This is a genomic window from Bacteroidota bacterium, from assembly GCA_005882315.1.
GTDB lineage: Bacteria > Bacteroidota > Bacteroidia > Chitinophagales > Chitinophagaceae > VBAR01.
Window position 1 is genome coordinate 273,160 of sequence record VBAR01000003.1, and the last position, 230,686, is coordinate 503,845.

Annotated in this window: 201 protein-coding genes, 1 tRNA gene and 1 pseudogene (2 of these 203 running past the window's edge); 92 read left to right on the plus strand and 111 right to left on the minus strand. The window is 37.7% G+C overall.

Annotation, left to right across the window (positions count from 1 at the left end; translation table 11 throughout):
* On the minus strand, positions 1 to 109 hold the beginning of the coding sequence (locus E6H07_14590) for an acyl-ACP desaturase (protein TMI63078.1). It extends 839 nt beyond the left edge of the window; the window shows 109 of its 948 coding nt (coding positions 1–109); the start codon lies at positions 107 to 109; its stop codon lies off the left edge, out of view.
* 490 nt (positions 110 to 599) lie between these two features.
* Between E6H07_14590 and E6H07_14595 the strand changes: the two genes are divergently transcribed.
* The gene (locus E6H07_14595; GenBank protein ID TMI62638.1) at positions 600 to 869 is read left to right on the plus strand and encodes a hypothetical protein; all 270 of its coding nucleotides are present in this window, start codon (positions 600 to 602) and stop codon (positions 867 to 869) included.
* A 107-nt stretch (positions 870 to 976) separates the two neighbouring features.
* Here E6H07_14595 and E6H07_14600 read toward each other — a convergent pair whose 3' ends face one another.
* The 5 genes from E6H07_14600 to E6H07_14620 all read right to left on the minus strand — a co-directional run bounded on the left by E6H07_14600 (position 977) and on the right by E6H07_14620 (position 4,891).
* Entirely contained in the window at positions 977 to 1,672 is a 696-nt protein-coding gene (locus E6H07_14600) for a twin-arginine translocation signal domain-containing protein (GenBank protein TMI62639.1), read from the minus strand.
* Positions 1,673 to 1,980: 308 nt separating this feature from the next.
* Positions 1,981 to 2,178: a CsbD family protein gene (locus E6H07_14605; GenBank protein ID TMI62640.1), complete on the minus strand. Its 198-nt coding sequence runs from the start codon at positions 2,176 to 2,178 to the stop codon at positions 1,981 to 1,983.
* Between the two features lie 157 nt (positions 2,179 to 2,335).
* On the minus strand, positions 2,336 to 2,830 hold the full coding sequence (locus tag E6H07_14610) for a hypothetical protein (GenBank protein ID TMI62641.1): 495 nt from the start codon (positions 2,828 to 2,830) through the stop codon (positions 2,336 to 2,338).
* A gap of 283 nt (positions 2,831 to 3,113) precedes the next feature.
* Positions 3,114 to 3,524 (minus strand): hypothetical protein, encoded by a 411-nt coding sequence (locus tag E6H07_14615; GenBank protein ID TMI62642.1) that lies wholly within the window; start codon positions 3,522 to 3,524, stop codon positions 3,114 to 3,116.
* Positions 3,525 to 3,757: 233 nt separating this feature from the next.
* The gene (locus tag E6H07_14620) at positions 3,758 to 4,891 is read right to left on the minus strand and encodes a toll/interleukin-1 receptor domain-containing protein (protein TMI62643.1); all 1,134 of its coding nucleotides are present in this window, start codon (positions 4,889 to 4,891) and stop codon (positions 3,758 to 3,760) included.
* Between the two features lie 510 nt (positions 4,892 to 5,401).
* Between E6H07_14620 and smc the strand changes: the two genes are divergently transcribed.
* Positions 5,402 to 8,923, plus strand: a complete 3,522-nt coding sequence (gene smc / locus E6H07_14625; GenBank protein ID TMI62644.1) for a chromosome segregation protein SMC — start codon at positions 5,402 to 5,404, stop codon at positions 8,921 to 8,923.
* 62 nt (positions 8,924 to 8,985) lie between these two features.
* Here smc and E6H07_14630 read toward each other — a convergent pair whose 3' ends face one another.
* Together E6H07_14630 and E6H07_14635 are read right to left on the minus strand one after the other, a co-directional pair.
* Positions 8,986 to 9,621, minus strand: coding sequence for a response regulator transcription factor (locus E6H07_14630; protein ID TMI62645.1), 636 nt, complete (start codon positions 9,619 to 9,621; stop codon positions 8,986 to 8,988).
* Positions 9,622 to 9,666: 45 nt separating this feature from the next.
* Positions 9,667 to 12,870: a hypothetical protein gene (locus E6H07_14635; GenBank protein TMI62646.1), complete on the minus strand. Its 3,204-nt coding sequence runs from the start codon at positions 12,868 to 12,870 to the stop codon at positions 9,667 to 9,669.
* A gap of 206 nt (positions 12,871 to 13,076) precedes the next feature.
* Between E6H07_14635 and E6H07_14640 the strand changes: the two genes are divergently transcribed.
* Together E6H07_14640 and E6H07_14645 are read left to right on the plus strand one after the other, a co-directional pair.
* Positions 13,077 to 14,138, plus strand: coding sequence for an HAF repeat-containing protein (locus E6H07_14640; GenBank protein TMI62647.1), 1,062 nt, complete (start codon positions 13,077 to 13,079; stop codon positions 14,136 to 14,138).
* Positions 14,139 to 14,249: 111 nt separating this feature from the next.
* Positions 14,250 to 14,594, plus strand: a complete 345-nt coding sequence (locus E6H07_14645; GenBank protein ID TMI62648.1) for a DMT family protein — start codon at positions 14,250 to 14,252, stop codon at positions 14,592 to 14,594.
* 5 nt (positions 14,595 to 14,599) lie between these two features.
* Here the strand turns inward: E6H07_14645 and E6H07_14650 are convergent, their stop codons facing one another.
* Positions 14,600 to 14,872 carry a hypothetical protein gene (locus tag E6H07_14650; protein ID TMI62649.1) on the minus strand — a complete coding sequence of 91 codons (273 nt, stop codon included), beginning with the start codon at positions 14,870 to 14,872 and terminating at the stop codon, positions 14,600 to 14,602.
* A 127-nt stretch (positions 14,873 to 14,999) separates the two neighbouring features.
* On the opposite strand from E6H07_14650, the gene E6H07_14655 reads away from it, so the two are divergent.
* On the plus strand, positions 15,000 to 15,587 hold the full coding sequence (locus E6H07_14655; protein TMI62650.1) for an AhpC/TSA family protein: 588 nt from the start codon (positions 15,000 to 15,002) through the stop codon (positions 15,585 to 15,587).
* 8 nt (positions 15,588 to 15,595) lie between these two features.
* Here the strand turns inward: E6H07_14655 and E6H07_14660 are convergent, their stop codons facing one another.
* Positions 15,596 to 16,645, minus strand: coding sequence for an oxidoreductase (locus tag E6H07_14660; protein ID TMI62651.1), 1,050 nt, complete (start codon positions 16,643 to 16,645; stop codon positions 15,596 to 15,598).
* Positions 16,646 to 16,796: 151 nt separating this feature from the next.
* On the opposite strand from E6H07_14660, the gene E6H07_14665 reads away from it, so the two are divergent.
* Entirely contained in the window at positions 16,797 to 18,278 is a 1,482-nt protein-coding gene (locus E6H07_14665; protein TMI62652.1) for a hypothetical protein, read from the plus strand.
* A gap of 68 nt (positions 18,279 to 18,346) precedes the next feature.
* Here E6H07_14665 and E6H07_14670 read toward each other — a convergent pair whose 3' ends face one another.
* The 3 genes from E6H07_14670 to E6H07_14680 form a co-directional block, all read right to left on the minus strand.
* A complete protein-coding gene (locus E6H07_14670; protein TMI62653.1) occupies positions 18,347 to 19,795 on the minus strand; it encodes a M24 family metallopeptidase in 1,449 nt (482 codons plus the stop codon).
* 78 nt (positions 19,796 to 19,873) lie between these two features.
* Positions 19,874 to 20,143, minus strand: a complete 270-nt coding sequence (locus E6H07_14675) for a hypothetical protein (GenBank protein TMI62654.1) — start codon at positions 20,141 to 20,143, stop codon at positions 19,874 to 19,876.
* A 269-nt stretch (positions 20,144 to 20,412) separates the two neighbouring features.
* Positions 20,413 to 21,015 (minus strand): hypothetical protein, encoded by a 603-nt coding sequence (locus tag E6H07_14680; GenBank protein ID TMI62655.1) that lies wholly within the window; start codon positions 21,013 to 21,015, stop codon positions 20,413 to 20,415.
* 161 nt (positions 21,016 to 21,176) lie between these two features.
* On the opposite strand from E6H07_14680, the gene E6H07_14685 reads away from it, so the two are divergent.
* From E6H07_14685 to E6H07_14710, 6 genes are read left to right on the plus strand one after another with little or no spacing between them, the layout of a single operon-like run.
* Positions 21,177 to 23,069, plus strand: a complete 1,893-nt coding sequence (locus E6H07_14685; protein ID TMI62656.1) for a type IIA DNA topoisomerase subunit B — start codon at positions 21,177 to 21,179, stop codon at positions 23,067 to 23,069.
* A 56-nt stretch (positions 23,070 to 23,125) separates the two neighbouring features.
* Positions 23,126 to 23,809 (plus strand): class I SAM-dependent methyltransferase, encoded by a 684-nt coding sequence (locus E6H07_14690; GenBank protein TMI62657.1) that lies wholly within the window; start codon positions 23,126 to 23,128, stop codon positions 23,807 to 23,809.
* Positions 23,810 to 23,811: 2 nt separating this feature from the next.
* Positions 23,812 to 24,594, plus strand: a complete 783-nt coding sequence (locus E6H07_14695; protein TMI62658.1) for a class I SAM-dependent methyltransferase — start codon at positions 23,812 to 23,814, stop codon at positions 24,592 to 24,594.
* Positions 24,595 to 24,599: 5 nt separating this feature from the next.
* Entirely contained in the window at positions 24,600 to 25,451 is an 852-nt protein-coding gene (locus tag E6H07_14700; GenBank protein ID TMI62659.1) for a DUF1835 domain-containing protein, read from the plus strand.
* A 1-nt stretch (position 25,452) separates the two neighbouring features.
* Complete coding sequence (locus E6H07_14705) at positions 25,453 to 25,806, plus strand: DUF4260 family protein (protein TMI62660.1); 354 nt, start codon at positions 25,453 to 25,455, stop codon at positions 25,804 to 25,806.
* Between the two features lie 3 nt (positions 25,807 to 25,809).
* Positions 25,810 to 28,332, plus strand: a complete 2,523-nt coding sequence (locus E6H07_14710; GenBank protein TMI62661.1) for a DNA gyrase/topoisomerase IV subunit A — start codon at positions 25,810 to 25,812, stop codon at positions 28,330 to 28,332.
* Positions 28,333 to 28,364: 32 nt separating this feature from the next.
* Here the strand turns inward: E6H07_14710 and E6H07_14715 are convergent, their stop codons facing one another.
* From E6H07_14715 to E6H07_14760, 10 genes are all read right to left on the minus strand, one after another.
* The gene (locus tag E6H07_14715; GenBank protein TMI62662.1) at positions 28,365 to 29,291 is read right to left on the minus strand and encodes a hypothetical protein; all 927 of its coding nucleotides are present in this window, start codon (positions 29,289 to 29,291) and stop codon (positions 28,365 to 28,367) included.
* A gap of 50 nt (positions 29,292 to 29,341) precedes the next feature.
* Positions 29,342 to 29,776 carry an SsrA-binding protein SmpB gene (gene smpB, locus E6H07_14720; GenBank protein ID TMI62663.1) on the minus strand — a complete coding sequence of 145 codons (435 nt, stop codon included), beginning with the start codon at positions 29,774 to 29,776 and terminating at the stop codon, positions 29,342 to 29,344.
* A gap of 58 nt (positions 29,777 to 29,834) precedes the next feature.
* Complete coding sequence (locus E6H07_14725) at positions 29,835 to 30,749, minus strand: acetyl-CoA carboxylase carboxyltransferase subunit beta (protein TMI62664.1); 915 nt, start codon at positions 30,747 to 30,749, stop codon at positions 29,835 to 29,837.
* A 199-nt stretch (positions 30,750 to 30,948) separates the two neighbouring features.
* Positions 30,949 to 31,317: a hypothetical protein gene (locus tag E6H07_14730; protein TMI62665.1), complete on the minus strand. Its 369-nt coding sequence runs from the start codon at positions 31,315 to 31,317 to the stop codon at positions 30,949 to 30,951.
* A 150-nt stretch (positions 31,318 to 31,467) separates the two neighbouring features.
* On the minus strand, positions 31,468 to 31,650 hold the full coding sequence (locus tag E6H07_14735) for a hypothetical protein (GenBank protein ID TMI62666.1): 183 nt from the start codon (positions 31,648 to 31,650) through the stop codon (positions 31,468 to 31,470).
* Positions 31,651 to 31,894: 244 nt separating this feature from the next.
* On the minus strand, positions 31,895 to 33,541 hold the full coding sequence (locus E6H07_14740; protein TMI62667.1) for a hypothetical protein: 1,647 nt from the start codon (positions 33,539 to 33,541) through the stop codon (positions 31,895 to 31,897).
* A gap of 85 nt (positions 33,542 to 33,626) precedes the next feature.
* Entirely contained in the window at positions 33,627 to 34,694 is a 1,068-nt protein-coding gene (gene fbaA / locus E6H07_14745) for a class II fructose-bisphosphate aldolase (protein ID TMI62668.1), read from the minus strand.
* A 649-nt stretch (positions 34,695 to 35,343) separates the two neighbouring features.
* On the minus strand, positions 35,344 to 36,702 hold the full coding sequence (locus E6H07_14750) for a pyridoxal-phosphate dependent enzyme (protein ID TMI62669.1): 1,359 nt from the start codon (positions 36,700 to 36,702) through the stop codon (positions 35,344 to 35,346).
* Positions 36,703 to 36,820: 118 nt separating this feature from the next.
* Positions 36,821 to 37,342 (minus strand): hypothetical protein, encoded by a 522-nt coding sequence (locus tag E6H07_14755; protein ID TMI62670.1) that lies wholly within the window; start codon positions 37,340 to 37,342, stop codon positions 36,821 to 36,823.
* Positions 37,343 to 37,353: 11 nt separating this feature from the next.
* Entirely contained in the window at positions 37,354 to 37,935 is a 582-nt protein-coding gene (locus E6H07_14760; GenBank protein ID TMI62671.1) for a sigma-70 family RNA polymerase sigma factor, read from the minus strand.
* A 201-nt stretch (positions 37,936 to 38,136) separates the two neighbouring features.
* Between E6H07_14760 and E6H07_14765 the strand changes: the two genes are divergently transcribed.
* Positions 38,137 to 38,520 (plus strand): hypothetical protein, encoded by a 384-nt coding sequence (locus E6H07_14765; GenBank protein ID TMI62672.1) that lies wholly within the window; start codon positions 38,137 to 38,139, stop codon positions 38,518 to 38,520.
* 11 nt (positions 38,521 to 38,531) lie between these two features.
* Here E6H07_14765 and E6H07_14770 read toward each other — a convergent pair whose 3' ends face one another.
* The gene (locus E6H07_14770) at positions 38,532 to 40,130 is read right to left on the minus strand and encodes a S41 family peptidase (protein TMI63079.1); all 1,599 of its coding nucleotides are present in this window, start codon (positions 40,128 to 40,130) and stop codon (positions 38,532 to 38,534) included.
* Positions 40,131 to 40,219: 89 nt separating this feature from the next.
* On the opposite strand from E6H07_14770, the gene E6H07_14775 reads away from it, so the two are divergent.
* From E6H07_14775 to E6H07_14800, 6 genes are all read left to right on the plus strand, one after another.
* The gene (locus E6H07_14775) at positions 40,220 to 41,056 is read left to right on the plus strand and encodes an N-acetylglucosamine kinase (protein TMI62673.1); all 837 of its coding nucleotides are present in this window, start codon (positions 40,220 to 40,222) and stop codon (positions 41,054 to 41,056) included.
* A 1-nt stretch (position 41,057) separates the two neighbouring features.
* On the plus strand, positions 41,058 to 41,882 hold the full coding sequence (gene murQ, locus E6H07_14780) for an N-acetylmuramic acid 6-phosphate etherase (GenBank protein TMI62674.1): 825 nt from the start codon (positions 41,058 to 41,060) through the stop codon (positions 41,880 to 41,882).
* 35 nt (positions 41,883 to 41,917) lie between these two features.
* Complete coding sequence (locus E6H07_14785) at positions 41,918 to 42,484, plus strand: hypothetical protein (protein ID TMI62675.1); 567 nt, start codon at positions 41,918 to 41,920, stop codon at positions 42,482 to 42,484.
* Positions 42,485 to 42,577: 93 nt separating this feature from the next.
* Positions 42,578 to 43,288, plus strand: coding sequence for a succinate dehydrogenase cytochrome b subunit (locus tag E6H07_14790; GenBank protein TMI62676.1), 711 nt, complete (start codon positions 42,578 to 42,580; stop codon positions 43,286 to 43,288).
* Positions 43,289 to 43,380: 92 nt separating this feature from the next.
* On the plus strand, positions 43,381 to 45,357 hold the full coding sequence (locus E6H07_14795; protein TMI62677.1) for a fumarate reductase/succinate dehydrogenase flavoprotein subunit: 1,977 nt from the start codon (positions 43,381 to 43,383) through the stop codon (positions 45,355 to 45,357).
* Between the two features lie 25 nt (positions 45,358 to 45,382).
* Positions 45,383 to 46,147 carry a succinate dehydrogenase/fumarate reductase iron-sulfur subunit gene (locus E6H07_14800; protein ID TMI62678.1) on the plus strand — a complete coding sequence of 255 codons (765 nt, stop codon included), beginning with the start codon at positions 45,383 to 45,385 and terminating at the stop codon, positions 46,145 to 46,147.
* A 2-nt stretch (positions 46,148 to 46,149) separates the two neighbouring features.
* Here E6H07_14800 and E6H07_14805 read toward each other — a convergent pair whose 3' ends face one another.
* Positions 46,150 to 48,285, minus strand: a complete 2,136-nt coding sequence (locus E6H07_14805) for a PKD domain-containing protein (GenBank protein TMI62679.1) — start codon at positions 48,283 to 48,285, stop codon at positions 46,150 to 46,152.
* 266 nt (positions 48,286 to 48,551) lie between these two features.
* On the opposite strand from E6H07_14805, the gene E6H07_14810 reads away from it, so the two are divergent.
* Positions 48,552 to 51,986 carry a hypothetical protein gene (locus tag E6H07_14810; protein TMI63080.1) on the plus strand — a complete coding sequence of 1,145 codons (3,435 nt, stop codon included), beginning with the start codon at positions 48,552 to 48,554 and terminating at the stop codon, positions 51,984 to 51,986.
* Positions 51,987 to 52,045: 59 nt separating this feature from the next.
* On the opposite strand, the gene E6H07_14815 is transcribed toward E6H07_14810, so the two are convergent.
* Both E6H07_14815 and ychF read right to left on the minus strand, forming a co-directional pair.
* Positions 52,046 to 52,438: an endonuclease domain-containing protein gene (locus tag E6H07_14815; protein TMI62680.1), complete on the minus strand. Its 393-nt coding sequence runs from the start codon at positions 52,436 to 52,438 to the stop codon at positions 52,046 to 52,048.
* A 67-nt stretch (positions 52,439 to 52,505) separates the two neighbouring features.
* Entirely contained in the window at positions 52,506 to 53,603 is a 1,098-nt protein-coding gene (gene ychF / locus E6H07_14820; GenBank protein TMI62681.1) for a redox-regulated ATPase YchF, read from the minus strand.
* A gap of 179 nt (positions 53,604 to 53,782) precedes the next feature.
* Here ychF and E6H07_14825 point away from each other — a divergent pair, with 179 nt between their 5' ends.
* Positions 53,783 to 55,189 carry a spore maturation protein gene (locus E6H07_14825; GenBank protein TMI62682.1) on the plus strand — a complete coding sequence of 469 codons (1,407 nt, stop codon included), beginning with the start codon at positions 53,783 to 53,785 and terminating at the stop codon, positions 55,187 to 55,189.
* Between the two features lie 52 nt (positions 55,190 to 55,241).
* Here the strand turns inward: E6H07_14825 and E6H07_14830 are convergent, their stop codons facing one another.
* The 8 genes from E6H07_14830 to E6H07_14865 all read right to left on the minus strand — a co-directional run bounded on the left by E6H07_14830 (position 55,242) and on the right by E6H07_14865 (position 66,448).
* On the minus strand, positions 55,242 to 56,015 hold the full coding sequence (locus tag E6H07_14830) for a DUF4397 domain-containing protein (GenBank protein TMI62683.1): 774 nt from the start codon (positions 56,013 to 56,015) through the stop codon (positions 55,242 to 55,244).
* 27 nt (positions 56,016 to 56,042) lie between these two features.
* The gene (locus E6H07_14835) at positions 56,043 to 57,701 is read right to left on the minus strand and encodes a hypothetical protein (GenBank protein TMI62684.1); all 1,659 of its coding nucleotides are present in this window, start codon (positions 57,699 to 57,701) and stop codon (positions 56,043 to 56,045) included.
* Positions 57,702 to 57,721: 20 nt separating this feature from the next.
* Positions 57,722 to 60,934 (minus strand): SusC/RagA family TonB-linked outer membrane protein, encoded by a 3,213-nt coding sequence (locus tag E6H07_14840; GenBank protein ID TMI62685.1) that lies wholly within the window; start codon positions 60,932 to 60,934, stop codon positions 57,722 to 57,724.
* Between the two features lie 55 nt (positions 60,935 to 60,989).
* Positions 60,990 to 61,739, minus strand: a complete 750-nt coding sequence (locus tag E6H07_14845; protein ID TMI62686.1) for a DeoR/GlpR transcriptional regulator — start codon at positions 61,737 to 61,739, stop codon at positions 60,990 to 60,992.
* 101 nt (positions 61,740 to 61,840) lie between these two features.
* Complete coding sequence (locus E6H07_14850) at positions 61,841 to 62,341, minus strand: hypothetical protein (GenBank protein TMI62687.1); 501 nt, start codon at positions 62,339 to 62,341, stop codon at positions 61,841 to 61,843.
* 174 nt (positions 62,342 to 62,515) lie between these two features.
* Positions 62,516 to 64,360, minus strand: coding sequence for an OstA family protein (locus E6H07_14855; GenBank protein TMI62688.1), 1,845 nt, complete (start codon positions 64,358 to 64,360; stop codon positions 62,516 to 62,518).
* Positions 64,357 to 65,349 carry an MCE family protein gene (locus tag E6H07_14860; GenBank protein ID TMI62689.1) on the minus strand — a complete coding sequence of 331 codons (993 nt, stop codon included), beginning with the start codon at positions 65,347 to 65,349 and terminating at the stop codon, positions 64,357 to 64,359. The genes E6H07_14855 and E6H07_14860 overlap by 4 nt, the downstream gene beginning before the upstream one ends.
* 97 nt (positions 65,350 to 65,446) lie before the next feature.
* Positions 65,447 to 66,448 carry an N-acetylmuramoyl-L-alanine amidase gene (locus E6H07_14865; protein ID TMI62690.1) on the minus strand — a complete coding sequence of 334 codons (1,002 nt, stop codon included), beginning with the start codon at positions 66,446 to 66,448 and terminating at the stop codon, positions 65,447 to 65,449.
* 76 nt (positions 66,449 to 66,524) lie between these two features.
* Between E6H07_14865 and E6H07_14870 the strand changes: the two genes are divergently transcribed.
* Positions 66,525 to 69,263 carry an LPS-assembly protein LptD gene (locus E6H07_14870; GenBank protein ID TMI62691.1) on the plus strand — a complete coding sequence of 913 codons (2,739 nt, stop codon included), beginning with the start codon at positions 66,525 to 66,527 and terminating at the stop codon, positions 69,261 to 69,263.
* On the opposite strand, the gene E6H07_14875 is transcribed toward E6H07_14870, so the two are convergent.
* Positions 69,252 to 69,992 carry a 1-acyl-sn-glycerol-3-phosphate acyltransferase gene (locus E6H07_14875; protein TMI62692.1) on the minus strand — a complete coding sequence of 247 codons (741 nt, stop codon included), beginning with the start codon at positions 69,990 to 69,992 and terminating at the stop codon, positions 69,252 to 69,254. The two genes, E6H07_14870 and E6H07_14875, sit on opposite strands and share 12 nt — an antisense overlap.
* A gap of 13 nt (positions 69,993 to 70,005) precedes the next feature.
* Positions 70,006 to 70,677, minus strand: a complete 672-nt coding sequence (locus E6H07_14880) for a uracil-DNA glycosylase (protein TMI62693.1) — start codon at positions 70,675 to 70,677, stop codon at positions 70,006 to 70,008.
* A gap of 105 nt (positions 70,678 to 70,782) precedes the next feature.
* Here E6H07_14880 and E6H07_14885 point away from each other — a divergent pair, with 105 nt between their 5' ends.
* Positions 70,783 to 73,482: an alpha-L-rhamnosidase gene (locus tag E6H07_14885; GenBank protein ID TMI62694.1), complete on the plus strand. Its 2,700-nt coding sequence runs from the start codon at positions 70,783 to 70,785 to the stop codon at positions 73,480 to 73,482.
* Here the strand turns inward: E6H07_14885 and E6H07_14890 are convergent.
* Both E6H07_14890 and E6H07_14895 read right to left on the minus strand, forming a co-directional pair.
* The gene (locus E6H07_14890; protein TMI63081.1) at positions 73,409 to 73,615 is read right to left on the minus strand and encodes a DUF1891 domain-containing protein; all 207 of its coding nucleotides are present in this window, start codon (positions 73,613 to 73,615) and stop codon (positions 73,409 to 73,411) included. The genes E6H07_14885 and E6H07_14890 overlap by 74 nt on opposite strands.
* Positions 73,567 to 73,643, minus strand: a tRNA-Arg gene (locus tag E6H07_14895). The genes E6H07_14890 and E6H07_14895 overlap by 49 nt, the downstream gene beginning before the upstream one ends.
* 192 nt (positions 73,644 to 73,835) lie before the next feature.
* Here E6H07_14895 and E6H07_14900 point away from each other — a divergent pair.
* Together E6H07_14900 and hutH are read left to right on the plus strand one after the other, a co-directional pair.
* Complete coding sequence (locus E6H07_14900; GenBank protein ID TMI62695.1) at positions 73,836 to 74,768, plus strand: hypothetical protein; 933 nt, start codon at positions 73,836 to 73,838, stop codon at positions 74,766 to 74,768.
* A 68-nt stretch (positions 74,769 to 74,836) separates the two neighbouring features.
* A complete protein-coding gene (gene hutH / locus E6H07_14905) occupies positions 74,837 to 76,399 on the plus strand; it encodes a histidine ammonia-lyase (protein TMI62696.1) in 1,563 nt (520 codons plus the stop codon).
* Positions 76,400 to 76,491: 92 nt separating this feature from the next.
* Here the strand turns inward: hutH and deoD are convergent, their stop codons facing one another.
* On the minus strand, positions 76,492 to 77,199 hold the full coding sequence (gene deoD / locus E6H07_14910; GenBank protein ID TMI62697.1) for a purine-nucleoside phosphorylase: 708 nt from the start codon (positions 77,197 to 77,199) through the stop codon (positions 76,492 to 76,494).
* Between the two features lie 149 nt (positions 77,200 to 77,348).
* On the opposite strand from deoD, the gene hutU reads away from it, so the two are divergent.
* A complete protein-coding gene (gene hutU, locus E6H07_14915) occupies positions 77,349 to 79,163 on the plus strand; it encodes a urocanate hydratase (GenBank protein TMI62698.1) in 1,815 nt (604 codons plus the stop codon).
* A gap of 221 nt (positions 79,164 to 79,384) precedes the next feature.
* Positions 79,385 to 81,751, plus strand: a complete 2,367-nt coding sequence (locus E6H07_14920) for a hypothetical protein (GenBank protein TMI62699.1) — start codon at positions 79,385 to 79,387, stop codon at positions 81,749 to 81,751.
* A gap of 113 nt (positions 81,752 to 81,864) precedes the next feature.
* Here the strand turns inward: E6H07_14920 and E6H07_14925 are convergent, their stop codons facing one another.
* Both E6H07_14925 and E6H07_14930 read right to left on the minus strand, forming a co-directional pair.
* Positions 81,865 to 82,182 carry a hypothetical protein gene (locus E6H07_14925; protein TMI62700.1) on the minus strand — a complete coding sequence of 106 codons (318 nt, stop codon included), beginning with the start codon at positions 82,180 to 82,182 and terminating at the stop codon, positions 81,865 to 81,867.
* Entirely contained in the window at positions 82,179 to 83,174 is a 996-nt protein-coding gene (locus E6H07_14930) for a toll/interleukin-1 receptor domain-containing protein (GenBank protein TMI62701.1), read from the minus strand. The genes E6H07_14925 and E6H07_14930 overlap by 4 nt, the downstream gene beginning before the upstream one ends.
* Positions 83,175 to 83,347: 173 nt before the next feature.
* On the opposite strand from E6H07_14930, the gene E6H07_14935 reads away from it, so the two are divergent.
* The gene (locus E6H07_14935; GenBank protein ID TMI62702.1) at positions 83,348 to 83,617 is read left to right on the plus strand and encodes a hypothetical protein; all 270 of its coding nucleotides are present in this window, start codon (positions 83,348 to 83,350) and stop codon (positions 83,615 to 83,617) included.
* Positions 83,618 to 83,632: 15 nt separating this feature from the next.
* The gene (locus E6H07_14940; GenBank protein TMI62703.1) at positions 83,633 to 84,325 is read left to right on the plus strand and encodes a hypothetical protein; all 693 of its coding nucleotides are present in this window, start codon (positions 83,633 to 83,635) and stop codon (positions 84,323 to 84,325) included.
* Positions 84,326 to 84,573: 248 nt separating this feature from the next.
* On the opposite strand, the gene E6H07_14945 is transcribed toward E6H07_14940, so the two are convergent.
* Together E6H07_14945 and E6H07_14950 are read right to left on the minus strand one after the other, a co-directional pair.
* Entirely contained in the window at positions 84,574 to 86,001 is a 1,428-nt protein-coding gene (locus tag E6H07_14945) for a SusD/RagB family nutrient-binding outer membrane lipoprotein (GenBank protein ID TMI62704.1), read from the minus strand.
* A 9-nt stretch (positions 86,002 to 86,010) separates the two neighbouring features.
* Positions 86,011 to 89,199: a SusC/RagA family TonB-linked outer membrane protein gene (locus tag E6H07_14950; GenBank protein ID TMI62705.1), complete on the minus strand. Its 3,189-nt coding sequence runs from the start codon at positions 89,197 to 89,199 to the stop codon at positions 86,011 to 86,013.
* 252 nt (positions 89,200 to 89,451) lie between these two features.
* On the opposite strand from E6H07_14950, the gene E6H07_14955 reads away from it, so the two are divergent.
* Complete coding sequence (locus E6H07_14955; protein TMI62706.1) at positions 89,452 to 89,922, plus strand: hypothetical protein; 471 nt, start codon at positions 89,452 to 89,454, stop codon at positions 89,920 to 89,922.
* 245 nt (positions 89,923 to 90,167) lie between these two features.
* Positions 90,168 to 90,572 carry an META domain-containing protein gene (locus E6H07_14960; GenBank protein ID TMI62707.1) on the plus strand — a complete coding sequence of 135 codons (405 nt, stop codon included), beginning with the start codon at positions 90,168 to 90,170 and terminating at the stop codon, positions 90,570 to 90,572.
* Between the two features lie 88 nt (positions 90,573 to 90,660).
* On the opposite strand, the gene E6H07_14965 is transcribed toward E6H07_14960, so the two are convergent.
* The 6 genes from E6H07_14965 to E6H07_14990 all read right to left on the minus strand — a co-directional run bounded on the left by E6H07_14965 (position 90,661) and on the right by E6H07_14990 (position 94,265).
* Complete coding sequence (locus tag E6H07_14965) at positions 90,661 to 90,945, minus strand: hypothetical protein (GenBank protein TMI62708.1); 285 nt, start codon at positions 90,943 to 90,945, stop codon at positions 90,661 to 90,663.
* Positions 90,946 to 91,173: 228 nt separating this feature from the next.
* The gene (locus tag E6H07_14970) at positions 91,174 to 92,103 is read right to left on the minus strand and encodes a YihY/virulence factor BrkB family protein (GenBank protein TMI62709.1); all 930 of its coding nucleotides are present in this window, start codon (positions 92,101 to 92,103) and stop codon (positions 91,174 to 91,176) included.
* Between the two features lie 56 nt (positions 92,104 to 92,159).
* Positions 92,160 to 92,345, minus strand: coding sequence for a hypothetical protein (locus tag E6H07_14975; protein TMI62710.1), 186 nt, complete (start codon positions 92,343 to 92,345; stop codon positions 92,160 to 92,162).
* Between the two features lie 77 nt (positions 92,346 to 92,422).
* Positions 92,423 to 92,905 carry a CHRD domain-containing protein gene (locus E6H07_14980; protein ID TMI62711.1) on the minus strand — a complete coding sequence of 161 codons (483 nt, stop codon included), beginning with the start codon at positions 92,903 to 92,905 and terminating at the stop codon, positions 92,423 to 92,425.
* A gap of 396 nt (positions 92,906 to 93,301) precedes the next feature.
* Entirely contained in the window at positions 93,302 to 93,757 is a 456-nt protein-coding gene (locus E6H07_14985; protein ID TMI62712.1) for a CAP domain-containing protein, read from the minus strand.
* Positions 93,758 to 93,893: 136 nt separating this feature from the next.
* A complete protein-coding gene (locus E6H07_14990) occupies positions 93,894 to 94,265 on the minus strand; it encodes a hypothetical protein (protein ID TMI62713.1) in 372 nt (123 codons plus the stop codon).
* Positions 94,266 to 94,385: 120 nt separating this feature from the next.
* On the opposite strand from E6H07_14990, the gene E6H07_14995 reads away from it, so the two are divergent.
* From E6H07_14995 to E6H07_15010, 4 genes are all read left to right on the plus strand, one after another.
* Positions 94,386 to 94,703, plus strand: coding sequence for a DUF2007 domain-containing protein (locus E6H07_14995; protein ID TMI62714.1), 318 nt, complete (start codon positions 94,386 to 94,388; stop codon positions 94,701 to 94,703).
* Between the two features lie 88 nt (positions 94,704 to 94,791).
* Positions 94,792 to 95,088 carry a hypothetical protein gene (locus tag E6H07_15000; protein ID TMI62715.1) on the plus strand — a complete coding sequence of 99 codons (297 nt, stop codon included), beginning with the start codon at positions 94,792 to 94,794 and terminating at the stop codon, positions 95,086 to 95,088.
* A gap of 116 nt (positions 95,089 to 95,204) precedes the next feature.
* Complete coding sequence (gene bla / locus E6H07_15005; GenBank protein ID TMI62716.1) at positions 95,205 to 96,080, plus strand: subclass B3 metallo-beta-lactamase; 876 nt, start codon at positions 95,205 to 95,207, stop codon at positions 96,078 to 96,080.
* A gap of 142 nt (positions 96,081 to 96,222) precedes the next feature.
* On the plus strand, positions 96,223 to 96,903 hold the full coding sequence (locus E6H07_15010; GenBank protein TMI62717.1) for a Crp/Fnr family transcriptional regulator: 681 nt from the start codon (positions 96,223 to 96,225) through the stop codon (positions 96,901 to 96,903).
* A 350-nt stretch (positions 96,904 to 97,253) separates the two neighbouring features.
* Here E6H07_15010 and E6H07_15015 read toward each other — a convergent pair whose 3' ends face one another.
* The gene (locus E6H07_15015; GenBank protein TMI62718.1) at positions 97,254 to 97,649 is read right to left on the minus strand and encodes a hypothetical protein; all 396 of its coding nucleotides are present in this window, start codon (positions 97,647 to 97,649) and stop codon (positions 97,254 to 97,256) included.
* A gap of 219 nt (positions 97,650 to 97,868) precedes the next feature.
* On the opposite strand from E6H07_15015, the gene E6H07_15020 reads away from it, so the two are divergent.
* The 5 genes from E6H07_15020 to E6H07_15040 all read left to right on the plus strand — a co-directional run bounded on the left by E6H07_15020 (position 97,869) and on the right by E6H07_15040 (position 104,441).
* Positions 97,869 to 98,438 (plus strand): RNA polymerase sigma-70 factor, encoded by a 570-nt coding sequence (locus E6H07_15020; protein ID TMI63082.1) that lies wholly within the window; start codon positions 97,869 to 97,871, stop codon positions 98,436 to 98,438.
* Between the two features lie 49 nt (positions 98,439 to 98,487).
* The gene (locus E6H07_15025) at positions 98,488 to 99,429 is read left to right on the plus strand and encodes a DUF4974 domain-containing protein (protein ID TMI62719.1); all 942 of its coding nucleotides are present in this window, start codon (positions 98,488 to 98,490) and stop codon (positions 99,427 to 99,429) included.
* 15 nt (positions 99,430 to 99,444) lie between these two features.
* Entirely contained in the window at positions 99,445 to 101,277 is a 1,833-nt protein-coding gene (locus E6H07_15030) for a hypothetical protein (GenBank protein ID TMI62720.1), read from the plus strand.
* Positions 101,278 to 101,360: 83 nt separating this feature from the next.
* On the plus strand, positions 101,361 to 103,697 hold the full coding sequence (locus tag E6H07_15035) for a TonB-dependent receptor (protein ID TMI62721.1): 2,337 nt from the start codon (positions 101,361 to 101,363) through the stop codon (positions 103,695 to 103,697).
* 27 nt (positions 103,698 to 103,724) lie between these two features.
* A complete protein-coding gene (locus tag E6H07_15040) occupies positions 103,725 to 104,441 on the plus strand; it encodes a DUF2807 domain-containing protein (protein ID TMI62722.1) in 717 nt (238 codons plus the stop codon).
* 43 nt (positions 104,442 to 104,484) lie between these two features.
* Here E6H07_15040 and E6H07_15045 read toward each other — a convergent pair whose 3' ends face one another.
* Complete coding sequence (locus tag E6H07_15045; GenBank protein TMI62723.1) at positions 104,485 to 105,411, minus strand: YihY/virulence factor BrkB family protein; 927 nt, start codon at positions 105,409 to 105,411, stop codon at positions 104,485 to 104,487.
* Positions 105,412 to 105,471: 60 nt separating this feature from the next.
* Complete coding sequence (locus E6H07_15050; GenBank protein ID TMI62724.1) at positions 105,472 to 105,882, minus strand: cupin domain-containing protein; 411 nt, start codon at positions 105,880 to 105,882, stop codon at positions 105,472 to 105,474.
* A gap of 147 nt (positions 105,883 to 106,029) precedes the next feature.
* Between E6H07_15050 and E6H07_15055 the strand changes: the two genes are divergently transcribed.
* A complete protein-coding gene (locus E6H07_15055) occupies positions 106,030 to 108,600 on the plus strand; it encodes a cation-translocating P-type ATPase (GenBank protein TMI62725.1) in 2,571 nt (856 codons plus the stop codon).
* A gap of 86 nt (positions 108,601 to 108,686) precedes the next feature.
* On the plus strand, positions 108,687 to 109,700 hold the full coding sequence (locus E6H07_15060; GenBank protein ID TMI62726.1) for a 2-hydroxyacid dehydrogenase: 1,014 nt from the start codon (positions 108,687 to 108,689) through the stop codon (positions 109,698 to 109,700).
* 88 nt (positions 109,701 to 109,788) lie between these two features.
* Here the strand turns inward: E6H07_15060 and E6H07_15065 are convergent, their stop codons facing one another.
* The 3 genes from E6H07_15065 to E6H07_15075 all read right to left on the minus strand — a co-directional run bounded on the left by E6H07_15065 (position 109,789) and on the right by E6H07_15075 (position 114,159).
* Complete coding sequence (locus E6H07_15065; protein ID TMI62727.1) at positions 109,789 to 111,618, minus strand: hypothetical protein; 1,830 nt, start codon at positions 111,616 to 111,618, stop codon at positions 109,789 to 109,791.
* A 72-nt stretch (positions 111,619 to 111,690) separates the two neighbouring features.
* A complete protein-coding gene (locus E6H07_15070) occupies positions 111,691 to 112,410 on the minus strand; it encodes a hypothetical protein (protein ID TMI62728.1) in 720 nt (239 codons plus the stop codon).
* Between the two features lie 117 nt (positions 112,411 to 112,527).
* Entirely contained in the window at positions 112,528 to 114,159 is a 1,632-nt protein-coding gene (locus tag E6H07_15075; protein TMI62729.1) for an OmpA family protein, read from the minus strand.
* A 168-nt stretch (positions 114,160 to 114,327) separates the two neighbouring features.
* On the opposite strand from E6H07_15075, the pseudogene E6H07_15080 reads away from it, so the two are divergent.
* Positions 114,328 to 114,727, plus strand: a pseudogene (locus E6H07_15080) (DNA-binding protein).
* Positions 114,728 to 114,766: 39 nt separating this feature from the next.
* Here E6H07_15080 and E6H07_15085 read toward each other — a convergent pair.
* Positions 114,767 to 115,150, minus strand: a complete 384-nt coding sequence (locus E6H07_15085) for a response regulator (protein ID TMI62730.1) — start codon at positions 115,148 to 115,150, stop codon at positions 114,767 to 114,769.
* Positions 115,151 to 115,516: 366 nt separating this feature from the next.
* Between E6H07_15085 and E6H07_15090 the strand changes: the two genes are divergently transcribed.
* Positions 115,517 to 116,581 (plus strand): LLM class flavin-dependent oxidoreductase, encoded by a 1,065-nt coding sequence (locus E6H07_15090; GenBank protein TMI62731.1) that lies wholly within the window; start codon positions 115,517 to 115,519, stop codon positions 116,579 to 116,581.
* Positions 116,582 to 116,586: 5 nt separating this feature from the next.
* Here E6H07_15090 and E6H07_15095 read toward each other — a convergent pair whose 3' ends face one another.
* Positions 116,587 to 118,191, minus strand: coding sequence for a DUF4476 domain-containing protein (locus tag E6H07_15095; GenBank protein TMI62732.1), 1,605 nt, complete (start codon positions 118,189 to 118,191; stop codon positions 116,587 to 116,589).
* 317 nt (positions 118,192 to 118,508) lie between these two features.
* Here E6H07_15095 and E6H07_15100 point away from each other — a divergent pair, with 317 nt between their 5' ends.
* Both E6H07_15100 and E6H07_15105 read left to right on the plus strand, forming a co-directional pair.
* Positions 118,509 to 119,636 carry a metallophosphoesterase gene (locus E6H07_15100; GenBank protein ID TMI62733.1) on the plus strand — a complete coding sequence of 376 codons (1,128 nt, stop codon included), beginning with the start codon at positions 118,509 to 118,511 and terminating at the stop codon, positions 119,634 to 119,636.
* 357 nt (positions 119,637 to 119,993) lie between these two features.
* Positions 119,994 to 120,263, plus strand: coding sequence for an RNA-binding protein (locus tag E6H07_15105; GenBank protein TMI62734.1), 270 nt, complete (start codon positions 119,994 to 119,996; stop codon positions 120,261 to 120,263).
* Between the two features lie 93 nt (positions 120,264 to 120,356).
* Here E6H07_15105 and E6H07_15110 read toward each other — a convergent pair whose 3' ends face one another.
* On the minus strand, positions 120,357 to 121,106 hold the full coding sequence (locus tag E6H07_15110) for a sulfite exporter TauE/SafE family protein (protein TMI62735.1): 750 nt from the start codon (positions 121,104 to 121,106) through the stop codon (positions 120,357 to 120,359).
* Positions 121,107 to 121,256: 150 nt separating this feature from the next.
* On the opposite strand from E6H07_15110, the gene E6H07_15115 reads away from it, so the two are divergent.
* Positions 121,257 to 121,931: a hypothetical protein gene (locus E6H07_15115; GenBank protein TMI62736.1), complete on the plus strand. Its 675-nt coding sequence runs from the start codon at positions 121,257 to 121,259 to the stop codon at positions 121,929 to 121,931.
* 26 nt (positions 121,932 to 121,957) lie between these two features.
* Here E6H07_15115 and E6H07_15120 read toward each other — a convergent pair whose 3' ends face one another.
* Positions 121,958 to 122,884, minus strand: coding sequence for a metallophosphoesterase (locus E6H07_15120; protein ID TMI62737.1), 927 nt, complete (start codon positions 122,882 to 122,884; stop codon positions 121,958 to 121,960).
* Positions 122,885 to 123,101: 217 nt separating this feature from the next.
* Between E6H07_15120 and E6H07_15125 the strand changes: the two genes are divergently transcribed.
* The 3 genes from E6H07_15125 (at position 123,102) to E6H07_15135 (ending at position 128,152) form a co-directional block, all read left to right on the plus strand.
* Positions 123,102 to 124,079: a protease gene (locus tag E6H07_15125; protein TMI62738.1), complete on the plus strand. Its 978-nt coding sequence runs from the start codon at positions 123,102 to 123,104 to the stop codon at positions 124,077 to 124,079.
* 203 nt (positions 124,080 to 124,282) lie between these two features.
* Positions 124,283 to 125,131 (plus strand): protease, encoded by an 849-nt coding sequence (locus E6H07_15130; protein TMI62739.1) that lies wholly within the window; start codon positions 124,283 to 124,285, stop codon positions 125,129 to 125,131.
* A 123-nt stretch (positions 125,132 to 125,254) separates the two neighbouring features.
* On the plus strand, positions 125,255 to 128,152 hold the full coding sequence (locus tag E6H07_15135) for a T9SS type A sorting domain-containing protein (protein TMI62740.1): 2,898 nt from the start codon (positions 125,255 to 125,257) through the stop codon (positions 128,150 to 128,152).
* An 8-nt stretch (positions 128,153 to 128,160) separates the two neighbouring features.
* On the opposite strand, the gene E6H07_15140 is transcribed toward E6H07_15135, so the two are convergent.
* The gene (locus E6H07_15140; protein TMI62741.1) at positions 128,161 to 128,661 is read right to left on the minus strand and encodes a hypothetical protein; all 501 of its coding nucleotides are present in this window, start codon (positions 128,659 to 128,661) and stop codon (positions 128,161 to 128,163) included.
* A 62-nt stretch (positions 128,662 to 128,723) separates the two neighbouring features.
* The gene (locus E6H07_15145; protein TMI62742.1) at positions 128,724 to 129,494 is read right to left on the minus strand and encodes a cupin domain-containing protein; all 771 of its coding nucleotides are present in this window, start codon (positions 129,492 to 129,494) and stop codon (positions 128,724 to 128,726) included.
* A 16-nt stretch (positions 129,495 to 129,510) separates the two neighbouring features.
* Here E6H07_15145 and E6H07_15150 point away from each other — a divergent pair, with 16 nt between their 5' ends.
* On the plus strand, positions 129,511 to 129,690 hold the full coding sequence (locus tag E6H07_15150) for a hypothetical protein (protein ID TMI62743.1): 180 nt from the start codon (positions 129,511 to 129,513) through the stop codon (positions 129,688 to 129,690).
* 45 nt (positions 129,691 to 129,735) lie between these two features.
* Here the strand turns inward: E6H07_15150 and E6H07_15155 are convergent, their stop codons facing one another.
* Entirely contained in the window at positions 129,736 to 130,056 is a 321-nt protein-coding gene (locus tag E6H07_15155) for a hypothetical protein (GenBank protein TMI62744.1), read from the minus strand.
* Between the two features lie 218 nt (positions 130,057 to 130,274).
* Between E6H07_15155 and E6H07_15160 the strand changes: the two genes are divergently transcribed.
* The gene (locus tag E6H07_15160) at positions 130,275 to 131,912 is read left to right on the plus strand and encodes a Na+/H+ antiporter (protein ID TMI62745.1); all 1,638 of its coding nucleotides are present in this window, start codon (positions 130,275 to 130,277) and stop codon (positions 131,910 to 131,912) included.
* Between the two features lie 31 nt (positions 131,913 to 131,943).
* Here E6H07_15160 and E6H07_15165 read toward each other — a convergent pair whose 3' ends face one another.
* The 14 genes from E6H07_15165 to E6H07_15230 all read right to left on the minus strand — a co-directional run bounded on the left by E6H07_15165 (position 131,944) and on the right by E6H07_15230 (position 144,545).
* Entirely contained in the window at positions 131,944 to 132,360 is a 417-nt protein-coding gene (locus E6H07_15165) for a hypothetical protein (protein ID TMI62746.1), read from the minus strand.
* An 8-nt stretch (positions 132,361 to 132,368) separates the two neighbouring features.
* Complete coding sequence (locus E6H07_15170) at positions 132,369 to 132,710, minus strand: hypothetical protein (protein TMI62747.1); 342 nt, start codon at positions 132,708 to 132,710, stop codon at positions 132,369 to 132,371.
* Between the two features lie 103 nt (positions 132,711 to 132,813).
* Positions 132,814 to 133,092, minus strand: a complete 279-nt coding sequence (locus tag E6H07_15175) for a YtxH domain-containing protein (protein TMI62748.1) — start codon at positions 133,090 to 133,092, stop codon at positions 132,814 to 132,816.
* Positions 133,093 to 133,179: 87 nt separating this feature from the next.
* Positions 133,180 to 133,851, minus strand: a complete 672-nt coding sequence (locus E6H07_15180) for a hypothetical protein (GenBank protein TMI62749.1) — start codon at positions 133,849 to 133,851, stop codon at positions 133,180 to 133,182.
* A 98-nt stretch (positions 133,852 to 133,949) separates the two neighbouring features.
* Positions 133,950 to 134,144 carry a hypothetical protein gene (locus tag E6H07_15185; GenBank protein ID TMI62750.1) on the minus strand — a complete coding sequence of 65 codons (195 nt, stop codon included), beginning with the start codon at positions 134,142 to 134,144 and terminating at the stop codon, positions 133,950 to 133,952.
* Between the two features lie 39 nt (positions 134,145 to 134,183).
* On the minus strand, positions 134,184 to 136,526 hold the full coding sequence (locus E6H07_15190; protein ID TMI63083.1) for a glycosyltransferase: 2,343 nt from the start codon (positions 136,524 to 136,526) through the stop codon (positions 134,184 to 134,186).
* Between the two features lie 237 nt (positions 136,527 to 136,763).
* Positions 136,764 to 137,195: a response regulator gene (locus E6H07_15195; protein TMI62751.1), complete on the minus strand. Its 432-nt coding sequence runs from the start codon at positions 137,193 to 137,195 to the stop codon at positions 136,764 to 136,766.
* Entirely contained in the window at positions 137,192 to 139,681 is a 2,490-nt protein-coding gene (locus E6H07_15200; protein ID TMI62752.1) for a response regulator, read from the minus strand. The genes E6H07_15195 and E6H07_15200 overlap by 4 nt, the downstream gene beginning before the upstream one ends.
* Positions 139,682 to 139,708: 27 nt before the next feature.
* The gene (locus E6H07_15205) at positions 139,709 to 140,287 is read right to left on the minus strand and encodes an AraC family transcriptional regulator (protein ID TMI62753.1); all 579 of its coding nucleotides are present in this window, start codon (positions 140,285 to 140,287) and stop codon (positions 139,709 to 139,711) included.
* A 160-nt stretch (positions 140,288 to 140,447) separates the two neighbouring features.
* On the minus strand, positions 140,448 to 141,053 hold the full coding sequence (locus E6H07_15210) for a ferritin-like domain-containing protein (GenBank protein ID TMI62754.1): 606 nt from the start codon (positions 141,051 to 141,053) through the stop codon (positions 140,448 to 140,450).
* Positions 141,054 to 141,081: 28 nt separating this feature from the next.
* A complete protein-coding gene (locus tag E6H07_15215) occupies positions 141,082 to 141,633 on the minus strand; it encodes a ferritin (GenBank protein ID TMI62755.1) in 552 nt (183 codons plus the stop codon).
* Positions 141,634 to 142,065: 432 nt separating this feature from the next.
* Entirely contained in the window at positions 142,066 to 143,673 is a 1,608-nt protein-coding gene (locus E6H07_15220; GenBank protein TMI62756.1) for a DUF4476 domain-containing protein, read from the minus strand.
* Between the two features lie 76 nt (positions 143,674 to 143,749).
* Positions 143,750 to 143,935, minus strand: a complete 186-nt coding sequence (locus E6H07_15225; GenBank protein ID TMI62757.1) for a hypothetical protein — start codon at positions 143,933 to 143,935, stop codon at positions 143,750 to 143,752.
* A 229-nt stretch (positions 143,936 to 144,164) separates the two neighbouring features.
* Entirely contained in the window at positions 144,165 to 144,545 is a 381-nt protein-coding gene (locus tag E6H07_15230) for a hypothetical protein (GenBank protein TMI62758.1), read from the minus strand.
* Between the two features lie 478 nt (positions 144,546 to 145,023).
* On the opposite strand from E6H07_15230, the gene E6H07_15235 reads away from it, so the two are divergent.
* From E6H07_15235 to E6H07_15265, 7 genes are all read left to right on the plus strand, one after another.
* Positions 145,024 to 145,830: a M48 family metallopeptidase gene (locus E6H07_15235; protein TMI62759.1), complete on the plus strand. Its 807-nt coding sequence runs from the start codon at positions 145,024 to 145,026 to the stop codon at positions 145,828 to 145,830.
* A 76-nt stretch (positions 145,831 to 145,906) separates the two neighbouring features.
* Positions 145,907 to 146,590, plus strand: coding sequence for an OmpA family protein (locus tag E6H07_15240; protein ID TMI62760.1), 684 nt, complete (start codon positions 145,907 to 145,909; stop codon positions 146,588 to 146,590).
* 313 nt (positions 146,591 to 146,903) lie between these two features.
* Positions 146,904 to 147,443 (plus strand): helix-turn-helix transcriptional regulator, encoded by a 540-nt coding sequence (locus E6H07_15245; GenBank protein ID TMI63084.1) that lies wholly within the window; start codon positions 146,904 to 146,906, stop codon positions 147,441 to 147,443.
* A gap of 94 nt (positions 147,444 to 147,537) precedes the next feature.
* Complete coding sequence (locus E6H07_15250) at positions 147,538 to 147,831, plus strand: hypothetical protein (protein ID TMI62761.1); 294 nt, start codon at positions 147,538 to 147,540, stop codon at positions 147,829 to 147,831.
* Between the two features lie 70 nt (positions 147,832 to 147,901).
* Entirely contained in the window at positions 147,902 to 148,090 is a 189-nt protein-coding gene (locus E6H07_15255) for a CsbD family protein (GenBank protein TMI62762.1), read from the plus strand.
* A 51-nt stretch (positions 148,091 to 148,141) separates the two neighbouring features.
* Positions 148,142 to 148,297 carry a lmo0937 family membrane protein gene (locus tag E6H07_15260; protein TMI62763.1) on the plus strand — a complete coding sequence of 52 codons (156 nt, stop codon included), beginning with the start codon at positions 148,142 to 148,144 and terminating at the stop codon, positions 148,295 to 148,297.
* Between the two features lie 660 nt (positions 148,298 to 148,957).
* Positions 148,958 to 149,323: a cupin gene (locus E6H07_15265; protein TMI62764.1), complete on the plus strand. Its 366-nt coding sequence runs from the start codon at positions 148,958 to 148,960 to the stop codon at positions 149,321 to 149,323.
* 53 nt (positions 149,324 to 149,376) lie between these two features.
* On the opposite strand, the gene E6H07_15270 is transcribed toward E6H07_15265, so the two are convergent.
* Positions 149,377 to 150,615 carry a PQQ-dependent sugar dehydrogenase gene (locus tag E6H07_15270; protein ID TMI62765.1) on the minus strand — a complete coding sequence of 413 codons (1,239 nt, stop codon included), beginning with the start codon at positions 150,613 to 150,615 and terminating at the stop codon, positions 149,377 to 149,379.
* Between the two features lie 108 nt (positions 150,616 to 150,723).
* Between E6H07_15270 and E6H07_15275 the strand changes: the two genes are divergently transcribed.
* A complete protein-coding gene (locus E6H07_15275) occupies positions 150,724 to 151,467 on the plus strand; it encodes an SDR family oxidoreductase (protein TMI62766.1) in 744 nt (247 codons plus the stop codon).
* 1 nt (position 151,468) lies between these two features.
* On the opposite strand, the gene E6H07_15280 is transcribed toward E6H07_15275, so the two are convergent.
* A complete protein-coding gene (locus E6H07_15280) occupies positions 151,469 to 152,293 on the minus strand; it encodes a hypothetical protein (protein ID TMI62767.1) in 825 nt (274 codons plus the stop codon).
* A 152-nt stretch (positions 152,294 to 152,445) separates the two neighbouring features.
* Here E6H07_15280 and E6H07_15285 point away from each other — a divergent pair, with 152 nt between their 5' ends.
* From E6H07_15285 to E6H07_15305, 5 genes are all read left to right on the plus strand, one after another.
* Complete coding sequence (locus E6H07_15285; protein TMI62768.1) at positions 152,446 to 153,231, plus strand: DNA alkylation repair protein; 786 nt, start codon at positions 152,446 to 152,448, stop codon at positions 153,229 to 153,231.
* 42 nt (positions 153,232 to 153,273) lie between these two features.
* The gene (locus E6H07_15290) at positions 153,274 to 154,173 is read left to right on the plus strand and encodes a serine hydrolase (protein ID TMI62769.1); all 900 of its coding nucleotides are present in this window, start codon (positions 153,274 to 153,276) and stop codon (positions 154,171 to 154,173) included.
* 103 nt (positions 154,174 to 154,276) lie between these two features.
* Positions 154,277 to 157,774, plus strand: coding sequence for a hypothetical protein (locus tag E6H07_15295; protein TMI62770.1), 3,498 nt, complete (start codon positions 154,277 to 154,279; stop codon positions 157,772 to 157,774).
* Between the two features lie 144 nt (positions 157,775 to 157,918).
* Positions 157,919 to 161,578: a hypothetical protein gene (locus E6H07_15300; GenBank protein TMI62771.1), complete on the plus strand. Its 3,660-nt coding sequence runs from the start codon at positions 157,919 to 157,921 to the stop codon at positions 161,576 to 161,578.
* 14 nt (positions 161,579 to 161,592) lie between these two features.
* Positions 161,593 to 163,644, plus strand: coding sequence for a DUF4384 domain-containing protein (locus E6H07_15305; protein ID TMI62772.1), 2,052 nt, complete (start codon positions 161,593 to 161,595; stop codon positions 163,642 to 163,644).
* Between the two features lie 10 nt (positions 163,645 to 163,654).
* Here the strand turns inward: E6H07_15305 and E6H07_15310 are convergent, their stop codons facing one another.
* Positions 163,655 to 165,007: a caspase family protein gene (locus tag E6H07_15310; protein TMI62773.1), complete on the minus strand. Its 1,353-nt coding sequence runs from the start codon at positions 165,005 to 165,007 to the stop codon at positions 163,655 to 163,657.
* Between the two features lie 103 nt (positions 165,008 to 165,110).
* On the opposite strand from E6H07_15310, the gene E6H07_15315 reads away from it, so the two are divergent.
* The gene (locus E6H07_15315; GenBank protein TMI62774.1) at positions 165,111 to 165,335 is read left to right on the plus strand and encodes a hypothetical protein; all 225 of its coding nucleotides are present in this window, start codon (positions 165,111 to 165,113) and stop codon (positions 165,333 to 165,335) included.
* 47 nt (positions 165,336 to 165,382) lie between these two features.
* Here the strand turns inward: E6H07_15315 and E6H07_15320 are convergent, their stop codons facing one another.
* Positions 165,383 to 166,780 (minus strand): tetratricopeptide repeat protein, encoded by a 1,398-nt coding sequence (locus E6H07_15320; GenBank protein ID TMI62775.1) that lies wholly within the window; start codon positions 166,778 to 166,780, stop codon positions 165,383 to 165,385.
* A 125-nt stretch (positions 166,781 to 166,905) separates the two neighbouring features.
* Positions 166,906 to 167,457 (minus strand): hypothetical protein, encoded by a 552-nt coding sequence (locus E6H07_15325; GenBank protein ID TMI62776.1) that lies wholly within the window; start codon positions 167,455 to 167,457, stop codon positions 166,906 to 166,908.
* Positions 167,458 to 167,895: 438 nt separating this feature from the next.
* On the opposite strand from E6H07_15325, the gene E6H07_15330 reads away from it, so the two are divergent.
* Complete coding sequence (locus E6H07_15330; GenBank protein TMI62777.1) at positions 167,896 to 168,984, plus strand: NAD(P)-dependent alcohol dehydrogenase; 1,089 nt, start codon at positions 167,896 to 167,898, stop codon at positions 168,982 to 168,984.
* Positions 168,985 to 169,086: 102 nt separating this feature from the next.
* Here the strand turns inward: E6H07_15330 and E6H07_15335 are convergent, their stop codons facing one another.
* Positions 169,087 to 170,679, minus strand: a complete 1,593-nt coding sequence (locus E6H07_15335; protein ID TMI62778.1) for a Na+/H+ antiporter — start codon at positions 170,677 to 170,679, stop codon at positions 169,087 to 169,089.
* Between the two features lie 295 nt (positions 170,680 to 170,974).
* On the opposite strand from E6H07_15335, the gene E6H07_15340 reads away from it, so the two are divergent.
* The 7 genes from E6H07_15340 to E6H07_15370 all read left to right on the plus strand — a co-directional run bounded on the left by E6H07_15340 (position 170,975) and on the right by E6H07_15370 (position 178,680).
* Complete coding sequence (locus tag E6H07_15340) at positions 170,975 to 173,569, plus strand: hypothetical protein (protein TMI62779.1); 2,595 nt, start codon at positions 170,975 to 170,977, stop codon at positions 173,567 to 173,569.
* 27 nt (positions 173,570 to 173,596) lie between these two features.
* A complete protein-coding gene (locus tag E6H07_15345) occupies positions 173,597 to 174,355 on the plus strand; it encodes an ABC transporter permease (GenBank protein TMI62780.1) in 759 nt (252 codons plus the stop codon).
* 5 nt (positions 174,356 to 174,360) lie between these two features.
* A complete protein-coding gene (locus E6H07_15350) occupies positions 174,361 to 175,140 on the plus strand; it encodes an ATP-binding cassette domain-containing protein (GenBank protein TMI62781.1) in 780 nt (259 codons plus the stop codon).
* A 21-nt stretch (positions 175,141 to 175,161) separates the two neighbouring features.
* A complete protein-coding gene (locus E6H07_15355) occupies positions 175,162 to 176,049 on the plus strand; it encodes an MCE family protein (protein TMI62782.1) in 888 nt (295 codons plus the stop codon).
* Between the two features lie 336 nt (positions 176,050 to 176,385).
* Positions 176,386 to 177,369, plus strand: a complete 984-nt coding sequence (locus tag E6H07_15360; GenBank protein TMI62783.1) for a hypothetical protein — start codon at positions 176,386 to 176,388, stop codon at positions 177,367 to 177,369.
* 238 nt (positions 177,370 to 177,607) lie between these two features.
* On the plus strand, positions 177,608 to 177,844 hold the full coding sequence (locus E6H07_15365; GenBank protein TMI62784.1) for a hypothetical protein: 237 nt from the start codon (positions 177,608 to 177,610) through the stop codon (positions 177,842 to 177,844).
* Positions 177,845 to 177,942: 98 nt separating this feature from the next.
* Positions 177,943 to 178,680, plus strand: a complete 738-nt coding sequence (locus E6H07_15370) for a hypothetical protein (GenBank protein ID TMI62785.1) — start codon at positions 177,943 to 177,945, stop codon at positions 178,678 to 178,680.
* A 73-nt stretch (positions 178,681 to 178,753) separates the two neighbouring features.
* Here the strand turns inward: E6H07_15370 and E6H07_15375 are convergent, their stop codons facing one another.
* The 4 genes from E6H07_15375 to E6H07_15390 all read right to left on the minus strand — a co-directional run bounded on the left by E6H07_15375 (position 178,754) and on the right by E6H07_15390 (position 184,600).
* Complete coding sequence (locus E6H07_15375; GenBank protein TMI62786.1) at positions 178,754 to 179,497, minus strand: DUF3667 domain-containing protein; 744 nt, start codon at positions 179,495 to 179,497, stop codon at positions 178,754 to 178,756.
* A 92-nt stretch (positions 179,498 to 179,589) separates the two neighbouring features.
* Positions 179,590 to 181,620 (minus strand): tetratricopeptide repeat protein, encoded by a 2,031-nt coding sequence (locus E6H07_15380; protein TMI62787.1) that lies wholly within the window; start codon positions 181,618 to 181,620, stop codon positions 179,590 to 179,592.
* 135 nt (positions 181,621 to 181,755) lie between these two features.
* Positions 181,756 to 182,610: a CPBP family intramembrane metalloprotease gene (locus tag E6H07_15385; protein TMI62788.1), complete on the minus strand. Its 855-nt coding sequence runs from the start codon at positions 182,608 to 182,610 to the stop codon at positions 181,756 to 181,758.
* 91 nt (positions 182,611 to 182,701) lie between these two features.
* Positions 182,702 to 184,600: a propionyl-CoA synthetase gene (locus tag E6H07_15390; GenBank protein ID TMI62789.1), complete on the minus strand. Its 1,899-nt coding sequence runs from the start codon at positions 184,598 to 184,600 to the stop codon at positions 182,702 to 182,704.
* A gap of 191 nt (positions 184,601 to 184,791) precedes the next feature.
* Between E6H07_15390 and E6H07_15395 the strand changes: the two genes are divergently transcribed.
* A complete protein-coding gene (locus E6H07_15395) occupies positions 184,792 to 186,099 on the plus strand; it encodes a twin-arginine translocation pathway signal protein (protein TMI62790.1) in 1,308 nt (435 codons plus the stop codon).
* Between the two features lie 76 nt (positions 186,100 to 186,175).
* On the opposite strand, the gene E6H07_15400 is transcribed toward E6H07_15395, so the two are convergent.
* The gene (locus tag E6H07_15400; GenBank protein ID TMI62791.1) at positions 186,176 to 186,520 is read right to left on the minus strand and encodes a ribose-5-phosphate isomerase; all 345 of its coding nucleotides are present in this window, start codon (positions 186,518 to 186,520) and stop codon (positions 186,176 to 186,178) included.
* A gap of 86 nt (positions 186,521 to 186,606) precedes the next feature.
* On the opposite strand from E6H07_15400, the gene E6H07_15405 reads away from it, so the two are divergent.
* From E6H07_15405 to E6H07_15415, 3 genes are all read left to right on the plus strand, one after another.
* Complete coding sequence (locus E6H07_15405) at positions 186,607 to 187,098, plus strand: low affinity iron permease family protein (GenBank protein ID TMI62792.1); 492 nt, start codon at positions 186,607 to 186,609, stop codon at positions 187,096 to 187,098.
* A gap of 67 nt (positions 187,099 to 187,165) precedes the next feature.
* The gene (locus tag E6H07_15410; GenBank protein ID TMI62793.1) at positions 187,166 to 187,984 is read left to right on the plus strand and encodes an ion transporter; all 819 of its coding nucleotides are present in this window, start codon (positions 187,166 to 187,168) and stop codon (positions 187,982 to 187,984) included.
* Between the two features lie 65 nt (positions 187,985 to 188,049).
* Positions 188,050 to 188,499, plus strand: a complete 450-nt coding sequence (locus E6H07_15415) for a hypothetical protein (protein TMI62794.1) — start codon at positions 188,050 to 188,052, stop codon at positions 188,497 to 188,499.
* On the opposite strand, the gene E6H07_15420 is transcribed toward E6H07_15415, so the two are convergent.
* From E6H07_15420 to E6H07_15435, 4 genes are all read right to left on the minus strand, one after another.
* Positions 188,500 to 188,946 carry a hypothetical protein gene (locus E6H07_15420; GenBank protein TMI62795.1) on the minus strand — a complete coding sequence of 149 codons (447 nt, stop codon included), beginning with the start codon at positions 188,944 to 188,946 and terminating at the stop codon, positions 188,500 to 188,502.
* A 106-nt stretch (positions 188,947 to 189,052) separates the two neighbouring features.
* Entirely contained in the window at positions 189,053 to 189,469 is a 417-nt protein-coding gene (locus tag E6H07_15425) for a hypothetical protein (protein TMI62796.1), read from the minus strand.
* A 115-nt stretch (positions 189,470 to 189,584) separates the two neighbouring features.
* Complete coding sequence (locus E6H07_15430; protein TMI62797.1) at positions 189,585 to 190,244, minus strand: hypothetical protein; 660 nt, start codon at positions 190,242 to 190,244, stop codon at positions 189,585 to 189,587.
* A gap of 410 nt (positions 190,245 to 190,654) precedes the next feature.
* Positions 190,655 to 191,530: a hypothetical protein gene (locus tag E6H07_15435; GenBank protein TMI62798.1), complete on the minus strand. Its 876-nt coding sequence runs from the start codon at positions 191,528 to 191,530 to the stop codon at positions 190,655 to 190,657.
* A 174-nt stretch (positions 191,531 to 191,704) separates the two neighbouring features.
* Here E6H07_15435 and ftcD point away from each other — a divergent pair, with 174 nt between their 5' ends.
* Together ftcD and E6H07_15445 are read left to right on the plus strand one after the other, a co-directional pair.
* Positions 191,705 to 193,354: a glutamate formimidoyltransferase gene (gene ftcD, locus E6H07_15440; protein ID TMI62799.1), complete on the plus strand. Its 1,650-nt coding sequence runs from the start codon at positions 191,705 to 191,707 to the stop codon at positions 193,352 to 193,354.
* A 198-nt stretch (positions 193,355 to 193,552) separates the two neighbouring features.
* Complete coding sequence (locus E6H07_15445; protein ID TMI63085.1) at positions 193,553 to 194,611, plus strand: arginase; 1,059 nt, start codon at positions 193,553 to 193,555, stop codon at positions 194,609 to 194,611.
* Between the two features lie 51 nt (positions 194,612 to 194,662).
* Here E6H07_15445 and E6H07_15450 read toward each other — a convergent pair whose 3' ends face one another.
* From E6H07_15450 to E6H07_15470, 5 genes are all read right to left on the minus strand, one after another.
* Positions 194,663 to 195,034: a LysM peptidoglycan-binding domain-containing protein gene (locus tag E6H07_15450; GenBank protein ID TMI62800.1), complete on the minus strand. Its 372-nt coding sequence runs from the start codon at positions 195,032 to 195,034 to the stop codon at positions 194,663 to 194,665.
* 11 nt (positions 195,035 to 195,045) lie between these two features.
* On the minus strand, positions 195,046 to 195,543 hold the full coding sequence (locus E6H07_15455) for a BON domain-containing protein (GenBank protein TMI62801.1): 498 nt from the start codon (positions 195,541 to 195,543) through the stop codon (positions 195,046 to 195,048).
* Between the two features lie 208 nt (positions 195,544 to 195,751).
* Entirely contained in the window at positions 195,752 to 197,491 is a 1,740-nt protein-coding gene (locus E6H07_15460) for a hypothetical protein (protein ID TMI62802.1), read from the minus strand.
* Positions 197,492 to 197,523: 32 nt separating this feature from the next.
* The gene (locus E6H07_15465) at positions 197,524 to 199,584 is read right to left on the minus strand and encodes an ABC-F family ATP-binding cassette domain-containing protein (GenBank protein ID TMI62803.1); all 2,061 of its coding nucleotides are present in this window, start codon (positions 199,582 to 199,584) and stop codon (positions 197,524 to 197,526) included.
* A 66-nt stretch (positions 199,585 to 199,650) separates the two neighbouring features.
* Complete coding sequence (locus E6H07_15470) at positions 199,651 to 200,001, minus strand: four helix bundle protein (protein ID TMI62804.1); 351 nt, start codon at positions 199,999 to 200,001, stop codon at positions 199,651 to 199,653.
* Positions 200,002 to 200,149: 148 nt separating this feature from the next.
* Here E6H07_15470 and E6H07_15475 point away from each other — a divergent pair, with 148 nt between their 5' ends.
* The 4 genes from E6H07_15475 (at position 200,150) to E6H07_15490 (ending at position 204,887) form a co-directional block, all read left to right on the plus strand.
* A complete protein-coding gene (locus E6H07_15475) occupies positions 200,150 to 200,788 on the plus strand; it encodes a DUF3347 domain-containing protein (protein ID TMI62805.1) in 639 nt (212 codons plus the stop codon).
* Between the two features lie 151 nt (positions 200,789 to 200,939).
* A complete protein-coding gene (locus E6H07_15480; protein TMI63086.1) occupies positions 200,940 to 203,189 on the plus strand; it encodes a TonB-dependent receptor in 2,250 nt (749 codons plus the stop codon).
* A 684-nt stretch (positions 203,190 to 203,873) separates the two neighbouring features.
* The gene (locus E6H07_15485) at positions 203,874 to 204,233 is read left to right on the plus strand and encodes a hypothetical protein (GenBank protein ID TMI62806.1); all 360 of its coding nucleotides are present in this window, start codon (positions 203,874 to 203,876) and stop codon (positions 204,231 to 204,233) included.
* A 300-nt stretch (positions 204,234 to 204,533) separates the two neighbouring features.
* The gene (locus E6H07_15490; GenBank protein TMI62807.1) at positions 204,534 to 204,887 is read left to right on the plus strand and encodes a hypothetical protein; all 354 of its coding nucleotides are present in this window, start codon (positions 204,534 to 204,536) and stop codon (positions 204,885 to 204,887) included.
* Between the two features lie 146 nt (positions 204,888 to 205,033).
* Here the strand turns inward: E6H07_15490 and E6H07_15495 are convergent, their stop codons facing one another.
* A complete protein-coding gene (locus E6H07_15495; GenBank protein TMI62808.1) occupies positions 205,034 to 206,521 on the minus strand; it encodes a T9SS type A sorting domain-containing protein in 1,488 nt (495 codons plus the stop codon).
* Between the two features lie 153 nt (positions 206,522 to 206,674).
* On the minus strand, positions 206,675 to 207,214 hold the full coding sequence (locus tag E6H07_15500; protein ID TMI62809.1) for an ester cyclase: 540 nt from the start codon (positions 207,212 to 207,214) through the stop codon (positions 206,675 to 206,677).
* Between the two features lie 89 nt (positions 207,215 to 207,303).
* Here E6H07_15500 and E6H07_15505 point away from each other — a divergent pair, with 89 nt between their 5' ends.
* From E6H07_15505 to E6H07_15515, 3 genes are all read left to right on the plus strand, one after another.
* The gene (locus tag E6H07_15505) at positions 207,304 to 208,371 is read left to right on the plus strand and encodes a zinc-binding dehydrogenase (GenBank protein ID TMI62810.1); all 1,068 of its coding nucleotides are present in this window, start codon (positions 207,304 to 207,306) and stop codon (positions 208,369 to 208,371) included.
* A 148-nt stretch (positions 208,372 to 208,519) separates the two neighbouring features.
* Positions 208,520 to 209,404 (plus strand): carboxypeptidase-like regulatory domain-containing protein, encoded by an 885-nt coding sequence (locus E6H07_15510; protein TMI62811.1) that lies wholly within the window; start codon positions 208,520 to 208,522, stop codon positions 209,402 to 209,404.
* A 37-nt stretch (positions 209,405 to 209,441) separates the two neighbouring features.
* Positions 209,442 to 210,992: a M20/M25/M40 family metallo-hydrolase gene (locus tag E6H07_15515; protein TMI62812.1), complete on the plus strand. Its 1,551-nt coding sequence runs from the start codon at positions 209,442 to 209,444 to the stop codon at positions 210,990 to 210,992.
* Positions 210,993 to 211,039: 47 nt separating this feature from the next.
* On the opposite strand, the gene E6H07_15520 is transcribed toward E6H07_15515, so the two are convergent.
* From E6H07_15520 to E6H07_15545, 6 genes are all read right to left on the minus strand, one after another.
* Positions 211,040 to 211,909, minus strand: coding sequence for a hypothetical protein (locus tag E6H07_15520; GenBank protein TMI62813.1), 870 nt, complete (start codon positions 211,907 to 211,909; stop codon positions 211,040 to 211,042).
* A gap of 163 nt (positions 211,910 to 212,072) precedes the next feature.
* On the minus strand, positions 212,073 to 212,816 hold the full coding sequence (locus E6H07_15525; GenBank protein ID TMI62814.1) for a class I SAM-dependent methyltransferase: 744 nt from the start codon (positions 212,814 to 212,816) through the stop codon (positions 212,073 to 212,075).
* 15 nt (positions 212,817 to 212,831) lie between these two features.
* Positions 212,832 to 213,716 carry a catechol 1,2-dioxygenase gene (locus E6H07_15530; protein ID TMI62815.1) on the minus strand — a complete coding sequence of 295 codons (885 nt, stop codon included), beginning with the start codon at positions 213,714 to 213,716 and terminating at the stop codon, positions 212,832 to 212,834.
* A gap of 291 nt (positions 213,717 to 214,007) precedes the next feature.
* Positions 214,008 to 216,581: a type I DNA topoisomerase gene (gene topA, locus E6H07_15535; GenBank protein ID TMI62816.1), complete on the minus strand. Its 2,574-nt coding sequence runs from the start codon at positions 216,579 to 216,581 to the stop codon at positions 214,008 to 214,010.
* A gap of 301 nt (positions 216,582 to 216,882) precedes the next feature.
* On the minus strand, positions 216,883 to 218,520 hold the full coding sequence (locus E6H07_15540; protein TMI62817.1) for a M28 family peptidase: 1,638 nt from the start codon (positions 218,518 to 218,520) through the stop codon (positions 216,883 to 216,885).
* Between the two features lie 18 nt (positions 218,521 to 218,538).
* The gene (locus tag E6H07_15545; protein TMI63087.1) at positions 218,539 to 219,150 is read right to left on the minus strand and encodes an SGNH/GDSL hydrolase family protein; all 612 of its coding nucleotides are present in this window, start codon (positions 219,148 to 219,150) and stop codon (positions 218,539 to 218,541) included.
* Positions 219,151 to 219,298: 148 nt separating this feature from the next.
* Here E6H07_15545 and E6H07_15550 point away from each other — a divergent pair, with 148 nt between their 5' ends.
* Positions 219,299 to 220,021, plus strand: a complete 723-nt coding sequence (locus E6H07_15550; GenBank protein TMI62818.1) for a superoxide dismutase — start codon at positions 219,299 to 219,301, stop codon at positions 220,019 to 220,021.
* 1 nt (position 220,022) lies between these two features.
* Here the strand turns inward: E6H07_15550 and E6H07_15555 are convergent, their stop codons facing one another.
* Entirely contained in the window at positions 220,023 to 220,865 is an 843-nt protein-coding gene (locus E6H07_15555) for an alpha/beta fold hydrolase (GenBank protein ID TMI62819.1), read from the minus strand.
* Positions 220,866 to 220,942: 77 nt separating this feature from the next.
* Here E6H07_15555 and E6H07_15560 point away from each other — a divergent pair, with 77 nt between their 5' ends.
* Entirely contained in the window at positions 220,943 to 221,704 is a 762-nt protein-coding gene (locus E6H07_15560; protein TMI62820.1) for a DUF2520 domain-containing protein, read from the plus strand.
* An 85-nt stretch (positions 221,705 to 221,789) separates the two neighbouring features.
* Positions 221,790 to 223,043 carry an NAD(P)/FAD-dependent oxidoreductase gene (locus E6H07_15565; GenBank protein TMI62821.1) on the plus strand — a complete coding sequence of 418 codons (1,254 nt, stop codon included), beginning with the start codon at positions 221,790 to 221,792 and terminating at the stop codon, positions 223,041 to 223,043.
* Between the two features lie 10 nt (positions 223,044 to 223,053).
* On the opposite strand, the gene E6H07_15570 is transcribed toward E6H07_15565, so the two are convergent.
* Both E6H07_15570 and E6H07_15575 read right to left on the minus strand, forming a co-directional pair.
* Positions 223,054 to 223,590 carry a hypothetical protein gene (locus E6H07_15570; GenBank protein TMI62822.1) on the minus strand — a complete coding sequence of 179 codons (537 nt, stop codon included), beginning with the start codon at positions 223,588 to 223,590 and terminating at the stop codon, positions 223,054 to 223,056.
* Positions 223,591 to 223,740: 150 nt separating this feature from the next.
* On the minus strand, positions 223,741 to 223,986 hold the full coding sequence (locus E6H07_15575) for a hypothetical protein (GenBank protein ID TMI62823.1): 246 nt from the start codon (positions 223,984 to 223,986) through the stop codon (positions 223,741 to 223,743).
* A 332-nt stretch (positions 223,987 to 224,318) separates the two neighbouring features.
* Here E6H07_15575 and E6H07_15580 point away from each other — a divergent pair, with 332 nt between their 5' ends.
* Entirely contained in the window at positions 224,319 to 224,882 is a 564-nt protein-coding gene (locus E6H07_15580; protein ID TMI62824.1) for a hypothetical protein, read from the plus strand.
* A 102-nt stretch (positions 224,883 to 224,984) separates the two neighbouring features.
* Here E6H07_15580 and E6H07_15585 read toward each other — a convergent pair whose 3' ends face one another.
* From E6H07_15585 to E6H07_15595, 3 genes are all read right to left on the minus strand, one after another.
* Positions 224,985 to 226,229: a hypothetical protein gene (locus E6H07_15585; protein TMI62825.1), complete on the minus strand. Its 1,245-nt coding sequence runs from the start codon at positions 226,227 to 226,229 to the stop codon at positions 224,985 to 224,987.
* A 25-nt stretch (positions 226,230 to 226,254) separates the two neighbouring features.
* A complete protein-coding gene (gyrA, locus tag E6H07_15590) occupies positions 226,255 to 228,834 on the minus strand; it encodes a DNA gyrase subunit A (protein TMI62826.1) in 2,580 nt (859 codons plus the stop codon).
* A 388-nt stretch (positions 228,835 to 229,222) separates the two neighbouring features.
* The gene (locus E6H07_15595; GenBank protein TMI62827.1) at positions 229,223 to 229,810 is read right to left on the minus strand and encodes a PorT family protein; all 588 of its coding nucleotides are present in this window, start codon (positions 229,808 to 229,810) and stop codon (positions 229,223 to 229,225) included.
* Between the two features lie 181 nt (positions 229,811 to 229,991).
* Between E6H07_15595 and E6H07_15600 the strand changes: the two genes are divergently transcribed.
* Positions 229,992 to 230,686, plus strand: the 5' portion of a protein-coding gene (locus E6H07_15600; GenBank protein ID TMI62828.1) for a DUF4339 domain-containing protein. Its footprint extends 778 nt past the window's final position; 695 of the gene's 1,473 nt are visible here — the first part of the coding sequence; it begins with the start codon at positions 229,992 to 229,994; its stop codon lies off the right edge, out of view.

A 230,686-nucleotide genomic window follows, 5' to 3' on the forward strand; every position in this document is an offset into this window, starting at 1 on the left:
AATTTTCGTTTGTGCTTACAGGTAAAAAATCGGCGGGCTGCCAGTTGGTATCAATCTTTTTCAGAAATTCATCAATAATACTGTCAATTTTTTGCGCCAGGTAATGCATCACTTCAATCCAGGATGGTTTTAGTTTTACTTGACGCATAATTAATTGTCCTGGCAGCGTTGGCTGTCGTGTTTTTTTGAACCGGTTAATGATATCTAATGTCTGCAGTGTTTAAAATTGCATAGAATGATCATCTGAGCATTGATAGTTAAAGCACAGCATAAATAAAATTAGGATTTGTTATAAACGGAATAGTTATAAAACTCTTTTAAAAGTTTATATAATTCACAGGTTTGGGCTGCGCGGAGACACTCAACAGGGCATTTGTTTTTGCAGATACTAATCGGTGCGAAGAAGATATTTTTAATAACCGATACCAGTTGTTGTGGTCGGATCAATCATGTTGAACAAAATTTACAACATCATTTTTTTAAAATTGTAGAAACTATTCCCCAGCTACATCTAAATTGATATAAAAAACAGGCAAATAAAAGTTGGCCTGATTATTTATTTCTCTTTGGTAACATTTTTTTACATAAAAATAGTTTGTATGAAAAAGATCAGAGTTAATCAGATTTATCGTTTTTGCCTGTTGCTTTTATTTAGCTGCATGCAAATATCAGTTTGGGCACAAGATGATGCCTCTTCAACAACAACTACAAAAACTACTAGTACTACTACTGAAACAGTATGGTATACACAGCCATGGGTATGGGTAGTAGGCGGAGCAGTATTTCTCATCATACTCGTAGCGCTGCTAAAAGGAAGCTCTACCAGCAATACTGAATCAAGAACAACAGTTATAAAAGATAACCGTTGATCAATGAATTTTTGAAGTGGGCAGGCTAAATGATATTTGGTCTGCCCACTTTATTTTATAGCACTGGGAGCTCCAACAGATTTGCTTTTAAAAACTGCCTGTATAATTTAACCTGCAAAACAGTAAGAGCATCCATGCTCCTGTGCACGGTTAATTGCCCATATGCCTGCAGGCATCACTTTAATTCCGGGCAACAGACCACTCATCCAATCTTTTTTTACTTCCGCAGCATCCATGTTTAATGATTTTGCCACAACACCGCTGTAAACCGTTAATGCCATATCGCATACACAAAACAGAACACCACTTTCCTGTAACTCATTTATGCCGATTGGCACCATACCCACACCGGGAATATTATAATCGCCCTGTTTAGGTTTCCAAAACGGATTCCTGGTTGATGGTTTTTGTGTTTTAGGATCCTCAGCTTTAAACACTTCTCCAAAATTATATTTAGGCCATAAACGGTCTTCCATTGCATAACCAATTGCTGTATGACGGAGTACAACAACTACATTGCAATCCTTCTCATTTGTACCTGTAGCAGCATTTGTAACTAAAAATATTCTGGGCCACGCAAAAGGGAATATTCCGTTTGGTTCCGGAACATCAAACACAATCCTGTGTTTTCCTTTCAATTGTTTAAACCATTCATCGGGGTTGCCGGTATCCATATTAAAGCTATTATCTGCAAACCCGCTTACAGGATTAATAATAGTTGACAGACCCAAAGCGGCAGCACCACCTGCAATTTTTCCCAGGAAATCCCGGCGTGGATTGTTTTCACCATTGTTGCTTTTCATAATTTAATTTTTATAGTTATGGTTAGTTAAACTGGTTCAACTGTGATCAACAATAGTTTGATCAATCAGTTGAAATTTTGATTTACAAAATGAAAATAGGTGAGGGGCAGCGAGATAAAAGTAGGAGTTGAGTAAGTATACCTTCTTACTGCTTAAACTGCTTCTCTTCTTTAGTTGATGAGAATTTGATGATCAGAAACAGGCGGCCTGCCTGCTGGCATCAACCTGATGAGCAAAAAAATTACGTAACCATTTCTGGTTACGTAATAAATTTTTCGAAAAAGAAATATATGATTTTTGATGTGATATTATTTTCCTGGCTTAAGCTCTCTAAACCATTTTTCAATTTCATCCTTTGCCTTACCTGTTTTTTGCTCTACTCTACCCCAAAATTGATCGTCCTTTCCTTCTTCATATTTAAGATCATCATCGGTTAAATTAGCATATTTCTCTTTCAATTTTCCTTTCAACTCATCCCAATGACCTTTTATTCTTAGTGAGTCCATAATTTTTGTTTTAATGATTAATAATAGGGTTGAACACTAGAATTGATTAAAAAACTGTGCCAGAGAATACTGATTAAACAATGGTTGTTTAATAAAATCACTGAATAAAATAAAAAAGCCCGGCCTAAACCGGGTTTTTTATTTTAATTAATAATTATTACTTCATCGCTGTCTTATCGGTATTCATTTCTACTATTTCAGAAACACCATTTTTAATGAGCGTTACAAAATAGGATGTCATACCATTTGCATCCAGTTTCCTGGCAGTAATACCAGCAAGTTCGTTGCCATATGTTCTGATCGCTGCTGCAATTACATCTTCCGGTACATAAGTATTTAGTACAGGTAATGCTACTTTAAAACTATTATCACGACCGGGTTCCATATACCAGGGTTGTGTATTATAATAAACACGGGTCATCCTGTTATTATCAGTTGCATACGATGCATACCACCAATCAGCACTCAGCGGCATCCATCTTACTTCTGTCACTGTTGGATTAGCAGTTTGGAAATTTGTCCGTATTACAACCGGAACCTGGTTTGTATAATCAACAGTCGTGGTTGATGTAGTTGTATACACCACCGGCTGTTGTGCACTTAATGTAAATACAGCCATCCCCATTATTGCTGCACAAAAGATCTTTTTCATAAAATTCTGTTTTAATAAGTTAAACAATTTTGATTATTCATGCAGTAGGTAAACCAACAATGATGCCCTTGTTTTAACTCTGTTTTAATGCCACAGTTTGTGATAGTTAGCAAAGAGAAGTTGAAACATATTTAAGCTAGGGGATAAACATCAAAAAAATAATGTGGATTGTTTTGCAAGTTCCGATAAGTAACGACACGCAATGGGGTTTTTTGCGGATACTAACCGAGGCTGAGTAAATTATAATTGTAACAGAGATTCGTCAGCAAATAAGCTTCATTATTTATTTAGCAGGCCGCTGTATTGAAATGATCTTATCGACAACAAAATGACTATAACCCCTCCAGGGAAGAGCTCCATTATATTCTTTATAATGCAGGTCAAAATGTTCCCCACTATTGTTCATTAAGGTCGTTGCAATACTATCGTCAGTAACTGAAAATTCAAATTCGTAAGATTGTATGCCTCCTGGGGTAGTTGTACGAAATCCTGATTGAATCAGTTTGCCTTCAAAAGTTTTAAAAATATATCCCTTCTTTACTAAATAATTCAGTTCTCCGGATTTCACACCTTCGCCAAAGACAAAGTAATATTTCCACCAAATAAGAATTATCAGCGATACGATAACAATTCCTAATAGCCACCCTAAAAATTTTTTAAACGGGCTTTTTCTTTTTGGTTGTATTTCTTCCATATTATGAAAGTACGAAATTGTATTATGACAGAGTAGTTATTTCGAGGCAATGTTCATTTTCTTATACTTGATGCCCGCATCGTGTTGACGATGCCTCCATGCATTAGTTTGTTCCGTTGCGTGAGGACATACAGCAGGATATCAATAAACAGGATTAAAAAATTTAGCCACTGGATATACTTAGCCTTAAAAATTGTTTGAGACCCGAATAGAATTAACTTAAGAAGGATGGATTATGTAATTAATTTTTTGGCTGCCTTCTTTAATGCTTCAATATCCTTCTCTGTACAATCAACATAACTATAGATTCCCATTATCAATGGCAGAGCAGTATCTTTCATAAAATACACTGTCTGAATATTGGATTTTTTTGTGTTATACTCCAATAGCTTGGCACATTGAAATTCATCCCAGCAAACCGGTGATTGAGAATAGTCAGGGCTGAGAATAGCTACAAATTTTTCTGATTGCCCGATTGCATCCGAAATCATTTTCAACCATTGCCCGCCAACCGGTATACTATCCTTATCATAAAAAATATTCAGCAGCGGGTTTTGTTGCTTCATCGTTTCAACAAACTCATCCACTTCCTGTTTTTGCTTGTGTGCATAGCTGATAAAAAAATCATAGCCAGTTCGGGGTTCTATGAATGTTCTTCCCCCTCCACCATTCCCAACACCGCTGCCACCAGCATCTTCACTTGCTCCGTCACCGCCTCCATCATAACCAGCTTCTTCAGGTGCAGGCATGATGAGATCTTTATCATTATAATCGATGAGGTCATTTTTATTTTCTTTAAATGACTCAAATATCTGTAACGATCTTTCGGCATCATGATCGTTGTATACAACAATGTCAATTGATTCAACAGGCAGGCCCTGTTCTAACCAGAAAAAAGCAGATTCTAGGATAGAAGGAAACATTTCCTCAAACGGCGCACTTTGATTACCTGTTGCCAGCAAAGGCATTGCAACACGATTGATCTCTTCATCAAAGGCAAAATTGTTAATACAACGAAACAAGCTGCTCACTACTTCCCAGGGATTATGTGATTGGGTTTTGGGCTCAAAACAAAGGATTCGTTTGAAATTAAAATAAGCCTGCTGCTCTGCTGTTAGTGGTTGTGATAGCCAGCACCCTAGTGAGCTACGGAGGTCTTGTGCTTTGTTTTTTGCAAGTAAACCAACATCAAGTCCTTTACTATAAAAGTTACCTACCAATGTATTAAGATATGGCTCGTAGTTGTTTGGGAATGCGGAAACAACTACTATATCTGCCTTATCGGTTGGAGGAATTTTAGTCAGATCACCATGTATCAGTGATAGTTTTGAATTACTAAATTCTATTTGTGAAAGAAATTTATACATGTCAGGCTGTTTTAATTATTTGGTATGACAACTGAATGTGGTGATGAGCTATTTCATATGGAAATTAGCAAAAAATATATCATTCAAAGAGTGGTTTAGATAAATACTCCTTTAGTAGTATCACCAGTTTCAGTTCGCAGAAGTTCGTGACTTTTATTTTCGGACCATAATCGAGATGAAGTGTTAAGAAAGTTTGATGTAATAGCGGAGTGTCAGGCTGAGCTTGTCGAAGCCCTGATGAGTTTTTGTACAAATGCTGTGCAACCCTTCGACAAACTCAGGGTGAAAGAACTATGTTTTATTCAATGTCTCATTGTTGACGAATAGAATTCCCGAACGTACAAGAGTGCGACGCAACGAAAGCCTAATAGTAGCAATACAGCTAAGAACCCAAAATATCCAATATCCCAATCCCCAATTCTACCCGCACATCTGTGTATAACTCTAACAATTCCAAAACTCTAATTCCGCTGTTTTCCTCCTATATTCGCCGCATTAAACCCATTAAAAGTGAGATTAAAATCCCTTGAAATCAAAGGCTTTAAAAGCTTCGCCGATAAAACCGTTGTAAGATTTGACGAAGGCATAACGGGCATTATCGGCCCCAATGGCTGTGGCAAAAGCAATATTGTGGACAGCATCCGCTGGGTAATTGGTGAGCAAAAGATCAGCCACCTGCGTAGCGAAAACCTTGAGGCGCTGGTTTTCAATGGCTCCAAAACCCGCAGTGCAAGCGGCCTTGCCGAGGTAAACCTAACTTTCGAGAATACCAAGAACCTGTTGCCGACAGAGTTCAATACCGTTACCATCACCCGTAAATTTTATAAAAGCGGCGAGAGTGAGTACCGCCTGAATGATGTGCAGTGCCGCCTGAAGGATATCCAGAACCTGTTTATGGATACGGGTATCAGCACCGACAGCTATGCGATCATCGAGCTGGGCATGGTGGATGACCTGATCAAGGACAAGGACAATAGCCGCCGCCGGATGCTGGAGCAGGCTGCCGGTATTTCCATTTATAAAACAAGAAAGAAAGAGGCCAAGGCTAAATTGGAAGCTACCGAGCAGGACCTTGCGAGAATCGAGGATCTGCTTTTTGAGATCAATAACCAACTGAAAAGTCTGGAGAGCCAGGCTAAGAAGGCTGAGAAATACCACGAGATCAAAAAAGAGTATCGTGAAGTGAGTATTGAGCTGGCTAAAGCTGCGCTTGAAGGTTTTAATATTTCTTACAAAGAACTAAACCTGCAGCATGATGAAGAAACCGATAAAAGACTGAAAGCTGAAACAGAAATAAAAAGTGAAGAAGCAAGACTCGAAGCAGAACGTTTATCGCTGATCGAAAAAGAAAAAGAATTGCAGCAGATGCAACATGTGTTTAATGAAATGTTGCAATCGGTACGTTCAAAAGAAAATGAAAAGAATCTTTCTGCACAACGTATATCACACTTAAAAGAAAAAGAAAATAGCCTGCGTGAATTTTTGACTAAAGCAGGCGGCCAGCAAAAAGGAGTAGAGGAAGGAATTCAATTTACCACTACACAGTTGCAGGAAGAAGAGAAACGCTTTATGCAATTGCAGGAAGAACTGGGACAATTACGTACAGCTGCTGATGAAAAAAGAAATGTACTGGATGAAAAAAGAAAAGCTGTTGAACAGGTTCGTAATGAGCAGCAGCAAATTCAGCGTAGCCAGTTTGATGCAGAGAAGAAAGTTGCTGTTGCAGATAGTTCTGTAAATAATCTTCAGCGTTTAATAGGACAGATAGAAGAAGAAAGAAAACATAGGGAAGAACACCGTCATCATGTAGACCAGGAAAGAATACTGAAAGAAAAAGAACTGGGCATAAAGAAAGTGGACCTGGAGCAATTGCAACAGCATAATGAAAACACTAAAGACCAGATCTTACAAACACAATCAGTGTTGGATGTGTTGCGCAATAAACTGGCAGAAGAAAGCCGCAAGCTGGATGCTAAAAAGAATGAGTATGATCTGTTGAAGAGTATGATCGATTCAATGGAAGGCTATCCAGACAGCGTAAAATTTTTACATAACAATCCCCTGTGGACAGATAATTCACCGATACTTTCTGATATTCTTTATGTAAAAGAAGAATATCGTACAGCATTAGAGAATGTGCTGGAGCCTTACCTGAATTATTATATTGCCGATAACCTGCACGCAGGTTTGTATGCAGTCGGTTTATTAGAAGAGCATAAAAAAGGAAAAGCGAATTTCTTTTTGTTAGACAAATTTGAAACGAATAACACGAATGAACACCAATTGGAAGGTGGTATTCCTGCATTATCGGTTGTTGAAGTAGATGAAAAATATAAGGGATTAGCAGAACATTTATTGGGTAATGTATTTATTGCCGATAATGAAGAAGTGTTACAGAACAGCAATGGTTTTGTAGTAATTGAAAAGAATGGCCGTTATGTAAAAGGGAAATATTCTTTAACAGGTGGCAGTGTTGGTTTGTTTGAAGGAAATAAGATCGGCCGTGTAAAGAACCTTGAAAAACTGAATGAAGAAATAAGAAAGCAGGAAGCAGTTGTAGAAGTGCTGCGTGCAGATATCCAGGCGAGGCATAATGAAGTGATCGCTTTCAATGAAGATCTGCGTGAGTCAGCTATCCGTGAGACGGATGTTGAAATTTCACAACTCACTAACCAGGTATTTGCCCTGCATAATAAACTGGAGAATCTTCATTCGATGCAGAATAATAGCCAGCATCGTTTGGAAGAACTGAACCTGCAGATGCAGCAAACGAATAGTTCGGTAGAAGGTGTAAGAAAATCTCTTACCGATTATTTGCAACAATTAGAAGTAGTAGGAGTGAGGCTGAGTGACGCAGATGAAACATTTAAAGCCGCTGAAGCGGATTATAATACTGCGAATACTGCTTATAATGAATTCAATCTTTCTGTTACCCGCCAGCAAAGTAAGATCAGTTCGCTGAAGCAGGAACTGGAGTTTAAGAATAACCAGTTGAATGATCTTAACCAACAGATCGAGATCAATACGGGTTCACTGAATGAAACAATACAAAGCCTTGAGCAATCTGAAGCTGAGTTGAAAGAAATAGAAGATCAGTTATTCCAACTGATGCATAGCAAGGAAGATGAAGAAAAGAAACTAAATGAAGCAGACCAGGCTTATTATAATTTCCGTAATGCACTGAATGAAAAAGAAAGCGAACTGCGCCATAAGCTGAAGGAAAAAGAAATGATGGAGCATTTGCTCGGCGAAATAAAAGATAGACTGAATGAACTGAAACTACAATTGGCAGGAATGAAGGAACGAATGCATGTAGAGTTCCGCATCAATATTGAAGATATTATTGATGAACCAAGAACAGGAGATACACCGGCGGAAGAGTTGCAGGAGAAAAGTGACAAGATGAAAAAACGTTTGGAGAATCTTGGTGAAGTGAATCCTACGGCAATTGAAGCATTCACTGAAATGAAGAAGCGTTATGATTTCATCACGGAACAAAAGAGCGATTTGGTGACTGCTAAGGATAGTTTATTAAAAACGATAGAAGAAGTAGAATTAACGGCTAACCAGAAATTCTTAGATACATTTAATACTGTAAGAGAACATTTCCATAAGGTTTTCCAAACCCTGTTTACATCAGATGACCAGTGTGATCTTGTTTTGGAAAATCCTGATAACCTCGCTGAAACAGGAATTGATGTAATTGCAAAACCTAAAGGCAAACGTCCAACATCACTTACCCAGCTGAGCGGTGGTGAAAGAACATTGACAGCGACAGCATTGTTGTTTGCGATCTACTTAATTAAACCTGCCCCATTCTGTATACTCGATGAGGTTGATGCCCCGTTGGATGATGCGAATGTGAGCAAGTTTACCAATATGATCCGCCAGTTCAGTGATAACTCACAGTTCATCATTGTAACCCACAATAAAATGACAATGAGTACGGTTGATGTTATTTATGGTGTAACTATGCAGGAGCCGGGAGTTAGTAAGTTGGTGCCGGTGGATTTTAGGAACCTGGAGAATTAGTTTTAAGTAATAAGTTTTAGGTTATAAGTAAATATTTGAGTCCCGCTTTAGCGGGACTTTTTTTACACAATTCTTCCTCTTATCGCTTTTGCAACAGCTTCGGATTTGGAATGTACATGCAGTTTTTTATAAATGTTCTTTATATGAACATTGACAGTTTCTATGCTGATGAAACAGGTGTCAGCAACCATTTTATAACTCATACCTTTTACAAGGCAGGAAAGAATTTCTTTTTCACGGGGTGAAAGATCGAATGATTCTTTATCGCCGAATGCGGGTTTTTCTTTTATCATTTTTAAAACACGGTTGGCAATAGAAGGGGTCATTGGGCTGCCACCTTCATAAATTTCTTTGATGGCCTCCATGATCTCTGCAGGCGAAGTATGTTTTAATATATAACCTTCAGCCCCGGCACAGATTGAACTGAATATTTTTTCATCATCATCAAAAATTGTTTCCATCAGAATTTTTATATTGGGATAATCCTCTTTGATCAGCGATACTGCTTCAATACCATTCATTCCCGGCATTTCAATATCCATCAGCACTACATCTGGTTTTGTCTCCGCAATATTCTTTAAAAGATTATTGCAATTGGGAAATGCGCCGGCACACAAAAAGCCCGGTGTACCTCCAATCATGGCATTCAGACCTTCACGCAAGCTTCGATTATCTTCAAAAATTACAACCTTGATCATTTCAGTAGTTTTTATTCATGATTGTTTATGCTCATCCCGGTTGCTTTATAGTTTTAATTCAAGTTCAACTCCAGTTCCAAGCCCTGTTGCTGTTTCAATATTTAAACTGGCGCTTATTTCTTCTGCCCGCCGTTTCATGTTAAGCAGACCATTTCCTTGTGTCTCGGGGCTTATCTTAATGCCTGATCCGTTATCCCGGATCTGTAGAAAGATAGTTTTATTTTTTTCGGTTAATAAAATGGAGACTCTTGTGGCACCGGAATATTTAACGAGGTTAGTGATCGCTTCTTTAAATACAAGGTAAAAATTTTTGCGTACCTGCATCGGCAGCGCAATGGAGTTCAATTTTTCATCAGCATCAAAAGTGAACTCAATCTTTTTTGCTTTTAATAACTGGTAAGCAAATGAACGCATCCGGATAATAATTTTTTCAAAGGAATCGTTTTCGGGATTGATGGCCCAAACTATATCACTCATGCTTTCAACGATTTTCCGTGAATTCAAACCAATCAGGTCTAATGCCGGTATATCTTTTCCTGCTTGTTGTTTTGCTACTTCACTGTAAATCGAAATGCTATTAAGCGTTGATCCGATATCATCATGTAAGTCACTTGCGATATTATTTCTTATGGTTTGTAAGCGATTCACCTGTTTGATCCGGTACCGGTATATTCCGTACAGAATTGCTGCACCTGCTATCAGCAATAAAAGTATAAACCATATTGTTTGAGTAAACGGAGGAATAATAGAAATATTGAAAACGGTAATAGCAGTTGAATAATCACCGTAACCATTTCCTGCTCTTACGAGTAACTGGTATTTACCTGGAGATATCCGTGTAAATGTGAGTTCCGGTTCGCCTTCTATTTTGCTCCAAACAGTATCACCTCCATTGTAGAGAGTATATTCATAGTTAACCTTATCCTGGTTAAAGATTGAAAGATCTGAAAACCTGAAGTGAAGGCTTCTGTATTTATTATACTTTAACGATAATGCCCGGGTTTGTGTTAATGAATCGAGTGAAAGGTAACTGTCATCCAATTTTACAAATGAGAAATTCACATTACCTGGTTTTTCAGGATTATTAATGGAATCAAGATTGAAAACAACAAAGCCTTTATTTAATGAAGACATGAGTATTATTTCGCCTTTATCATTAAACAACGGCCTGGAATTAAATTGAGAAAGTTTCCATTTGAAATCCTCATTTAATGAAAGCTTTTTATGTTTCCCCGAAATTGTATTCAACAGGTTAATTTCATCAGGAGTAACATGACATATCCAGTTATTATATATGCCTGAGCCCATCTGGAAATCTGTCGGGAGTTTGTTATTAAACAAATCAACATACCGTGTAATAGAATCAGTAAATGGATTTACCAGTAATACAGAAAAAGATTGCTGAAGATAGATCCGGCTTGAATCAAAATTATAGATATCAAAAACACCACCTGGAATTTCACATCCCTCCCGTTCCCAGCAACTTTTAAAAATCTTTTCAACCTTTTTCGCCTTGAGGTTGATTTTATATAATTCCCGTGTGTGAATAAAATCAATCCAGAAAGTTGAGCTGTTTTTATGCAAGACAGTCGGGTAATCATATCCTTTAATAAGTTCTATTTTATACTCTCCCTTTTCATCCGGCTTACATATGTATAGTGAATCCAGGCTGTTTTTCCCCGGTTCATAGGAATACAAATAGCCATTGGAAAATAGCCAGTACTTGTTGTCTGCATCCGGGGCTCCATAATACAATACCCGTTTTGAAAAATCAGGTTTGATCTCTTCTGTTCTTAATGTTTTCAGATCAACTTTAAAATCCCTTACTACGCCTGTCCTGAAATTGAGTGGTTCCATTTTGTCTGTCAGGAATGCGATATAAAAAGTATCGGGATTAAAAACTGTATTAAAATAGGCGGGATATTTTTTCCACTGATCATTAAACAATGTTTTTATTATATGCAAATTGTTATCAAAGCAGATCAGTTTAGGCCTGCCTGCATTTTTCTGAAGCAGGAAATAATTATTGTTCTTACCTTTTTCGAAGAATATCGTTTTTCTCGATTTTATGTTTTCATAATCGGGAGCTTCTATCCCGGTTGACAGGGTATCAATCGGGATCTGCCGTACCAGCGGGTTTCTTTTTTTTATTACTGATAAACCGTTATCCCCGGATAGCCAGATAAGATTATCGTTTTGTTTTCTGTTTTTGATTGCACCGGTTTCTATATAAAAAGAATTCAATTTACCGAGCGGTAAAAGCTCCGGATCATTGACAAGGTATTCAAACAGATGGATATCGTTATTTAACTTTACAAGATATTTTTCTCCGACAATCACCCAACTGTTTTTATCTCTGTCATTTTTTACAGTTTGAATACTATATCTTTTTGTTGTGTTTGTATCGGCCTTTACCAGCAGATCCCCGGTAAATGTGAAGAATATATTTCGGCCTGTAGCTAAAGATATGTTCTCCAATATTCCGGAAGGCCCGGAGGAAAGCCAGATAGTATTATCTTTTTCAGAGTACGTTATGCCTGTTATATTACGTCCTCTAAATCTTTTTGCAGGGAAAAATGGAAGTTCATCTTTCCATGAACGGCTTATTTCACCGGTGGATATGTTATAATGCCATATCCCTTTTTTATCAGTAGTAAGTCCCCAGTAATTTCCTTCTTTATCCCTTGTTACATCTAGTTCATCACCATCAGTTGCTACCTCTGTTTCATTAGTGCTATCAATACGAATGTGTTTCAGCGCTGCTGTCTTCCAATTCAAAATATAAAACCCTTTTTCCAGGATTGAAACAAAAAGAAAATGGTTATCTCCTTTATAAGCACAATTAGCTGAGTACGGCATTCCGGTTAGTTGTGGAAACTTTTGTTTTAGAGGAATAAAACTTTCTGATTGCTTATCAAAAACAAAAAAACCATCTGATGTTCCCAGCCAGACAACGCCATCGTCTGAAAGCTCAATTTCATTAACACGGAGAGAAATGCTTTTGCTATCAGGAGTTTTGAATGTATATGGTTTCCAGCTTACTCCATCAAACGAAGAGATATGTGAATTGTTTTGAAACCAGCAAAGACCATTGTTGTCAATTAAAATCTCTCTTAAGTTGTTACTGAATTCCCTGGTGCCATCCAGCATTGTTACCACATAACCATCATTTACATTCTTAACGGGAAAAGATTGAGCTGAACAAATACAACTAACAAGCATAACAAAAAAGTAAGCTGGCCTCTTCATATCCTAAAGGTATCTGAATATTTCCCTGTTTTCAATAACGTGAATATGGTATTCCTGTACCCGTCGGCGGTAGAAATAACGTTTTTTGGTTATTGACTTCGGATACTGATGTTATCATTTTTGTGATGAATAGCCACTGTCAAAAACCAATCAACCAATACCGGCTAATCATGTAATTAATTTCTTCATTTTTTAAAAAATTATTTATGAAACAAAAATTATCCCAGCTATTGCTTATGAGCTCAATTGTATTGCTCATAGTTTCCTGTAAGAAATCCATTGAAAAACCCTTTTACCAGGAAAAGGCCAAAGCAGCACCATCCTCTGAATTACAATCAACATCTCTTGAATCAGGACCGTCACGGGCATTTAGTATCAACAATTCCGGTGCTATCGCTGGTTCAGCAACTGATCCTGATGGAAAGATCAAAGCTTTTAATTTAAAGAACAACGATCTCTGGTATTCTACTGACGAAGTAAAGCCTAATGGTCTTCCTGAAATTAAATTTTCTATCAACGAGCCCGGTGATATTGCCGGATCAAAGATCAGCGGTACTGGTATTTTACCAATGCTATGGAGACATGGGCAGGCTTATGAGTTAAGTCCACTACCGGGCCAGCAATTCGGTGAAGTATATGATATTAATAATTCAGGAGTGATGGTTGGCGAATCGTTGAATGGAAATTTTGTTACACCTACTACAATGCGTGCCACTGTTTTTTCTCTTGAAGGAGATCCTATTGATCTCGGCACATTGGGTGGGACAAAAGCATCTGCTGCTTCTATAAATGATTTTGGTCATATCGTTGGTGTTGCAGATAATGCACTTAATCAACAAAGGGCATTTTTATACAAAGACGGAGTAATGCAGGACCTCGGAACATTGGGCGGTATAGCTTCAAATGCCAATGCCATAAATAATTATGGCGAAATTGCAGGACGTTCCCTTTTATCCAATGGTGCAATACGGGCATTCTTGTATAAAGAAGGTGTAATGTATGATTTGGGAACATTAGGTGGCGCTGCCAGTGTAGCATTCGGTATAAATGATAAAGGAGAAGTGGTTGGATTTGCAAGAATAGCTACCGGTCAGGCACATGCATTTTTATATAAAGATGGTGTGATGTATGATTTGGGCACAAATGGAGGAACAGAAAGCAGGGCTTATGGAATTAATAACAGGGGAGATGTGGTAGGACAGTATACAAATGCAGATGGCAGTGTGCATGGATTTGTTTACCGTGACGGGCAGATGTATTCATTATAAATATTAACTGAAGAGTAAATTATTGAAGTCTGGTATTCACCGGACTTTTTTATTTTAGTAAAATGTTAAGCCCCTAAAAATTTGGGCCGATATAACTTATAAAACTAAATTATGATCGCAGCCAGAACAATTCTGCTATTAATCGCATCCAACATCTTTATGACCTTTGCCTGGTATTATCATTTAAAACAACAAGGCTGGTCGTTATCGAAAGCAATACTGATAAGCTGGGGCATAGCTCTATTTGAGTATATCCTGATGGTGCCGGCTAACCGCATCGGTTTTGAAAAAGGAATGACAGGTTTCCAGTTAAAGATCACACAAGAAGTAATTACATTGGTTGTATTCGCAATATTTGCTGTATTCTACCTGAAAGAGCCATTTCATTGGAAATACCTGGTGAGCTTTGTATTCCTGTTGCTGGCAGTGTTCTTTATGTTTACCAAGAAATTTTAATTGATCTAATGATCGGCCGGCCTGGATTTTTGCATTTCCCTTGATTGCTGCCTGCGGATCATATCATTTTTCGTTTTGTGAACTGCTGCAGATATCATGAAATACAGGCCAGTATTGAATAATATAGCAGTACCAAGCCCCCAGAAGTACCAATCCTCACTTTTCAGCGGTTTATATACGTTCACGAAATAAAAGAAGATTAAAAAAGTAGCACCAATAATAAATGCAAAACCGATCAGGAGTTTTGTAAAGAATTTTTCGCTGTGTCCGCTTGCCATAAATGGATGTTTTTATAAGATAATTAGAAAGTTGTAAAAATAGGGGAAAATAATATTTTGTTAAGCTATCAGATGAATTACATTACAGAAATAAACAATAAATATTTTTGTAAGCAGAAATACAACCATGAAAAGAATAATTTCAACCGGCATTTTTGTTTTCCTTGTTACATTTTTGATTGCCCAGCAAAGTCCTGAAGGATTGTTTCCGGGTGCAAAAGCTCCTGATTTCACCGGCTTTGATCAGAACGGCAATGAAATAAAACTAAAGGACCTCGCAAAGAAAGGGCCTGTCGTATTGGTCTTTTACCGCGGTTATTGGTGTCCTTACTGTAATAAAGCATTGAAGCGACTGGAAGACTCATTGCAACTGATAACTGATAAAGGAGCAACGGTTATTGCCGTAACTCCGGAGATAAATTCAAATATTGACAGTACCGTTAAAAAAACAGGTGCAGAGTTTTCTATCCTTCATGATAAGGATATGAAAATTATGAAAGCCTATAATGTGGCTTTTGAAGTACCCGAGAATACGGTGACACGTTATCGTAATGCTGGTTTGGATTTTACGAAACTAAATGGTGAGAACGGAACCAACCTGCCTGTACCGGCAGTTTATATCATCGATAAACAACGGGATGTGATCTGGAGATATTTTGAAACCGATTATAAGAAAAGACCTTCCATACAGGCGATAATTGACAATATCAAGTAAGCAGTTTATTATAAAATCAATTTTCCAATCCTTCCATTTCCACCGGCAAAGAAAACAGCTGTTCCATTCTTTGCTTTGCGGCATACATTAAAACTTTCTTTGTTGATGCCAGCCCAGTTCATACCACCATCGGTTGAGTAATCAACACCAGTAAGTCCGCATGTAACCAATTGTTTTGTTGAAATGAATTCTACTGAACTTCTATAACCATTTGGAGGAGTAATGGGTTTCTTCCACGTTTTACCACCATCATTAGAAAAAACACAATTCTTTTCGGATGATGATGCTTTAAGATAATCACCGGCAACAACCATTATTATTTTACCACCTTTTTTCTTTCCGTTATCAGCAATAGCGACTGAGTTGGCCCCGGTCATTTGGCCACCTTGTATCACTGGCAGATCAATAGGTTTATTTTTTGAAAACAATCTTGATCTTAATCCACCGCTTACAAATACAGCTTCGCTTCTGTTTGCTGCCCGGATATTCGTACCACTTGCTGCAAAAAATGCTTCACCACTATCTGCAACAGGCCTTTTATCAAAAGGGATTTCCTGCCAACTGCTTCCGCCATCAAATGTTCTGGCAATAAAAAATCTTCCATCAATGGGATCGCCGATCACAATACCACTTTGTTCATTCCAGAATTCCATAGCGTCAAGAAACATTCCCTTTGTTTTATTTTCATACACTACTTTCCATGTTTCTCCGCCATTATTCGTTTTTAAAATATAAGCAGGAGCATCAACTGACATAATGATCGCTGTAGCTCCGTCAAATGCCTCTATATCCCGAAAATCAGCTTTCAGTTTCATTGAATCATCCGGAATAAATTTTTTCGCATTATACCAGTTCCATGTTTTACCTGCATCATTGCTGCGGCCAACCATACCATTACTACCGCTTACCCAAACGATATTATCATTCACCACACTCAATCCGCGGATGCTTACTTTATTACCGCTGTGCAGCATCTCTACTGTTGGTGTTTGTGATTTGCTATGCAGACTGAAAAAAGCAGCGATAAAAAGCACCAATTGACCGAAGATTTTTATCATACGGAATGATTTTTGCAAACCTAGCGGAATTGATACAAATTAAATGTGGTTTTAACCTGGAAATACAGGGGAAAAAACAACAAAGCCCTGTTAGTTACGTTCCGTAAATAAGTCTTATTTTTAGCACCTTATATTTTTTAATTCTGTAGTTATGAATAAACTATTCGTTGGACTTGTTCTTTTTTTATCTGTTTTGTTTTTTGCCTGTCAGAAGGAGGTGAGTTTTGAATTGGATGGCACTCCTGCACAAGGTTCTCTGCAGGAAGATGGAGGCGGTTTATGTTTACCTAAAACTGTAAATGGATCCTATGTGGCCGGTACTGCGTTGGTTCCAGCTACCAATACGATCACTGTGGACATAAATGTGGCCACCGCCGGTACTTATAATATTTACACAGATACCATTAATGGCTATCATTTCTACGGTACCGGAAATTTTACTGCCAATGGTATGCAAACTATTACATTAAGTGGAAGCGGTACTCCACTTGTACAGGGTAACAATGTATTTACTGTATTTTTTGACAGCACTGAATGTGATATAACTGTACAAGTATTGCCGGCAGGTGCAGGCGGGCCAGCAGTATTCGCATTAGCTGGTGCAGGTGGTGCTTGTACTACACCGGTAATAGCAGGCAATTATATTATCGGCACTGCCTTAGGCAGCTCCAACACTGTAACATTATCGGTGAATGTGACTACGATCGGCACTTACAATGTAACTACAACGGCTGTGAATGGAATGACCTTTTCTTCCGGGCCGGGAACCTTTACAGCAACAGGTGCTCAAACAATAGTACTGACAGGCTCGGGTACGCCTACGGGGACAGCGGGTGTATCTAACATTCCTGTTACAGCCGGAACATCTACATGTAATTTTCAAATAACAACAACCGCAGGCTCAGTTTTCTCCTTCAATTGTGCAAGCGCAGTAGTAAACGGAACCTACCAGGCTGGTACACTTTTAAATGCAAGCAATACGGTTAATGTGAATGTGAATGTAACTACAGCGGGCCCCTACAATATCAGTACAACATCTACGAACGGAATGGTTTTTACAGCTTCCGGCACCTTTGCAAGTACGGGTTCAAACCCAATACAATTAATTGGAAGTGGAACTCCCGTTGCTGCGGGCACATCTAATATTCCCACACCGGGTACGCCAAGCTGCACATTCCCTGTTACTGTTGTTGCGGCCGCAAGTGTTACATGGAAATTTACAGTAGGCGCTACTACTTACCAGGGTGTTAATGATTCGATCAGTTATGATAATACTACTGCGCCGCCATTGATATTAGTGGATCATTATGGCACCAATGCAGCATCAGATCTTTATAATCTTGCATTTCTCGATATAGCAGGAGGAGTAACTGCAAATGAAACTTATAATTCAAATGTGAATCTTGCGACTACATTGGCAAATGCAGGATATTTTTATTATTTCGGTGGGGGGATAGAATTGGAAGCAGCTGACCCTACAGCAACACCAGGTGTGAATATCATTATTAAAGTAACCAGTCACAATACAGCTACCAAAACGATAATAGGTACATTTAGCGGTACTGCGCATGATTACACTTCGAATACAACAAAAACAGTTTCCAACGGATCGTTTACGATAGTCTATCCATAAAGAAAATCTTATAAAATAAAAAAGGCCGGTTGCAAAACCGGCCTTTTTTATTGGAATGAGTTATAGCCTTAAAATGCTTTCTTCTCTGATGATTTCAGTTTTGGTAAATTAAAATCATCTAATGCACTTTTCTGTGCTATCATTTTTTCAATGTCTTCAATTTTTCGTGGAGCAAAATCGGAGAGAAGTTCATAGCCATCCTGGGTGATCAATGCATCATCTTCTATCCTTACAGCAATGCCCCACCATTTTTTATCGCAATCACTATTGCTGGGTATATAAATACCGGGTTCAATTGTAATTACCATATCTTTTTTTAACGGGCCTCTTGTATTCCTGTCATGTACATCCAACCCGATATGATGACCAAGGCCATGCGGGTAATATTTTTTAAAATCGCTTTTGTTTTTGATAATGCCCAGCGCAAACAAACCATCCTGCAATACTTTATCAGCTGCTGCAGATGCATCTGTCATTTTTGCTCCATCCTTCAGCGTTTTAAATGCGGCTTCCTGCGCATCATAAACAATCTGGTAAATGGCTCTTTCTTCATCAGAAAATTTTCCATCTACCGGAACTGTCCTGGTTACATCAGCAGAATAACCATGATACTCTGCACCTACATCCATTAACAGCATACTGTTACCTATTTTTGTTTTTGTATTTTCCATATAGTGCAGTATACAGCCATTTTCACCAGCGCCAATAATAGAACCATAACCAACACTTTCTGCCCCCTGCTTTTTGTGTACAAACTCATGCAGTCCCTGTATTTCCAGCTCACTCATATCAGGCCGGATAGCTTTCATTACTTCATTCTGTCCCTGGCAGCTTATCTCTACAGCTTTTCTTATCATCAGTTTTTCTTCAGGTGTTTTTATTTCCCGCAAGCCACCAGTAATATCCATAAATGATCTTGTGTCAAATCTTTTATCTCTTGATAATGTATCCGGCACCTTCGCTTTTGTTTTAAATTGTTCGATGAGATTATATAGATCAGATTCTCCAAAACGGTTACGACGCAGATCAGTAGGTAATTGTGTAAAAATGATCTTATCAAATTTTGAAAATTCAATAGCAAAATTTTTAAACTCCTTACCATTGAGTGCCATGGTGAAACCTAGTTTTTCCTTTGCGCCTTCTGTGCCAAGTCGTTTACCATCCCATTGTTCCCGTTGCGCATTTCGTTCCTGAACAAATAAAATGTCTTTGTACTTTTCTCCGCTTTGACCGGTTTGTTCGTCTTTAAAAATCAACAGCATCGAATTAGGCTCTTTGTACCCGGTGAAATAATACATATCCGGGTTCTGATGAAATAGATAGCTTACATCATTTGAATAGTTTCTTTCGGGATAAGCAAATACGATCATTACCGAATTAGACGGCATCATTTGCCTTGCGGCATCGCGACGTCCGGCATGAAATTCTTTGGAAAAATAGTCCTGTGGTAAATCGTCCTGGGCAAGGATGGATAAAAACACAATTGATAAAATAGAAGTTAAGATGGCTTGTTTCATAATAAAAAAATTGCAGGAATAAATATAGATTATTCCTGCAATGCGACACCTGGAATTATATGAATGGAAAATCAGTTCTTATTCTTCGTCATCTTCATAAAATATATCCTCGCTTGGAATATTGTAGTGCTGCTTCCATGCCTGTACTGTTTCATCGGTCAGGCATTCGATGATGTCAAATAAAGTATCCTTCTTCATCTTCCAGCAGGTTTCTGCCGGGTTATCAAAATCCTGAACATATAGACAATGGTCACTTTCTACAGCCACCTGTATCATTTTTACATTTGATTCCTCTTTCTCTTTAACGAGATAATAGCAACCTGTTTCGAGTAGTTCATAAGTGTACATAAACACCTCCGCTTTTAGTTTTTCAAAAATCAATCCGCGAATTAGTATGGGTAGTAATGGAATCGGGCGGGTACATTTCAGTTCTTTCAGAAAGTGAAGCCGGATTCGTATTTCAAATTTCCGCAATCAGGGGCAGAAATCTCAATGCTGGGAAAAATAAATTTTGAACGGCCTGTGGACAAATTTTTACTTCTGATTTTCAGCAACTTGGACGGGTTGGAGAAATTAAATTTGAGAGAACCATTAACGGTTTAATGGAGAATCAGGGGCTAAATCTTAAATCCGGTAGGGCCGGGTTTCTTATTTGCAGCGGCCATTAATACGGTTTGTTTGATCCTAGCTTGCCTCGTTTCTGGTCGTTTTGCGCTATCAACCCAGAATAAAAATCGCTTCCGGTAACTCGGTGAAAACGACTTGAAATTATTCATCGCTGCCTTGTTTTTATTCAGCGCTTTTTCAAGGTCAGGTGGGACTGTATTATTATCTGCATGCAAGTCCGAAGCATTAAGTGTGTCCCATGAACCATTCGTTTTAGCCAGTTCAATTTTTGCAAGACCGGCAGCCGTCATCAGGTTGTCTTTTATAAGCCGATCTATTCTTTGCTTATTTATTTTACTCCATACACTTTTTGGTTTGCGTGGTGAATACTTTAGCATTGCTCGTTCATTGTCTAATTTCCGGGGCAGGCTATCGATCCACCCAAAACATAAAGCTTCTTCTACTGCATCGGCATAGCTGAGTTTTCTTTTACCCGTTTCGGTTTTGTAATAGATCAACCAGATCCCGGGATAGGTTGCATGATTTTTCTCCAGCCATTTTCGCCATTGGCTGCGTGTTTTCGGGTGGAATGTTTTATAGTCGGGTGCAGGCATACAGAATGAAATTACAGGTTTATTTTATTCACAACAGTTAATAACTACGTCAGAATCTTGCATTGCCTGTTTCGGTATATTTGCCCGGTTATAAAAACAGGAAATTGGGTAATAAAGCCGATAACCAAACAGAAAAACTAACGAACTAAAACGTACCGACGATGGCAAAAGAAAAAGAAGTAAATCTCTTTGAGTACAACGAAGCGTCGATCAAAACCCTCGATTGGCAGGAGCATATCCGCCTGCGACCCGGAATGTATATTGGTAAACTGGGCGATGGTTCTTCCCCCGATGATGGCATTTATGTGCTTGTAAAAGAAGTAGTGGATAACTGTATTGATGAGTATGCAATGGGACATGGCAAGACAGTTGAAATAACTGTTGATAAGACTTCAGTTACCGTTCGTGACTATGGCCGTGGCATCCCACTGGGTAAAGTGGTAGATGTTGTAAGCAAAGTAAATACCGGTGCCAAGTTTGACAGTAAAGTATTTCAGAAATCAGTCGGCCTGAATGGTGTGGGTACAAAAGCTGTGAATGCATTGAGCAATTATTTTAAAGTAACAGCATTCAGAGAAGGAAAAGAAAAAACAGCAGAGTTTGCAAAAGGAATATTAAAGAAAGAACATAAGGAAGCAAAGACTTCGGAGAGTAATGGCACAATGGTTTCATTTACTCCGGATGAAACCATGTTTAAGAATTATAAGTTTCACCCTGAGTTCCTGGAAAGCCAGATATGGAATTACTGTTACCTGAATGCAGGATTAAAAATTGTTTTTAACGGAAAGAGTTTTGTGAGTAAAAATGGCTTGCTCGATTTGCTGCAGCGCAAAACCAATGAAGATGAGATCCGTTATCCCATCATACATCTAAGCGGTGATGATATTGAAGTAGCTATTACGCATAACAACGATTATGGTGAAGACATTTACAGTTTTGTAAATGGCCAGCATACCACACAGGGCGGTACACACCAGCAGGCTTTTCGTGAAGCATATGTAAAAACCATCCGTGATTTTTATAAAAAGGATTATGATGCGGCTGATATAAGAACCGGTATTGTGGCTGCAGTTTCTGTTCGTGTGGTAGAGCCTGTATTTGAAAGCCAGACAAAAACAAAACTCGGTTCTGTGAATGTGGACATAGAAGGGCCGACAATGAAAAACTTTATTGGTGATTTTCTTTCTAAGGAATTGGAAATCTATTTACATAAAAATCCGTCTACTGCAGAATCGCTGAAGAAGCGTATTGAACAAAGTGAAAAAGAAAGAAAAGAACTTTCAGGTATTCGTAAACTGGCGAATGAAAGAGCTAAGAAGGCAAACCTGCATAACCGCAAGTTGCGTGACTGTCGTTATCATTTTAATGATGAACCACCTAATAAAGGAAAAGAAGAATTTGTAGCAAAGCTTCATGAAACGACTGTCTTCATTACTGAAGGTGATAGTGCCAGTGGTTCAATAACAAAATCACGGAATGTAGAAACTCAGGCTGTATTCAGCTTGAGGGGCAAGCCACTCAACTGTTATGGACTTACCAAAAAAGTGGTTTATGAAAATGAAGAGTTTAATCTCTTGCAACATGCGTTGAATATTGAAGATGGATTGGAAGGCTTACGTTATAACAATATCGTAATAGCAACCGATGCCGATGTGGATGGTATGCATATTCGTTTGCTGCTAATGACTTTCTTTCTGCAATTCTTTCCTGACCTGGTGAAGCATGAAAAAGTATATGTGCTGGAAACACCATTGTTCCGCGTACGCAACAAGCAGGAAACAATTTATTGCTACAGCGAAGCAGAAAAACAGAATGCCGTAAAGAAACTTGGAAGCAAGCCGGAGATAACACGTTTCAAAGGTTTAGGAGAAATAAGCCCTGATGAGTTTGCATTGTTTATTGGAGCTGATATGCGTAAACGATTAATGCATCTTGAGCAAGGCGAACATATACAGGCTTTGCTTGAATACTATATGGGCAAGAACACAATGGAACGGCAGGAGTTTATTATTGAAAACCTTAAAGTCGAATTAGACATTGTAGAAGAAGTTTAATTCTTATTTACCCCCTGAATAAGTTAGATATCATACGAAAATCAAAATCATTATTCATGAAGTGGAAACTTCATGGACTTGTAGAGCCATTTGCAGGAGTGATGAAGAATGCGGCTTATATGAGCAATATAAGTAAATGGAGAAGCAACACGAAAGTGAATGGGTATAATGATTGGTACCTGGGCAAATGGGATTATAATAAACGATACGATCTTTATGAATCGTTGATACAATCAGAGAAGCTGGATACAGAAGCAATAGATTATCTCGAATTTGGAGTTAGTAGTGGACATTCTTTTAAATGGTGGCTGGAACATAATAAAAACCCAGGTTCATCATTTCACGGCTTTGACACATTTGAAGGATTGCCGGAGAACTGGGGACATTTTGATAAAGGGGCAATGGCGGTTGCATTGGAGTCACTTAATATCACTGATTCAAGGGCTCATTTTTATAAAGGATTATTCCAGGATACATTGATCCCTTTTTTGAATGAGTATAAAAATGAAAGACGCAAACTGATCCATATGGATGCTGATCTTTTCAGCTCTACGATCTTTTCTTTATCACAGCTGTACCGGTTTTTAAACGAGGGAGACATAATTTTGTTCGATGAATTTGCAGTGCCGAAACATGAATTTGCGGCGTTTAAAATATTCACAGAAAGTTTTTATGTGAACTATGAAGTGATTGGTGCAGCTAATAATTATCTGTTTGTAGCAATTAAAATAAAGAAGTAAGAATGTTTGAATTTCATGCAGACAGGAAAAGATATTTTGATATACAGGTGTTAAACGCTGAGAAATATGTCATTCCTTTTATTGAGCAAAGTTTTAAGATAACTCCCGGTATGCGGATATTAGAAATTGGCTGCGGCGAGGCGGGGGTTTTGAAAGGATTTATCAACAAAGGCTGTTTTGGAATGGGGGTGGAGCTGGATGCGCCACGAATTGAACATGCAAAAGAATACCTTGCAGATGATTTTGTAGCTGGCAGAATTCAGTTCATTTCAAAAGATATTTATAAAGTAGATGCGGAAAAAGAGTTGGGCGGGTTTTATGATGTAGTTGTTTTGAAAGATGTGATCGAACATATACATGATCAGCCTAAGCTGATCGGCTGGATGAAGAATTTTTTAAAACCGGGAGGTGTAATATTTTTTGGGTTTCCGCCCTGGTATATGCCTTATGGTGGCCACCAGCAAATGTGCAGATCATGGATGCGCAAAATTCCGTGGATACATTTGTTGCCACGAAGCACTTATGGTTGGTTGCTGAGAAAGAATAAAGAAAGTGCTGATGATCTGCTGGAAGTAAAAGATACCGGCATCAGTATAGAGCGGTTTGAAAGGATCTGTAATGAGCAGGGATATAAAATTGAAAACAAAACTCATTACTTACTCAACCCGATCTATGAATGGAAATTTGGCTATAAAGCGAGAAAGCAATTCGGTTTGATAAAGTCAATTCCATTTGTAAGAAATTTTTTTACGACTTGTGTTTATTATTTAATTAAAGTGAAATAAAGGTTATGATACATGTAGTTTTTCAAGAATCAGATGTTGATGTATTGCAGCAGGCAATAGAACTCGACGAAACATTGAAAGGTGAAATTTTTCAGATCAAAGATGACCTGGGAGTTGGTCCGCTTAACGGGCTGGATACTGACGAAGGCTGGAAAGCAAGAGAGGATTGGTGGAGAGAGTTGTTAAAAAATTCACCTTATGGTGAAAAATTGGTTGGAAGTTTTGATGATCGGGAAACAATGAAGCAACTGATGACAGCATTAGATGCAGATGAAACACAGGAAGCATGGATATGGATGGGGCAGAACCAACATGATGTAACTGGTTACTTCTGGCTGATGCCACAACTAAGAAAATACCAGGGGAGGCTGATGATCGTATACCTGAATAATCTTCCTTTCATCAATGATAAAGGACAGATATTTTACCCATTGAAAGTGCATGATGTATTGCCAAAGGAAATTGTGAAAGCAAAAAAATTGTCAAGACCTATTACATTGAGTGAATTTGAAGTGGATCCGGATGAGTGGAAAAAATTGATAGATGAAAACGCTGCAGTAAGAATACTTGAAGGTGGGAAAAAAATAGCCGGCAAAGAAGTTAGTTTTTATGATGGAGAGATTTTAAAGAACATTACTCCTGAGTGGCAGAAAGCAACAAGGGTATTGACAAATACATTACATCGGATGAAGATAAAAACAGGCGATGTGTATATCATGTGGCGTATGAAGCAACTGATTGCCGATGGAAAGATTGAAGCAACAGGTGAAATTGAAAAAGGATGGAAAGATTTTGATGTGAGAAAGGCAGGTGCTGTTTCTGCAGAAGCAGTTTCATCGGAAGTTGAAACCAATTAGTATGAAAAATATTCTCAAACTGGAAGAAGCAGCCATGTTTGCTCTCAGCATTTATGGATTGTATTCCTTACAGGCAGAATGGTGGTGGTTTGCATTGCTGGTTCTCGGGCCAGATATAAGTATGTTAGGTTACCTGGCAGGAAATAATGTAGGCGCTGCCTGTTATAATTTATTTCATCATAAAGCAGTGGCCGTTGTAATTTTTATGGCTGGATTGCTTATGCCCAACCTGTTATTGCAATTGGTGGGAATTGTCTTGTTCGGTCATTCTTCAATGGACAGGATGATGGGTTATGGCCTTAAAACATCTGAAGGATTTAAATACACACATTTAGGAATAATAGGAAAACAATAAAAAATGAGTGCAGCAAAAAATAAACTGAAAGAGATTGAAAACAATGATACCGGATTGCACGGCCAGTATAAAACATGGTTTTTGGATTATGCATCCTATGTAATACTAGAAAGAGCTGTTCCGGCGATTGAGGATGGATTAAAACCTGTACAGCGCCGCATCCTTCATGCGATGAAGGAAATGGATGACGGACGTTTTAATAAAGTAGCAAATGTGATCGGGCAAACTATGCAATATCATCCGCATGGTGATGCAAGCATTGGTGATGCGCTGGTGAATATCGGGCAGAAAGACCTGATGATAGAAACACAGGGTAACTGGGGTGATGTAAGAACAGGTGATGAAGCCGCAGCTCCGCGTTATATCGAAGGACGATTGAGCAAGTTTGCACTTGAAGTTGCTTTTAATGCTAAAATAACCGAGTGGCAATTAAGCTATGATGGAAGAAAGAATGAACCGGTGACATTGCCGATGAAGTTTCCTTTGCTGCTTGCACAAGGCGCAGATGGAATTGCGGTTGGTCTTTCAACAAAAATTCTTCCTCATAATTTCTGTGAATTGATCGAAGCATCTATAAAACATTTACGTGGTAAGCGTTTTGAATTGTATCCCGATTTTCAAACCGGCGGGCAGATAGATGTGGATGAATATAACCAGGGTAAACGCGGTGGTAAAGTAAAAGTGAGGGCACATATTGAAGAGTTGGATAAGAAAACGCTGGCTATCCGTAGTGTTCCGTATGGAGTTACTACCACACAAGTGATGGATAGTATTGTAAAGGCAAACGACCAGGGAAAAATTAAAATCAAAAAAGTAACAGATAATACGGCTGCTGATGTAGAGATACAGGTTGACCTGGCACCGGGAATTTCGCCAGACATTACAATTGATGCACTGTATAAATTCACCGACTGTGAAATTTCTATTTCTCCAAATGCTTGTGTGATCGTTGCACAGAAACCGCAGTTCCTTACCGTGACTGAGTTGTTACGAATTTCAACTGACCATACTAAAGATTTGCTGCAGCAGGAATTAAAGATCAAGTTGAGTGAGTTGCAGGAAAAATGGCATTATACTTCACTAGAAAAGATCTTCTTTGAAGAAAAGATTTATAAAGAGCTGGAAAAAAAGCATGCTACATGGGATAAAGTGTTGGAAGCAATTGACGATGCATTTAAACCATTCAAGAAACAATTAAAAAGAGAAATTACAAGAGAAGATATAATTAAGCTTACTGAAAAACCAGTACGTCGTATCTATAAACTTGATATCGATGAACTGAATGACCATATCAAAGGATTAGAAGCCGATATTAAAGCGGTAAAACATGATCTGGCCAACCTGGTAGATTTTGCCGTAAACTATTTCGAAAATCTGTTGAAGAAGTATGGTAAAGACCGGGAACGCAAAACAGAGATCAAACAATTTGAAGTGATCCAAACAAAGCATGTTGCTATTATCAATACTAAAATTTATGTGAACCGCGAAGATGGGTTCATCGGTACATCGCTCAAAAAAGATGAGTTCGTTTTGGATTGCTCGGATATGGATGATCTGATTGTCTTTACCAAGCAGGGAATTATGAAAGTGGTAAAAGTGGCTGATAAGTCTTATATCGGTAAAGACATCATGCATGCTGCCGTTTTTCAAAAAAATGATGAACGGACCACTTACAATATGATATATATGGATGGTAAAACCGGTAAGAGTTTTGCAAAACGTTTTAATGTAACCGGTGTTACCCGTGATAAGGAATACTTCCTGGCGAATGATCATGAAAGAAGCAAAGTGCATTACCTCAGTATAAATCCAAATGCAGAAGCAGAAATTATAAAAATTGTACTCACTCCGGGTTGTAAGGCACATAAAAAAGAATTCGAATACAATTTCAGTGAGTTGGAGATCACGGGCCGTAGCAGTAAAGGGATCACTGTAACTAAATACCCGATCAAATCAGATGGAGTGAAACTGAAAGAGGCTGGTGTTTCTACCATTGCCGGTAAAAAACTATGGTATGATGATCAGTTTGGAAGATTGAGTACCGAAGAGAAAGGAAGGTTTATAGGTACATATGAACCTGATGATAAAATACTCGTGGCAATGAATGATGGCAATTATATGATCACTGACCAGGAACTCTCACAGAAATTCGATGCGGAGAAAGTTTTGCTGATCGAAAAATTCAATCCGGAGAAAACAATTACTGCGGTATATGCTGATATGGATAAGAAGCAATTCATGGCTAAGCGTTTTAAAATTGAAACGACGACACTCCGGAATAAATTCATGTTCATCAAAGAAGGCGAAGGGAATTATGTTGCCGCAGTTAGTACAGATGAAGAGCCAGTATTATCCGTTCAGCAGGGCAGGGGAGCACAAGTGAGAAAAGGTAAATTGAAGATCGCAAAAATTGCTGAGATCAGTGGATGGAGAACTGTTGGTACAAGATTATTGGATTACAGCAAGAGTGTGGAAATGGAATGGGTGAAACAGAAGGGAGGACAACAGGCCGAATTATTCAACTAAAATTTTTAATGCTCAATTCTAGTTGAGCATTTTTATTTCTGAGGCTTTCTCTTGATCTTAATTGATGCATTTTTCTCAAGGCTACTTGATAATCGGATCTGATATTGTTTCTTTCCGTCATCTAATACCATTAATGCTGTATTGGGTGGAATACCTCCCAGGTTCTCAGCAAACATGATCAGTTCATTTGTTTCTAAAGTTTTGTCCAACGCAAAATGAAAATGAACTGAGCGGCTTGATAATTTCAGGTGATAAGCCACTAATTGCTTATTAAAAAATACTGCAATAGAATCACCGTCAATTTCTCCGTTATCATAAAAATCAACTTCTATTGAATCAGATTCTACTTCAAGCTCCTGCACCACTTCATTTTTGCGCATAGGCATTTCATTATTCATTACATAGTTCACTACGTTATGCGGTACCACAACAACCGCCGGCAATGTATCAGTAAATGATGGCTGCCAAAGCTGGTTTGTTTCTTTAAAGTTCCTGATAGCAGCCAACACCGAATCTTTCTTACTGACATCCGCATTCATCGTCAGATTAAAATTCAATTCTGTACATGTATACTTGTATTGAGGTAAGCTTGTAAATGAGCCAATAAGATTTGAACCTGATTGCGATGCTCTTAATATTGCCCGCATATTCATCATGCAGTCAATCTCCAATTTTGAAGTAGAGCCATGATAAGTCATGGGAATATTATACAAACTAAGCGTTCTTGTTTTAGCATCATAGTTACCGTTTACTTTCATACTACGATAGCTATTTCTGAAATAATAATTCAGCACGCCGCTTACATAACCTTTTTCGGGGTTCAGCACCAGCTCAACCAAATAATTATTAGTAGAGGTGTTTGTTTTAGCATTCGCATAGCCATACCAGTATCCAAATACTGACTGTGCACCTGATTGTAGGGAAATAAGCAATAATAAGGATAGAAATAGTTTTAACATGGCTGTTTGTTATGCAAGAATAATGCTATAACGTGATGGATGAGATGAAATTACTTCAATAACCGTTTTATTTCCCTGTCAGTCTCCTTTTTCTTGATGGATTCACGTTTATCGTGTAGTTTCTTTCCTTTGGCAAGGCCGATCTCAATTTTAAAGAGGTTTTTTTCATTGAAAAATATACGAAGCGGGATGAGGGTATATCCTTTTTCTTTCAGTTTGGTTTCAATCTTTTTTATTTCTCTTTTTTGTAACAGCAGTTTCCTGTCACGTAGCGGATCATGATTATTCACAGTTCCATGTGAGTATTCTGCAATATGAAAACTTTTTAACCAGATCTCACCTTTGTGAATCAAGCAATAACTGTCATTAAAACTAGCACGGCCGGCCCTTAAGCTTTTTACTTCTGTGCCAAGCAAAACCATCCCAGCATCATATTTATTATCTATGAAGTATTCAAAATAGGCTGATCGGTTTTTTATTTCCATGCAGGTAAAAAAATAAGAGGCAAATTTACCTCTTACATTTTAAAAATATTTTATAAGATTAATTTTTAAATAGCTTCAGCAGCACCGAGAGCTTATCTCTTACGTCTTTCCGCTGAACAATGAAATCAAGAAAGCCATGATCTAAAATGAATTCACTTCTTTGAAAACCTTCAGGCAGATCTTTTTTAATAGTTTCTTTAATAACTCTCGGGCCGGCAAAACCGATCAACGCTCCGGGCTCAGCAATATTTAAATCTCCCAGCATACCAAAAGATGCAGAAATACCTCCAAAAGTCGGGTCAGTCAGCATCGATATATAAGGAAGCTTTGCATCACTTAATTGTGAAAGTTTGCCAGAAGTCTTTGCCAATTGCATCAGTGAAAAAGCAGATTCCATCATCCTGGCACCTCCACTTTTACTGATCACCATATAGGCCATCCGGTGTTCAATTGCATAATCGACAGCTCTTGAAAATTTTTCTCCCATTACGCTGCCCAGGCTTCCGCCAATGAATTCAAAATCCATACAGGCAATCACAATATCATTACCACCAACTTTTCCTGTTGCTACCCGCATCGAATCTTTCAGGTTACTGTTTTTCCAGATATCTTCCAGTCTTTTTTTATAAGGTTTCAGATCGGTAAAACCCAGAAAATCCTTGCTACGGATATTTTCAAACAGCTCGGTGTATTGCTTATCATCAAAAATCAGATCGTAGTATTCGCTGCTGCCAATACGGTGATGGTAATTGCATTTCGGGCAAACAAATAATTGTTCCCGCAGATCATTCATGGTGCAGATGAAATTACATTCAGGACATTTTGTCCAGAGTCCTTCAGGAGTTTCTTTTTTCTCAGAAGTTTTAGTCTGGATTCCTTTCTTAATGCGTTTAAACCAACTACTCTTTGTTTCCTCTGATTTACCTTCTTCACCCGCCAGGTTTACATCAAAGTCTTCAAATTGTTTTGCCATAGCCAAAAGTTAGGCTACAAATATAGGGATTGTGAGATTTAAAAATTTCGGGCTGATTTTTATGTACTTAGCTCACTTGCTACTAGTAAACTGTGGTTGCGTCGCACTCTTGTACATCCTGTAGTTCTATTCAGCATATTTGAAGCAACTTCACATCATTCGCACATTTTCAAAATCGCAAATTTGCTAATCGGCTTTATTAATTATTCGGTGCCCCACTATCAACCCAGCAACTAATTGAATTTTTTTGCCCTGTTGTTAATGAACCCGTTTGTGGCATTCTACCGCTTTGTATAGCTGATTTTATAGCTGCACCATTTGCAGAAGCCTGGGCATGATTAGTAAGTGGACCGGGGCCGTTGGTACTTCCTGTTGCATGACAAGTTGTACTAGTTGCACAAGTAGAAAGAAGAATTGGAAGTATGTCAGCATTAAATGCTTTATTAGTAACGGTTGCACAATTTACCGTTGTGCCACCACCTCCGCCACCGCCGCTTCCTCCATTATCCTTACTGCATGACAAAAATATTATTAAGCCGAATAGAATGATAACTAAAGCCTTTTTCATTGTTATATTTTAGGTATAAATCGTTTTGTTCTTTTATATAGTTGCCTCAGAAAAGATAAACATAATTTAAACATACAAAAACGATAATAAAAAAAGTCCCCATTCGGGGACTTACACTTTGTTTCAAAACTCGTATGATGATTTTCCGGATTAGTTCCAGCTTTTTCTCCAATCAGATGCTGAACGGAAATTTTTTCTCAAATTCCACATTTCGGCAGCGCTGAAAAGTTTTGCTTTTCCATCTTTAATATCCTGTTCCAAATTTGCTGCAAGTGTTTCAGGGGTTTGGATTTTTTCATCAGGATTCATGACTCTCTGTTTTTCTGTCTTCATTTTTCTATCGTTTAAAGGTTAATCAATACAATGGCCTCCCATATGGGTCAAGAATCGTTAATTTCTGTCAGTAGTGAATTAATCAGTGAAGATATCTTCGGGTACTATCTGAAGCAGGTGCTTGATTTGATGGTGCAAATATACGACAATAGAGCTTTCTGAAAAAGCAATTGAATGAAAAAAATAGAAATAGTTTTAAAATGGGTTACCTCACAACCGTATGTTTTTCAAAAGAAATTGTGATTCAATCTAACCATACTATTTTTTGCTTTTCGGCAAACCATTTCGGGTAGTTGGGCACGTAAATTTTTTCAATTTCATTTCTTTTTACTTTCAATGTAGGAGTTAGTAGTTTATTCGCAACAGTCCAATTTTCTTTCATTACCACAATTTTTTCCAGCTTTTCATATGCTTCCAGCGTTTTATTTATTTCAGCACATAATTGTTCGAGCTCAGTGCTGAGGAGTTGTTTATCTTTTTTCATTCCGGTTTCTGATAATGAAATAAGTCCGATTGGTTGGGGAATACCTGTACCTACTACACAGGCAGATTCGATATCCGGGTTTGATAACAGTTTTGTTTCAATAGGTGCTGGTGAAATATATTTTCCTTTATCTGTTTTGAACTGATCCTTTACCCTGCCAGTAATGAATAAGAACCCATCCTTATTATACTCACCAATATCACCAGTCTTTAAATAACCTTCTTCATCAAAAGCCTGTGCTGTTAATTCTGGTTCTTTATAATAACCTTTCATATTGCCTACACTTTTTACTCTCAGTTCTCCATCTTCAGCAAATTTTGTTTTGAGTCCTTGCACAGGTTTGCCAACACTACCAAAGCAAAAACTCTGGGGTGTTTCAAAATGGGCATATACGCAGTCTTCCGTCATTCCATATGCCTGAACTACCGGTACGCCGATCTTATGAAACCACTTAAGTATCTCAACTGATATGGGAGCTGATGAACTTACTATCTGTCGTGCATTTGCAAGTCCTAATTTTTTACGGATGCTTTTTTTAATGATCCCTGAAATGAGAGGAATGGATAAAAGCAGGTTCAGTTTTTTTTGTGGCAATTTTTTTAATACCCCTTCTCTTAATTTTCCCCAGATGCGGGGTACTGCAAAAAATAAGGTGGGTTGTGTATCTGCAACATTGGCCGGGAATGACTCTATGCTTTCTGCAAATGAAATAGTGCCGCCGTAATAAAGTCCATACATTTCAACGGCCAACCTTTCTGCAATATGACTGAGCGGTAAATAAGAAAATAAAACAGGCCGTCCGCTCAACCCAACAAATGGAATAACATTATGAAGAGTTTCATAAAATGCTTCCACACTATGCATTACTCCTTTTGCCATGCCTGTAGTACCTGATGTATAAATTATAGTAAGCAGATCACCCTGCTGCCAATCATGAAAATCATTCATGGGTTGTTGTTCAGCTATAAATTTCTCCAATGAATATTTTTCATGCAAGCCATAGGACTCAACACTTATTTTAATAATGTTTGCCGGTATCCCTTCTTTTTGACCTGCATAATCATCAAGCTTGCCTAATATGATTGCTTTTGCTTCGCTATGCACCAGTATTGGTTCAATTGAATGTGCAGAAAGGCTAGGGTAGATGGGAATGGAAATATATCCGCACATCATAATGGCGAGGTCACTTATTATCCATTGTGCACAATTTTTTGAAAGTATTGCGATATGACTTTGTTCAGGAAGGTTCAGCGATCTCAAGCCTGAAGCAATTCTTCTTATTTCATTACCGGCCTGTGCCCATGTCCATGTTTTCCATTGGCCACTGATAGGTTGACGAAATAAAACTTCATTGGGTATCTTTTTTTCCCATTGCAAAAATGATTCAAGCGGGGAGATGGCTGGCATATCGTTAGGGTTTTAATCTGTTGCTATAAATAAACAGCTTATTCCTCATTTAAACAAAAATCCCCTCAACTGAGGGGGTTTTTGTTTATGCATTTCTGTTGATGCAATTCAAATCTTCGAAAGCAACTTCCAATCGCTTTATAAAAGATTCTTCACCTTTTCTCAACCATACACGGGGATCATAATATTTTTTATTGGGTTTATCATCGCCTTCAGGATTTCCAAGCTGTCCCTGCAGGTAACCTTCACTCTTTTTATAATTATTTAAAATGCCTTCCCAGAAAGCCCACTGCAGATCGGTGTCAATATTCATTTTGATAGCTCCGTAACTAATTGCTTCACGTATCTGGCTTTGTGGTGAGCCGCTGCCGCCATGGAAAACAAAATAAACAGGTTTAGGAGCCGTACCTAAAACTTTTTCAATATGTTTCTGAGAGTTGTTCAATATTTCAGGACGTAGTTGCACATTACCTGGTTTGTACACTCCATGCACGTTTCCGAAAGCTGCTGCAACAGTAAACATGTTTCCAACCTTGCTTAATTCTTTATATGCATATTCAACGTGAGCCGGCTGGGTGTAGAGTTTATCATTTTCTACATCACTATTATCTACGCCATCTTCTTCACCACCTGTTACACCGAGTTCAATTTCAATACCCATACCAAGCGGCTGCATTCTTTTAAAAAATTCAACCGAGGTGTGAATGTTCTCTTCAATTGGCTCTTCACTTAAATCAAGCATATGACTACTAAAAAGGGGTTGACCTTTTTCTTTAAAATATTGTTCGCCTGCATCTATCAACCCGCTTATCCAGGGCAACCATTTTTTTGCAGCATGATCTGTATGCAACACTACAGGCACGCCATAATGTTTAGCTACATTATGAATATGCAGCGCACCTGAAATAGCTCCGTAAATATTTCCCTGTAGTTTATCATTTGGCATTCCTTTACCAGCAATAAACTGGGCACCGCCATTTGAAAACTGGATGATAACAGGTGAATTGACTTTTGCTGCTGTTTCCAATGTTGCGTTTATGGTATTAGTGCCGATGGTGTTTACGGCTGGCAACGCAAATTGGTTTTCCTTGGCATCATTTAATAAAGCAAGTAATTCTTTACCAAACAAAACTCCGGGTTGATATTTTTTCATATAGAATCTATTTCCTTTCCGGCGAAGATAAGAGATTGAAAGAAGTTGATAAAAAGCTTTAACGGGTATTCGTAAGCTACTGGAGTGAGTATATGCTCAAGTTACAGATGCATTAGTATAGTAAGGCTTGATATTGCCATGCAGCAAACTCGGCTTATCTTGATTTAAGTAGAATTAAGTAAGCTCAACGAGCAAATAAAAGGAAACAAGGAATGAAAGTAAAAATTGAATTTGAAGGGAGACCACCGTTCCCCCTGCTAAACTTCTCAGGTTAGCAGGAGGGTTTTGGATTTTAGATTTTTTTCAAGGATCTTGGACGGCGGTTCAGGAATGGACGGTTCCTCAGGACTTTGGATTTTAAGTAAAAATTTTCAATAGGACTTGTTTGGCTTCTTAGAATAAGGTTTTTTGGTTTTTCGTCGGATTCTCGGATTTTAAAGAACGGTTTTCAACAGGAATTAGTTTTTTCTTGGACTTAGGATTTGGGTTTTTCAGGATTCGCTTTCGACATTTATTGTGTCAATTGCAAAACAAAAATAGATTTGCGATTCATTTAACACAAGAGCAATTATAGCCGATATTTTTACTACAGTTTTTACTGGATATTAGTAATAATACGAATGTAAATAGTCTAATCACCACTACTTTCTTATTTTCCAAGTGCTTGAATTACATCATATTTGGTCACAATATGTAAATTACCGCCATCGTCCTTTGAAAGTACGGCTCCGTTCTCCTTATTTATTAATGTGCTGAGTCTTTCCACAGGGGTTTCAAAATCAACCATGGGGTAGGCGGGTTCCAACACGGATTCGACTGAGGAATTCTTTATTTCGGGATTATTGAAGACTTTTTGAAATAAACCACTTTCACTAATAGCGCCAATCACACCATTTCCATTCATTACAGGTATGTGTTCGATGTCATATTTCTTCATCATATCCACAGCTTCAGATACGGTTTGCGTAGGATTTACAGTAATTAATTTTTTTGAACCTCTTGCACTGATAATATCCCTGAATGTTTTTACATCCAGGAAACCACGTTCTATCATCCACTGATCATTATAAATTTTAGCAACATACCGGCTACCATGATCATGAAAAATACAAACGACGAGATCATCCTTTTTTAAACGGCTTTTTAACTGCATCAAACCTGTTATGCAACTACCGGCGCTGTATCCGCAAAACATACCTTCCTCTTTTGCTAAACGACGGGCCATAATAGCACCGTCCTTATCTGTTACCTGTTCAAAATGATCGATCACACTCATATCATAATTTCCCGGAACAAAGTCCTCCCCAAAACCTTCGCTGATATAAGGGTGAACTTCATTCATATCAACTTCACCTGTGCGAAAATATTTTGTAAGTAATGAACCATACACATCAATAGCCCAAACCTGGATATTCGGATTTTGTTCTTTTAAATATTTTGCTGTACCTACAATTGTTCCTCCTGTACCTGCAGTACATACAAGATGTGTGATCTTCCCATCAGTTTGTTTCCATATTTCTGGTCCTGTAGATTCATAATGTGCTAACCTGTTTGCAAGATTATCGTACTGGTTCATGTGATATGAATTCGGAATTTCATTGGCTAACCTTTTGGCAACGCTGTAATAGCTCTTAGGATCTTCTGGCAAAACATTAGTAGGGCAAACAATTACCTCTGCGCCTACAGCTTTTAGTATATCAGCTTTTTCTTTTGATTGTTTATCTGTAGTAACGAAAATGCATTTATATCCTTTTACAACGGCTGCCAACGCAAGCCCCATACCTGTATTACCAGATGTGCCTTCAATAATTGTTCCGCCAGGCTTGAGTTTGCCTTCCTGTTCGGCTACTTCCACCATCTTTAGTGCCATACGATCTTTAATTGAATTGCCGGGATTGAAATAATCAACTTTGGCAAGCACAGTGCAGGGAAAATCTTTAGTGATCTTATTTAAACGGATCAGCGGGGTATTTCCTATTGTTTCTAGAATGTTGTTTTTAATATCCATATCGCAGTTTCTTTCACTGCGAAGGTAAGATTTTAAGAAGGAAAGTCTTCAGCGTGAATGTCAAATGAGTCAGAAAGTAAAATATAAGACTCTTGATTGACCTGTAAGATCAATATGACTATACTGACTGCTTATTCCTGAATTGTTTTCTTTTGTTAGCAAGAACTCTATCAAGCAATGCCAGGCCTATAACAATATTTACCATCATAAATCCATTCACCCAATTATTATTGAAGAATTTGCTTATTTCCACTTTTGAAAAATCAACACCGAGGCTATTTTTCCCAGCTTCGCCGGATTCCCAATCCACCTGGCTAAATCCGTAAACAATAAATCCCACAATCATAGTAAGAAAGAAAATACCGATACCCCAGACAATGCGGTTATTAATATATTGTTTGGTTGCGGGTGCAATATGGTATTTGGCGATCGTGTCCATTACATTTTGAGTAAATCGCATAGAAGGATGTTCCAATTCTGATGACTTGAGTAATTGGCTTACCTGCAATAATTCATGGTATTTATTTTTCCATTCAAGGTTGGTCTCCAGCAATTTTTCAATAGCTGATTTTTCTTCAGTGGAAGATATACCATCAATGTACTCCCATAATTGCTGCTCTATATCATGTTGCTCTTTCATGGTAATCTGGTTTAATAAATATCTTTTACCTCTTCTAAAAAATAAGTTTCCATTTTTTCTTTCAATCTTGTTCTTGCACGATGCAATCTCACTTTTACCGTATTCGCTTCCAGCTTCAATATCTGTGCTATCTCCTGCAGGCTTTGTTCATTTTTGTAAAACAAAGTTATTACTTCTGCATCTTCAGGGCTCAGCATGGCAATAGCGCTGTTCACCATCGACTGTTTTGACTTTTGTTCCACCAGGTTAGCTCTGAAACCAGAATCCACACTATCGGCCAGTTCAAAAGTGCTTTCATTGTCCAGCGACTGAATATCCAACTTTTTCTTCCTTAAAAAAGTAATGCTGGAGGTATTTGCAATCGTGTACAACCATGTGCTGAATTTTGATTCACCCCTGAAATCTTTTAAAGACCTGTATGCTTTTACAAATACATCCTGAGCTACTTCCTCGGCATCCTCACGGCTCTTTACCATACGTAATATCAGCGTATACACATAATTCTGGTAACGGTTGACCAAGGCTGCAAATGCCTGATGGTCACCGCCGAGAACCTGTTTTATTATCTCATTTTCTGTGGCTCCGGTGTGCATGGATATGAATAAGACTGCATTAAGGTACAACAGGTTACCGCCTGCCAGTAAAAAAATATTTCATATACCTGTAACCGGGTCATTTAAGACGTAGTCATATTGGATAGAACCGCTTAAACGAGAAAAAAGAGGCTGTAACCTCAAACCGAAATAAGCAGTCATATATCAAAACCCATTTAAAAAAACTTAAAATTTAAAATTATGGACGGCGGAGAAGCACTCATACCAATTACAATGTTTGCAGGTGGATTTGCAATGATCTTTGGTATTTACTATTTAAAAACAAAAGAAAACCTGGCCATGGTAGAGAAAGGCATGAATCCAAAGGATAAAATAAATCGTCCGGCGCCTTTCAGAACTTTAAAAGTTGGCTTATTGTTATTAGGAGCAGGTATCGGATTATTTACTGCATATATGATAGATACGTTTGCCATCGGCGGTGGTGGTGGCGGAGGCAGATATTATCATCATGAAAATGTTCCGGCACTTTATTTCAGCCTTATTGGTATCGGCGGCGGTTTAGGACTTGTGATATCTTACCTGATCGAAAAGAAATATTGGTATGATAAGAACGGCAATGATTGATATCTCAGCCATCACTTACTTACTACTTCTAACCCTTTCCTGAAAATATCATCTTCAGTGTTAAGCACCTGGTAATACCCGGTGCTTCTCCATTTTAAACGGGCAAGTTGTGCTTTTAATCTTAATTGTAGAAAGGATTTGTCTTTAGCAGGAATTGAGCTAATGCTAACAGAATCTGTTTTAGCAAAATCTTCAAATGTTTTCCAGATTGTTTCTGTAACAAAAAATTGCTGATTGAATTCAGCTGCTGATTTATACTTGTCAATACTTTCCCTGTTTCTTAAGTAAAACAGGTAAACAAATTTATTGATACTACCTATTTCAAATAATCTTCTTGTTGCAAAATCAAACTGTGTTGAGTCATGCGGAATAAAAAAATCCGGCATAATACCACCGCCACCATATACTGTGCCTCCACAATCGGTTTTAAATGCTTTGCCATTAGAATATTTTATTTCTTCAACATTATGCAGCGAATCGGTCTCCGAAAAACGTTCCCATATTTCATCTATATAAACTTTTTTTCCGTTTTCATACGAACGCTGAATGCTTCTGCCTTTTGGTGTATAATACCTGGCAACAGTCAACCGCATCGCTGAACCATCACTTAAATCATATTGCAACTGTACCAAACCCTTTCCAAAACTGCGTCGGCCAATTATTTTTCCCCGGCACCAATCCTGAACAGCACCTGCTAATACTTCGCTGGCACTTGCAGAAAGTTCATCAACCAATACAACTAATTTATTGCTGGTATCTTCAAACATGCCTGGCCTTTTGGATTTATATTCATCTTTGGGTGAGTGCAGGCCTTCCGTATAAACGATCAGTTTGCCATCCGATAAAAATTCATCAGCAATATTTGTTGCAGCTTCCATAAAACCGCCACCATTACCCCGTAAATCGAAAATGAGTTTTTTCATTCCATCACCTGTCATTTGTTCCAGGTTTTGCATAAACTCACGGTAGGCATTTTTGGAAAACTTATTTAAACGTATATAACCCGTTGTTTTATCAATCATGTAAGCAGCATCAATGGCCGATACAGGTATTGAGCCTCTTGTTACATCCAATTTTTGTAATTGCTTATCCCGAAAGATTTGTAATTGTAGCGATGTACCGCTTTTTCCTTTTATCAGTTTTCTTACATCAATATTACTTTGCTCCCTTCCGGCAATCAATGAATCATCCACCCGTATTATCTTATCGCCTACTTTCAATCCTGATTGTTCAGCCGGGCTTTTAGGTATTACATAAATAATATTAACGGTGTCGCTGAAAACATTAAACTCTACACCGATGCCTTCAAAATTTCCAGCGAGGTCTTCGTTGGCTTCGTTAAGTTCCGTAGCAGGAAAATATACTGAATGCGGATCTAATTTACTCATCATCTCCTCAATAGCCCCGATAGATAGCGAATCAATATTCACACTATCTACATAACTTCTTTTTATACGATCCAATGCTTCTTGTATGGAGTTTTTTTTGCTACTGGCAAAAAACTTTTTATTTCCGTTTTTGCCTCCCAACTGATATCCGAAGTACATTCCGACAATCATCACCAGTGAAAAGATCAGTGGAAGCCAAACCTGTAATTTTTTATTCCGCATCGTTACTGTTTCTTTGTAAATTGAATGCAAAATAACGGATTTGAAGTTAAACCTGGATTCATTCATCAATTTTAGAAATCATTTATAACGTGGTTAAACTGATAGCTGATAGCGGGGCAACAAAAGCAGAGTGGTGTCTTGTGAATAATAATAAAAAGAAAACTGTTTTTACACAGGGGATCAGTCCCTATTTTCTCAATCAGCAGCAGATCGTTGAATTACTTAAAAAAGAATTACTGCCAAAAATCAGGAATGTAAAAATTGATGAAGTTCATTATTATGGAACCGGCTGCGCCAATCCTAAAAATGCTTTACTGGTTAAAAAAGCAATTCAGTCTGTAATCAACACCAAAAAAATAACAGTGAGTCACGACCTGATGGCTGCAGCAAGAGCTTTATGTCTTAAGTCAAAAGGCTTAGCTTGTATTTTAGGTACGGGTTCCGGGGTCACTTATTATAATGGTAAAACGATTGCCAAAACAAGTACAGGACTGGGTTACGTTTTAGGTGACGAGGGTAGTGGGGCATATTTGGGAAGAAAAGTTATTCAATACTACCTCTACAATACATTTGATGAAGACCTGAAAGCAAGATTTGATGCAAAGTTCGTAACCAATAAAGTGGAGATATTGGAGAATGTATATAAAAAGCCATTACCGAACCGCTATCTTGCTTCTTTCGCATTATTTCTTGCGGAAAATCGCGGCCATTATATGATTGAAAACATTATCGAAGATGGTATAAATGATTTTTTCTTTGCCCACCTCGTTAAGTTTAACGAGGTTTGGAAAACGCCTGTGCATTTTGTGGGTGGAGTTGCATTTGGTTTCAAAGATGTATTACAGGAACTTTGCACAAGTTATGGTTTTGAATTGGGCAGGGTCTTAAGGAACCCCATGGAGGGATTAACGGAATATCACAAATAGTATGGATTCATTTAATAAAATTACAGAGCAGGCGAGCCAGTACCGCAATCTTGAGCAAATGCCGGTACATGAATTACTCAGCAGTATCAATAAAGAAGATCAAACTGTACCAAATGCTGTTGAAAAAGCTATTCCGCAAATTGAAAAGCTGGTAGAAGCGGCAGCTGATAAAATGCTCAGTGGTGGCCGTCTCTTTTATATTGGTGCCGGCACAAGTGGTCGTTTGGGTGTGGTAGATGCCAGCGAATGTCCGCCAACTTACGGAGTACCTTATGGTTTGGTTGTGGCAATTATTGCAGGTGGAGAAAAAGCTATAACCAACGCAGTTGAATATGCAGAAGATGATAAAGAAGAAGGATGGAAAGATTTACAAAAGAGCAATGTGAATGAAAAAGATTTTGTAATTGGCATTGCTGCAAGCGGCACTACACCCTATGTAATTGGTGCATTGGAAAAATGTAAAGAATCGGGGATATTAACCGGCAGCATAACAAATAATCCCGGTTCGCCCCTGGCCGTTGTTGCCGATTTCCCGGTGGAAGTAGAAGTAGGACCTGAATTTGTTACCGGTAGCACAAGAATGAAAAGCGGCACTTCGCAAAAGCTGGTGCTAAATATGATCTCCACAGCGCTAATGATACAACTGGGCAGGGTAGAAGACAACAAGATGGTGAATATGCAACTAACAAATGAGAAGCTGGTTGATCGTGGCACTAAAATGCTGATGGAAAAATTAAAACTCACTGATTACGGTGAAGCGAAAGAATTGTTATTAAAATTCGGAGGTGTAAAAAAAGCGGTAGAAGCGAAGACTGCAGGTAGGTAACTTGCTAATCAACAAATCGGCTATAATAAAACCCTATGCACGATATTGAACCATATTATAATTGGCGTCACATTTATATAAGTGAGGAAGACAAACTTTCTCCTTTCTATGGACAAACTTATTCTGAGTTTGAATTCTCACAAACTGTTTACAACTATTATATTCATCCGCAATGGGATGAATTTGGCAGCAAGACTTTATATTTAAAAGTACTGATCGCTGATTATGATGAAAAGTATGCTGTAATTGAATTGATCGGCGAGTGGAATGATGCAATTGAAAACGACATCATGACCCTTAAGCGGGAAGTGATCGATGTTTTCGAATCACACGGCATCATTAAATTTATTTTCATTGCTGAGAATGTACTCAATTTTCATAGCGGGGATAAGGATTACTATGAGGAATGGTATGAAGAGATAAATGATAACAACGGCTGGATCGTTTGTCTGAATATGCCTGAACAAACCCAACATGATTTTAAAAAGGCAAAACTCAACCGGATGATTGAATTAATTGAGCTGCCGGAATGGCGAGTGTATAAGCCATTTCACCTGTTTAAAAAAATAGATAACGAACTTTCATTGAGATTAAACGCATGAGTTTTTCTTAAATTATTTGTGGCAGTTTAATGTTCCAATGTTATATTTGGGTAAGAGATCTGCACGGCAGACTACCTCTCTTAAAATTAGCTTATGAATTGGTCGCAAATATTTACTTCTTCAATAGGAAAGAAAATAGTAATGAGCCTTACAGGTTTGTTTCTTATTACTTTTCTTGTAGTACATATGGGTGTGAATGCCTGTGTGTTTAAAGATGCGATAGTTCCTGAAGACAATGGTGATATGTTTAATCGTGCTGCCGATTATATGGGGCGTACTGTTGCGATCCGTTTAATGGAAATTGTTTTGTTCCTCGGGTTTTTCGTGCATATTATCCAGGGTTTTATGATTGAGTTTCAAAACCGCAGCAAAAGAGCAAAGGGTTATGAAGTAAATCTGGGTAATCGTGGTAGTAAATGGTACAGCCGTTCAATGGGTTTGCTCGGAACATTATTATTCCTGTTTTTAATTCTGCATTGGTGGCATTTCTGGATTCCTTCACGGTTTACTCATGCAGGATTAGACCCGGTTATGTTAAGCAATGCAAGAGAATCACATAATATGTTTGCATTAATGCAGGCAACATTCAGCGAATGGTGGGTTGTAATAATTTATGTGGTGGGATGCATTTCTCTTGCATGGCATCTTGCGCATGGTTTTCAAAGTGCATTCAGAACATTGGGTGTGCATAATAAAAGATATTTATCATTATTAAATGCTGTTGGTATCGGATTCTCAATAATAGTGCCTTTGATTTTCGCATTGATGCCACTGGCATTTAAGTTAGGATGGGTTGGGAAGTGAAAATAGTAGTATAGAAGTTTGTAACATAAAATAAATAATCCATCAACCTCCGCCAGAGTGGATCCTGATGGAATAAAAAGATAAACTCATATATGCTTGACGCAAAAATTCCACAAGGAGTTCCTTTAGATGACAAATGGACTCATTACAAAGGTCACTGTAAACTTGTGAACCCGGCGAACAAACGTAAACTCGAAGTAATAATCGTTGGGACCGGGTTGGCCGGTGCATCTGCAGCTGCGGCATTGGGAGAATTAGGCTACTCAGTAAAAGCATTTTGTTTCCAGGATTCACCACGTCGTGCACATAGCATCGCTGCACAAGGCGGTATCAATGCAGCAAAGAATTATCAGAATGATGGCGACAGTGTGTTCCGTTTATTTTATGATACAATAAAAGGCGGCGACTATCGTGCAAGAGAAGCGAATGTCCATCGTCTGGCTGAAGTGAGTACAAATATTATTGATCAATGTGTGGCACAGGGTGTGCCATTTGCAAGAGAGTATGGTGGTTTATTAAGTAACCGTTCATTTGGAGGAACACAAGTACAAAGAACTTTTTATGCTGCAGGACAAACTGGTCAGCAGTTATTGATCGGTGCCTACCAGGCACTGGAAAGACAAGTTGCATTGGGCAATGTAAAAATGTATAGCCGTCATGAGATGTTAGATATCGTGACAATTGATGGTAAGACAAGAGGAATTATTTGTCGCAATTTGGTGACAGGTAAATTAGAAAGATTTTTTGGACATTCAGTATTGCTTTGCACAGGTGGTTATGGAAATGTTTTTTATCTCAGTACAAATGCAATGGGTTGTAATGTAACTGCTATATGGAAAGCACATAAAAAAGGTGCATGGTTTGGCAATCCTTGTTTTACACAGATACATCCAACCTGTATTCCTGTTACAGGCGATCATCAGAGTAAATTGACATTGATGAGCGAATCATTAAGAAACGATGGACGTATTTGGGTACCGAAAAAACAAGGCGATAATCGTAAGCCAAATGATATACCAGAAGAAGAAAGAGATTATTATTTAGAAAGAAGATACCCCGCATTTGGAAATTTGGTGCCAAGAGATGTGGCATCGAGAGCAGCTAAAGAAAGATGTGATGCTGGCTATGGAGTAGGTACATCGAAGCAGGCTGTTTACCTGGATTATGCTGATGCGATTGAAAGATATGGACATATTGAAGTAGGAAAACAAGGTTTGGAAAATGCAGATGCGGCAACTGTCATTAAATTAGGAAAGGATGTGGTGAAAGAGAAATATGGTAACCTCTTTGACATGTATGAAAAGATCACTGGTGAAAATCCATATGAAATACCGATGCGGATATATCCTGCTGTGCATTATACAATGGGCGGTTTGTGGGTAGATTATGAATTGATGACAACTGTTCCCGGTTTGTATTGTTTAGGGGAAGCAAATTTCTCTGATCACGGAGCTAATCGTTTAGGTGCATCTGCTTTGATGCAGGGATTAGCGGATGGTTACTTTGTTATTCCTTATACAATGGGTAATTATTTGTCTGATGAAATAAGAACAAAAGCAATTCCAACTGATCATCCTGCTTTTGCAGAAGCAGAAAAGGGCATTTCTGACCGCATCAACCAATTAATGAATATTAAAGGCAAGCAAACTGTCGAGAGTTTTCATAAACGCCTGGGGAAAATAATGTGGGATAAATGTGGCATGGCAAGAAATGCTGAAGGATTGAAGCAAGCGATCGCAGAAATACAACAATTGAAAAAAGAATTCTGGAGTGATGTAAGAATACCTGGTGAGATAAATGAAATGAATCCTGAATTAGACAAAGCGGGTCGTGTGGCAGATTTCATTGAGCTGGGTGAACTGATGTGTTTGGATGCATTAAACAGAAATGAAAGCTGTGGTGGTCATTTCAGGGAAGAAAGCCAAACATCAGAAGGGGAAGCAGATAGAAAAGATGAAGAATTTTCTTATGTATCCTCATGGGAATTCAAAGGAGAAAATCAATGGGAGCTGCATAAAGAAGAATTGAATTTCGAAGTGGCGAAACCGAGTAAGCGGAGTTACAAATAAACGATAACAATTTAGCACTTTAACAATGGAACATAAGACCATTAATTTGAAACTGAAAGTCTGGAAGCAGAAAAACAGTCAAACTGCAGGAAGTTTTGAAACTTATGAAGCAAAGAATATTTCTACTGAAATGTCTTTCCTGGAAATGTTTGATGTTTTGAATGAAGAATTAATTAGCAACGGTAAAGAACCGATCGCATTTGATCATGATTGCCGCGAAGGTATTTGCGGTACTTGCTCAATGTATATTAATGGCAGGCCGCATGGCCCCTGGCATGCAACTACAACTTGTCAACTTCACATGAGAGCTTTCCAGGACGGGGAAACAATTGTTGTAGAACCATGGCGAGCCAATGCATTTCCGGTAATAAAAGATCTGATGGTTGATAGAACTGCATTTGACAGGATCATACAAGCCGGTGGTTTTATTTCTGTAAATACGGGTAATGCAGTTGATGCGAATGCTCTTCCTATTGATAAAGATAAAGCCGATGCATCTTTTGCTGCGGCTGCATGTATTGGTTGCGGTGCTTGCGTAGCTGCTTGTAAAAATTCTTCTGCTATGCTTTTTGTTTCTGCAAAAGTCACTCATCTTGCCTTATTGCCACAGGGTGATCCCGAAAGAAAATCCAGGGCATTCAATATGGTTGCACAGATGGATAAAGAAGGATTTGGTGGTTGCACGAATACAGAAGCTTGTGAAGCAGTTTGCCCGAAAGAAATCTCAATTGATAACATTGCAAGACTTAATAAGGAATATTTATTTGCTGGGTTAACTTCTGACAAATAATTCTACCGTACTAACATTACCGTTCCTTGCATCTTAACCGGGTTGCCAGCCCTGTCCTTAGCCGTCAAATACCAAACATAAACACCGGCACTTTGTTCTATGCCACCAAATTTTCCCTTCCAACCCAGATCTTTTTGTTTAGTAAAAAACACCTGTTGCCCCCAACGGTTGAAAACAAAGAAACTTTCTAATGTAAACCGGATACCCATGATGGGTTTGAAATCATCATTCAATCCATCATTGTTTGGAGTAAAACCATTTGGCACATAAATACTGTCAACAGGCCTCACTTTTATAAATACAGTGTCAGTATCAAAACAGCCAGAAGCATTCGTTGCTCTTACTACATACCTTATATCATCCTGTGGCGTTGAAACCGGGTTGGCAACAACAGGATCATTCAGCCATTGAGGTGGCGTCCATTGAAATTGTGTGCCGCCACCTGTTACATTCAGTTGAACAGTTTGGCCGATATCAATTACCTGATCAGCCGATGCTGTAATATCCAGTAACTGCAGATCGAGTTGCTGGGTTAATGAATCATCAAGACAAGAGGTAGTGGTTTTTAATTTAAGCTTTACATTATATATTCCTGAACCAGGGAATGTATGTATGGGATCTCTGTCTGTTGAAGTTACACCATCCCCAAAATCCCAGATGTACTGTACATCCCCCGCAGGTATCATTGATGATTCGTTTATAAACCTTACATAGCCCGAATCACACCGGCTTACAAAACTATAACCGGCATTTGCAACAATACCACCTGCAAATACCAATGTGCTTCTCTCAAATGTCCCGCAACCGGACAATGAAGTGACTTTTACTTTTACCGTATAATATTCATTATTGGCAGGAAAAGTATGAACTGGATTTTGCAATATTGAAGTTTGTCCATCACCAAAATCCCAATTGTAATTTAGTGTGCCGCTAAGACTGGTTGCTACCTGGAATTGTACACTCCCGGCACAACTATCAGCAATAGAATACTGAATAGCTGAATTAAAAGCAATATCATTAATGTAAGTTGGAAGGTTTAATCCGGCAAAGGTGCTGAGAGAAATTTTATTAGCTTCAAAATTGCACCCCATTCCTTTTACATTAGGTTCAGTGATCACACTCAGGCCTGTAGTCTGCCTGGCTACATAAATTTTATTATCAGGTGCTATTTGTATCCCATAAAGTGCACCAAGTGCTGGAATAGATACCCTGGAGGCTGCTATTAAAGCCTCTGTTGTAAGTTTAGGCTCTACCTGGTCAATGGTGGTTGTATATGCTTTGGTTAAGTAAAGAAGTCTTGAATCCGGTGAATATTCACATGCAAAATATTTTGAGCCTTGCACCGCTATCTTTTTTGAATTAGATAATACGCCTGTGCTGTTGTTAAAATCAAACAACTGAAAAAAGTTCTCACCAACATTGTCATCATCATCCGGAAAGTGAGTCTGGCATAATTGCTTTCCATCCGGGCTTACTTTTAGCGAACCGAATGGCATATATATATTCAAATTCATAACCTCACCTATAGTTGATATAACAGGTGTTGTTTGCAAACCACTGCAATTAACAAGATATGCCCTGAACACATTTGAATTAAGATCATTGGTGATAACCCAAACATCTATACCATTAGCATGTCTTGCAGCAGTCAATCTTTCAGTACTGGGGGCATAAAGTAAATTATTTTTTGATATTACTTCTCCAAGCCCGGCGTTTCGACGAATATTTACAATAGAATAGCGATAACCATTTACATAGTTTCTTTCAAATGCATCGCCTGTAAAAACATAATAAATGCTGTCATTTCCCGGTTGTGGTACTATGACCACACCCTGGAAGGAGGAACTATGTCCAAGTAAACCTGAACCATTCTGCATCACCTGGTGGTTCTTATTGTAGATCGTTTCGCCATTTGAGTAAAAAAGTATTTGCCCGTTATTATCGCAGATTGTAGCAGCACATTCATTGGCCGACATTGCACTATTAGTCAAAACTGAAGGAATAGAACCTCCTGGTTGTGGATTAAAACTTATGCCTGCCTGCTCGCCGAAATACCAGATATTAGTCAATTGGGCATGACTAATTGAGGCAATCATCAACAGGTACAGGAATATAGATATTGCTCTTAACCGAAACATTCTGTCTTTAGAATCTTTTTTATTGTGTTACCTGCGTCATTGCTACTATAAAACTTCCGTTGCGACGCTCCATTTATCATTCTGCTCTTTCCTCAACAAATGCGTTGAACAATTGCAAAAAACCTCTCAAAGTTGCCCCTTTTTCCTCAATTAACACAAAGGGATAACTTTAAAGCAATAAAAACCTGATTTTTACGATTTTTAATTAAATAACTATCCCTCTGAAGCTGCTTATCAGAATATCTTTATTGAAATTCTGGCTGTGTATTGTTTGCACAGCCTCAGCTCAATTTCCAACCGACTCAAAACCACAGTCAAATCTCCGCCAGAAATACTTCCAGGTAGCTACCGACAGTATAAAACTCGATTCGCTAAGTATCGTGCCTAATTCAGTAAGAGTTTACACCGCAGCTGATGATAATTTCAGGATCGATCATGTAAACGCCATTTTGTATTGGAAGGTCAAGCCCGTTGCCGATAGTATTTTGATCTCTTATCGTGTATTTCCTTCCAAACTTAACCGTGTTGGCTACCGGATGAGTTATGACAGTCTTGTTAACTATACAGTGCCATTTGTTACAAGAGACGAGCTTTTAGAGCAGCAACAGGGTGGCGCATTCAGCTTTGGAAATATCAGAGCAGAAGGAAGCTTTGGCCGTCAGCTTGCGTTTGGTAATGCACAGGATGCGGTGTTGAATTCAAGTTTTAATTTACAGTTGAGTGGCATGTTGGGCGATAGTATCAATTTGGCTGCAGCCATTACTGATAATAATATTCCGATACAACCAGATGGTACCACACAGGAGTTGAATGAATTTGACCAGGTGTATATCCGTTTCAGCAAAAAAGGCTGGCAATTAAACCTGGGTGATATTGATATCCGGCAAGACCAATCATACTTTCTGAAATTTTATAAAAGATTACAGGGTATTGTTTACCAAAATTCTTCAGTCATTTCACAGAAAAAGAATATAAAGTCAAACACTTTGTTAAGCGGCTCTATTGCCAAAGGAAAATTTACAAGAAATCTTATTGAAGGATTAGAAGGTAACCAGGGGCCATATCGTTTGCGTGGTGCAAATAATGAATTTTATTTTATTGTATTACCCAATACTGAAAGGGTTTTTATAGATGGTGTGTTGTTGCAAAGGGGAGAAGACCAGGATTATGTTATCAATTACAATACAGCCGAAGTAACATTTACTCCGCGTCGCATGATCACAAAAGACAGCCGTATACAGGTAGAGTTTGAATATGCAGACAGGAACTATTTAAATGCAAATCTTTATGTATCGCAGGAATTTGTGATCAATAACAAACTCGCTATGCGGGTTGGATTTTTTAATAACAGCGACTCAAAAAATTCTCCTATTAACCAGGAACTGGATAATGTACAGAAACAGTTTCTTTCATCTATTGGTGACAGTATTCAGAATGCCTATTATCCTTCTGCCACTATCGACACATTTGCAGCAGGTAAAATTTTGTATGAAAAGATAATTGTAACCCCGGGCATTGATTCTTTTTATAAATATTCCACCAACCAGGTACTGGCAACTTATTCATTGAACTTTCTTGATGTGGGTATTGGGCTGGGAAATTATATTCCTGATTTTAACGGTGCAAATGGTAAAGTATATAAATATGTACCGCCGATCGGTAGTCTAAAGCAAGGAAGATATGAACCGGTTATATTACTCGTCACACCCAAGAAGCAGCAGATGATGAATCTCGGCATTGATTACCTTCTTTCCAAAACGACAAAACTGAAAACTGAAATAGCTGTGAGCAATTATGATCCAAATACTTTTTCAACAAAAGATAATGGCGATGATAAAGGAATCGCAGCAAAATTTCAATTAGAAAATAATAAAACATATAATAATTCACGGCAACTCACTCTCACTACAAAACTGGATTATGAATTTGTACAATCAAAGTTCAAGCCCCTTGAACGGTTAAGAGGAGTAGAGTTTTCAAGAGATTGGGGATTGCCGATCTTTCTTTTACCTGCCGACGAGCATATCATCCGGGCTTCCGCAGGATTAAAAGATAAAAACAGTCATAGCTTCACTTACAATGCCATCAGCTATAACCGTAGCGATAATTATAATGGTTTTATGCAGACAGCTAATCATATCGTAAATGCGAAAGGCTGGCAAATGAATAACCAGCTTGCATTTACCAGTTTTAATGGAGCAAATGATAAAGGGACTGTGTTCAGACCTGTGATTGATATTAACAAGCAATTTAAAAAGATCAATAATTGGCGAATCGGTATGCGTTATGCACTTGAAGAAAACAAACCCCGGTATAAAGTCACTGATACATTAACACCACTCACTTTTTCTTTTGATATACTATCCGCTTATCTGAAATCCGGCGAGAATAAAAAGAATAAGCATACGGTTACATTCTTTACACGTTCAGATAAATATCCTCTTGGTAAAGAGTTGTCCCGCGGCGATAGAAGTTATAACCTGAATTTGCAGACAGAACTAATTTCAAATGAGAACAGGCAACTTTATTTAAACACTACGTTCAGGAAATTAAAAGTGATTGACAGTAAAGTTTCCCGTCAGAAGGAAGATGAAACGATACTCGGTCGTGCTGAATATGTAATGTCAGAATGGAAAGGACTACTGACAGGAAATGTTTTATACGAACTCGGAACAGGGCAGGAGCAACGCCGCGATTTTATTTATTATGAAGTACCGGCGGGTACGGGTCAGTTTGCATGGATCGATTATAATGCCGATGGGGTACAGCAATTAAATGAATTTGAATTAGCAGCATTTCCTGACCAGGCAAAATTTATACGTTTACTTACACCAACAAATGAATATACCAAAGCCAACTATATCACTTTTAATTACAGTCTTAATATCACCCCACGGGCATTGCTTAGTTCCGGAAGCCTGAAAGGCATGAAGAAGTTTGTTTCATTACTTAGCCTACAAACATCTCTACAGATCAGCAACAAAGCTGTTTCAAGCGGTAGTTTTGAATTCAATCCATTCAAGTTTGATGTAGGCGATACTGCATTGATCTCATTATCGAATGTTTTTCTCAATACTATTTCATTTAATCGCTATAGCAATAAATGGGGAATTGATGTTAGCAATCTCAGGAATAACTCGCAATACCTGCTTACGTATGGATATGAAAGTCGAAAGCTTAATAATTGGATTTTAAAATGGCGCTGGAATCTATCACAGTCTTTCAGCTTTGATGTAAATGGAGTAAAAGGATTGAATGCATTATACACGCCAAAATTCAATAACAGGAATTATGAATTAGAAATTTACAGTATAGAGCCACGGTTTTCTTTTATACGTAAAACAAATTTCCGCTTGATCACCAGCTACAAATATGAATCGAAGAAAAACTTACCTGCTTATGGAGGTGAAAAATCAATCTCACATTCTTTGAATGCAGAAGCGAAATACAATATTCTCCAGAACAGTTCTATCAGTGCAAAGTTTACACTGGATAATATAAGTTATAACGACATCCCAAATACAACAGTAAGCTATATTATGCTGAATGGATTATTACCCGGCAGCAATTATATTTGGAACATTACTTTGACAAAACGATTGTTGAATAACCTTGAAATGAATGTACAGTATGACGGAAGAAAACCAGGTAGCTCAAGAACAGTGCATGTAGGTAGGGCAGGAATAACTGCATTATTCTAATCCCCTGTCCCCTAAAGGGGGAACTTAGATTTGAACACTCTTTATAATTTCGAAAAACTTTAGACATGAGGCTTTCCTGGTTCCTGGCTGTTTATTAATTCTGATATTATCGTCAACACCTTTTCGATTTCCAGTTTTATTTGAGCATTTGTAAATCGTAATATCGTAAGGTTTAAATTCTCTAAATCATTTTGTCTTCTGGTGTCATTTTCTTTTACATCCCCTTGTTCATGAATTGGGCCATCAATTTCAATAACTAGTTTTAGCTTATGGCAATAAAAATCTACTATATAATTTGAGATGGGATGTTGTCGTCTAAATTTATAACCAGCAAATGTTTCCTTTAATCGAAGCCAAAACACATTTTCTTCTGCAGTCGTTTTATTTCGTAATTCCTTTGCCTTGGCAAAAATTAATGGATCTGCTTTATAAAACATTCCCCTTTTCATCATTGATAAAGTTCTGAAGAAAAAGGGAAATTTTCGACCTAAGTCTCCCCTTTAGGGGGACAGGGGGTATTTATACATTAAACCTGAAATGCATCACATCACCATCTTTTACGGGATATTCCTTTCCTTCTATTCTTAATTTACCTACTTCGCGACAGGCAGATTCGGAACCATATTGTATATAATCATCATAGCCTATCACTTCGGCTTTAATAAATCCTTTTTCAAAATCGGTATGAATAACACTGGCAGCTTGAGGAGCTTTCCATCCTTCATGAATTGTCCAAGCCCTTACTTCCTGCACACCGGCAGTGAAATATGTATAGAGGCCGAGTAATTTATAGGTTGCATGTATCAACCTGTCCAATGCAGGTTCTTTCATTTTATATTCGTCCATAAATAATTCTTTGTCCTCTGCACTCTCCAGTTCAGATATTTGTGCTTCGATAGAATTATTCATGATAATAACTTCTGCTTTCTCGTTCTTAACAGCCTCTTTCAATGCTTCAGAATATTTATTCCCGGTATGCATTGAAGCTTCATCTACATTAGCCACATATAAAACCGGTTTATCTGTCAGCAGGAATAGATCAGCTATCGCCACTTTTTCTTCTTTGTCTAATTGCAATTCACGGATGCTTCTTCCTTTTTCCAAATGTTCTTTACATCTTATCAATATTTCCAGTTCAGCCTTGAATTTCGGATCCAGCTTTATTTGCTTTTCTGTTTTCTGAATTTTCTTTTCAACACCATCAAGGTCTTTCAATTGCAGTTCTGTATCGATTATATCTTTATCACCAACAGGGTTAATGGCGCCTTCATCACGCAAAACATTTTCATCTTCGAAGCAACGGATCACATGAATAATAGCATCAACTTCCCGGATATTAGCAAGGAATTTATTTCCGAGTCCTTCACCTTTACTGGCTCCTTTTACCAATCCTGCGATATCAACTATTTCAAGTTGCGTAGGTACGATTCGGTTAGGCTTTACCAGTTCAGCTAGTTTATTTAAACGCGGATCTGGTACATCTACCAAACCAACATTAGGTTCGATGGTACAGAAACGATAATTACTTGCCTGTGCTTTAGCACTGTTGCTTACAGCATTAAACAAAGTTGATTTTCCAACATTCGGTAATCCTACAATACCTGCTTGAAGTCCCATAATTCGATTTCAGATTTTTAATTACAGTCCCGATAACCATCGGGATAAGATTAGTTACTTGGTCTGCTTTTTTTAAGGCGGCAAAGATAAGCTTCGACAGCGTAGTGGCGAAATGTGAAAAGAAGCTTTTGGATATTCACTGAAAATCAGCAATCTTCAATTCTAAATCAAAAAAACATATGGCTCTCAGCAGAATATGGTCGGCATTTATCATTATTGCAATACTGGTAGCATCATACAAATTCCTGGGAGTGGATGGCAACCAGCAAATATTCTCACAACTGGTAATTGGGAAAAATGGCGATTCAATTAAAGTAAAAGAGTTGGCTGTTGAAAAAACAGACGCTAGCATTGTAAGCGGCCTTGACAGTTTGAAGAGAGTATCACAAAATGGATTGACCTATAAAAAGGAAGGAGACAAAATAATTGCCGTTAAACCACAAAAAGTAAATGGCATTATTGAAACATGCAAGGATGCCGTCAATCTTTGCCTGGGTTTGATAGGAGCAATGGCGTTATTTATGGGTTTTATGGGTATAGCAGAAAAAGCAGGTGGTATACGATTTTTAGCTAGGATCATTGGGCCATTCTTTTCACGCATATTTCCCGGTGTACCTAAAGATCATCCGGCTAACGGCCACATGATGATGAATTTTTCGGCCAATCTTCTTGGATTGGATAATGCAGCCACACCATTCGGCATCAAAGCAATGGAAAGCTTACAGGAACTAAACCCGGATAAAGTAAAAGCATCCAATGCACAAATTATGTTTTTGTGCCTGCATGCTTCGGGACTTACGTTGATCCCGGTAAGTATTATAGCGTTGCGTTCGGCTTCCGGTGCAAGAAATGCCACTGATATTTTTATTCCTTGCATGATCGCCACATTTGCAGCAACAATGGCGGCGATGATAATTGTTTCGTTAAAACAAAAAATAAACCTCTTACAACCGGTAATACTTGCGTGGGTATTGAGTATTTCGGCTATTATAGGATTATTGATCATGTACCTGTCACGTCTTGATAAAACATCACTCGAGCTTTTTTCTGGCACATTTGGAAACGGATTACTGTTATTAATACTGCTACTGATAATATTGGGCGGTGTATATAAAAAAATAGACATCTTCAGCTCCTTTATTGATGGTGCTAAAGGAGGATTTGAAACAGCTGTACGCATTATTCCTTATCTCGTGGGAATGCTGGTAGCAATTTGTATGCTTCGCATCAGTGGCACTTTTGATTATATCATTGATGCTATGAAATATATTTTTGCATCTATTGGTACCGATACAAGGTTTGTAGACGGATTACCCACAGCTTTAGTAAAACCATTTAGTGGGGGAGCAGCAAGAGGTATGATGGCTGATGCAATGAGTAACGGTAATGCTGATAGTTTTGCCGGACGCCTTTCATGTGTATTACAAGGTTCATCAGATACTACATTTTATGTTATTGCAGTTTATTTTGGTGCTGTAGGAGTTAAAAACACCCGATATTCTATTGGTGTTATGTTGCTCGCTGATTTGGTTGGCATCATCACTTCTATATTACTAGCTTATCTCTTCTTTGGGTCATCTGTATAAAAAAACAGTTCCGCTTTTAGCGGAACTGCTGTAACACTAAAATGTCTAGTGCTTAGTTGTTCGTAAAGGATGTAAGTGTTCTTAAATTAGTCTGTGTTGATGTGTCTGTATAATAACTACCTCTCAACACCATAGTATAACTTCTTTTTGGTGTTGGGTTAATTATTAACTGAAGAGGTATCCTTCCGGCTGTTGTTCTGTTGATCAGGTTATTTGTTGTGGAGCCTGTTGTTCTTACAATCAGTGTATCAGTCAGGAAAGATGCATACGGCATAAAATCAGTCACTGTTTCAGGGGCAATATTCGAATAAATAACCGCTTTCTTTTTTGCTGAATAAATATCAAGATTCGGTATTGCTGTTTTTGAATAGATCAGGTTTACAAATCTGATCCTTGCTGATGTATCCGCTGGTACTACAATGTTAGTTGTTACCAATTTTGACTTAGCAGCATTTACTGTATCATAAGCAAAAATTGTATAATTACTGCTAGGGGCCAGCGTTTCATTGATTGAAATGGCTGTTTGTAATGATGTAACAAGTGTATCTCTGAATAAAAAATTACGCAGGCCATTATTTACAGAAAAGGCGGCTGCACCTGATGGAAAGGAAGTGCCGTACGCAATAGTCGCACCGTTTACAGGTTTAAAATCCACATATAAATAACTACGGTTACTGCCAATAATAGAATTATATAGTTGTACACCAGCTTTTTCTGACAATTCGGTATTAACCTGTGCACGCCGCGAATAGTAGTCCTTTTTACAGGCCGCTAACACTGCAATAAACGATAATGTTATACTTAATAATTTTAATAATTTTCTCATTTGTAATATTTTTTAGTGTTAACGGATTTATGGTTCGGAAAACCAGGGACGTTTAGTATGATAATCTAAACTCAATGCGCCGATCCTGGTTAACTCGGGTATATTATACAGGTACTCTGAATTATAACGTGGCCTTGTACGATAAACCAATTTACCTGCGTTATCGACAAATAAGCTTGCAGGCGGAATAAAGTTTACATACACCTGGGTCGCTGTCTGCGGATCTACATCAGTATAGTGATATCTCCGCATATCAGTCCATGTTATATGTACACCCCATGCATAAAGCGCAATGAATTTTTGTAGCATTACATGAGTGAGTGTAAGGTTAGCAGCTGAAGCAGGTACAATATTCGGTTGTGCCAGGTAAGCGTCTCTTTTAGCCGCAGTTAAGGTTTGTGTAGCAGGCACATTGTTAGGATATTTATCGATGAGATGATCGAAATTGAGGCTGATTCCTTCCCTGTATGCGATAAGAGCATTTGGTCTATCGTTTTTCCGGATCAATGCTTCTGCTTTTATGAATTTCATTTCTGAAGCAGTCATGATCGGCCACTCGGCAGCATTTCTAAAAATAAAACGGGCAGTATCTCCGATAGGATATCCAACCGTACTAAAAGTAGTCCCTACAAAACTTCTTGGCTGGTCGTCTGTAGCCAATCCGCTTGTTCCCTGTCCTGGAACAGTACCTTTAAATGTTTGGTTGGTATTCTCACGAAGTATCACCCATCTTCTCGGATCTTCTACTGTAGCAAAAGCACCGACATTCGCTCCACTCATCAGGTCTGCGATATATTTTGACTGACGGATACCTGTACTTGCATTGTTTACATTTCCTCTTGCCGGACCGAAATAATTCATAGTACCTGTTATGCCGGTGTTTTGAAAAGAGCAAATGATATTATCAGCATTTGTCTGGCATGAAAGATTTGCATATTTGATCACAGAATCTGCACTATAAGCAGTTTTATTGTGGAGATAGGCATAGCTTCTTGCTAAAATACCATACACAAATTTTTTCCATTTGTCAAGATTGCCTTTATTAAAATAAAAATCACTGGCTGCAAAATTAGTCGGGTTCATTCCTCCACCCGTCATATTCAAATACGATAATGCACGGAAACAAATCGTTCTTACTGAATCGTAAGTTTCACTCTGCTCGTCATACAAAAACTGCTGAAGGCTTGTATTAAATGCCTGGCGTACTATCATTTCTCCATATTGGTTAGATGCTTCAAACAAGCTCCATGCCCGGAGAGCCCATGCAGCTCCAACAAAATCCCATTTTTCTTCTTCACCTCCCCAGTCAATGATGCGGTTCACATTTTGCCCCATACCATAGTAATGGGCCGCCCAGAGAGAACCCATATTATCACTGGCGCCAGTAGTGCCACCCATCAGGTCATACTGAGTGCCCAGATTTGCACCGGTAGCTATTTGGTAGGTTCCCCAATATTGAATATAACGTCCGATCAGTAATGCATCACCCGCCAAACCATATGCACTTCCCGCAGCTGATGAGCTTCCGGTAAAGCTTCCGATGAGGCTTGGAAAAATAACTTCGATAGGCTGTCGTACTGCAGCATTGGGATTGAGATAAGCTTCGTCCAGCTGTTTTTTGCAGGATGAAAGGAGAATGACAACTCCCGCAGTAGTGTATAAAATATATTTCAAGTACTTTTTCATTGCATTGTGTTTTTAAGAGTTTAGAATCCCACCCTGAGACCAAAGTTTAAAGAAATAGGCGTTGGCAAACTGAAATAATCAAATCCGAATGCACCTACACCATTTGCAGAAGCAGTATTACCATTTACGGCAGGGTCGGCACCTTTATAATTGGTGAACAATAGCAGATCATTTCCTGTTACGAAGAAGCCTAATGATTTAATATAACCCATGTTCTTGAGTTTCGCAGGAGGAAGATCATAACGCAATGTAATATCACGCAACCTCAGCCAGTTTACATCTTTCTGAATAAATTCTTCCTCTGGCATTGAAGTATAATAAGTCTGCTGGAAATAAGGGATTACTACGATTGTATTAGCGGTAGGGTTGGCGGTGTTTTCTTTTCCATCTTCCAATACACCGTCAATTACTCTTGGTACTTCACGGTCATCTGTTTTCCTGCTCTTACCATTCAGGGTCAGGTACATTTCATTCGCATTGAAAATATCGCCACCTATCCTCAGATCCCAGTTCATTGCAAGTGTCCATGTTTTATAACGCAATGTGCTCACTGTACCCATTGTAAAATCAGGCATCCTGTTTCCGATAACGTCAAATGTGCCGTTTACAACCGGCAATCCTGTAGCAGGATTAATTACCACTTTACCCTGGTTATTTCTCCTATAATGGAATCCAGTGATAGTAGTTGCGGGCATTCCACGGATCAAACCACCACGGGCATTACCATACAACCATGTATCAGCAATATAATATTCGAATGCAAGTGCTGCAGGCAATGTAAGTACACGACCCCACATATGTGCCATATTGAATTTTACATTCCACCTGAAATCACCTCTTCTTATCGGATTTACATCCAACACCACTTCAACACCCTGGTTACGGTTAGTACCAGCATTCTGTGTATTCAAAATAAATCCTGTAGCATAGCTGGCGCGGAACTGGTTAGTGATCTGGTCCATACAAAGTGTATTATAATAGGAAATATCAAACCCTAATAGTCCATCCAGCATTTTAAGTTCCATACCAAACTCATATGTTTTTTGTCTTTCAGGTTGCAGGTAAGGATTGTTATTATCAAATCCATAAGAATAAATAAGACCGACAGCGCTGCTCGTTAAATTGTTTACGAATACAGACTGGTTCTTGTACGGATCAGCCAACTTTGCAGTTTGTGCTCTTGATCCTCTCAACTTCCAGAAGTTTATCACTTTACCCTTTAAACCAGGAAGAATGTCCGTAACAATGGCACTGACACTAAAGCCCGGGTAATTATAATACCGATATTCTTCCGGGAAGACAGATGCAGATTCCCATCTGTGTGTATAGCTCAGGTAGATTTTATTGTCATAGCCTACTCTTGCTTCGCCGAACATGGCCAACTGACGTAACTGTGAATAATTGGTCAATCCAAAATTATTACGCAGCAATCTTCTTCTTGTAGTCGGGTTCGTAATGCTGCTATCACTTGGGCTTCCTACAATCTGCTCAAAATTATCTTCTGTTACTACCTGACCATTCTTCCAAAGTTTTTTGGTTGTTGTACCAAATGAATCAACTAAACCTGTTCCATAGACAGCAAACATTTCAGTTTTATAATCCTGCCACATGGTACCCACCATCAGGCTGCCATCCCATTTTCCCACTTTTTTCTTTACGGTAGCAGTAATAGTATGGTTATAACCATTATACTCTCTCCAGTAATTATCCAATGCGCCTAAACCGGTGATCGGAGTTCTTGAAGTGAGGCTTGAAAGGGGACTGTAAAAAGTATACCCGGTTGCATCATAATGATCATACCCGAAGCGTCCATTTACAGAAAGCCAGTCAAATGGATTAATGTTGATGCCACCACTGAGTATATATCTTTCTGTTTTGTCAAAGCTGCGGTTCTTAAGTGCATTATACAGCGGGTTGTCTGTTTCCGTATATGGATCGGTTGAGATCGCAGCGATCTTATACCCATTTTCATCTTCAAATTTTGTAATGTCGTTATCCTTAGGCCATGTATATAAGCCTTGCAGATAACCACCGGCACTTCTTATTGTTTTGTTGTTATTAGAAACAATGTACTGGGCCGAAGGCGAGATTTCTATATGCTTACCTATTTTGGTAGTATTGGTAAGCCTGATATTAAATTTATTATAATCATTTGTAGGAATAACAGCTTTCTGATCGAAATAAGATGTAGATAAACCAAAGCCCGTATTTTTAAACCCATAATTGGCGCTGAGGTTATGTGTTTGAGAAAATCCGTTTTCAAAAAATGCATCTATATTATCATAAGTGGGTGTACCTTCTTTATACTTCGGACCAAAATAAGAAAACGTTGTACCCCCCGGAACGCCATTTGTTCCCGGACTATAATCATCATTCAGGTCCAATGTTCTTGTTAATCGCTGAAATCTGAAACTATTGTCATAGTTTACTCTGACTGTACCCGTAGTTGCTTTTTTAGTTGTAATGATAATAGCTCCCGAACCAGCCTGGCTACCATATAAGGCAGTTGCTTCCGGACCTTTCAATACAGTTACTGTTTCTATATCATTCGGATTTAGATCCGCAATCCTGTTTGTATAATCATTATTCCTGTTTGGACGATCGGAGGCAAGACCTAATGCACTACCACCGTTTGATGTTTCATTGATCGTTTGGTTGTCGATAATAATTCCATCTACAACAAACAATGGCTGGTTATTTAATGATAGCGAGTTAAAACCTCTTAATACAATTTGTGATGATGCACCTGCAGCGCCTGTTGTTGGTGTAATCGTTAATCCTGCTACCCGGCCCTGTAAACTGTTTACGAAGTTTTCACGTTGTGATTCTTGTATTTCAGCTCCCGTTACTTTTTGAGCTGAGTATCCAAGTTCCCGCGGCAATTTTCTTACGTCCATCGCTGTCACAACTACTTCGCCGAGTTGCCCGGCGGCCGCTTTTAATGTAACACCCATTGTACTGCCTGTACCGGGTTTTGCTTCCATTGCCTCAAAAGAAACGTGGGAGAACTGAAGTGTTTCTCCTTCTTTTATTGCAATCGAGAATTTACCGTTGGCATCAGTCTTTGTTATTTTCCGGGTGCCTTTTACCCGAACAGTAGCTCCGCTTACCGGGGCTTTGTTCTCTTCGGATATTACCGTACCAGTTACTGTTCTTTCCTGTGCCATTACTGTGGCAGGAATGAGTAACAGCAATACCGGTAAAATTTTACATAACCGCAGAAACGTTCTCATAAGCTGTTGTTTTGTTTTAGTTTAAAAATTTCTAAGCAGTGTTAATTTAAAATATTTAAATCACTTCAATACCCGCTTCCACAAATGGTTGTAGTAACGGATCAGAAGGTTCAAGTTCTGTAATCAATATATCTATTTCATCCAGTCCACAAATTTTTATCGGTTGAAAAGTATTCAGTTTTTCTGAGATCGTCATGCAAACAGTTTTTTGTGCTGCTTCGATCATCGCTTTTTTTACCTGCACTATATCCCAGTCATTATCGGTGATGCCATGTTCAGCATCCAGCGCATTTATTCCTAAAAAACATAAATGCGGTTTTAGTTGCTTAATGCTTTTTATAGATTCAGGTCCGACTGTGATTTTTGAATTACGTGAAATTTTATCGCCAATTACAATTACATCAATACTGGGATGATTGAGATATTCAACAATTACAGGAATACTTCCTGTAATAAAAGTAGCCTGCAACTGGTGAGGGAGATTACGGGCCATTTCTATAATTGTAGTTCCACCACCGGTAAGTACATACATACCATCCTGTATCAATCCAACAGCTTTCTGAGCAATGATATTTTTGCCTGATTGAGAATAGAAATTTGAAGATGGATAATGAAACTGGCTGAATGAATGAGATAGGGCTCCACCATGCACTTTAATAACCCTTCCTTCTTCCGCCAGTTCCTGCAAATCACGGCGGATAGTATCTTCCGACACATTGATTTCGCTACTGAGCGTTGAAGAGAGGACTTTATTATGCAGGTTTACCTGATGTAAAATATATGCCTGTCTTTCTCTTTTAAGCATTTTGAGCCTTGGTAGGCTACGAATTTAAAGTAAATTCCTGCACAAAACCGCAATTCTTATTAAAAAAAATGCACATTCAGGAAACTGAACCGGCATCAATATTATTCAGTTTTAATGGCGGCCTTTTTGCCAAAAGTAAACCGGGCTGAAAATCCAATAGTCGCCGGTTCAAAATTTATTTCATCAATGATATTTAACTCAGGTTTCCAGTCGAGACTAAGGTTAAGAGGAGCATTCGCAAACTTATAATCCAATCCTACAACTCCCATAGCACCCATCAGGTTGCGGCCAGTTGTTTTTGTCTTATCAGAATCAAAACCGAGGTATATACCTCCTCCATAAAACCATTTTAATCCTTCTGTGCCTGTGAATGGTTTATGGATCTCAAGCAACCCACCAATAGCAACGGGGTTAGAAAAAGCAAGCAATCCTTCTATAGCTACTTTTTCATTGATAAAATGTTTGATCGAAACAGAATTATTGATCACCGCAGCGTCAGTACTAAGCCTGATACCTAATGCGGTTTTATAATCCTGTGCTGACGTGGTTTTGGAAACGGAAATAAATGTGAGGATAAATAGAGCGGGCAGAATCTTTTTCATGGCTATATAATTTGTTACCATGAAAACGAAAATAATGCCAGCAAAGTTTAAAGGAAATGCAAAAATCAGTCGGCAGTCAATAGTTTGCAGTAAGCAGACTCACATATCTAGTCATTCTTACAAGTTATAATGACATATACATTTAAAGGACATTGACTGTTAATTGCTGACTGATTATTCAAACATTTCTGTTTTTGATTTTGGCCGGCGACTATCCAACCAGCGAAAGGAGGGAAGTCTCATTTCTGAGGGCCTTTTCTGACGAATGGGCCAGATCGTACCACTTACCTGGCTGCGGAATACAATTTTGAAGAGCTCTTTATCTCTAAAATAAATATCCATCAGATCAGATTGGGATTGATTGATGCTGCTGTAGGCACTGTCATTATCTTGTATAAAATATATACACTGGGCTTCGCCTTTTGCCCTGACAGAATCGATGTTACCATCAATAAAGTATCCGTCCATTCTGTTTGATCTGACCTGGTTAAATACTTCCGGGTCAAGTTTATTTACCATCATGCTATTATTGATCACCTTCAGCCGCTCAGGCTTTTTATTTTTTGTATGCAGGTAAATAGTATCACCAGTGATCTGGTTTTCTTTGCTCCAAACAACCGGGTCAAAGAACAACCTGAATGTAGAATCTTTTAAGGAATAAAACATACTATCACCTACAGCCTGCAGCGAATCGGAAAAAATGCGAACATTCCTGTATGCTTCAATATACCGGTTTGTGCTGTCCTTTTTTCCTGTAGTATCTTTTTTATTCAGATCCATTATAACTGTTCCTTTTAACGTATCTTTTTTTACAAGATGCGCTGGATCTAGAATTTTTAAAGAATCATTTTTTACCAGCGAATCAGTAAGCGGTTTAGCATTCAGGTTATCATTAATAACTGCATCTTTTTTTACTGTATCTATTGCCTGTACAGTTTTCGCCGAATCGTTCTTTACCAGTGAATCATTCGAAGGTTCAATATTCAAATTGTCTTTAACAACTGTATCTTTTTTTACAAATAAATCACTCAGTCTTGCCGAAAAAATAGTGTCGGCAGTAATAAAAATGGAATCCTTATTCTGCCGGATTATCATCAATGGCTTTTTGGTAGCCAGCATTGTTTCAAGCTTATTGTTTCTGTAAACTTCACCGGCAATGACTGTAGTCTTTTCCACTGTATCAATGATGACTACATTACCTCTTGCCTGCGAAATGCCAGTACTATCATCGAAAGCAAAACTTTGGGCACTCATTATTGTTTTTCCATCAACGATTTTTGCATTACCGCCAAATTCTGCTTTTTTTCTTTTTAAATCATAAAAGCCGGTATTGGTTTCAACTGTACGACCACTGCTATCTTTAATGAGTGTGTAAGTAATAAATCTTGCTGTTTCAGTTTCTGTATTATAAAGGAGTGAATCAGTTTTTATAGAATAGGCAGGATCTTTCATGTCAACATCCTTTTTAAAATAAACATCTTTGAGGTCCGCATAATAATATCCTTCCTGGCTGGTAAGGATGGTTTTCTTATTTACAACCTTTCCGCCTTTTGTATAAATACCAATTTTAGTATTCACATCATATTCCAGTTCAGGTGTAGTTAGTACTCCTTTGCCATCAGTTAATTTTACACCGCCTTTTAAATAAGCAATACGTTTATCCTGGAAATATCTCAGGTATTCCGAATACACATGTGCAGTATCTGAATCATTGATATGCACCTTTCCAAATGCCTCAAAAATTTTTGTCCGGTTATTGATCACACAACTATCACAATAAAAATAAGTGGTGCCTTGTTTGAGTTTTACATTCCCTGCCAGTATCTGGAGGCTGGTAGAATCATCCGTTTTTAGTAACTCTAATTTACGTACACCGGGAAGTATCTCTACAACACGGGAGCTGTCATCTGCAGTAGTCGTAGTAGTTTTAGGCGCCTGTGACAATACTTGTGCATGCAGGTTCAAGACTCCGCAAGAAAACAAAAGAATAAACAGGGCTGTTGTAAACCTTAAAATCATTGCTTGCCTTTAGTGGCTGCCGAATCTCCTTTCGGCACAGGCGAAGTTAAAGGGTCGCTTTTAACTTTTTTAGTTAAAATGGTAGTATAACGTTTTGGATTGATGCGTACATCGTCAGTTAATGTTTCAAGGCTGTTAAGATTCTTTAGTATCTGGTCATACAATTCTTTACTGTTCATTAGTTTTCCCAGCGTACCATCATTCGATTGAATCTTTGCCACCATATCTTTCATAGCTAGCAACGTTTCTTTCAATTGATCAATGGCCGATTGAACATCTATTTCAGAAAACTTATTGGCTGCCCGGCGGATAGTACTGATAGTTTCTGTAATGCTGTCGTTATTCTTTTTCAGATTATCAGAGATCGACTCAACATTTTTTAATGAATTAGATAAAGGACCACCTTCTGTATTTAAAAGTGTTTTCATACTTGCTGTTGACGCTTCCAGGTTAGCAAGAATATTCAGTAATCCGCCTTTTAATTGGGAGTTCAAAAATTTATTGGTACTTCCTAAAACTACTTTCAACGAATCGATCGCATCACGGGTTTTGCTAAGGGTGGGACTGAGTTGGGATTTCAGATCACTTAGCAAACTTGCAGCGAGGTCAGTTTTTACCGTATCCCCGTTTTCTAAAAATACAGTTGAGTCACCAAAATCTATATTGATATAAGAAGAACCTAATAATTCTGATTCAATGGTAGCAATAGAATTGGCAGGGATATTTACCGACCGCTTCATATTGATGGTAACTACAATACCCGTAAGAGCTTTGTCTTTTTCGACATAATCATAAACTGTACCTACCGGTAAACCGTTTATTCTTACTTCATTTGATTTTTGCAGGCTACCGAGGTTGGTAAAAACAGCATAGAGTCGACGCTGTTTATTGAAAATATCTTTGCCTTTAAGAAAATTAAAACCCAGGATTAGCAGGGTAATGGCGATAATAGCTAAAACTCCAACTTTGGTTTCGTTACTTACTTTCATGAAAACTTATTTTCCGAACGGATTATAGATTATGCCCGGTTTTGTGTTGCCAAATTAGCCATTTATTCTTAATCAAGAAAGCAAAGATGTATAAGTATTACCGTTTATTGGTATTTGACTCGGTTGGTACGGGTTTACCTTCCAATCTTTCTTTATAACTCCTAATTGCAGTTAATATATTTTGGACAATTTCACCCTGCCCTTCATCGCTATTTATATATTTCTCTTCATCCCGGTTTGTAATAAAACCAATTTCCACAAGTACACTTGGCATCCCTGTAGCCTGTAATACCCAGATACCTTTATTGTTTCTTTGTTTTACACCGCCGCGGTCCACACGGTCCTGGTCCTTAAATCCCTTTTCAATATAATCAGCAAACTGGTAGCTTTTACGAAAATAGTTTTGTGCATATAATAATAACCTTGCTTTTTCTATCGGGTCATTGGAGTTAGGTATTTCAACTGTTAATGTCGAATCTTGTTCACCATATTCTTCCTCTTCGGTACTTTTTGAAATCGAACTTACCTTCTCATCATTCTTGCTCACAGCCCAGATATAAGTCTCAGTTCCTTTTACAAGGTTTTCCTGCCAGTATGTTTCATAAATAGGAACTTTCACTGTTCTTGTTACCCATTTCTTTTTCACTTTTACTTTTTTTGCTTGGCTCCTGTAACCTATTACTCTCTTTGCATTCCATCCACCCGGCGCTCTGCCTGCGGCATTACAGTGAATAGCAATAAACAGGTCTCCACCGGATTTGTTGGCAAGATCAGCACGGTATCTCAAGCCCTGGTCTTTATTTGTTTTATTACCAGGCATAATATCAGTGGTACGTGTAAAGATCAATTTGATATCCGGATATTCTTTTTGTATTGCCTCGCCAAGTTTTAATGATACTTCCAGGCTAACCTCGTCTTCGGTAGAAAATAATCCTCTTGCTCCATTATCAAAGCCTCCGTGACCGGGATCGATAATAATTGTTTTAAGCCCGATTTTCGGTTTTTTTTGTTCTGTTGTTTTTTTATGAGAAGGAATAAAAGAAGTGAGAACGGCTGTGCCTGCAATAAATAAAATCAAGATGAAGGTTCGTTTCATCATAGTACTTGAATTTTTTCGGGTTAATTAATCTTCACAAATCGTTTAGGGTCAGATTAGTTATTTTTGCCTGATTCGTATGATAGATTACAAATTTAGTTCAATTTATCTTCTCACCGGGTTACTGACTGCTACGATATTTTACTCACAAACGTGGAAAACTTCGTTGCATGATGTAAGTCATGACTATTTTATCACCTCTTTAACATCATACACAGACACTGTACCTCCCAAACCAAAGAAAGACAGTGTAAGAAATGAAAAGGTAAATTCCGATTCGTTAATAATAAATTTATCTGATTCAGCCAGTCGCTTACCAATTGATACAACACCACCGAAATCAAAGACAGATACTTTTTCACTTAAGCTTTCAAAAGATTCACTGGATGCGCCGGTGAAATATGAAGCAGCAGATTCAGCAGTTGTATTGATAAAAGAAAAAAAGATTACGCTGTTTGGCAAAACAAAAACCGATTACACTGATATAACATTGACAGCTCCGAGAGTTGAACTAGATCAGAATACACAGATTGTTACGGCCTTTAATTCTACGGACAGTACTGGCACTGTACTAGAAGAAGCACGGTTTAAAAATGCTGATAACGAGTTTACCAGCGATTCGATCCGGTATAACTTCAAAACACAAAAGGGATTAACAAAAAACACGGCAACAAAGTATGGAGAACTTACCGTGATAGCTGAAACGTCAAAGAAAGTAAATAGCAATACCACATTTATCAAGCGGGGACAGTTTACTACATGTGATATTATTGATGAGCCACATTTTGCTTTTCGAACCAGTAAAATGAAAGTTATAAATGAGAAAGTAGCTGTATCCGGTCCAGCACATCCTGAATTTGAAGGTGTGCCTATTCCTATTTACCTGCCATTTGGTTTTTTCCCTTTGAAACAGGGAAGGAAATCCGGCTTATTGCCGGTACAGTTCACATCGAATGAACAGTTCGGTCTTGGTTTTGAAGGCATCGGTTTTTATAAAGTAATAAACGAGTACTGGGATGCAAAATTTTATGGGAGCATTTATACATACGGTGGATGGTCTTTTAATGTAAGTCCTACTTACCGGAAAAGATATAAGTATAATGGCAACTTTAATTTTTCCGTACAGGAAACAAAAACAAATTTTAAAGGCGACCCTGATTATGGACGTTCGAGAAACTATCGTGTCAGCTGGAGTCACTCTGTTGATAGTCGTGCAAGGCCCGGCACCAATTTCAGTGCAAATGTAAATGCAGGTTCTTCCAGCTATAATAAATTTGTGCCCAACAACCCCCAGATAAATTTTCAGAACCAGATGAGCTCATCGATCAGTTATTCCAAAACATGGGCAGGTAAACCTTATCAATTATCATTGACAGCTAATCACAACCAAAATAACCAGACAAGACTGTATAATGTAAGTTTACCCAACGTTACCATGAGTGTGAACACGGTATACCCATTTCAGAAAAAAGAAATAACCGGTTCTCCTAAATGGTATGAGAAACTAGGGGTAGGATATAGTGGCAACCTGGTAAACCAGTTCTCTTTTTATGATACCGCTTTTGAATTTAAACATGTGATCGATACGATGCAATGGGGTGGGAGAAACGCTTTTCCTATCAGTCTTTCATTGCCGCCAATAATGGGTGGTGCAGTAATGGTCTCACCAAGTATTTCGTATGAAAATATTCTAATTGCACAAACATTCAGAAGAACATGGAACCCTGTTACTAAAAAAGTGGATACAACAATTACGAAAGGCGTATACATGGATCATAGCATGTCATTTGGTATTGGGTTCAGTACGGCTATATTCGGTACGAAGGAATTCAAACACTCAAAGATCCGTCATACGATCCGGCCAACAATGAGTGCCAATTATAAACCTGATCTGTCTGGCAGTCATTTCTATAATGTGCAAGTTGACACAACAGGATATACTTATCGTTTTTCAGAATTTGAAGGAAGTGTAATGGGTTATTTTGGTGAAGGACAAACAGGTGGCCTTGGTTTCCAGGTGGACAATAATCTCGAAATGAAAGTAAAAGACAAAAAAGATACTACCGGAGCAGGCACCAAAAAAATTAGATTAGTTGATGGTTATGGATTTTCTACAGGATATAATTTTTTGGCAGATAGTATGAAGCTCTCGCCAATTTCACTCTACTTCCGGACGAACCTCTTTGAAAAAATAAGTCTATCAGCAAACTCTACTCTCGACCCATATCAAATGAATTCAAGAGGACAAAGTATTGACAAATATGTTTGGGAAGATGGTAAATTCAGTCTTGGAAGATTAAAGAATAGCAGCATATCCATGACTACACAGTTTCAAAGCAAACCTAAAGACGAAAAGAAAGCTGCAGACAAGAAAAAAAGAGAAGATGAATTGCTGAATGACCCTGCACTGGCAGGTGATGCCACACAACTGCTGGAATACAAGAGAAAAAATCCGAACGAATTTGTAGATTTCAATATACCCTGGACCATGAGTGTTGGCCTTTCAATTTATTTCCAGGATATTTTGAAACCAGATTTCAGTGGCTATACAACGGAGATCAATAGCAGTTTTAATTTTAATGGTGATTTCAGTCTTACACCTAAATGGAAAATATCAGGTGGTGGTTATTATGATATACGGGCAAAAAAATTACAGAGTTTCCAGATGGGAATTTCGAGAGAGATGCATTGCTGGCAATTGAATATTAATGTAGCACCGGTGGGCCTGTACCGTTATTTCAGTTTCTCCTTAAGTCCAAAAGGACAAATTTTACAGGACTTGAAAATAAATCGTACCCGGTCATTTTCAAGTTTCTGATTTTGTCACATAAAAAATTTTCATTTTCTCAAATACTTCCATCTTCAGTTCCTGTGATGATTTACCAATAGAAGATACAGGTTGCAGGTAATGCATCTCCAGTTTATGGGGCCAAAAATAAAATGCTTTATTAGCTGGTAATACTTTACGGGTATTAAAGATCACACACGGCATAATTGCATTCCCGGTTTCTACAGAAAGTTTGAATGCACCATCATGAAATTTTTTTAATGGTTCGTTTGTTCGGTTCCTTGTGCCTTCGGGGTAAACACTCATGTGCATATTTCCTTTCAACACCGCTTTCATTTTATCATAACTTTTTCGGCGGCTTTCATCGCTGTTTCTATCCACCAGCACTGATCCTTTCATATAGTAAAAACCAAATAACGGAATTTTTGTAAAACTTGCTTTTGCGATCGTTTTATTAGCACCCGGAATAAATGGACATGAAAGTGGAACATCCATAAATGAATTATGATTGCAGGTAACAATATATGTTTCGTCTTTTTTAAAATTCTTTCTCCCGTAAACACGAAGAGGACAACCTACGAGCAGCAACCATACATTCATCCACAACCTTGCAAGCCATATAAAAATTGCTTGCCCCGCAGGGTTAGGTATTAGCCATGTGATCATGGACGGAATAAAAATGACAAGAAATGTAAGAATGAATGTTACAATTGCCCAAAGAGCAAACACACGACCCAATATTTCTTTAATTATTTTCAATTGAATAGTTCATTTATAATTTCCAGTCGATCGGATCAATTCCGTTTGCAACAAGATATTGATTTGCTTTAGAAAAATGTTTGCACCCAAAGAAACCAGCATATGCAGAAAGGGGAGAAGGATGTGCTGCCCGAAGTACCAGGTGCTTACTCTCATCGATCAGGATGCTTTTCTCCTGTGCAAATTTTCCCCATAATAAAAACACAACATGCTTTTTGGCATCTGAAATTTTCCGGATAACAGAATTAGTAAATTCTGCCCATCCAATTTTTGAATGACTCATTGGTTCTCCACTCCGGACAGTCAAAGAAGCATTTAGCAGGAACACACCTTGCTCAGCCCATTTAGTTAAATTGCCATGATCAGGAATAGGAACGCCAATATCATCATGCAATTCTTTAAAAATATTTACCAATGAAGGTGGTTGTGCAATGCCATTTGAAACGGAGAAGCAAAGTCCATGTGCCTGCCCGGGACCATGATAAGGATCTTGCCCGAGTATGACGACCTTTACTTTATCAATTGGAGTTATATTAAAAGCATTAAATATCTGTGAGCCCGGCGGAAAAATTTTCTTGCCTTGTTCTTTTTCAGTTTTAAGATGCAAAGGGATCTGCTCAAAATAAGGTTTAACGAATTCAGCTTTTAATAGTTCCTTCCAGCCCGGTTCAATTTTTACATCCATACTCCATCTTTGACCGCAAGCTAAAAAATATGAGTGTAATTGCCATTAAAAAAATATTGTGAAAGAAAATTATTTATCTTTTCGATTCTTAACAAAACATGACACATGAAAAGAATTCTTATTGGCTTCATATTACTTGTTTCCGTATCAAAAATTTCAGCGCAGGTAACAGTTGCAAATCTTCTTTGTGAAAATCTTTCCAACCCCTTAGGACTTGGGATAAAGCAACCTCGTTTCAGTTGGCAATTAGTCTCTGATAAACGTAATACAATGCAAACTGCTTATGAAGTAAAAGTGATGCAAGGGAAAACAGTTGCATGGAATAGTGGCAAGCTTATGTCTGATCAATCTGTATTTATTTCTTATGGTGGATCAGCTTTGCAATCAGGAAAAAAGTATAACTGGCAGGTAAGGGTTTGGGATAATGAAGGAAAGGCTTCAACCTGGAGTGAACCGGCATGGTTTCAAATGGCATTGCTTGATACTATGGACTGGAAAGCAAACTGGATCGAACCGGGATTTGCAGAAGAAGCGAGCAGGCCAACTCCTTTATTCAGAAAAGAATTTAAAGCAGCTAAAAAAATTCAGTCTGCTACAGCATACATCACTTCACATGGAATGTATGAAGGATATATAAATGGAAAACGAATTGGTGAGTATTATTTAACTCCCGGCTGGACCAGTTATAATAAACGTCTTCAATATCAAACATACGATGTTACAAATCTTTTAAGCCAGGGAGCGAATGTAATAGCAATGGGATTAGGTAACGGCTGGTACAGAGGTTCCCTCGCCTGGGGCGATAATAAAAATCTTTATGGAAAGGATATTTCATTATTATTTCAGCTTGATATTATTTATTCTGACGGAAGCAAAGAATCAGTTCTATCAGATGGTTCGTGGAAATCAACAACAGGAAGTATTACTTATTCAGAAATTTATAATGGTGAGATCATTGATGCCCGGAAGCAAAAAACAGGATGGCGAATGTCAGGTTATGATGATTCAAACTGGAGTGGGGTTAAAGTAAGTAATTACAAAAAATCAAATCTTATTGCCTGCGAAAATGAACCGATTAAAAAACATGAGACGTTTACACCCGTAAAAATATTTACCACCCCAAAAGGGGAGCAGGTGATCGACTTCGGTCAGAATCTTGTTGGTTGGGTTATGATCAAAGCAAAAGGAAATGCGGGGGATACAATTACTATTTCGCATGCAGAAGTATTGGATAGATACGGAAATTTTTATACAGAGAATCTGCGTGCAGCAAAAGCACTGGCTAAATATGTATTAAGAGGCGAAGGTGAAGAATCTTTTGAGCCACATTTTACATTCTTTGGGTTTCGTTATATAAGAATAGAAAATTATCCCGGTGAGTTGAAGCCTGAAAATTTTACAGCGGTTGCTTTATACAGTAATATGAAACCAACCGGTTCATTCAGTTCTTCAAATGCTCTTATCAATCAACTGCAGCATAATATTCAATGGGGGCAACGGGGAAATTTTTTAGATGTACCAACTGATTGTCCTCAACGTGACGAACGATTAGGATGGACTGGTGATGCGCAGGCTTTCTCAAGAACGGCCGCCTTCAATTTTGGTGTAAATAATTTTTTTGCGAAATGGCTGAAAGATGCGGAAGCAGATCAGTATACAAATGGTGCCTTGCCACATGTTATTCCAAATGTGCTGGGCCAGAACTCGGGTGGCTCAGCAGGCTGGGCTGATGCAGCTACTATCATTCCCTGGAATATGTGGCTGGCCTATGGCGATAAAAAGATCCTGGAAAACCAGTACAACAGCATGAAAGCATGGGTAGGTTTTATGGAAAAAAACAGCACAGATAATTTATGGAACAAAGGTTTTCATTTTGGCGACTGGCTTTTTTATCGTCCGTATGATGATAACGATGGAAGATCAGCTGTAACCGACAAATACCTGATTGCACAGTGCTTTTATGCACACTCTACAAGGCTGGTTATTAGGGCTGCAGGAGTTTTGAATAAAAAAGATGACGAGAAGCATTATACGGACCTTTTGAATAAGATAAAACAGGCTTTTCTTAAAGAATATGTAACTCCGGGAGGGCGGTTAGTATCAAGCACTCAGACTGCCTATGTGCTGGCCTTAAACTTTGATATGTTGCCCGAAGCAATGCGTCCATCTGTTGCCGATAAATTAGTTGAGAATATTAAAAGTTATGGTACACATTTAACCACGGGTTTCCTCGGTACTCCTTATTTATGTCATGTGCTTTCAAGATTTGGACATACTGATCTGGCTTATGAATTATTGTTACAGGAAACATATCCTTCATGGTTATACCCTGTAAAAATGGGAGCAACTACGATCTGGGAAAGATGGAATGGAATAAGACCTGACAGCACATTTGAACCGGCATCAATGAACTCATTTAACCATTATGCCTATGGGGCTATTGGCGACTGGATGTATCGTATTGTTTGCGGAATAGATACAGATGAAGATAATCCTGGCTACAAAAAAATAGAAATACAACCGCATATTGGTAAGGGTCTCACAAATGCATCTGCTTCCTTAAAAACTTATTATGGAACGATAAGTTCATCATGGAAAAAAGAAAATGATGGGCTGGTGTTTGATGTAGAAATTCCACCCAACACTACAGCCACTATTTATGTGCCGGCGGAAAATGGTTCATTGATCACGGAATCAGGAAAATTAATAGGAGATATCAAAGAAATAGAGATCAAAGGGGCAGTGCCTCGCTACCTGATGCTGAAAGCTGGCTCAGGTAAATATCATTTTGAAGTGAAGAAATGACTCTAAATAACGTTATAAAATCAGTCGTCAAGTTCCGTTTACGCAATATTCTTAAAAAATAAAACCTCTCCAATGGAGAGGTTTTTGTGATCCGGATTGGACTCAAACCAATGACCTGCTGCTTAGAAGGCAGCTGCTCTATTCAGCTGAGCTACCGGACCAGTACCAAAAGAACTTATTTCTTCAGGGCGGCAAAGATATGTTTTTTAGCCTTTGAAGCCAAAGGAACAGGCGACTCTTTCTCCCTACTACTTTAGTAGTATTTTTCTTAAATAAGACTCTTGATTTTTCTAAGGCATTCTTTTCTTAGTTAGCTTAATAGTAAAATTATTTTTAACCTTAAAAACCTGTTTATGAGACTCCGTTTTACATTACTGTCCCTGTTATTTTTTTCCCAGGGTTACAGCCAGATTACTATGACTTTGAGAAAGTCATTTATAGACAGTTTCAAGAACAACCTTACAATAAATGCCAATTATGAAGTTTATTTCGCCCATGCCAAACCTAATCCAGCTGCAAAAGATGGTGATTTACATTTTTCAGGATATGATAAAAAAATTGGATTGCCTGTCGTTGCTGAGATAATGAATGCTAAAGAAAATAAAAATGCTTTAGATATTATTCATGAAAAGGAAGGAAAGGGGAAGCCCGATGAAAAAATAAAATTATCAGGTGCATGGAGACTTTGGTGTGAACATCCGGGTGATATTGAAGCTTTCAAACAAGGTAAAATGAAAATTGAAATTGAAAACACAAACCCTTCTCATGTTTTCGAAATACATCCTGTAACAAAAGTGGATACTGTCGATCTCATGCATACTCTGCACAAAACCACTGGATATACTTATAAAATTGCTGAGGATGCATTTAGCAGGTATTCAAACCTTCGTTGTCGGATATCACAAAACGCAAAAACAATTTCCATAGAAACAAATGGCATTGGTTATAATTATGTTGACTTTTGGCTGGAACTCAACAGTAGTAATCAGCAGGAAGTTAGTGATGGACTTTTTGCTTATTGTACTATTTACGATTCTGAATTTGATCCTGAAGATGAAGATCATGATGACCTGATCACACATAAACTGAGGGTGGGCTTTATAAAAGGATCAGATTTGTATAACAAAGTAAAAACTATGAAAAAGGGGGAGTTTCTTCATGTCGCCGGTATCCCAAGAATTAATCTTAACCTGGTAAGATGGCGTGCAAATAACGGTTCGTCAAGACCTGAAGTATTAAATTGGAACCTTCCTTATGAAATGATAGCAGTTGGTGAAATTGATTGATCAACTTGAGTATTTACTCTTGGCTTTCAGTGTCCTAATGCATTACATTTGGACATCAATTGAATGACATGAGTATAGTTTTCAACTACGGAATAGATACACTTACTATCGGAAAGGTTCTTGCAATTGCTGCCGGTAAAATGAAAGGCGTAATAAATGCAGAAGCTTCAAATAAGATACATGTTTCGCATGAATATGTAAGGCAGATAGTAGCGGATAATAAAACCGTTTATGGTGTGAATACCGGCTTCGGCATTTTAGCTAATACAAAAATTTCTGAAGAAGATACAGCAACTCTGCAGTATAAAATTTTACAAAGTCATAGTGTTGGGGTAGGGGACCCGATACCCACAGAAGTAGCTAAATTGATGCTGATAACAAAAGTACAGTCACTGGCAGAAGGTTTCAGTGGTGTGCAGTTATCTACGATCGAACGCATCATCTGGCATATAGAAAGTAATGTGATACCGGTAGTGCCTGAAAAGGGTAGTGTAGGAGCTAGTGGCGATTTAGCTCCGCTGTCACATTTGTTTTTACCGCTGATTGGATTAGGAGAATGTTTTTATAAAGGCGAAAGAAAAAATACAGCTGAAATATTTAAGAAAGATAATATCAAGCCTATTCAACTTGGGCCGAAAGAAGGATTAGCACTTATCAACGGAACACAATTCATCTTATCATTTGCTGTAAAGGCAGTACAAAGAATGCATAACTGTCTTGAAGCAGCAGATATAATCGGTGCAATGAGTCTTGAAGCATTGACCGGAACCAAAGCACCTTTTGATGAACGATTACATGAACTGCGTCCTTTTAATGGAAATAAATTAGTAGCACAGCGATTGAGATTATTATTGAAAGATTCTGACATCATGCAAAGTCATATTGATTGTGGTCGTGTACAGGATCCTTATTCACTCCGTTGCATGCCACAGGTACATGGTGCAAGCCGCAATGCATGGTTACATTTAAAAGAGTTGACAGAGATAGAATTGAATTCAGTTACTGATAATCCCATCATACTTTCTGCTGATGACACGATCAGCGGTGGTAACTTTCACGGACAGCCTCTTGCATTACCATTAGACTATGCTTGCTTTGCTGCATCCGAATTGGGAAATATTTCTGATCGCCGTTGTTATTTATTACTGGAAGGTAAATGGGGGCTTCCTGTTTTACTCATGAATAACGTTGGTTTGAATTCTGGTTTTATGATTCCCCAATACACTACTGCGGCACTCGTAACAGAAAACAAAACTTTATGTTTCCCTGCAAGTGCTGATAGTATTCCCACTTCACTCGGGCAAGAAGATCATGTAAGCATGGGAAGTATTAGTGGAAGAAAACTGAATAAGGTTTTAGATAATCTTGAATTTATTCTCGCTATAGAATTACTTTCTGCCTGCCAGGCCATTGAATTCCGCCGGCCATTAAAAAGTTCTGAACTGTTAGAGTTTGCTCATGATTATGTTCGTGAGTTTGTAAGCTTCGCATCCGAGGATAGAATATTTGCGGATGATATTAATAAAGTCGCTGGTATTATCAAAGATTTTTCTTTTGTGGAGAAAGTGAACGGGTTTGCGGATTCAAAAAAAATCTCATTGAATGGTAAATTCAAAAGCTTTGAGATATAATTTTCACGCAAAGACGCTAAGTGTAATACAAAAGTCGCAAAGTCATCTTTGCGTCTCTGCAGAAACCTTTGCGTCTTTGCGTGAAATGAAAATTAAAGCCTCGTCACCGCCTCCAGCGCCAAATTCATCATTGGTAATAAAGCTTTCTCCCGTTCATCAGCCGATATCTTTTCATGCGTAGGAATAATATCTGATACTGTAAGAATAGTAGCTGCTGTTTTTGCAAGAAATCGTGCATTGGAGTATAAAGCAAATGCTTCCATCTCGGCAGCAAGACATTTATATTTTTTTACAATAGCCGGTTTGCCTTTTGCCTGCCTATAAAAAACATCACCGGAATGAATAGCCCCGGTCTTAACTTCCAATTGTAATTCTTTTGCTGTTTCATTTATAACATCAAAGGCTTTTCCCTGGTGTTTGAAACGATCTTTCTTATAACCGAATGCACATTGCGCATAGGTTGATTCGCTGCAAGCGGTATCAACATTGATCAGGTCAAACAGGTTCATCTTTTTAGAATAAGCACCGCAGGTACCGATGCGGATAATACAATCCGCTTCATACTCAGTATATAATTCATAAGAATAAATGCCGATAGAAGGACAACCCATGCCGCTTGCGCCGACAGTTACGGGTTTATCTTTATAAGTACCGGTAAAAAAATAAATATTGCGGGTACTGCTTACCAGTTTTACATCCTGTAAATAATTATCGGCAATATATTTTGCTCTTAGTGGGTCGCCGGCCAGTAATATATTCTTTGCAATTTCCCCGGGTCCGGCGCTGATATGAATGCTCATCTTTGATTGTTTAAGGGTGGCTAAGATATTCAAATTATAACGACTTTTGCGTTAGGCCACAGAGAACCTCAGAGAAAAAAGAGAGCCACTGAGTTACTCTGTGTACCTCAAAAAACTCCGTGGCTCTCTGTGGCCAAAAAAATAACGATATGCAAACAATGACACAAACTAAATACGACGCCATCAAGTACAAAACCCCGACCGGTAATAAATTAACCTGCAAAGGCTGGATACAGGAAGCTGCATTGCGGATGTTATTAAACAACCTTGACCCGGAAGTGGCAGAACGTCCCGATGACCTGATCGTTTATGGCGGCCGCGGCAAAGCAGCCCGGAACTTTGAAGCACTCGATAATATCATCAAAGCATTAAAAGTGTTGGAGAATGATGAATCATTGCTGATACAAAGTGGCAAACCCGTTGGCATTCTTAAAACACATAAGGACGCACCAAGAGTTTTAATAAGCAACTCACAACTCGTACCTAACTGGGCCAACTGGAAACATTTTGATGAACTGGAACAAAAAGGTCTGATGATGTATGGACAAATGACAGCAGGCAGTTGGATCTATATCGGCTCACAAGGCATCGTGCAAGGCACTTATGAGACATATGCTGCGATAGCGAACAAACACTTTAGGAGTCAGGAGTCAGGAGTCGGGAGTCGGGAGTCAAAGACTCCGAACTCCGAACTACCAACTCCTAACTCTGGAGGTTCTCTCAAAGGCACTCTCAACGTAACTGCCGGTCTTGGTGGTATGGGTGGGGCACAACCATTGGCAATAACCATGAATGAAGGCGTGGCACTGATCGCCGAAGTAGAACGCTGGCGCATTGAAAAAAGAATAGAAACAAAATACTGCGATATATGGTTTGAAAATATTGATGATGCAATTAACCGTGCATTGGAAGCTAAACAAAACGGCGAAGCTATTTCAATAGCCGTATTGACCAATGCTGTTTGTTTGCTGGAAAGATTAATAGAAAGAAAGATCGTTCCCGATACACTTACCGACCAGACAAGTGCACATGATCCACTGATCGGTTATATACCGCATACAATAAATAACACACAGGCAACTATTATGCGGGAGCAAGACCCTGAAAAATATCTTGAATTGGCTTATCAAAGTATGCATCGTCATGTTGAATTGATGGTGGAGTTACAAGCCCGGGGAGCAATAACTTTTGACTATGGTAATAATATTCGTGCAAGAGCACATGAGTACCAGGAAAGTCAAAAGTCAAAAGTGAAAAGTGAAACAGGAAATGATTCTCACGTCTCACGTCTCACGTCTCACGTTGATTGTTTTTCTTTTCCCGGTTTTGTACCGGCTTATATACGACCCCTGTTTTGTGAAGGCAAAGGCCCTTTTCGCTGGGCAGCATTAAGTGGCGACCCTAAGGATATATTAGTAACCGATAAGCTGATCGCAAATATGTTTCCGCAGAATGAAGGATTACAACGTTGGTTGCGCCTTGCTAAAACAAGAATTGCATTCCAGGGTTTGCCGGCACGTATTTGTTGGCTGGGACAGGGTGAAAGAGAACAGGCAGGTCTTGCCTTTAATGAACTGGTAAAAAGCGGGGCTGTTAGTGCACCCATCGTTATTGGCCGCGACCATTTGGATACAGGAAGTGTTGCCTCTCCCAATAGAGAAACCGAAGCGATGCTGGATGGCAGCGATGCAGTTGCCGACTGGCCAATATTAAATGCATTGGTAAATACAGCAGGTGGCGCCAGTTGGGTAAGCCTGCACCATGGCGGCGGTGTAGGTATGGGCTATAGCATACATGCAGGAATGGTAATTGTTGCCGATGGTACTGATGATGCCGAAGCAAGACTCCGCAGAGTTTTAAGAAATGACCCCGGCATGGGAGTGATAAGACATGCGGATGCTGGGTATGAAATTGCGAAGGAGACCTCAAAGAAAAACGGGCTTGATTTAAATACAAGGTTGTAGGTTTATGTACTAAGCTGCATTGCTACTATTAAGCTTCTGTGCGTCGCACTCTTGTACGTTCTGGAATTCTATTAAACTTTTGTATGCCCACTTTGGAGTAAAAGAGTTTGCAAGATATTTTTTATCTTGTCAATTAGCATTTTATTCCCTTTTTTCCTGATGATTCATTTAATCTGTTATAATATAAACACTCTTAAATCACCATTTAGAAAATTCAAATTATGTCAATGATAAAATATGGTTTTTTTGCTTATGGCTCCGAACCTTCACATTGCGGTGAATTTATCGAAGAGGCTATTAAAAATATTAATAAAAGCGGGCATTTAGTAAGATTAAAAAGTTGGAAAGAATTAAAAATCGGAGGTACTCTATTAATAGCAAACATCATTAAAGAAATAGAAAACTCAGATTTTGTATGTGCTGACATTACTAATTTAAATGAAAATGTCTTATTTGAATTAGGATTTGCCATTGGAAAAAAGAAGCCAGTTTGGATAATTCAAGATATTTCTATTACTGAAGCATATAACAGATTTAAAGATTTAAATTTTCTAACAACAGTTGGTTATATTAATTATACAAAATCTGATGACATAACAGAGAGTTTTTTACGTGAAAAAGTATACTCAAGGACAGACACTCTTATTGATGGTTTGTTATCTGAGTATAACCCTAGTTCAACTAAAAATCTTCTACTTTATTTAAAAAGCCAGTATGATACAAATTATAATCAATACATCTTAAATACAATCGAAAACTACAAGATTTCTTGCGTTACTGATGATGCAGCAGAAGTGAAAGTGCAGCCATTATCTTGGTATGTTTCGCATTTGCTAAATTCCGCAAGTGCATTAATAGAATTTTCATCGTTATATAGAAATGGACATGAACTGCATAATGCGAAATGTGCATTTATAGCCGGCCTAGCAGTTGGATTAAACATGAAAATTCAAATGGTAGCTGAAAAACCTTTTCCAACTTCAATTGATTATAAGGAGTACTTAAAAAAATTCACTTCCTTGGAGCTATGTAAAGCTGCTGTCAATCCATTCTTAACACAGCTTAGAAATTATAATCCAAATGCAAGTTTGGGTGATAGTCTAAACATACCAGAAAGGAAAGAATCTGATTTGCAGAAAATTAAATTTGGTGAATTTATTGCAGAACATGAAGCCTCAAGCTTATATGACTACTATGTTAATACGGCTCATGATGAAAGCTTAATTAAGAGTGAATACAATATTGTTGTAGGAAGGAAGGGTAGTGGAAAGACGGCCACTTTATATTATTTAGAGAAAGCTTTAAGCAAGGACGTAAGAAATCAGGTCATATCAATAAAGCCTGTAAATTTTGAAATAGATGGCTTAGTAGAATTACTAAAAAAATTAAAAACTGATTTTGAGAAAGGTTATATTATTCAATCGATTTGGAAATTTTTAATTTATTCAGAAATTGCAAAAAGCATTTATATTGACCTAATAAATAAACCACTTCATGCACAAACCGAAGTTGATCAAAAAATTATTCGTTATGTTGAAGCTCATGATAAAATAATCTTATCTGACTTTTCTACAAGATTAGAACAAGAATTATTGAATTTAGATGTTTTGGACAAGTTTAATGAACAATCAGAATTTCGGACCAAAATATCTGAAATTTTACATGAAAGCATAATAAAAGAACTGAAGGATTTGATTATCTCTTTCATGAATAAGAAGAAAAGATTAGTTGTTTTAATCGATAATTTAGATAAGAATTGGCGAAAAGGAAGTAATATAGAAGTTACAAGCAAATTTATTCTGGGATTATTAGGAGTAATAGGAAGAATCTCCAAAGAGCTTATTGGAAGTCCTCAAAAGCCACATGATTTCCTTTTAAATCTTATTGTTTTTTTGCGAAGCGATATTTTTAAACATGTTCTTGAATTTGCACGGGAACCGGATAAAATTGAATTTACAAGATTAAGATGGAATGATCCCGAAGTGCTGTTTCGAGTACTCGAAAAACGTATTGAGTTTCTTTCTGATAGTGGAAAAATTGATTCAACCACTTTTTGGTCAAAGTATATTACGGAAACTGTTGATGGTAATAGTTGTAAGGATTTTATTCTTTCATGTATAATTCCTCGACCACGAGATTTAATATATTTCCTTTCAAGCGCAAAAAGTACAGCAGTATCAAGGGGACATAATTCTATACGGGAAAATGATTTAAAAGCAGCTTATGAAGATTATTCTAATTGGATATTTCAATCAATTCAGGTAGAAAATGGGGTAACGATTTCAGAATTGAAAGCTTTCTTTTATTCTGCAATGGCGGAAAAATCAATACTCGATAGACAATCAATTACTTTACTTATGAACAAAGCAAAGCTTAAAACAGACGAAGAGTTTGTTGATTATTTTATTAGCCACCTATGCTCCTTATCTTTTTTAGGAAGGGAAATTAGAAGCTTAGATTTTCAATATGAATATGAGTTCGATGTCGATGATAAAATTGCCATCCTGGCTCAGAAATATAATTCTAAAAGATTCAAAATTCATAACGCATTTATTCCTTATTTAGAATGTAGTGACTATATAAGGTAACTTTTGGTTCACGTTCAGTCTGCCCGGAGTCTTCGCAATAAGACTCATTATAAAAATGAAATGCTGATGCGAGATGTATTATGATACGGATGCATATCCTGCGAAATCATAATTTACTGTCCATTATTCCAGCGTATCAATTCGACAGATGCGTGTATTGTATCTTTCTCGTAAAATTTTATGTGAAAGCCATTTTTTGTTTGGTATCCTGGTTTAACGATCTTAAAAAAGCCTTTGTCAAACAGATGTTTTCCATCAATCCAAACTATACCTTTTACATCTGAACGACCTCTTGCAGTATCCCGTAAAAAAATCTCTGCGTCTTCCAGCGGTTGGTTTTTATTATCGGTTACTTCAAGCCGTATTTTTTTCTGGCTATACAATAAAGAATATGAAGATATAAATACAAAGAGACAGATGAATTTTTTCATTTTTTTCTTTTTGATACAAACAATTGAATAGTAAATCCCATCACCACAACAAAGAAAAATAAAAGCCATGGATTTAGGAAAAAATAGTTCAAAAAAGTCATGCGACGTGAAGAAACCAGTGCATTGCTATCATACTGGCAATTTGAATTTACCCTTCCAATCACAACCTCAATGCTATTGTCTGTAATAAGGCTTTTGTTTTTTTTAAGAAAAGGTATACTCACTGAATAGTTACCTTTTTCAACGATAGGTTGCATCACTGTTCTCGCATTGCTATTGGCTATCAAACATTCTTCGGCGTTCCGTCTAAAACTTGATTCGACTGGCCGTTTATCAAATATCAATACTTTTTTAAAGTTATGTACCATGCTGCCCGTGTCATTTAACCAAATTGTTATGCCCAGATTGTTGTAAGGGTGAGTTACAGTATTGATAAAATTTACCTGTATACTTGAATCGCCAATAATTTTTGGATTATCATAAATTATTCCTTTGAATTCAAAAAGCCATTTGAATGGGAAAATTGAAAAAGCCAGAATTAATGAAATAATAAACCTTTTTGCTTTTTTAAACGATTTCTTGGGGGGAATTACCGGCTTAAATATGGTCTCATCTTTGATTGTTGAACCTAATTGTTCAATACCATTTTTATAGCTATTGATAAAATCAACATACTGTATTCTACTAAGCTGAAGTGGTATCTCGCAATGCTCCATTAATAAAGGAATTACTTTTTTCTTTAGTCGTAATGCGTAAGAAATTTCATTCATTACATTTGGTGAGGAGACAGAGGCGGGAGTAAGTATGACTAAAAGAATATCGATCTCCCTTAATGCAGCCTCAATTTCATTATCCCAATGACTTCCGGGTTTTATGTTGATCAAGTCAATCCAGGTATGAATATTATCGTTTGACAATTCCTTTGTCAGCCTCATTGCAAGTTCTGCTTCTTCTCTTTTATAACTTATGAATACCTTCTTGTTTTGAGTCATTAGAATTCCCACTTGATAAGCTCTAAATTACAGATTTTGGATTTAAATTCCACAGCCTTTATGTCCGTAAAAAGTAATATACTAAGCTTTGATTAATGATAATACCCCCTTTGTGGTATTGAATTGTCAAGAGGAATCATTTATATTCATTTCTCATTTAAAAATAATTTAGTATGCGGGAAGATTTAAACACGATGCGAGATGAACTAGAAAGGAAGCAACAACTATTTATCGTTCTTGCTATTTTATGGCTTCTCATCCTATCTTTTCAAATTTATTTTCAGTCTAAGAAAATATCGGAATATAAAAAGAAGAGAGATGAGACAGAAGATATTGAGCTAAAGGCTGCTTATAACAAAGAGGTTAACAAAAGAGTAACTAATATAGTTCTAAACATTTTAATCCCGGTTATTATTGTCCTTATAATTTTTGGATTGGCTTAATAATCTTGCACGATTATGCACTGGATTTATATGATATTATTAGGTACTGCCTTTCCAGCCCTAATGTATTTTGTTAGCCAAATAGGGAGGTGGGCAAATAACAAAGCTCACGAAAAAAAAGAGGGCTTAGACCTTCCTACAATCTTATATTTAAGATCATTTAATACTGATGGGAAGAATGATGTCGAAGCTGAGCCAAGCCCGTTCTCACCTCTGGCAGCCTTTGTAAGTTATAAATTTGGTACTTCACATGAAGTTGATTTGGCAAACCAATTAACGAATTTTGCACACTTGATTACAATTGGTAACCCAACAGAAGATTTTCCTGAAATGGGTTTTAAAAGAATTTATTGTAAAGATATAGACTGGAAGGAAAAGGTTAAAGAGCTAATCATCTCAAGCGATGTGATCATTTACCGTCCGAACCTGACAGATTCTTTATTCTGGGAATTGGATCAGGTTATAGATCAAAATGCCATGCCTAAACTGGTAATCTGGAATCTTGCTGGAGATGAACACAAAGAATACTTACGCAAGGCTATTTACAACGCTTTTAGAAGAAAAATTAATGAGCTATATAAAATACTATTACCTGAGTATAATAATAAAAACAGATATATTTTTTTTAATGATAATGGAGAAATAGATTCTACTCATTATATCCGTTTTGAGCGGAAACCTGATAAGTCAGTAAGGATTTTTAAGTAGCTACTTAACCTGTGTTCGTGCCCATCACGGCACTGTGAATGCTAATCTAATCGTAATGAAAAATCCCAGATCGGTTTTACATTCAGCAAATACTCAACAAAATAATTCCATCTTTTTTTGTAACGTATTCGTTGTATTTACCTGTATAACCACTAAACTTCCCGACCCGTTGAGATATAAAAAAAGGTTCGTGAAGTCACGAACCTTTGCATCAATTAGTAATTTACTTTCGAAGACCGCTTTTTAATTTAAGGTTTATCCCACCAAACACGAGTATTGAGACCATCAGTACCTCCGTATGGAAATGCAGCCACTGCGGCGTCGTAATTTATAGTATTGTTAGATCTTTCTATAGTGGGGTAAGCTTCCCGCCTCGGGATATTATTACCATTTGCACCCGGTGCTGCAATTAATATAGGGAAGCCGACTCTTCTCCATTCTGCCCATGCTTCGTATCCATTTACAAATAAGTGGATCCATCGTTGAATGGCAATTTGTTTAATAGCATCAGTTGCATTGTACACGATCTTTGGTTGTAATATATAGGCACTGGCCCCGGTGGTAACGCCTGTCCATTGAAGTATGGAATTTGTTATTCCCGAATCGTAATTAGTTTTTGCTGTTGCATCACCGCCTGTTATCCATCCTAATTTAGCTGCTTCTGCCATAGCAAAAAGTGCCTGAGCATAAGTAACTAAATATACCGGAGCATTTTGCAAACGAAGTTTATCTCCTAACAATGAAAAATTAGTTGGAGTAACTGTAGTTGTTAAACCATAATCCAGGCCTGCATAGTTGCCTGAATTAGGACCTGAAGTAGCCTTATTAGCAAACACTGGTAAACGGGGATCAGCGGAAGATTGCATGGTATCTACCAAAGGCTTACTTACTGCGTACCAAAGCCTGCCCATCCTGTTCATTTGTGTGTACCAGAAATTTTCATTGGTTGCGTCTAAGAGATGAGGATAAGCGAAGTTATCACTGTTAGTTGTCATGATACCATTGGTAACGGCCTTATTAAATTCCACTGTTCCTTTAGTTGCATCCACTTTTGAAAGGCGTAATGCCATTAATAGATGGATCGTGTTGCCGAATTTTTTCCACTTCGTAACATCACCATTGTACATGATATCGTTCTTAAGATTTCCTGTTATGAACGCAGCATTCGCCTGGTCCAGCAACGTAAAAAGGTTGTTATAAATATCCTGTTGCTTATCATATTTAGGAGTAAAATCATCTTTACCTTTTAATGCTTCGGAGTAGGGAAGGTCACCCCAGCGATCTGTAAGGAACCAAAGTATATATGCCTTTAATATTTTGGCCACAGCAATTTGGTTTACAACCGGCCCTTCATTGGCATCCAATGAAGAAGAGTTAATAACTGTTTCAAGATCCATTAATGGCCCGGTGTACCATCCATTAAAATTAAAATTAACAGTAGCATATCTTGAATTTTCGGTAAATGAGGTATTAGATAAATGCTGCGGATAATGAACCCCAAATGGTGAAGAACTGATATCGGGCAGTGATCTTTCTGCATTCGCTATTAATTGTGTGCCGGAAGCTTTTGTTGGTTTGTTAGGATCAACATTAAGGCTTCCATCAAATTTTTTACAACTAACTGCTATTACCAGTGTTGCTACTAAAATGTATGCGATTTGATTTATTTTTTTCATGATTGGCGATTAAAATGTAAGATTAAAACTGATACCATAGGAACGTACGGTTTGGAATTCCCCTTTTTCCAGCCAGCTGATTGAGCCGCTGTTATAGGATAGCTCAGAAGGCTCTAATCCTTTAGGTGCTTTTTGCCAGATCATAGCAGGGTTTCTTGCTATCAGTGCAACTTTTGCTGCTTTAAAAGGTGTATGACTTAATATTTTTTGATCAAAATTAAAACCCAGGCTTAGCTCTCTTAGTTTAATATAAGATGCGTCAAAAAGCCACTCTTCGTATATACGTGTACCGATAGCGTTTCTAAAATATAACCGGGCATCTACATACGTACTAACTTCCTGGCCTGTTGCCTGGGAAATACCTTCTATTTTATAACCGCCACCTGCAGCTAACGGATCTCTTACATTAAATCCCTTATCATTTAACTCAACTGTTCTAGCCGCCTGGCCGGATTTAACTGCAAGCATTTGGGTCCAGCTAAAAAATTTACCGCCTGATTGAAAATCGATCATTGCACCCAGGTCCAGCTTCCATATTTTAAAAGTATTTTGGAAACCACCGGTGAATTTTGGTACTACGCTTCCAAAGTTGTAGTTGGTTTGATGTATCGGCATGTTGGATGCATCCAGCATTATTTTTCCTGTTTTAGTATCACGCAGGTATGCCTGGCCTACTAAACTTCCAAAAGGTTCATTAACCCTGGCTTGTAAAAAGATAGAAACACTTGAATAGGTATTTGCATCCAGCTGGTAAACATCAATACCGGGATAGAGTTCTTTCACCATGCTCTTGTTACTCGCAAAATTTAAATTAGTATTCCATGTAAAGAAATTTGATTGAACAGGAGTGCCGCTAAGCGATAATTCAAATCCTTTATTTTCGATCAATCCTGCATTTATTACGGTTGCTGCAAAACCACTTGAACCAGGTACGTCAAGTTGTATGATCTGGTTCTCATTTTTTTGATGATAGAAAGTAAACTCTGCACCAATTCTGTTTTTCAAAAATCTAACATCGATACCTGCCTCAAATGCTTTCGCAAATGAAGGTTCAATATTCGGGTTCGTTAAAACATCAGGAACAGTAAGTGGATTGATCGTAGCGGCAGCACCTGTATATGTTGTACCCACATTAAAACTGCTTCCTGTCTGGTACGGGGCAAGATCAGAACCTGCGATCGCATAACTTGCTCTTATTTTACCAAAAGACAAAGCCTTCCACTTTAGTAACTCGCTGAATACAATACTGGTTGAAACTGACGGATACGAGTAAGAATTATTATTTACGGGTAAAGTTGAGGATACATCGTTTCGGATCGAACCATCAATAAAATAAATGTCTTTATACCCAAATGATGCCATACCATAAACACTTCTCACTTCTTTCCTACGGATAAAGGACGAAACATTTGGTCTGTCTCTTGAACCTGCAAGGCTATAAAATCCAGGACTCGTAAGTCCACCAACCGTATTTCCGCTAATTGAAGTGAAATTAACTGTGTATTTATTTGCACCCACATTCAAATTCATTGATATGTCGCCAAATTTTTTATTATACTGACCTAAAAATTCATAGTTAAATTCTTTACTCTGGTATTTTGCCACAGAGTAACCTTCATCAAGCCTGCCACCTAAAGCTTCTTCATGAGAAACATTTTGTGTGTACATGTCACTCCTGAGAAAACCGCTTAATTTCAATTCAGGCAAAAGCTGGTAACTAATATTTAAGTCACCAAAAATCCGATCCCTGCTATCATCATTACTGTTAGCAAAAGCATCAAAATAAGGATTGTTCCAGTCACTTGGACGGTTATTGGTAATGATACCGGCTGTAGTTGGATTTACATTCCAGTTCATTATAGTACCGTCAGCGTAACGATAATTTTTTAATCTCTCCATATCTATATTTCTCTGGAACCATTGCACCTGGCCGGTTGCTGTTCCCTGGTAACCTTGTGATGGTCGTGTAGCTTTGTTATTAGCAAATGTTGCATTTACACCAACCGTCAACTTTTTGGTAACATCTAATGAAGTGCTTAAGCCCAGGTTATTTCTTTTTAAAGAAGTACCGGGCATTACACCTTTTATATCACCATTATTATAACTCAGTCTGAAGATCATATTCTCATTGCCACCTGCAACAGAAATATTGTTATTAATGTTATGACCTGTTTCGAAATAATCCTCAACATTAGTAGGATGCGGCACAAAAGGTGTAAGTTTTCCAAACTCAGCATCCTGCGGATAGAAGCTATAGTACATACGAACCGGCGTTCCGTCCATTTTAGGTCCCCAGCTTTCATCGTTTCCGTTTACGAATTTATCGCCGTTTGCCAGCGTTCTGAAAACCTGGTCATTTCCAACACCATAAAGATTTTGGAGTGGCAAAAAATTTCCGACTTTTTCCATCGAAAACGCGGAGCTATATTGAACATCTATTTTTTTAGGTCCTTTTTTTCCTTTCCTTGTTGTAATAAGTATAACTCCATACTGACCTCTTAATCCATATAACGCTGATGCTGCAGGACCCTTTAGTACAGATACTGATTCAACATCATCCGGATTAATATCCTGGGCGATATTGCCAAGATCAGGTCCATTACCATTTGATGAACCAAAATTTGAATTCGAAATTGGTGTACCATCTACTACAATAAGAGCCTGGTCATTACCATTCAAAGAATTCACACCACGTATTTTAATTTTTTGTGTACCTCCCATTGCGGCACCAGATGCACCTACTACTTGTACGCCGGCTATTTTACCAGCTAAAGAACCAATCACATTCTGCTCTTTCGTAAAAGTAAGATTCTCGCCTTTTACTTGTTGTGTAGAATAACCTACGGCACGTTCACTTCTTTTAATTCCAAGCGCTGTTACCACTACCTCAGACAACGAACCCTTGGTTACTAAACTTACATTATAAGTATTGCTGCTACCTATAGCAACTTCCTGTGACTCTCTATCAATATGAGAAAAAACCAATACGGGATTTGCACCCGATACTGTGATGGTAAATTCTCCTTTTTCATTTGTTGTTGTTCCGGTGGCAGTTCCTTTTTGCACAACCGATACGAACGATAAGGGAAGTTTAGATTCATCACTAACGATTCCGCTTATTTGCCGTGTTTGACTAAATGCCAAAAAAGGCATAGAAAGAAAAAAAATGGTGAATAGAGAAAGCAGTAGCTTCTTCATAATTAAGCATATTTATTTGGTTATAGAGCTGATTGAAGGGGACGTGTTAGAATTTTCGATCGGAACAGAATCCAATAACATTCACGCAAAATCAGGCAAAAATTACGTACAAAACAGCATAATCATGCACGAACATACCTACTTTTTTTCCACATTGCTTTTTTTGAAAACCCAAACACGCAAAAACGCAATGTCAAATTAGCCCATTTTAAGTCCTGGCAAATCTTAACTTGCCGCAGAGTCTATAAACATATGAAAGCATCAACCATACATGAGATAAAGCAGGAACTGCTGAATGCACCCGCTTCAACAGTAATCGAAATTTGCCTGAGGCTGGCGAGATTTAAAAAAGAGAATAAGGAATTATTGACCTATTTACTTTTTGAAGCACATGATACGTCTGCTTATATTGAAAGTATAAAGAATGTAATGGACGAGGAGTTTGCAGCTATGAATAAAACCAATGTGTACTATGTAAAGAAAACTTTGCGAAAGATACTGCGTGCAATAAAAAAATATATCAGGTATAGTGGCCTTCCAGTTGTAGAAGTTGAACTGCTTATTTATTTCTGTACAGCGATGAAAGACATGAATATCCCGGTCAATAAAAACCCCGTATTGCAGGGTATCTATGAAAACCAGTTAAAGAAAATTCATTTGGCATTAAAATCCATGCATGAAGACCTACAGCATGATTATTTAAAAGAAGTCGAGAGCTTATAAATTAGTATTCCCAGTTTCTGTTTCTTGCACGTTTTGTTCCTGGGTTTCTTATTTCCTGTCGGGCATTTTCATCCCCACCAGTATTTTTTTGCCGTCCTCACCTTGGTTCGTGTCCATAAAAAGCCCCGTTACGAGTCCCCACGCAACGGAATTTGCCAATCAGTGAATGTTATAACTATTATTCAAAATGGTATAACAATTGATAATCTTACATCGCTACCTTGGCTTGAAATAATTTAAACACTATGAAATATATATCCATTTTAATGATCGCATTGATCAGCTTTCAATGCAGCCCTAAACTTTCACCGGATTACGGTTGGGGTAATCAGCATTGGGTGCTGGTAGAACTGAAAGGAGTTCCGGTACAACAAAGTGAAAGCAGGAGAGATGCTTATATCAATTTTGAAGTGGCTGATAAGAGATTTGCAGGCAATGGTGGCTGCAATCAAATAAATGGGGGCTATACGCTGGATAAAAATGACATTCGTTTCACTGACGTGGTAAGTACGAAAATGGCCTGTAGTGACCTTGAATTTGAAAACACTTTTTTATCGGCATTGAGCAGCGTCGATCGTTATGAAGTAAGAGGAAATGATCTGTTATTAAAAAGAAAACAGGAAGTGATGGCGAGACTCAGACCAAGATAGATGTTCCTTTGCATTAGTTAGTATTCCTTATCTATGTCCAAATAAAAAGAGCTGCCAATGCAGCTCTTAAAATTAAAAACATAAAAGATCAGTTAAGTGCTGCTTCTTTCTTTCTTTCGGGCAATCCAATGGCAACTGCTTCATTTACTTCATAACAAAAATTAGTGGCCATGCCTTCTGACGCTGTGTCAAGGAATTGTTGAAGTTCATCAACATTTCCTGCTTCCCAAACGCAGGTTCCGGTTTTACCATCCTGTGATGGAAAAACAGAAAGAACGCTGGTGCCTGCAGGTGCAGCTCCAATAACTGTTTGTGCTTTTGCCCAAAAAGCAGCGGGGTCCGTGATGTTGGTGTGCTGTGCAATTACTAACATAATTTAAGATTTTTATCCGCTACTGAATAATTCAGGACCGGATGTGGTTAAAAAAAATAGATACCCATAGAAGGATCAAATAGAAAAGTTTTCATTTTATACGAGATCAGGGCTGTTTAAATTCAGGCGGGAAAGTAAATCTAATCTTTTTTCATTACAGTGCTCTGTCTCAATTTATGTTCACAAATATTTAATCTCCTCAATACATACCGGCACCAACATCAGTAGTTATTCCACTGGCTTTTTAATTTTCTGTATACGGTATAAATAAGCCTGGTTCTTAGGAATGATCGGCCAATCATTTTTTAAGGAGTATATAGCAATAAAGCAGGCCCCATAATACAGAATAAAAGAGCAATAAAATACAAATAGTAAAACCAGTACAAAAGAACCGGAGGCTCCATAAAGCTTGCCGATATTAGTATCTATCAATAAAGCTTTAAGTAACCATTTTCCGAGCATAAAGAAAATACTTGTTACTAAACTCCCCGCAACACAAGCTTTCCAGTTGGGCCGGCCTTCGGCCAGGTAACGAAACAGGAAAAAAAACCATAACCCAATTACTATTACGCTGCCGATCTTTGAAAAGATAAATTTAAAATCAACAATGCCTATCGTCATTAAGCTATTCAGGTAATTACCTGCCACCGCCTCCATACTTTCCAAAAAGATACCAACCCAGAATAAAAAACCTGTTACTAGTATAACGGCGAAAGCTTTAGTTCTTGAAACCAAAAAATATGTAAATCCCGGCCTATCAGTAATACTGATCTTCCATATCTGGTTCAATGAACTTTTTATAACAAGGAATAGGGTAGTGGAAATGAATACGAGGAATAAAAAACCAATGATGATCACATACCATGCATTGCTAAATCCGTGTATACTTTTTAAAACCTGTTTTACCGGTTTTGCACCATCAGTGCCGACCATTTCAGAAATATTTCCAATCAATCCCTGGTTCAATTCCCGTTGACCGATCAATGAACCAAATAACTGGGCCAGTATAAAAATTATCGGGGGTAATGCAAATGTTGTAAAGAAAGCGGTAGCACCGGCCAGGCGCAATGGATCATTCCTTTTTAGCAACGAAAAAGATTCACGCAAGATCGTAACCAGCTTAGAAAAGCTATTTTGTTGTCGGGTATTATCAGTCATTACACGACAAAGTTACTTGCAATACTCCAGTAAAATGATCCTGGTTATAACGGCGGTTATTTTTTTTGTTTTTTATTTTGAAAGCTATTTACATTCTTATCTTTATTATCATCAGCTCTTTTATAATCACCCTTTCCCGTATCATCATAACCCGGTCCAACATTTCGCAATGATGATGGGCTATGACTTCCCGTACTAAAATTTTCATTACGGATTGATCGTATTTTCTTTTTCTGATTCATAAAAATCATTTTATAATTATAATAAAGAAGAAAGAACCTGCTTATAAAGCAGGTTCTTAATAATCTGATTAAGCTGTTTACTGTATTGTCGTCGTTATCTGTCCTCTAACTTCACCTCCCGTATTTGTTGCAGTTCCGTAAGAATAATACCAACCATTGTTTAACAACTGTGTTTCCTGTGCATCTGTTAAAACTATTGTACCTGTAGTAGTACCTGTAGCGGTTAAACCAGAACCTAATGTCCATGTATTACCAACCAATGTTCCGGATGCTCCGGCATTACCAGCATAAAACCCTGCAGAAGTCGGAGCTCCCGACAAATTAGTCCATGTTGAAGTATAATTCATCGTGTTTGTTTTGGAATTATATGTGCCGGTAACCGTTCCTTGTCCACTACCTGATACAGCAGGAACAACTTGTGATCCGCTTGCATTGCCGCTGATTACGTACGTCCTGTTATCATTAAGATCATCATCGTCATTGTCACAACTTGTTAATGCCACACTACCGATCAAAAACGGTATTGCCCACATAATACTTCTTAAATTGAATGTTTTCATGATTATTTTTTTTATTTAATAAATTCATTCACTCATTGAATGATTTTCATTTCCTGAAAAACAAAGACTGTGCCTTTCCCTAATTTTATATTGATATGAAATTTTATAAATGGTTATACGTTTTGATTAATCAGGTAGTAAACAATCATGGTCAAACAATTTTTTAAATTTATTGTTGTTCTATCTTTATTGTGATTATTTTTTTCTACACTGTTGACGTTGCACCTCCTGCTATATTTATAAATTATACCACGACACGTATCTTTAGGAATCGGAATGAAATTAGTGAGCCACAAACAGCAGCTCATCTTAGTGATGAAAGAACCTTATGCATAATTGTTTGAATAAGTATGAGCAGAATAACCAGCAATCACTTACAGAAGAAACCTGACATGATCAGTTCACAAATATTTGTGTATAAAAAACAACTCCATGTTTGTTGCGAGCTGTGCCGATCCCTATGTATTTATAATTGCCCAGCATGTTTTGCCTGTGTCCGCTTGATTTTTTCCAAAGCCTGACTGCTTCTTTTGCATTACTGGCGCCATAAATAACATTTTCAGCTACAATAAAGCTGTCATAGATCTTCTGTATTTTTTTTGCCCGCTCGTTAAACCCTCCATGTCCAAAACTGCTGCGGCCGCTGGCCATATCTTCACTATGACCACGTGCAATAGCATTCAGATCACTTCTCATTTTAAGAGTTGCTAATCCTTTTGATTTACGGAATTCATTCGTGTATTTAAGAACACCATCGGCCAGGCTTGTAGCCGGTGCAATAGCCGAAGTAAAAATCACAAGAGAAATACTTAGAAAAATTATCCGTAAAGTAAAAGAAATAGGTTTTAACATAGGTTCAGGGTTTTATAAATTGTCGCAAGTTTTATACCATCATTAATGAACAGCTACATAAAAAAACCTTCTGATCACTCAGAAAGCCTTAGGTTTAGTGTCATTCAACGATAGTTTTTTTAAATTCATATTTGGATCAATAACCCTCTGCTCGAGCTGAATCTGATACAACTAATATTCCTGTCATACTATGGGTATGCGAATCATAATACCTGATCGTGGCTGCTGAAGCAAATGTTCTGCTATAGGAAGAACCCTCTGGTATATCACCACTATTAAAACTTCCGTCAGCTGCAGTAACTGTATGAATCACGTTGTCATCATTCACCCAGGTTACTTTCGAGTTTAGAGGTACAGTTAATGTTGCAGGTGAAAAGGTAGAATTTTGCATCCTGATCGTATGATCAGATGTTCCTTTAGTATAATTGGTGCTGTTATAGCAGGCTGTTATAATTATTGCTATACAAACGCTAAGAAAACCGCCGATCTGGTTATTTTTCGTTTTCATAACATTGATTTTTAAATTAACAATCGGCTTTCATGAATGAGAAAGCAACAAAAGAGCCAAACACTTAATTTTTTTCCGAAAAAATTTTGCTCAATTGCTTGTTCCAACTCCGTAAAATAAATGTCCATTACTATATCTCTTGTTTTATTTCAACGGATGATGATTTGGAATGATTTATGGGCTCATTTTATAAAGCTTATAGAAATGAAAAAACATGATCACGATGAGACGCTACTACTTGAGGTCTTTGATGACCTGGGAACGGCAACTACTGTACAAGCCCAATTAAAAGATCAGGGCATTGAGTCATTCATTCATGATAATAATGTGTTAGGAATGGATCCGATCGCTGGTATCGAGATAAGAATATTTTCAAAAGATCTGAAGAGAGCAAAGCAAGTGCTTTCAATGCATAACGATGATCAGGAGAGTTTGTAAAAACAGTACCCTATAATTCCTTTGTTGAATCACGAAGAGTTCCTGAACTTTACGTTGCAAATCAATTATTCACTTTTAAAAAGACTGTATGATAATTGTACACGATATTTTTATCTGTAAGCCCGGCAATGCCTCCAAAATGGCAAAATTGTTTAAAGAAGCAATGGCTGACAGAACTGAAGTAGATTGTATCATGACTGATATGACAGGTCAGTATAACAGGGTAATTATGGTTAGTAAGTATGAAAATCTTACGGCCTATGAAAAAAGTTTTGAAAAATACATGCACGATACAGATGAGACGAAAAAGATCAAAGAGTTGATGAAGGGTTATCATGAGATGTATTTCTCAGGGTCAAGAGAAATATACCAGGTAACGAAATAATAAATGCCGGCTATTGAAATCATTCTTTCTTTGTAATTACATATCAAAATTATTCTTGTTAACAAGCACCGAAGCAATTGATTTTTTCACCTGGAAATAAATTTGGATATTCAATCATGCATAGACATTCATTCCAAAATTTAGTATTGACTGTTGTTTTATCACTCACAACATTATTTGCATCTGCACAAGAAATAAAAGAACCCAAAACCACAGCCGAATGGACAGCAACCTATCAACCATTCCGCATTGCAGGCAACCTATATTATGTAGGCACTTATGACCTGGGTTGTTATCTTATTACTACGTCCAACGGAAATATATTGATCAATACAGGGCTGGCGGCTTCACTAGATCAGATAAAAAGCAATATCGAAACACTGGGTTTTAAATTCAGCGATACCAAAATACTTTTAACTACCCAGGCACATTACGATCACATGGGTGCAATGGCTGAAATAAAAAAGCAAACAGGAGCACAACTGATGGCGAATGAAAAAGAGGTTGATGAATTGGTAAGCGGTGGCCAATCAGATTATGAATTGGGAGTCTTTGGCACTTCATTTAAACCTATAAAGCCTGATCGCTTATTAAAGGGTGGTGATACAGTAAAGCTGGGAGGTATGCAACTGGTGATGCTTCATCATCCCGGTCATACAAAAGGTTCATGTAGTTATTTGTTTACTGTAAAAGATGAAAAGCGATCATGGAAAGTCCTTATTGCGAATATGCCCACCATTGTTACAGACAAAGCATTTAAGGATATAAGTTCTTACCCGGAAATAGCTAAAGATTATGCCTATACATTCAAGGCAATGAAAAATATTTCATTCGATATCTGGGTGGCTTCTCATGCCAGCCAGTTTAAACTACATACTAAACATAAACCGGGCGACACTTATGATCCTGCTGCTTTTATTGACCAGCCCGGTTATGATTCTGCACTAAACGACCTGCAAAAACAATACGAAAGAAAGATTGCCGAACAATGATAAGTGCAGACTTTTCGTTTAAACCCATAACTACTAGCGTTATTCATTGATAGTTTTTTCTCGGAAACATTAAGAAGCCAACAGCAAGAGGGGGATTCAAAAACAATATATTCTTAGTTTTGTAGCAACTAAATTGCAAGGAATGCGCGGAGCTGGTTTACATAGAAAGAATCAATTAAACAAAAACAGCCCTCCTGATATTTCGTCAGTGATTACTACATTGGATTATTTCTATCCCTTAAGTGAAGGCATTAAAGATTATTTAAAAAAACACAGCTATGCTTGTTCATTTCGTAAAGGGAAATTATTGCTGAAAGCTGGCGAAATATGCGAGCATATTTATTTTATAAAAAAGGGCGCCGTACGTGGGTTCATTAAAGAAGGTAAAAAAGATATTACAACATGGATCACGGCTGAAAATGAAGTTGTAAGTTCTATTTCGGCTCTCGACGTAAGGGAACCCGCCTTTGAAAATATGCAGGCCATTGAAAACTGTGAGTTGATTGCATTAACATACACCGATTTCCAGAATCTATATATCAAGTTTCCCGAATTTAATATCGTTGCAAGGAAAGTTTTGCAAAAATATTACCAGGATGCAGAGGGTCGTGCTTTTATTGTAAGACTTTCTAATGCTGAAAATAAGTACCAACTTTTTATATCAAGGTATGGTCACCTGGCCAACCGGATTCCGCTAAAATATATTGCATCGTTTCTCGGTATTACTCTTGAAACCTTAAGCAGGGTCAGGAAAAAACTTTCTTTAAAAAGTAATGGTACGCCTGGCATTCCTATACCCATTGTTAGAGGCCGTAATCTCTAAAGCCATTTTCTTTCTTGCACCTGATCATCTAAAAAAAACATTGACAATTGTCAAATTTTCAATCGGAGGAAATCCTAAAAAAACAGATCTATATAGGCTTAAGAAACTATGAGACCCTTAGCAGGAGAGGGTTTCGATCCTTTGTAATTCTTTGATCCATATGCACCAGGCATATTAGCCGATTTGCTACTATTAGGTAACATTGATGAATCTTCCGTTACTTTATTGTAATCGACTGCAGAAAGAGATCAGCAAACCATTAACCTTTTAGATAGAACGTAATATCCAGGCAAATAAAAGATTACCACCATCCTCTTTTTAATCTTGCCTGGATTTCTTTTGCTTGACAGTTAATGCAGCAAAGCAAGCACCGGATCAAGATCATACTTTGTTTCATCAAATGGCAGTAACGATTTATCTCGTAGCATTGTACCCAGTTTTTTAAACTCAAATATCTCATTGACCTTCGAATACGAATTCCTGATCATCCTTTGTAACTCGCTTTTATCTATTATATCCTGCAGGTCTATTACATAAGAATCTTCCCCTACATATTCAAGTATGGTTTCATTTTCAAACTGAAAGCGAATCGTAAAGCGGCAGGCAATCCCTTTTTTGGTGGCTGCTCTTTTCTTCATCACATCAAATGAAACAGAGCTGAATAATTTTTCCGGCTCATCTGCAATTGAGTTCATAGGCGGGTTATACTGCCATTTAGTTATAATAAGTTCTGTTTGTTCTATCATTTTATTTGCTTCTGATGATGTCGATCATATTTTTTAAAAGTACAAAGGAAGAATGAGATACCGATACTACCCTAGACTTTTACGTCCATTCGGGGGTCAGTATTATTATCTGCTATTTTTTTTGAACAGGAATAGGGGTAAACATCCCGTCGGTTGTTATATTAAAAAGTATTTTTGGGCGCAGCTTTATTAATAGAACAGCAATACAGGGCACAGGGAATGGAACTGGCGAACGAAACCATCGGCACATTACTGGCACAAAGGGATGAAACAGCCTTTGAGCAGGTCTTTAAAACTTATTTTAAACGCCTGCATGCCTATGCCTTTACTATACTGAGGGATGAAGAGGAAGCTGAAGAAATGGTGCAGCAGGTCTTTTTTAAGCTTTGGGAGAGAAATGAGAATCTCTCATTGACAGGTTCTGTTTCTGCTTATTTATACCGGGCTGTGCATAATGAAAGCCTTAATTATATCAAGCACCAGAAAGTAAGATCAAATCACCAGTTGCATGTTGCGTACAGTATGAAAAACGAAGTGGAACATCCTGCAAAAAAAGTAATGGCCGGGGAGCTGGAAAAGAAAATTCATTCTGCATTGAATGAACTACCTGAACAATGCCGTACCATTTTCCAAATGAGCCGCTTTGATGAATTGAAATACCGGGAAATTGCAGATAAGCTGGGTATATCCGTAAAAACAGTAGAAAACCAGATGGGCAAGGCATTGAAATTGTTGCGGGAGAAGTTAGCCGACTTCCTCATTTTCATCTTATTATTTATTCATTTTTAATACCACAACCCTGGAACAAAAATTTTACCATATTGATGATGACCTGCTGGTGAAATACCTGTTGGGTGAAGCATCTCCGGAAGAAGAACAAGCAGTGATGGAATGGATGAATGCCAATTCATCGAATAAAGAATATTATAACCAGTTCAAAAAAATATGGGATAGCAGTAAAGAACTTGCCGCCGGATCAACTGTTGATGTGAACAAAGCATGGGAAAGGTTTCAAATGCGGGTTGCCGATAAAAATGAATCACCAAAAGTTATAAGCCGCAAACGTTTTTCCTGGATGAGGATCGCTGCATCGGTTATTTTAATTGCAGGTCTGGGTGTTGCTGCTTATTTTATGTTCAATAATAATGAACCGAAAGAAATGGTTGCCCAAACCGGCCAAAATGTTCTGCTTGATACATTGCCGGATGGTTCTGTTATTACATTAAATAAAAGATCAACTATTACTTATCCTTCTAAATTCAAAGGCGATACAAGGGCAATTGCTTTAAAGGGTGAAGCCTTCTTTAATGTAGCACCGGATAAGAAAAAACCTTTTATCATTTCAGTAAATGATGTGCAGGTAACAGTAGTAGGAACTTCTTTTAATATAAAAAGTGAAAATGGTAATACAGAGATCGTAGTAGAAACAGGTATTGTACGGGTAGCAAGATCCGGTAAGACTGTAGAATTAATTGCTGGAGAAAAAATAGTGATGACCGCAACCGATAGCATTACCAACAAAGAAACAGTAAGTGATAAGCTTTACAACTATTACCGCAGCAAAGAATTTGTTTGTGATGGCACTCCTTTATGGAAACTGGTACAGGTGTTGAATGAAGCCTATGATGCAAAGATCAGCATTGGCAGAAAGGAATTAAGAGATATGCAGCTGACAACAACTTTTAATAATGAGTCCCTTGAAAAAGTATTGGAAATAATACATCTCACTCTTGATATAACAGTTATCAAAAAAGAAGACGGACAGATCATTTTACAATAACCCCGATTACAGTTCATGAAATTCAGTACAATTTTTACTTTTATCATTTTTCTTTTTTTTATAAATGCTGCAGTTAATGGCCAGGCTATTCTGCAGAAAAACATTTCACTGGATGTAAACAAGCAGCGTTTGGATAATGTGCTTGAAATTTTGAGCAACAAAGGAGATTTCTATTTCTCGTATAATTCCAGCATCATTAAAAAAGACAGCCTTATTAGTTTGAGAGCATCAAACAAAACAGTAAAAGAAATATTGTCGCAACTGTTTAATACTAGTTATGAGTTTAAAGAAAGCGGCAACTATATCATCATTCGGAAAGCACCAATAAGAATGACTTTGGTAACACAAAAAGGTGTAACAGAAGAAAAAATTTATTCAGTAAGTGGTTATGTGTATGATGAACAATCCGGCATTGCGATCAACGAAGCCAGTATTTATGAGAAAACAATACTTGCTTCGGCCATGACCAACACCGAAGGCTTTTTTAAAATAAAACTGAAAAGCAGTAAAACGAGTATGGTTGAGTTAACAGTAAGCAAAGAATTTTACGAAGACACAACAATAAAAATTCAACCCCGCTATAACCAGCAGCTTTCTATTACAATGGTCCCTATTGAAATTGAAGGAAACAATGAAGTGATAACACCTGAAGATTACCGGACCCCTGATTCGTTGAAAGTAATTATAGATACAACGACAATTGTTAATCCGCCAGTTATTGCTGATTCAATCAAAGTACAGCAGACAGGTATAGGAAAATTCTTTCTTTCAGGTAAACAAAAAATACAAAGCCTCAACTTAAAAAAGTTTTTTACCACCCGTCCTTTCCAGGTTTCAGTTGTTCCGGGATTGAGTACTCATGGTCATTTATCTTCACAGGTGATCAATAATTTTTCTTTGAACATATTTGGTGGCTACACTGCCGGAACTAACGGACTTGAACTAGGTGGTTTGTTTAATATTGATAAAAAAGATGTGAAGTACCTGCAGGCTGCGGGTTTATTTAATTCAGTCGGCGGAGAAGTAAACGGTTTACAGCTTGCCGGTATCAATAACCTGGTGCAGGATAATGTGAAAGGCCTGCAGGCTGCAGGTATCAATAATTTTGTGACAGGAAAAATGATCGGCTTACAAATTGGCGGAATATATAATCATGTTTCAGATAGCGTAAAAGGTGTCCAGGTCGGCGGTGTTGGAAATTTTTCAAAGGAAAAAGTAAGTGGAGTGCAGATAGCTGGGGTGGCTAATATAAGTAATAGAGAAATGGACGGAGTGCAAATTGCAGGTGTTATTAATTATGCAAAAAAATTAAGAGGCGTGCAGATAGGACTTATCAATATCGCAGATACTTCAGAAGGATACAGTATCGGATTGATCAATATTATTCTCAAAGGATATCATAAACTCAGTTTTTCTGCTAATGAAATACAAAATGTGAATGCTTCGTTTAAAACCGGGAATTCAAAGTTGTACAGTATCCTCCAGGCAGGTGTGAATCTCAGTGACAGTGATAAAGTTTATTCTTTTGGTTATGGTTTGGGCAGTGAATTGTCATTAAATAAGAAGAAAACATTGTCCATTAATCCTGAACTAAGTTGCCAATATCTCTATCTCGGTTCATGGGATTATCTCAATCTTTTAAACAGGTTCAATCTCAACTTTAATGTTAAGCTTGGGAAATATGTTTCTTTATTTGCCGGTCCTTCATATTCGGTGTATGTCACTGACCAGAACGGTAGTTTCAGCGGTTATCTTAACCCCATTCCTCCTTCGGGTTATAACACCACAAAATTCAGCAATAAGGTAACGGGCTGGTTTGGATGGAATGCCGGAATTAATTTCTTCTAAAAAAATGTTAACGCATAGGGGTAGGCCTTTCTTTAGTTGTTATACTATCAAACAATTAATCAAAACCACTAAAGAAAAAGAAAATGAAGTTTGTTTTCGGGTTCGCCTTATCCTTATTATTCATTTCAGCACAGGCTCAGTATTCACAACAATTCCGTGGTACTATAACAGACCAGGTGCTGCAACAGCCGCTTAGCGGGGCAACTGTTACTATCAGTCCACTTGGTAAATCAGTTATCACTGACGATGCCGGCGTTTTTCGTTTTAGTAATATTCCAGTTGGCACATATCGCCTCAGTATTTCTTATACCGGATTTAAAGAAGGAGTATTGGAAAATATTGCTGTTAACTCCGGAAAAGAAACAGTTATTAATGTCTCATTGGAAGCCATCATCCATACAGAAACAGACGTAATTATAAAAGCCGGTAGCAAGAAAAATAAGCCACTTAATGATATGAGTGCAGTAAGTGCAAGAGCATTTACTGTGGAAGAAACTCAAAAGTATGCAGCTGCAGTTAATGACCCGTTACGTATGGCTACAGGTTTTGCAGGTGTGTTTGCAGCAGATGATGGAAACAACAGTATTGTTATCCGTGGCAATTCGCCAACTGGCTTATTGTGGCGCATGGAAGGAATGGATATTCCCAACCCAAATCATTTTGCTACTCCCGGTAACAGTGGCGGTGGCATTTCAGTATTAAGTTCCCAGTTACTTTCAAATTCAGATTTTATTACTGCTGCTTTTGCAGCAGAATATGGTAATGCTTTAAGCGGCGTGTTTGATCTCAGGTTGAGAAAAGGTAATAATGAAAAAAGAGAATATACATTGCAGGCAGGAGTACTTGGGTTAAATGTCGCACTGGAAGGGCCGTTCTCAAAAAAATACAAAGGTTCTTATCTTATTAACTATCGGTATTCCACATTGTCATTACTTTCTAAAACTGGCGTTATACCCGATGATGGAGCAACTAATTTCCAGGATCTGTCTTACAATTTTTATTTACCAACCAATAAGCTTGGCACATTCACATTTTTTGGTTTTGGCGGTAAAAGTGACCAGAAATTTAACGCTGATGCAGATTCATTAAAATGGGAAAGTAAAAGCGACAGGTATTCCTATACATTTTTATCCAATACCGGTATGACCGGAATAACACATACCATTCTTGCCGGAAATAAATTAAATATTAAATCAGGTATAGGAATTTCGCAAACTAAAGTCGGGTATGATGAACATTATACAGAAGATGATTATACATTATCCGCCACATACTTTGATAAGTATAAAACCAATAAACTAATTTTTAATTCAACGCTTAATTATAAATTCAGTAACCGGCTGAACCTGCGTACAGGTGTCATTGCAGATATGATCAAATATAATTTTTACCGGCTTTCAAGCGAACATGAAGGTGACCCATTGGAGGAGGTGCTCAATTCTTCCGGTAAAACATCCACACAGCAAGCATTTGCACAATGGCAATATAAGCCATCAAATAACCTAACGTTGAATGCTGGTATGCATTATTTCCGCCTTGTTCATAATAATACTTCATCTGTTGAGCCACGTTTTTCTGCTAAATGGAATATTAATAACAAGAGCAGTATTGCAATGGGATACGGCTTGCATAGCCAGATGCAAACATTGAGTGTTTATTTTGCTGAGCAAAAATTACCAGATGGCACTATTTTGATGCCTAACAAAAACCTGGATCTGACGAAGTCACATCATTATGTTCTTTCTTACAGCCACAGGTTAGGTAAAAATTTACTAGCCAAAGCAGAACTGTATTATCAGCAATTATTCAATGTTCCTGTTAGCATATATGATAGCAGCTCTTTATCAACATTGAATATCCTGAATGAATACATAATTGAGCCAATGGAAAATGCAGGGAAGGGTAAAAATTATGGTATAGAAATTTCATTGGAACGTTACCTAAAAGACAATTTCTATCTCACCTTGAGCAATTCTATCTATCAATCGAAGTATACTGCAAAAGATGGAGTGGAAAGAAATACCCGGTTCAATGGTAATTATCTTGTCACGTTGATCACCGGTAAAGAATTTATAAGCGAGAGAAAACCAAAAACTTTTGGCGTTAACCTGAAAACGATCTATGCAGGTGGGCTTCGCACTACGCCAATTGACTTTGATGCATCACAACAACTGGGCTATACAGTGTTTAAAGAAAAAGAAGCTTACAGTTTACAAAACACTGCTTATTTCCGGGCAGATATCGGGATCAGTATGAAATGGAACAGGAAAAATTTCACCAGCACTTTATCATTGGATATACAGAATGTCACAAACAGGTTAAATGTGTTTGGCCAATGGTATGATGATGAGAAAAATAAAATTGTTACAAGTTATCAAACGGGTTTAATCCCCATCCTGAATTATAAAATAGAATTTTAAAATTATCAAACCAGAAATCGAATAAAAATGAAAAAAGTAATTATTATGTTAGCAGCCGCCGCAGCTCTATTAACAGCAACATCCTGTAGAAAAGTAGTAGGAGAGGGGCCACTACAAACCGAAACCCGTAACATCACAGATTTTTCAGGAGTATCAGCAAGTATCGGGGGAAAGATCTATTACAAAATTGATCCAGTTTATAAAGTAGAAATAACAGCACAACGAAACATACTCGATGTAATACAAACCACCAAAATTAACGGTCACATAATATTAAAAGTGAAAGATGGTGTACGTATAAAATCAAATGAAGATATTACTGTCAATATCAGTGGACCATCAGCAGACTATTTTCATCTGAGTGGCTCGGGTGATCTGATGGTAGCAGGAAATGTAAATACAGTAAACCTGGATATGGGCATAAGCGGTTCAGGAAATATTATTGTATCATCAATATCTGTAACAGATAAGATAAATGCCAATATCAGTGGTTCTGGTAATATAATCGTACAAGCAGGTACAGCGAAGAATGAAGACTTAAAGATCAGTGGCTCTGGTGAATTATTTATAGCCGGTGTAACTGCTGAAAAAGCGACAACAACTATCAGTGGCTCTGGTGATATGCAGGTAAATTTATCTCAAACACTTGATGCAACAATTAGTGGAAGTGGTTCAGTTTATTATCGTGGGCAACCGTTGATCAGCACTCATATTTCAGGTTCGGGAACTGTGAGGCCGTTATAAGATGGTGGCCATATTTGCAAAATAAGGGCACTGGAAATAATAACTACACAGGATTCTTCATTTCCAGGATCCTGTATTTATAAGCGTTGCCCCCAGGTATAAGTGGCCATTGTTTCTTTTCTGAATAAACAGCAATGAAAGAGGCGCCATAATACAAAATAAAGGACGAATAAAAAACGAATAGCAATACCAAAACAAATGAACCAGCAGCGCCATACAGATTACCGATATTACTGCTGACAAGTAAAAACCGTAGCAATAATTTTCCGGCAATAAATAAGATACCCGTCAGTAATCCGCCAACAAGAGATGCTTTCCAGGTAGGTCTTCCATTTGCCAGGAAGCGGAATAAAAGAATAAACCAGGCTGCTACAATGATCACACTTGCTATTTGCTGTACAGCGCTTTTAAAATAAATTCTGCCCCAATGCCATATTTCATCAATATAATTACCAGCTATTACCTCAAGGCTCTCCAGAAAGAGGTCAGCAAAAAATAAAATCCCGGTCAACAATATAACAGCAAATGATTTTGCCCTGGCACTTAATTCAAAAAGAAGTCCCGGATGTTCTTTCACACTAATTTTCCAGAGTTGATTCAGGGAATTTTTGATTTCAGTAAACAAGGTGGTGGCTACAAAAACAAGAAAGAGAAATCCTAATACGATCACATACCAACTGTCACTGAAGCCACTAATACTCCATACCACTTGTCTCACTTGTTCAGCACCTTCCTTTCCCAATGTATTTGAAATGTTCTCGATCAATCCGCGGCGAACGTTGCCCCGGCCAATAAAAAGACCAAATAACTGCGACAGTATAAAAACGATCGGCGGCAATGCAAACGTGGTAAAAAAAGCAGTAGCCCCGGCCATACGCATTGGGTCATTTTTTCCAAGTAATGCAAATGAATGGCGCAGACTAATGAACAGCAGTGATAACTCATTACCTTTTGTTTTATTTTCTGTCATGATTCAGACAAAGATAAAGATGTGTTTCAGTTCAGTTCCCGGTCGCCTGTTGCGTTGGATTTAATCCTCGTAACCACTTTTAATAACGGTTGAGATCATTTTGAACTGTTCATTCGCATTAAAGCAATGCGGTGCATGAGCTGGAATTACAATACCGTCACCTGTTCTTAGCAAGTAATCTTTTTCATTAATCACAACTTCTGCTACACCATCTATTATCTGAACATAGGTGTCGAAAGGAGAAGTTTTTTCTGCTAATTCTTCGCCTGAGTCAAAAGATGTCACCGTGACATTTCCTGTGGTCTTTTTGATGATCGTCTTGCTGACAACAGCATTGGGTATATACTCGATGATCTCAACGATTATATGCACTTTTGATTTTTCTATTTCCGTTGAAGGGGTATGATTGGTACTGTTAGTATGATTACTCTTACCGGTAAGATCAGTAAGAGTATTTTTATCTTTTTTCATTTTTTATATTTGTTCAATTAGAATGACTTGTAAAGGTCTGCATGCTGAACGTGGTATTTGTTATACAACTATAGAAATAAGTTGTATGATTCACACCTTTATGGATGGAGGCTTAAGTTATATTAACTTCATGCTTTTAGAAAAATAATGCAGTCATTCTATCAACTTACTACACAGGAAGTCTTTGATCAGCTCAAAACATCTGCTTCAGGTTTGAACAGCGAAGCGGTGCCGGCACTGCAAAAAAAGTATGGGGCCAATGTTTTGCTAGAGGCAAAACAAAAAACCAAATTAGCGATACTGCTGTCTCAATTTACCGATATAATGATCATTATACTGGTAATTGCTGCTATTATTTCATTTGTAGTAGGAGAGCACACGGATGCATTTGTAATCCTTGCCATCATAATTGGCAATGCATGGATGGGATACTACCAGGAGTATAATGCAGAAAAATCAGTGAGGATGCTGAAAAAAATGTCGGCTCAATTTGCAATGGTATTACGCAATGATAATCCTGCTAAAATTGAAGCTGCACAATTGGTACCCGGAGACATTATTTTATTAGAAGCGGGAGATATTGTTCCTGCTGATGCAAGGTTGATCGAAGTACATTCTTTTAAAACAGATGAAGCATCGCTTACGGGAGAAAGTCATTCGGTTGAAAAGAAAACAGAAGCCATTAAAGAAGAAAATCTTGTTCCGGGTGATCAGCTTAACATGATCTTCAAAGGAACTATTGTAAGCAATGGTTCAGCCACAGCAGTAGTAACAACTACCGGCATGAATACAGAGCTAGGGAAAATAGCAGGACTGTTGGAAGTTGAATCTCAAAAAACTCCTTTACAAAAAAGACTCATTGTTTTTAGTAAGCAGCTTGCAGTTATAGTTATAATTATCTGCCTCATCGTATTTGGTATTGGTTTGCTGCATGGTGAACCTTCTTTTGTAATGTTTCTTACTGCATTGTCGCTGGCAGTTGCTGCTTTGCCTGAAGCACTGCCTGCAGTAATTACAATTGCACTTGCACGGGGTGCAAGACGAATGGTAAAGCAAAATGCCTTGATGAGAAAATTACCTGCCGTGGAAACATTGGGTTCTGTTACTTATATCTGCAGTGATAAAACAGGAACGCTTACGCAAAATAATATGACAGTGGAAAAGTTGGAAGCTGCGCCAGAAAAAGAAGATCTATTAAAGCATGCGATGATCTTAAATAATGAAGTAAAATTTTCTGATGATGGTTTGCTGGGTGATTCTACTGAAACTGCATTGGTGGATCATGCGGTGGAAAAAGGTTTTTCAAAAGAAGAATCGGATAAACAATTTCCCTTTGTATTAAAACTTCCTTTTGATTCAGAAAGAATGCGGATGAGCACTTTGCATAAGCATGAGGATAAATGGATATTATTTGTGAAAGGCGCCCCGATAAAAATGCTGGAAGTATTAAGTGGAAAATATAAAGAACAAACTCCTGGGTGGCTTGATAAAAATCGTGAATGGGCTGCTGATGGGTTAAGAGTTTTATTTTTTGGGTATAAAACATTTGATCAGGATCCGGGAGAAATAAAAGCAGATGCAGAAACTGACCTGGATTTTTTAGGCATGACGGCAATGATAGACCCCCCGCGGGAAGAAGTGATCGAAGCTATTAAGCAATGTAAAACCGCAGGCATCAAATCAGTGATGATAACCGGTGACCAGCCACTTACTGCAAAGGCGATCGCAGAACGATTAGGTATGATTGAAAAAGGACACGAAGGTGTAAAGACAGGTGCTGATCTTGAAAAATTATCACCCGAAGCATTCAGTAAAGAAGTAAAAAACACAATAGTATATGCACGGGTATCACCTGAACAAAAATTAAATATTGTAAAAGCATTGCAAAGCAATGGAGAATTTGTGGCCATGACCGGCGATGGTGTGAATGATGCCCCATCATTGAAACAAGCTGATATTGGTGTAGCAATGGGCATAACAGGTACTGATGTATCCAAAGAATCGGCAGATATGATCTTGCTGGATGATAATTTTGCCACCATTGTAAAAGCAATACGTGAAGGAAGAAGAATTTATGAGAATATCCGGAAATTTATTTTGTATGTACTTTCCTGTAACCTTGGTGAGATACTAACTATTTTCCTGGCGCCGATTCTTGGCTTTGCAATTCCTTTGCTTCCCATTCATATTCTTTGGATCAACCTGGTGACTGATGGTTTGCCCGGTTTGGCACTTGTAACAGAACCTGCAGAAAAAGATATTATGAACCGTCCGCCAAGGCCGCCAAAAGAAAATCTATTCGCTGGTGGATTGGTTGCAAGAATATTACTGACAGGAATTATATTGGCTATTGGAGCAATCTTTATTCAATTGTGGGCGGCAGGGCAGCTATATGATGTTAGAACGCAGCAAACAATGGTATTCACAACACTTTGTTTTGTACAATTGGGTAATGCATTATCGGTTCGCTCTGTATATCATTCTCTTTTTTCTTCACGGATATTTGCAAACAAAGAATTGTGGGGAGCAATTGTAATTACTGTTGTTCTGCAATTGTTGATCGTATATGTTCCTTTTTTAAATTCGATTTTTAAAACAACTGCTTTAGCGTGGAATGCAATGGCTGTGATTCTAATGGTTACTATTGGTACGGTGCTTTGCATTGAATTCTTGAAATACCTGAATAAAAGAAAATACTTTAAAAAATTAAACCGGTAGGATCATTTTGCCAGGACAAATTTTGTTACTGTTATTAACGATCAAAGAATATTAATTCATAATTTAAACAAGCTGAACTTCACTATATGAAAATTGCTTTTTTCTCTACACAGCCTTACGATAAGGAATACTTTGAACGCTACAACAATCAGCACGAAATACTTTTTTTTGAAGCCCGGTTAAATGAGCAAACGGCAAACCTTGCCAGGGGTTGTAATGCGGTATGTGCTTTTGTAAACGATCAATTGAATAAAGTTGTTTTGAATACATTAAAAGAAATAGGAATAAAAATTATCGCACAACGCTGTGCTGGTTTTAATAATGTGGATGTTGTGGCCGCAGCGGAAAATAATATAAGTGTAGTAAGGGTACCAGCTTATTCGCCACATGCAGTGGCCGAACATGCCCTGGCATTGATAATGACACTCAATCGCAAAACACATAAAGCGTATAACCGGGTAAGAGAAGGAAATTTTTCTCTCGACAGGCTGACAGGATTCGATCTATATGGCAAAACGGTGGGAGTGATCGGTACTGGGAAAATAGGTGAATGCTTTGCACGGATCATGCTGGGGATGGGTTGTAAAGTGGTGGCGTTTGATATTGTTGTTAATAAAGAACTGGAAGCTCTTGGTATAAAATATTTGACACGACAGGAGGTATTGCAACAAAGCGATATACTGTCGCTTCATTGTCCACTGACAGAACAAACAAAGCATCTTATAAATAGCGACACATTAGCGATCATGAAAAACGGTGCCATGCTTATCAATACAAGTCGTGGTGCATTGGTAGATACAAAAGCTGTTATCACCGCTTTAAAAAATGGGAAACTGGGGTATTTGGGTCTTGATGTGTATGAACAGGAAGAAAAACTTTTCTTTCACGATTTGAATGAAAACGTTATAGCAGATGATGTATTGGTAAGACTATTAGGTTTCCCAAATGTGCTGATAACTTCACACCAGGGCTTTTTAACTGATGAAGCACTCACCCAGATAGCCATCGTCACCTTACAAAACATAACAGATTTCGAAGAAAATAAACAATTGAAAAATATAGTTTCAGTTCCTTCGGGTCTTACAAATAATCGGCATTAAAAAGTAAATGTCCACTATCCCGATAACTATTGGCTGCGATGCAACAGCCGATGATAGTAGTACAGCAGCTTGACTCATAAATCTTTTTCTATAAGTCAAATTCCCAAACAGTGCGGTACACACCATACTTTTCAATATAAGTTAAGAAGGTATTGTAAAAAACATCCGCTCCGATAGTGGCGCTGTCGCCTATAACAAAAAGTCGTTCTTTTGCACGGGTGATAGCAACATTCATACGGCGATAATCTTTTAAAAAACCAATATCACCATCATCATTGCTACGTACCAGGGATATAATGATGTTTTCTTTTTCCTGCCCCTGGAAACTGTCGATTGTACTAATGCGAAGTTGTACCGAAAAGATTTCTTTGGCAGCTGCAACTTGCCCGGCATAAGGTGAAATGAATGCCGTCTTTAGCGGATCCAATGATTCTGTTTCAAATAATTTTTGAACAATGGCCAGTTCACCTTTATTCTGCAGGCTACTACCATCAGCTCCATGCTCTTCATTATAACCGGAGCCGGCAGTGTCGATAAAAGTTATATGTGTACCGGTATTTTGTAAATGCGCTGCACTCCGCAACTGGTCATTATAAAAGTAATTGCTGCTGAATCCAGCGATCACTTCTTTCATGCGGTACTGCGTATTGAGCAGGTAAATAGTATCCGTTGTTTTAATTGCCATTTCAAGAATAGAACGGTTTAAGCCAAGTTGTGCAGCTTCATGACTTAATACGGTAGGAGGAAGTTGCCAATGATCTCCAGCGAGTACGATCTTATCGGCAAGTGGAAAAATACACCAGGCAAGCGGTTCAATACACTGACCAGCTTCATCCAGTACCAATGTTTGAAAATGCAGATGGTCAATACCTGCATCATAAATACCGATCGGCGTGCCGGCAATTACTTCTGCTTCTGCAAATAATTTTTCCTCATTATAAGCCTGTAACTTCTTTATCTCAATTCGTATATTCTTTACTTCTTTAAACAGAAGCTGTCGCTGTTCTCTTTCGGCCTTGCCAAAACTGCGTTTGTATTTCAGTGCCATCTTTCGAAACTCTTCAGCTCTTTGTTTTAATTGCTTGATCTCTTTTTGTTGCTTGCTGTTGATTAGTCTTCCTTCAGGAGTATGAGCGAAGATCGTTTCATCAGCTTTACTCGCATTACCCACTCTTAATAATTTTACGCCTTGCTTTAGCAAGCCTTTGGCAATATTATCTACCGCTGTATTACTGGGAGCGGAAACTAAAACCTTTTCACCGTTTTTGATCAGTTGCACAATAGCTTCAATCAGTGTTGTAGTCTTTCCTGTTCCGGGTGGGCCATGTACAATTGTTATTTTTTCGTTTTGTGTAATAGCTGTAACAGCTTGTTGCTGGCTTTCATTTAGCTGGTGGTTGTGAAAACTGATCGAACTGCTTCTTATTGTCACTTGAGTTGGAGTTACAATTGCATCATCATGTAACTGCTCAAATAATTTGAAAAGAGGTTTATTATTTTCCAGTTCATTCAACACTTTTTTCATGATGCTGGTAGTACGGGTATCAGGGGCTAGTTTAATACCCACACCATCATCTTCTATCCAATCAGGAAAGTCGGGAGCAAACAAACGGAACTCGCCGCTTTTTCCATCCAAACTCATCAACATTCCCTTCACTGGTTCTTCACCTGTAATAAAACATTCAATAGCCGCACCATCCCTGAACAAATTTGCCTCTGGGGGGAAACTGAGTTTAAAATTTATTTCAGGATAATCGGCATAGCCAAAATTTTTGCGGGTAACAATGATCGGATGCAATGCGAGTCCCTCGGCCTTCAATGCTTTTAAAGTATGCTGCTGATCTAAACGATACCGTTGTGCCTGTTCCTTTTCTTCAAGGTTGATACATTGTAATAATGCTTGTATATGCGGATGCATGCGGTGAAAATAGGATGGAAGTGAAGAATAAAAAAATAAGGAAGAAGATTTTGACTAAATAGTTTTCGACCTTCATTCACCATATTCTTTATTAATCTGATCGATGATCGTTTTCATTTTATTAATACAAATATCATATCGGTCAATTATTTCATTAACGAAGGTGAGAGTCTTGCAAATATTAAATGATTGATCAGACGCCAGCACTTCAGTTTCATTCGTAGTACTATCCGTTATCCTTTTTTTAGTGCTGGATATATGGTCAAACAATTTTTGCTTTTTCAGAGTATAATAGTTTGTGCTTGAAATAACATTCGGAATATTTTCCTGGTAGAGATCCATAATATTATTCTGCAACTCCTTATTACTGATGGTGCCGATTTTTCCTGATGATTTAAACCCCTCGAACCGGCCGCTGTTTGGAACCAGCCCGGTGGTATTAAATATCCACCCCTTGTATTTCTTTATTGTATCAGGATTTATTTTCTCATTAAGCTTTCTATTGGTGATATAATTAAACGCCTTTCCGCTCAGGTTAAATGATTTTTTATCCTCGTTCATTTCTGCAATATCTGTCTGCAAGTCCTGCTTTAATCCCAGCAGAAACTCTTTTGTTTCATGTCGTTGATGCTTTGCCTCGCTCCAGTCATGAAAATAGATCGAAACAGTTACTGCAAATACGATAATAAATATCTCAAGCAAAAACTCGCCAGCTTTATGCCAGAATCCTTTTTCACTACTCCAGAGTCCAAATATTTTCTTGGTATGCTTAATTACTTCCTGTTCGGCCATGATTTTTCCCAAATATAAATATTCTTAGGTTCTCCGAAATAGGATAAGAAATACAAACTTGTATTATGTTTTGCGAAGGTGAATGAATGCAAAGAATCTACTCTTATGTATGAGGTTTTAATTCTTCAATATCTTAAACTCAACTCTTCGATTCAGCTGCCTGTTTTCCGGTGTATCATTAGGTACTACAGGTACCGTTTCACCATATCCATGTGATACGATTCGGGTAGGAGCAATGCCTTTTGAAAGAATATATTCCATTACTGATCTTGCACGGTTATCACTTAGTTTAAAATTATAATCATCCGAACCATAACTGTCAGTATGTGCACTCATTTCAATTTCAATAGCAGGGTTTTCTTCCAGCAATTTCACTACACGATCCAATTCTACAAATGATTCTGGTCGCAGGTTCCATTTATCAAAATCAAAAAATACATTGTTCAGCCTTACTACTTGCCCGATCTCAATAGGCACCAGGTAAAGATCTTTATGTATTTCTTTATACCCAACTTTTACCAGCGAATCAAGGTTCAGGTTTTCTGATTGCGCAAAAAATTTATCAGCGGTAGCTCTTATTAAATAATTTTTGTCATAAGGCAATATGATCTTAAAAGAACCATCTATTGGATTTGATATTCCATTACCGGCTTCTGCACCATCTGGCAGTGTTTGATAAATAAGAGAGGCAGACAGTGGCTGTTTTGTTTTTGCATTGTACACATTCCCTGTTACCATTACGATCGGTTTGGGTCTTTCTTTTTCCAACAGTTTCACTTTTACTATATCGGATTCGCCATATCCGTTTTCGATGTTGGTTAAATACGCAAATTCTCCACCGGCATCCAGCGTAAAGAAGGCATCCCAATCGGGAGTATTAATAGGACTGCCAAGATTAACTGGGTCGCTCCATTTTTGCCAGGTCATATCAAGGCGTTTGGTCATCCAAATATCATTGTCGCCAAGTCCACCGGGCCGGTTACTACTGAAGTAAAGCGTTTCACCATCTGCCGCTAAATAAGGTGTCATCTCATCGTGTTTTTCCAGGTTAATTTTTTTACCAAGTGATTTTGGCTCGGACCAGGTGCCATCTGTTTGTAAAAAGCATACATAAATATCATTGACAAAACTTTCTTTTTCCGGTGACATATACAGTAATAATGTTTTTCCATCATGTGCCATAGTAGCTCCTGAACGCAACCCCTTGTCATACTTTGCATAGTTTTTTATTCGTAATGCTTCAGGTTTGCTCCAGTAACCATTTTCCTGCAGTTGACACATACTTACACCATTACCAACATAATCTCCATTGATGAAAGCTCCACGTATTAAAATCCTGTTGTTATCAGGAGATATCCAAAATACCGAATTGTAAAAAGCTGTATTAAGTGGATAGCCAAGATGGACTGCTTCACTCCAGATGCCAAAACTATCCCGCATAGCAAACCAAATATCCTGTGAGTTTCGAACGGAATTATATTTTGTATTGTATGGGTCATTTTCACGGATAAAAAATAACAGGTTTCCATCTGCAGAGATGGTCGGTCTTAATTCGTTAAGCGGTGTATTGATAACCTCGCCCATGTTCTCTACCTTAATAATAGTAGCTGCTGTAATTATATTTTCTTTTTGCTGTATCAGGCGGGCTGTATCGTTTTGAGCTATGTTAATAGCTGGTTGCGCCGATAAACATTGAAAACATAAAAAAAGGATAAAGCAGTAAATGGCTTTTTTCATAGGATGGATCATTGCGGAAAAATAATAAAATAATACTGGTTCTTATATTGGAAACTTACTTACAATATTCCCGTGTTTTCCCGTGTTTGATTTTTAATACATTTGTAAATGAAGCATTTGAAATATTTTGTTTGATAGTAATGCTGTCATTTTTCTTGTAATTCCTCAAACTAATTCGCAATGGATGGTAATAAAGTATATGCTTTTCGACTTAAACCCGGGGAAGATCTTCGTAATGGTATTGATGTTCTAGTAAAAGAAAATTATTGCCGGATGGATCAATACTTGCGTGGGGAGTCTTACTGATTATAATATTCGTTTTGCCAATCAGCAGGAGGGTAGTCGTGCTTCTGGTCATTTTGAAATTGTAAGTCTTACTGGCACAGTTTCAGTAAATGGGAGCCACCTGCATATCAGCATCAGCGATAGTACCGGTAAAACTATCGGTGGCCATCTAATGGAAGGCTGTAAAATTTATACTACTGCAGAAATTGTTATTGGCATTTCTTCAGCATACGAATTCAAAAGAGAAAAAGATGACACTTCGCCCTGGAAAGAATTACAGATAAAGGAAAAATAATCTTATTGGATTATATCAAACATGATTCTATTGCTGATCTCACTGCAAAAGCCGGGTTACTGCATTTTCAAATTCTTCCATTGAAAAAGGTTTTTCAAAAAACAGGTCGGCGCCATTTTCCAAAGCCACATCACGGGCTGTTACTAAACCTGAGATCATGATGATCTTGATAGAAGGATATTTTTTCTTAATATAACCGATAAAATCAACTCCGAATCCATCGGGAAGTTTATTGTCCAGTATAATTACTGAAGGTTGTTGTTTTTGAAGATACTCATCAGCTGCCAAAAGATTACTTACATAATCCAGTTCAACTGATCCTTTGTTAAGGACCATATCCAGTACTAAGCCTATTTCGCCTTCATCTTCAACAACAAGAATTTTTTTTGCCAATTTTTGTTTAAGCGTAGTTGTGTTTGACATAATATTTTTTTAAGGGTTAATGGTTACAGTTTTTGAATGAGACACAAGAATAGAATCCATTGCAAGCTATTATAGCAAATTGCCTGCCCTAATTGATTTTTTTGTTAAGCAAATTATCCACCCCGTCTTGTTTCTGTTTATAACTACGTGGAGCCTTTAATCGTGGGGAAAATTTTACCCTTTTTTTACAATACCCGGTAAAATGTAAGGGCTATTAGTTTCAAGATCTTGCTGCAACCCTGACAAGAACTCTTTTGTTTAGCATCTTTGATGCTTGTGTTCATTACGACATTGCATATTTTTTCATAACATACATCAACTTACTTTCTTTATAACCACCATAACTTCGCTGCTAAATAATACATTATGGAATTAGGCGTAGGAATGTTTGGTGATAATCATTATTCCAAAGATGGGAAACCACAATCGGCCGGGCAGCGTTTGCGGGAGCTTATTGAAGAAATAAAACTGATGGATGAAGTAGGGCTTGACTTTTATGGAATTGGTGAGCATCATCGTCCTGACTATGCGGTCTCTGCACCGGAAATAATCCTGGCAGCAGCTTCTGGCGTTACCAAAAATATTAAACTGGGCAGTGCTGTTTCTGTATTAAGTTCGTCGGACCCGGTAAAACTCTATCAAAGTTTTGCAACGATTGACCAACTATCAAATGGCAGGGCAGAACTTATGGCTGGTCGCGGCAGTTTTATCGAATCATTTCCTTTGTTCGGTTACGATCTGAATGATTATGATGATCTGTTTGAGGAGAAACTGGAATTGCTGCTGAAAATAAATAAGGATAATCCCATTAGTTGGAAAGGCAAATTCCGAGCTGAATTAAAAGGTCAACAAATATTGCCACGTGCTGTCAACGATCATCTGAATATTTGGGTGGCCGTGGGTGGCACACCTGAGTCAGTAGTAAGAGCTGCTAAACATGGGCTGCCTGTAATATTTGCTATCATTGGTGGCGATCCTGTACAATTCAAACCATTGTTTAATTATTACAAGGATTTGTACAAGCAGTTTGGTCATGATGTAAATAAATTCCAGGTAGGTGTGCATATGCATGCATTTTTTGGTGAAGACAGTAAGAAAATAGCTGATGAATATTACCCCATCTACTCCACGCAGATGGATAGAGTAGGCCAAAGTCGGGGATGGCCTCCTTACCAGAAACAACAGTATGATATCGGCCGAAGTAAGAACGGGCATTTAATTATTGGTGATGCCAATGAAGCCATTGATAAAATTTTACATATGCAGGAATTGTTTGGCCTCACCCGTTTCTCTGCACATATGGATGTAGGTGGACCTTCGCATCAATCGCTGATGAAATCAATAGAGATTTACGGAACTAAGATTGCGCCGAAGGTGAAAAAAGCGTTGGAGGGAAGTAATAAAATTTCGATGCTCTCGCAACATAAATAATAAGATCAATCTTTATAAGCTTTCACATACGCTTCCAGGTCATTCTTGCTTGCCTGGCTGGTAAACATATCATACAGAATGTTGAAATTATTCCTGTCTGTAATTGAACGATAAGATAATTTGGCTAACTGTAGCCTGTTGCTTTCCAACGATACTAACAGAATTAATCGTTTTGCCTGTGCACTCGTAAAATAGTTATATGTATTACTGAAGGCAGTAGTAAGATAGATCATTTTTTCACCTGGAAAAAACTGCAATTGAACACTCTGATATAAAGAATTGTAATCAGCATCTGACATCGGAATTTTTGGAGTATTACCAGAACCAGGGTTATTATAATTCATTACATAAGCCTTCAAATCATTTTTTGCAGCTTGTGTAGGCAATAAATTATAAACCTGTATAAAATTGGCTGTATCTACAATGCCACGGTAAGATAATTTAGCTAATTGTAGCCTATTGGTTTCAGCAGTAACTATTTGAATGAATTGACCTGCCTGGTAAGTGGTGAAATAATTAATGGTGTCATTAAATACATTGGTTAAAGAAGCCATCTGAAGACTCAGTGTCCTTTGGTTTTTAATATCCTGGTATAATACATTAAACATTGCATCGGATATAGGAGTTTTAGAAGGAATACCATTATAATTTCTGATATATGCTATCAATTCATTTTTATTGCTCTGCATACCGAGCAAATTAATTACCTGGATGAAATTGGCAGTGTCTACAATACTGCGATAGGATAATTTAGCCAATTGCAACCTGTTGCTTTCCAAACTCATTATTTGAATCAGCCGACTTGCCTGGGAAGATGTGAAATAATAATTAGTATTATTAAATGCATCGGTGAGTGAATTCATTTGTGTGCTGGTATATCGTTGATTCCTGATACCCTGGTATAAAGTATTGAATTCAGCATCCATCATTGGCGCCTGCTGATTGATAGTATCCTTGTAACTATTTACATATTCCTCTAATTCATTTTTGCTTGCCTGGGTCGTAAACAGGTCATATAATTGGCTGAAGCTATCAGGATCGGTAATGCCGCGATAAGATAATTTAGCTAACTGCAGCCTGTAACTTTCAGAGTTTACTAATTGAAGCAACTGCTCCACCTGGAAAGTGGTGAAATAATTATTGGTATTATTAAATGCATTGGCTATTACTGATCTTCTTCCATTAACTGTGGCCTGAGCTCTTACATTTTTCAGTAAAGTATTGAAATCAGCATTGCTCATTGGGGTGGTTTCCTGTACCAGTATTTTCTTTGTCTCGGTTAGTTGCAGGCTTCCATTTTCGTTAACAATGATCAGCATGTCAAATCCATACCTGAGATTAAACAAAACAGGAATGGTTTCTTTGACACCTGGAATTACTTCGGTACGGGTGATCTGTATTGTATGCTGTCCTGATCCGAGGTTATTAAAAGCAATACTAGTTTTAGTGCCGCTTGTTGCACTGTTTCTAAGGTCAAAGCCTTTTCCATCTACCGATACCTGTAAGTTTCTATTCCCGTTGATTTCAATAGACACAGCACTTATATTTTGTTGGGCACAAATCGTAAGGAAGCTTACAATGCTTATAAAAAGGGTGGATATCAGTTTCATGTGTGTTAAAATTGACGATTTTATTAATGCGGCGGTTGGCACGGTATTATAATATTATTTATTCTCGTGGCAAAAGTATTGGTCTTTTGTTGTTTTTTTCGGGATTCTGATTAATGTGGATAAAGGCGGTCAGGAAGTTGAATTTTTAAGTTCTTCTGTTCCTACCAATAACCCATACAAAAAGATCTTCCATATCTTATGAATTACTTGGATAAATGGCCAAATCCAATATCTTAGACGCCTAAATTCATTTGTCAAAGAATTCACATTCTTTAACAAGCATCAACGGATTCGCTAAAAATTTCGTCTAAAAGTATATGCTGAAAATTTTAACCATAATAATTGCAACAGTATTGCTTGCATGGATAAAGATACCCTCTGCAAAACAACAACCGCCAGCTGATGGAACGCCACTAACTATTGATGGGCCTTATGTACTTTACAAAGGGGATTCAATACTTGTTCAATATATTGATTCAGCAAATGGTCAGTTATCGTTACGAAGCAAACACCTTGAACAATCGAAAAAGGATCAATTGCAACTGGAAGTACAAACTGATGAAGCAGGCAAAACTTTCAAAGTAAAACTGCAACCCACCCTTAACATTCAAAAAAGCAGCTACAACAAACCTAAAAAAATGCTGGTAGTATCTGATATCGAAGGCGAGTTTTCAGCTTTTCGTAAACTCCTGCAGGGAAATGCTGTGATAGATGCAAACTATCAATGGATCTTTGGAGATGGTCATTTAGTACTGGTCGGTGATTTTGTTGACCGCGGCACTATGGTCACTGAAGTACTCTGGCTGATATACTCACTCGAAAGCCAGGCCGAAGCTGCTGGTGGAAAAGTTCACTATATTTTGGGCAATCATGAGATCATGAACATGAATGGTGATCATCATTATGTTCATCCACGATATATCGCACATGCTGATAGTATGCATATTTCTTATTTGAAATTATTTAGTCAACAAGCTGAGTTGGGACGCTGGCTCGCAACTAAAAATATAACTGAACGGATCGGCAATGTACTGTTTGCGCATGGCGGCTTTTCTCCTTATATGAATGATGCACAAATACCGCTGAAAGCAATCAATGATACGGCACGCATTTATTATTCCGATACGAGTTCCAGGTTTCCCAGTGTCTATTCCGAGTTATTATTCAGTGATGAGAGCCCATTCTGGTACCGTGGTTATTATTATGGTAAACCCCGGGCCACTCAGTCACAAGTAGACAGCACACTTAATATATATGATTGCAAGTATATCGTTACCGGGCATACTGTGATCGCTAATGAAGTTGTTTCGGCTTATAAGGGTAGGGTTATCGATATCGATGTACATCACAAAGAAGGTCACTCTGAGGCTTTGTTATTTGATGGTGCAAAATCATATAGAGTGAATGCTAAGGGTGAGCAGATGACAATTACCAGCATGCACTAAAATGCTAAACTAGTTTTTTCTGATTCATTGGTCTTATTTCTGAATCAGCTACTTATTTAAAACTAATATCACATAGCTGAGTAACTGAGTATAATGAACACTATGAGGTAGTTACCATCGTTAATACCCACATTGAACCTTGTTATTTTGCACAAATGAGCTATATACCCGTAAATAGATTAGTTAGTTGCTTTTTAATAGACTACCTTCACCGGGTGACGATCTAATTCGGTTCACATTCAGTATAAGACTGACTCAAAGTTTTACTCCTCACACAGTATCATTTTATCCTTCTTTACTTTTTGTCCCCAGTTTTTTAGTCACAAGTATTGTATTTTTTATTTTAAATTTTTAGTTATGAACATGTATGTTTCGAATTTAAGCTTTCACACAAATGAGGAAGCTTTAAGAACTTTATTTGCTGCCTTTGGAAATGTAAAATCAGCAAAAATTATTACTGACAGGGAAAGCGGACAAAGCCGTGGTTTTGGTTTTGTTGAAATGGATGTTGCAGCGGAAGCTGAAGCAGCTATGAAAAGCCTGAACAATAAGGATATTGAAGGAAGAGCCTTATCAGTTTCAGTTGCAAGGGAAAAAGCACCCCGCTCTGATAATAAAAGATGGTAATAAAATAGTATTTAGTTATATCTTTTTATAGTGGATCTGCGATATTTATTTATCGCAGATTTTTTTTTGCCATAAACTAATGATAATAGAACATCATTTTAAGAAAACCACAGTAGCGCCGATCAAGGTAAGTACGATCACTGCTTTACGGTAGTTGCCATCATTTATATGCTTCACAATTTTTATTCCCAGCCAAAAACCAATCGCCAATGCAGGTAATAACCAAAGATCAATTTGTAAGCTACTTGTGGTAATATTTTTCCAGTAGAATACCTGGAATGGAAGTTTAAATAAATTGATCACTAAAAATAACCAGGCAGCTGTTCCGATAAAATCATTCTTCGCCATTCGCATCGCTAAAAAGTAAAGATTTGAAAATGCTCCCGCTAAATTTCCAAGCATAGTAGTAATGCCTGCCACCACGCCTGTACTGGCAGCAAACAACGGATGTGTTGGTACATTTTCAGTTTTGATAAACTCCATAACCAGCATAATGATAACAGTAAGAATAATGATCACAGCCATTATCTTTCTGAAAATTGCTTCATCCAAATCCTTGCCTGCAAATACGCCGATCAAAATTCCTGCAGTCATCCATGGCAGTAATTTCCAAAAATGTTTCCATTGTGCATGCCGGTGATAATAGATCACTGCTGCAATATCTGCCGCACATAATAAAGGCAATACAATGCCTGTAGATGCTTTGCCACCGAATACCAGGGCCATCATGGTCACATTCAGCATGTCAATCCCTTTCAGTCCGGCTTTTGCCAGTCCCAGGATAAATGCCCCACTGAATATCAGCACCAGGTTCAAAATTGAATACGTTGAGAATAACTCCATTGATAATAATAAGCTTTCCAAGATACATTAATAGCTAATTTCCGCAATCAACTAAAGGATTTGGCCAGATAGTGCTGCCGTTCAATTTTTAGCTGACTTTGTCAGTTCTGCTAACCGATTTGTTATATCTTCATACTGCAATTGAAATATATGAAAAGGATTCTTACACTCCTGTTTTCTTTTTTATCTTATTTGTTCGTTTACGGACAAAATCTAAAGTTTGTACAATTCAACAATGGAGAAAATCTTGTTTGCATTTCTTATATAACCGATCAGAAAGTGATCATAAAAATTTCAACTGATGGTCAAATATTGGAATGGGGTTATGAACAGGAGCCAGGACGTTATTATAATATGCCGGGTATGCTGAAACCTTATATGGGCCGGGTAGAATATTACACTAATCAAACTGATTCAATTTTAAACGGCAAGGTTCGTAGCATCGGTGTAACAAACATCACTTATTACGGTTCATTACAAAAAGATGAGTTCGCCGGTAAGGTCAAAATGCTAGGCAGAAATGTTTTTACATATTTTGGTGAATTCGATAATGAATTACTGAGAGGTAAAATAAAATTCGCCGGGAATAAAGGTTTTAATTATTATAACTCATTTGAGAACGAAGCTTACAGCGGCAAATTAAAATCAGTGGGTAATACAAACATCACTTACTACTCTACCTTTGATGATAGAGCACTCAGGGGTAAACTAAAAGCTATTGGATCTTTCACTCTTGGATGGTATAACTCCATGGAACGATATCCCGGCACATTAAAAGATGGTATAATAACACGGGTAATTGATGGTGTTACTTATATTTTGTGAGGGTATACTTTAGTCTTCTCTTCGTATTATGCATAATTTATCATCGTTCTTACAAACCTGCCGTCATCATAGAATTCAAAAACTGCATAAGCCGGTGCAAATTCCTGGTATGATCCTTTCCACCAGTTGCCTGAAACAGCACCATTGCAATAATACTTAACACCCAGGTATTCGATTTCATCTTGTAAATGAATATGACCACTCAGGCAAACTTTTATATTGGGATTAGAGAGGAATATTTTTTTCAACGCAAGGAAATCAGTGTGCATCAGGTTACGTTGAATTTTCAAATCGCCATTAGTTTCTGTTTTATTAAAGAATAATCCGGCACAGATAGAGAGAATAGGAATATGCGATACAATGCAAATGAATTTATCTTTTGATTGTTCCAGTTCCTGCTGTAGCCAACTTAATTGTTCCGGATCCAGGTAAGCGATATACCCACCGGCCGGGTTGAGTTGCGTACTGTCCAGCACAATAAAATGCCATTTATCTTTAGTGAAGCTGTAATAACGTTTGGGCATTTCCAATGTTTCCACCACCCATTGCTTGCCATATAATTTATCAGCTTCGGGTTTATCATTTTTTAAAAACCAGCCCCACACATCATGATTGCCAATACAGTGATAAATGGGCAGGTTATTTTCCTTTTTTAAAATAGAATGAAAAAGATCCCATTGGGTTTGTGTTTTTTGTTTGTCCGCTTCGAGAGAATCCATAATGGAATCACCACCATTAATGATAAAATCAATTTTAGGTTTTAATGATTGTGCATGCTGAAAGGCTTTTGCCATACCTGTTTCAGCAGTAAGATCAGGTTTTAGATGTATATCGGTCAGGTAAGCAAATCTTATTTTACCTGGTTTATGATTTTCTTCAGCAAAGCTGCTGGATGGTAAAAAGGTGCTGCCGATTATAGCGGCCGAGGTTTGTAAAAATTTACTTCTTTTCATAACTATTTTTACTCTGAGTTTGACTTACTTATGGACATTCTTTAAAAATCTGGAGAATACGAATATAAAAATATAAACAGTAACCACCTGCTTAAAAAAATCAATCATTTCTATGGTGTTTAATTTAGCCTTTGCAGCCACCTGGCAACTGGATTTGGTTTAATAAATACGTATTTGGAGAAGATGATGAAATGATACCTGTGGAATAGAAATCAAGATGTTATTTCATTCTATAGTTCAAACACTGGTAAAATCACTATTATCACTTATACATTTTTTTTTCACACAGACTGAATTTGTATGTGAAAATGTTTTTATATTCGGTAATTCACTTTTACCCAAAAACTTTTTAAATATGAGAAAGCTTTTTATCCCGGCCGGGTTGGCATTAGTGCTTACCGGTGCAATCTTAAGTTGTCAAAAATCAGCAACCAAAACCGAAGACCGTAACGCATTAACTACCGATGAAAAAGCAATGATCGTTTCAGCAGGCTTTAATGGTAATTGGGCGGAAAGAAGACCCGATGGTAATTTTTTAATTGAAGGCGATATCCTGATGACCAAAACTCAATTGCAGGAAATGGCTGGTACAGGTTCATCGAATGACCTGATCATTGCCGATGAAGAACATTACCGCACAACTAATGTTGTTGCTACTCCTGTTTCAGGTACAAGAACAATTACAGTAAGTCTTGGCTCCGGATTTCCTTCTTATTATTCTACCGGCTTAGATGCTGCACTAGCCCGTTATAATGGTTATGGACTAAAAATAAATTTTCAAAGAGTAGCATCCGGCGGTGAGATACATATAACTGGTGCAAACCTTGGTACTTCTGGCGGCGGTTGTATTTTAGGACAGGCATCAGGATTTCCTACTGGCAGCGGCAATCCTTCATCTGGATTTACGCTTAGCACTAGTAGTTGCGCAATCAGCTATTTAAACAGTTCAAGAAAAGTGGATGAGGTAGTTGCGCATGAGATGGGCCATTGTATTGGCTTCCGTCATACTGATTTTATGAACCGTTCAAGCTGCGGGCAAAATGCGAATGAAGGCAGTGCAGGTGTTGGTGCTATCCATATTCCGGGTACACCTACAACAGTTGCTGGTAATTATAAATCATGGATGATGGCTTGTACAGATGGCAGTCCTAGTTTTAGCAGCGCCGATGGCACTGCATTAAACTATGTTTATTAATTGGATACCAATAGTTTCAAAAGCTGTTTCATTAAGAAGAAACAGCTTTTTTGTTTAATTGAAACTGAGCCCGATTGAATTATAATTTTTTTTCTGTTCAATAATAAATGAGATTAATATGACAGTGTTAGTAGTAATACGACTTGGCTATAATACAAATAGCTTACATTCGTTCTTTATTTTTTAAACCAAAAACAACCCGCATGCAAACTAAAAAATTTCTTTATTCAACTGGAGTTGCAGCAATGCTTGCTGTTGCAATTGTTAGTTGTCAAAAATCAACGACCAAATCTGCAGATCCAAATGCTTTGAGCCAAGATGAGAAATCGTTGGTAGCTTCAGCTGGTTTCAATAGTAATTGGGTTGAAAGAAGATCAGATGGAAATTATCTTATTGAAGGAGATATTCTTCTTACCAGGACTCAATTGGAAGAAATGGCCGGTGCAGCACCTACCAATAATTTCATTGTCGCTGATGAAGAACATTACCGTACGTTTAATGTAGTAAGCACTCCAGTTTCCGGAGTAAGAACAATAACAGTAAGCTTAGGTTCTGGTTTTCCGGCTTATTATTCTACCGGACTTGATAATGCTTTGGCCAGGTATAATGGTTTGGGAGATTTAAAAATTGTATTTCAAAGAGTAGCTTCAGGTGGCCAGATCCATATCACCGGTGCTAACCTTGGCAATTCTGGTGGCGGATGTATATTAGGTCAGGCTTCTGGCTTTCCAACTTCAAGTGGTAATCCTTCATCTGGTTTTACACTCAGCACCAGCAGTTGTGCAACTACTTATTTAAACACGACTGATAAAGTAGACGAAGTAATGGCACATGAGATTGGCCATTGCATCGGTTTCCGTCATACTGATTATAAGAGAAGAAACAGTTGCGGTCCCGGTGCCGGTGAGTCTGCAGGCAGCATTGGCGCTGTTTATATTCCTGGAACTCCCACAAATGTAAACGGATCCTATAATTCATGGATGATGGCTTGTACAAATGGCAGCCCCATCTTAAATGCAGATGATGCAATTGCATTGAGATATGTCTATTAAAAATATTTTCCGAATTCAAAATCCCTTTCTTTTTAAGAAAGGGATTTTTTTTGAAAGCTGCTTCCGGCAAAATTTATATCAGTAATTTTAAAGCCTTTAGTTCATGACCCTTATCGGCTATTAATGTTCAAGCATTACAGACCAAATATGAAAACTTTCTGCAAGTGTATTGCCATTATTTGTTGTGTATTTATTCAATCCAGGGTTTTTGCACAATTAAATAAAAAGGGTATTGCAGATAGTTTATTTAGGAGAAATGCAGATACAAGTAACCTGCAATTTTCTGAAACCCGACCTTATTATATTATTCATTGGGAAAATGATAAACCTGCTACAGCTAAAATCATTCGCCAATTTTCCGAAAGCACTGCTATTGTTGAAATTAACACTGAACCTGATTTTAGTTTATTAAAAAAACAAACAAGATTCGCCCCTGCAAATGATCTCTGGAAATACTCACCTTTTGCTGAACAATTAATTGACGATAACGATAACATTCAACAGAAGTTTATTTTGGCAGGTCAAAGCTTAGTCGGATTAATTTCAGCAGTGGAAAAATTAAAACCACAGCTAACTATAATTTTCGTTGATCAACTTTCAAAATCAGTACTTATAAAAACAAGTTTTAAACTTTTAAAAGAAAAACTTGTTTCTTTAAAAGAGATCATATTCATTGATGTACGGGTTGACCCACAATCAGAAACCGGCATCATTGGATATAACAGAAGTTTTCATGGACTCAATGCTGTCGACTACAGTATACCAGGAGCAAACGGAAAAAATATTGTAGCAGGAGTGAAGGAACAAAAAATGGAGGAAACCGATCTCGATTTGCATAAACGGGTACTTGCCTCATCATTGGCTGCTCCAACCATTACAAGCCATGCTACGGTTATTTCTTCCATCATTGGGGGCGCCGGTAATAGTTTTTATGACGGCAGGGGAATTGCTTATGGCTGTAAGTTCTATCCCAGTTCATTTTCAAACCTGTTTGCCGATGATGCTGTCTTATTGAATACAAATAAGGTTACTGTGCAGAATCATTCTTACGGGACAATCATTCAGCAGTTCTATGGAGCAGAAGCTGTGAGCTATGATGTACTTACATGGCAGAATAAAAATTTCGTTCCTGTTTTTTCTGCCGGAAATCAAGGTACGTCTTCGGCTACGACAGGTCCCTATGCAAATATTCCCGGTTATGCCAACCTCACGGGTAATTTTAAAATGGCAAAAAACATAATTACTGTTGGGGCTATTGACAATAAAGGAAATATTCCGGCAGAAAGCTCTGTTGGCCCTTTGTATGATGGGAGAGTAGCGCCACAAATAATAGCGTTGGGACCTAATGGTACATCGGATGCAGCCGCTGTAGTAAGCGGCACTATCGCTGTTATACAACAGGTATATGCTGATAGTAATAACCAGTCATTACCGCCGGCTTCATTAACAAAAGCAATTTTATATAACACAGCGGAAGATGTTTACACAAAAGGAATCGATTATAAAACAGGTTATGGATTGCTGAATAGTTATACTGCAATTAAATCCATTCAACAAAAAGAATATGATGGAAATTCATTATCACAAGGTCAACAATGGACAAAGACAATATCTATTCCGGCGAATGCAGCACAACTGAAAGCAACATTGGCATGGACAGATAGTGCAACTTCCGTTAATAACAATAAAGCATTGATCAATGATCTTGATCTTGAAGTACAGGAAATCAGCAGTGGAACGATATATAAACCGTGGGTGTTAAATGCAACGGCGCATATTGATTCATTAGCAAAACAACCAACAAGAAAAAGAGATTCGTTGAACACAGCAGAACAGGTAAGCATTTCACTCCCTGCTGCAGGTAATTATCTCATTCGTGTAAAAGGGACAAGTGTCAACACAGCATCAATTTCGTTTAGTATAGCTTATCGTACAGATACTTTAAATACATTCAGCTTCACCAGCCCTCAACATGCTTCGGATGTAAACAGAGCGGAAAATGAAAATCTTGATATACGCTGGAAAACATTTGTAGCTGATACCAATCAAACAGGTAATTTATACATCAGTTATAATAGTGGCACCAACTGGCAATTGCTTAAAACTGCTCATAAGATCTATACTAATTATTATCAATGGCCGATAAAAGACACAAGTAGTACAGCTGTATTTAAAATGGAAACTTCTTTTGGTGATTTTCTTTCAAAAAGTTTTATCATCAGTAAAGTGACCCGGTTGAATATAGATTTTGTATGTGCCGATTCATTTGGCCTTTCCTGGAACAAACATATTTATGCAAATGGCTATAAAATTTATACGTTAACTGACAGCGCCTATTTAAAACATATACTCACTGTTGCTGATACGTTCACCGTGCTGAAGCGTTCAGCATATCCTTCTCTAGTATATGCAGTAGAGCCGGTATTAACCAATGGCCTTCCTGCTGCACGAAGTATTGCATTGGATATTACACAGCAGGGGGTTAAATGTTTTTATAAAACTTTTTATTACAACCTGCAGGATCAGAATAACCTTGATCTTATACTGGAGTTAAGTGCTGCAAGTTATGTTGACAGTATATTCTTTGAGCAAGTGACGGCATCAGGAAATTTAGTCCAGACAAGTGGAAGAGTAAAAGCAATTAATAATATTCAACTCTATAATCATCTTGTAAACGATGTACCGCCCGGTACAAGTTATTGGCGTGTAAAGATCAAACTGAAAAGCGGTGCTTTTGTTTATACAGAGATCATCTCTGTGTTAACAACGGGCAAACGTTTTATCCTCTTTTATCCCAATCCTGCTGGCCGCAATAGCCCGTTGACTTATGTTCTACAACAAGGTGTACCTCCTGATAGCCGTTTACAATTATTTGATATCACAGGCCGCTTGCTGAAAAGCTTTAATGAAATGCCCGGTGGCACTATTGATATATCAACAATGGCACCAGGCATTATTATTTATAAACTGGTTTCGAATGATAGCAAATTGCTGGAAACAGGTAAGCTGGTTATCTGGTAAACCGTTGCTTATTTATTGTATACAGCTTTTGTTGTATTCTCTCCACGTGGTGAAGATGAAACTGTGACCAATGACAAAGCTCCGTCTTTAAGGCTCCATGTTTCCGTGCCTTTAAATTCAGACGTCTGCCCGTTTCTTTCAAACATAATTGAGTAATTAACCACGAATGATTGACTGTCATCGGACCATTTAAGTGTTGATTTCTTTTTAGAACTGCCAAATACAGTCGTCTCTGATTCTTTGCCATCAAACTTCAGTGTTTCGGTTGTGGTGACCTCTTCACCATTAAAACCCGGTGCCGTTTTGGAAATAGTGATAGCATCTTCTTTCTGTTCGATCTTAATACTGCGGGCAGCAAAGCGGCCACCAAATTCTCCTAACTCACTTTTTCCTTCATTGAGTTTCCATTCGCCGGCAAAATTTGCTCTATCTGTGAATGAAATAAAAGATGAAAGCAGGGCAGGAGCCAATAATAAAAGCAATGATTGTTTTGAAAAAAACTTCTTCATAAAATTGTTTTAGAGATTAAATATATAGAATCATTAGCATTTACAAATCCGATCATCATTTTTTACCGCCACTTAAATGCAAAATAACTGCAGGGCTTATCACTTGCATTGCCTACACCATGCATTTTGCCACTTTCTGCTATATAAAAATCACCGGCTTTGGCTGTATAATGCTGCCCGTCAATAGTCATTTCCGTTTCGCCTTCTATCACTAAAATAATTTCGGTATCCTTATGCTGGTGAGGTGTATGGCTGGGGCCTTTTGTTTTCAGGTAAGTAATATGCATTTCATAATTTTCACACATCGCTGTTGGACGGTCAAAATATTTTCTAGTTCCTTTATTACCATTTTCAGTATAAACAAGGGAATCATAGTTTAATAATAATGCACCGCCAGCCTGTTTACTTCTTTCCATATTCATTGTATCCTTTGAGCGGAACATAAAAACATAATAAGTTACCGGTCCATCGCCGATATTTTCAAAGGTCTGTGCTTCTAGTGGCGGTATCAGCATTACACTACCTTTTCCCAGTACAGTTGTTTTATTCCCAATAGTACATTTCAGCGTCCCTTCTTTGATGATGATCACCTCTTCAATATTCTTTTGTGTATGTGCAGGTCTTGGTATAGTACCTTTTTCCTGGGTAGTAGCATGTATTTCAAAATACTCAAATTCCGGTGTTGTGCCTTCCGCAATTTTTCTTGATTCACGTTGGGCGTCTTTCTTTACTGGCAGTTCATCCCAATGAAATACTCCGGAAGAAACTGGTTTTAATTGTGCAGTTAAATTCATGGCAATAATTTGAAACAAAAACAGGAGCCTGATTTTCATAGTAAATGAGTTTACAATGAGTATATCCGAAGTTAGCTTTTTTAGTTGTTTTCAGTTTGAAAATTATGAGTTGTTTGAAGTCACTGGTTACTTTCATGTAAAATATCCTGATGGCAAAACCATCGATGGCCGTTATTCAAGTCTCATGAAAAAAGTAAAGGGGAAATGGTATCTCTATACGGATCATTCCGGCTAATAATGTCCGTGGCTGGATTGAAACTCTCTTTAAAGATTGTACTCTTTACAAAATCGTTTCAAGTATAAAATTTTCGTATTGTTGTTGAAATTGTTTGTTCGTTTGTGAAGATTCAAAAAGCGATTCCATATGCCCGGTATTGAAAGTACTGCTGCTGATCAAACCTGTGAGTTCAGGATTTGCTGCAATCCAATCGGAATCCAATGAATGTTTTTTAAGAAAAGAAAGAACGATCTCTTTTTTATATGTTCCGGATAGATTGGTCAACGCATTATTAAGTTCAGTCAGTTCATCTACCATCTTCGGAAAATCATCTGCTTTGAAACTATCAGTCGTATTGATTCTATATTTTGTATATTGATACATGCAATAATTTATTTGCAAACAACCCATTTGCATTGGTGTAATGTAACCTTATCTATCGTATAATAATTATGCTTTTCCTGAATTTGGCTAGAAATTAAGCACTCTTATCCCAGGGGATGAAGTCCGTTTTTAGCTATAATCCCCTTGCTTGATTCAAGATGTTGATGTTTTAACTATAAGTCTGCAAGATTTCCTGCTTTTGCGTAGCTTGAGAAACTATGGAGGATTTCAAAATTGTTATTTTCATCATGGCCATTCTGATCAGCCTGACAGCAATTGCTAATAAAAGAAAACTTCCGTTTCCTGTTTTATTAGTTTTCGCCGGTCTAGCCATTGGATTTGTACCACAATTACCCGATCTGACATTGGATCCTGATACCGTTTTTGTCATTATTCTGCCACCTCTTTTGTATGATGCAGCTGCAAAAACTTCCTGGCACGAATTCAGAACATCTATCAAACCCATTTCCACATTAGCTATTACACTTGTTTTTTTTACAACAGTCGCTGTTGCCGTTACGGCACATTATCTTATTCCGGGATTTAGCTGGCCGCTTGCTTTTGTATTAGGTGCTGTTGTTTCTCCACCAGATGCTGTGGCTGCATCAGGGATTATAAAAGGATTAGGGTTGAATAAAAAAGTTATTACAATATTGGAAGGTGAAAGCCTTGTGAATGACGCTTCGGCCTTGATCGCTTACCGTTATGCTGTAGTAGCCGTGACCACTGGAACTTTTGTATTCTGGAAAGCAGGACTTCAATTTTTACTGATCTCGGTTGCAGGAGTCATTATCGGGATCATAGTTGGTTATTTATTTGTACTGGCTCATAAAAAAATAACAAACAACCCTGTTGTTGAAACAAGTCTTACACTGCTTTCTCCTTTTGTATCTTACCTGGCAGCAGAAGAATTCCATATGTCAGGCGTATTGGCCGTTGTAAGTACCGGGCTGGTTATATCATGGAGATCACCCGAAGTTTTTTCATACGATGCAAGAATGAGAATAAAAGCAGTGTGGGACACATTGATTTTTTTATTGCACGGATTTGTTTTCATACTCATCGGCCTGCAATTGCCCTTTATCATTAAAGGTCTTGGCAATTATCCTTTCTCCCAGATATTGGGTTATGGATTGCTTATCAGCCTCGTGACAATCCTGGTACGCATTATCTGGGTTTTTGCAGGAGCCAATTTGCACAATTATTTCCAAAAAAGAAGAAAGCCTGTTACTGACTTACCCGCTGATGAAAGATACGACGACACCTGGAAGAATGTACTGGTAGTTGCGTGGACAGGAACAAGAGGCGTAATATCACTTGCTACAGCGCTTGCTTTACCATTAGTGTTAGATGATGGAACTGCTTTTCCAAAAAGAAACTCCATCATATTTCTTGCATTCGTGGTCATTTTTGTAACACTGGTAGTACAGGGACTTTCGCTGCCTTTACTTATACGCTTGCTTAAAATAAAACCACAGGACAATACCACGGCAGAAGAAAAAGAACTGCAATTATATCTTGCAACCAGTTCACTGCATTTTATTGAACAGGAATTATCAGTACAGTTGGATAATAAATCAGAACAAGAGTTAAAAAAGAAATATGAAGACCGTGTCAATGATCTCACGAAGGAAGTTCACCGGCATATAAAAGCAAAGAGAAATGACGAAGAAATAAAACCAAAACCACCAAGTGCATTATTAAATGCGCAATTGGAGATCACTAAATTTCAGAGAGAGTTGTTGCTGAAGATGCACAAGGAAGGTGAGTTTAGTCATGATGCCATCAGGCAGATTGAACAGGAGTTGGACATCAATGAACTGAAATTAGATCTGCGGGTCCCAAAAGAAGAATAAAAAATGATACCCAATTATACCCGGGAATGATTTATTTTATTTCACTCTTACCATTTCCATCAATCTCTCCACCATGATGTGGGTTGATAATTTTCAAAAAACTCTGGCCGACTGATTTAATAGTATCCGGGTGCTTTGTTACTAAGTTTGTAATACCAAACATTAAAACATTGCCCAACAATTTTTTAATAGGATTCTTTGAAGCTCCTTGAAACAGGATTTTGGAAAGATAACCAGCACCCAGGCCGACAGAAGTATTTACGATATTATCTTTTAATTCCTTTGATTCCGCTACCTCTTTAAAAGTGCTTTTTATTAAATTAATTGGCTTTATGCTGCTATAAGCGAGATGGAATTGTTGTCTCAGCATTTTTGCTTCATGTGCTTGCCGGGTTTCCAATTGAAGAATGGCTTCTTCAAGTTCCGCTATGGAATTTATTTTTTGCATAAGTTAGTTTATTGAAGCACTTGCTTAATGATTGAATTGCTTACAGGTTTTTTGATCCATTTGTAAAGAAAAAAGTGAAATAATAAACCTGCAATAAGATAGAATAATGAAACAATAAAAAAGCCATAGTAAGATTTGCCCAGTAGTTCTCCAAGCACCAGGGCAACGCCAATACTCAATACCATTAAAAAAATCGCAAGTATAATGATCACAGTGATCCGTGATATCAGTGAAGTTGCTATACGGGTAGATGCGTCCAATGCTTTAAATTTAGAAAGTTCAAGGGTCGTTTTGCCATATGTTTCTGCTTTCTCAATTAAAGATTCTATCAGGTTTGCCGGAGTTTCCATGTTTTTGTTTTTTAACGAGTAAATCTGTATCACATTAATTTATATTCAACAGGCAGTTGCCTGTTGAATATAAATTGTCAAATGACTTTGACTGCTGTAAATTTTAATTTCGGGCTGTACTTGCATCAGCTGCAACTTCCCCTGCTTTGGATTTTACATTCTCAACCATACCGATTGCATCTTCTTTCACTGTTTCAAATTTTTGGCTGATACTGCCAATGAAATCATTGAATTTATCAGTTAATGCTTCTGCATAGTCATTGCCTTTCTTAGAAATTTTTTTCCTTGTGGCTGTACCTTTGTCTGGAGCGAATAAGATGCCTAAAGTTGCGCCAACTGCAACGCCGGCCAATACGCCTAATAATAATTTTCCTGAGCTCATGATTTTGTTTTTTATTGTTTATGTAGAGTAAAAGTGTCAACCTTTACTTATGTTAATTGAAATAATGCATCATTACAAATCACATGCTTATGCTTTTTCTTTTGCTGCTTTATTTTCAGCACCTTTTGTACCACCTCTATGCGTCGCTTTGATAGCGGAGAATTTAATTTTCAATCCTGCTATTTTTGTATTATCTCCATCTGGAAGTTGTTTTTCAACTGTATTTTTCCGGGTATCCAATGCCTCGTACAATACTTTTATTTCATCCCAATCTTCACGGGAATATTCATTTTTATTTTCAGCCACTGTATTTACGAAATTTCTGTAAATACTCAATAAATTCTCTGCAGTAGCAAACCCAAAACTCATGTCCGAGCCAACCACACCTTCACCAAATAATTTATTTCTTAATACCTGTCTGAAATCCGGTGTTGTGACCGCATTTGCTTCTGCCTCTTTAATTTTAATTTCGTAAGTGGTTTTTAAAACAGCGTATTGCACCTTGCTTTCCTCCAATTTTGTTTTATCCGATGCTTCTAGTCCTGACATTGTGCTGTTCGTTTTAGTTACCCTTGCCTGGTATCCATCGTCTAGTCCGGACCAATTAGCTGATGTATAAACAGGGGTAAGGCCGTCCACTGAATCGACATAGTTGTTCAAATTTGTTGCATCCTGCTGAGCCTCTGTAGCAGAGTTTTTGCAGGCGGTGAAACCTGATACTGCAATAACAGCAGCGATCAGTACATTCTTTTTTTTCATTTTAAAATTTTAATAGTTTGTTTGTTAAGAAAAATTTGATTTCATTATGACAGGACCAAAAAAAGTGAGCTTGTCATAAATATTTTATTTGTTGTCACTCATGATTCATCTTTTGTTGTTTTTACCAGGCCGATGCCTGCGATAAAAAATATAAGACCAAGAACCCCGTAGATTATTAGTCCTTTGGTATTCCCTGTACTGTTGCGAGAGTTTACAAATAGAACGGCCGCATAAATGAGCCCGACAATCCCCAATACGGTAAGCAATGCGCCAAAAATTCGTTTAATATTCATATGTAAAAGATTTTACCGACATAATTTTTATTTTCCTGATTAAAAAATTGCTTCTGTTAGTTTCTCCTGGAGGCTGATTATTTGTTTTTCAGCCAGTAATTTTTCAACTGTTAATCGTGCCATCAGGTAACTGACAGTTGACTCAGCGCCCTGGTTGAGGTTTACATAACTTTCTTCAAGCCCGTCATAACATCCGCCGGTGCATGGATTGTATATAACCTGTTGCAGGTGATTATTCCCTAAAAACCAATTGAACGATATTTCCATTCTTCGCAGGTAGGTCTCATCTTTAAACACATCATAGAATTTATGCATTGCAAGAACAGTATAAGCTACATCGATAGGTTGTTCACCACCAGCAGTAACATAGACCGCAGTATTTTCCTTATGCAGCCATGTTTTATTGGAAATTACTTTTATGCTGTTTTCTCCAAAAGTCTTCGACAATAAAAAATCAAAAGATGATTTTGCAATGTCTTTATATACCTGTTCACCGGTGGCTAACCAGGCACATAACATTGCCTCAGGTATAATGCTGTTGGCATAGGTAAGATAACTTTCAAACCATTGCCATTCACTCTCTGCTTCATGCTTGTACATTTGCACCAGCCTGTTTGCCAGTTGCCTTATCAACGATGTTCCCCGGATCGTTTTATTTTTTTTATTACGGTAGTACAATCCTTTAATTGCAAAAGCCATTGCCCGTGTCGAATAGATCTTATTTACATTCAGCATTGCCTTTTGCATTGTTAAAGCGGCATCTTCAGTTAGATCTAGCGGAAGTGATCTGTTCATTGAGATCAGGTAACCAAGAGCCCAAATGGCTCTTCCATTTGAATCAGCAAGATTGGTAGAATTATTTTCTTCTGTAAAAACCCTTTTTTCACTTACATAATTCAAAAAATAACCATCGGGCTGTAAACAGTACTTTATAAAATTAAAGTAGATATTAATATATTCAATTACTGTTTCATCTCCCGTTAGTTCATAATACTGACACATTGCGATCATTGCCCTTGCATTATCATCCAATGTGTATCCTGAGTCAATATCCGGCTGGTTGATCTTTGAAAACTGGATCATCCCAAAACCAGTTGTCATTTTTTTTATATGGGTAAGATTGATGACAGGTAAATTATATTTCAGTTCAATTTGTTCATCGCTGATCTTTTCAAACAGGTGTGCATGGCTGATAGCTGCGTTTTCCCAGGCAGTAGATGCCATACGGTGTAATCCGTTTGACCCAATATTTTTTCTCAACTGTTCATCCTCAAATAACCTGTTTACAGCTTCGGTTAATTGAATGGAGTTTTGAAAATCTATTGTTATCCCGGCATCATCCTTTAGCACTTCACGGGCATGCGGAATAGGAGTGGAGATAACCGGGCAGCCGCAACTGATAGCATATGAGAATGTTCCGCTTACAGCCTGGTTAGGGTCACGTGAAGTAAATAAATAAATATCGGTTAGCTGTAAATACTCTAACAGTTCGGGTAGTGGTAAATAATCATTTATAAAATGTACGTGTTGTTGCAGATGCAAAGCTGAAACCTTTGCTTCAAGCATTAAGCGATACTTTTCTCCATCGTGTTTTATTATTGTTGGATGTGTTTTACCAATAACCAGGAAAACAACATCTGGATTTTTTTTAATTATAGCAGGTAATGCTTCCAGGGTGGTTTCAATACTTTTTCCGGGGCCTAACAGTCCGAACGTGGATAGTACTTTTTTCCCCGTTAATTTATACTTGCTCTTTAAAAGTTCCTTATCTGCATGCAATACCAGGTGTGTGCCATGAGGGATCACTGCTATCTTTTCCCCGGGTATTTCATAGTCAGTTACAAGGATGCCTTCTGAAATATGGGTCATTACGATAATTGATGCGGCAGCAGCGGAAAGTATTTGCACTTTTGTTTTTAATGCTTCATCCGGGTGTGGTATTACAGTATGAAAAACCATAATAACAGGTTTGTTAAGTGCAAGCAGAAACTGCAGAAACTCATCTTCTTTGTTTTCAAAAAGCCCAAACTCATGCTGGACCATTACCATCCGGATATCCGGGTCGGAATTTATTCTCTTTGCTAACTGTATAAATGCGTCTGCATGACCTGTATTGAGAATATATTTTATTTCATCTGTATAAATATGATTTTCATTTTCTGATTCAAGCGGACAAATATGAATGGCAAATGAATGATCAAATTTATTTTTTAATGTGCTTATAAGATCCTGTGAATAGGTCGCAATTCCACATTGCCTCGGAGGATATGTAGTTATAAATAAGATACCGGGCAATTTTTCAATTGGGTTGGAAACAGGCTGTTCAATTTTTATCCTGTTGATACGAACCTTTTGAACACTTTTTGTACCTGCAGGTGTCATGCCGTGCGAACTGCCAATGAAAAGATTATTAACTGGTAAAATTGCAACTTCATTTGTCATTTTTGGAATATTCCTGAATTGTTTGTTTAGAAAGAATTATCCAAATAATTGTCTAAAACCGGTGTAATTGAATCAACTTCAGGAGCAGTAAAGGTGAATTATAGTAAGCAGAAAAGGCTTACACAATCTCAGGTATAAGTTACATAATTCATATAGCCATGAACCAGGATTTGAGATTTACATCCTTGCCATATACCAGTTCAGTTCTTTCTCTATTTTTTCGTAGTGAAAAAAGGCCGTAATGTTTTTTTGAAGACGAAGAAAGGCTGTTTCGCTTTTCACCACATAATCAAAAGCCCTGTGGTGCATACAACTGACGGCTACATCAATTTTATCCTGCGATGATAACATTACAACAGGGATATCAGGATTGATCGATTTTATCTTGTCGAGGGTTTCTATTCCGTTCATTGCGTTTTTATCTATCCCGTTCAGGTGATAATCCAGAATGATTACATCAGGTTTATGCGATAAATTTTCCAGGCAAAGTTCGCCTGTGGCAAATGTTTCAACAGTAAAATCGGTGTGATGAAGAAATTCGATTTCCAGTGATTTCAGGAATAATGCATCGTCATCTACCAGGAAAAGTTTAATTTTTTCGTTGTTCATGGTTGGTTGTTTTTAATCCGGGAAAGTTCCTCTGTTAATTCGGTGCATGCTCTTGAGCAAATATTTTCAATGTGTAAGATCATCCCGGGTATTTGCTCCACCTGTTGCTGTAAGCTGGCATAGTCCTGTACTTTTTTTGCCATCGCCTCAACATCCGTGCTGATTCCCATTATTGAAAAGGAAGGGATCATTTTATGTACTGCTTCATACAATGAATTCCATTCTTTATCCCGGAAACTTTGTTTCATTGCGATGATCAATGGCGGGGTTTGCTCCAGGTAAAGTGAGATCATTTCCATCATCAGCTTCGGATCAGATTTGGTACGGCGGATCAAATAAGCAAGGTCTGTACATTTTGTTTTTTCACCTTCTCCACTTTCTTTTTGCTTATGAAGTGTTGTTTGTACCGGCTTTCTTACCAGCCCGGCTATTTTACTATACAATATTCTTTCGTCAATCGGTTTTGCAATATAGTCGTTCATACCTACTGCTTTGCATTTTGCAAGGTCAACAGTTGTTACATCTGCCGTTAAAGCGATGATGGGGATCTTTGACTTCAGTGTCTTACGAATATATTCAGTGGCCTCAAACCCGTTCATCTCAGGCATCTGGAGGTCCATCAAAATAATATCATAGGATTCGGTTTGCAGTTTTTCTACAGCAATTTTTCCGTTAGCCGCAATATCCTGTTCAAAGCCGAAATCATCAAGCAATGTTTTCATCAATAGCTGGTTGAGAGCAATATCTTCTACTACCAGCACTTTAATATTTTTTACTGTTGCATCCAGTTCAGAAATTCCTGGTTCTTCTTCAATCACAGCGCTGGTTTTTTGAAAACTTAATATGAAACTAAAAACAGAGCCCTCATCAATTTTACTTTTCACACTAATGGTTCCGCCCTGCGGCTCTACTAATTGTTTTACAATGGAAAGCCCCAAACCCGTTCCCCCATACAGTCTTGAAGTATGGCTGGATGCCTGCTGAAAGTTTTCAAAAATTCTCCCGATTTTGTTTTCCTCTATGCCGATGCCGGTATCTGCTACTGCAAATTCAATGCTTACTGACTCTTCATCTTCATCCAGTAGATTTACACTTACTGTAATTTTTCCTTTTGTTGTAAACTTTACAGCATTACTCAACAGGTTTAAGATGATCTGGTGCAATCGCACCGGGTCGCCTACCAACACATCCGGGATCCTGCTGTCGTATTCTTTTACCAGTTTAAGATTTTTTTCCTGGATCTTCGGTTCGAACATATGCATCATGGCAGAGATGGACAATGCCATCTTAAATGGTGTTTGCTCAAAGGTCATTTTCCCTGCATCTACTTTCGCCAGGTCGAGTATATCATTGATGAGTACAATTAAAGCATCACCGCTCATTTTTATGGCGGTTAAATATTCTTTTTGTTTAGCCGACAATTCTGTTTTCAGCAGCACTTTTGTAAACCCGATGATCGCATTCATGGGTGTACGTATTTCATGACTCATGTTGGATAAAAATTGCTGTTTTGCTTTCACGGCATCTTCCGCAATTTGCGTAGCATTTTCAGCCTTACTTTTTGCTTCTTCTGCAATTCCAGTTGCTAACTCGGCAAATACAATTGCCTCAGTCAATTCTTTTTCATTTCTTTTTTGTTCTGTAATATCTCTTGCTACCACAACGGCGCCGAGCACTTTTCCATCCTCATCTTTATAAACAGACCCGTTAAATAATACGTCTGTCAACTTGTGATCCATTATAGTTAACGGATAATCTGTTACAAAACCTTTTGCGAATACTTCCTGGTAAACTTCACGGGCCCTATGTGGCTCAGTAAAATAATCAAAGAAATCAGTGCCTGTAAGTTTTTCCCTTGTCAAACCTGTAATGTTCGCCAATGCTTCATTCATATCGGTGATCTTACCTTCTGTACTTATAGTAACCAATGGATCATAACTTGCTTCAATAAGACTACGGGAATATTGGGAGGCCAATTTTGCAGAATTGCTGTGCGCTTCAAGTTCTTTTTTTACAATTTTCTGTTTTTCTTTCTCCTTGCTTTGAAAAATAAGTTCTTTGTTAGCAATGACTAACTCAGCTGCCCGTTTTTCCTTCATTTTGTTTTGAAAGACAAGTTCTTTGTTAGCAATGACTAACTCAGCTGCCCGTTTTTCTTTCATTTTGTTTTGAAAGACAAGTTCTTTGTTGGCAATACTTAACTCAGCTGCCCGTTTTCCCTTCTCTTTATTTTGAAAGACAAGTTCTTTATTGGCAATGCTTAACTCAGCTGCCCGTTTTCCCTTCTCTTTATTTTGAAAGACAAGTTCTTTGTTGGCAATACTTAATTCTACTGCTCTGTTTCCTTTCTCTTTTTTTTGAAAGGCAAGTTCTTTTCGTATAATGACCACTTCCGCTGATAGTTTTTTCTTCTCTTGCTTTTGAAAGGCAAGTTCTTTAAGAGCTACCAATAACTCATCTTTACCCGATTTTTTTAGTTTAGCCATATTCTATCTTGATAAAATTCGTTTACCTTATTTTATTCCCTTTGTCTCAAAAGCTTTAGGGGAAATACCAATTTCTTCGATCGGGTTTCGCCTTTTGTCCTTCAATTGTTTGAAATGAGAAGGAGAGAGTCCTGTAGCTTTTTTAAACTGGTTGGATAAATGAGCAATACTGCTGTAATTCATCTTCCAGGCGATCTCTGTAATGTTCAGTTCATCATAAATGATCAACTCTTTTATCCGCTCAACTTTATGCGCAATGATAAAATGTTCAATAGTGATTCCCTGCACCTCTGAAAACAAGTTGGCCATGTAAGTATAATCGTGATTTAATTTGGCACTTAAGAAATCAGAAAAGTTTGTCTTGATAAGTTCATCTGAATGATGAACCATTTCAATAACTGCATTTTTAATTTTTTCGATCAGAATAGCTTTCTTATCATCCATTAACTCAAGCCCTGTACTACGTAATGCAATTTTTATTTGCTCCCGCTGCTCCTCAGAAATGTTTTCCATGATCTCCACTTCTCCCAAATCCACTACAATAAAATGCAGTCCGAGTTTTTTCAGCTCTTCTTTAACCACCATTTTACAGCGGTTGCTTACCATGTGTTTTATGAAAATTTTCAGATATAGCCTGTTTTGTTGAAAGTAGCGTTAAAGGTGGCTCATTATTCGTCAAAGAATGTTACATAATTATGCGAAAAGGTTATAGTATTCACACATTAATTGAATTCCGGCAGTTCAGCGCAGGTATTAATTGCCTTTTTTAAGCTAGTTGTTTTTGCTCCGATACTGAAAGGTTATCTGCTACTGCTTCAGCATTTATACCTAACTCGGCAAGTTCTGATAATCTTTCGTTGACTGCTTTTTCTTCGGTTAAAATTTCATGTAATAAAAGGGATGCCTCCGTTTCGCCTAATGCATCAGCGAAAGAACAAAGCGTTCCATAAGTTGCAATTTCATAATGTTCAATTTTTTGAACTGCTGAAATAATTGCAGCATCCCTTACCTTTCCGTCCTCAGTACCTTTCATTATTGATCTTGCGTCCTTGATTAAATACGACATCGCTTTGCATTTTTTGCTTTCCGACTTTTCGCCAGTAAAAGTGAAAGCTCCTTCTAACTTTGTTACATGCTTTTGGGTAGCCTCCAGATGCCCGATAAGTGCTTCCACCAATAAAACTGCTGTTGCATTTTTGATCATTTTAGGAAAAGCTTTGGTGAGTGCCTTTTCTGACCTGTAGATATCCTGTATTTCATCAATAAATAATTCACGAAGTCCTTTATTAGGGTCATGTTCTTTCTTCTTTGCTTTTCGCTTGTTTCTTTTAAATGTTCCGTTTAGTGGAAACTGTTTAGTTATATCTTTCATTTTTTTTATTTAGTTACTGTGATTTTATTTAAGGATTTTCTGCTGTTACGTCTTCCGCCAACTTTGACTCACCGGATTTTTTTTCAATGTCTCTGTCCATGGAATATAGAGCATCACTGCTTATTTTTTCGCCACCGGCTAATTTCATTTTGTCCAATAAGTCCATCACCAGCATTTCTTCTTCTATCTGTTCCTTTACAAACCATTGCAGAAAATTCCACGTTGCCCAATCTTCTTCATCAAAACTCATTTTTACAAGCTTATAAACAGCTGCAGTATTATCTGTTTCATGCACAAATATTTTTTCAAAACAATTGTTTATACTTACTGGTGATGCGGGTGGGGCTGGGATGGCGGTTACCTCTACTTTGGCACCTCTTTTTAAAATGTACTCTAATATCTTCATCATATGGTTACGTTCTTCCTGTGCATGCCGGAAAAGAAAATTCGCAATACCTGACATGCCCTGGCCATCGGCCCATGCTGCATACGATAAATAAATTTGTGATGCATGTGCCTCTTTTGTTATTTGCGCATTCAGCGCAGCCGAAAGGGTTTTTGATAGTCTGTTAGTATTCATAATTTGATTAAGTAAGTTCAATTTGACTGTACACTTAGTTCATCCGGGTTTCTTCCGGCATTCCGTTTTTACGAGTAATTATTCTTCACCCTGTTGATTCAGTTTGGATCTATCTTAAATAATTAACCGGAGAAGAAAAAAGCAAGAATAGCTGCTGCGATCAGCAATGCCATAGAAAACAGCACAGCTACTGTAAATTTTGCGTTTGTAAATATTCTCATATCTTTTATCTTGTATATCAGTGATAGTAAGCAATCTAAAGTTCAGTTTATATAGACCTTCCAGTGTTATATACCTATTGAAAAAAGTTACAAAATTCACACATTTTAAGTAAAAGCCACCAGTTAAACTGGTGGCTATATCGAAAAGAGGGATTAATAGTTATTGATATCTGCCAGTCTTAAATCTGCTATGATTAATAATCCCGGTCTACTACTCTTTATATTCTTTTACATAATTTTCTAATTCGGTTTTGTTTGCTGCAGTACTCAGTAATTCATATAGCTGAACAAAATTATTCCGGTCTGTAATTGTGCGGTATGACAGTTTCGCTAATTGAAGCCTGTTGCTTTCACTTGATACCAACTGAACCAATTGTTTTGCCTGGCTACTGGTGAAATAGTTCGCCGTGCTATTAAACACAGATGTAAGGGAGTTCATTTTTTCAAATGGAAGATATTTTGCCTGGACACCTTTGTAAAGAATATTAAAATCTGCGTCAACCATCGCAACATGCGTATTGTAACCTGTGCTGTAATTATTATTTATATAGGTTGTCAATTCATTTTTGCTTGCCTCGTTGCTTAACAAACCATAAACCTGGTTGAAATTGTTACGATCTGTAATGCTCCGGTAGGACAACTTTGCTAATTGAAGCCTGTTATTTTCTGCAAGGACTATCTGAATTAACTGGACTGCCTGGTTAGTGGTGAAATAATTATCGTTAAATGCACTAGTCAATGAACTCATCTGTGTGTTCAGCGGCCATTGCTGCTGAATAGTACGGTATAAATTATTGAAGTTGGCATCAGACATTGCACCATTTACGTTATTGCCTGTGCCATAATTATCATTTACATAAGCCGCCAGTTCATTTTTGCTGGCCTGGCTGCTGAGCAGGTTATAAATCTGTTGGAAGTTGCTTGGGTCAGTGATCGTACGGTAAGATAGTTTCGCCAATTGAAGACGGTTGCTTTCTGCACTGACTAACTGGATCAACTGACTTGCCTGGTAAGTACTGAAATGATTATTAGCTGTACTAAATGTATTCGTTAAGGAATTCATCTGGGTATTCACCGGCCATTGATTTTTAATTCCCTGGTAGAGAGTATTAAAATCGGCATCGGGCATTGCAACAAATGAATTATCAGCAGCGTAGAAATCATTTACATAAGCTACTACTTCATCTTTTCCAGCCTGGCTTTTGATCAAATCATACAACTCATAAAAATTGCTGCGGTCTGTGACTGTATGATAAGATAATTTAGCTAATTGCACCCTGTAACTTTCAGAAGTAATCTGTTGGAGCAATTGCGCAACCTGGTAAGTAGTAAAATAATTACCAGTCTTGTTAAAAGCATTTGATAACATTGATCTTCTTAGGTTGGGATTCCGCTGAGCTTTTACATTCTTTAAAAAGGTATTAAAATTAATGGTTGTCATAGGAACCTGGTTCTCACCGTCTCCGTTATTTCCTGTTTCAATCAATTCCAAACTACCATTCCCGTTTACTTTTATTTGCATCTCAAATGCATATCTCAGGTTAAACTGTATGGAAATAATATCTGATTTGTTTGTATTCTGATCGGTACGTGTAATTCGTAAAGTATGCTGTCCTGTTTCAAGATTAATTAATGCAACTGTTGTTTTGTTGCCTTCAATAGTACTGTTGTTAAGATTGTAGTTATTGCCATCTAATGTTACCTGTAAATTTTTATTACCGTTTACAGTAATAGTGACAGACCCTGTAGTAACAGGAGGGGCAGCAAGCACAGACAGCGATGCTAAAATGCTGATGATATATAATGATAATTGTTTCATGATTTATTTTATTAGAATTTATTTAAAGTAAAAGCGACTTACTGCATTCTTTTGCACAGATAAGTTTGCCTGCTGATTATATCTTGATTGATTTCAGTGAATCGAATAGCCCAAATGCTTTGAGCAACCAAATGATCACAACAATCACAACAACTATGTTGAGAATGTTTTTGATCTTACGGTCCATCGGGATATAAGTATTTATCAGCCACAAGGCAACACCTACAACGATTAGTACAATTAAAATGGTAAGAAGAGGCATAAATAGTAGTTTTAGATTGATTCAGGTAAAGTTGAGTTAGTTTAAACTCATAACTGTTACACTTCCTTTTAAATAAGTTACATCATTCACACCCGGAAGGAAGCCGACAAACTTATTGGGCACATAATGAAAAACCCCGGTTGTTACCGGGGTCTTTTGTAGTTCGAATTGTCGAATTACTGATAGAAAAAATGCAAAAAATGGAACTTTAAACCTTTAATGATCCGAACTATTTTAATGCTGATTTTGCCAGGTAAAAGCCGCCGGATAAATTATCCCCGGCCACCCAGCCTCCATCTACAAAATCTTTTTTTTGACTTAGCCTCCCATTCATTGAAAAGGCAATACGATTATCATCCGGCCATTTGCAGTTAATGGCTATTTTGTTGTTATTACTTATTGTGTAAGAGCCGGTAGCTTTGCGTGAACTGTTCATATCACTACTGTACATTTCGAGATTGTTGTTCTCTCCGAAAACTATTTTTACATCTACCTTCTTCTGATTCATACTATAAACACCTTTCCATATTCCCTGTATATTTATTTCAGATCTCGTACTCCTGTAGATGATAAAAAAGACCAGGCCTATTGAAAACAGATACCACTTCATAAAAAATACTATAATTAGAAACCCGGTTATTAAAAAAATAAAAAGCAAGCATAAAATTCCGGAAGCCACTTGTATGCACTGTTATTACAGAAGCAGGATCCGGCCGTTTATAGGCTATTACGGGAAAACTTAAGAAATACTCTGTTCGGTTATTATTTATTTTATTAAAAAAACAAGATTATACTTAAAAAAAGTTGATTTAATCCTTTTCCACTTACCCGGATCAGGATTGCAGGAGTTTTGTTAATTGAAGAATAAAGATGAGATGCTTTCTGCATTCAGGTCTTATACGATTTGAGAAATAAGTTATATAATTCACATATCCGGATACCTGGTATTACTCATTATACATTTTTTTCATTGATCATACAATCAGTAAATCATGTAACTTATTTCTGAAGTTGTGTAACACCCCTCCGAACAAAGAAGTCCATCTTTGTTTATTGCTAATATAATTTATCGATCAAAATTCAAAAAAATGAAAAAAATATTTTACACACTATTTCTTGCTTCACTTATTGCCGGTTGTTCAGAAAACATGGTAACAGGCCGCAAACAACTGAGCCTTGTGTCAGAAACAGAATTACAATCCATGGCCAAGGAGGAATACAAAACTTTTTTAAACGCAAATAAAGTTGTCAATACAAGTGTCAATAGGGATGCTGAAATGGTGTATCGTATAGGTTCACGCATTGCTACAGCTATTACAGCTTATTATAATAACAACGGACAACCAGCTATTTTAGAAGGATACCAGTGGGAATTTAACCTGATAGAAAATAAAGAAGCTAATGCATGGTGCATGCCCGGCGGAAAAGTAGTAGTCTATACAGGTTTATTACCTATTACACAGAACGAAGCGGCATTAGCCGTAGTAATAGGACACGAGATAGCCCATGCAGTTGCACAACATGGTAGCGAAAGAATGAGCCAGGCGTTATTGCAACAATTAGGCGGTGTTGCTTTGCAGGTTGCACTCGCAAATCAAAAAGTCGAAACACAAAATCTTTTTATGACTGCTTATGGTGTAGGAAGTACAGTAGGTGGTTTGTTACCTTTTTCACGCAAAGAAGAAACAGAAGCAGATAAATACGGATTATATTTTTCAGCTATGGCTGGCTACAATCCCCAGGAAGCAATTCCATTTTGGGAAAGAATGGGTGCTGCCGGTGGGCAAAAGCCGCCAGAGTTTTTAAGCAGTCACCCTTCGGATGAAACAAGAATTGCAAATATCAGGTCATATATGCCGCAGGCATTGAAATACTATACACCTGTTAAAAAATAAAATGAGCCTGGGCTATTGAATGGCATAATATTTAATAAGAAAACCTAAAACGTAATTAACAATTAAAAAAAGCATAATGAAAACATTTAAAATTTTAGCAACCAGTTTTTTAATAGTAGCCTTTTTTTCTGCAGGCTGCAAGACATGGAATAAATCACAAAAAGGAGCGGCCATTGGCGTTGCCGGTGGTGCTGCCGCAGGTGCAGTGATCGGTAAAGCAGCTGGTAATACAGCAATGGGTGCTATTATTGGAGCTGCTGCAGGTGGAGTGGCAGGTGCTGTTATTGGGCGCAAGATGGATAAACAAGCAGAAGAAATGAAAAAGGAAATTCCGGATGCTGAAGTGGTTAGGGTCGGAGAGGGGATTGTTATAGAGTTTAACAGTAAGATATTATTTGGTTTTGATCAATCCAATCTTACAGCTGCTGCCCGTACGAATCTGGATAAATTATTAGCCATTCTCCAAAAATACCCGGATACAAACATTGAAGTACAGGGACACACAGACAGTAAAGGAACTACTAGTTATAATCAGAAATTATCAGAAGAAAGAGCTTCCACTGTTTCCTATTATTTAGCTGGAAAAGGGATTGCTACTTCACGACTCAGCATTCATGGATTTGGTGAATCATTACCAAGGTATACAAATGATGCAGAAGACGCACAAGCGCAAAACCGCAGGGTGGAATTCCTTGTTTCTGCTAATGAAAAAATGAAAGCAGATGCTGCAAAAGAAGCAGAAAAAAATAGTGGAAAATAAATCATTCGAAAAAACACAGGCTTTGGATTTTCGTTAGGCTACAGGTTTTAAAAAATAATTATACCCTTCCTTGAAAGTTTAATAGTTGCCTTCAAAAGCAACTATTTTTTTGACTAATATTCTGCATATAAAATTGGTAGCCGGTGGGGACAAAACAAGTGCTAACTATATCCAAATCCAATACGGAAAATAATGGTTAACTTCATTATGATTTCGATTTCAGAACAGCCCAACTCCGCACTCTCTCTTATTCGGGGCTGAAAGTTGAAATTATTTGCCTTAACCAGGAGCCTTGAAGTTGTTTATTAAAAATATGGTTTGCATCCGGTGCAAAATGGTAGTGAAAGCTGAACTTGAAAAATTGGGCTTGCATTATATTACTGTGGAGTTGGGTGAAGTAGATATCATGGAAAAAATTTCAGAAGAGCAGCATGATCAATTCAAAGAAGAATTGCTTAAGTCGGGTCTTGAATTACTGGATGACAAAAAAAGTGTACTGATCCAGAAAATAAAGAATGTTATTATTGAATCGATTCATTATTCTGACGAACCTTTGAGAGTTAATTTTTCCGAATATTTAAGCAAGAAACTAAATCATAATTATACTTACCTGGCCAATCTTTTTTCAGAGGTTCAGGGTACAACGATCGAGAAATTTATTATTGTACATAAAATTGAACGGGTAAAAGAATTACTCGTCTATAATGAACATAACCTCACTGAAATTGCCTACCTGATGCATTACAGCAGTGTGGCCCATCTATCAACTCAGTTCAAGAAAGTCACTGGTCTTACTCCTTCCCACTTTAAACAGCTAAGGGTAATACGACTCAACATGCTGGAAGAACTGTAAATCTTGCAAGTTTTACCCACAGTTGTGTAACAATAGTAATTACAAAAGAACCCACCTTTAGCATATACCAGTTCAGGTATCTAAAACTTTATTTATGCCATTTTATTATTTCGCTTTTTCAGCTACCATGCTGGTGTTGATTTTCATTTTTATCCGTGCTTTTATTTTGCGTAAAGAGAGCTTTCCGGTTGAATTATTTAATGAAGCGCAGAGAAATGAGAACAACGGATATTTTGAGGAGGCAATAATTAGTTATGAAAGCGCCTTGCATGAAGCAAAAAAAACAGTCTTTCTTACGGAGCTAAAATATAGAATAGCCGGTAAGCTTAAAGTGTTAAACACTATTCTTGATTACAGAAGAAGCATGCTGTTCATCCGGCAGAAGTGATGTATTGCTTTTAATAAAACCGTTCCTCTGTTTTACATATTAAATCTTATTAAAAATTAAACTCAACAAAATGACTAACAGTACAGAATTAAAAGGAAAATGGAATGAGCAGAAAGGGAAACTGAAACAAAGATTTGCCTTACTGACAGAGAATGATCTCTTGTTTGAAGAAGGCAGGAAAGATGAAATGCTGGGTAAGCTCCAGGTTAAGCTGGGTAAAACCAAAGAAGAGTTGCATCAAATAATTGAAGCCCTCTAACACGGTACTAAAACATTAAATCAATCCTTTCAAATCTTTAAAATAAAAATTATGAATAATTTACTATATATCATTGCTGTCGTTCTCATTATTGGCTGGCTTCTCGGGTTATTTGTCTTTCATGCCGGAGGCATCATTCATGCACTACTTGTTATAGCCATTATAGTTGTACTACTAAGAGTAATCCAGGGTAGAAAGATCCTTTAGAAATAATAAACCCTTACACGGGTCATTGCTGATATTTGATCTGGTTTCTGATTTTACTTGAAATGTGTGAATTATATAATAAAATTATTAAATCATATAATTCTCTGAACAGGCCAGGTTCCTAACTTTAATTTGGTTTTTTCCAAGACAGTGTGTACTACCGATGAAAATATCTTTAAACAATTAAACCTTATGTAATGTTGGTATATCGTCTATCATAAATAGCCAGGGGTGTCCCATTATCCGTTAATATGATCGCCTTGTAAAAGCATCGATTTACTCTGGCAGTTAGTTTTGGTTAAAGTCCCTGATTTTACAGGGACTTTTTTATGTAAGCAGGTAAAACCAGGAGTCTAAAAAAAATAAGAACCGAACTTTATAAATATAATGACGGGGTAAGTAATTTTATTACTATCTACAAAAACATGTGAATAATATAATCTATTTGTAAAACTATATAACGATTATAAAAAGAAATAAGCCCACCTTTATACCATCATTATCCAATAAATTTTATCGATTTCTCATAAGCAGTTAGTTTTTGGTTGTAGCCCCTTTCTCAAAGGGGTTACTCTTGTATTACAAATGCCGGCAAATAGCCCTGAAGTTTTTGTGATACAGTGCTAACTGTTAATGAAAGTGGGTAATAAAATTAAATTTATGGATAATAAAAAGCAGGATGGCAGATTAGATAGTTCCGAACTGGAGAAATCAAAAGCACACAATATTGTTAAGGTTATTGAGTATATGGCTAATTCAGTAGTGATAAAAACGATTATCCGAAAACCAACAGGTAGTATAAGCTTAATGTCTTTTGACAGCGGGGAAGGATTAACCAAAAAGACCTCTCCGTTTGATACTTTTATTCAGATCATTGAAGGGAATGCCGAAATAGTAATTGATAAAGTGGCCACTTTATTAAAATCCGGCCAGGGTATAATAATACCAGCACACATGTCGAACTTCATTAAACCAAACGGTCGGTTTAAAATGATTTCTACCATTATCAAAAGCGGGTATGAATGAATATCCGATTAAATTAAACAGTGAGCTGGCTTTGCTATTGACAAAAAAAATACTTATTTCTTACTAATCTTGTACAGGTTACCACCATCTGTAACTGCATAAAGCATTCCATTCATATAAGCTACATCCCTGAATCGTTCTTTTTTATCTTCCAGTAATCTTTCTTCACCAACCACTTTATTATTTACAATTACAAGGCGAATAATATGTGTACTGCTAAGTCCACCAATAAATAAATTATTCTTCCATTCAGGAATTGTATTGCCTTTGTAAAAACTCATACCACCGGGTGAGACTACCGGATCCCAATAATACACAGGTTGTTCCATTCCGGCTTTTTGTTGTATTCCTTCGCCAACAGCTGGTCCTTGGTATTCAATTCCATAAGTAATAGTAGGCCAGCCATAATCCTTACCTGCTTTAACAAGATTCAATTCATCACCACCCCGCGGCCCAAACTCTGCTTCCCATAATTCACCGGTTACAGGGTTTATATCAAGACTTTGGGGATTTCTAAATCCATATGCGTAGATCTCAGGCATTGCATCTTTTTGTTTGGCAAAAGGATTTCCAGGAGCTGGTTTCCCCTCTTTTGTAATTTTAAAAACTTTGCCTTGGCCAGCACTTAACAATTGTGCTTTTGCACGACCTTCCAATATTGAACGTTCGCCGGCACTAACAAACAGGTTTCCATCTTTATCAAATACCAGGCGAGAACCATAATGCATGGTACTGTTGAGAGCAGGTGAGGCACGGAATATAACAACAGGGTTATCCACTTTTGATGTGGCTTCATTCAGTTGTCCTTTTGCAACAGCCGTCAGGTTTCCTGGTTCATATTTTTCAGAAAAAGACCAATAGATAGTTTTGTTCTTTGAAAAATTAGGATCAAATGCAACATCAAGCATACCCCCCTGACTACGGTCATCTACAGCAGGAAAGCCTGTTATCTTTTTTATGAAAGTACCCTTTGCATCATAGATCTGCATATAGCCGCTTTTATCTGTAATAAGCAACCGGCCATCTGGCATTGGCACAACCGCCCAGGGATGCCCAATTTTTTCAGCGATCTTATCAGCATTGTAAGCCGTAGCTGTTTTTACACTTGCTATTCTTGTCTGTCCGGGAAAGGCAGGTTTATAATTTGTATTGGCTTTCTTTGTCTCAACCGGGGTGTTTTTTTTTGTCGTATCCCGCATATCTGATTCACCTGAAGTAGTATTATCTGAACACCCAAATGAATAGATAGAGAGAAATAATACAGGGACTGTAAAAAAAGTTTTCAGTTGCATAGTAAATTTGTTTGACGATGAAGTGTAAATTTAATTAAGTGTTTCTAAACAGGTTTGATTATTTTGATGTATGGTTAAACAATTTTAAACCTACAAAAACCCCTAACCATGGAATGGAAAAACAAAATTGTTGTTATTACCGGTGCCAGTACTGGTATTGGCAAAGCAACAAAAGAACTGCTCCGCAACAAAGCTTGTATTGTTTATAATCTTGATAAGAGTGAGCCTGCAGAAGCCGATCCTTATTTCATTCAATGCGATGTGAGTAAAAAAGAAGATGTGAATTCAGTGATTGACAGTATCTATGATAAAGAAAAGCGGATCGATTTTCTCTTTGCTAATGCAGGTGTTCATCTTTTTGCCACACTGGAAGAAACCAGTTATGAGCAACTTGAATCAATTGTTGGTATTAATCTGCTGGGTATTTATTACATGCTAAAAAAAATAATACCAATCATGAAACAACAACAAAAAGGAAGTATTGTGCTGATGGGTTCTGACCAGGTTTTTATAGGCAAAGCCAGCAGTTCCGTTTATGGAATGACAAAAGGTGCAATTGGCCAGCTTACAAAAAGCACCGCTATTGATTATGCGCCTTATAATATTCGTGTAAACTGTATTTGCCCCGGCACTATTGATACACCACTACTTCATAAGGCCGTTGATCATTTCTCAGCGAAAACAGGGACAGCCCAGGACGAAGTATATAAATCACTGGACGGCGTACAACCGATGGGGCGAATTGGCAAACCCGAAGAAATTGCACAATCAGTCGCATTCCTTTTATCGGATGAAAGCTCATTTACCACGGGCAGTTTATTTGCAGTCGATGGGGGATATGTATGCCAGTAGATTAAAATCTCCTGTTCAATGTATAGCTAAAGTCTAGGTCGCCGACGAGTAGGTTTTCTTTTGCATCTGTAAATATCAGCACCCCGTCATCGAGTTTTAAAAGGTTAATGAACGGGGTACCCTTTTCATCATTTAATTGATAGAAAATTTTGCCAACATCTTTTGTGATTATTTTCCAGTCACCCTTTCTGCCCCCCTCCACCCGCCAGGGAGTTCCAAAGACTTTATAAGTAGTTGGCTCATTTTTTTGAGAATCACCATACAAAACGATATACCATTTTAATTTGTAACATTCCATTCCGGGAGCTATAATGCCAGGCACTCCACATGGTGTTCTTCCTTCAAAGGACATAGAGTCCTTAAGTATCACTTTAGGGGACACAATAGCTGTTTGAGCATTTGCAACAGGTGTCATATTATTTAAAGCATAGCTCCATCCACCATTACCTTTTAGCATACTGTTATCAGTATTTAAAATATGAAGCAGGTTTGTGTTTAGTATCGCCAGTTTCAAAGCTTGCCTTCCGTTTATCAGCAGGTAATTATTATGCTCCTTTTTAAATTTTCCTGATAAGGATAATTTTTCTCCGCCGTTGATAAATCCATTTGTGTTATTCTTTCCGATACCATAATTGCATTGCAGCGTATACTGGTTATCGCTGAATGTAAGGTTCCATCGTATAAAATCAATCGAGTCAGTCAAAGAAATCCCAAGAAAAGTTCTTACGAGAGGATCAGCCGGTGTGCTGGCTGTATAATTCGTATCCTTTGAACTGGCGCAGGAAACACAAAAGAAAAAACTGAATACGGTCAGAATGTTTTTCATGTATCTTGTTTTGATAAAGCTCGGTCAAATAAGCCAGCTTCATTCCAAAGCTACACCATCTGTTTCCTTTTCTTGACAAAAGGAAAGATGCCTGAGCCGGTTTCAGAAGCAATACGTATTTTTATTTGGAACTAATTATATCTAACTCGTTTATGGCAATAACTCGAAAAGATGGTAAGCAAAAGCCTGCAGTTGTTAAAAACAAAGGAAATAGTACTAAAGTCCTTACTGCAAAATATTTTATTGAAAGATTAAAAGCTCACCAATCAGATATTGAACTGAAAAAAATACAACGTTATTTTAAATCAGGTGAAGGTCAATATGGAGAAGGTGATCAATTTATGGGTGTAAAAATGGGTACCCTGTTTGCACTTGCAAAAGAGTTTGGAGAAATGCCAATTGATGAAATAGAAAAACTGCTTGAAAGCCAGATACATGAAGTAAGGGCAGGAGCTGTAAGTATTATGGATAAGGCATCACGCAATAAAAAAATTGCACCTGGAAGGCTGAAAGACTTTTTTGAACTCTATATGCGTCGTCACGATCGCATCAACAACTGGGATTTGTGTGACCTGGGTTGTTTATATATGACCGGCTGTTATTTGTTTGATAAGTCTCATGCGGTTTTATACAAATTAGCCAAGTCAAAAATCATATGGGAGCGGCGTACAGCCATACTCAGCACATGCTATTTTATCAGGCAAGGAAAGTTGGACGATACATTTAAAATTGCAACTCTGCTGGTACACGATAAAGAAGACTTGATTCATAAAGCTACCGGGTGGATGCTGCGCTTTGCAGGGACAAAAAACCCGAAAACGTTAAAAGCATTTTTGGATAAACATGCTGCAACAATGCCACGAACGTTGTTGCGCTATTCCATTGAGCATTTCAATAAAAAAGAGAAAGAGTATTATATGAATCTGGGGAAAAAGTGATCTTGCATTATAAATTACATTTGTTCATCTATTTTTAAGTTTATGAGAAAAAGTTTTATCGTCTTCATTATATTAATTGTTCTGTTTCAAATTTCTTGTATGATAAAAAAAACACCCTTGGCCGGTTTGGAATTCGAAATAGAAAAGAAATTGTTTATTGACAGTGCTCAATTCGGCGTTGCTTTCAAGAATGTGCAAACAGGGGAGACCCTGCTAATGAATGAAAAAGAAAGCTTTCATGCAGCCAGTACAATGAAAACACCGGTGTTGATCGAATTATTTAAACAGGCAAGTACAGGGAAATTCTCAATGAGCGATTCTATTGAAATAAAAAATAATTTTAAAAGCATTGTTGATGGTAGTGAATACTCACTGGATTCTGCTGATGATAGTGAATTTGAATTATATAAAGTCATCGGACAAAAGCGAACTATTGCAGACCTGGCTTATAACATGATCATCCTTAGCAGCAATATGGCAACTAATATGCTTATTGAGCTTGTAACAGCTGATAGTGTAATGAAAACAATGAAATCACTTGGTGCAAAGGATATACAGGTGTTACGTGGTGTGGAAGATAGTAAGGCTTTTGAAAAAGGATTAAATAATACGACTACTGCATACGACCAGATGCTGCTGTATAATTTACTGGCAAAAGAAAAACTGGTAAATAAAGAAGCCTCGAATGAAATGACAAGGATCTTGCTGGATCAAAAGTTCAATACGGTAATTCCTGCCAAACTTCCACCCGAAGTAAAAGTGGCGCATAAAACAGGCTCAATTACCGGTGTACAGCATGATGCAGGAGTTGTTATTCTCCCTGACGGCAGAAAATATGTGCTTGTATTATTATCCCGCTTTAAGAAAGAAGATGAGAAAAAAGTAATTGAAGCAATGGCCGCTGTTTCAAAATTGGTATATGATTATGTGATGAAGCACTAATAGAATTTATAGACCCTCAATTTTTCTACTTAACTTTAAAGGTCTTACACCATCCCTTTGCTTTTACTACCACCCCGTACAAGACTATGAAACTATTCATCAAATGAAATTTTATTACACAAAGTTTTCAGGTTATGTATGCTGCAAAGGATGGCTGAAATTTCTTTTTCTGTTTTTCATTTATTTTCCGGTTAGTGCACAAGAACCACAACTCATGTTGCCCATTGGGCATTCTGCACAGATCAGGTCTGCTGAATTCAGTAAAGACGGTAAAAAAGCATTGACTATTGCTGCAGATGGTACGGCCAAATTATGGGAAACAGCTTCCGGCAAACTGCTTCAGGATTTTACACCTGCAGGTGATGCATCTATCACGGTAGTTAGCGATGCTAAGTTCAGTGACGATGGTAAACTTGTTTTTATTAGTTATGAAAACAGCAGCTTTAATGTATTTAGTACGCAAACTGGAAAAGAAGTATTTGATGATGCTATCTACATGCAAGACGGTCATTCTTTCGAAAAATTTGTCACACAATTCAGCCCGGATGGAAAATACTTGAGATTATACGACAAGGAATATTTCCATGAAGCTGAAGGTGAACCGATGGATACTACCCAGATTTTCGATCTTAATACCAATAAACTTGCTTTTAGATTAACTAAACAAAAAAACTATATCGATATCGGCGCTTATAGCAGAGATGGGAAAAAAATTGTAACTGTTCTTGCCGATAATATAATCAAAATATGGAATGGTCTTACCGGTGCTTTATTGAAAACCATTCCTGGTAGTAATGAAGTTTATATATCGGCACAATTTTCAGCAGACAATAAAAGTCTTTTACTTGTTACTTCAACTGGTACAATTCGGGTTATGGATGTGTTAACAGGAAAAAAGTCAAAGGAAATATCTTCACCATTATCAGAACAGGATATTGCATTAAACCTATTCAGCCCGGATGGCCATTATTTAGTAAAACTATATGGGTATCATAATGAGAGCCGATTTCCGGACCCTGATGAATTTTATTCAAGTAATTATTACGATACAGCAACTTTATGGGATCTGCAAACGGGTAAAAAGATATATCAACAAAATGATCTAAATACCAGGATATTAAATACCGACATTTCTTTTTTCAGCCCGGATGGGAAAAAAATAGTGATCCCTGAAAAAGGAAATATCATCCGGGTAAGAGAAACAAGTACTGGTAAAATTCTTTTTGAACTAAACGGACATGTAGATGAAATAAATGCTGCCCAGTTCAGTTCAGATGGAAAAATGATTCTTTCTTCATCAGCTGATAAAACTGCAAAAATCTGGGATGCTGCAACCGGTAAACTTATTTTGAATTTAAAAGGGCATAATGCACCTGTTAACAGTATCCGGCTAAGTAGCGATGGCAAAAAAATCATTACTGCCTCTGCTGATCGAACTGCAAAAATTTGGGATGTTTCTTCGGGAAAGGAATTAATGGTGTTGACGGGGCATACAAACAGTATTCTTGCTGCAAGGTTTAGTCCTGATGGGAAAAACATAGAATTCAAAACAAAAGAATATATAAAAACATGGAACGCTGAAACAGGAAAAATTTCCATGATACCCTATATTCCTGAAAATAGTTTGACGAATAATGAAGGGTTCGGTAAATCTTCAATCAGTTCTGATTCTGTTTATATGCTCTATTGGGCCGTTAATATAATTAATGTTTCTGAAGCAGGGGAGGATTTTATGGTAACTCATGAAAAAGAGTTGTTGCAGGATGTTCAATTCAGTCCCGATAGTAAAAAACTGATCATTACTTATAAGAACAGCCGCATTAAAGTTTATGATCTTGTTAATCGAAAATTCATTTACACTTTTATCGCTGTTGACAGTACCGGCTATTTAGTAAGCAATGAAAAATACCAATATGATGGAACAGAAGCTGCCCGTAAATTGCTTCACTTCACTTGCGATGGTGAAATAATAGAACTGAACCAGGTAAAAGACCAGTTATGGGTACCCAATCTCTGGGACAGAATAAATAAAGGCGATAGCATCAATGCAAAAACGATCAGTGAACTGAATATCTGCAAACTCACACCTCTTGTAGAAAATATCAGCAAGGGAGATATCACTCATTTCAAAATCACACCACGGCGTGGTGGGTTAGGAGAAACAGTTTTAATGCTGAATGGCATTGAATTAAAAAAGTACAAACCGGCTGAGTTGAAAAAAAATGCCGGTTTCTATGATCTGATCCTGAATAAAAATGATTTTAAAGATCTGTTGATAGCTGGAAAAGAAAACCAGCTGACAGTAAAAGCTTATACGTCCGATAACTTAGTTGTATCTCGCGGCGGTGATGTAGAAGTACAGGGCAGTGCCCGTGAAACTACACCACCTAATTTATATGCTGTGATGATCGGCGTAAGTGATTATAAAGGAAATGAACTGGATTTAAATTATGCGGCGAAAGATGCAACCAAAATATCCGATGCTATTTCAGTTACTTCAAAAAAATTACTGAATACAGATAGCATCAATCATGTCTTCATGTATAATCTTACTACAGAACCTATACGGTATCAATTGCCGGAAAAGAAAGCGGTTAAATCCGTTTTTGATTCTATTGCTTTAAAAGCAGGTGCCAATGATATTATTCTTATCTTCTTTGCAGGGCATGGTATTATGAAAGAAGTAGGTGGCAAAACACAATTCTTTTTTCTTACTGCAGATGCTTCCTCACTGACAGATGCAAGTGTATTAAAGGATGTTGCCATCAGTATGGATGAACTAACCGATTGGATAAAACCACAAAAAGTTAAAGCACAGAAACGCATTCTTATTTTTGATGCATGTAACAGTGGTCAGGCAATAAAGGATTTTGTAAAACTTGGGAATGGTCAACAGGATTTTGTTGCTGCAAGAAATGATGACAATGCTCAACAGGTAAAAGCAATTGATAAGCTGAATGAAAAATCTGGCCTGTTCATTCTTTCCGCATCAGCAAGCGGTAAAAATGCTTATGAACTGGGAAGACTATCACAGGGTTTACTTACTTACTCATTGCTGAAAGCGATCAAATTGCAACCGGATATTTTAGAAAATGGAAAGTATCTGAACCTAAGTCGTTGGTTCAGCGCAGCAGAAAAAACAGTATCTGAAATTTCCAGTGAGATAGTTGGAGAAAGACAAGAGCCGCAAATTGTTGCAAACACTAATTTTAATATTGGCCTGGTGGACGAAGAAGTATTGTCCAAAATTATTTTACCGCAGGAGAAACCAATAATCACCAATTGTAATTTTCAAAATGCCGATGAAGATATTGCAGCCGATAATCTTGGGTTAAATAAACTGATTGATCGGCAATTAAATGTCTTGTCAGACAATAGCAACGCTGGTTTTAGTTTTGTTGCTGGCTCTAATTCAACCGATGCTTATACGCTTAGCGGACGATACACAATCAAAGACAGTATAATTTCAATACGGGTTATCGTTCGTCAGAAGAATGAGATCGTATACCGGTATGAAAAAGAATCCGCAAAAGATAAACCTGCAGAACTGGCAGATAAAGTAGCAGCTGAAGCTTCAACATGGGTTGGAAATAAAAAGTAAATTGGTTTTATATTTATATTCTTGATACGCTTTGATAATATACAGGGAAAACAAAAGTTACTAATAGCAGTTTTGCTATCAGTACTACTATCGCTTTATATAAATGCCCAGCCACCAAGACCTATATTACAGCAGCCCAGACTTATGTTACCAATCGGGCATACGGATGGTGTGGTCTATGCACAATTCAGTCCGGATGGTAATAGAGTTGTGACAGCTTCATTAGATAAAACTGCAAAGATCTGGGATGCGGTTACAGGAGTATTACTTGCAGATCTGAAAGGACATACCGGTGTAATAAACTATGCAGCATTCAGCCCGGATGGAAAAAAGATCATAACTGTTTCAGGAAGCCTGACCCTGACTTCAGAAGATACTTTAGTTAAAATATGGGATGCAGTTAATGGCACATTTTTAGCGAACCTGACTCATTCCACTTATGTAGTCAGTGCGCAATTTAGCCCTGATGGCAAAAGGATAGTAACTGTAGGAAGAGATAAAAATGCATACTTATGGGATGCAGCGACGTATAAAAAACTATTTTCACTTACAGGTCACACGGATATTGTTAACTCTGCAAAGTATAGTGCAGATGGAAAAAAGATCATTACAGGTTCTTCTGATAATACAGCAATTATCTGGGATGCAAACAACGGTAGACGCATAGCAGATTTAAAAGGAAGAACTCACCAACAGGTAAACAATGCTTTTTTTAGCCCGGATGGATCTAAGATCATCACTATTCACCGCAACAATTTTGCCCGAATATGGAATGGAACTACTTATACAGTGCTGAACCCACTTATTGGCGTAAGTGCAGCAGAGTTTAGTCCTGACAGTAAACTGATCGTTTCAAGTACGATTGTAAATATTGGAATAGTTTGGGATGCTGAAACAGGTAAAGTATTAAAAAGCTTGTTACACGATAATCCAGTTGTTTCTGCCCGTTTTAGCCCCGATGGGAAAAAAATCGTTACCGCATCATATGACGGTACTGCCAAAATATGGAGTACTGAAAAATTAAGAGATACTGCTTTACTTGTTGCTATTGATACATTAGAAGGACATAACGATTGGCTGCTATATTCGCAATTCAGTAAGGATGGGAAAAAGATAGTAACAGCATCCACTGATGGAACAGCAATGGTATGGAATGCAAATGATGGAAATCTTTTAACTGAATTAAAAGGACATACAAAGATCATTAGTTCCGTACAAATAAGTCCTGGTAGTAAACAAATACTCACCGCATCTTATGATGGCTCAGCAAAAATTTGGGATGTTGCCAGAGGAACACTACTGTTAAATATTCCCAGCAATGGCGGTCTGCTTTCAGCAGAGTACAACACAGATGGAACAAAGATCATTACCGCCGCCGCTGATTCGGTAGCAAGAATATGGGATGCTGAAACCGGTCTACTTTTAAATGAACTGAAAGGACATGAACATTGGGTATTATCTGCACAGTTCAGCAAAGATGGAAAAAAAATTGTCACTTCTTCAAAAGACAAGACTGCGCTGGTATGGGATGCAAACACTGATACAATACTTCTTGAATTAAAAAAACATAAACTTCAGGTTAACTCAGCACAGTTTAGCCCGGATGGAAAAAAAATTGTAACAGCTTCAAATGATAAAACAGCGGATATATGGAATGCAGAAACGGGTGAATTGATCCGTGAGTTAAAAGGTCATACCTATCATGTTAATTCTGCAGAATTCAGTCCTGATGGAAAAAGAATTGTAACTGCATCCTGGGATAAAACAATCAGGATATGGAATGCAGAAACAGGCGACTCAATTTATTCTATAAAAAAACATACCGGTTGGGTTCATTCAGCCCATTATAGTAATGATGGGAAAAAAATTATTTCTGCTTCTGAAGATGGGACAGTAAAAGTATTTGATGCAAACTCTTTTGTTTTATTAAAAGATATTTATGTCGACCCTTATGGTGTAAATGCAGCGAGGTTCAGCCCTGATGGCGATAAAATGATCATTGCAACCTGGGGTAATACCTGTAAGCTCTGGGATGTAGCAACAAATAAAATGTTGTTTACTTTTTTTCCTGTTGACAGTATTGATTACCTGGTTGCAGACAGTAGTTTTCGTTATGATGGTACACAGGCTGCACGCAACCTGCTTTATTTCACTTGTGGTACAGAAGTCATTCAACTTTCACAGGTAAAAGATCAGTTATGGGTTCCGGGTTTAGCTGAAATGATCTTGAAAGGGGAGACTGTTGATTCAAAAACTTTGTATCAACTGGGTTTGTGCGGATATACGCCGCTTACAAAAGATACAGTAACTGCATCCGGTGAGTATAGGTTTAAGATCACACCTCGTGGTGGTAAGCTGGGCGAAACAGTTGTTTCAGTAAATGGAATTGAAACAAAAAAATATCAACCCAAAGAAATAAAAAATGGTAAAGGTGAGTATGAAGTGGTAGTGAACAAAAAAGATCTTGATAGTTTTCTAATCCCCGGAAAACAAAATACTCTTTCTGTAAAAGCGTATACAGAAGATAATAAAATAACATCTCGTGGCGGCGAAGTAATCGTAAACAGCGAAGAGAAAGGCCCCGTCGTAATGCCCAACTTATATGCTGTTATTATTGGAGTGAGTGATTATAAAGGTGATTCATTGGATTTAAAATATGCAGGCAAGGATGCCACCGATATATCAGCAGTAATTTCAAAAACTGCAAGAAAATACCTGAATACGGATGGTAAAGAACATGTATTTATTTATAACCTTACTACTGAACCCGGTAACAAACGAATGCCGGAAAAGAAGATCATAAAAGCAACCTTTGATTCTGTCGGGGAAAAAGCAACTGCAAATGATATTTTTATGTTGTTTTTCGCCGGACATGGATTGATGGCTGGGCCGGCAAACAAAAAACAATTTTATATTCTTACAAAGGAAGCAGTAAGCTTTAAATCTGCATCAGGTTTTAAAAATGATGGAATAAGTACTACTGAGATCCTAGAATGGATGAAACCACAGAAAATAAAAGCACAGAAAAGAGCCCTGATATTTGATGCTTGCAACAGCGGTCAGGCTATCACTGATTTCAGATCAAATGCGATAGCCACACAGGCCTTTATGGGAATGGGAAGTAATGACAAATCACAACAGGTAAGATCAGTTGATAAGCTGAATGAAAAATCAGGTTTTTTTATTCTTTCAGCATCAGCCCCAGATCAAAGTGCTTACGAGGTTACTCAACTATCGCAGGGTTTGCTTACATATGCATTGTTGAACGCCGTAAAAACAAATACGAATATATTTGAAAGCGATAGCCTGCTGAGTATTGGTAAATGGTTTGAAGTAGCAGGAGAAACTGTAACTAAAATGATCAAAGAAAATGGCGCCATACAGGATCCGCAGATCGTTCGCAACAATAATTTTTCAGTGGGCATTGTTGATAATGATGTTATCTCAATAATTAATTTACCCGAAAAGCAACCTTTGTTTGCTGCTGCTAATCTTCAAAATAAAAATGACGATTTTGGTAACGATGATCTTGAACTTAGCACTCTTGTAAATAAACAATTCCTCACCATTGCTTCAAGGGGCACTGGCAATAAAATAAAATTTATACCTGTTACCAATTCGCCTGATGCCTATAAGATAAACGGCAATTATACAGTAACAGATAATAATGTTGTTGTTTATCTTACTGTTAAGAATAATAAGGGAAGTAAACAATTACAAGTACCCGGTACCAAAGACAATCTTGGCAAACTGGCAGAAGATATAGTTACAGCAGCATCCAATTGGGCGTTGACGAATAAATAATTTTAATAGCTTAAATGAAAATATTACTAAAGAAATTTTTCATGATACTTTTTATACTTTTTACAAGCATAAAAAGTAATGCTCAAACTAAAAGAGCATTGATAATAGCTATTGAAAACTATCCAGCAGAAAGTGGATGGAAAACGCTGAATACATTAGGTGATGCAGTTCTGTTGAAAAATACGCTTTTGAACCAGGGGTTTCTTGCTGAGAATATCAAAGTTTTGACTGATAGCCAGGCTACTTTAAAAGGAATTGATGATGCGTTTGAACGTTTGATTACTAATGCCGGAGCTGGTGATAATATAGTTATTCATTTTTCATCTCACGGGGTACAGATAGAAGATGATAATATTGATGAAGAAGTAGACGGGCTGGATGAATCGATTGTTCCTTTTGATGCGATCTACTCTAGTAATGTCACCATCTTCGACAAGATAGCTGCAGGTTATTTCAGGGATGATGTCTTTGGCAATAAAATTAGCAGGCTGAGGAATAAAATCGGAGCTGCAGGTAATGTCTTAGTGATTATTGATGCATGTCACTCAGGAACAGCCACACGAGGTGATGGTCCGAAAGTGAGAGGCAGCATGCCTGCAATAGTAAGCGCCAATTTTAATAAGAAAAAAGCAAGCATAAAAGATTCGGCCGGTGTTTTTAAAGATCGTGATATGACGCTGAATGATGATGCCGCTTCGTATATAGTGATATCTGCAGCGCAAGCAACGGAGGACAATAAGGAGATATATGATGATGATGGTATAAGTGTAGTTGGGTCTTTATCTTATGCTGTAAGTAAAACCTTAAACACACTGGATGAAAAAATAACCTATCGGAGTTTGTTTGCACGTATTGAAAATATTTTACTTGAAAAAGTACCGAACCAAAAACCTGCACTTGAAGGCGATGGCATAGACCGGGAAGTATTTGGGGGGCAATACAAATTGCAGCAAACTTATTTTACAGGTACAGTTGATAAAGCCAATAAAAAAATAGTCAGCCTTGATGGCGGAACTGTATCAGGAATAACCAAAGGTTCTATTATAAATTTTTATCCGGCAGGAACAGAAAATTCCGATGGAAAAAAGCCTGTAGCTACTGGTACCGTAACAGCAGCAAAATATTTTACATCAACTGCAATGCTTTCAAAATCAAATCCATCGATTGGAAATAAACTCTATGCATTTGTTAGTCAACTAGCTTACGGCACTAAAAAAATAAAACTTGGCGTTGATTCATTAAGCAAAGAAGAGCTTGTAACGCTAAAAGCCAGTTTAAAGAATTTCCAATTGGCTGAGCTTATTAAACCACCTTACGATTTGTATTTTGGAAAATCCATGCAACCCGGAAATGTTTGGGCTTTGAGGAATACTGAAACTCGTGAAATATTTGCTGACAGCATCACCCTGGAAAATCCAAATCAGTTAAAGAAAGTTTTAAAACGATTTGACCGCTATCGTTATTTGCGGAACCTTGAATTTAACATGCCTGATCTTACTGCAAAAATTATGTTAGTATTAGTAGATGACAAAGGCGTTATTGATGTAAGGAAGACTGAGCAAAGAACTAAGCTGGGTGTATTGGAGATACAGCATGGTGATCTTGTCAGGCCATTGATCATTAACACCAGTAAAAGCAGTTTTTATGTAAATATTGTGGATATACAACCTGATGGAATTATTCAACCAATTATACCAAATAAAAAATTGAAGGACCTGAATAAAAACAATGCACCCATAAAATGGAGTGACTGTTTAGTAGCTCCAGGAGACACATTGAAGGTTACTTCAAAACAAGGCTTTGCAATCAGGATAAGCCCTCCATACGGCGAAGAAACATTTAAAATTTTTATTTCAAAAAATCCGCTTGACCTGGAAGAAATTCTTACGACAAATGGTACCAGTGATATTAACAGCAGGGGAGCCGGCAACCAGTTGAACAACCTTGTGAAAATTTTTAAAGACTCTGAAGTAAATGAATTAGGCTCGAGGGGAGGGCCTACAATTAATATGGATAAAGATGGTACAATTAAGAACCTGAATTTCCGGATCGTACCCAAACAGTGATTTCCTTTTGCTACCTGAATGTATAAACCGGATTGAGCCTGCACATTTTTTTTACGCATGTCGGACAGCACATTGAACAGCATTTTTTTGATGCAAGCTCAATGGCATTTTTCCTTAATTCAGACATCACCTTATTCCAGTCAGCAGTTGCCCAGCTATCACCACAATACACTTGCAGAGTTTGCCTGAAACTATAAGTAAAAAAGTTGCCAAGCTTATTGCTTGACCATGAAGCCTCGCCATTTTTAACGCCATTAGCTAGCAATGAAAATGGTTTGGGATCTAAAAAAAGTGATCTTACGTTTTTAGGGTTAAACCTCCATGTGTCATCTCCACGTTGTCCGGGTATTAAAGTACTTATCGGATCCTGGCCGATATTAATATTACAAACATCACTAAATACAAGGTTGAGTCTTGCCTGTTTCTTTTTTATCATTTCAAAAACTGACCGCATATAAAGTGCATTCTTCACTACATCAAGGCTATCTTTTGGTTCAAACTTTAAACTTATATAGGGATATTCATCTCTTGTATTAACACGAAACCCATGACCAAAAAAATGAAAAACAACAATGCCGTTTTTGCCGGGTTTCATTTTAGCAATTGCATTAACGATATTGGTTTTATTTAAATCATCTCCGGAAATAACTTGAAGAAAATAATTTGAGTCTGTTATACCGATATACTTCCGGATGGTATCATATGTTTTCATCATTTTATCTATGTCCATTATGCTATGTGCCCCGATACTTGGATCCTTGGTATCAGCAGCAATTAACACATACATTTTCATTTTTTTCTCCGGCTCACTAAGAGTCAGGGAGCCTCTGTCCGCAGGTCCGTATAAATTATAAAATAATTTATCAGTACCATTAAAGTAAATAGGAGCAACTTTTTTCTGGGTGGTTGGCTGAATATATTCTGAGTTGAAATTGGCACCTGCATCCATTACCGGGTTTACTTCAGATTTGCAAACACCCTTCGGTTCATGATAACCTGTAGCAGTATCAAGTTTATAAATGAATATGGGCAATGTAATATTTTTATAGGCTAGCCCTCTTGCAGTGTCTTTTGCTTTTACCACTTTAATAAGCAGTGTATTGTAGTCCTCTTTTCCTTCAGCATCTTTAGCAAAAAATTGGTCGACATCAGTCGCAGCAACAATAGTTTTACCTGTTACCGGATCTTTATATCTTAACCGTATAAGGTTTACACCATTATTATATTTGAAAAGAAATGCAGAATAAGTAGTAGTGTCGGTTGCATTATTGAAATTATATTTTGCCTGGTAAACAGTCTGTGAATAGGCAGGTAGGATAGCAAGCAGCATTAAAAACAAGAACAGTTGCTTTTTATTGCTCATATGGTGTATTTGTTTTCTAAGCTAAACAAAAACCTTCAATAGGCAGTTTTTTTTGGAAATCTTCAGGACTTATCGTACTCTTATAGCTTAAATTTTATACATAATGATAAACAACACCAAAACTGCTTTTAAAGCAATTGTTGCAATTGCGTTATTTGCATCATTTATTGCAACAGGCTGTAATGATGAAAAGAAAGTAGAAACAGAATCGACTAAAACAGACACAATTAAAATACCTGTTGGTGGCGATACAACTAATGCTGGTGATACTGGAAAGGGTCACCCCGTAACCCCGGTAAACAAAGAGGAAACTCCTCCGGCCAATTAGTTAACTCTGTAATTAATTTTTAAAGTCCCGTTTTAGTCGGGACTTTTTTATTTATTCTCCTCGGGGTGATGAATATGCTTGTGTAGTAACTTGCGTATCAACCAATGTTCAGCCCGGTGATGCAAAGGAATTAACACTGCTGCTGCTGCAACAAATATCAGGATCTCCAGTACGGGTGTATGATTGGTAAGTTTTGCAACTGTTGGGTGAAGCAGCAATGTCAGGTATTCAAAGAAAATAAGCAATGAAAGTATTCCTAATAATTTAATTACACGAATATGCATCTTTACCCGGCTCAGAAATAAAGTAAGCATAAAAAAGGCAGGGATAAAAATCCCTATAAACATCAACTGGAGCCGTTGCCTTCTTTCCTCTTCTTCTTTTATTTTTGCTTCAGCCATTTCACGTTGACGCAACTGTTCATCGCTTGAAAGGATCATGAGTCCACGAATACGTTCACGGCTGTAAACGGAATCATTCAATACCTTTTCAATATTTACATAAGCAAATGCGCTATCAATATTCTTTGTCTTCTTATAAATATCTGACAATTGTTTAACAGCATCCAATTGCCGGGAAATAAACCCGCCTGACTGACCGATATTGTAAGATCTTTTTGCATGTGTTACAGCAGAATCAAAATTATTAAAGAGAAGATATAGTTTCGCAAGACCTAAATGTGCTTCACATAGCAGATCATTATCATCAGTAGCACCCAGGTTCACAATAGCTGATTTATAATGTTCCAGTGAAAGCAGGTAATCGGATTGCTTACGATATAAATGCCCCAATCCTGTTTCAGAAGTGCCGATATAATCTTGATTGTTCAGGATCTTTGCTTCGCCTAATGCACGGCTATAAAAATAAAACGCTGAATCAAGAATATTCAGCCGGTCATAAGTATCCCCTATATTAATATTTCCATGATAGCGATAGGCATCAAGCTTTGCTGACTGTATAATTGAATCTGCTCTAAAATAATAACTCAGTGCTTTTCGATATTCTTCCTGGTACATGTATACAATGCCGATATTCATCAGCACACTCATCATATTCCGGGGCTTTATTCTTTGCTCCTCTATTTTCAGTTTTTGAAAATTATAGTCCAGTGCACGGGGATAATTGCCGATACGCATAAAGGTATTTGCTAAAATGCCTAATGATCTTGATTCACCTTCAACATATTTAATTCTACGAGCCAGGCTTAAAGCTTCCTGCGCAAGATGAATAGCAGTGTCGGGATTATAAATGCCTGCATAATCTGCCATTTGCCATAGATAAGTAACCCGGTTGCTGTCAGTTGTTTCTGTATTTAACAAACGAAGCATGCTATCAGCATTATATCGCTGCGAATAAGCTGTAAAAAAATTCAGGAAAAAAAGCAGAACTAAAAAAGATTTAGTTGCTGGTTTTTGAAAAAAACCAAAATAAAGTTTCAGTAACATTGGTGGATTGACTTGAGCAAAAAAGTGGGTGTAAAGTAAATATTAAATCCGTAACTGGAAATTTTTTCTACACAACATAAGCCTCCCTTTCAGCTACATCCTTTCTGTTAAATACTGGTAAGAAATTAAATTTTAGTGAAACTGAATTTCTGTCCACCTACTGATGCCTCATACATCAGTCCGCCTTTTGTTTGAGAAAAGATCATAACACCATCTTTATATTTCATATTGGCTGATGCACCGGCAGTAACAGCAACAGCAGATGCCTGTGCAGAAAACTCAAATTTATTTTCTTTAAACCGTTCAAGCTCTGCTTTTGTCTCAAAGAATATTACTTCACGGTAAGCCTGGCCGCCCCACTGAAAACCGATGGAGGCCTGTTTCATCTTTGCCATGCCTATCAAATTTCCTCCCTCGTAAACAGCCCCATTCCCAGCTGCGCCACCAATGCCAATTGCACCTTTCCCTACATTGGGAAAAATTACATATGCATAAGCACTACTAAAGATGCTGCTCATCGGACCATCTGCTTTAATAAAAGCTGCTTTGGCTTCATTTGCATCAGTCACAACTTTTTGGTCCTTTGAACTTGTTTGTGCATATGAATTAAATTGAACAAGCATCAATGCGATCAGGAAGAATCTTACTACAATGTAATTGGGTGCTAATGTTTTCATTTCAATAATTTTATACAATTTACAGGATTTATTCTGGTACTGATAAAAATCAAAAAAAATGCCATTCTAATTTTACCCACACAATAAAGCATCCGAATCCCAAATCTTGATTTTTATTATTAAATTAGATGTATGAACAAGAATCTACTCCTCAGTATTTCAGCACTAGCACTTGCAGGTCTTGGTGCTTATATGATATATCTTGGAAATGATAAGCATATGCTACCGCCAACACTTACCGGTATTGGGTTCATTATTATTGCAATTGCATTTGTGGGGTTAAGGAAATAACTCAATTAAATTCTTGTAGACTTATAGTTAATCACACTCCCAAAGTCACAATAATTTAATTGCTGTTATTTAATTGTTTGCCTACCTTTCATATCTCATTGGCAGGAACTCCACTGGCAATCATTTATTCCACTTAAAAATTATTTTATGTTAGAAACAAAAGAATCACCCGTTGCGGATGTTGTTGAAACAAGGTTACCATCCAAATCATATGCAGCAATGGCTGCTTCAGAAGACCTGGTACCATGGGATTTTACAAGAAGAAAACCCCGTCCGCATGATGTGCTGTTGGAAATAAAATATTGCGGCATCTGTCATACAGATATACATTTTATCCGAAATGATTTTGGAATGTCATCATATCCGTTAGTGCCAGGTCATGAAATGGTTGGCATAGTAACCGAAGTAGGGGATCATGTTACCAAATTCAAAGTTGGCGATACAGTTGGTGTTGGTTGTATGGTAGATTCATGCAGGGAATGCGATAATTGCAAACAAGACCTTGAGCAATACTGTTTGGGTGGGGTTAGTTTTAGTTATGGTAGCCCAGAAAGACATGGTGATGGTACTACTTATGGTGGGTATTCAAACCAGATTGTATGCGATGAAAACTTTGTACTTAAAGTAGATAAGAAACTACCACTAGATAAAGCTGCTCCTTTATTGTGTGCTGGTATTACTACTTACTCGCCGTTGCGCAACTGGAAAGTAGGGAAGGGGCAGAGAGTAGCTGTAGTTGGTTTAGGTGGCCTCGGGCATATGGGAGTAAAATTCGCTGTGGCTTTTGGTGCAGAAGTAACAGTGCTCAGCACTTCTCCATCAAAAAAAGAAGATGCAATGAGATTAGGTGCTCACAAATTTGTAGTGACAAAAGATGAGGAGCAGGTAAAAGGGGTACAGAACTATTTTGATTTTATCCTTGATACCGTAGCTGCCGACCATGATTGTAATTTTTACCTGACCATGCTCAGAACAAAAGGTACAATGGTTTGTGTAGGTCTACCTCCATCACCGGCACAGATACCAGCTTTCAATCTTATCTTCCAGGGCAGAAGCATTGCAGGTTCATTGATTGGTGGCATTGCAGAAACACAGGAGATGCTTGATTTCTGTGCGACCCACAATATCACTGCTGATATTGAACTGATCGATATCAAAGATGTGAACAAAGCATTTGATAGAATGGAAAAAAGCGATGTGAAGTACAGGTTTGTAATTGATATTGCAACGCTTTAACGAACTACAAAATAAAATTGAACGGCTCTGTTTAGCATTTTAAACAGGGCTGTTTTTATTAATTGATCCATCGGTAAAACGGATGAACGCCAGGAATTTTTCTCATTGATATATCTCCATTTTAAGTCTTGTCTCTTCCAGGTCCAGTTCCTTTTCAATCTTTCTTATTATTTCTTCACTTGCTTTGCCCTGATGGTGCAATCTTTCAAGTGTTTTCCTTTCTACACCTATCATGTCTATTTGTACCTGGGTGTATTCATTAAAAATATTGCCACCTAAAGTTTCGCCTTTTCCAAAGTAGTTGGCAGGAAGATCTGTTTTTTGGAGCCGGTTATATTTTACTTCGTACTTGCTTTTAATATTGTTCAGTAATGTATCATGCATTAAAGAAAGGTTTTCTTCGATATGCGTTATTGTTTCTGTGGCAACATAATTGCGGACCTCGTATTCTTCTGCAGCCATGGAATGTTTTTGAAGCTTTAATTTTTTTATTACCCATGGAAGTGTGAGTCCTAAAAATACCAGCGTAGATACAATTACACAAAAAGTAAGATAGATCACAAGGTTCCTATGTGGGAAAGGAATATTACTAGCCAATGTAAGTGGCAATGCCAATGCAGCTGCCATTGACACTACACCACGCATACCTGCCCATGCGAATACATATATATTACGTGGGTTGATATTATCTCTTATGATTTCATTTCGCAGTCGAGGCACCAAAACGCGGGGCAATATCCAGATAAACCTTACAGCAATTACAACCAGGCTGATCACAATGCCATACAATGCTAATGTACTTATTGGATAGTCGCTTATTCCCTGCATTACACTACGCAGTTGCAAGCCAAGTAGGATAAAGACGAGGCTGTTTAAAATAAACGCTACTACCTCCCATACTGAATAAGCCATTATCCTGCTTTCATGACTGAATATCTGGCTGGAACGAAAAGAAAGATATAAGCCTGTTGTTACAACGGCGATGACACCCGAAAGATGAAACCGTTCAGCAAGCAGATACGATGCAAAAGGAGTGAGGAAAGTAAGTGTTACTTCAATCACCGGGTCACACACAAATTTTTTATGAATGAGATACATCCCATACCCAATAGCAAGGCCGATGGCAGCGCCGCCTGCAACTACCAGTATAAAGTTGAATCCGGCCTGCCACAAAACAAAATTACCAGCAGTGATTGCTGTTAAAGCATATTTATAAACAATCAATCCACTGGCATCATTTACAAGGCTTTCGCCTTCTATTATTGCTATCACTTTAGGATGTAATCCCAATCCTTTAGTGATGGAAGTGGCCGCAACAGCATCAGGAGGTGAAACAATAGCACCAATAAGAAATGCCAATGGCCAGCTAATACCCGGTATCAGAAAGTAGGCGACAACTGCTACCAGTGATGTGGTAAATAACACAAGACCCACAGCAGCTCGGGTAATAGAACTTATAGAGCTTTTGAAATTATTCCAGCTGGTATTCCACGCCGCATAGTATAAAAGGGGTGGCAAAAAGATGACAAAAATAATTTCAGGATTAAGCGATATTACCGGTAAACCTGGCACCAGGCTTATAGCAATTCCTGAAATTATCAATATGATCGGGAAAGGGAATTTGTAGCGGAAACTCAGCAGTCCCAAAAAAGTAATACCAAAGAGAAATAATATAATTACACTGACATTTTCCATACTCTAAAATTAGGAGTTTGGAAGATATATCCTTTATAAGACGGGTTATGCATTTTTGGGTAATAAAATACACAGTAGGTGTGATTGATGTAAGTTATTTAGATAGTTGTGTAATACTATATCATTCAAAGTAGTTCATCTTTACCTCTTACAGAATGCAGGTTTTCCGTAAATCTCATTCTCTGTCTAAAAAAACCATTTTCTATACTAAAACAGTTCAGAACTAACTGTGAAGTGGTTAAAAAATAATTTCTGGCAAGGTTTTTCTATACACTTTCTTAAACAGGATGATATTATGCGCTTTATAATTACCAAAAAACTATGCTGTTATGTAAAATTCATTTTTTTATTGTTATCACTTTTGATAACAAGTATTAGTTATAGCCAAATGGCTCCGGTTTATGTTTCAAAAGATTCTTCTTATAAAATAGTTGTTGCGGGTCCGCAATATAATACTGATCCAGCTCATCAAAAACGCTGGGGCACTCATTACCGTAAAGAATGGGCAACTCCGGTAAAAGTTAAAGTAGTAAAACTAGACACACTTGCAGGCGGGTTAATCCCATATGAAAAAGGGGGAGGACGTCAATCAAAAACATTAAGGTTGCGGGATAAAGAGGGAAGGGAGTATGTATTAAGAAGTATTGACAAATCTTTTGGCAAAGCATTACCCGAAATTTACCAGGGCACTTTCATTGAAACTATTATTGATGACCAGGTTTCCATTGCACATCCTTATTCAGCAGTTACTATTGCCCCTATGGCAGAAGCGGCTAAAATTTATCATACATGGCCTGAAATTATTTTCTTACCTGAACAACCTGCATTAGATACATTTAATAAAGATTTTGCCAACCAACTTTATCTTTTTGAACAACGTCCCGATGAAAATTGGGAAACAGCTCCAAACTTTGGTAACTCAAAAAAAATTGTCGGAACAGAAAAACTACTTGAAGAACTTGCAGAAGACAATGATCACAGTGTTGATCAGTTAGCATTTATAAAAGCAAGGTTATTTGATTTTTTCATCGGTGATTGGGGAAGGCATGAAGACCAGTGGAGATGGGCAGCTTTTAATGATGGTGATAAAAAGATCTTCAGACCTGTTCCAAGAGACCGCGACCAGGCTTTTACAAAATTGGATGGTAAAAGGCTAAGCAGTGTAATTTCAGTTGCAGGGTTCGGCCATTTGCAATCGTTCGACTCTACAATTAAAGATATAACGACGTATAACTTTCCTGCACGCAACCTCGACAGGCGAATGGCGAATGAACCTTCATTAAAACAATGGGTGACAATTGCAGAAGATCTGAAACATTTACTTACTGATAGAGTTATTGAGGAGGCAGTAGGCCTTCTCCCTCCCGAAGTATTTCCTGTTTCAGGAAATGAAATGATCAGTAAATTAAAATCACGCCGTAATCATCTTGTTGAATATGCAACAGTTTATTATAAATTTCTTGCTGAAAATGTTGATATCCCCGGCAGTGATAAAAAAGAATTTTTCGAAATAAGCAGGGTAAATGATAATGAGACAACGGTAGAAATATATAAGATCAAAAAAGATGGAGAAAGAGGAAAGGAACCATTTTACAACCGGAAGTTTTTTACAACTGAAACAAATGAAATAAGATTGTATGGTATGAATGACAATGATGTGTTCAGCATCAATGGCTCATCCGGCAAAGGAATTCTTATCCGTGTGATCGGAGGTGAAGGAAAAGATTCAGTCATTGACGCCTCATCTGTTTCCGGCAGTAAAAAACTAACCCAGGTATATGATTCTGAAAAAAGTGGTTTTATTGCTTCCGATGAAACGAGACTGCATATCAGCAATGATTCTGCAATGAATTCATACAACTATAAAAGTTTTGATTATGACGGTAAAGGGCCGCGGTTTAGTGCAGGATTTATTTCAGTGACAATCGGCTTTGGCAAAAAAACAGAACAATGGCGTAAAGAGCCGGTTGGCCACGACCAAAGTATTAAAGTGAAATATTCTCTTACCCGTGCGTCGGTGAATCTTGAATACAATAGTATTTTTTACCAGGCAATCGGTAAATGGAATGCAGTCCTTACTGCAGGTGCAGGAATACCTACTGTCGTTAATTTCTTTGGAGTAGGAAATGAAAGCATATATTATTCTTCTTTTGGTACCCGTTATTACCGGTTGCGTAGCCAGGAGTTTTATGGCAAAGCAGGTATCAACCGCAATATGGGCCACCATTTCGTGGGGTTTAACGGGTTTTATCAAACAGTAAAGATCAAAGAGGATGAGTCTCGTATTATAAAAGATTTTGCCACGGACAATCTCGAAATTAATTTAGAAAGAGCACATTTTGTAGGTGGAGAAATAAAATACAAGTATCAAAAAACAGACGACCCTGTCATTCCGGTAAAAGGATTTACTTTTCAAACTGCTGCATCCTATACACATAATCTGAATACAAGTGATCATTCATTTATGCGACTTACATCTGAGGCGGCTGTTTACATTCCTGTTTTTAAATTTATATCACTTGCTTTTCGTGCAGGTGGATCTACATTGAGTGGTACGCCGGAATTTTATCAATTAAACACAATAGGCAGCGATCAAAACCTGAGGGGTTTCCGTAAAGAAAGGTTTTATGGGAAACAAAGTTTCTATAATAATAATGAGGTACGGTTAATGTTCGATGCAAGAAGTAAGGTGTTTAACGGGAAGATTGGGGTGATAGGATTTTATGATGTAGGCCGTGTATGGTATCCTGGCGAACAATCGAACTCATGGCATATCGGCTATGGCCCTGGAATATTTCTTTCCTTATTTAATAAAGTAACATTAAGCGGTACATATGGTATGTCAAAAGAAGATCGTGTCGTTTCAGCTTACGTAGGTTTTTATTTCTAACTAAGAACTTACATAAAAACCTAAAAAATGATTGCCACCTTAAAAAATACATTCTCCGAAGCCGGCAATTTTACAATCTTCATTGCAAGGTTTTTTAAAGAAGTTATAAAACCTCCTTATGAATTAAAAGAGTTTCTGCGACAGTGCTATACGATCGGTTATAAATCGATGCCCCTGGTTGCCATCACTGGTTTCATAATGGGATTAGTTCTTACTATTCAATCGCGGCCAACATTGGCTGAGTTTGGCGCTGAATCATGGCTTCCCGGAATGGTTGCACTTTCGTTAATACGTGAAATTGCTCCCGTTATCACAGCGTTGATTTGTGCCGGAAAAATTTCTTCTGGTATAGGCGCTGAATTAGGATCAATGAAAGTGACTGAGCAAATTGATGCAATGGAAGTATCTGCAATTAATCCTTATAAATACTTAGTTGTAACAAGAGTACTTGCTACGACCCTGATGGTTCCACTCCTGGTAGTTTTTGCAGATGGCATTGGGATTTTAGGAGGCTTTGCAGGTATTAATATTCATAGTGATGTAACAATGTACCGTTATTTTGCCCAGGTGCTTTCTTCATTGGAGTTTTTAGATATTATTCCAGCCACTCTTAAAACTTTTTTCTTTGGTTTTTTTATTGGGTTGATCGGTTGCTACAAAGGATTCACCGCAGCCAACGGGACGGAGAGTGTAGGTAAGGCTGCTAACTCTGCAGTAGTAACCGCATCACTTACAATATTTATTATTGATATGATCGCTGTGCAGCTAACCGATCTTTTATCCTGATAAAAATGATACAGACAGAAACAAATACAAAAAAATATAGAGTTGCTGATTATTCAGCTCCTGTAATCGACATAAAAGGTTTGTATAAGTCTTTTGGAAAAAATACTGATATCCTGAAAGGAATTGACCTTACTGTAAAAAAAGGTGAGAACCTTGTGGTGTTGGGTAAATCCGGCTCGGGAAAATCAGTTTTAATAAAATGCCTTGTAGGTTTAGTTATGGCAGATAAAGGCGAATTAAAAGTGTTTGATACAGACATTACCAAACTGAATAACCAGCAACTGAATGAAATAAGAGTAAGGATTGGCTTTCTTTTTCAGAATTCAGCATTGTATGATTCAATGAGTGTAAGGGAAAATCTTTCTTTTCCGTTAAAACGTCATTCAAAAAAATCAACGAACAAAGAAGTAGATGAAGCAATACAATCAGTACTGGGAAGTGTGGGGCTAACAGAAGCTATTGATAAAATGCCTGCTGAGTTATCAGGTGGTATGCGCAAAAGAATCGGGTTGGCTCGAACACTTATTTTACAACCAGAGATCGTATTGTATGATGAACCAACAACAGGTTTAGATACTATCACTTCACGGGAAATAAGTGAACTGATACTAAGCGTTCAGAAAAAATATAAAACAACTTCTATTATTATCACCCATGATATGGCTTGTGCAAAATTGACCGGCGACAGGCTGGTAATTTTAAAAGATGGTGTAATGGTAGCAGAAGGAAGCTATGAAGCACTGGAGAAAAGCGATGATGCATGGGTGCGTTCATTTTTTAATTAGTTATTTATTAAAACATAAGTTATGCGTAAAGAATCCGGCTCCTCATGGAAATTGGGAGTTTTTGTAGTAGTAGGTTTGGTGTTATTTGTGGCAACGATCTATTTTGTAGGCAAACAAAAAAATATATTCGGAAATACCTTTCACATAAGTGCAACATTCAAAACTGTAAGTGGTCTGAAAGTAGGCAATAATGTTCGCTTTTCGGGTATTAATATCGGGAACGTATCTGATGTCGAATTGCTAACGGATACATCTGTAATGGTTGACCTGGTGATTAGAAAAAAATACCAGGAGTTTATTAAAAAGGATGCAAAAGCGAGTATTGGTTCTGACGGTTTGATGGGCGATAAAGTATTAACTATTTCTCCCGGTACCGTTGGTAATAGTCCAGTAAAAAACGGTGATATCATCCTTACAAAAAATGCTATAGAAATGGAAGATGTAATGCTGAGTGCAAAAACCAGCGTGGATAATGCCGGCATTATAACAGATCAGCTGGCACAATTCACTACCAAAATGAATAATGGCAATGGCGCCTTATCAAAATTGATAAGTGATGAGAAGTTTTCGAATAGTCTTCAGAGTACATTGGTCAACCTGCAAACCGCTTCAAATGAGTTTGCGATGTTTACAGCTAAAATTAATAATAGTGGATTGACTGAATCACTTGATACAACCATGGTTAATATAAAGGGTGCTACCAAAGGACTTAATGAAAATATGGAAGCTGCAAAAAATAATATTCTATTGAGAGGTTTTTTTAATAAAAAGAAAAAAGCAGATGCTAAAATAGCTGCTGAATTAAAAAAAGAAGAAGATAAAAAGAAGAAACAGCAAATTAAAAACACTGAAGATTCTCTAAAAAAGATCAAACCAGTAGTTCCTTCAAGTAAGATAACAAGCAGTTAAACATACCAATACTGCATTAATTGATCAATAAAGAATATATATCTATTCACTTTTTATATAATTCTCCCTGAGATACCAGCAACACCAATCCTGTTCTGGTTAATATTGATCTGTACAATAGCTGCATACTAAAGTTATATTCACATCTTCATAAGCCACTATCTGCTACTAATCAACAGATAGTCATTCGAAAGATTATCTCCAATAAAATGAAACCAAATTATGGCACGGTTCTGGGCTAATGGTGGTTAGAACGATAAAAATCTTTTCAAATTACAGCTGAATCTGAAAGATTTCGTTTAGCATACTAATTTTTAAACCGCTAAAATTTATATCATGACAAATACAAACGAACCTATATCAACAACAACATATAGGCAAACGCCACGAAACAATAGTTCTAAAAACATTATTATCGGCGTTTTAGCAGTTGCCCTGATAGGTGTAACCGCTTATTTACTGGTTGACAAAACCAAAAACAATGAAGTTATTGTAGCACAGGAATCACAAATTGCCCAGGTAACCGATGAAAAAAGTGATGTGCAAAGAAGTTTTGATGAATCATTGGCCCGTCTCGATTCCATGGCAGGTGTCAATAGTGAGATGTCAAATAAATTGACTGAAAAAAATTCTGAGATCGCAAAAACAAAAGCTGAAATACGCAGTATCCTAAATAAGAAAAACGCAACAGCAGCAGAATTGGCAAGAGCTAAAGTCCTGATCACATCATTAAATGATAAGATAGTTGTTATGGAAGCTGATATGGCACGTTTAACCCAGGACAACCAGGTATTAACACAGGAGAAAGTTGTACTGACAGAAGAGAAAACAAAATTAACAGAAGACCTTACAGCTACAAATATTATCAAAGAAGATCTTACAAAGAAAGTTGATATCGCTTCCACATTAAATGCTTCTAATATCGCCATTACACCAGTGAATATAAAAAGCAGTGGCAAAGAAAAAACGACAGAAACTGCAAAACGTGTTGACAAACTAATGATATCATTTGATGTAAACAACCGTATTGCTGAACCAGGTATGACCGATGTGTTTGTGGTTGTTACCGGACCGGACGGTAAACCCGTATCAACAGAAGCATTAGGTTCAGGAACTTTTACAACCCGTGAAGAAGGTGACAAATCATTTACTACCAAATTACCGGTTGAGATAGTGACAGCACAAAAGAAAGCAGTACAGTTTTCTTATACACAGCCTAATGATTTTATGCTCGGAAAATATACGATACAAATTTATCAGAATGGATTTTTGATTGGCGAAGGCGTTCGTGAATTGAAAAAAGGCGGATTGTTTAGTTAGATTTTTATTTACAAAGTTTAATTTTCAAAATCCTTTAAAAAAAGAAGCAGCTCATACGACTGCTTCTTTTTTTATAAATTAGTCCTCCGGTAATAAAATAAGTTTAAACATGGCTCAGGTTGGATAATTGAAGTTAAACCATCCAAAAAGGGATTAAAGAACCGCCATAAATACCACGAAAGAGGTATTTGCCATGGCATAATAATTACTTAGTATTGTGTAATCAAAAATCAATACCGTGTTAGAAAAAGAATTTCAATATTTTTTAGACAACCAAGCTGACCTATTTAAACAATTCCCTTATCAGTACCTGGCTTTAAAAGATCAAAAAGTTATTGGAGTTTATGATAACAAAATTGATGCATACTTTCAAACACAGGAACAACATGAGGTGGATAGTTTTTTAATTCAATTTTGTTCTCTCAACCAAGAGGCATTTACCCAGGATTCTATTCAAAATTCCATGATTGCATAATGGAATAGAATCATTCATCTGCATTTCTACATACTGGCCACGTGGCTTTTATTTACAAAAACGAATTAAGCCTAAGAAAAATATGTTATCTTAATCGTATGGAAGTTCATCACCATGCTCATACTGCAAGAAAAAAATGGACCCATTATTTCTGGGAATTTTTTATGCTTTTCCTGGCTGTGACGGCAGGATTCCTTGTGGAAAATCAACGTGAACATTTCATTGAGCACAAAAGGGAAAAACAATTCATAATTACAATGATTGAAGACCTGAAAAGCGATACTATTCAAATAATGCAAAACATTGTTTACAGAAAAAAAAGAGAGAGCATGTGTGATTCTCTCATCAGCTGCCTGAATGATTACAGGAACAAAGGCAGTGATACATATTATTATGCCCGCAATCTCAGCCGCCCCCAGTATTTCTCTCCAAATGATCGTACGCTGCAACAACTTAAAAATTCGGGGGCATTACGATTGATCAGGAATCTACCCGCATCGGATAGCATCATGTCATATGATCAGCAAATCAGATATCTCTTGATATTAAGCGAAGACGAACGAAGTATTCGTGATGGTTTCAGGGACCTGGTAGGAACTATTTTCGATGGCAACATCCTTTACTCGCAGATTGATACAACCGATTTTGCAAATTATAACAAGCCGGCCGGCAACCCGCTTTTGTTTATGCAAGATGCTTTTTCAATCAATAAAATAATTTCATCAAGCCAATACTTAAAAACAGTGATAAGAGGAGTGAGGGTAAGGCAGGAAAGATTAAAAACAATGGCGGGTAACTTAATTATATTCCTTAAGAAAGAATATCATATTCAATAAACTCGCTATCAAACGAGAGACACGCAACGTGCCTTTATTTTTTACATACAACTAACGGGGGCAGAAAGAGGATTTAAAAACCTATCGCCACCAATAACTTTGCAATCATTTTGCCAGCATAAAAGTAAGCGGGGAAAGCAGCAATAATCCATACAATTAATTTCGGAATCAGAAACGGGGTCTTATACAGCTTATAAAAATCGTAACATGCATAAATCGCCCAGATACCCACAAAAACCGCTGTGATATATTCACCGGTATTGTCTTTATAATGAATGCCCAAAAGTGAAGTAATGGTAATGTGAGTTATATGAAATATAAATGTAAATGAGAATAAATAAAATGAAACACAAAATACCTCCACGTAATTTAATTTGGGCCGGGCAAGGATCAGCCAATTTAGGAGAGCTGTTACAGGTAAGATAAGAATATCAATTAAGCTCCTGTATTTTTGAATAATATTGAGAGTGGAAGCGTCCCATGTAACTAAAGTAGAAGTAGTTCTATTCTCGAAATGGGTAAAGTGATTAGCCAGGTACCAGGTGAAAAGATAAATGGTGATCCATATTAATAAAAAGCTTACTGGTTTGTGATAAGCTTTTCTCTTTCCATCGAGATAGTTTTTGCAAAGCCTGCCTGGATGTATGATAAGCTGACCGGTTGTTTTCAAAAATCCTTTTTCTATATGAGTGAAAAAATGAAACACTTCTTCTCCCAGGCTATGCCAGGTAAGTCTTTTTACTTCAGCCTTCTGTCCGCACCGGGAACAATAGCTTTCGTTTACCGGGGCATTGCAGTTTAAGCAGGTTATGGACATGTCAAGGATTTAGATTGGAAGATAATTGTTTTTACTGCTTCGTTACATATTAAGTCACATGAGAGAGATCAATTACAGGATTGTATGATCGATCATTTATATAACCCGATTTTTTTCATGAGCTCAATATAACGTGGGTCATTGCGCAGGTTCTGCAAACGTGGCTCCATCTTCAGGTATCGTACTGAACCTGATTTTTCTTCGTAAGCTTTTTGCAGCCATTCCAACGCCTTTTCTTTATCGTTAAGTCCGGCATATACAAGAGCAAAGAAAAATGGAGACACAGGTTCCTGTTTGCTCACAACAAATAAAGTATCCAAAACTTTATGTGCTCCTGCAATATTTCCACTTGATGCATAAACATGTCCAAGTGCAGCAAGAAAATTTGGATTATTGTGTGAAAGTTCTAATGCAGATTGGTAATCTTTGATCGCTTCACCAAACATTTTCTTTTGTTGGTAAGCCATACCACGTATCCAACGGGCACCCGCTGACTTTGGATTCAACTCCAGTGTTTTTTGCTCCTGGCTGATTGCATCATCATATCTTCCCGCAGAAATATAAGCCATCCCCAGGTCAGCATTAATACGGGTTGACAGTGGATCAAGCTCCCTGGCTTTCTCCATCTGGGTAACTGCTTCATTTGTTTTTCCTATGGCTGTGAGGCAGAGCGCAAACCAATGATGAGCCAGTACATAACTTTGATCTAATGCAATAGCTTTTCGAAAACCTTCTTCTGCACTTTTCCATTTCCACTCATGCAAGTCGATATGTGCAAGAGAATTATGCGCCTCGGCAAGATTCTCATTTATCTTTAATGCCCGTAGAGCCGCATCTTTTGCTTTTGAAGTTGATTCATCAAAAGACATTAACTCATAGTCATAGAGAGTAAGGTACGTATCTGCCAATCCGGAGTATGCCCCGGCATAATTGGAATCCTTCTTTATTGCATCTTGAAAATATCCAATTGCTTTTTTTATCCCTTCATCTGTTCTCGTGTTCCAGTGATAGCGTCCTTTCAGATAATCCTCATAAGCTTCAGGATTTTTGGTGAAACTTCCTGCTAACTGGTTTGGTTGTTTACCACTTAGCTTGATCTTTAAAATGTCAACGATCATCTTTGAAATTTCATCCTGTAATGCAAATACATCTTTCAACTCCCGGTCATATGTTTCAGACCATAGATGAGTTCCTTTACTTACTTCGATCAACTGCGCTGTAATGCGGATCGTATTACCCGATTTGCGGATACTGCCTTCCAGTATATTATCAACACCCAGGTTCTCACCAATCTTCCGGACATCAAGATTTTTTCCTTTAAAAGAAAAAGATGAAGTACGAGAGATCACTTTTAAACCCTGGATCTTTGCCAAAAGATTTAATAATTCTTCACTCATGCCATCACTGAAGTATTCCTGGTCTTTTGCAGGGCTCATATCTACAAAGGGGAGTACGGCAATGGATTGCTCGTTTGATGCATCAGCTTTCCCAGCAAAGAATGTTTTGTAAATTAAAAAACCAGCTACACAAAAGAGGATGATCAACGATGCTACAATAATGACCTGTTTCTTTCCTGATCTTTTCTTTAGTTTCCCTTCCATCTTACTCCGCTGCGGAATTGACAATCCTTCATTGGTCAATGCAAATATTTCCAATGGCTTTCTGACATTTTTAAATTCGAATTGACCCAGCGAAATAGATGTAAAGGAAGAATTGTTTTTTATTTTATCATGAAATTCAGCAGAAACTAAAATATTGTTCTCTTGTCCCAGTGATTGAACCCTTGAGGCCACATTCACTCCATCACCCAATGCTTTTTCATTTTCAAAAAAAACTTCACCGATGTGTAAACCGATACGTAATGGGACTGCAGGATCGTTTTTCAATTCCTTTTGAACAGCAAGAGCACAATTAGCTGCATCGGTAGCGCTTTGGAAAATACAAAGGCTTCCATCGCCATAATAATTTAATACCTGGCCATTATATTGCTTTACTAATTCTTCAAGGGAGGAGTTATAATGTTTTATTACCGCTACTGCCTTTTGCTCATCGGCCTGCATCATGCCCGTGTAACCGACTATATCGGTGAACATAATGGCGGCGAGCTGGCGGGCTTGGTTCATTGAATTTGTTCTTTATATCCGGTCGTAATTCTCTTTTTACTTAAGCTAAAATGTTAGCAGTGTGGATCAGTAGTTGAATATACCATTAATTTTTATGGGAAGCTGAATAAGAAAATGCGTGGCAATGTCACAATTTCATCCTGCTGACTGTGATCTTTTCATTTCTTTAGCCACATTCGTATAGGCCCATACTGTAATTGTACCAATAACGATCAACCCCACACATGAAAGCCAGAACGAGCCATCTGTTCCGGTTTCCCATATCAATGGTTGCGGTACAGCAGATTGCTGCCATTCTGATTGACCACGAAGCAATAAGTCCATGCTCCCAAATACATTGCCCACTGCATGAAGAATCATTCCTGGTAAAATAGAATTTGTGATATAAGCAAGCATGCCATAAATAGTTGCCACAGAAAAATAAAATGGCAACAAAGCGAATGTGGTCTCAGGGTGAGTAAAGTGCATAAACCCGAAAAAAGATCCTGTCACCACAATAGCAATTACGGGGCCATGGCGTTGTTCAATAGGTTTCTGCATATAACCGCGGAAAGCAGTTTCTTCGACGACACCCGCAAAAGCAGCACTCATAAGTAATATAAAAAATAAAGATGCAAAAGGAACGTGTGATAATTCTGATACATCCTGTTTCGGCAGCTTTATCATACGGTTTAGCAGGCCTGAAAAAATTACAAGAGATACTAAACCTAATATACCTGCTACGATCGCTGAACCCCATACTTCGCTACTGAGTTGATTTGACCTTGCTGTTTTTTTTCTTATTGCAGCAGTGGAGCGGGGCCAACCGGCTCCATTTACATATTTCCAGAAAAACCAGAGATAAATGGAAGCAGGTATTATGCACCATGGAACTGAAGGAAGATGATCAAGATTTAAACGAACAAGAAATGCCCAGGGTATTGTTCCTGCAATCGCAACGATTAGACCAGTAATAATGGCCTGTATTAATGGAGGAAAGCGATTCCACATAAAGCCGGCTTTAATAAATCATTTTGTTGAAAGTCATCTATGACATGAATTAGAAGCAGAAATATTGGTTTATTAAATTCACTAAGTTCATTCACTGAAACGCCATTCCGATCTTTCTCTCTTTTAATTTTTCTGATATCTCTGTAAGAATAAGCGGATCATCGATGGTAGGAGGTGTAGTATATTCAACACCATCGGCAATCTTGCAAATGATCTTACGAAGAATTTTTCCTGATCTTGTCTTTGGTAATCTTTTTACGATCGTTGCATTTTTAAACCAGGCTACTGCACCAATTTTTTCCCTGATCAAATTAACCAGTTCTTCTTCCAATTTACTTTCTTCAATTGCAGTACCATCTTTTAATAACACCAATGCAACGGGTCGTTGACCTCTTAACTCATCTGCAATTCCAACAACTGCACATTCGGCTACGGCATCATGCATCGCTACAATTTCTTCCATTCCTCCCGTGCTCAACCGATGGCCGGCAACATTGATCACATCATCAATACGGCCCATGATATAGAAATATCCATCATTGTCTTTATGACCTCCATCACCCGTTAAATAATATCCCGGAAATTTTTCGAGATACCCTTTGCGGAAGCGTTCATCATTTTTCCAAAGTGTGGGCAAACAACCCGGAGGCAATGGCAATTTTGCTAACACCATTCCTTCAACATTTCCTCCCAATTGTTGGCCATCTTCAGAAAAAATTTCAATATCATATCCGCAAACAGGCATTCCTGCCGAACCAGCTTTTGGTTCGAAATGTTCAATACCCATCATGATACCAAGCATGGGCCAACCACTTTCTGTTTGCCACCAATGATCAACAACAGGACAATGCAACAGATCATTTATCCAATGATAAGTGGGAGGATCACAACGTTCGCCTGCAACAAATAATGTTTTGAAATGACTGAGATCATATTGCTCCAATAATTTTCCTTTGGGATCTTCTTTCTTTATTGCACGAATAGCCGTAGGTGCAGTGAACAAAGCTTTTACTTTATGTTGCTCGATCACCCGCCAAAAAGAACCAGCATCAGGTGTTCTCACCGGTTTACCTTCATACATAATAGTAGTGCATCCATGCAGTAAGGGAGCATAGATGGTGTAAGAATGACCAACTGTCCAACCAATATCACTTGCCGCCCAAAATACATCACCCGGATCCATATTATAAAAACTCTTCATGCTGAATTTTAACGCAGTCGCATAACCGCCATTATCTCTTATAACACCTTTTGGCTTTCCTGTAGTGCCTGAAGTATAAATGATGTATAAAGGATCTGTTGATAATAAAGGAACACAATCAGCAGCAGCACCGTTCTCCAGTATTTCTGAAAAATCAAGTTCATCTTTTCCATTTAAATTATCATACCCCGGTTTACGCTGGAAAAATATCTTATAGGCAGGTTTGTGTTGTGATTCGTTGATCGCATCATCAACAAGTGGTTTATAAGGTATCGTTTTATCAATTTCAATTCCATAGGAGGCAGAGATGATCGCTGTGGGTTGCGCATCATCAATGCGAACACTTAACTCATGTGGAGCAAAACCACCAAACACTACAGAATGAATGGCGCCTATCCTTGCACAGGCCAGCATCGCAATGGCCGCCTCGGGTATAACGGGCATATAAATCACAATAGTATCACCTTTTGTAATTCCAAGATCTTGCAAGCCACCTGCAAATTTTGCAACTGCATCTCTTAGCTCAGCGTAAGAATATTTTTTTATGGTATTCGTAACCGGCGAATCATAGATCAATGCAGTTTGTTCGCCTCTTCCTTGCTCTATATGAAAGTCAAGACAGAGATAACAAGTATTCATTTCACCATCAGCAAACCAGGTATAAAAACCTTTCTCATTCTTGCTTAAAATATTCGAAGGCTCCTTGAACCATTTCAATTGCCGGGCTTGTTCAGCCCAGAATTTTTCTTTTTCATTTATGCTATACTGGTAAATTTCTTTGTAGTTCATAGTAAAGAAAAGTTACTACAAAAAACTAATATAGCTAAAGTTATCGTTTATTTTATCTTGATGCCTTGATGGTTTATCTGCAAAATTTTTTGTTTAGCTCTCCAAGATTCTTCTTTATAAGACACATTTATTTAGATTGGGCGAAGACTAGTCTGAGAAGGATTACGTAACTTTCTTATCAAACACATTATATGCGTCGCAACATTTTTATTTTACTTTTCAGTTTTTCTTTCAATTTCTTATCAGCACAAAAAGACGCAAGACCAAATATCATTTATATCATGACAGATGATCTTGGTTATGCAGATCTCAGTTGTTATGGAAGAAAAGATTATCAAACACCCAACCTCGATAAGTTATGTGCCCAAGGTGTAAAGTTCATGAATGCCTATGCAGCAGCACCTGTATGCACGCCAACAAGAGTTGCTTTTATTACAGGGCGTTATCCCGCACGGCTAACAGTTGGATTGTATGAGCCTATTGCGGACGATAGTCTTGTAGGATTAACTTCTGAAACACCCTCAATAGCAACGTTGTTGAAGAAAGCAGGCTATGAAACTTATCTTGTTGGAAAATGGCATTTGGGATATCAACCTGAGCATACACCCAATAAAAACGGCTTTGATTATTTTTTCGGATTTAAATCCGGCGCAACCGATTATATTTCTCATACTGCTTTTCGTGGCGAACCTGATCTTTATGAGAATGATAAACCAATAGAGAAGAGTGGTTATATCACGGATATACTCGGTGAAAAGGCAATTGAAGTTATAAAACAGCGACACCAGAAACCTTTCTTTCTTTCACTAATGTTCAGTGCACCTCACTGGCCATGGCAGGCACCCGGAGATAAGCCTGTGGCTCCTGGTAATGGTACTGAATGGAGTAAAGGTGGCTCGCCGCAGGTTTATGCCGCAATGATGAAAAGCCTTGACGATGCAGTGGGTAATGTTGTGAAAGCGATCGATGATCTTAACTTGTCCAATAATACAGTGATCATTTTCACAAGTGATAATGGTGGTGAAAAATTTTCTGACAACGGAATTTATAAAGGTGGGAAAATGCAATTATGGGAAGGTGGTATTCGTGAGCCGGCGTTCGTTAGATGGACAGGAAAACTTAAGGAAGCTTCAATAACAACACAGGTTTCTACAACCATGGACTGGACAGCAACAATACTTGCTCTTGCAGGAGCCAGGGCAGATAAAAATTTTCCTTTAGATGGGATAGATCTGATGCCGGTGCTAACGGGGGAAAAAACTGAAGTACCAAGAACGCTGTACTGGAGAATTTTTCAGCGCAGAAAACATTATGCTATTCGTGACGGCAGTTGGAAATGGTTGCGTGATGAAAAAGGTGAGGAATATCTTTTTGATCTGTCTGTTGACCCCTCAGAGAAAAATAATATAAAGGAAAAATTCCCGGACGCTTTTTTGAAATTGAAGAACAAATTCATTGCATGGGAGAAAACGGTACTTGCACCAATTCCTTTACAGTAAAAACTCATCTTTTGTACTAAAGTTCAATAACCGTTTGACAAGCTCAGGGTGATGAGATCCCGCAATAAAATCATATTCAGTTGAACCAAACTGCATAGCCCTGCCTTCTTAGATCTAAAGCAAGTTTTTTTTCCATCAGTAAAGCTTCCTGCCTTGTCATTGGCTTACTGTTCAAATGTTCGTAAAGACTGGGACGTAAATAGCTCCCGTATTTTTGAGGGATATAGGCAGATAGTTTGTATCCCTTCTTATTTATATATCCTGTTTTATGTTGCTTGAATCTTTCTGCCGGGGTTTTACTCGTCATTCCTACATAAAGACATTGAAGCACTCCATTAAATTGTGGATTAGCTTCCCTGAATCGGGTGTTTTCAGTAAACACTCGTTTTGATAGCTCGATAACGTAAACGTAGTATCTCATTCCTGGAACAAATATCTTTCTTTTACAGCTAACATGTAATTGGCTTGTAACGTTATGTTTCTTTACGTAATGGGGCTTTCTTAATTATGGACACGATCCAGGGCGGAGGAATCCCGGCCGGGAGGGAAAAAATATTGATTGCATTGAAACAATGGCACGAATTTTCTGTACCTTCTGTTATGAAAGAAAAAACAGCCAATCAACGAATGGAGGAGTGGTTCGAAAGTATGGTGAGTATAGCATTAAAAATATACGGGCACCCGCTTACATTTGTTATTGCTTTTTTTTTAGTGCTCTTTTTTCTTGTTCAAAGCATAAGGCACTATACATATCTGCAGGAGCTTATCCGTGACATTATTGTTTCTATTACGTTTCTCAGTTTTTTTATTATTCAAAAAGCTGTCAACAAGACCTCAGCATCTATACGTATAAAAATTAATGAACTGATCCTAAGTCATGATAAAGCAAACAATGAGCTGCTGGATATAGAGGAAAAAACTGAAACAGAACTTGAAGAGATGACGGATAAACATACAGACGAGGCGAACAGATCATCCCAAACTAATATAACTGCTTAAAAATGTTTTACATTCTTCCATTCCGTTGCGTGGTACAATTGCCCACTTAATATCTTAGTTTTGCTTTATGCAGAAAAATCTCCAGCAATCATGGCAATCAAAGCTTCATGAAACGATCTATGAATCAAATACTACTGCTGGTAAAATATTTGATAAGGCACTCCTGGTTCTCATCCTGGGTTCTATTGTCGTTGTGATGCTTGATAGCATTAAGGTTTACCATAATAAATATGGAGATCTCTTTTTTGTACTGGAATGGGTTTTCACAGGTTTGTTCACCATAGAATATATACTCCGCCTGGTTAGTATAAAAAAACCATTGGGATATGTATTTTCATTTTTGGGAATTATAGACCTGCTGGCCATCATTCCATCTTACCTCAGTATATTCTTTGTTGGTGCACAATCACTACTGGTATTACGGGCACTCCGGCTTTTACGCATCTTCCGAATTTTTAAACTTACTCATTTCCTGACTGAGATGGAGTTTCTAAAAACTGCCATTTATTCCAGTTTAAAAAAGATCTTCATCTTTATGCTGGTCGTATTGGCCATGGTCATAATCCTCGGATCGATCATGTATCTTGTTGAGAATGGTGAAAATGGATTCAGTAGCATTCCAGATAGTATTTACTGGGCTATCGTTACAATAACTACAGTTGGCTATGGCGATATTTCACCAGTAACTCCATTAGGAAAATTCATTGCATCCATCGTAATGTTTATAGGCTATGGTATCATTGCCGTACCTACAGGAATCATCACGACTGACATAGCTTTAGCAGTACGAAGTAAAAAGCATGGACATGAAACATGCCCGGGCTGTGGGGAGGAAGGGCATGATCGTAATGCAAAATTTTGCAAGTATTGCGGCTCTGCATTATAAATGACTTCAATCGTTTCATTGCCTGGAGACACGAACCAAGGGGGAGGAGACAAAAATTAAATACAATGCTAAAAGCTTTCATCATAGGAACAATACTATTCACACTTTGCAAGCAGCAAACATTCGCCCAGCCGGCTGATACTACTCACACAATAAAGAAAAGTCTACCGGCTTTTTTGAAAGGCACATTCGGGGATGATTATGGAGAACAATATACTATAAACGATACCATTTGGTTGCAGCAACCCAGTCTTAAATATCATATCATTATTTGCGATACAACAGAACAATACATTCTAGTACAAAATGATAAAACTAATAAAACAAATGGCGGGTTGTTTACCCGGATCGACTACATGAATTTCACGGGCATGGAACCTTATCATTGGGGGTTTTGTTTAACAATTTATAATGCGAATACTTTGGAAACTGCTAAAGCAACAATTATAGCTGACAGAAAAAACCCTAAAATTGGTTGTAACGGTTTCCCATTTTCACGAATGAAAAGATTGTAATTATAGTTTCTTAAGGTGCCAACCATCAAATGGTTTTACTGTTGCACAATTGGGTCCGCCATCTCGTCCTGTTCCGGGAACAATTGTTTCTAAAATAGAATTGGTATCAGCAATTAATTTATCAATATCCTTCCAGTCAATTCCTGTCAAAGGAATTTTAAGTCTTCTTGACCAGGCGGTGCCTATTTGCCCTGCGCAAGTTCCTATATCAATATAAATAAATTTACTGCCGGTTGGGCCTTGAACATAAGGCCCGGAAAATTTTGGAAGCGGGTCTTTGTTTCTTTCGCCTTTTATTTTAACAGGAAACTTAAATAATAGATCCAGACCAGCCGATCTTTGCTTTTGAATTGTTTCATAATTATTCCCAGATCCTTTTTGCAATCCAAAATCCACATCCTTTGTCGGCTTGATCAGAATAATTTGAAGTGTTATTTCTGTTTCCATAATTAAAACCAAATATCAAATTATTTAAAGAAGAAAACAACCGGGGTCTGCCCGTATCTTTCTTTTGTTATTTTTTTAGGGACAAAATTTTGGCTGATAGAACTATTTAGAGTTTCCCGATCATTACTTCCACATCAAAACCCAACTTGTTTTTGAATTCTTTGATGAATGTTTCGTTGAATGGTGGCCAATTCCAAAATATAAATCCAAGATTACTTTCAGGTAACTTCGATACATCTCCATCTTCATCATCCCAAAATTGTCCCGGATGAAAAACTTGTGTTTCTGTAATAATATCGAGGCCATTTGTTATTAAATCAAAAGGTAAATACTCTGGTTCATCAACAACACTTTTTGCCCCATGCGAAACACTATACCCATTGTCAGAACCTAAAGTGCAATCTGATAATTCAGGTTTCACAATATCTTTTGCTATTAACCAATTAAGAATTTCATTTGCCTTAGCTTTCCTTTCAGGATAATCTTTGGTTTTTGGAATTATGGAAATGTAAGTATCACTCATAAGTTAAAGGTAAAAGATTTGCAAATTCAATATTAATCTATGCTGCATCATTCTTTTGTTTGTAATTTCTTAGGAGCAAGACTCGAGCAGAGGGAAAATGTCACGACGATAGCAATTATTTCAAATTTGACAATCGTTTATAAATAGACGTTTGAATTATCAAATAAAACACCTCCCAACTATTCTTTGAATCACTTACCATAAATTTTTTATGTCGTTCAAAAGGTGGAATTTGTTCTGAGAATTGCTCGGCAAGTTTACGACGGAATGTATTGTACCTGGCTTTTTGTATATCATTATTTTCACCAAAGCCCATGTCTGACCAAAGTATCAATTTTTCCCTGTAACCTAATTCTAAGATTTTACCCATTTCCCACAATACACCTGGGGAAGTATCCGGTCTATAAATAATTAAATGACTATCTCTCATTAGTTTTAAAACTTCTTCCTGCCATGTGTCATTTGAAAATCTTTTTCGATCAAACCCAATTTCAGGAAGGTCTTCCTCGGGTTTACCAACGGCTATGAGATGATGGTTCAGATGAATTAATTTATTTGCTAAATCAAGCTCTTTCGGAACTAGTTTCATTATTTCAATGTTTCCTCCTCCACCATCATCTCCGTCAACAAGAAAATTCCTTAAATAGAGGAATTTTGGTGCGTTAGCTATTTCTCTTTCCCGATGAATTCTTTCAAAATCATTTTTTTTTGTTTTCTTCCTTATTGCATAGAAAGTTAAAACTACAATTACTATGAGAAGATAAATTAGGTACATTAGTAGGAGGGGGCACTTAATATATAAATTGAGACCATAAGGAGAGCAATAAGCGCAATAACTGTGATAACCAGAGATGTTGTTGCCTTATCAATTGCCTTTTGAAAAGCTGCAATCTCTTCAGGTTCCTGGGTTTGTTCAAGGTTTATCTTTAGTTTATTTCTTCTTGAAATTTGTGATATCAAGATGATTATATTAAATATAAAAAAAATAGGAATGAGAATCATATTATGGCTTTTAAATGAAAATGACAAAAAAGGTTAACTAAAGATAACTTGAATAAATTGACAAGTCAATTACCTCTTAGTAGTATTTTTCTTCCCTACATTAATATTCGTTCCGTTTCGTGGGAACACTCAACTGGGCTTTTTATTACGGACACGAACCAGGACAGAGAGAGTAATTTTTGATTACCGTCTCAAATTAAGTTTGTTTGCAATATCCATTATAAATTTTGCAATAACGTTAATAGCCTTTGTCACATCTACAGATGATATCTTTAATACATTTCCATCAATTGTTTTTCCGTTTCGATGAACAATATCATGCCTAACTAATACACATCTAATTGGCTTTTCTAAATCAGGAAAATCGATTTCAAACGTATTTTGATACATTTCTTTTACACGGCTTAAATCATGATAGATAATTTTCAATAGGATTGATTTGACCGTCTCATTTAAATTATCGTATTGTTCAAATATATCTCGAAGCTCAAGCTTCCTTTGCCTAAACTCAGGGTATGTTTGTACAAACTTTTTAAACAAAATTTTGTCAGTCATACATCGATTGATAAAAGCATCCGATAAAAATGTTTCCATGGTTGCAATTAATCCGGTATAAATCTGCATTTTTAGTATCGTGTTTAATTCTTTATCCTTTAAATCAACAGCATTCAATTTTTTTAGTTTATTAATGCCTGATTTAAACGTTTCAAGTAAATCTACATTAGCTGAGATGGCTTCATATTGGTTAATTTCATATTCAATTTCTTCTTTTGATATTTCATCAATTTTTATGCTAGGAATTTCATCTGAGCTTTCCATCTTAATATAGGCATCGTCATTACCGACATACATTGTTAGCCAATAGCTTTCATTACAATCATCACAAATCGCTTCATGGTCTTCGTGGACATAACTGTCTTTCGAATTTTTGGCAAATAAATTTGAATCATGGACAGGAAGATATCCGCTAAATACTTCAGCTTGACAATATGGACAAGCAAACCTGATGTTGATGTAATCAGCATCGGACGCATTAAAAAAGTGCTTTTTTGAATCCATGAAGCGAAGGATTTGGTATAGATAAAGTTAAATAGTAATAATCATAAAGAATGATTGTTGATTAGAATTCCCAATCGTACAAGAGTGCGACGCAACAGAAGCTTAATAGTAGCAACAAAGCTGGTTACATAAAAATCCTCCACATCCAATATCTTAGCACTCAAATAAACCAGCATGCAACAAATCATAGAATGTGTTCCCAATTTCAGCGAGGGGCGGGACATGAATATCATTAAACAGATAACGGATGAGATAGAAGCAGTGGAAGGAGTGAGGCTGCTGAATGTGGACCCGGGCAAGGCAACTAACCGTACCGTGGTAACTTTTGTAGGCAACCCGCAAGCCGTGGTGGAAGCGGCTTTCCGTGCTATTAAAAAAGCCGGTGAGCTGATCGATATGAGTAAACATAAAGGCGAGCATCCCCGCATGGGTGCCACAGATGTATGCCCGTTGATACCGATCGCCAATATTAGCATGGAAGAAACGGCGCAATATGCACAGCAGTTGGCCAAACGTGTGGGTGAGGAGTTACTGCTGCCCGTGTACCTGTATGAAGCGGCGCAGGCAGATAAGAGCCGCAGCAATCTTTCTGTGATCCGTGCCGGTGAGTATGAAGGATTTTTTAAAAAGATATTGCAACTATTGCCTGATCATGGCCCCGCAATATTTGATGTAAAACGCGGCGGCACTGTGATCGGCGCCAGAGATTTTTTGGTGGCTTATAATGTAAACCTGAATACAACTTCTACCCGTCGTGCCAATGCGATTGCGTTTGATGTTCGTGAAGCGGGGAGGAGGATAAAAGATGATAGTGGAGAGATGATAGTTGTTCCAGGCTCGTTAAAGTCAGTAAAGGCGATTGGATGGTACATAGAAGAGTATGGTGTTGCACAGATAAGTATCAATCTTACCAATATAAATATTACGCCGGTGCATATTGCTTTTGATGAAGTATGTAAAAAAGCAGATGCCCGTGGTATTCGTGTTACCGGTTCTGAGTTGGTTGGATTGATCCCGTTGAAAGCAATGCTGGATGCAGGTAAATATTTTCTGCAAAAACAAAAACGTTCAACCGGTGTTTCAGAAAAAGAATTAATAAAGATCGCTGTGAAATCGTTGGGGCTTGATGAACTCGGGCCATTTAAACCTGAAGAAAAAATAATTGAATACATGTTGCGTGATAAAGCCGAAAGCAAACTCGTCAACATGAAGCTGAATGATTTTGCAGATGAAACAGCAAGTGAAAGTCCGGCGCCGGGTGGCGGTTCTATTGCTGCTTATGTTGGTTCGCTGGGTGTTTCACTGGCGACGATGGTTGCTAATCTTTCATCGCATAAAAAAGGTTGGGATGATAGATGGGAGGAGTTCAGCAATTGGGCAGAGAAAGGCCAGCAGTATAAAGATGAGTTGCTGCGACTGGTAGATGCAGATACAAAAGCCTTTAATCATATTATGTCGGCGATGAGTTTGCCAAAAGCAACGGATGAGGAAAAAATTACCCGCAAAAAAGCAATTGCCGATGCTACACGGTTTGCCATCGAAATTCCTTTTAAAGTAATGCAGGCTTCTTATGATAGTATGGAAGTAATAAAGGAGATGGCAGAGGTTGGCAATCCGAATTCCGTTTCGGATGCAGGTGTTGGTGCCCTCTGTGCCCGCAGTGCCGTGATGGGAGCTTTCATGAATGTTCGCATTAATGCGGCTGGGTATGATGATGCTTCGTTTGTTGCTGATGTGGTGAAGAAGGGGAGGGAGATCGAGGATAAGGCTAAGAAATTAGAGATTGAGATTTTGGATATTGTGAATGGGAAAATTGGGATATAGGGTTTCACGCAAAGACGCCAGGTGAAATACAAAAGACGCAAAGAATGATCTGTCTTAGTAATGTCTTTGCGTCTTGCTCAAATCTTTGCGCCTTGGCGTGAAATAAAAATTCAATAGCTTTATAAATAGAATCTTTTAAAAATGGAAAAGCAAAATATACAGGAAGCCGCAGAGCCACCGGTTAAGAAACAATCTGCTATGCAGCATTTGAAAATTTATAATAAAGCAGATATTCTTTCGCTTACAAGGATCCGCCGCTTTGAAACCAAATTAGGTGAACGTTTACAGGTGATACAGGATGCGAATGATATTGCAAAGTCCCTTGCAACATCAACTGCCAAGTACATATTGTTCGGTGTGCCGGAAGACCTGGGAGCAAAAGGAAATCTGGGCATTGGTGGTACAGATACTTTATGGATCCCTTTTTTACAATCATTCCTGAATATTCAAAGCAATGATTTTTTTGATGGGGGAGAAGTATTGCTGCTCGGCCATTTTGATTTTGGAGATATACAATACCTGATCGATACCACAGCAAAAAGTGATGATGAAAAAATAGAAGCCTATCGTCATGCTGTGAATGCGATCGATGATGAAGTGGAACAGTTAGCAAAGATCATCGCAGAAACAAAGAAGATACCATTGGTAATTGGTGGCGGGCATAATAATACTTATCCATTAATAAAAGGAACTGCAAAAGGCTGGCATAAAGCAGGAGTGATTCCGTTGGCGCAAATTAATTGTATCAATTTGGATGCGCATGCTGATTACCGCCCGATGGAAGGAAGACATAGCGGTAATGCATTCCGCTATGCTGAAGAAGATGGTTACCTGCAGAAATATTGCATTATCGGTTTGCATGAAAATTATTTACCACAGAATGTTTGGATCGATATTGTAAACAATCCTTTTATTGATTGTCTTACTTACGAAGATATTTTTGTGCATGAGAAAAGAAGTTTTATGCAGGCTGTTGCACATGCCACCGGTTTTACTGAAGACTCCTTATGCGGAATAGATGTTGATATTGATTGCATCGAACATACACTCAGCAGTGCTATGACACCGGTTGGCATTCTTCCGAATCATGCACGTCAATACATTTCTTTTGTTGCTGCTGACAGCAAACCTGCTTATCTCCATATTTGCGAAGGAGCAACACGATTATCCGATGGCAGAACTGATGCCACCAGCGGTAAACTAGTTAGTTATTTGGTGAGTGATTTTGTAAAGGCGAGGGAATCTGTTAATACATAAAAAAGCCCGTCAATAAAAACGGGCTTTGCATTTGAATATTCGTCTAAATGGTTATGCTGGAATTTTGAGTTTCCATCCTGGTTCAATATGATCAGGATCTTTTATCTTGTCTTTATTCGCTTCATAAATTTCTTTCCATTTCACGCCCAACTTTTTTCCAATCTTTGAAAGGCTGTCGCCTTTAACAACTTCGTACTCGGTTGGAGCCGCACCCGCCATTACATTTATATTCATTACCAAATCACCTGAGCGGTAATCGGGATCCAGTTTTCCATATGCATCCCATATTTTTTTCTTTGCAGCTTCAGAGGGGGCATTGCCATCTATATATAGCACACCGTCTTGCTCCCGCACCTGTAAATTGGTTATGCCTGCTGCATAGCCAACATTTACCAGTTCACCATATTTATCTTTTAGTGCCATAGTGGTATGTTTTATTTTATTACAAGTTTGTTTTCAACTTTTTTAGGCTTTAATGAATTCAAAGCCATCATTAGTTTTTGGAGATCAGCCTTTTTAATTTCACCGGTAAGCGTAACTACTCCATCATTAATAGAAGCTGATACGCCGGCAAAATCCTTAACAACATTGTCTACGCTAACTTTTAACGGATCGTCAGGTGTAATAACAACCTGTGGCGGAGGAGAAAATATGGTTAAATTATTTACAACAGCTGTTACACCTTTAACATCTTTAGCTGCTCTTTCAGCTTCAGATTTTGCATTAGCATCTTTTACCTCGCCGGTCAGTGTAGCTGTTCCATCATTTACACCTACCATTACCATTGAAAGATCGGGATTGGATGCATAGGCTTTATCTATAGACGCTTTTATATCAGCATCTTTTACTTTGGCCTTGCATGAAGTTATAAAAGCAGATAAAATAAGAACAGAAAATGGGATTGCAAACACACGGAAAATCGTTTTACTCATAAAATTGGTTTTAGATGATAAGAAAGTGAGTGTAGTTATTTTCAAAAAAATATTTTTCGCCTTCATTTTTGAATTGCGAAAGACTTGCGGAAAAAATCATGCCACAGTAAGCAATAGAAAAAAGATTTTACTATCGGGTAGCGATAATCAGTTTATCTAAACATTAATTGTTTAAACTCTTTAAAGCAAGGAATAGTTTTTTGACAGACTAAAAAACCGGGGAAATGATCTTTATATCTGCTTTACTGAATGCAGTTTTAAATCTCGCCAATACTTTTGCAGCTTCTGAAGTTTTCTTTTGAAGTACTAATGCATTGAATAATCCATACAATGCCCATCCGTTTTCATTATTGTTCAGCAGATCTTTCCTGAAAACTTTTTCTGCATTTATACCATCTTTATTTTGCAGGTAAGCGTTACCTGAAAAATGTTTCGGGTTCAGCATCCAGTCCCTCGGCTCTGTGTAAATCATATTTTCTTCGGTAGCCACAGCTTTGTCAAAAGCAACAATGGCATCAGCTTTCCTGTTTTCTTTTAAAGCAATTGTACCAATTAATAAATGCTCTGCAGTCATAGCCCCTTCGATAACAGGAGAGAATGGTGTTAAAGGTATTTGAAGTGAACTGTCTTTCATCAGTTGTTGCAGTTCAGTTAATTCCTGTTTTGCTTCCACCATTCTTGATCGATTGGCTAAAGCCATGCTTCTTCCGAAATGATAAAGGATATTTCCATAAATATGTTCGCTTGCAGGTTGTGGTTCTTTCAGTAATTCATCCCATTTACCAAAACGAATATAATGCAGCACCGGTGTCATATGAATATACTGCAACACATTACCCATCGGTGCAGGTAATGATAAATAATCCGCGGGCACACTGTTTCGTGTTTCAAATGCAGCTTCTTCAGATGTTTTATAATTTCCTGACAGCATTGCATTATTTGCCTTCATGTGCAGGTTATGAATAATGTACAGGAAATCGGCGCCTGTAACCGGGGCATATAGCGGTATCATTTTTTTATAGCTGCTGACAGCAAAATTGTTTACAGTAACAGCTTTGTCATACATCCCTGTTCGCAGGTAAATATGTGATGGCATATGCACAACATGTGAAAGACCGGGGTTTGTTTTTCCCAAACGTTCTGCACTGGGCAAAGCTTTAGCTGCAAAAGGTGAAGGTTCCATCACATGAATATAATAGTGATTGGCGGCTGGGTGCATTGGCGATTTTACCAATAGCTTTTCCAGCACTTCTCTTATTAACGGAGTCCATGGCTTAGGAGTGCCATCTATCTTCCACAGATCCCAGGGATGTTGCAGCATCATTGCGTCAGCATACAAAGCAGCAACATCAGCATCGTTTGGAAGTTTCTTGTAAACTTCTTTCATTTCATCAATATACACCTGGTTTAGGGCCTTCCTGTCTTCTGTTGAATCGCCAGTGTATCTTGATCGCTGTGCCCGTATCAGCATCTCTTCTTTCTCAGTGCAATCACCACAAGTTTCAATAGCTCTTCCGGCTGCGAGGTATGCATTATAAGAAGCAGTATAACCATAATCATTAATGTTAGGGCCGTACGCTAATGCCTGTGCCCAATAAAGCATGGCACAACTTGGGTCAAACTTAGTAGCTTTTTTAAATGAAGCCATTGCTTCAATAATGTGAAAGCTGTAATACATATTGATGCCTTGGTTAAAATAAAACTGTGCACTGTCATTCTTTGTAGAGATTTTCCATTTATAGATCCCGGCACCGGGAATAACAGGAATATCGTTTTCTTCGATCCAGGCGTCTAACTCATTCCAATCAGGTGAGCAGCGAATAAGATTTTTCTTTTTGTACTCAGCAACATTAAATGGTGTTACTGTTTTTTGCTTTTCTGAAAAGCGAAAAGCTAATAAAACAGTTGTTGACAGAATAGCGATTGCAAAAATGAAACGGGCTTTCATATCAAGGGTTTTATTTGCAGAAGGTACAAAGTTTACCCTTGTTTTGATTCCAACTCTACAATTTTCTCAAAAACCTGTTCGTATTGAGTATTTAACCGCTCTAATTGAGTGGCGGCTTCCTTATATGCATTTTCAGCCTGTATAAATTTTTGCTTATCGGAATAAATAGACGGATCAGTTAGTGAAGCTTCCAATTCATCTTTTTGTTTTTTTAGTACAGCAATCTTTTCCTCTAATTGTTGAAAATTGCGTTGCTGTTTCTGCAATTCTTTTTTTTGTTCTTTGGCCCCCCCGCCCCCCGAAGGGGGGATCATAGAAGATTCTTTAGTATTGGTGGTTTTGCTTTCTTTACTATTTTTTTCAACAACTGACTTATTTGAACTATTTGACTTTTTTGATTCAGATTTTTTTACATCCCATTTACTTAAAGACATTTCGTTGCCAGTACTCTTAACTCCTGACTTCTGACTACCGATTCCTGACTCCTGTCTCTTCTTCCACTCAACCCATTCTTCATACCCGCCTTTGAATTCTTTTATTTCATGATCTACTATTTCCCATATCTTATTTGCTGTTTTAGAAACGAAATAACGGTCGTGGCTAACAAGGATCATCGTTCCTTCATATTTATTCAATGCCTCGATCAATAGATCGCAGCTATGCATGTCTAAGTGGTTGGTCGGTTCATCCAGCATCAGGAAATTGGCTTTACTTACAATAGTTTTTGCCAATGCCACCCTTGCTTTTTCACCACCACTTAAAATTTTTATTTTCTTATCGCTGTCATCGCCACTAAAAAGAAAACAACCCAGCAATGAACGTAATTCAAGATCGTTCATCTGGCTGCCACATTCTTTCATTTCATCCAGGATGGTATTATTAATATTCAACGCTTCCAACTGGTGCTGCGCATAAAAGCTTTCTTCTACATTATGTCCCCATCTTCTTTCGCCTTCACCTTCAATAGTAAAAGGCTCTACACCCGCAATAATTCGCAACAGCGTTGATTTACCTTTTCCGTTGGCGCCTATCAATGCGATCTTATCGCCCCGTTCTATTTCTGCTGTAGCATTTTTAATGATCAGGTTATCGCCAAATGATTTGGAAATATTTTTTAATTCCACCAATACTTTACCCGGCGTTTTATCCAACCTGAAATTGATACGGATATTGGGTCGTTCAATAGAAGCTTCTTCTATTCGATCCAACTTATCCAATTTTTTCATAAGACTCTGCGCCATCGCTGCTTTACTTGCTTTAGCACGGAAACGTTCGATCAATCTCTCATTCTGCCGGATATAATCCTGCTGGTTATCAAAAGCTTTTTGTTGTAACTCAACCCGTATGGCTTTTTCTCTTTCATAGTAATCGTAGTTGCCGGTATAAATATGCAGTTGCTGCTGGTATACTTCAACAATTTTTGTAACCATCCGGTTCAAAAAATATTTATCGTGACTTACAATTACTACTGAGCCCTGGTAGTGCAGCAAATATTTCTCCAGCCATTCAATTGAAGGAAGATCGAGGTGATTGGTAGGCTCATCCAATAATAACAGATCGGGTTGCTGTAAGATCATTTTTGCAAGCAGTACCCGCATCCGCCATCCACCACTGAATTCCTTATAAGGTCTTTTCAGATCTGCATTTGCAAAACCTAAGCCCTGTAAAATCTCTTCTGTCTTGTGATGAATATTATAGCCACCCAATGTTTCCAATTCGTGCAAACGATCTGTGTATTCATGCAAGGTTTTTTCATCACCGGTTTTTTCCAGTTCAATACCCAATACTTCAATTTCTTTTTCCAGTTGTAAAACTCTTTCAAAAGCACTGAGTGCTACTTCTAAAATAGAATCGTTGGTATCAAAACTTAACAGGTCCTGGTGAAGATACCCGATAGATGTGCTTTTGCTTTTTTCCACAGCACCCTCAGAAGGAGAGTACTCACCGGCAAATAATTTAAGGATAGTTGATTTTCCTGTTCCGTTATACCCGATAAGGCCAATACGTTCATTGGGATGGATATGCCATGTGGCATCCTCGATGAGGATACGGGAGCCGAATTCGAATGTGACGTTTGTAAGTCCTGCTAACATTTTCGTGAATTGTGAATTGTGAATTGTGAATGGTGAATGATGAATAGAGTCTGATAAAAGAAAAATTTAATCTATCAGCCCCGATAAGATTTTAAAACATTTAATTATAGATTCACCTAATCGTTCAAGTGACATTTTTTCAAGATAGCCCAATTGTTGAGCTATATCAAGTGCAGCATCAATTTCTACCAATGAACTGCGTGATATTTCATAAAATCTTTTTCTTTCGACTTCTGATTTTCTGGACGCACCCTCTGCTAGATTCAAATGCACAGATAAAGCTGCTCTTCGTATCTGAGAAATCATAGCAAATTTTTCTGAATCAGGTAATTGCCTCTTCAGTTTATAACACTCTGCAACAAACAGCATAGATACAGGGTAAATATCCAGTTTCTGATGATTAAGTTTCAAAAACATATTATTTAGTTTATGGTTACTGGCTTGATAACAGAGCCTTTTCTATTTAAAACCGCTCAAATTCACAATTGACCATTCACCATTCACAAAAATAATGCTTTCTAAACTGCTAACGCTTTCAATTACCTTTGCAAAAATTTAAATTTTTATGAAAAAAGGGATCGCGGTTTTGGGTCTTTTGCTGCTGGTTTCGGCCGCAGTGTTGTATTTTTTTGTATTTAATAAAAATAAGGACGAAAAAACAGGAAACCAAGGTGAACAGAAGGCTGCCGGCGTTGTTATCAGCAAACATAGTGAGGGATTTAATCAATCGGTGGAAAGTTTCATGAATGCCTATTATATGATGGTCGAAGGTTTTGTGAAATGGGATACTGCGGTTGTAAGAAAAGAGTCGGCTGCATTTAAAACTGAGCTGGATAATTTCAAAATTGATGAGCTGAAAACGGATTCTTTATTATATACGGATGCAACAAGAATTTGGAATGCGGTAAAAGCTGAAACATCAGCTATTGTTGGCGACAATGAACTTAGCGAGCAAAGAGGTTCCCTGAATATAATGTCACAGGCATTATATGAACTGCTGAATAAAATACAATACGATAAAGCAAAAGTTTATTTCCAGGAATGCCCGATGGCTTTTAATGATGCCCAGGCTGGTAACTGGCTAAGCCCGGGATCAGCGGTCAGGAATCCTTATCTCGGTACATCACACCCAAAATATCATAGTGGTATGCTGAAATGTGGTGGCACAAAAGATTCAGTTAATTTTATATCGGCATCCAATTGATCAACTGACAAACCTTTCACCCTTGCGAAAACTATCTTTCTTTTTACTGATCGTTTGCTTAACAACGATCTCTTTTGGTCAGAGCAAGCCTGCCTCGCCGGCAGGCAAGTTCACTTTGAATGGCTATGTTCGTGACAGCCTTTCCGGTGAAATGATCATTGGCGCCAATATCATGGTGAATGGACAACCCAAAGGCGTAAGCAGCAATCAGTACGGTTTTTATTCCCTTACATTAGCTGAAGGCTCCTATACTATTTCCGTTTCGCATATTTCTTATCTCACTACTTCAACTGATATTGATCTTACTGCAAACCGTGAACAGAGTTTCTTATTGCTTGGCAAAAATTCAACAATGACAGAGGTGGTTGTTTATAACCGCCGCCGCGATGCGAATGTGAAGAATGCACAGATGGGAAAATTTGATCTGAGTATTGAGCAGATAAAAAACATCCCTTCATTTATGGGTGAAGTAGATATTTTAAAAGCGATACAATTGCTACCGGGTGTAAGAAATGCCGGTGAAGGTAATGCTGGTTTTTATGTAAGGGGAGGAGGACCTGATCAAAACCTGATCATGCTTGATGATGCGGTTGTTTATAATACCGGTCACCTGTTTGGTTTTTTTTCCATTTTTAATTCGGATGCAATAAAAAATGTGAGCCTGATAAAAGGCGGAATGCCGGCACAATACGGCGGCAGGCTTTCATCCGTGCTGGATGTTTCGATGAAAGATGGAAACATCAACAAATTCCAGATGGAAGGAGGTATTGGTACGATCGCTTCACGATTTTCGATACAGGGGCCACTGGTAAAAAACAAGGCGTCCTATATTATCTCTGCACGGCGAACTTATATAGATGTAATTGCAAAACCATTCATCAGTAAAGAAAGTAATTTTTATGGCAGCGGTTATTATTTCTATGACCTGAATGCGAAAGTGAATTATAAATTTTCGGAGAAAGACCGTATATATCTCAGTGGTTATTTTGGGCGTGATGTTTTTGATTTTGCAAATACCGATCGTGATTTTAAAACCAATATCCCATGGGGTAATTCAACCGCTACTCTCAGGTGGAACCATGTATTTAACCGCAAACTATTTTCCAATGCCACATTGGTTTATAACGATTATAAATTCAAATTCGCGGCTACGCAAAATAATCTTGACCTCTCATTATCATCCGGCATACGTGACGGTACAATGAAAGTAGATTTTGATTATTACCCGTTGCCAGAACATAAAATTAAATTCGGGGGATTGTTTACTTATCACAAGTTTACTCCGAATATCCTTAGTGGCCGGCAGGACTCGATCATATTTTCTCCGAATAATGAAAGTGTAAAACATGCTACTGAAGCTGCCCTTTATATCCAGGATGACTGGGAAGTAAATGAGAAACTAAAAATAAATTATGGGTTGCGCTGGAGCAATTTTACACAAATAGGGCCTTATGATAAATATATACGTGATGCTAATGGCAATAAATTAGACAGCACTCATTACGATAGATTTGAAAAAGTAAAATCATATGGCGGGTTTGAACCAAGAGTTACCTTCCGCTATGCTATCAATGATGAGTCATCCGTAAAAGCATCGGTAACAAGAAACTACCAGTATATCCATTTAGTAAGTAACTCAGGTAATACATTACCGACCGATCTCTGGGTGCCCAGCACTTATCTAGTGAGTCCGCAACTGAGCTGGTTGTATTCAGCAGGTTATTTCAGAAACTTTAAAGAGAATACTTTCGAAGCATCTGTTGAAGTGTATTATAAAAATATGGATAACCAGATCGAATATAAAGAAGGTTATACGCCATCTTTAAATGACCCGGAACAGGAATTTGTTTTTGGCAAAGGATGGAGTTATGGTGCTGAGTTTTTTCTGAATAAAACAAAAGGACGTTTTACCGGCTGGGTCGGCTATACCATTTCATGGACATGGCGAAAATTTGCTGAAATAAATGGTGGTGTAAAATTCCCTGCTAAATACGATCGCCGGCATGATCTGTCACTTGTTGGAAACTATGAACTGAATAAACGCTGGAAATTCGGAGCTATATTTGTTTATGCTTCCGGTAATGCTACTACACTTCCCGAACGTTTTTATGTGATCAATGGTGTTCTTACACAGGAGTACAGCGCCGTTAATCAATATCGTTTAGCTCCTTATCATCGACTTGATCTTTCTGCTACACTTTCACCTAAAGAAAAAGCAAAAAAGAAAAGAATGCAGAGTTACTGGGTATTCAGTATTTATAATGCTTACTGCCGGCTCAATCCTTATTTTATTTATTTCGATCAGACCGGCAGCCCTTATAATGGTACTTTAAAAGTGGAAGCATTACAAGTTTCGCTATTTCCAATCTTACCTGCTGTGACATGGAATTTTAAATTCTGATTCTACTGAAAATGATTTGCTTTTTTGTTCCGGTTTAAACTGATTATTAATTAAATTTGGAATAAGACACTACGCCAAGCGGCGAGTTGTACGCCACCTTGACGACTACTTAATTATGAAAGTACTGGCATTAATCTCATATTTTTTTATTTGTCTACCAGGTTCTATGATTTTAATTCCGTGGGGTTTGTTTTTGGTTACTGGAATTTTTACGGCCGAGACAAATTACAAGGTGATGATTGTTCTTGCGGATGTTTCTTTAATCCTATTGGCATACTTTTCGACTAAACCCATGACAAGACTCCGAATAATCATTGAAATAGTTGCCTTCGGACTTCTCCTATTGCCGTTCATAGTTATTGCTGCTGGCTGGCCTTTGAGAACATTTAGTTACTTTCTCTTTATTGCTCCCTTTTCGACATTTGCTGTATTGTATCTAATTTCACTTGGGCGATCCATTGCAATATACAGAAAATCAAAAGTGAAAAATGGCTGAGTATAATTTCTGTCCGCCCGGGTCTTCGCAAGAAAGATTTCGAAAAAATAATACTGCTGCTGCGAGACCCCGGACGAGCAGAAATAATGATTTGCTTTTTTGTTCCAGTTTAAACTGATTATTAATTAAATTTGGAACAAGACATAAGGCCAAGCGGCTAGTTGTAAGCAATTAAGAAAAAAAATTACTTGAAAATTAAACTTAAGTATTATAAAAAAGCATTTATTGCTTTGACCTTGACCTTTTTTTTGGTTGAAGCAAATGGCCAGACTTCAAAGGTTAATAACCTTTGTGAATTCCAAAATCAGCGACTTGGCGAGTTTGTCTCAAAACTTAAAGAAAATTTAGTTGATACAATTCCAGTTAGACAGTATACAGGGAATATTACCAGTTTTTACTTACGATTTGCCGACAGCACTTACTTTGAAGTTTTTCCTGAACTAAGTAAAAGTGATACAGCTTTGCATACAAAGCCCTTTAGCTTGGCTAATTATGCAAACTACCGTATAAAGTGTCTTTTTTATATTGAAAGGGGGAACTGTTATTAGAAACTGCGGTTGCAAGAGTTTAGCTCGATATAGGAACAGAAGATTCGACGTTAACTAAACAGACATACAAAATCGTATTACCAAAACTGATTATTAATTAAATTTGGAACGAGACACTACGACAAGCGGCGAGTTGTGCGCAATAACTACCTTCATTGTATGCGACTAGTACGATTATTAATCAGTTTATTTGTGTTATTACTAACGGCTTGTAACTTTGATCTGGTCGAGATCGAATACGACCCGAAGACTTTTGACAAGCTCACACAGAGAATTTTGGAAAATCCTGAAATTTTCCAAATGGATGACTTTACTAGACACAACAAATTCCTGAATGGTATTCCTATTCAGCTTTCTGAAGCGGATGGAAAGTCGTTCGAGCAGCGATTAAGCAAGGTGGAAGATTCACTAGGACTTGATGCAAAAATTGTCAGCGATTTGCGTGTGCAGTTAAAGAATACAAAGCTCAGAGAGTTTTTTAGGGCTGGCGATACCATTCTTTTTACCGTTGACGGGATGCTGGACACATCCTGGGGGTTTTTGTATTCTTCTGACAATCTTAAAATGGACTCGTCATGGTTTATGTTTCAAGGAAATTCATTGCTTTATACTAAAGACATAAATATACATTGGAAAAAAGTTGCTATCAAGTAACTGCCACTAACAAGGGTTTTCTATCCGCCCGGTGTCTTCGCAAGAAAGATTTCGAAAAAATAATACTGCTGCTATTGTCTAAACGTTTTTCATCAAAAAAAAAGGGCCGCACATCGCAGCCCCTTTCGAATTTATAAAACTTAAACTTACTCCACGATCAACTTAACAGATTTTGAAAGCTTGCCGCCTTCATTGGAAACATTAACTAAATAAGTACCTGGTGTAATAGAAGCAGGTAGTTTAATTTCACTTAACTGTCCTTTCGCCTGTACATTCACCTGCTGGTTAGTTACTAGTTTACCACCAAGATCGATCACTTGTACACTGTATTTCCCGGCCGGTACATCATCAAATGAAATTCTTGCACGTTTGTTCGTAACAGGATTCGGGAAAACAGAAATACTGCTATTAGAGTTCAATTCATCGGTAATACTTCTTGCTGTTTTTGAAGCTACATCAGGTTGTACATCTGGCTTCACTTCTTCAACTGGTTCTTCTTTTTTCTCTTTCTTCTTTTTATCATTTACAAGATTTCCATTTGCCAGGTCAGAGGCATTGTAAACAGCTGATGAAGAAGATACTTTTTCAGCTTGCATTGTGTTCAGGTCAAAACGGTAATAACCGATCGTATTTTCAGAGCTTGCAACGATCACTTTAGTTCCTTCTTCTACCATTGCACCATTTGTGCTGAAGCCTTGTGGCAATCCTTTTATAGCACCTAAATGTTTTGCAACCTTAGTGCTGATATCTATTTTATAAACATTGCGGTTAGCAGTTATTAAATAAAGATTCTCTTTATTATCAGCGATCATATCTCCGCCATAACCACCACGGCTGTGAACAGAATTTTTTGCATTGGCCGCATCATCAGTTAATGCACCCATATCCGTTATTACAGGTTTTTTGCCTGTCGTAAATTTTATCAGGTGATTACCGTCATTGGTGAGTGCATAGCCGTTTCCATCTGATGCTATTACCATTCTTGTTATCTGGTTTTGCGCATCCCCAAAATTTGATACGGTTCCGAATGCTTCATCTTCGAAATAGAAAACAGCTGGTGTTTTAGATCTTAGATCAATATAACGAAGCTGGTTAATACCCATTGGTGTATAATAAAGACGTTCATGCTTTTTATCATAAGCCATCGCCGCTGAGTTAGTAGCGAAAGGTTTGTCTGATTGTTCACGAGGACTAACCCGACGGATAACAGTTACATTCCCCTGGTTGATGGTGACCGTACCGTCATTATGAGTGGTTATGCTCGGTATACGCAGCTCTTGCGGCTGAACGGTATTCAATTCCTGGTCGAGGTTTACAATTCTTTTTTCCTGCAAAACTTTCTTTTCTCTTACTTCCCTTAAAACAAGTTCTTTTTCCAGCAAATTTTCTTTTTTCGCAGCAGGCTTACCTGTTCGTGCATTCATTGGTTGCAATTCTGCCTTACTGTTGTAAACGGATTGAAGTTCTTCACCGGTAACAATATTAACCAGTTTTACTTCTTTCCAGTTACGACCGCCTTTTTCATTGGCAGTAATGGCATAGCCGGTTGTTTCTTTTTGTTTTTTGTTTTGCTGTGCGAAGAGGGATGTAATGAATAGACTCATTACAAAAAAGAGTAGAGTTTTTTGTTTCATGGCGATTGATTTTGAAAGATTAATCTACGGCCTTTTTCGTAGATGAGCAAAAAAAAGTTATGAACGACGGTGAAAAGGTATGAGCGGGAATAAAAAAACCGGGCAGCTTGCCCGGTTTTTTAAATTTATTATTTGAATAATGAGGTCAGCAACTCATTGTTTTGGCATCTTAAGGATGGTATCACCCGGTATAGAGTTCGTTGAAGGCATCATAGCCTGCATCATTTTATTCATTTCAGCGACATCCATAAATATCCAATGCTCAACGGCTTTGCCATCTTTAAATTTTGCAACATCAACTCCTGTCATATTTGTTTTATCTCCGGCTTTCATGCCCATACCATCCATTGTCAACGTTCCGGAAGTTTTAGACCATACCATTACATATTCATCATCGACCATTTCTTTTACTACTTCTACTTTGGCATCCTTCACCATCTCCTTGTATCTTTTCATTTCAGCAACAATATTCTCCAATCCTTTTATATCACCTTTTTCTCCACCATGGTCAACAGCATCAGCGGCAATATAATCACCCATTTTACTGAAGTCGCCGGATTCATAAGCTTTCATAATAGCGGTATTCACTTCAAGATTTTTCTTTGCTGTTGTTGACATGCCGCCTTCAGCTGAATTGCATGACATGTAAGCAACTGATAAAATAACAAAGGAGAAAAGCATTAACTTTCGCATAATAGTAGTTTTAAGTTTTAAAAAGAACTATTAAGGTAAACACATTCCGGAATTCCGTACAAATAATTTTTTTCGTTTATCTTTCATCCATGCATGCCCTCACCTTTAATGGAATAGAAAATATCTTATACACGGCTGTAAATGAACCGCAAATAATAGCTCCCACTGATGCGATCGTAAAAATAAAAATGGCTGGACTCTGCGGATCTGACCTGCATGTATATCATGGCAGAGAAACCGGGATTGAGAAAGGGACAGTGATGGGGCATGAGTTTACAGGAGAAATAATTGAAACCGGCAGTGCAGTCAAAAAATTTCATAAAGGCGCAAGAGTTCTGAGTCCTTTCACTACTTCATGTGGTGAATGTTATTACTGCCTGATTGGTTTGACTTGCCGGTGTATAAAGGGAAATCTTTTTGGCTGGATCGAAAACGGCCATGGCCTGCACGGTGCACAGGCAGAATATATCCGTGTGCCGATGGCTGATAGTACATTGGTTCCATTGAGCAACGATCTGAGTGATGAAAAAGGATTGTTGCTGGGAGATATTTTTTCCACCGGTTATTTCTGTGCTGAAAATGCAGGAGTGAATGACAAAGCCCGCCTGCCGGACGGACAGGGAATTTATGTTGTAATTGGCTGTGGCCCGGTAGGGTTGATGACAATCATTGCTGCTAAACATTTAGGTGCTGAAAAAATATTTGCAATTGATAGTATTGGATACCGATTGGATTTTGCAAAAAAGCTAGAAGCAACACCACTGAATTTTTTGAAAGACGATGTGTTGAATGAAATACTAAATGCAACCGACGGCAGGGGAGCAGATGCAGTAATGGAAGTAGTGGGAAGTGACGAAGCATTAAAACTTGCAATCAAATTGCTGAGGCCCGGAGGAACTATTTCATCTGCAGGTGTACATACTGCAAAGACATTCCCTTTTTCTCCCGGCGAAGCCTATGATAAAAACCTGGTGTATAAAATCGGCAGATGCCCTGCAAGATTTTATGCTGATAAACTGATCCGGGAAGAAGTGATACAATCTTGTCCTGTTGAACAGATAATAACGCATCGCTTCGATCTAAGTCAAGGAGCAGAAGCATATGACCTGTTTACCAATAAACGTGACGGCTGTATAAAACCTGTTTTCCACTCCTGATCAAGTAGCATGAGAATGGCTACCTTTTTACTTTATTAGTTGAATAATAGCCTCTTTTGTTGCTCATTTTACCACTTATAATTTCAATTTTATTTATCGGCGTTACTGGCCTAAATTCACGCCTTATTTTTAAGGCTTTGTAACACACATGATCAACACAACTCCGTGCCATTGGCATAAACTCACTAACCATTTGAACAAATTTTTGAAATACGGGATAACCGTCTGTATTTTCATTTTTTTCGGATGTTTTACATACGGCCAGAAAGTTTTTCGTGGCCACATTATGGATGAAGAAACAATGAATCCTATTTCCTATGCATCTGTTGGTGTATTGGGTAAAGAGATCGGGAGCATCTCTGATTCAGCTGGTACATTTAAAGTAAATCTTCCTAACCAGGTAAAAGAAAATGATACGATACTGATTACATCTGTTGGGTATCATTCGCTTAAAGTAGCTGTAAAAGAAGCTACGATGAAAAGCATGTTCCAGTTAAAAGCTATTGAAGGAGTGCTGCCATCCGTGATGGTTTATGACCTCAAGAAAAGCGGTAGGATGGGTGATGATACAGTTAATTATTCTTTTTACAGGGGCTGGTATGAATACCGTACCGGCGGTGAAATAGGAAGGATCATTACTGTATTGCATAAAAAATATAAGCTGAACAGGATCGCTTTCCAGGTAGATAATAAATGCGACACATGCTGGCTGCGGCTTCGTGTAAGAAAGGTTGCGAATTTTGAGCCGGCAGAAGACCTGTTACAGCAATCTGTAATCATTCCCGTTACAAAACATACACCTCTCGATGGTGTTATGGAGTTTGATATTTCAGATCTTGGCCTGTTACTGCGGGAGAAAAAAATTTATATTGGCTTTGAAGTGATAGATTGTAAAAACGTAGATGGCCGTCCGCTTTCACTTTGTTTTATTGGCGCTGATTATGGAGAACATTATTTCCGCAAATATCCTACAGTCGCCTGGACCAATGAGGATGCCTACGGACTATACCTGAAAATGTTTTTCGATTACTGATAAATCAATTTAATTTTCTAAATAAAAAACAAATCATATGAGAAGGATCGCAATTTTAATCACATCATTCTTTACAGTTTTCATTTTATCTGCACAGGATAAAGCCGATATGAATGCTGTAACTAAAATAAGAGAAGAAGGATTGAATAAATCCAAAGTAATGGACTATGCTCATCATCTTACTGATGTAAGCGGCCCACGTCTTACAGCTTCGCCTGGATTTATGCGTGCTGCCAACTGGGCAAAAGATGAATTAACAAAAATGGGATTGGTAAATGCGCAACTGGAGCCATGGGGAGATTTTGGAAAAGGCTGGGAGCAGGAAAAATGCTATGTAGCATTGACAGCGCCTTATTATCAACCATTGATAGCAATGCCAAAAGCTTGGACAGGAAGCACACCAGGAAAAAAATCTATCTCAGGTGAAATTGTACTTGTAAAAGCAAACGATACTACTGAATTACTAAAATATGTAGGTCAGTTAAAAGGCAAGATCGTTATGACTTATTCTCCTGCACAGCTAAAACCTTCTTTTGAACCAGATGGTCAGCGTTTAGCTGATACAAGCCTTGAGAAAATGGCGAAAGCTGAATTACGTCAGCCTGCAGTACAGGGACAGGGACAAGGCAGACCTCAAGGCGGACAACAGGGAAATATGGCAAATCGTTTTGCATTGCAACGCAAAATGACCGAGATCATTAATAAAGAAAAACCTGCATTGGTGCTTGCTATGAGTGCACAGGGAAATGACGGAACATTATTCGTAAGCAGTGGCGGTTCTTATGCAAAAGATGCTGAGATAGCTCCTGCATCAGTTGTATTGTCAAGTGATGATTACCTGCGTATACAAAGAATGATCGAAGGTGGTACACCTGTAACGATCGAAGCAGAAGTGAAAACAAAATTCTTTACTGATGATATCAAAGGCTATAATGTAGTAGCAGAAATTCCAGGTAGCGATCCTGCATTAAAAGATGAAGTGGTAATGCTCGGCGGCCATCTTGATAGCTGGCATGCAGCAACAGGCGCAACGGATAATGCTGCAGGTTGTTCTGTAATGATGGAAGCAGTAAGAATATTAATGGCAAGCGGTTTAAAACCCCGCCGTACCATCCGCATTGCATTATGGAGCGGAGAAGAGCAAGGATTATTTGGTAGCCGCAATTATGTAAAAAATCATTTTACAGATTCGATTGCACGCAGCAAGGTGGCTGGTTATTTCAATTTGGATAACGGTACAGGTAAGATCCGTGGTATTTATTGCCAGTCAAACCCGAATGTAAAAGATGTGTTTGCTTCATGGCTTGAACCTTTTAATGATCTTGGCGCAAAAACAGTTACGCTGAATAATACCGGCGGTACAGACCATCTTGCATTTGATGGATTAGGTATTCCGGGTTTCCAGTTTATACAGGACCCGATCGAGTATGATACAAGAACACATCATACCAATATGGACACTTATGATCATTTAATTGCTGATGATCTGAAGCAGGCATCTACGATCGTTGCATCATTTGTTTATCATACTGCACAACGTAATGATAAACTACCGAAGAAGGCAGCAACACCACAAAGAGGATTTTGATAATAAATACTTAGATGAATATAAAATAAGTCCCGCTTCGGCGGGACTTATTCATTTAGGAGTTCTGCAAGTAAAATAAGTTCATTCTTTTTATAACGTTCTTTATCGTTGTCAAAGCATTTTGAATATTCTTCCAGCATAAACTGGATAATGCGTTTGTTCTTCATGGGTTTGAAATAAGTACCGACGGGAGGAACAGCTATCCGTTTGAAATAACGCTCCACATCATTATGTGTAAACACCTGTCCAGATGATGGGTCGATGAAGAATTCAATTTTATTTATCGGGTTGGGAAGATTTTCATCTGAATAACCGGGCTTGAAATAAGCAAGTACAGATTGTCTCGGAAGATTCACAGCTTTTACAGGAATATCCAACAGTTCGCAAAGAACAAGATAGAGTACTGCATTAGCCGGTTGATTGCCACGTTTAGTTTCAAGTACCTTATGGATCAGAAAATCGTTGGGCTCTTTATAGCTGATCTCATTTCCTTTTAAACCAAAATAGCTATAAAGAATACTTGAAACAATATTGATCTGCTCCAGCGGTGTGAGATAATTATTTAACTCGAGCCAGATATTGCGTCTTATTTTTTCCAATTCCTGGTAAACAGGTGTATTACTCAGATCAGGAAAACCAAATTTACTTACGAGCAACGCACCGGCCATCAGGTCATGATGTCCTGATACCTTCCATGTATGAAATTCATCTGATAGATCTCTGAAATGTAGTTTGTGAATAATGATCTCGATCCTGTTCTGTATGCCTTCATCTGGTGTGGTTTCCCAAAGATGTTCGAGATTAGGGATGATGGGTTTGCCATAATCAACAATTTTTTGTGATACAGCATCGAACACTTCCTGGTCAGGATCGTCGATTAAATGCAGCAGGGCCTTGATCTCTTTGGTGGTTTCCATAGATTAAGATATTGGCACAATATCTAACGTAGCAAGCACAATGTATAGTATGTTTTTTCCACAGATGGGGAGAAGGGGGTTGAAAATTAGGAAATTAGATATTGAGATACTGGGTATCAGATATTGAAAAATGGGAAAATAATGCTGATTATCTATTACCCATTCACCTTTTCCTTGCAAGCACCATCCAATCCCATGGTTTGGGCTCTTTCAACCATTTGGGAGGTTTATGAAATTCAGTATCCCATTCATATTCTATTTTATGAAATTCTTCTGTTACAAATCCTTCATTGCTCAACAACAATTCCAGCTCTTCTTTTAAATAATGTTTATGCGATACGCCATCTATGCTTGCATTGCCTTGCAGCAAATTTTGCAACTGAAGTTTTTCTTTTTTCTTTTGAATTGCTATACCGGCATCTTTATCAGGATCCCATCGCTGGTTGATAATAGAAGTTAGCATTGATGATTCCAGGGAAGGAATAACAAGAATGATATCACCATTCTTCTTTACACATTTTTGCAGATTGCTAAAAAAAATATTTCGTTTATGCTGGGTACCTGTAAGTATTGCATTGATGCAGATGGCGAAATCACATTTTGGAATTTTTGATCTTTTATCTGACATATCAATGCGTTCATATTTTACATTCTTAAAATCAGGGTATAGGTCCGCAGCAATATCAAGGTTCTTTTGTGAGATATCTATTGCATATACTTTTTTAAAAGCAGGAGAGAGGATAGGCAGCCATTTCCCAATAGCACATCCTATATCAATTACTGTTTTTTGTTTTGATGCAAAGCGTCGGATTATTTTACGAATAATTCCTTTGCTGTCATTAGCCAGCACATCAAAGATCTCTTCATTATAATCCGGCGCAATTTTTTCCCAGTAATTTCTTTCCATAGTTGGATTTGTTTCTTAACCCGGGTATTTTAGCAACTTTGTTCCTGTTATTTCAATAGGCTTATCATCCTTAATTATAACTTTTACTTTGGCACCTCCACCACTGAGTAATTCAAATTTCGCTTTAACGTAATCAATAGCTCCTGCAAAACTATTATCGCCTTTATAATCCATTGCCTCCATTATCTGTCCATTTATTTTTGCAAAAAGCTGGTCACCGTCTTTATAAAATTCGATCATCGATTTATCACTCATTTCATACAACCCTTCAATTTTTTTGAAAGCTGTTGCTTCAAGTATGTATTCTTCTTTCAGATAAACATCAAACTTTACTACTTTCTCATTCTTTGTATTCTTTGTCATGTCCAAAATCCGATTCAATGCTGATGGATCTTTTGCACTTATATCTCCAGCAATATGTTTATCACCTTTGAAATAAACTTGTGTTACCAGGTCTTGTACACCAGCAGCAGAAATCCTCAGGTGAATATGAGCAGGTCTGATAAGCGTTGGTCCTGCTGCATAAGGCACAGGATAGATACTTTTGAAATTATATTTTCCATCAGCACCGGTTTTAAAAGAAGAACGATAAACATAATCATCCGAAGTGTTATCATAAACGCCATTCTCATCACAATGCCATATTTCTACTAATGCACCTTTTAGCACCTTGCCATCTTTTCCGAAAACGGTACCACTAAAATGCATTATCTCTCCTTTAGTTCCAGCTTGTACAAGATCAGTTTTAAAAGGAGCACCGGGTCTGTAGAATGGTCCGAGAATATCTGTTGTGGTTGGATCGACGCCTACATAGGATTGGCCATTCCATTTTATTTTTCCAAATACTCCAACGCTTAATGCGATCAAAGTTGAGTCTTCAATAAATTTTCTGCGTTTCATTTTTAGTGTTTTAGGTGGTTGTGATGAGGAAATAAGTAAACATTAAGGTAAAGAAAAGAAATCAGCTCTGTCTGTTTATTGTAAAAAAAAAGCTACAACCAGGTATGAAAGCCCTCTGGAATAATTTTTGTCACTTTTTATAAGTGAAACGTAAGTGGAAATCGAATACCTACTTTGAGGTTAGTGAGTAAGAAACAAATGTTGAAACTTACTTAAATAGTAATATTGGAACGGGAAAAACCGAAGGCCCTTTACAGGGCCTTCACTTTTTTATGAATGATCATTTATAGTTTATTTTTTCTTTGCAGCTTTTTTCTTTACAGGAGTTGTAGCTTTCTTCGCAGCTGCCTTAGATGCCTTCTTCTTGCCAAAAGCATTCGGGTCGATAGATAGTATAAGACTCTTTACATCATCAATACTCATTGCCTTTAGTTCATCGGCCGTGTATTTACTTTGATCCACTTTACGTGGCAGCTTTATCTGTTTCTTCTTCAGCTTGATGATTGGCCCCCATCTTGCATTTTCTACAGAGATCTTTTCATCGGGCCAGTTATGTATGTAGCGGTTTTCTTCTTTCTTTAGTTTTGCATCTACCAGTTCTTTTATATCAGCATCACTCAGGTTATCGTGATTATACCGGCGGGGCACATTAATGAACATGCCTTCGTATTTAATGTAAGGGCCAAATCTTCCTTTGCCTTTTGTTACCGGCTTATCATTATATTGTGCAATCGGTGCATCAGCGATCTGCTTTAGTTTGATAAAACCAACTGCTCTTTCAAAATCCACTTCCTGTAAATTAGTTCCCTTCGGAATAGAAACATACTCATCACCCCATTTTGCATAAGGACCATAAGGACCGACACCTACTGATACATCCTTCTCTTCATATTGTCCCAGTACGCCCTGTATTGAAAACAACTTCATCGCTTCTTCAAACGTGATCGTTTCAATACTCATCCCATTGGGTATTTTAGCAAACTTTGGTTTCTCTGTTTCATCTGCTTCACCGATCTGGATCATCGGTCCATAGCGGCCCATTCTTGCTACCACTCTCTTTCCTGATTCGGGATCCATTCCCAATTCTCTTTCACCATGTGCCCGTTCTGCTGTTTCAATGGTCTTATCTACATCTTTTTTAAAAGGCAGATAAAACTCATCGATCATCTTGTTCCATTTTATTTTTCCTTCGGCTACTTCATCAAACTCTTCTTCAATTCTTGCTGTAAAACCATAATCCATGATATCATCAAAATACTGTTTCAAAAAATCAGTAACTACCAATCCCAGGTCAGTAGGAAACAGCTTCGATTTTTCGGCGCCGGTGTTTTCACTTTCCGTCACCATATTCACTTTATCATTCTTCAACAGAAATACACGGTAATCTCTTTTCACACCTTCTTTCTCCCGCTTCTCTACATACTCTCTTTTCTGAATAGTAGAAATAGTAGGCGCATATGTAGATGGACGGCCAATACCCAGCTCTTCTAATTTTTTTACCAGCGATGCTTCGGTATATCTTGGTGCAGGACGACTGAAACGTTCAGTTGCTTTCATTTCAATAAAAGGCAATTGCTGTCCTACATTGAGTGGTGGCAACATTCCTTCCTGTTCATCTTCTGCCAGGTCATCTTCATCACGATCTTCACGATATACTTTTAAGAATCCATCAAACTTCAATACTTCACCTGCTGCAGTCAGTTCTTCTTTATTGGTTGAGATCTCAATTTTCGCAGTTGTCTTTTCTGTTTCTGCATCAGCCATCTGGCAGGCCATTGTTCTTTTCCAGATCAGGTCATAGAGTTTTTTACAATCAAAATCCTCTATGGTTGTATTCTCCATATAAGTAGGACGAATAGCTTCATGCGCCTCTTGTGCACTTTCATTTTTGTTTTTGAACTTGCGGAACTGGTGATATTCTTCACCGTACATGCTTTTGATCGTATTGGTCAGATCACCGAGTGCAGTATTACTCAGGCTCACACTATCTGTTCGCATATAAGTTATCTTACCGCTTTCATACAGTTTTTGTGCAAGCAACATGGTACGACTTACGCTATATCCTAATTTTCTTGATGCTTCCTGTTGTAATGTTGAAGTAGTAAATGGGGGAGCAGGTGATTTTTTTCCGGGCCTTACTGTTACATCCACCACTTTATAATCAGCGCCGGCGCATGATTTCAAAAACTGCTCTGCATCCTCAGCCGTATTTTGTTTTTTTGCTTCAGCAGAAAAATTAACCGGCCTGTCAGACATATCCTTGGCAGTAAACACTCCTTCGATCTTAAAAGTACTGGTAGCACTAAATGCATTGATCTCTCTTTCCCGTTCAGCGATCAATCGAACAGCAACACTTTGCACACGGCCTGCACTCAGGTTATTCCGCATACTTATCTTTCTCCATAAAACAGGACTTAATTCAAAGCCAACAATTCTGTCGAGTACACGACGAGCTTGTTGCGCCATTACCAGGTTCATATCAACTGTCCGGGGATTTCCAACCGCAGCTAAAATTGCAGGCTTGGTGATTTCATGAAAGACGATCCGCTTTGTTTTTTTGGGGTCAAGACCGAGTACCTCGCATAAATGCCAGCTTATTGCTTCTCCTTCACGGTCCTCATCCGTTGCCAACCACACTTCATTGCTTTTTTTCGCCAAACTCTTTAACTCGTTGACAACCTTCATTTTTTCATCCGGAACTATGTAGGTAGGTTTATATCCTTTTTCAAGATCAATGCCCATTCCGGCTTTTTGCAGATCCCGGATATGGCCAAAACAGCTTTTTACCTGAAAATCACTTCCGAGGATCTTTTCAATGGTTTTAGCTTTCGCAGGGCTCTCAACTATTAATAGGTTTTTCGCCATAATTGATTTAATAGGTTATGTAACCGGCTTTGGTGCATCCATTAGACGCCTGTTGCGTCGCACTCTTGTACGTTCTGAATTCTATTCAACTTTACCTCACTTTCCTCTAGCTTCTTGCCACTTGCCATATAATATTATATAGCCAAAAACACCTCGCCGATGTGCAATGATAATGCAAGAAAGCCGAAATTTTGAAATCTGTTATCCAGCCAACGATGATTTGAGTGTTAATCCAAATTTTTCAATAGCCTGAAAATGAAAGAAAAAAGCCGTCCCGACGCTGTCGGGACGGCTTTTAAAATTATTTTGAAGTAGTGGCTCCAAACAGGTCGCCATCGTTCCATTTCGGTCGTTCGGCTGTCATTGCAATTGAATAACTGATCAGAAAATTTAATTGTACGTAAGTTTTAGCAGCAGTAAAATTAAATATTCCGCCTTCCAATCCATCGGCAGACTGGTGATAGTATTTAGCCCGCCATTCTTTTACAAACGCAACCATATCAAAGCCCGGGATATTTGTTTTGTTACCATATTTAATATGCAGTGCCGGAATTCCATTCATAACAAAACTATATTGATCGCTGCGTACAAACCGGTTTTCATTTGGCTCCGGGTCTTTCTCCACATCCAGTCCTAGGTAACCTGCAGCAAATTTTACATGATTCATTATAGTTGAATGTTCAGCGCCTAAAGGAACTACCGCAAGGAGTGGAGCGATAACGGTTGGCATATCTGTATTTACATCTGCAACGATTGATGATTTCGGAACCGTAGGATTTGCTGCGAAATAAGAAGAACCGATCAAACCCATTTCTTCACCTGTTACCATTACGATCAAAACAGAACGTTTTGGTTTTGCACCAGAGGATTTATAAACTCTTGAAATTTCCAGCAATGAAGCTACACCAGAAGCATTATCATGTGCGCCATTATAAATTGAATCACCACCAACTACTCTGCCGATTCCCACATGATCGAGATGAGCAGAATGAACTACATACTCATTCTTTAAAACTTTGTCAGAGCCGGGAATCATTCCTACTACATTATAACTTTCAAAATCAATATGTGTAGTTTTATAAGAAGCAGAAATGCTATACGGTAGATCGAATGAAGATGGTTTTCCTTTTTTAATATCAGCTAAAACCTGGTCAAGATTTTTTCCTGAATTAAAAAAAAGACGGGAGAGCATTCCCTTTGTGGTATTCAAAACAATTTTCAAATTACCAACAAACCCGCGGCCATAGACAATTGTCTTATCAGGGTTCAATGCCACATTCGATTGAAAAGTTGGATTAGGATTATTAGAAGGTCTCCCTGCAAGATTTACCATGATCACTCCCTCAGCACCTTTTGAAAAGGCCGTTGTCATTTTATTACCAGCATTTGAAAAATGAGCAGTTAATGTAGAGATCAAACCATCCGGTGCACCACTTACTAACACAACAATTTTTCCTTTTACATCAATGCCTGCATAATCAGAATAACCGCCGGGTATTTCAACACCGTAGCCAGCAAACACCAATTGCCCGGTTGCCGAAGAACTTTCGCTTAATGGATGCGGTGCCGGTGTAAAATCTTTCTGGAAAGTCAATGAATCAATATTCCCGTTTTTATCTTTTAATACAGCTACGGCAGAGCTGTTATTCACTATTGATTTGCGGATAATGAGTTTTTGAGTATAGCCACCATTATCACCACCGGGCATAATTCCAATTTTTTTGAATTGATCAACCACATAGTCAACGGCAGTTTGATATCCTTCTGTCCCGGGCAACCGGCCTTTCAGTTTATCATCGGCGAGATAAGCAATATGCGAACGGATCGTATTGGTATCGATCCTGTCCATTGCCTTTTTAATATCTTTTGAAACTTTTACTTCCTGTGCAAATGAGTTTAATGCAGTAAAACTGCAGATCAGTACTACTAATTTTTTCATGCGGGCAAGATAAAATAATTATTGAACTGAGGATTTAATTTTATCCGCAAGGTTTACCGCCCATCGCTTATAATCTTTTGCTGATGGATGCAACCCATCTCCGGCAACCAGTGTTGGGTCATTGGCAACTTCTCTTGTACCGGAAGTAATATCGATATAGCTTACTTTATATTTTTCAGCAATGGCTTTATTGGCTGCATTATATTCATCAATTTCTTTTGCTATTTGTTTTCTATCTCTTCCTTCCGCAAATGGCGTAGCTCCCCAATCGGGTATTGATAAAACAAAAACATGAGTGGTATCATTTCCTGCAAATTGTATAGCTTGCTTCAATAAATTTTCAAATTCAGGTTTATAATTTTCAACTGACCGGCTGCGATATTGATTATTCACACCGATCAATAGTGTTACAAAATCATATTTGGGTAAAAAATTATGATCGTTGATCGCTGTTTGCAATTCATCTGTTGTCCACCCGGTTTTTGCAATGATCTCCGGCGCCTTGAATTCAATACCTGCATTTCTTAATAACTGAATTGTTTGATAAGGAAAATTCTCTTGCAATAAAACCAATTCGCCAATAGTATAAGAGTCGCCGAGTGACAAAATTGTTAAACTATCATTTTTCATTTGTGCAAACAGTCTTTGAACTGTGAAAATAAAAATAAGCTGTAATAAACAAACTGTGATAAAATTTTTCCTCATTTCCTAATATACGAATCAGGCTTAGTTTCGGTTTTAAGAACTACTTTTAACAGGTATTTCAAATAAAGCTTTTATGAACAGAAAACAATTTCTTTCTGCATCTGGTGTGTTGGCTGCGACAAGCATTTTGCCTACTAACTCAGTCCTGGCACAGCACTACGATGAAAATGGCCTGGATAAACTCACTGATGCGAATGGGAATTTCCAGCATCTTCCTTTACCTTATAATAAAAATTTCCTTGAGCCATACATGGATGAGGAAACAGTTTACCTGCATCACACCTTTCATCATGGAGGAGCCGTGAAAGGTGCGAATACTGATCTACAAAAAATCCGTAAGGCAATGGATGATAATAATCTTGAAACGGTGGATTACTGGACAAAGAAATTGTCCTATCATTTTTCATCGCATGTACTGCATACTATTTTCTGGACCAACCTGACTAATAAGAAAGCAGACCCATCCGGTGAATTAATGAAAAGGATTGAAAAAGATTTCGGCAGTTACGATAAGCTGAAAGGATATATATCTGCTACATCAAAAAACGTAGATGGTAATGGTTGGGGTATTCTTGGTTACCAACCTTACTCTGATAAGCTAACCATCCTTCAATGCGAAAATCATGAGAAGCTTACACAATGGGGCGTTATTCCTTTATTGGTTGTGGATGTTTGGGAACATGCCTATTATCTTAAATACAAAAACAAGCGAACTGATTTTGTAGATGCAATGTTGCAGATCATCAACTGGGATAATGTAGCTGATCGATTAAATACTGCACAGAAACTAAGATAGGTTATAAAAAATCTATAATTTCTTTACTCACTTTATTATCCCGGTAAATACGCCTATGTCCAAGGCCCTTTGTAATTACGAAGCGGACATGTGGATAGTTTTTCTCCTGCACTTTTTTAGCATCTTTCCATGGAGTCAGGTCATCATCTTCATCATGCACCCATAAAATACTTGCATGTACATGTTCCACTGCGCGGCTTACACTATACCAATCAACCGGTTTCTGACGCATTTCAAAAATATAATTTTCGAATTCTGCTCTTACTTTATCATCCAGCTTCATAAATGAAACAAAGAAATCAATAGCAGTTTTAGATTCAGTTGCAGGTGCTACCAAGACAACTCTGTAATTTTCATCATGTCCAATTTCTTCCAATGCAAGCATGATCGCCAACCCTCCGAAAGAATGTGCCATAAAAGATTCTACCGGCCCGTATTGCCTGATGATCTCCAGCACCATCTCTTTATACAATACTGCATTTATTTGTTTGCCTGTGCTGCGCCCATGGGCCGGTGCATCAAAGGCAAGTACTTCGTATCCTTTTTTTACGAGCGGGACAATGTAGCGGTCAAATTTTGCTACGGTAGAATTAAAACCATGTGCTATCAAAACTTTCCGGTCTCCACCTTTATTCCACCGATAACCTTTAACAGTATCACCCTCAATTTTCATTTCCAGTTTTTCAGCTTTATCAAAAATTTTTGGAAAGTATTTTTTGTAGCGTAGCTGGGGAGTAGAAAATAGTTCAAATGCAAGTTCTGCTGCTTTTCGTTTTGAAACAGCCGACAACAATTTGAATTTGGTACGGTAATACCCGATCGCAATCTTTTGTCCCAGGCCCATAGTTTTTGAGGGTTGAAATTATTTGCAAACTTAATGATAAATAAAGGTGAACTTTGTCCATAGTTTACAAATCACTTATGAAAATAGTAATTATTGGTTCAGGTAATGTAGCTTCTGTATTAGGAAGAAAATTCAAAGCTGCCGGGCACGAAATAATACAGGTTCTCAGCCGGAATGCAAAAGCTGCGTCACAGCTTGCCTATGAGTGGGATACGGAAAGCACCAATTATACAAGCGTTGTTAATCCTAATGCTGATGTTTATATCGTTGCGGTAAATGACGATGCTATTGAAAAAGTAACAGCAGAAATCAAATTGCCCGGTAAAGTAGTTGCACATACAGCAGCATCTGTTTCAAAAGATGTGTTGAAAAATATTTCTTCTCACTATGGCGTCTTTTACCCGATACAAAGTCTGCGAAAGGAAATGACTATAATACCAGAGATCCCAATTTTCGTAGAAGCCAGCGATGACAAAGCAAGATCAGTCTTGAATCAATTAGCAGAATCCATTTCACCCGGAGAAGTAACAATTGTCAAAGAAGGAGAGAGGGAAAAACTCCATGTAGCAGCTGTACTGGTTAATAATTTCACCAATCATCTTTATGCATTGGCAGAAGATTATTGCAAAAAAGAAGGACTTAATTTTAAGGAACTCCTGCCATTGATCGAAGAAACAGTGAACCGTTTAAAAGAAAATTCACCTTCACAATCTCAAACAGGACCGGCAAGCCGTAATGATACTGAGACCATCAATAAACACCTTTTATTGCTGGAAAAACATCCTCACCTGCAGAAGGTCTATAAATTTATGACCGATAGCATAAGTAATCCGGCATAAGCACCATTAGAAGTAAAAATATTTTTTATAGTATTTTCAATATTTATTGAAAATTGTGTAAATTTGTAGTGTAAACACAAACACAATGAAAATCGTAATAGCGGGTGGTGGATTCGGTGGATTGAGACTTGCCCGTAAACTCAATAATAAACCCGGCTTTGAAGTCTTACTGATCGATCGTTTCAATCATCACCAGTTTCAACCTTTATTTTACCAGGTAGCTACAGCAGGCCTCGATGCAAGCAATATATCATTTCCGTTACGTAAAGTTTTTCATAACAGCCGCAATATTCGTTTCAGGTTGGCGGAGATCAGATCAATAAATTCTTCAGAAAATAAAATAATAACCGATACAGAAGATATAAGTTATGATGTATTGGTTTTAGCAACCGGCGCCAGCACCAATTTCTTTGGCAATGAAAAGATGGCTGCAAATGCATTACCAATGAAGTCAACGGTAGAGGCTTTGCAGTTGCGTTATCGTTTGCTTCAGAATTTTGAGAATGCAACTATGGCGGGCAATGAAGAAGAATTAAACCGGCTGATGAATATCGTAATTGTCGGCGGCGGACCAACAGGGGTGGAGCTATCCGGTACATTAGCTGAAATGAAAAAATATGTTTTGCCTAAGGATTATCCTGAACTTGATTTTTCTAAAATGAATATTTACCTGCTGGAAGGTACTTCAAAGACATTGGCGGCCATGAGTGAAAAATCATCGATGCAATCAAAAAAATATTTACAAAAACTGGGAGTGCAGGTAATGACTGATGTTTTGGTAAATGATTATGATGGTGCAACTGTTTTATTAAAAGATGGCTCTGTTATTCCGTCATCGATCGTTATCTGGGCCGCCGGTATCAAAGGAAACATTCCTGCGGGTATTGATAGCGATCTTATTGCAAGAGGCAATAGAATTAAAACAGATAAGTATTGCAAGATCGAAGGACTTGAAAATATTTATGCTATTGGTGATCTTGCATATTTAGAAACAGAAAAATTTAAAACCGGTTTACCCCAGGTGGCCCCGGTTGCAATACAACAAGCCGATCTGCTGGCTTATAATTTTAAACAACAGCAGAAAGGAAAAACGCTGAGAGAATTCAATTATAATGATAAAGGCTCAATGGCAACTGTTGGTCGCAATCTTGCTGTTGTGGACGTTCCTAAACCTAAACTACATTTTGGTGGATTTATCGCATGGCTTATCTGGATGGCATTGCACCTGATGCTGATACTGGGAGTTAAAAACAGGTTCTTTGTTTTCTGTAACTGGTTGTACAGTTATTTTACCTATGACCAGAGCCTGCGGCTGATATTTAAAAACAGGAAAAAATAATCAGGATAACTCAGCCGTTTATTTTCTTTAAGATCTTTCGGGCACGGGATTTAAAAGCCATAGTTTCATAATCCCAGCGATCTTCAATAACTGTTTTCAGTTCCTGTTTGATCTCAGGATAGATTTTTGAAAGATTTTCCAGCACAGTAAGTGAAAATGCTTTTACAGCCGGTTTTTCGGTTGGCGAAATAATATAATCAAAGCAGAGATTCATTACTTCGCCCTGGTATTTCTCCGGGATTGAAATACCTGCCTGCCGGCAGGCAAGGTCCTGCAGCAACCGAACCGTATTTCTTTTTACCGCATCGTGAAGGCCGGTTTTCTTTAAATTCTTCAGCAGTTTGCCAAATTTATTTTTAATAAACTCCGGGTGTGCAATTACACAATAACCTAATGGCCATCCAGCTCGTTGTACGACCCTGTATTCATCATTTAAAAATAAGTCAAACAATTCATCAAACCGTTTTTGATCGCTGCCGACCCAATTGACAATTTTTGTACAATGCACCTTGTTATGTTCCTTTAATATAGTATCACGGAGTTTCATTGAAAAGTCTAATATAGGATGTTATGTTAATTTACGCAGGCTTGCGAAAACGAGCTTTTGATTTTTCTTATAATAGTGCGTTATGTTACTTAGCGAAAGCAATCGTTAAGTTTTTTAATAAACGATTGCGCTATGGGAAGAAGCGTAGGGTTAGTGAATTTCATCGTCTTTGGATGGAGCAACAGTTAGCTGAAGCGCAGAAAAGTGTTTCTGATATGAGGCGTTGTATAAATCAACATCCTCATCATGCAAGCAATCACGCAACGCTAAACTGATTGCATATAGCTGAATTATTTTATCGTTCAATAATTTTATCTGCTCAGGTATTGATTGCATATTTTCAAGTGAGGTTAAATCAAGTTCGGGTATTTCTAATATAGGCAATTTTTTAATCATAGTGAATGTTCTTTGTGCGTGGGGCAGCGTAGGCTCGCTATTTCACATAATGTCGATTATAAGACAAACCGCATTCCTTTTCACCCGTAAGATAGCGAAATGATTTTACATAAATCAAATTTTATCATTTCGCTATCTTACGGGTGAACTAAAAAAATGACTTATGCGGTTTTCTTATAATACATCTTATGTTAAATAGCATTCTTAGAGAATAATGCGTGGTATGGCGTGAGCACTTCGGGTCTGCCCTATTGCAAAAGGTTTGCATATCTTATAGGATCAAAATCAAGATTGTGTTTAAAAAGATTTTATCTTGGATAAAACGACTGTTCATGAAAAAAAATACAATAAAAACTCCTATAGGCATTCAAAAGCAACACGAAACTGAAATTACTTTAAGGGGTACAGTGTTAACAGTATCGGTTAACATTGAAGTCGTGTTGATGAGAATAATTTATTTTAGTAACGGCGAACACTATGAAAACCCAAAATCACCTTCTTTAAAAATTAAAAACCTAACATTTAGCAGTAAGATTAATCGTGTCAAAGAGGTATTAAAATTGCACCATTCGGATTTGTTGGCAGAATATCAAAACCTGTTTACTACCCTTGAAGGTTTTTTGGTGATTAGAAATCAAATTGCACATTGTGCTATATACTGGATTGATGAAAAGTTAAATGATTTTGAGATTTGGGATGTTGTTGAAGGAGATATTGTTCAATATTATTCTCCAATAAAATACACAAGAGTTGAAATAGCTACCGCCATAATCGAATATTTCAATAAAATTACTCCCCCTCTTTTGTCTCTGGAAAACGAAGTTTCGCTTCGTTTAAAATTGTCTCATCCCCAGATTTATTCTCAGTTATCATCGGCAACACAACACGGCGGCTAAGCCAATCGAAGTTATCTACGAACTTTCGCTCATCTCATCTTTGTAAGCTCGCTATAATATGTACAAAAAAAACCGGGTCTTTCAACCCGGCTTTTAAATTTCTTACTCTATCGCTTTCATTCGATCTTCGTATTTCTTTGCTTTCTCTTTATCTTTTTTATTGGTCCAGTATTCAAGTATCATATTGGTAACGATCTTGAAATTGGCCTTCTCACCACCCTTCAGGGTTGCTTTAGCATCATATATTTCATATGCTGCATTTGCATAAGGGATCATTTCATCATACTTCGCATTCAGCTTTGCATTTATATCCGCTCTTTTCTTTACATCCTCTGGTTTGGTGCCTTTTGTATTATTATATTCTTCAATCAGATCATTGATAGGGAAATAATGAATACGACACATGAGCAGGTTTGCTTCGGGTGTTGATTTCAATTCGATTGATTTCTTCAATACTTCGATCATCCTCTTTTCATATTTTGCAGGATCCTGGGGTTTTGATTTGCCGAAATGTATATAGTTATAGATCTCCCGTGCATACTCATAGTAAGTTATATTATCTGCACAGTCACTGGTGATCATCTTCTCATAAGCATCCATAATTTTCAGCGTATCCTCACCGGCTTCTATTAATGGAATATTACACCAGTAAGGGTTCTTTGGATAAAGCTGGCGTCCGATAGCGAGGTATTTATCCCTATTTGCAACATCTCCTTTCTTCATATAATGTTCTACCATGTAAGGATAAATAAACTCGTTCTCTTCTCCAGCTACTTTTATATCAGCCAATCTTGAATAGTATTTTACGGCATCATCCCCGTTTTCCGCATTTTGTGAACTTGCACCAGCCAGTAACAAAGCATTGGTGTCAACAGGTATGGCAATCATTTTCTGTGCAATTAAAAAATCAGACATTTCAACAGCCAGTTTAAACTGCTTAGCCGCAGCAGCCCAGTCTTTTTTATTGTACCCTGCAATACCATTATTAAAATAAGCAGTGTAGATATTGCCCGGTGTGCCTGAGTATAATGAGTTCTCTCCTTTTAGTATTTTAAATTCCGGGTCTTTCTGCTTATAGGTATTAAATGCATTCACGGCTTCCTGCATCAGCGCATCTGATTGTGCAGCCATATCTTTATCACCTGCCAGTGCTGAATATATAGATGCTTTCAAAAGCCATGCTTCTGCCTTTGCACTAAATTTTGCATTATTCATACCCTTGTCAACTTCTTCTTTTGCTTTTTTTACCTGTCCCAGCAGCCATGTTTTTTGTACATCTTCTATGCTTTGTGCAAATAAACCTGTACCCACTAATCCACAAACAACTACTAATAAGAGTTTACGCATTGTTGTATTTTTTATGTTTAATTAATTACTCTGTTTCTCCTGATGATTCGGGTGCCGCATCAGTTGCGTTGGTACCGTTAAAATTTTCCGGATTATCATTTAAGTTGCCATTTTCCTCAACAGTCCCATCATCTAATTTGGTGATCGCAGCTATTTGGTCTCCATCATCTAATCTTATCAGTTTTACACCTTGCGTAGCCCTTCCCTGTTCGCTGATATCTTTTACCGGCATCCGGATGGTAACGCCGCTGATGCAGGTGATCATCAAGTCCTCATTTACAGCTACATCCATTATGCCAACTAAAGTACCTGTTTTATCTGTTACATTGATGGTCTTTACCCCTTTTCCACCACGGTTGGTCATCCGGTATTCTTCAATTGCTGTCTTTTTACCAAAGCCTTTTTCACTTACTACCAATACAGTTTTAGATGATAACTCATCCGAATTTACACAAATCATACCAACAACTTCATCACCCGGTTCATCAGCTTCTATACCTGCCACACCAATTGCGCCGCGACCTGTTGGTCTTACTTTATCTTCATTAAAACGAATAGCACGGCCACTCTTTACCGCCATCATTATTTCGCTTTTACCATCTGTAAGCTTTGCTTCCAGTAATTCATCACCTTCATTGATCGTAATTGCATTCACACCCGTTTGTCTTGGGCGACTGAAATCTTCGAGTGCCGTTTTCTTGATGATACCTTTCTTGGTACACAAAACGATATTATGACTGTTCACAAAATCTTCATCTTTCAGGTCCTTCACATCGATGATCGCTTTTACTTTATCATCTGGTGGAAGTTGTATCATGTTCTGAATAGCCCTTCCCTTTCCTGTCTTTTCTCCTTCAGGTATTTCATATACGTTCAGCCAGTACACTCTTCCTTTTTCTGTAAAGAAAAGCATGGTGTGATGCGTAGATGCTACAAAAATATGTTCGATATAATCTTCATCTCTTGTACGTCCGCCGATAACTCCACGTCCACCCCTGCGCTGCGAACGATATTCCGTTGCAGAAGTTCTCTTAATATATCCAAGATGTGAAATAGTGATCACTACATCTTCTTCCTTGATCAGGTCTTTTATTTTTACTTCATCATCCAGGTAAGTGATCTCTGTTTTTCTTTCATCACCATATTTATCTTTTATCTCGAGCAGTTCTGTTTTGATCAGTTCAAAACGTTTGCCTTCATCAGAAAGCAGGTCTTTCAATTCACCGATAAATTTCATCAACTCATCATATTCATTCTTGATCTTTTCTCTTTCCATTCCTGTAAGACGTTGCAGTCTTAATTCAAGAATTGCTTTTGCCTGTATCTCATCTAACCCCCAACCGGCATTTATCAATGCCAATTTAGCTATGTCAGGTGTAGCAGAACTGCGAATCAAAGCGATCACTTCATCCAAATGATCTAATGCGATCAAATAACCTTGCAGTAGATGTGCTTTCTTTTCTGCTTCTCTTAATTCATACTGTGCTCTTTTAATAACTATTTCATGACGGAACTCAACAAACTCCGTAATAAGATCTTTCAGGTTAAGTGTCCTTGGCCTTCCTCTTACGATCGCAACATTATTGATACCGTATGAAGTTTGCAGATCGGTAAGCTTATATAACTGGTTGATGATAACATTTGCAATTGCATCACGTTTCAGGTCAATTACGATCCTTGTTCCTTCCTTGTTATTCGATTCATTATTTACATGTGAAATTCCTTCTACTATTTTTTCATTTACCAATTCACCGATCCTGTTTGTAAGTGTATCACGATTTACCTGGTAAGGAACTTCCGTAATGACGATCTGCTCACGGCCGCTGGGTTTTGTATCTATGTTCAACCTACCACGAACTACTACCCTGCCACGACCTAAATGCATCCCGGCTTTTACACCTTCCATTCCATAAATAATTCCACCTGTAGGAAAATCCGGCGCCTTTACATGCTGCATCAATTCTTCAATACTGATATTGCGGTTTTCGATAAACGCAATACAGCCATCGATCGTTTCACTCAAATTATGCGGCATCATATTCGTTGCCATACCAACTGCTATACCACTTGATCCATTTATCAGCAATTGAGGAATACGTGTAGGAAGTATCGTAGGTTCTTTTTCAGAATCATCAAAGTTCAGTTGGAAATCCACTGTCTCTTTATCCAGGTCTTCCAGCATATATTCAGCAAGTCTTTGCAGTCTTGCTTCTGTATATCGCATGGCGGCCGGGCCATCGCCATCCTGGTTACCAAAATTTCCCTGGTGATCGATCAACGTATAACGCATATTCCAATCCTGCGCCATACGCACCATTGCATCATACACGGCTGTATCTCCATGGGGGTGATACTTACCTAACACCTCTCCGACTATACGAGCCGATTTTTTAAAAGGCCTGTTGGAACGAATACCTAATTCATTCATCGCATATAAAATGCGTCGATGAACAGGCTTTAACCCATCTCTTACATCAGGCAATGCACGGCCAACTATCACCGACATTGAATAATCGATGTAAGCAGATTTCATTTGCTCCTCGATGTTGACAGGAATAATGCGGTTATTATCACTCGTCTCTAGCGGATTCAGATTCTCTTCCATTCTTGGTTATAGTCTTTTTTTGGAACCGGCTTTTATAACTCCGATTGAACTTCTGTTGCATTCAAATCTTCCAGTGGAAGATTTGCTCCGCTTAACTTATCAAGCCATGAACTAGCAGTGATGAAGCAAGCGTTTTTCAGAGAGGTTTCGAGGTCGTTTAAGCCTTGATTTTTTGAATAAATTTCACCCGTTTAAAGGGCTGGCAAATCTAACTTTTCCTACCCTATAAACCTGATAAATAAGAGTGTTTTTTAAGGGTATTTTTGGACTGTTTTTCCACCATTGTTAATTAAGATCAACCCGATTTTTCAACCCTGATTTTAGGCTCTGCTAAAACAAAAAAGCTGCCCGCATAGACAGCTTTATCATTACTATTTTTATTGCTTTTTTATTTACCCGGAGTCAGGGGAATATAGAGGCTGAACTGGAGTACGGAATTCTTAAAATCAGGATTAACTCCACTAGAAGGTGTGAATTCCCCAACCTTACTTAACCCGGCCATATAGCGGGCACCTAAACCCAGTCCTGATTTTTTATTATGTATACCTAATCCAATAGCAGCTGAAAAATCAAGGTCATTTGCAAAATCCTCAATGGTACTGTTGGCAAAATCCTGGTCCGTTGAAAAGCCAAACTGCGGACCTGCTTCTATATAAAATCCTCCATCGAAATTGTATTGCAACATTATGGGAACGTTTATATAAGTTATTTTCCAGTCATAGCTAGCATTTATACTGTCGATCCTCGCTCCCTGTGTCGATACCATTACTTCCGGCTGCAACACAAATTCTGAAAACCTGAACTTCATATAGCCCCCGGCATGAATACCGACCAATGATTTCTTTTTCACCGCATCAAAATCACCTCCGGTAAAATTGCTGACATTGCCACCACCCTTTAAACCCACCACAAAATTCTGTGCATTGGAAAAATTTGCGGCTGTTGTTAACAGAATGACGAAAATGATTCTTTTCATAACTAAAGTTTATGATTTAAACCGTTTTTATAGAAGCAACAAAGATAGAGTGATGTTGCCTGCCGACCATATTTATCAATTATCGTGCAGGCGGGAAATATTGTGATTATCATTTTTATAACAAGCCTTTTACATTACCGGGCATGAATTTTACGTTACTAACCGGTGAAACAGAACTGTTATGGCAAATTATCTCCTGCTCCGCAACAATAAGCAGCAAGGGCCGCTTTCGTTGCAACATTTAATCCAATTGGGATTGAAAGCTTATGACCTTGTTTGGGTAGAAGGCAAAAGTGCCGCCTGGCGATACCCGAGTGAGGTACCTGAACTCAAGCCCTATTGCATCGTTGTGGAAGAGCAGCCTTACGACCGGTTTTATAAAAAGCCCGGTGAAAAGAAAGAAGAGGTTGAAATAAATTTCCCCCAAGAAAAAATTATAGCTCAGCCTGCTATTGTGAGAACGATCGCTGAAAGAAAAGAAACACCCGAGATCGTTTTTCCCGATGAACAACAGCTTCATGCTGTAAACCCTGATTACAAATACATGCCAAAGCAAAGCAATAACATGCCCGATATTGTTTTTCCTGAAGAGACTGCCAGGATTGAAGAAACAATTCCAAAAGAAACTATCAGGAAAAAATCAGTTTACGTTACGCTGCCTTTGCAATCAGCGCCAACAAAAAGAGATGAACCCGTTTTTAATGTCCAGTCCTACCCAACTCCTCCCGATACCCGTGAAGAACCAATTCGGATGAAAACAAATTATGAACAACCACTTGATGAGATAAAGGAAATGTATGTGCAGAAACTGCAAGAAAGAAAAAAACAATCCTTTCAAAAAAAGCTTATCACTGAAAATTTAAAGAAAGCTGCTGT

Bases quoted from the DNA above. Each gene is read 5' to 3' on its own strand.
- E6H07_14835 (TMI62684.1), bottom strand. From the start codon at position 57,701: ATGAAAAAGTACTTGAAATATATTTTATACACTACTGCGGGAGTTGTC.
- E6H07_15110 (TMI62735.1), bottom strand. From the start codon at position 121,106: ATGGAGTTATTCTCAACGTATTCAATTTTGAACCTGGTGCTGATATTC.
- E6H07_15135 (TMI62740.1), top strand. From the start codon at position 125,255: ATGTTCAAGCATTACAGACCAAATATGAAAACTTTCTGCAAGTGTATT.
- E6H07_14830 (TMI62683.1), bottom strand. From the start codon at position 56,015: ATGAGAAAATTATTAAAATTATTAAGTATAACATTATCGTTTATTGCA.
- E6H07_14750 (TMI62669.1), bottom strand. From the start codon at position 36,702: ATGGATATTAAAAACAACATTCTAGAAACAATAGGAAATACCCCGCTG.
- E6H07_15265 (TMI62764.1), top strand. From the start codon at position 148,958: ATGGATAATAAAAAGCAGGATGGCAGATTAGATAGTTCCGAACTGGAG.
- E6H07_14940 (TMI62703.1), top strand. From the start codon at position 83,633: ATGCACTGGATTTATATGATATTATTAGGTACTGCCTTTCCAGCCCTA.
- E6H07_15480 (TMI63086.1), top strand. From the start codon at position 200,940: ATGATCATTGGCGCCAATATCATGGTGAATGGACAACCCAAAGGCGTA.
- topA (TMI62816.1), bottom strand. From the start codon at position 216,581: ATGGCGAAAAACCTATTAATAGTTGAGAGCCCTGCGAAAGCTAAAACC.
- E6H07_15045 (TMI62723.1), bottom strand. From the start codon at position 105,411: ATGACAGAAAATAAAACAAAAGGTAATGAGTTATCACTGCTGTTCATT.
- E6H07_15540 (TMI62817.1), bottom strand. From the start codon at position 218,520: ATGAAAAAATTAGTAGTACTGATCTGCAGTTTTACTGCATTAAACTCA.
- E6H07_14870 (TMI62691.1), top strand. From the start codon at position 66,525: ATGATAGATTACAAATTTAGTTCAATTTATCTTCTCACCGGGTTACTG.
- E6H07_15335 (TMI62778.1), bottom strand. From the start codon at position 170,679: ATGGAAAATGTCAGTGTAATTATATTATTTCTCTTTGGTATTACTTTT.
- E6H07_15375 (TMI62786.1), bottom strand. From the start codon at position 179,497: ATGTCCATAACCTGCTTAAACTGCAATGCCCCGGTAAACGAAAGCTAT.
- E6H07_14690 (TMI62657.1), top strand. From the start codon at position 23,126: ATGAAGTGGAAACTTCATGGACTTGTAGAGCCATTTGCAGGAGTGATG.
- E6H07_15525 (TMI62814.1), bottom strand. From the start codon at position 212,816: ATGGAAAGAAATTACTGGGAAAAAATTGCGCCGGATTATAATGAAGAG.
- E6H07_15030 (TMI62720.1), top strand. From the start codon at position 99,445: ATGAAATTCAGTACAATTTTTACTTTTATCATTTTTCTTTTTTTTATA.
- E6H07_15490 (TMI62807.1), top strand. From the start codon at position 204,534: ATGGATGACTTTACTAGACACAACAAATTCCTGAATGGTATTCCTATT.
- E6H07_15115 (TMI62736.1), top strand. From the start codon at position 121,257: ATGAAAAGGATTCTTACACTCCTGTTTTCTTTTTTATCTTATTTGTTC.
- E6H07_14860 (TMI62689.1), bottom strand. From the start codon at position 65,349: ATGAAAGTAAGTAACGAAACCAAAGTTGGAGTTTTAGCTATTATCGCC.
- E6H07_15520 (TMI62813.1), bottom strand. From the start codon at position 211,909: ATGGAAACCACCAAAGAGATCAAGGCCCTGCTGCATTTAATCGACGAT.
- ftcD (TMI62799.1), top strand. From the start codon at position 191,705: ATGCAACAAATCATAGAATGTGTTCCCAATTTCAGCGAGGGGCGGGAC.
- E6H07_14850 (TMI62687.1), bottom strand. From the start codon at position 62,341: ATGAAAAAGATTCTGCCCGCTCTATTTATCCTCACATTTATTTCCGTT.
- E6H07_14865 (TMI62690.1), bottom strand. From the start codon at position 66,448: ATGATGAAACGAACCTTCATCTTGATTTTATTTATTGCAGGCACAGCC.
- E6H07_14795 (TMI62677.1), top strand. From the start codon at position 43,381: ATGCTTGACGCAAAAATTCCACAAGGAGTTCCTTTAGATGACAAATGG.
- E6H07_15215 (TMI62755.1), bottom strand. From the start codon at position 141,633: ATGAATACTAACAGACTATCAAAAACCCTTTCGGCTGCGCTGAATGCG.
- E6H07_15085 (TMI62730.1), bottom strand. From the start codon at position 115,150: ATGTCAAACACAACTACGCTTAAACAAAAATTGGCAAAAAAAATTCTT.
- E6H07_15090 (TMI62731.1), top strand. From the start codon at position 115,517: ATGGAATTAGGCGTAGGAATGTTTGGTGATAATCATTATTCCAAAGAT.
- E6H07_14620 (TMI62643.1), bottom strand. From the start codon at position 4,891: ATGTATAAATTTCTTTCACAAATAGAATTTAGTAATTCAAAACTATCA.
- E6H07_15455 (TMI62801.1), bottom strand. From the start codon at position 195,543: ATGAGTAAAACGATTTTCCGTGTGTTTGCAATCCCATTTTCTGTTCTT.
- E6H07_15560 (TMI62820.1), top strand. From the start codon at position 220,943: ATGAAAATAGTAATTATTGGTTCAGGTAATGTAGCTTCTGTATTAGGA.
- E6H07_15065 (TMI62727.1), bottom strand. From the start codon at position 111,618: ATGCATCCGCATATACAAGCATTATTACAATGTATCAACCTTGAAGAA.
- E6H07_15460 (TMI62802.1), bottom strand. From the start codon at position 197,491: ATGAAAGCCCGTTTCATTTTTGCAATCGCTATTCTGTCAACAACTGTT.
- E6H07_15415 (TMI62794.1), top strand. From the start codon at position 188,050: ATGCTAAAAGCTTTCATCATAGGAACAATACTATTCACACTTTGCAAG.
- E6H07_14640 (TMI62647.1), top strand. From the start codon at position 13,077: ATGAAACAAAAATTATCCCAGCTATTGCTTATGAGCTCAATTGTATTG.
- E6H07_15195 (TMI62751.1), bottom strand. From the start codon at position 137,195: ATGAACAACGAAAAAATTAAACTTTTCCTGGTAGATGACGATGCATTA.
- E6H07_14670 (TMI62653.1), bottom strand. From the start codon at position 19,795: ATGAAACAAGCCATCTTAACTTCTATTTTATCAATTGTGTTTTTATCC.
- smpB (TMI62663.1), bottom strand. From the start codon at position 29,776: ATGGAAATAAAAAACCGATCAGCCTATTTTGAATACTTCATAGATAAT.
- E6H07_15155 (TMI62744.1), bottom strand. From the start codon at position 130,056: ATGTATCAATATACAAAATATAGAATCAATACGACTGATAGTTTCAAA.
- E6H07_15570 (TMI62822.1), bottom strand. From the start codon at position 223,590: ATGAAACTCCGTGATACTATATTAAAGGAACATAACAAGGTGCATTGT.
- E6H07_15175 (TMI62748.1), bottom strand. From the start codon at position 133,092: ATGAGCTCAGGAAAATTATTATTAGGCGTATTGGCCGGCGTTGCAGTT.
- E6H07_15190 (TMI63083.1), bottom strand. From the start codon at position 136,526: ATGACACCTGCAGGTACAAAAAGTGTTCAAAAGGTTCGTATCAACAGG.
- E6H07_15420 (TMI62795.1), bottom strand. From the start codon at position 188,946: ATGGAAACAGAAATAACACTTCAAATTATTCTGATCAAGCCGACAAAG.
- E6H07_15385 (TMI62788.1), bottom strand. From the start codon at position 182,610: ATGTGGAATCGCTTTCCTCCATTAATACAGGCCATTATTACTGGTCTA.
- E6H07_15355 (TMI62782.1), top strand. From the start codon at position 175,162: ATGCGTAAAGAATCCGGCTCCTCATGGAAATTGGGAGTTTTTGTAGTA.
- E6H07_14630 (TMI62645.1), bottom strand. From the start codon at position 9,621: ATGATCAAGGTTGTAATTTTTGAAGATAATCGAAGCTTGCGTGAAGGT.
- E6H07_15330 (TMI62777.1), top strand. From the start codon at position 167,896: ATGTTAGAAACAAAAGAATCACCCGTTGCGGATGTTGTTGAAACAAGG.
- E6H07_15250 (TMI62761.1), top strand. From the start codon at position 147,538: ATGCCATTTTATTATTTCGCTTTTTCAGCTACCATGCTGGTGTTGATT.
- E6H07_14990 (TMI62713.1), bottom strand. From the start codon at position 94,265: ATGAAAACGAAAAATAACCAGATCGGCGGTTTTCTTAGCGTTTGTATA.
- E6H07_15015 (TMI62718.1), bottom strand. From the start codon at position 97,649: ATGATAGAACAAACAGAACTTATTATAACTAAATGGCAGTATAACCCG.
- E6H07_14965 (TMI62708.1), bottom strand. From the start codon at position 90,945: ATGTTAGTAATTGCACAGCACACCAACATCACGGACCCCGCTGCTTTT.
- E6H07_14955 (TMI62706.1), top strand. From the start codon at position 89,452: ATGAAAGCATCAACCATACATGAGATAAAGCAGGAACTGCTGAATGCA.
- E6H07_15100 (TMI62733.1), top strand. From the start codon at position 118,509: ATGCTGAAAATTTTAACCATAATAATTGCAACAGTATTGCTTGCATGG.
- E6H07_14815 (TMI62680.1), bottom strand. From the start codon at position 52,438: ATGATGAAAAGGGGAATGTTTTATAAAGCAGATCCATTAATTTTTGCC.
- E6H07_14935 (TMI62702.1), top strand. From the start codon at position 83,348: ATGCGGGAAGATTTAAACACGATGCGAGATGAACTAGAAAGGAAGCAA.
- E6H07_14920 (TMI62699.1), top strand. From the start codon at position 79,385: ATGTCAATGATAAAATATGGTTTTTTTGCTTATGGCTCCGAACCTTCA.
- E6H07_14840 (TMI62685.1), bottom strand. From the start codon at position 60,934: ATGAGAACGTTTCTGCGGTTATGTAAAATTTTACCGGTATTGCTGTTA.
- E6H07_14785 (TMI62675.1), top strand. From the start codon at position 41,918: ATGCACGATATTGAACCATATTATAATTGGCGTCACATTTATATAAGT.
- E6H07_14695 (TMI62658.1), top strand. From the start codon at position 23,812: ATGTTTGAATTTCATGCAGACAGGAAAAGATATTTTGATATACAGGTG.
- E6H07_14735 (TMI62666.1), bottom strand. From the start codon at position 31,650: ATGAAGACAGAAAAACAGAGAGTCATGAATCCTGATGAAAAAATCCAA.
- E6H07_15210 (TMI62754.1), bottom strand. From the start codon at position 141,053: ATGAAAGATATAACTAAACAGTTTCCACTAAACGGAACATTTAAAAGA.
- E6H07_14715 (TMI62662.1), bottom strand. From the start codon at position 29,291: ATGTTAAAACTATTTCTATCCTTATTATTGCTTATTTCCCTACAATCA.
- E6H07_14880 (TMI62693.1), bottom strand. From the start codon at position 70,677: ATGGATGTAAAAATTGAACCGGGCTGGAAGGAACTATTAAAAGCTGAA.
- E6H07_14770 (TMI63079.1), bottom strand. From the start codon at position 40,130: ATGCGGAATAAAAAATTACAGGTTTGGCTTCCACTGATCTTTTCACTG.
- E6H07_14665 (TMI62652.1), top strand. From the start codon at position 16,797: ATGAATAAACTATTCGTTGGACTTGTTCTTTTTTTATCTGTTTTGTTT.
- E6H07_14755 (TMI62670.1), bottom strand. From the start codon at position 37,342: ATGAAAGAGCAACATGATATAGAGCAGCAATTATGGGAGTACATTGAT.
- E6H07_15350 (TMI62781.1), top strand. From the start codon at position 174,361: ATGATACAGACAGAAACAAATACAAAAAAATATAGAGTTGCTGATTAT.
- E6H07_14645 (TMI62648.1), top strand. From the start codon at position 14,250: ATGATCGCAGCCAGAACAATTCTGCTATTAATCGCATCCAACATCTTT.
- E6H07_15390 (TMI62789.1), bottom strand. From the start codon at position 184,600: ATGAACTACAAAGAAATTTACCAGTATAGCATAAATGAAAAAGAAAAA.
- E6H07_14970 (TMI62709.1), bottom strand. From the start codon at position 92,103: ATGACTGATAATACCCGACAACAAAATAGCTTTTCTAAGCTGGTTACG.
- E6H07_15075 (TMI62729.1), bottom strand. From the start codon at position 114,159: ATGATCCATCCTATGAAAAAAGCCATTTACTGCTTTATCCTTTTTTTA.
- E6H07_14660 (TMI62651.1), bottom strand. From the start codon at position 16,645: ATGATAAAAATCTTCGGTCAATTGGTGCTTTTTATCGCTGCTTTTTTC.
- E6H07_15545 (TMI63087.1), bottom strand. From the start codon at position 219,150: ATGAAAAATGATAGTTTAACAATTTTGTCACTCGGCGACTCTTATACT.
- E6H07_15465 (TMI62803.1), bottom strand. From the start codon at position 199,584: ATGTTAGCAGGACTTACAAACGTCACATTCGAATTCGGCTCCCGTATC.
- E6H07_15260 (TMI62763.1), top strand. From the start codon at position 148,142: ATGAATAATTTACTATATATCATTGCTGTCGTTCTCATTATTGGCTGG.
- E6H07_15495 (TMI62808.1), bottom strand. From the start codon at position 206,521: ATGAAACAAAAAACTCTACTCTTTTTTGTAATGAGTCTATTCATTACA.
- E6H07_14635 (TMI62646.1), bottom strand. From the start codon at position 12,870: ATGAAGAGGCCAGCTTACTTTTTTGTTATGCTTGTTAGTTGTATTTGT.
- E6H07_15425 (TMI62796.1), bottom strand. From the start codon at position 189,469: ATGAGTGATACTTACATTTCCATAATTCCAAAAACCAAAGATTATCCT.
- E6H07_15575 (TMI62823.1), bottom strand. From the start codon at position 223,986: ATGATTAAAAAATTGCCTATATTAGAAATACCCGAACTTGATTTAACC.
- E6H07_15450 (TMI62800.1), bottom strand. From the start codon at position 195,034: ATGGCACTAAAAGATAAATATGGTGAACTGGTAAATGTTGGCTATGCA.
- E6H07_15070 (TMI62728.1), bottom strand. From the start codon at position 112,410: ATGGCCGAACAGGAAGTAATTAAGCATACCAAGAAAATATTTGGACTC.
- E6H07_15120 (TMI62737.1), bottom strand. From the start codon at position 122,884: ATGAAAAGAAGTAAATTTTTACAAACCTCGGCCGCTATAATCGGCAGC.
- deoD (TMI62697.1), bottom strand. From the start codon at position 77,199: ATGAGCATTCATATCAGCGCCGGACCCGGGGAAATTGCAAAGAATATA.
- E6H07_15220 (TMI62756.1), bottom strand. From the start codon at position 143,673: ATGAAACAATTATCATTATATATCATCAGCATTTTAGCATCGCTGTCT.
- E6H07_14675 (TMI62654.1), bottom strand. From the start codon at position 20,143: ATGTACACTTATGAACTACTCGAAACAGGTTGCTATTATCTCGTTAAA.
- E6H07_15555 (TMI62819.1), bottom strand. From the start codon at position 220,865: ATGGGCCTGGGACAAAAGATTGCGATCGGGTATTACCGTACCAAATTC.
- E6H07_15500 (TMI62809.1), bottom strand. From the start codon at position 207,214: ATGCGAAAGTTAATGCTTTTCTCCTTTGTTATTTTATCAGTTGCTTAC.
- E6H07_15240 (TMI62760.1), top strand. From the start codon at position 145,907: ATGAAAACATTTAAAATTTTAGCAACCAGTTTTTTAATAGTAGCCTTT.
- gyrA (TMI62826.1), bottom strand. From the start codon at position 228,834: ATGGAAGAGAATCTGAATCCGCTAGAGACGAGTGATAATAACCGCATT.
- E6H07_14700 (TMI62659.1), top strand. From the start codon at position 24,600: ATGATACATGTAGTTTTTCAAGAATCAGATGTTGATGTATTGCAGCAG.
- E6H07_15470 (TMI62804.1), bottom strand. From the start codon at position 200,001: ATGTTTTTGAAACTTAATCATCAGAAACTGGATATTTACCCTGTATCT.
- E6H07_14790 (TMI62676.1), top strand. From the start codon at position 42,578: ATGAATTGGTCGCAAATATTTACTTCTTCAATAGGAAAGAAAATAGTA.
- E6H07_15360 (TMI62783.1), top strand. From the start codon at position 176,386: ATGACAAATACAAACGAACCTATATCAACAACAACATATAGGCAAACG.
- E6H07_14685 (TMI62656.1), top strand. From the start codon at position 21,177: ATGGCAAAAGAAAAAGAAGTAAATCTCTTTGAGTACAACGAAGCGTCG.
- E6H07_14705 (TMI62660.1), top strand. From the start codon at position 25,453: ATGAAAAATATTCTCAAACTGGAAGAAGCAGCCATGTTTGCTCTCAGC.
- E6H07_14925 (TMI62700.1), bottom strand. From the start codon at position 82,182: ATGAAAAAATTCATCTGTCTCTTTGTATTTATATCTTCATATTCTTTA.
- E6H07_14975 (TMI62710.1), bottom strand. From the start codon at position 92,345: ATGAATCAGAAAAAGAAAATACGATCAATCCGTAATGAAAATTTTAGT.
- E6H07_14600 (TMI62639.1), bottom strand. From the start codon at position 1,672: ATGAAAAGCAACAATGGTGAAAACAATCCACGCCGGGATTTCCTGGGA.
- E6H07_15305 (TMI62772.1), top strand. From the start codon at position 161,593: ATGAAAATATTACTAAAGAAATTTTTCATGATACTTTTTATACTTTTT.
- E6H07_14855 (TMI62688.1), bottom strand. From the start codon at position 64,360: ATGATTTTAAGGTTTACAACAGCCCTGTTTATTCTTTTGTTTTCTTGC.
- E6H07_14730 (TMI62665.1), bottom strand. From the start codon at position 31,317: ATGAAAAAGGCTTTAGTTATCATTCTATTCGGCTTAATAATATTTTTG.
- E6H07_15410 (TMI62793.1), top strand. From the start codon at position 187,166: ATGCAGAAAAATCTCCAGCAATCATGGCAATCAAAGCTTCATGAAACG.
- E6H07_15255 (TMI62762.1), top strand. From the start codon at position 147,902: ATGACTAACAGTACAGAATTAAAAGGAAAATGGAATGAGCAGAAAGGG.
- E6H07_14950 (TMI62705.1), bottom strand. From the start codon at position 89,199: ATGAAGAAGCTACTGCTTTCTCTATTCACCATTTTTTTTCTTTCTATG.
- E6H07_15035 (TMI62721.1), top strand. From the start codon at position 101,361: ATGAAGTTTGTTTTCGGGTTCGCCTTATCCTTATTATTCATTTCAGCA.
- E6H07_15095 (TMI62732.1), bottom strand. From the start codon at position 118,191: ATGAAACTGATATCCACCCTTTTTATAAGCATTGTAAGCTTCCTTACG.
- E6H07_15290 (TMI62769.1), top strand. From the start codon at position 153,274: ATGAGAAAAAGTTTTATCGTCTTCATTATATTAATTGTTCTGTTTCAA.
- E6H07_14945 (TMI62704.1), bottom strand. From the start codon at position 86,001: ATGAAAAAAATAAATCAAATCGCATACATTTTAGTAGCAACACTGGTA.
- E6H07_15235 (TMI62759.1), top strand. From the start codon at position 145,024: ATGAAAAAAATATTTTACACACTATTTCTTGCTTCACTTATTGCCGGT.
- E6H07_15515 (TMI62812.1), top strand. From the start codon at position 209,442: ATGAGAAGGATCGCAATTTTAATCACATCATTCTTTACAGTTTTCATT.
- E6H07_15145 (TMI62742.1), bottom strand. From the start codon at position 129,494: ATGAAAATCAGGCTCCTGTTTTTGTTTCAAATTATTGCCATGAATTTA.
- E6H07_14605 (TMI62640.1), bottom strand. From the start codon at position 2,178: ATGGACTCACTAAGAATAAAAGGTCATTGGGATGAGTTGAAAGGAAAA.
- E6H07_15430 (TMI62797.1), bottom strand. From the start codon at position 190,244: ATGTACCTAATTTATCTTCTCATAGTAATTGTAGTTTTAACTTTCTAT.
- E6H07_15445 (TMI63085.1), top strand. From the start codon at position 193,553: ATGCAGCATTTGAAAATTTATAATAAAGCAGATATTCTTTCGCTTACA.
- E6H07_15345 (TMI62780.1), top strand. From the start codon at position 173,597: ATGATTGCCACCTTAAAAAATACATTCTCCGAAGCCGGCAATTTTACA.
- E6H07_15370 (TMI62785.1), top strand. From the start codon at position 177,943: ATGGAAGTTCATCACCATGCTCATACTGCAAGAAAAAAATGGACCCAT.
- E6H07_15185 (TMI62750.1), bottom strand. From the start codon at position 134,144: ATGAATATTAAACGAATTTTTGGCGCATTGCTTACCGTATTGGGGATT.
- E6H07_15200 (TMI62752.1), bottom strand. From the start codon at position 139,681: ATGGCTAAACTAAAAAAATCGGGTAAAGATGAGTTATTGGTAGCTCTT.
- E6H07_14800 (TMI62678.1), top strand. From the start codon at position 45,383: ATGGAACATAAGACCATTAATTTGAAACTGAAAGTCTGGAAGCAGAAA.
- E6H07_15505 (TMI62810.1), top strand. From the start codon at position 207,304: ATGCATGCCCTCACCTTTAATGGAATAGAAAATATCTTATACACGGCT.
- E6H07_15020 (TMI63082.1), top strand. From the start codon at position 97,869: ATGGAACTGGCGAACGAAACCATCGGCACATTACTGGCACAAAGGGAT.
- E6H07_15310 (TMI62773.1), bottom strand. From the start codon at position 165,007: ATGAGCAATAAAAAGCAACTGTTCTTGTTTTTAATGCTGCTTGCTATC.
- E6H07_15530 (TMI62815.1), bottom strand. From the start codon at position 213,716: ATGAAACGCAGAAAATTTATTGAAGACTCAACTTTGATCGCATTAAGC.
- E6H07_15320 (TMI62775.1), bottom strand. From the start codon at position 166,780: ATGTTACTGAAACTTTATTTTGGTTTTTTTCAAAAACCAGCAACTAAA.
- E6H07_15050 (TMI62724.1), bottom strand. From the start codon at position 105,882: ATGAAAAAAGATAAAAATACTCTTACTGATCTTACCGGTAAGAGTAAT.
- E6H07_14610 (TMI62641.1), bottom strand. From the start codon at position 2,830: ATGAAAAAGATCTTTTGTGCAGCAATAATGGGGATGGCTGTATTTACA.
- E6H07_15055 (TMI62725.1), top strand. From the start codon at position 106,030: ATGCAGTCATTCTATCAACTTACTACACAGGAAGTCTTTGATCAGCTC.
- fbaA (TMI62668.1), bottom strand. From the start codon at position 34,694: ATGAAAAAATATCAACCCGGAGTTTTGTTTGGTAAAGAATTACTTGCT.
- E6H07_15585 (TMI62825.1), bottom strand. From the start codon at position 226,229: ATGCGTAAACTCTTATTAGTAGTTGTTTGTGGATTAGTGGGTACAGGT.
- E6H07_15380 (TMI62787.1), bottom strand. From the start codon at position 181,620: ATGAACCAAGCCCGCCAGCTCGCCGCCATTATGTTCACCGATATAGTC.
- E6H07_14980 (TMI62711.1), bottom strand. From the start codon at position 92,905: ATGAAAACATTCAATTTAAGAAGTATTATGTGGGCAATACCGTTTTTG.
- E6H07_14765 (TMI62672.1), top strand. From the start codon at position 38,137: ATGGACGGCGGAGAAGCACTCATACCAATTACAATGTTTGCAGGTGGA.
- E6H07_15475 (TMI62805.1), top strand. From the start codon at position 200,150: ATGAAAAAAGGGATCGCGGTTTTGGGTCTTTTGCTGCTGGTTTCGGCC.
- E6H07_14845 (TMI62686.1), bottom strand. From the start codon at position 61,739: ATGCTTAAAAGAGAAAGACAGGCATATATTTTACATCAGGTAAACCTG.
- E6H07_15395 (TMI62790.1), top strand. From the start codon at position 184,792: ATGCGTCGCAACATTTTTATTTTACTTTTCAGTTTTTCTTTCAATTTC.
- E6H07_15245 (TMI63084.1), top strand. From the start codon at position 146,904: ATGGTTTGCATCCGGTGCAAAATGGTAGTGAAAGCTGAACTTGAAAAA.
- E6H07_15130 (TMI62739.1), top strand. From the start codon at position 124,283: ATGCAAACTAAAAAATTTCTTTATTCAACTGGAGTTGCAGCAATGCTT.
- E6H07_14985 (TMI62712.1), bottom strand. From the start codon at position 93,757: ATGTTAAAACCTATTTCTTTTACTTTACGGATAATTTTTCTAAGTATT.
- E6H07_15230 (TMI62758.1), bottom strand. From the start codon at position 144,545: ATGAAGTGGTATCTGTTTTCAATAGGCCTGGTCTTTTTTATCATCTAC.
- E6H07_15405 (TMI62792.1), top strand. From the start codon at position 186,607: ATGGACACGATCCAGGGCGGAGGAATCCCGGCCGGGAGGGAAAAAATA.
- E6H07_14615 (TMI62642.1), bottom strand. From the start codon at position 3,524: ATGGAAGAAATACAACCAAAAAGAAAAAGCCCGTTTAAAAAATTTTTA.
- E6H07_15165 (TMI62746.1), bottom strand. From the start codon at position 132,360: ATGCAAAAAATAAATTCCATAGCGGAACTTGAAGAAGCCATTCTTCAA.
- E6H07_15105 (TMI62734.1), top strand. From the start codon at position 119,994: ATGAACATGTATGTTTCGAATTTAAGCTTTCACACAAATGAGGAAGCT.
- E6H07_15275 (TMI62766.1), top strand. From the start codon at position 150,724: ATGGAATGGAAAAACAAAATTGTTGTTATTACCGGTGCCAGTACTGGT.
- E6H07_14995 (TMI62714.1), top strand. From the start codon at position 94,386: ATGTCCATTACTATATCTCTTGTTTTATTTCAACGGATGATGATTTGG.
- E6H07_14760 (TMI62671.1), bottom strand. From the start codon at position 37,935: ATGCACACCGGAGCCACAGAAAATGAGATAATAAAACAGGTTCTCGGC.
- E6H07_14900 (TMI62695.1), top strand. From the start codon at position 73,836: ATGAGACTCCGTTTTACATTACTGTCCCTGTTATTTTTTTCCCAGGGT.
- E6H07_15340 (TMI62779.1), top strand. From the start codon at position 170,975: ATGCGCTTTATAATTACCAAAAAACTATGCTGTTATGTAAAATTCATT.
- E6H07_15010 (TMI62717.1), top strand. From the start codon at position 96,223: ATGCGCGGAGCTGGTTTACATAGAAAGAATCAATTAAACAAAAACAGC.
- E6H07_14680 (TMI62655.1), bottom strand. From the start codon at position 21,015: ATGCCTGCACCCGACTATAAAACATTCCACCCGAAAACACGCAGCCAA.
- E6H07_15125 (TMI62738.1), top strand. From the start codon at position 123,102: ATGTTATTTCATTCTATAGTTCAAACACTGGTAAAATCACTATTATCA.
- ychF (TMI62681.1), bottom strand. From the start codon at position 53,603: ATGGGACTTCAAGCAGGTATTGTAGGATTACCGAATGTTGGAAAATCA.
- E6H07_15580 (TMI62824.1), top strand. From the start codon at position 224,319: ATGAAAAAAAATACAATAAAAACTCCTATAGGCATTCAAAAGCAACAC.
- E6H07_15160 (TMI62745.1), top strand. From the start codon at position 130,275: ATGGAGGATTTCAAAATTGTTATTTTCATCATGGCCATTCTGATCAGC.
- E6H07_14740 (TMI62667.1), bottom strand. From the start codon at position 33,541: ATGCCAGCCATCTCCCCGCTTGAATCATTTTTGCAATGGGAAAAAAAG.
- E6H07_15300 (TMI62771.1), top strand. From the start codon at position 157,919: ATGTTACCAATCGGGCATACGGATGGTGTGGTCTATGCACAATTCAGT.
- E6H07_15150 (TMI62743.1), top strand. From the start codon at position 129,511: ATGAGTATATCCGAAGTTAGCTTTTTTAGTTGTTTTCAGTTTGAAAAT.
- E6H07_14725 (TMI62664.1), bottom strand. From the start codon at position 30,749: ATGGCAAAACAATTTGAAGACTTTGATGTAAACCTGGCGGGTGAAGAA.
- bla (TMI62716.1), top strand. From the start codon at position 95,205: ATGCATAGACATTCATTCCAAAATTTAGTATTGACTGTTGTTTTATCA.
- E6H07_15565 (TMI62821.1), top strand. From the start codon at position 221,790: ATGAAAATCGTAATAGCGGGTGGTGGATTCGGTGGATTGAGACTTGCC.
- E6H07_15170 (TMI62747.1), bottom strand. From the start codon at position 132,710: ATGGAAACTCCGGCAAACCTGATAGAATCTTTAATTGAGAAAGCAGAA.
- E6H07_14805 (TMI62679.1), bottom strand. From the start codon at position 48,285: ATGTTTCGGTTAAGAGCAATATCTATATTCCTGTACCTGTTGATGATT.
- E6H07_15435 (TMI62798.1), bottom strand. From the start codon at position 191,530: ATGGATTCAAAAAAGCACTTTTTTAATGCGTCCGATGCTGATTACATC.
- E6H07_14885 (TMI62694.1), top strand. From the start codon at position 70,783: ATGAAAAGAATTCTTATTGGCTTCATATTACTTGTTTCCGTATCAAAA.
- E6H07_14710 (TMI62661.1), top strand. From the start codon at position 25,810: ATGAGTGCAGCAAAAAATAAACTGAAAGAGATTGAAAACAATGATACC.
- E6H07_15550 (TMI62818.1), top strand. From the start codon at position 219,299: ATGAACAGAAAACAATTTCTTTCTGCATCTGGTGTGTTGGCTGCGACA.
- E6H07_15280 (TMI62767.1), bottom strand. From the start codon at position 152,293: ATGAAAAACATTCTGACCGTATTCAGTTTTTTCTTTTGTGTTTCCTGC.
- hutU (TMI62698.1), top strand. From the start codon at position 77,349: ATGCAAACAATGACACAAACTAAATACGACGCCATCAAGTACAAAACC.
- E6H07_15140 (TMI62741.1), bottom strand. From the start codon at position 128,661: ATGAAGAAGTTTTTTTCAAAACAATCATTGCTTTTATTATTGGCTCCT.
- E6H07_14960 (TMI62707.1), top strand. From the start codon at position 90,168: ATGAAATATATATCCATTTTAATGATCGCATTGATCAGCTTTCAATGC.
- E6H07_15225 (TMI62757.1), bottom strand. From the start codon at position 143,935: ATGCCTCTTCTTACCATTTTAATTGTACTAATCGTTGTAGGTGTTGCC.
- E6H07_15285 (TMI62768.1), top strand. From the start codon at position 152,446: ATGGCAATAACTCGAAAAGATGGTAAGCAAAAGCCTGCAGTTGTTAAA.
- E6H07_15400 (TMI62791.1), bottom strand. From the start codon at position 186,520: ATGAGATACTACGTTTACGTTATCGAGCTATCAAAACGAGTGTTTACT.
- E6H07_15295 (TMI62770.1), top strand. From the start codon at position 154,277: ATGAAATTTTATTACACAAAGTTTTCAGGTTATGTATGCTGCAAAGGA.
- E6H07_15060 (TMI62726.1), top strand. From the start codon at position 108,687: ATGAAAATTGCTTTTTTCTCTACACAGCCTTACGATAAGGAATACTTT.
- E6H07_14930 (TMI62701.1), bottom strand. From the start codon at position 83,174: ATGACTCAAAACAAGAAGGTATTCATAAGTTATAAAAGAGAAGAAGCA.
- E6H07_15040 (TMI62722.1), top strand. From the start codon at position 103,725: ATGAAAAAAGTAATTATTATGTTAGCAGCCGCCGCAGCTCTATTAACA.
- hutH (TMI62696.1), top strand. From the start codon at position 74,837: ATGAGTATAGTTTTCAACTACGGAATAGATACACTTACTATCGGAAAG.
- E6H07_14650 (TMI62649.1), bottom strand. From the start codon at position 14,872: ATGGCAAGCGGACACAGCGAAAAATTCTTTACAAAACTCCTGATCGGT.
- E6H07_15270 (TMI62765.1), bottom strand. From the start codon at position 150,615: ATGCAACTGAAAACTTTTTTTACAGTCCCTGTATTATTTCTCTCTATC.
- E6H07_15325 (TMI62776.1), bottom strand. From the start codon at position 167,457: ATGAAAACATTAGCACCCAATTACATTGTAGTAAGATTCTTCCTGATC.
- E6H07_14825 (TMI62682.1), top strand. From the start codon at position 53,783: ATGGCTCTCAGCAGAATATGGTCGGCATTTATCATTATTGCAATACTG.
- E6H07_15180 (TMI62749.1), bottom strand. From the start codon at position 133,851: ATGAAAAAAAAGAATGTACTGATCGCTGCTGTTATTGCAGTATCAGGT.
- E6H07_15000 (TMI62715.1), top strand. From the start codon at position 94,792: ATGATAATTGTACACGATATTTTTATCTGTAAGCCCGGCAATGCCTCC.
- E6H07_15205 (TMI62753.1), bottom strand. From the start codon at position 140,287: ATGGTAAGCAACCGCTGTAAAATGGTGGTTAAAGAAGAGCTGAAAAAA.
- E6H07_14655 (TMI62650.1), top strand. From the start codon at position 15,000: ATGAAAAGAATAATTTCAACCGGCATTTTTGTTTTCCTTGTTACATTT.
- E6H07_15315 (TMI62774.1), top strand. From the start codon at position 165,111: ATGATAAACAACACCAAAACTGCTTTTAAAGCAATTGTTGCAATTGCG.
- E6H07_15595 (TMI62827.1), bottom strand. From the start codon at position 229,810: ATGAAAAGAATCATTTTCGTCATTCTGTTAACAACAGCCGCAAATTTT.
- E6H07_14595 (TMI62638.1), top strand. From the start codon at position 600: ATGAAAAAGATCAGAGTTAATCAGATTTATCGTTTTTGCCTGTTGCTT.
- murQ (TMI62674.1), top strand. From the start codon at position 41,058: ATGGATTCATTTAATAAAATTACAGAGCAGGCGAGCCAGTACCGCAAT.
- E6H07_15510 (TMI62811.1), top strand. From the start codon at position 208,520: ATGATCAACACAACTCCGTGCCATTGGCATAAACTCACTAACCATTTG.